This is a genomic window from Bacillus sp. SA1-12 (assembly GCF_000981385.1).
Classification (GTDB): Bacteria; Bacillota; Bacilli; order Bacillales; family Bacillaceae; genus Metabacillus.
The window spans coordinates 230,687-461,372 of sequence record NZ_LATZ01000119.1 but is presented as its reverse complement, the minus strand read 5'-3'; the positions used below and the strand labels follow the sequence as shown (position 1 = coordinate 461,372).

General features: G+C 36.2%; 239 protein-coding genes, 1 other RNA gene, 3 pseudogenes and 2 riboswitches (1 of these 245 only partly in view). Of the genes and pseudogenes, 49 read left to right on the top strand and 194 right to left on the bottom strand.

The genetic code is table 11. The features are described from left to right. Positions 1–337: 337 nt before the first annotated feature. Both WQ54_RS32970 and WQ54_RS32965 read left to right on the top strand, forming a co-directional pair. Positions 338–430 (top strand): YjcZ family sporulation protein, encoded by a 93-nt coding sequence (locus tag WQ54_RS32970; RefSeq protein ID WP_046587179.1) that lies wholly within the window; start codon positions 338–340, stop codon positions 428–430. Between the two features lie 246 nt (positions 431–676). Next, positions 677–814, top strand: a pseudogene (locus tag WQ54_RS32965) (SRPBCC domain-containing protein); the annotation flags it as partial. Between the two features lie 296 nt (positions 815–1,110). Here WQ54_RS32965 and WQ54_RS21660 read toward each other — a convergent pair. Then, positions 1,111–1,482 (bottom strand): cyclic-phosphate processing receiver domain-containing protein, encoded by a 372-nt coding sequence (locus WQ54_RS21660; protein ID WP_046587178.1) that lies wholly within the window; start codon positions 1,480–1,482, stop codon positions 1,111–1,113. 451 nt (positions 1,483–1,933) lie between these two features. Between WQ54_RS21660 and WQ54_RS21655 the strand changes: the two genes are divergently transcribed. Further along, on the top strand, positions 1,934–2,077 hold the full coding sequence (locus WQ54_RS21655; RefSeq protein ID WP_156178050.1) for a DegQ family regulator: 144 nt from the start codon (positions 1,934–1,936) through the stop codon (positions 2,075–2,077). 431 nt (positions 2,078–2,508) lie between these two features. Continuing rightward, positions 2,509–3,246, top strand: coding sequence for a YheC/YheD family protein (locus WQ54_RS21650; RefSeq protein ID WP_046587176.1), 738 nt, complete (start codon positions 2,509–2,511; stop codon positions 3,244–3,246). A gap of 783 nt (positions 3,247–4,029) precedes the next feature. Here the strand turns inward: WQ54_RS21650 and WQ54_RS33865 are convergent. Together WQ54_RS33865 and WQ54_RS21645 are read right to left on the bottom strand one after the other, a co-directional pair. Then, positions 4,030–4,194 carry a hypothetical protein gene (locus WQ54_RS33865; protein WP_156178049.1) on the bottom strand — a complete coding sequence of 55 codons (165 nt, stop codon included), beginning with the start codon at positions 4,192–4,194 and terminating at the stop codon, positions 4,030–4,032. Positions 4,195–4,250: 56 nt separating this feature from the next. Then, a complete protein-coding gene (locus WQ54_RS21645; RefSeq protein ID WP_156178048.1) occupies positions 4,251–4,814 on the bottom strand; it encodes a hypothetical protein in 564 nt (187 codons plus the stop codon). Positions 4,815–5,431: 617 nt separating this feature from the next. On the opposite strand from WQ54_RS21645, the gene WQ54_RS21640 reads away from it, so the two are divergent. Then, on the top strand, positions 5,432–5,590 hold the full coding sequence (locus WQ54_RS21640) for a DegQ family regulator (RefSeq protein ID WP_156178047.1): 159 nt from the start codon (positions 5,432–5,434) through the stop codon (positions 5,588–5,590). A 365-nt stretch (positions 5,591–5,955) separates the two neighbouring features. On the opposite strand, the gene WQ54_RS21635 is transcribed toward WQ54_RS21640, so the two are convergent. Beyond that, positions 5,956–6,525, bottom strand: a complete 570-nt coding sequence (locus tag WQ54_RS21635; protein WP_046587384.1) for a hypothetical protein — start codon at positions 6,523–6,525, stop codon at positions 5,956–5,958. Positions 6,526–6,786: 261 nt separating this feature from the next. Here WQ54_RS21635 and WQ54_RS21630 point away from each other — a divergent pair, with 261 nt between their 5' ends. Continuing rightward, entirely contained in the window at positions 6,787–7,200 is a 414-nt protein-coding gene (locus WQ54_RS21630) for an Lrp/AsnC family transcriptional regulator (RefSeq protein ID WP_046587173.1), read from the top strand. Between the two features lie 86 nt (positions 7,201–7,286). Here WQ54_RS21630 and WQ54_RS21625 read toward each other — a convergent pair whose 3' ends face one another. The 12 genes from WQ54_RS21625 to WQ54_RS21590 all read right to left on the bottom strand — a co-directional run bounded on the left by WQ54_RS21625 (position 7,287) and on the right by WQ54_RS21590 (position 13,161). Next, positions 7,287–8,027 (bottom strand): alpha/beta fold hydrolase, encoded by a 741-nt coding sequence (locus WQ54_RS21625; RefSeq protein WP_231597605.1) that lies wholly within the window; start codon positions 8,025–8,027, stop codon positions 7,287–7,289. A gap of 699 nt (positions 8,028–8,726) precedes the next feature. Further along, positions 8,727–8,822 (bottom strand): peptidase G2 autoproteolytic cleavage domain-containing protein, encoded by a 96-nt coding sequence (locus tag WQ54_RS32960; protein WP_231597614.1) that lies wholly within the window; start codon positions 8,820–8,822, stop codon positions 8,727–8,729. Positions 8,823–8,856: 34 nt separating this feature from the next. Further along, positions 8,857–9,012, bottom strand: a complete 156-nt coding sequence (locus WQ54_RS32955; protein WP_084822246.1) for a hypothetical protein — start codon at positions 9,010–9,012, stop codon at positions 8,857–8,859. 161 nt (positions 9,013–9,173) lie between these two features. After that, positions 9,174–9,410: a hypothetical protein gene (locus WQ54_RS21620; protein WP_046587172.1), complete on the bottom strand. Its 237-nt coding sequence runs from the start codon at positions 9,408–9,410 to the stop codon at positions 9,174–9,176. Between the two features lie 390 nt (positions 9,411–9,800). Next, the gene (locus tag WQ54_RS21615) at positions 9,801–10,448 is read right to left on the bottom strand and encodes an N-acetylmuramoyl-L-alanine amidase (RefSeq protein ID WP_052737901.1); all 648 of its coding nucleotides are present in this window, start codon (positions 10,446–10,448) and stop codon (positions 9,801–9,803) included. A 28-nt stretch (positions 10,449–10,476) separates the two neighbouring features. Further along, positions 10,477–10,755, bottom strand: a complete 279-nt coding sequence (locus tag WQ54_RS21610) for a phage holin (protein ID WP_046587170.1) — start codon at positions 10,753–10,755, stop codon at positions 10,477–10,479. 419 nt (positions 10,756–11,174) lie between these two features. After that, a complete protein-coding gene (locus WQ54_RS33860) occupies positions 11,175–11,336 on the bottom strand; it encodes a hypothetical protein (protein ID WP_156177979.1) in 162 nt (53 codons plus the stop codon). A 101-nt stretch (positions 11,337–11,437) separates the two neighbouring features. After that, entirely contained in the window at positions 11,438–11,599 is a 162-nt protein-coding gene (locus tag WQ54_RS33855) for a hypothetical protein (protein ID WP_156178045.1), read from the bottom strand. A 14-nt stretch (positions 11,600–11,613) separates the two neighbouring features. Continuing rightward, positions 11,614–11,976, bottom strand: coding sequence for a hypothetical protein (locus WQ54_RS21605; RefSeq protein ID WP_046587168.1), 363 nt, complete (start codon positions 11,974–11,976; stop codon positions 11,614–11,616). An 83-nt stretch (positions 11,977–12,059) separates the two neighbouring features. Then, entirely contained in the window at positions 12,060–12,386 is a 327-nt protein-coding gene (locus WQ54_RS21600) for a hypothetical protein (RefSeq protein ID WP_197089638.1), read from the bottom strand. A 61-nt stretch (positions 12,387–12,447) separates the two neighbouring features. Then, entirely contained in the window at positions 12,448–12,660 is a 213-nt protein-coding gene (locus WQ54_RS21595) for a hypothetical protein (protein WP_046587165.1), read from the bottom strand. Positions 12,661–12,780: 120 nt separating this feature from the next. Beyond that, positions 12,781–13,161, bottom strand: a complete 381-nt coding sequence (locus WQ54_RS21590; protein WP_269431583.1) for a sigma factor-like helix-turn-helix DNA-binding protein — start codon at positions 13,159–13,161, stop codon at positions 12,781–12,783. Between the two features lie 129 nt (positions 13,162–13,290). Here WQ54_RS21590 and WQ54_RS32950 point away from each other — a divergent pair, with 129 nt between their 5' ends. The 3 genes from WQ54_RS32950 (at position 13,291) to WQ54_RS21585 (ending at position 15,379) form a co-directional block, all read left to right on the top strand. Further along, a complete protein-coding gene (locus tag WQ54_RS32950) occupies positions 13,291–13,461 on the top strand; it encodes an aspartyl-phosphate phosphatase Spo0E family protein (RefSeq protein WP_084822244.1) in 171 nt (56 codons plus the stop codon). A gap of 728 nt (positions 13,462–14,189) precedes the next feature. Beyond that, positions 14,190–14,327: a hypothetical protein gene (locus WQ54_RS33850; RefSeq protein ID WP_156178044.1), complete on the top strand. Its 138-nt coding sequence runs from the start codon at positions 14,190–14,192 to the stop codon at positions 14,325–14,327. 539 nt (positions 14,328–14,866) lie between these two features. Beyond that, complete coding sequence (locus WQ54_RS21585; protein ID WP_046587163.1) at positions 14,867–15,379, top strand: DUF3231 family protein; 513 nt, start codon at positions 14,867–14,869, stop codon at positions 15,377–15,379. Positions 15,380–16,310: 931 nt separating this feature from the next. On the opposite strand, the gene WQ54_RS32065 is transcribed toward WQ54_RS21585, so the two are convergent. After that, on the bottom strand, positions 16,311–16,640 hold the full coding sequence (locus WQ54_RS32065) for a PD-(D/E)XK nuclease-like domain-containing protein (protein ID WP_084822242.1): 330 nt from the start codon (positions 16,638–16,640) through the stop codon (positions 16,311–16,313). Between the two features lie 1,208 nt (positions 16,641–17,848). Between WQ54_RS32065 and WQ54_RS21575 the strand changes: the two genes are divergently transcribed. Next, positions 17,849–18,136: a hypothetical protein gene (locus WQ54_RS21575; RefSeq protein ID WP_046587161.1), complete on the top strand. Its 288-nt coding sequence runs from the start codon at positions 17,849–17,851 to the stop codon at positions 18,134–18,136. 408 nt (positions 18,137–18,544) lie between these two features. Here the strand turns inward: WQ54_RS21575 and WQ54_RS21565 are convergent, their stop codons facing one another. Further along, the gene (locus WQ54_RS21565) at positions 18,545–19,096 is read right to left on the bottom strand and encodes a dihydrofolate reductase family protein (protein ID WP_046587160.1); all 552 of its coding nucleotides are present in this window, start codon (positions 19,094–19,096) and stop codon (positions 18,545–18,547) included. A gap of 319 nt (positions 19,097–19,415) precedes the next feature. Here WQ54_RS21565 and WQ54_RS21560 point away from each other — a divergent pair, with 319 nt between their 5' ends. From WQ54_RS21560 to WQ54_RS21555, 3 genes are read left to right on the top strand one after another with little or no spacing between them, the layout of a single operon-like run. Next, on the top strand, positions 19,416–20,036 hold the full coding sequence (locus tag WQ54_RS21560; RefSeq protein ID WP_046587158.1) for a TetR/AcrR family transcriptional regulator: 621 nt from the start codon (positions 19,416–19,418) through the stop codon (positions 20,034–20,036). Next, positions 20,036–20,182 (top strand): hypothetical protein, encoded by a 147-nt coding sequence (locus WQ54_RS33845; RefSeq protein WP_156178043.1) that lies wholly within the window; start codon positions 20,036–20,038, stop codon positions 20,180–20,182. The genes WQ54_RS21560 and WQ54_RS33845 overlap by 1 nt, the downstream gene beginning before the upstream one ends. A gap of 29 nt (positions 20,183–20,211) precedes the next feature. Further along, on the top strand, positions 20,212–21,723 hold the full coding sequence (locus tag WQ54_RS21555; RefSeq protein WP_046587157.1) for a DHA2 family efflux MFS transporter permease subunit: 1,512 nt from the start codon (positions 20,212–20,214) through the stop codon (positions 21,721–21,723). Positions 21,724–21,964: 241 nt separating this feature from the next. Here the strand turns inward: WQ54_RS21555 and WQ54_RS21550 are convergent, their stop codons facing one another. The 12 genes from WQ54_RS21550 to WQ54_RS21495 form a co-directional block, all read right to left on the bottom strand. Then, the gene (locus tag WQ54_RS21550) at positions 21,965–22,843 is read right to left on the bottom strand and encodes a fructosamine kinase family protein (protein ID WP_046587156.1); all 879 of its coding nucleotides are present in this window, start codon (positions 22,841–22,843) and stop codon (positions 21,965–21,967) included. A 633-nt stretch (positions 22,844–23,476) separates the two neighbouring features. Further along, positions 23,477–23,917 (bottom strand): GNAT family N-acetyltransferase, encoded by a 441-nt coding sequence (locus tag WQ54_RS21545; protein WP_046587155.1) that lies wholly within the window; start codon positions 23,915–23,917, stop codon positions 23,477–23,479. Positions 23,918–24,203: 286 nt separating this feature from the next. Then, positions 24,204–24,317, bottom strand: a complete 114-nt coding sequence (locus WQ54_RS34870; RefSeq protein ID WP_231597603.1) for a helix-turn-helix transcriptional regulator — start codon at positions 24,315–24,317, stop codon at positions 24,204–24,206. Positions 24,318–25,125: 808 nt separating this feature from the next. Then, positions 25,126–25,458 carry an IDEAL domain-containing protein gene (locus WQ54_RS21535; RefSeq protein ID WP_046587154.1) on the bottom strand — a complete coding sequence of 111 codons (333 nt, stop codon included), beginning with the start codon at positions 25,456–25,458 and terminating at the stop codon, positions 25,126–25,128. A gap of 169 nt (positions 25,459–25,627) precedes the next feature. Beyond that, the gene (locus WQ54_RS21530; RefSeq protein ID WP_046587152.1) at positions 25,628–26,038 is read right to left on the bottom strand and encodes an Rrf2 family transcriptional regulator; all 411 of its coding nucleotides are present in this window, start codon (positions 26,036–26,038) and stop codon (positions 25,628–25,630) included. 220 nt (positions 26,039–26,258) lie between these two features. Next, the gene (locus WQ54_RS21525) at positions 26,259–26,393 is read right to left on the bottom strand and encodes a BA3454 family stress response protein (RefSeq protein WP_046587150.1); all 135 of its coding nucleotides are present in this window, start codon (positions 26,391–26,393) and stop codon (positions 26,259–26,261) included. Positions 26,394–26,451: 58 nt separating this feature from the next. Next, positions 26,452–26,847 (bottom strand): transcriptional regulator SpxA, encoded by a 396-nt coding sequence (spxA, locus tag WQ54_RS21520; RefSeq protein ID WP_046587148.1) that lies wholly within the window; start codon positions 26,845–26,847, stop codon positions 26,452–26,454. Between the two features lie 757 nt (positions 26,848–27,604). Next, positions 27,605–28,156, bottom strand: coding sequence for an acyl-CoA thioesterase (locus WQ54_RS21515; protein WP_046587146.1), 552 nt, complete (start codon positions 28,154–28,156; stop codon positions 27,605–27,607). Between the two features lie 292 nt (positions 28,157–28,448). Continuing rightward, positions 28,449–28,958: a tetratricopeptide repeat protein gene (locus WQ54_RS21510; protein WP_052737898.1), complete on the bottom strand. Its 510-nt coding sequence runs from the start codon at positions 28,956–28,958 to the stop codon at positions 28,449–28,451. A 526-nt stretch (positions 28,959–29,484) separates the two neighbouring features. Continuing rightward, positions 29,485–29,805, bottom strand: a complete 321-nt coding sequence (locus WQ54_RS34865; protein WP_231597602.1) for a class I SAM-dependent methyltransferase — start codon at positions 29,803–29,805, stop codon at positions 29,485–29,487. A 156-nt stretch (positions 29,806–29,961) separates the two neighbouring features. Further along, positions 29,962–30,399 carry a hypothetical protein gene (locus WQ54_RS21500; RefSeq protein ID WP_046587144.1) on the bottom strand — a complete coding sequence of 146 codons (438 nt, stop codon included), beginning with the start codon at positions 30,397–30,399 and terminating at the stop codon, positions 29,962–29,964. A gap of 246 nt (positions 30,400–30,645) precedes the next feature. Continuing rightward, complete coding sequence (locus WQ54_RS21495) at positions 30,646–31,614, bottom strand: NAD(P)-dependent alcohol dehydrogenase (RefSeq protein WP_046587143.1); 969 nt, start codon at positions 31,612–31,614, stop codon at positions 30,646–30,648. Positions 31,615–31,998: 384 nt separating this feature from the next. On the opposite strand from WQ54_RS21495, the gene WQ54_RS21490 reads away from it, so the two are divergent. Further along, positions 31,999–32,967, top strand: coding sequence for an NAD(P)-dependent alcohol dehydrogenase (locus WQ54_RS21490; protein ID WP_046587141.1), 969 nt, complete (start codon positions 31,999–32,001; stop codon positions 32,965–32,967). Between the two features lie 185 nt (positions 32,968–33,152). Here the strand turns inward: WQ54_RS21490 and WQ54_RS21485 are convergent, their stop codons facing one another. The 4 genes from WQ54_RS21485 to WQ54_RS21470 all read right to left on the bottom strand — a co-directional run bounded on the left by WQ54_RS21485 (position 33,153) and on the right by WQ54_RS21470 (position 36,197). Continuing rightward, positions 33,153–33,824, bottom strand: coding sequence for a hypothetical protein (locus WQ54_RS21485; protein WP_046587139.1), 672 nt, complete (start codon positions 33,822–33,824; stop codon positions 33,153–33,155). Positions 33,825–33,826: 2 nt separating this feature from the next. Continuing rightward, positions 33,827–34,510 carry a GNAT family N-acetyltransferase gene (locus WQ54_RS21480; RefSeq protein ID WP_046587137.1) on the bottom strand — a complete coding sequence of 228 codons (684 nt, stop codon included), beginning with the start codon at positions 34,508–34,510 and terminating at the stop codon, positions 33,827–33,829. Positions 34,511–34,520: 10 nt separating this feature from the next. Further along, on the bottom strand, positions 34,521–35,402 hold the full coding sequence (locus WQ54_RS21475) for a carbon-nitrogen hydrolase family protein (RefSeq protein WP_046587135.1): 882 nt from the start codon (positions 35,400–35,402) through the stop codon (positions 34,521–34,523). Between the two features lie 531 nt (positions 35,403–35,933). Further along, positions 35,934–36,197: a hypothetical protein gene (locus WQ54_RS21470; RefSeq protein ID WP_046587133.1), complete on the bottom strand. Its 264-nt coding sequence runs from the start codon at positions 36,195–36,197 to the stop codon at positions 35,934–35,936. 171 nt (positions 36,198–36,368) lie between these two features. Here WQ54_RS21470 and WQ54_RS21465 point away from each other — a divergent pair, with 171 nt between their 5' ends. Continuing rightward, complete coding sequence (locus tag WQ54_RS21465) at positions 36,369–36,731, top strand: helix-turn-helix domain-containing protein (protein WP_046587131.1); 363 nt, start codon at positions 36,369–36,371, stop codon at positions 36,729–36,731. A gap of 161 nt (positions 36,732–36,892) precedes the next feature. Here WQ54_RS21465 and WQ54_RS21460 read toward each other — a convergent pair whose 3' ends face one another. Further along, the gene (locus WQ54_RS21460) at positions 36,893–37,288 is read right to left on the bottom strand and encodes a VOC family protein (RefSeq protein ID WP_046587129.1); all 396 of its coding nucleotides are present in this window, start codon (positions 37,286–37,288) and stop codon (positions 36,893–36,895) included. 146 nt (positions 37,289–37,434) lie between these two features. After that, positions 37,435–37,887 carry an SRPBCC family protein gene (locus WQ54_RS21455; protein ID WP_052737897.1) on the bottom strand — a complete coding sequence of 151 codons (453 nt, stop codon included), beginning with the start codon at positions 37,885–37,887 and terminating at the stop codon, positions 37,435–37,437. A 474-nt stretch (positions 37,888–38,361) separates the two neighbouring features. On the opposite strand from WQ54_RS21455, the gene WQ54_RS21450 reads away from it, so the two are divergent. Further along, the gene (locus WQ54_RS21450; protein ID WP_046587127.1) at positions 38,362–38,769 is read left to right on the top strand and encodes a nuclear transport factor 2 family protein; all 408 of its coding nucleotides are present in this window, start codon (positions 38,362–38,364) and stop codon (positions 38,767–38,769) included. A 178-nt stretch (positions 38,770–38,947) separates the two neighbouring features. Here the strand turns inward: WQ54_RS21450 and WQ54_RS21445 are convergent, their stop codons facing one another. The 20 genes from WQ54_RS21445 to WQ54_RS21350 all read right to left on the bottom strand — a co-directional run bounded on the left by WQ54_RS21445 (position 38,948) and on the right by WQ54_RS21350 (position 56,531). After that, positions 38,948–39,505 (bottom strand): HD domain-containing protein, encoded by a 558-nt coding sequence (locus WQ54_RS21445; protein WP_046587125.1) that lies wholly within the window; start codon positions 39,503–39,505, stop codon positions 38,948–38,950. A gap of 412 nt (positions 39,506–39,917) precedes the next feature. Next, complete coding sequence (locus WQ54_RS21440; RefSeq protein ID WP_046587123.1) at positions 39,918–40,124, bottom strand: hypothetical protein; 207 nt, start codon at positions 40,122–40,124, stop codon at positions 39,918–39,920. 69 nt (positions 40,125–40,193) lie between these two features. After that, positions 40,194–41,075: a type II toxin-antitoxin system SpoIISA family toxin gene (locus tag WQ54_RS21435; RefSeq protein WP_156178042.1), complete on the bottom strand. Its 882-nt coding sequence runs from the start codon at positions 41,073–41,075 to the stop codon at positions 40,194–40,196. 378 nt (positions 41,076–41,453) lie between these two features. Continuing rightward, positions 41,454–41,642, bottom strand: coding sequence for a YezD family protein (locus WQ54_RS21430; RefSeq protein WP_046587119.1), 189 nt, complete (start codon positions 41,640–41,642; stop codon positions 41,454–41,456). Then, the gene (locus WQ54_RS21425) at positions 41,626–42,075 is read right to left on the bottom strand and encodes an Rrf2 family transcriptional regulator (RefSeq protein ID WP_046587117.1); all 450 of its coding nucleotides are present in this window, start codon (positions 42,073–42,075) and stop codon (positions 41,626–41,628) included. The genes WQ54_RS21430 and WQ54_RS21425 overlap by 17 nt, the downstream gene beginning before the upstream one ends. Before the next feature lie 460 nt (positions 42,076–42,535). Beyond that, complete coding sequence (locus WQ54_RS21420) at positions 42,536–43,864, bottom strand: LLM class flavin-dependent oxidoreductase (protein WP_046587115.1); 1,329 nt, start codon at positions 43,862–43,864, stop codon at positions 42,536–42,538. Between the two features lie 39 nt (positions 43,865–43,903). After that, positions 43,904–44,428 (bottom strand): thiol-disulfide oxidoreductase ResA, encoded by a 525-nt coding sequence (gene resA / locus WQ54_RS21415; RefSeq protein ID WP_052737915.1) that lies wholly within the window; start codon positions 44,426–44,428, stop codon positions 43,904–43,906. 28 nt (positions 44,429–44,456) lie between these two features. Next, a complete protein-coding gene (locus WQ54_RS21410) occupies positions 44,457–44,840 on the bottom strand; it encodes a FixH family protein (RefSeq protein ID WP_046587113.1) in 384 nt (127 codons plus the stop codon). 11 nt (positions 44,841–44,851) lie between these two features. After that, on the bottom strand, positions 44,852–45,619 hold the full coding sequence (locus tag WQ54_RS21405) for an ABC transporter permease (RefSeq protein WP_046587111.1): 768 nt from the start codon (positions 45,617–45,619) through the stop codon (positions 44,852–44,854). An 89-nt stretch (positions 45,620–45,708) separates the two neighbouring features. Continuing rightward, positions 45,709–46,806 carry an ABC transporter substrate-binding protein gene (locus WQ54_RS21400; protein WP_046587109.1) on the bottom strand — a complete coding sequence of 366 codons (1,098 nt, stop codon included), beginning with the start codon at positions 46,804–46,806 and terminating at the stop codon, positions 45,709–45,711. 50 nt (positions 46,807–46,856) lie between these two features. Further along, positions 46,857–47,696, bottom strand: coding sequence for an ABC transporter ATP-binding protein (locus tag WQ54_RS21395; RefSeq protein ID WP_046587107.1), 840 nt, complete (start codon positions 47,694–47,696; stop codon positions 46,857–46,859). A gap of 27 nt (positions 47,697–47,723) precedes the next feature. Further along, entirely contained in the window at positions 47,724–48,872 is a 1,149-nt protein-coding gene (locus WQ54_RS21390) for an acyl-CoA dehydrogenase family protein (RefSeq protein WP_046587105.1), read from the bottom strand. A gap of 221 nt (positions 48,873–49,093) precedes the next feature. Further along, positions 49,094–49,876 (bottom strand): aliphatic sulfonate ABC transporter permease SsuC, encoded by a 783-nt coding sequence (gene ssuC, locus WQ54_RS21385; protein ID WP_046587103.1) that lies wholly within the window; start codon positions 49,874–49,876, stop codon positions 49,094–49,096. A gap of 32 nt (positions 49,877–49,908) precedes the next feature. Further along, positions 49,909–50,880 carry an aliphatic sulfonate ABC transporter substrate-binding protein gene (locus tag WQ54_RS21380; protein ID WP_046587100.1) on the bottom strand — a complete coding sequence of 324 codons (972 nt, stop codon included), beginning with the start codon at positions 50,878–50,880 and terminating at the stop codon, positions 49,909–49,911. Between the two features lie 61 nt (positions 50,881–50,941). Next, positions 50,942–52,060, bottom strand: coding sequence for an LLM class flavin-dependent oxidoreductase (locus WQ54_RS21375; protein WP_046587099.1), 1,119 nt, complete (start codon positions 52,058–52,060; stop codon positions 50,942–50,944). Positions 52,061–52,098: 38 nt separating this feature from the next. Continuing rightward, complete coding sequence (locus WQ54_RS21370; RefSeq protein WP_046587097.1) at positions 52,099–52,860, bottom strand: ATP-binding cassette domain-containing protein; 762 nt, start codon at positions 52,858–52,860, stop codon at positions 52,099–52,101. A gap of 157 nt (positions 52,861–53,017) precedes the next feature. Then, complete coding sequence (locus WQ54_RS21365; protein ID WP_046587096.1) at positions 53,018–53,755, bottom strand: enoyl-CoA hydratase/isomerase family protein; 738 nt, start codon at positions 53,753–53,755, stop codon at positions 53,018–53,020. 21 nt (positions 53,756–53,776) lie between these two features. Then, positions 53,777–54,157 (bottom strand): hypothetical protein, encoded by a 381-nt coding sequence (locus WQ54_RS21360; RefSeq protein ID WP_046587095.1) that lies wholly within the window; start codon positions 54,155–54,157, stop codon positions 53,777–53,779. Positions 54,158–54,298: 141 nt separating this feature from the next. Then, positions 54,299–55,486 (bottom strand): CaiB/BaiF CoA-transferase family protein, encoded by a 1,188-nt coding sequence (locus WQ54_RS21355; RefSeq protein ID WP_046587093.1) that lies wholly within the window; start codon positions 55,484–55,486, stop codon positions 54,299–54,301. 169 nt (positions 55,487–55,655) lie between these two features. Next, positions 55,656–56,531, bottom strand: a complete 876-nt coding sequence (locus tag WQ54_RS21350; protein ID WP_046587092.1) for a LysR family transcriptional regulator — start codon at positions 56,529–56,531, stop codon at positions 55,656–55,658. A gap of 325 nt (positions 56,532–56,856) precedes the next feature. Between WQ54_RS21350 and WQ54_RS21345 the strand changes: the two genes are divergently transcribed. Then, complete coding sequence (locus WQ54_RS21345) at positions 56,857–57,441, top strand: cysteine dioxygenase family protein (protein ID WP_052737896.1); 585 nt, start codon at positions 56,857–56,859, stop codon at positions 57,439–57,441. Between the two features lie 300 nt (positions 57,442–57,741). Beyond that, a riboswitch (SAM riboswitch) is annotated at positions 57,742–57,832 on the top strand. Positions 57,833–57,844: 12 nt separating this feature from the next. Further along, entirely contained in the window at positions 57,845–58,162 is a 318-nt protein-coding gene (locus tag WQ54_RS21340) for a hypothetical protein (protein WP_046587091.1), read from the top strand. A gap of 70 nt (positions 58,163–58,232) precedes the next feature. Here WQ54_RS21340 and WQ54_RS21335 read toward each other — a convergent pair whose 3' ends face one another. The 35 genes and pseudogenes from WQ54_RS21335 to WQ54_RS21170 form a co-directional block, all read right to left on the bottom strand. After that, positions 58,233–58,448, bottom strand: coding sequence for a hypothetical protein (locus WQ54_RS21335; protein ID WP_046587090.1), 216 nt, complete (start codon positions 58,446–58,448; stop codon positions 58,233–58,235). A gap of 281 nt (positions 58,449–58,729) precedes the next feature. Beyond that, the gene (locus WQ54_RS21330) at positions 58,730–59,008 is read right to left on the bottom strand and encodes a hypothetical protein (RefSeq protein ID WP_046587088.1); all 279 of its coding nucleotides are present in this window, start codon (positions 59,006–59,008) and stop codon (positions 58,730–58,732) included. A gap of 27 nt (positions 59,009–59,035) precedes the next feature. Beyond that, positions 59,036–60,073, bottom strand: coding sequence for an Mrp/NBP35 family ATP-binding protein (locus WQ54_RS21325; RefSeq protein ID WP_231597601.1), 1,038 nt, complete (start codon positions 60,071–60,073; stop codon positions 59,036–59,038). Between the two features lie 41 nt (positions 60,074–60,114). Further along, the gene (locus WQ54_RS21320; protein WP_052737895.1) at positions 60,115–61,278 is read right to left on the bottom strand and encodes a helix-turn-helix domain-containing protein; all 1,164 of its coding nucleotides are present in this window, start codon (positions 61,276–61,278) and stop codon (positions 60,115–60,117) included. A gap of 11 nt (positions 61,279–61,289) precedes the next feature. Continuing rightward, positions 61,290–62,057: an ABC transporter ATP-binding protein gene (locus tag WQ54_RS21315; protein WP_046587084.1), complete on the bottom strand. Its 768-nt coding sequence runs from the start codon at positions 62,055–62,057 to the stop codon at positions 61,290–61,292. Between the two features lie 22 nt (positions 62,058–62,079). Next, positions 62,080–62,874 carry an ABC transporter permease gene (locus WQ54_RS21310; RefSeq protein ID WP_046587081.1) on the bottom strand — a complete coding sequence of 265 codons (795 nt, stop codon included), beginning with the start codon at positions 62,872–62,874 and terminating at the stop codon, positions 62,080–62,082. Next, positions 62,874–63,968 (bottom strand): ABC transporter substrate-binding protein, encoded by a 1,095-nt coding sequence (locus WQ54_RS21305; protein ID WP_046587080.1) that lies wholly within the window; start codon positions 63,966–63,968, stop codon positions 62,874–62,876. Before WQ54_RS21305 ends, WQ54_RS21310 begins: the two co-directional genes overlap by 1 nt. 52 nt (positions 63,969–64,020) lie before the next feature. Beyond that, positions 64,021–64,257 carry a ferredoxin family protein gene (locus tag WQ54_RS21300; protein WP_046587078.1) on the bottom strand — a complete coding sequence of 79 codons (237 nt, stop codon included), beginning with the start codon at positions 64,255–64,257 and terminating at the stop codon, positions 64,021–64,023. After that, positions 64,238–65,974 (bottom strand): fumarate reductase/succinate dehydrogenase flavoprotein subunit, encoded by a 1,737-nt coding sequence (locus tag WQ54_RS21295; protein ID WP_231597600.1) that lies wholly within the window; start codon positions 65,972–65,974, stop codon positions 64,238–64,240. The genes WQ54_RS21300 and WQ54_RS21295 overlap by 20 nt, the downstream gene beginning before the upstream one ends. Positions 65,975–66,596: 622 nt before the next feature. Further along, entirely contained in the window at positions 66,597–66,941 is a 345-nt protein-coding gene (locus WQ54_RS21290; protein ID WP_046587074.1) for a ferredoxin family protein, read from the bottom strand. Beyond that, entirely contained in the window at positions 66,938–68,563 is a 1,626-nt protein-coding gene (locus WQ54_RS21285) for an FAD-binding protein (RefSeq protein ID WP_046587365.1), read from the bottom strand. The genes WQ54_RS21290 and WQ54_RS21285 overlap by 4 nt, the downstream gene beginning before the upstream one ends. 414 nt (positions 68,564–68,977) lie before the next feature. Beyond that, positions 68,978–71,239 (bottom strand): arylsulfatase, encoded by a 2,262-nt coding sequence (locus WQ54_RS21280; RefSeq protein WP_046587072.1) that lies wholly within the window; start codon positions 71,237–71,239, stop codon positions 68,978–68,980. Between the two features lie 493 nt (positions 71,240–71,732). Next, a complete protein-coding gene (locus tag WQ54_RS21275; protein ID WP_046587070.1) occupies positions 71,733–72,746 on the bottom strand; it encodes a tripartite tricarboxylate transporter substrate binding protein in 1,014 nt (337 codons plus the stop codon). Positions 72,747–72,778: 32 nt separating this feature from the next. Further along, complete coding sequence (locus WQ54_RS21270; protein ID WP_046587068.1) at positions 72,779–74,296, bottom strand: tripartite tricarboxylate transporter permease; 1,518 nt, start codon at positions 74,294–74,296, stop codon at positions 72,779–72,781. Positions 74,297–74,308: 12 nt separating this feature from the next. Next, positions 74,309–74,770 carry a tripartite tricarboxylate transporter TctB family protein gene (locus tag WQ54_RS21265; RefSeq protein WP_046587066.1) on the bottom strand — a complete coding sequence of 154 codons (462 nt, stop codon included), beginning with the start codon at positions 74,768–74,770 and terminating at the stop codon, positions 74,309–74,311. Beyond that, positions 74,767–75,483, bottom strand: coding sequence for a FadR/GntR family transcriptional regulator (locus WQ54_RS21260; protein WP_046587064.1), 717 nt, complete (start codon positions 75,481–75,483; stop codon positions 74,767–74,769). The genes WQ54_RS21265 and WQ54_RS21260 overlap by 4 nt, the downstream gene beginning before the upstream one ends. Continuing rightward, positions 75,476–76,540 (bottom strand): Ldh family oxidoreductase, encoded by a 1,065-nt coding sequence (locus WQ54_RS21255; RefSeq protein ID WP_046587063.1) that lies wholly within the window; start codon positions 76,538–76,540, stop codon positions 75,476–75,478. Before WQ54_RS21255 ends, WQ54_RS21260 begins: the two co-directional genes overlap by 8 nt. Before the next feature lie 23 nt (positions 76,541–76,563). Beyond that, positions 76,564–77,514 carry a hydroxyacid dehydrogenase gene (locus WQ54_RS21250; RefSeq protein WP_046587062.1) on the bottom strand — a complete coding sequence of 317 codons (951 nt, stop codon included), beginning with the start codon at positions 77,512–77,514 and terminating at the stop codon, positions 76,564–76,566. 15 nt (positions 77,515–77,529) lie between these two features. Then, a complete protein-coding gene (locus WQ54_RS21245) occupies positions 77,530–78,684 on the bottom strand; it encodes a UxaA family hydrolase (protein WP_046587061.1) in 1,155 nt (384 codons plus the stop codon). Positions 78,685–78,686: 2 nt separating this feature from the next. Further along, positions 78,687–78,968, bottom strand: coding sequence for a UxaA family hydrolase (locus tag WQ54_RS21240; protein ID WP_052737894.1), 282 nt, complete (start codon positions 78,966–78,968; stop codon positions 78,687–78,689). Positions 78,969–79,271: 303 nt separating this feature from the next. Further along, entirely contained in the window at positions 79,272–80,099 is an 828-nt protein-coding gene (locus WQ54_RS21235) for an ABC transporter permease (RefSeq protein ID WP_046587058.1), read from the bottom strand. 18 nt (positions 80,100–80,117) lie between these two features. Then, the gene (locus WQ54_RS21230) at positions 80,118–80,933 is read right to left on the bottom strand and encodes an ABC transporter ATP-binding protein (protein ID WP_046587363.1); all 816 of its coding nucleotides are present in this window, start codon (positions 80,931–80,933) and stop codon (positions 80,118–80,120) included. A 44-nt stretch (positions 80,934–80,977) separates the two neighbouring features. Beyond that, positions 80,978–82,021, bottom strand: a complete 1,044-nt coding sequence (locus tag WQ54_RS21225) for an ABC transporter substrate-binding protein (RefSeq protein ID WP_231597599.1) — start codon at positions 82,019–82,021, stop codon at positions 80,978–80,980. Between the two features lie 72 nt (positions 82,022–82,093). After that, positions 82,094–83,461 (bottom strand): LLM class flavin-dependent oxidoreductase, encoded by a 1,368-nt coding sequence (locus tag WQ54_RS21220; RefSeq protein ID WP_046587056.1) that lies wholly within the window; start codon positions 83,459–83,461, stop codon positions 82,094–82,096. Between the two features lie 141 nt (positions 83,462–83,602). Further along, positions 83,603–84,496 (bottom strand): TauD/TfdA family dioxygenase, encoded by an 894-nt coding sequence (locus tag WQ54_RS21215; RefSeq protein WP_046587054.1) that lies wholly within the window; start codon positions 84,494–84,496, stop codon positions 83,603–83,605. Between the two features lie 392 nt (positions 84,497–84,888). After that, positions 84,889–85,662, bottom strand: a complete 774-nt coding sequence (locus tag WQ54_RS21210) for a carboxylesterase (RefSeq protein ID WP_046587052.1) — start codon at positions 85,660–85,662, stop codon at positions 84,889–84,891. 84 nt (positions 85,663–85,746) lie between these two features. Then, positions 85,747–86,160 carry a riboflavin kinase gene (locus tag WQ54_RS21205; protein WP_046587051.1) on the bottom strand — a complete coding sequence of 138 codons (414 nt, stop codon included), beginning with the start codon at positions 86,158–86,160 and terminating at the stop codon, positions 85,747–85,749. Between the two features lie 74 nt (positions 86,161–86,234). Beyond that, on the bottom strand, positions 86,235–86,402 hold the full coding sequence (locus WQ54_RS32945) for a Fur-regulated basic protein FbpA (RefSeq protein WP_084822238.1): 168 nt from the start codon (positions 86,400–86,402) through the stop codon (positions 86,235–86,237). 87 nt (positions 86,403–86,489) lie between these two features. Further along, on the bottom strand, positions 86,490–86,921 hold the full coding sequence (locus WQ54_RS21200) for a hypothetical protein (protein ID WP_046587049.1): 432 nt from the start codon (positions 86,919–86,921) through the stop codon (positions 86,490–86,492). A gap of 308 nt (positions 86,922–87,229) precedes the next feature. After that, positions 87,230–89,125, bottom strand: a complete 1,896-nt coding sequence (locus WQ54_RS21195; protein ID WP_046587047.1) for a glycoside hydrolase family 127 protein — start codon at positions 89,123–89,125, stop codon at positions 87,230–87,232. A gap of 155 nt (positions 89,126–89,280) precedes the next feature. Continuing rightward, positions 89,281–90,240, bottom strand: coding sequence for a 3-hydroxyacyl-CoA dehydrogenase family protein (locus tag WQ54_RS21190; RefSeq protein WP_046587044.1), 960 nt, complete (start codon positions 90,238–90,240; stop codon positions 89,281–89,283). Next, positions 90,237–90,919: pseudogene (locus WQ54_RS21185) on the bottom strand (SDR family NAD(P)-dependent oxidoreductase). The gene WQ54_RS21190 and the pseudogene WQ54_RS21185 overlap by 4 nt, the downstream one beginning before the upstream one ends. 681 nt (positions 90,920–91,600) lie before the next feature. Continuing rightward, positions 91,601–92,977, bottom strand: a complete 1,377-nt coding sequence (locus WQ54_RS21180) for a polysaccharide deacetylase family protein (RefSeq protein WP_046587042.1) — start codon at positions 92,975–92,977, stop codon at positions 91,601–91,603. Positions 92,978–93,511: 534 nt separating this feature from the next. Continuing rightward, positions 93,512–93,802: a phospholipase A2 family enzyme gene (locus WQ54_RS34860; protein WP_046587041.1), complete on the bottom strand. Its 291-nt coding sequence runs from the start codon at positions 93,800–93,802 to the stop codon at positions 93,512–93,514. Between the two features lie 137 nt (positions 93,803–93,939). After that, positions 93,940–95,505 carry a bifunctional ADP-dependent NAD(P)H-hydrate dehydratase/NAD(P)H-hydrate epimerase gene (locus tag WQ54_RS21170; RefSeq protein ID WP_046587039.1) on the bottom strand — a complete coding sequence of 522 codons (1,566 nt, stop codon included), beginning with the start codon at positions 95,503–95,505 and terminating at the stop codon, positions 93,940–93,942. Positions 95,506–95,766: 261 nt separating this feature from the next. Here WQ54_RS21170 and WQ54_RS33835 point away from each other — a divergent pair, with 261 nt between their 5' ends. Further along, positions 95,767–95,913: a BH0509 family protein gene (locus WQ54_RS33835; protein ID WP_156178039.1), complete on the top strand. Its 147-nt coding sequence runs from the start codon at positions 95,767–95,769 to the stop codon at positions 95,911–95,913. Positions 95,914–96,078: 165 nt separating this feature from the next. On the opposite strand, the gene fbp is transcribed toward WQ54_RS33835, so the two are convergent. The 3 genes from fbp to WQ54_RS21155 form a co-directional block, all read right to left on the bottom strand. Then, entirely contained in the window at positions 96,079–98,013 is a 1,935-nt protein-coding gene (fbp, locus tag WQ54_RS21165; RefSeq protein ID WP_046587037.1) for a fructose-1,6-bisphosphatase, read from the bottom strand. 532 nt (positions 98,014–98,545) lie between these two features. Continuing rightward, a complete protein-coding gene (locus WQ54_RS21160; RefSeq protein ID WP_046587035.1) occupies positions 98,546–99,724 on the bottom strand; it encodes an MFS transporter in 1,179 nt (392 codons plus the stop codon). Positions 99,725–99,962: 238 nt separating this feature from the next. Then, entirely contained in the window at positions 99,963–100,943 is a 981-nt protein-coding gene (locus WQ54_RS21155; protein ID WP_046587034.1) for an aldo/keto reductase, read from the bottom strand. 203 nt (positions 100,944–101,146) lie between these two features. On the opposite strand from WQ54_RS21155, the gene WQ54_RS21150 reads away from it, so the two are divergent. Together WQ54_RS21150 and WQ54_RS21145 are read left to right on the top strand one after the other, a co-directional pair. After that, positions 101,147–102,064, top strand: a complete 918-nt coding sequence (locus WQ54_RS21150) for an AraC family transcriptional regulator (protein WP_046587032.1) — start codon at positions 101,147–101,149, stop codon at positions 102,062–102,064. A gap of 370 nt (positions 102,065–102,434) precedes the next feature. Next, positions 102,435–102,812 (top strand): PH domain-containing protein, encoded by a 378-nt coding sequence (locus WQ54_RS21145; RefSeq protein WP_046587030.1) that lies wholly within the window; start codon positions 102,435–102,437, stop codon positions 102,810–102,812. Positions 102,813–102,852: 40 nt separating this feature from the next. Here WQ54_RS21145 and WQ54_RS21140 read toward each other — a convergent pair. From WQ54_RS21140 to fabF, 6 genes and pseudogenes are all read right to left on the bottom strand, one after another. Continuing rightward, positions 102,853–103,699, bottom strand: a pseudogene (locus tag WQ54_RS21140) (aldo/keto reductase). Positions 103,700–103,944: 245 nt separating this feature from the next. Further along, entirely contained in the window at positions 103,945–104,466 is a 522-nt protein-coding gene (locus WQ54_RS32055) for a hypothetical protein (protein ID WP_156178038.1), read from the bottom strand. After that, the gene (locus tag WQ54_RS32050) at positions 104,412–104,996 is read right to left on the bottom strand and encodes a hypothetical protein (RefSeq protein WP_156178037.1); all 585 of its coding nucleotides are present in this window, start codon (positions 104,994–104,996) and stop codon (positions 104,412–104,414) included. Before WQ54_RS32050 ends, WQ54_RS32055 begins: the two co-directional genes overlap by 55 nt. Before the next feature lie 82 nt (positions 104,997–105,078). Further along, complete coding sequence (locus WQ54_RS21130; RefSeq protein WP_046587028.1) at positions 105,079–106,419, bottom strand: HAMP domain-containing sensor histidine kinase; 1,341 nt, start codon at positions 106,417–106,419, stop codon at positions 105,079–105,081. Then, positions 106,416–107,090, bottom strand: a complete 675-nt coding sequence (locus tag WQ54_RS21125; RefSeq protein WP_046587025.1) for a response regulator transcription factor — start codon at positions 107,088–107,090, stop codon at positions 106,416–106,418. The genes WQ54_RS21130 and WQ54_RS21125 overlap by 4 nt, the downstream gene beginning before the upstream one ends. Before the next feature lie 392 nt (positions 107,091–107,482). Continuing rightward, positions 107,483–108,718: a beta-ketoacyl-ACP synthase II gene (gene fabF / locus WQ54_RS21120; protein WP_046587023.1), complete on the bottom strand. Its 1,236-nt coding sequence runs from the start codon at positions 108,716–108,718 to the stop codon at positions 107,483–107,485. 109 nt (positions 108,719–108,827) lie between these two features. Between fabF and WQ54_RS21115 the strand changes: the two genes are divergently transcribed. Then, on the top strand, positions 108,828–109,670 hold the full coding sequence (locus WQ54_RS21115) for a helix-turn-helix transcriptional regulator (RefSeq protein ID WP_046587022.1): 843 nt from the start codon (positions 108,828–108,830) through the stop codon (positions 109,668–109,670). Between the two features lie 62 nt (positions 109,671–109,732). Continuing rightward, positions 109,733–109,894: a hypothetical protein gene (locus tag WQ54_RS33830; protein WP_156178036.1), complete on the top strand. Its 162-nt coding sequence runs from the start codon at positions 109,733–109,735 to the stop codon at positions 109,892–109,894. Positions 109,895–109,979: 85 nt separating this feature from the next. Here the strand turns inward: WQ54_RS33830 and WQ54_RS21110 are convergent, their stop codons facing one another. Continuing rightward, on the bottom strand, positions 109,980–110,849 hold the full coding sequence (locus WQ54_RS21110; protein ID WP_046587020.1) for a sulfurtransferase: 870 nt from the start codon (positions 110,847–110,849) through the stop codon (positions 109,980–109,982). Positions 110,850–111,049: 200 nt separating this feature from the next. On the opposite strand from WQ54_RS21110, the gene WQ54_RS21105 reads away from it, so the two are divergent. Continuing rightward, positions 111,050–111,955, top strand: a complete 906-nt coding sequence (locus WQ54_RS21105; RefSeq protein WP_046587018.1) for a TIGR01777 family oxidoreductase — start codon at positions 111,050–111,052, stop codon at positions 111,953–111,955. Between the two features lie 94 nt (positions 111,956–112,049). Here WQ54_RS21105 and WQ54_RS21100 read toward each other — a convergent pair whose 3' ends face one another. Beyond that, positions 112,050–112,697 carry a ThuA domain-containing protein gene (locus WQ54_RS21100; RefSeq protein ID WP_046587016.1) on the bottom strand — a complete coding sequence of 216 codons (648 nt, stop codon included), beginning with the start codon at positions 112,695–112,697 and terminating at the stop codon, positions 112,050–112,052. Between the two features lie 181 nt (positions 112,698–112,878). On the opposite strand from WQ54_RS21100, the gene WQ54_RS21095 reads away from it, so the two are divergent. Beyond that, on the top strand, positions 112,879–113,862 hold the full coding sequence (locus tag WQ54_RS21095) for a glycoside hydrolase family 43 protein (RefSeq protein WP_046587015.1): 984 nt from the start codon (positions 112,879–112,881) through the stop codon (positions 113,860–113,862). A gap of 80 nt (positions 113,863–113,942) precedes the next feature. On the opposite strand, the gene WQ54_RS21090 is transcribed toward WQ54_RS21095, so the two are convergent. After that, positions 113,943–114,656: an SDR family oxidoreductase gene (locus WQ54_RS21090; protein ID WP_046587013.1), complete on the bottom strand. Its 714-nt coding sequence runs from the start codon at positions 114,654–114,656 to the stop codon at positions 113,943–113,945. A gap of 179 nt (positions 114,657–114,835) precedes the next feature. Here WQ54_RS21090 and WQ54_RS21085 point away from each other — a divergent pair, with 179 nt between their 5' ends. Then, positions 114,836–115,732, top strand: coding sequence for a DMT family transporter (locus tag WQ54_RS21085; RefSeq protein ID WP_046587011.1), 897 nt, complete (start codon positions 114,836–114,838; stop codon positions 115,730–115,732). A gap of 299 nt (positions 115,733–116,031) precedes the next feature. On the opposite strand, the gene WQ54_RS21080 is transcribed toward WQ54_RS21085, so the two are convergent. Then, complete coding sequence (locus WQ54_RS21080) at positions 116,032–117,561, bottom strand: DHA2 family efflux MFS transporter permease subunit (RefSeq protein WP_046587009.1); 1,530 nt, start codon at positions 117,559–117,561, stop codon at positions 116,032–116,034. Between the two features lie 224 nt (positions 117,562–117,785). On the opposite strand from WQ54_RS21080, the gene WQ54_RS21075 reads away from it, so the two are divergent. Together WQ54_RS21075 and WQ54_RS21070 are read left to right on the top strand one after the other, a co-directional pair. Continuing rightward, complete coding sequence (locus WQ54_RS21075) at positions 117,786–118,691, top strand: TetR family transcriptional regulator (protein ID WP_046587007.1); 906 nt, start codon at positions 117,786–117,788, stop codon at positions 118,689–118,691. A 568-nt stretch (positions 118,692–119,259) separates the two neighbouring features. After that, complete coding sequence (locus WQ54_RS21070) at positions 119,260–119,442, top strand: small acid-soluble spore protein H (protein WP_046587005.1); 183 nt, start codon at positions 119,260–119,262, stop codon at positions 119,440–119,442. Between the two features lie 69 nt (positions 119,443–119,511). Here WQ54_RS21070 and WQ54_RS32940 read toward each other — a convergent pair whose 3' ends face one another. From WQ54_RS32940 to WQ54_RS21060, 3 genes are all read right to left on the bottom strand, one after another. Then, positions 119,512–119,682, bottom strand: a complete 171-nt coding sequence (locus WQ54_RS32940; protein WP_231597612.1) for a cysteine-rich CWC family protein — start codon at positions 119,680–119,682, stop codon at positions 119,512–119,514. 148 nt (positions 119,683–119,830) lie between these two features. Continuing rightward, a complete protein-coding gene (locus tag WQ54_RS21065; protein ID WP_156178035.1) occupies positions 119,831–120,709 on the bottom strand; it encodes an HAD family hydrolase in 879 nt (292 codons plus the stop codon). Positions 120,710–120,903: 194 nt separating this feature from the next. After that, on the bottom strand, positions 120,904–122,184 hold the full coding sequence (locus tag WQ54_RS21060) for a nitrate/nitrite transporter (protein ID WP_046587004.1): 1,281 nt from the start codon (positions 122,182–122,184) through the stop codon (positions 120,904–120,906). Positions 122,185–122,461: 277 nt separating this feature from the next. Here WQ54_RS21060 and WQ54_RS21055 point away from each other — a divergent pair, with 277 nt between their 5' ends. Next, positions 122,462–122,947 carry a hypothetical protein gene (locus tag WQ54_RS21055; protein WP_046587002.1) on the top strand — a complete coding sequence of 162 codons (486 nt, stop codon included), beginning with the start codon at positions 122,462–122,464 and terminating at the stop codon, positions 122,945–122,947. 86 nt (positions 122,948–123,033) lie between these two features. Here the strand turns inward: WQ54_RS21055 and WQ54_RS21050 are convergent, their stop codons facing one another. Continuing rightward, positions 123,034–124,035 (bottom strand): LLM class flavin-dependent oxidoreductase, encoded by a 1,002-nt coding sequence (locus WQ54_RS21050; protein ID WP_046587001.1) that lies wholly within the window; start codon positions 124,033–124,035, stop codon positions 123,034–123,036. Between the two features lie 619 nt (positions 124,036–124,654). On the opposite strand from WQ54_RS21050, the gene WQ54_RS21045 reads away from it, so the two are divergent. From WQ54_RS21045 to uraH, 4 genes are read left to right on the top strand one after another with little or no spacing between them, the layout of a single operon-like run. After that, positions 124,655–125,980, top strand: coding sequence for a nucleobase:cation symporter-2 family protein (locus WQ54_RS21045; RefSeq protein ID WP_046587000.1), 1,326 nt, complete (start codon positions 124,655–124,657; stop codon positions 125,978–125,980). A gap of 19 nt (positions 125,981–125,999) precedes the next feature. Further along, the gene (gene uraD, locus WQ54_RS21040) at positions 126,000–126,530 is read left to right on the top strand and encodes a 2-oxo-4-hydroxy-4-carboxy-5-ureidoimidazoline decarboxylase (protein WP_046586999.1); all 531 of its coding nucleotides are present in this window, start codon (positions 126,000–126,002) and stop codon (positions 126,528–126,530) included. 36 nt (positions 126,531–126,566) lie between these two features. Beyond that, on the top strand, positions 126,567–127,994 hold the full coding sequence (locus tag WQ54_RS21035) for an NAD(P)-binding domain-containing protein (RefSeq protein WP_046586997.1): 1,428 nt from the start codon (positions 126,567–126,569) through the stop codon (positions 127,992–127,994). 40 nt (positions 127,995–128,034) lie between these two features. Beyond that, the gene (gene uraH / locus WQ54_RS21030; protein ID WP_046586996.1) at positions 128,035–128,388 is read left to right on the top strand and encodes a hydroxyisourate hydrolase; all 354 of its coding nucleotides are present in this window, start codon (positions 128,035–128,037) and stop codon (positions 128,386–128,388) included. Positions 128,389–128,543: 155 nt separating this feature from the next. Here uraH and WQ54_RS21025 read toward each other — a convergent pair whose 3' ends face one another. From WQ54_RS21025 to allC, 5 genes are all read right to left on the bottom strand, one after another. After that, positions 128,544–129,920, bottom strand: a complete 1,377-nt coding sequence (locus tag WQ54_RS21025) for an allantoinase (protein ID WP_046586994.1) — start codon at positions 129,918–129,920, stop codon at positions 128,544–128,546. A 208-nt stretch (positions 129,921–130,128) separates the two neighbouring features. Further along, positions 130,129–130,995 (bottom strand): fumarylacetoacetate hydrolase family protein, encoded by an 867-nt coding sequence (locus WQ54_RS21020; protein WP_046586993.1) that lies wholly within the window; start codon positions 130,993–130,995, stop codon positions 130,129–130,131. A 36-nt stretch (positions 130,996–131,031) separates the two neighbouring features. After that, the gene (locus WQ54_RS21015) at positions 131,032–132,201 is read right to left on the bottom strand and encodes an amidase (protein WP_046586991.1); all 1,170 of its coding nucleotides are present in this window, start codon (positions 132,199–132,201) and stop codon (positions 131,032–131,034) included. A gap of 258 nt (positions 132,202–132,459) precedes the next feature. Next, positions 132,460–133,701 carry an alanine--glyoxylate aminotransferase family protein gene (locus WQ54_RS21010; protein WP_046586989.1) on the bottom strand — a complete coding sequence of 414 codons (1,242 nt, stop codon included), beginning with the start codon at positions 133,699–133,701 and terminating at the stop codon, positions 132,460–132,462. A 13-nt stretch (positions 133,702–133,714) separates the two neighbouring features. Further along, positions 133,715–134,962 (bottom strand): allantoate deiminase, encoded by a 1,248-nt coding sequence (gene allC / locus WQ54_RS21005; RefSeq protein WP_269431582.1) that lies wholly within the window; start codon positions 134,960–134,962, stop codon positions 133,715–133,717. Positions 134,963–135,173: 211 nt separating this feature from the next. Between allC and WQ54_RS21000 the strand changes: the two genes are divergently transcribed. Further along, positions 135,174–136,799, top strand: a complete 1,626-nt coding sequence (locus WQ54_RS21000) for a PucR family transcriptional regulator (RefSeq protein WP_046586988.1) — start codon at positions 135,174–135,176, stop codon at positions 136,797–136,799. A gap of 216 nt (positions 136,800–137,015) precedes the next feature. On the opposite strand, the gene WQ54_RS20995 is transcribed toward WQ54_RS21000, so the two are convergent. The 3 genes from WQ54_RS20995 to WQ54_RS20985 all read right to left on the bottom strand — a co-directional run bounded on the left by WQ54_RS20995 (position 137,016) and on the right by WQ54_RS20985 (position 140,164). Further along, complete coding sequence (locus WQ54_RS20995; RefSeq protein ID WP_046586986.1) at positions 137,016–138,203, bottom strand: alpha/beta hydrolase; 1,188 nt, start codon at positions 138,201–138,203, stop codon at positions 137,016–137,018. A gap of 197 nt (positions 138,204–138,400) precedes the next feature. Beyond that, positions 138,401–139,600 carry a phosphoglycerate dehydrogenase gene (locus WQ54_RS20990; RefSeq protein ID WP_046586985.1) on the bottom strand — a complete coding sequence of 400 codons (1,200 nt, stop codon included), beginning with the start codon at positions 139,598–139,600 and terminating at the stop codon, positions 138,401–138,403. Between the two features lie 141 nt (positions 139,601–139,741). After that, positions 139,742–139,820: riboswitch (ZMP/ZTP riboswitch) on the bottom strand. 107 nt (positions 139,821–139,927) lie between these two features. Continuing rightward, positions 139,928–140,164 (bottom strand): aspartyl-phosphate phosphatase Spo0E family protein, encoded by a 237-nt coding sequence (locus tag WQ54_RS20985; RefSeq protein WP_084822218.1) that lies wholly within the window; start codon positions 140,162–140,164, stop codon positions 139,928–139,930. A gap of 828 nt (positions 140,165–140,992) precedes the next feature. On the opposite strand from WQ54_RS20985, the gene WQ54_RS20980 reads away from it, so the two are divergent. Further along, the gene (locus WQ54_RS20980) at positions 140,993–141,448 is read left to right on the top strand and encodes a VOC family protein (RefSeq protein WP_046586981.1); all 456 of its coding nucleotides are present in this window, start codon (positions 140,993–140,995) and stop codon (positions 141,446–141,448) included. Between the two features lie 531 nt (positions 141,449–141,979). Further along, the gene (locus WQ54_RS20975) at positions 141,980–142,594 is read left to right on the top strand and encodes a LysE family translocator (protein ID WP_046586980.1); all 615 of its coding nucleotides are present in this window, start codon (positions 141,980–141,982) and stop codon (positions 142,592–142,594) included. A gap of 217 nt (positions 142,595–142,811) precedes the next feature. Here the strand turns inward: WQ54_RS20975 and WQ54_RS20970 are convergent, their stop codons facing one another. The 7 genes from WQ54_RS20970 to WQ54_RS20940 all read right to left on the bottom strand — a co-directional run bounded on the left by WQ54_RS20970 (position 142,812) and on the right by WQ54_RS20940 (position 149,240). Then, positions 142,812–144,053 carry a nucleoside permease gene (locus WQ54_RS20970; protein WP_046586978.1) on the bottom strand — a complete coding sequence of 414 codons (1,242 nt, stop codon included), beginning with the start codon at positions 144,051–144,053 and terminating at the stop codon, positions 142,812–142,814. A 110-nt stretch (positions 144,054–144,163) separates the two neighbouring features. Continuing rightward, on the bottom strand, positions 144,164–144,631 hold the full coding sequence (locus tag WQ54_RS20965; RefSeq protein ID WP_046586977.1) for a DUF523 domain-containing protein: 468 nt from the start codon (positions 144,629–144,631) through the stop codon (positions 144,164–144,166). Positions 144,632–144,745: 114 nt separating this feature from the next. Further along, complete coding sequence (locus tag WQ54_RS20960) at positions 144,746–146,038, bottom strand: Nramp family divalent metal transporter (protein WP_084822216.1); 1,293 nt, start codon at positions 146,036–146,038, stop codon at positions 144,746–144,748. Between the two features lie 47 nt (positions 146,039–146,085). Continuing rightward, positions 146,086–147,282: a thiolase family protein gene (locus WQ54_RS20955; protein ID WP_046586976.1), complete on the bottom strand. Its 1,197-nt coding sequence runs from the start codon at positions 147,280–147,282 to the stop codon at positions 146,086–146,088. A 3-nt stretch (positions 147,283–147,285) separates the two neighbouring features. Beyond that, the gene (locus WQ54_RS20950; RefSeq protein WP_046586974.1) at positions 147,286–147,936 is read right to left on the bottom strand and encodes a 3-oxoacid CoA-transferase subunit B; all 651 of its coding nucleotides are present in this window, start codon (positions 147,934–147,936) and stop codon (positions 147,286–147,288) included. After that, positions 147,933–148,616 (bottom strand): CoA transferase subunit A, encoded by a 684-nt coding sequence (locus WQ54_RS20945; protein WP_046586973.1) that lies wholly within the window; start codon positions 148,614–148,616, stop codon positions 147,933–147,935. The genes WQ54_RS20950 and WQ54_RS20945 overlap by 4 nt, the downstream gene beginning before the upstream one ends. 279 nt (positions 148,617–148,895) lie before the next feature. Next, positions 148,896–149,240 carry a DUF3870 domain-containing protein gene (locus tag WQ54_RS20940; RefSeq protein WP_046586971.1) on the bottom strand — a complete coding sequence of 115 codons (345 nt, stop codon included), beginning with the start codon at positions 149,238–149,240 and terminating at the stop codon, positions 148,896–148,898. A gap of 251 nt (positions 149,241–149,491) precedes the next feature. Here WQ54_RS20940 and rnpB point away from each other — a divergent pair. Then, an RNA gene (gene rnpB, locus WQ54_RS32935) (RNase P RNA component class B) lies at positions 149,492–149,886 on the top strand. A gap of 108 nt (positions 149,887–149,994) precedes the next feature. Here rnpB and WQ54_RS32045 read toward each other — a convergent pair. From WQ54_RS32045 to WQ54_RS20900, 8 genes are all read right to left on the bottom strand, one after another. Then, entirely contained in the window at positions 149,995–150,615 is a 621-nt protein-coding gene (locus WQ54_RS32045; protein ID WP_046586969.1) for a cell wall hydrolase, read from the bottom strand. Positions 150,616–150,833: 218 nt separating this feature from the next. Further along, on the bottom strand, positions 150,834–151,673 hold the full coding sequence (gene pdxK, locus WQ54_RS20930; RefSeq protein WP_046586967.1) for a pyridoxine/pyridoxal/pyridoxamine kinase: 840 nt from the start codon (positions 151,671–151,673) through the stop codon (positions 150,834–150,836). Between the two features lie 96 nt (positions 151,674–151,769). Further along, a complete protein-coding gene (locus WQ54_RS20925) occupies positions 151,770–152,636 on the bottom strand; it encodes a gamma-glutamylcyclotransferase (RefSeq protein WP_046586966.1) in 867 nt (288 codons plus the stop codon). 132 nt (positions 152,637–152,768) lie between these two features. Then, positions 152,769–153,497: a GDSL-type esterase/lipase family protein gene (locus WQ54_RS20920; protein ID WP_046586965.1), complete on the bottom strand. Its 729-nt coding sequence runs from the start codon at positions 153,495–153,497 to the stop codon at positions 152,769–152,771. Positions 153,498–153,637: 140 nt separating this feature from the next. Then, on the bottom strand, positions 153,638–154,027 hold the full coding sequence (locus WQ54_RS20915; RefSeq protein ID WP_046586963.1) for a tautomerase family protein: 390 nt from the start codon (positions 154,025–154,027) through the stop codon (positions 153,638–153,640). 43 nt (positions 154,028–154,070) lie between these two features. After that, the gene (locus tag WQ54_RS20910) at positions 154,071–154,595 is read right to left on the bottom strand and encodes a DinB family protein (RefSeq protein WP_046586961.1); all 525 of its coding nucleotides are present in this window, start codon (positions 154,593–154,595) and stop codon (positions 154,071–154,073) included. Between the two features lie 68 nt (positions 154,596–154,663). Next, entirely contained in the window at positions 154,664–155,365 is a 702-nt protein-coding gene (locus WQ54_RS20905; RefSeq protein WP_046586959.1) for an SAM-dependent methyltransferase, read from the bottom strand. 103 nt (positions 155,366–155,468) lie between these two features. Next, complete coding sequence (locus tag WQ54_RS20900) at positions 155,469–156,347, bottom strand: serine/threonine protein kinase (protein WP_046586958.1); 879 nt, start codon at positions 156,345–156,347, stop codon at positions 155,469–155,471. A gap of 315 nt (positions 156,348–156,662) precedes the next feature. Here WQ54_RS20900 and WQ54_RS20895 point away from each other — a divergent pair, with 315 nt between their 5' ends. Further along, positions 156,663–157,091 (top strand): DUF2383 domain-containing protein, encoded by a 429-nt coding sequence (locus WQ54_RS20895; protein ID WP_046586955.1) that lies wholly within the window; start codon positions 156,663–156,665, stop codon positions 157,089–157,091. A 46-nt stretch (positions 157,092–157,137) separates the two neighbouring features. On the opposite strand, the gene WQ54_RS20890 is transcribed toward WQ54_RS20895, so the two are convergent. Further along, on the bottom strand, positions 157,138–157,887 hold the full coding sequence (locus WQ54_RS20890) for a membrane protein (protein WP_046586954.1): 750 nt from the start codon (positions 157,885–157,887) through the stop codon (positions 157,138–157,140). A 620-nt stretch (positions 157,888–158,507) separates the two neighbouring features. On the opposite strand from WQ54_RS20890, the gene ant(6) reads away from it, so the two are divergent. Beyond that, positions 158,508–159,368, top strand: coding sequence for an aminoglycoside 6-adenylyltransferase (gene ant(6) / locus WQ54_RS20885; RefSeq protein ID WP_046586952.1), 861 nt, complete (start codon positions 158,508–158,510; stop codon positions 159,366–159,368). A gap of 87 nt (positions 159,369–159,455) precedes the next feature. Here ant(6) and WQ54_RS20880 read toward each other — a convergent pair whose 3' ends face one another. The 15 genes from WQ54_RS20880 to WQ54_RS20810 all read right to left on the bottom strand — a co-directional run bounded on the left by WQ54_RS20880 (position 159,456) and on the right by WQ54_RS20810 (position 172,779). Further along, on the bottom strand, positions 159,456–160,979 hold the full coding sequence (locus WQ54_RS20880) for an alpha/beta fold hydrolase (RefSeq protein ID WP_231597598.1): 1,524 nt from the start codon (positions 160,977–160,979) through the stop codon (positions 159,456–159,458). Between the two features lie 154 nt (positions 160,980–161,133). Next, on the bottom strand, positions 161,134–161,814 hold the full coding sequence (locus tag WQ54_RS20875) for an HAD family hydrolase (protein WP_046587346.1): 681 nt from the start codon (positions 161,812–161,814) through the stop codon (positions 161,134–161,136). Positions 161,815–162,000: 186 nt separating this feature from the next. Beyond that, entirely contained in the window at positions 162,001–162,531 is a 531-nt protein-coding gene (locus tag WQ54_RS20870; protein ID WP_046586951.1) for a DUF4309 domain-containing protein, read from the bottom strand. 579 nt (positions 162,532–163,110) lie between these two features. After that, complete coding sequence (locus WQ54_RS20865) at positions 163,111–163,518, bottom strand: VOC family protein (protein ID WP_231597597.1); 408 nt, start codon at positions 163,516–163,518, stop codon at positions 163,111–163,113. A 708-nt stretch (positions 163,519–164,226) separates the two neighbouring features. Then, entirely contained in the window at positions 164,227–164,724 is a 498-nt protein-coding gene (locus WQ54_RS20855) for a DinB family protein (RefSeq protein WP_046586949.1), read from the bottom strand. Positions 164,725–165,300: 576 nt separating this feature from the next. Next, positions 165,301–166,392, bottom strand: coding sequence for a DUF3626 domain-containing protein (locus WQ54_RS20850; protein ID WP_046586947.1), 1,092 nt, complete (start codon positions 166,390–166,392; stop codon positions 165,301–165,303). A gap of 577 nt (positions 166,393–166,969) precedes the next feature. After that, positions 166,970–167,611 (bottom strand): DUF421 domain-containing protein, encoded by a 642-nt coding sequence (locus tag WQ54_RS20845; protein ID WP_046586945.1) that lies wholly within the window; start codon positions 167,609–167,611, stop codon positions 166,970–166,972. Between the two features lie 78 nt (positions 167,612–167,689). Beyond that, on the bottom strand, positions 167,690–168,142 hold the full coding sequence (locus tag WQ54_RS20840) for a GNAT family N-acetyltransferase (protein WP_046586943.1): 453 nt from the start codon (positions 168,140–168,142) through the stop codon (positions 167,690–167,692). A gap of 195 nt (positions 168,143–168,337) precedes the next feature. Then, positions 168,338–168,535 carry a hypothetical protein gene (locus WQ54_RS20835; RefSeq protein WP_156178034.1) on the bottom strand — a complete coding sequence of 66 codons (198 nt, stop codon included), beginning with the start codon at positions 168,533–168,535 and terminating at the stop codon, positions 168,338–168,340. Positions 168,536–168,648: 113 nt separating this feature from the next. Beyond that, on the bottom strand, positions 168,649–169,143 hold the full coding sequence (locus tag WQ54_RS20830) for a hypothetical protein (protein ID WP_046586940.1): 495 nt from the start codon (positions 169,141–169,143) through the stop codon (positions 168,649–168,651). A gap of 694 nt (positions 169,144–169,837) precedes the next feature. After that, a complete protein-coding gene (locus WQ54_RS20825) occupies positions 169,838–170,416 on the bottom strand; it encodes a transglutaminase family protein (protein ID WP_231597596.1) in 579 nt (192 codons plus the stop codon). A 222-nt stretch (positions 170,417–170,638) separates the two neighbouring features. Next, positions 170,639–170,815: a hypothetical protein gene (locus WQ54_RS33825; RefSeq protein WP_156178033.1), complete on the bottom strand. Its 177-nt coding sequence runs from the start codon at positions 170,813–170,815 to the stop codon at positions 170,639–170,641. A gap of 8 nt (positions 170,816–170,823) precedes the next feature. After that, positions 170,824–171,003: a hypothetical protein gene (locus WQ54_RS20820; protein ID WP_046586938.1), complete on the bottom strand. Its 180-nt coding sequence runs from the start codon at positions 171,001–171,003 to the stop codon at positions 170,824–170,826. Positions 171,004–171,184: 181 nt separating this feature from the next. Further along, entirely contained in the window at positions 171,185–172,144 is a 960-nt protein-coding gene (locus tag WQ54_RS20815; RefSeq protein ID WP_046586936.1) for an alpha/beta hydrolase, read from the bottom strand. Next, the gene (locus WQ54_RS20810; RefSeq protein WP_046586935.1) at positions 172,144–172,779 is read right to left on the bottom strand and encodes a GNAT family N-acetyltransferase; all 636 of its coding nucleotides are present in this window, start codon (positions 172,777–172,779) and stop codon (positions 172,144–172,146) included. The genes WQ54_RS20815 and WQ54_RS20810 overlap by 1 nt, the downstream gene beginning before the upstream one ends. 180 nt (positions 172,780–172,959) lie before the next feature. Between WQ54_RS20810 and WQ54_RS20805 the strand changes: the two genes are divergently transcribed. Next, positions 172,960–173,505 (top strand): CBO0543 family protein, encoded by a 546-nt coding sequence (locus WQ54_RS20805; protein WP_046586933.1) that lies wholly within the window; start codon positions 172,960–172,962, stop codon positions 173,503–173,505. 146 nt (positions 173,506–173,651) lie between these two features. On the opposite strand, the gene WQ54_RS20800 is transcribed toward WQ54_RS20805, so the two are convergent. The 5 genes from WQ54_RS20800 to WQ54_RS20780 all read right to left on the bottom strand — a co-directional run bounded on the left by WQ54_RS20800 (position 173,652) and on the right by WQ54_RS20780 (position 177,739). After that, positions 173,652–174,209, bottom strand: coding sequence for a histidine phosphatase family protein (locus WQ54_RS20800; protein WP_331435149.1), 558 nt, complete (start codon positions 174,207–174,209; stop codon positions 173,652–173,654). A gap of 184 nt (positions 174,210–174,393) precedes the next feature. Further along, entirely contained in the window at positions 174,394–174,807 is a 414-nt protein-coding gene (locus WQ54_RS20795) for a VOC family protein (protein ID WP_046586931.1), read from the bottom strand. A 56-nt stretch (positions 174,808–174,863) separates the two neighbouring features. Beyond that, positions 174,864–175,271 (bottom strand): NUDIX hydrolase, encoded by a 408-nt coding sequence (locus WQ54_RS20790; RefSeq protein ID WP_156178066.1) that lies wholly within the window; start codon positions 175,269–175,271, stop codon positions 174,864–174,866. A 391-nt stretch (positions 175,272–175,662) separates the two neighbouring features. Then, complete coding sequence (locus WQ54_RS20785; RefSeq protein ID WP_046586928.1) at positions 175,663–176,127, bottom strand: NUDIX domain-containing protein; 465 nt, start codon at positions 176,125–176,127, stop codon at positions 175,663–175,665. A 397-nt stretch (positions 176,128–176,524) separates the two neighbouring features. Further along, positions 176,525–177,739: an MFS transporter gene (locus WQ54_RS20780; protein WP_046586926.1), complete on the bottom strand. Its 1,215-nt coding sequence runs from the start codon at positions 177,737–177,739 to the stop codon at positions 176,525–176,527. 453 nt (positions 177,740–178,192) lie between these two features. On the opposite strand from WQ54_RS20780, the gene WQ54_RS20775 reads away from it, so the two are divergent. Both WQ54_RS20775 and WQ54_RS20770 read left to right on the top strand, forming a co-directional pair. Beyond that, positions 178,193–178,378, top strand: a complete 186-nt coding sequence (locus tag WQ54_RS20775) for a hypothetical protein (RefSeq protein WP_046586924.1) — start codon at positions 178,193–178,195, stop codon at positions 178,376–178,378. A 96-nt stretch (positions 178,379–178,474) separates the two neighbouring features. Continuing rightward, entirely contained in the window at positions 178,475–178,693 is a 219-nt protein-coding gene (locus WQ54_RS20770; protein ID WP_046586922.1) for a hypothetical protein, read from the top strand. 297 nt (positions 178,694–178,990) lie between these two features. Here the strand turns inward: WQ54_RS20770 and WQ54_RS20765 are convergent, their stop codons facing one another. The 11 genes from WQ54_RS20765 to WQ54_RS20715 form a co-directional block, all read right to left on the bottom strand. Further along, positions 178,991–180,025: a phosphotransferase gene (locus WQ54_RS20765; protein ID WP_046586920.1), complete on the bottom strand. Its 1,035-nt coding sequence runs from the start codon at positions 180,023–180,025 to the stop codon at positions 178,991–178,993. An 86-nt stretch (positions 180,026–180,111) separates the two neighbouring features. Then, on the bottom strand, positions 180,112–181,305 hold the full coding sequence (locus WQ54_RS20760) for an MFS transporter (RefSeq protein WP_046586918.1): 1,194 nt from the start codon (positions 181,303–181,305) through the stop codon (positions 180,112–180,114). Positions 181,306–181,536: 231 nt separating this feature from the next. Further along, positions 181,537–182,634: a Gfo/Idh/MocA family protein gene (locus WQ54_RS20755; RefSeq protein ID WP_046586916.1), complete on the bottom strand. Its 1,098-nt coding sequence runs from the start codon at positions 182,632–182,634 to the stop codon at positions 181,537–181,539. Positions 182,635–182,660: 26 nt separating this feature from the next. Further along, positions 182,661–183,635: a Gfo/Idh/MocA family protein gene (locus WQ54_RS20750; RefSeq protein ID WP_046586913.1), complete on the bottom strand. Its 975-nt coding sequence runs from the start codon at positions 183,633–183,635 to the stop codon at positions 182,661–182,663. Positions 183,636–183,694: 59 nt separating this feature from the next. Next, positions 183,695–184,801, bottom strand: coding sequence for a Gfo/Idh/MocA family protein (locus tag WQ54_RS20745; RefSeq protein ID WP_046586911.1), 1,107 nt, complete (start codon positions 184,799–184,801; stop codon positions 183,695–183,697). 23 nt (positions 184,802–184,824) lie between these two features. Next, positions 184,825–185,703, bottom strand: coding sequence for a sugar phosphate isomerase/epimerase (locus tag WQ54_RS20740; RefSeq protein WP_046586910.1), 879 nt, complete (start codon positions 185,701–185,703; stop codon positions 184,825–184,827). Between the two features lie 39 nt (positions 185,704–185,742). After that, entirely contained in the window at positions 185,743–186,576 is an 834-nt protein-coding gene (locus WQ54_RS20735; protein ID WP_046586908.1) for a carbohydrate ABC transporter permease, read from the bottom strand. A gap of 16 nt (positions 186,577–186,592) precedes the next feature. After that, complete coding sequence (locus WQ54_RS20730) at positions 186,593–187,531, bottom strand: carbohydrate ABC transporter permease (protein WP_052737890.1); 939 nt, start codon at positions 187,529–187,531, stop codon at positions 186,593–186,595. A gap of 79 nt (positions 187,532–187,610) precedes the next feature. Beyond that, the gene (locus WQ54_RS20725) at positions 187,611–188,927 is read right to left on the bottom strand and encodes an ABC transporter substrate-binding protein (protein ID WP_046586906.1); all 1,317 of its coding nucleotides are present in this window, start codon (positions 188,925–188,927) and stop codon (positions 187,611–187,613) included. Positions 188,928–189,493: 566 nt separating this feature from the next. Next, entirely contained in the window at positions 189,494–190,669 is a 1,176-nt protein-coding gene (locus WQ54_RS20720) for a GntR family transcriptional regulator (protein ID WP_046586903.1), read from the bottom strand. A 412-nt stretch (positions 190,670–191,081) separates the two neighbouring features. Further along, on the bottom strand, positions 191,082–192,251 hold the full coding sequence (locus WQ54_RS20715) for a GntR family transcriptional regulator (RefSeq protein ID WP_046586901.1): 1,170 nt from the start codon (positions 192,249–192,251) through the stop codon (positions 191,082–191,084). Between the two features lie 181 nt (positions 192,252–192,432). Here WQ54_RS20715 and WQ54_RS33820 point away from each other — a divergent pair, with 181 nt between their 5' ends. Continuing rightward, positions 192,433–192,606 (top strand): hypothetical protein, encoded by a 174-nt coding sequence (locus WQ54_RS33820; RefSeq protein ID WP_156178032.1) that lies wholly within the window; start codon positions 192,433–192,435, stop codon positions 192,604–192,606. Between the two features lie 230 nt (positions 192,607–192,836). Here the strand turns inward: WQ54_RS33820 and WQ54_RS33815 are convergent, their stop codons facing one another. The 5 genes from WQ54_RS33815 to WQ54_RS20700 all read right to left on the bottom strand — a co-directional run bounded on the left by WQ54_RS33815 (position 192,837) and on the right by WQ54_RS20700 (position 195,879). Continuing rightward, positions 192,837–193,007 (bottom strand): hypothetical protein, encoded by a 171-nt coding sequence (locus tag WQ54_RS33815; RefSeq protein ID WP_156178031.1) that lies wholly within the window; start codon positions 193,005–193,007, stop codon positions 192,837–192,839. 82 nt (positions 193,008–193,089) lie between these two features. Continuing rightward, on the bottom strand, positions 193,090–193,248 hold the full coding sequence (locus tag WQ54_RS33810) for a hypothetical protein (RefSeq protein WP_156178030.1): 159 nt from the start codon (positions 193,246–193,248) through the stop codon (positions 193,090–193,092). 32 nt (positions 193,249–193,280) lie between these two features. Then, the gene (locus WQ54_RS20710) at positions 193,281–193,472 is read right to left on the bottom strand and encodes a YbxH family protein (RefSeq protein WP_046586900.1); all 192 of its coding nucleotides are present in this window, start codon (positions 193,470–193,472) and stop codon (positions 193,281–193,283) included. Positions 193,473–193,652: 180 nt separating this feature from the next. Then, complete coding sequence (locus tag WQ54_RS20705) at positions 193,653–194,708, bottom strand: M14 family zinc carboxypeptidase (protein ID WP_046587333.1); 1,056 nt, start codon at positions 194,706–194,708, stop codon at positions 193,653–193,655. 265 nt (positions 194,709–194,973) lie between these two features. Continuing rightward, complete coding sequence (locus WQ54_RS20700; protein WP_046586898.1) at positions 194,974–195,879, bottom strand: LysR family transcriptional regulator; 906 nt, start codon at positions 195,877–195,879, stop codon at positions 194,974–194,976. A gap of 171 nt (positions 195,880–196,050) precedes the next feature. Between WQ54_RS20700 and gdhA the strand changes: the two genes are divergently transcribed. Next, the gene (gdhA, locus tag WQ54_RS20695) at positions 196,051–197,433 is read left to right on the top strand and encodes an NADP-specific glutamate dehydrogenase (RefSeq protein WP_046586896.1); all 1,383 of its coding nucleotides are present in this window, start codon (positions 196,051–196,053) and stop codon (positions 197,431–197,433) included. Between the two features lie 165 nt (positions 197,434–197,598). On the opposite strand, the gene WQ54_RS20690 is transcribed toward gdhA, so the two are convergent. Beyond that, a complete protein-coding gene (locus tag WQ54_RS20690) occupies positions 197,599–198,582 on the bottom strand; it encodes a ring-cleaving dioxygenase (protein ID WP_046586894.1) in 984 nt (327 codons plus the stop codon). 170 nt (positions 198,583–198,752) lie between these two features. Then, on the bottom strand, positions 198,753–198,959 hold the full coding sequence (locus WQ54_RS20685; RefSeq protein WP_046586893.1) for a hypothetical protein: 207 nt from the start codon (positions 198,957–198,959) through the stop codon (positions 198,753–198,755). 392 nt (positions 198,960–199,351) lie between these two features. Between WQ54_RS20685 and ndk the strand changes: the two genes are divergently transcribed. After that, positions 199,352–199,801: a nucleoside-diphosphate kinase gene (gene ndk, locus WQ54_RS20680; RefSeq protein ID WP_046587331.1), complete on the top strand. Its 450-nt coding sequence runs from the start codon at positions 199,352–199,354 to the stop codon at positions 199,799–199,801. A 114-nt stretch (positions 199,802–199,915) separates the two neighbouring features. After that, positions 199,916–200,845, top strand: coding sequence for a glutaminase A (gene glsA / locus WQ54_RS20675; protein ID WP_046586892.1), 930 nt, complete (start codon positions 199,916–199,918; stop codon positions 200,843–200,845). Between the two features lie 184 nt (positions 200,846–201,029). Here the strand turns inward: glsA and WQ54_RS20670 are convergent, their stop codons facing one another. From WQ54_RS20670 to WQ54_RS20635, 9 genes are all read right to left on the bottom strand, one after another. Further along, positions 201,030–201,236 carry a hypothetical protein gene (locus WQ54_RS20670; protein ID WP_046586891.1) on the bottom strand — a complete coding sequence of 69 codons (207 nt, stop codon included), beginning with the start codon at positions 201,234–201,236 and terminating at the stop codon, positions 201,030–201,032. 457 nt (positions 201,237–201,693) lie between these two features. Continuing rightward, positions 201,694–203,196, bottom strand: coding sequence for an alpha-glucosidase/alpha-galactosidase (locus tag WQ54_RS20665; protein WP_046586889.1), 1,503 nt, complete (start codon positions 203,194–203,196; stop codon positions 201,694–201,696). A gap of 134 nt (positions 203,197–203,330) precedes the next feature. Then, on the bottom strand, positions 203,331–204,224 hold the full coding sequence (locus tag WQ54_RS20660; protein WP_046586888.1) for an AraC family transcriptional regulator: 894 nt from the start codon (positions 204,222–204,224) through the stop codon (positions 203,331–203,333). Between the two features lie 926 nt (positions 204,225–205,150). Next, complete coding sequence (locus tag WQ54_RS20655) at positions 205,151–205,402, bottom strand: DUF3892 domain-containing protein (protein WP_197089645.1); 252 nt, start codon at positions 205,400–205,402, stop codon at positions 205,151–205,153. 155 nt (positions 205,403–205,557) lie between these two features. Continuing rightward, a complete protein-coding gene (locus WQ54_RS35500) occupies positions 205,558–206,607 on the bottom strand; it encodes a HAMP domain-containing methyl-accepting chemotaxis protein (RefSeq protein ID WP_331435148.1) in 1,050 nt (349 codons plus the stop codon). A 5-nt stretch (positions 206,608–206,612) separates the two neighbouring features. Beyond that, a complete protein-coding gene (locus tag WQ54_RS35495) occupies positions 206,613–207,539 on the bottom strand; it encodes a cache domain-containing protein (RefSeq protein WP_331435147.1) in 927 nt (308 codons plus the stop codon). A 162-nt stretch (positions 207,540–207,701) separates the two neighbouring features. After that, positions 207,702–208,115: a GNAT family N-acetyltransferase gene (locus tag WQ54_RS20645; protein ID WP_046586885.1), complete on the bottom strand. Its 414-nt coding sequence runs from the start codon at positions 208,113–208,115 to the stop codon at positions 207,702–207,704. A 139-nt stretch (positions 208,116–208,254) separates the two neighbouring features. After that, positions 208,255–208,473 (bottom strand): twin-arginine translocase TatA/TatE family subunit, encoded by a 219-nt coding sequence (locus tag WQ54_RS20640; RefSeq protein WP_046586883.1) that lies wholly within the window; start codon positions 208,471–208,473, stop codon positions 208,255–208,257. Between the two features lie 41 nt (positions 208,474–208,514). Beyond that, the gene (locus WQ54_RS20635; protein WP_046586882.1) at positions 208,515–210,269 is read right to left on the bottom strand and encodes an alkaline phosphatase; all 1,755 of its coding nucleotides are present in this window, start codon (positions 210,267–210,269) and stop codon (positions 208,515–208,517) included. A 372-nt stretch (positions 210,270–210,641) separates the two neighbouring features. Here WQ54_RS20635 and dat point away from each other — a divergent pair, with 372 nt between their 5' ends. After that, positions 210,642–211,508, top strand: a complete 867-nt coding sequence (dat, locus tag WQ54_RS20630; RefSeq protein ID WP_046586881.1) for a D-amino-acid transaminase — start codon at positions 210,642–210,644, stop codon at positions 211,506–211,508. Between the two features lie 54 nt (positions 211,509–211,562). On the opposite strand, the gene WQ54_RS20625 is transcribed toward dat, so the two are convergent. The 9 genes from WQ54_RS20625 to WQ54_RS20585 form a co-directional block, all read right to left on the bottom strand. After that, entirely contained in the window at positions 211,563–212,078 is a 516-nt protein-coding gene (locus WQ54_RS20625; RefSeq protein WP_046586879.1) for a DUF3189 family protein, read from the bottom strand. A 184-nt stretch (positions 212,079–212,262) separates the two neighbouring features. After that, positions 212,263–214,050 carry an oligoendopeptidase F gene (gene pepF / locus WQ54_RS20620; protein ID WP_046586877.1) on the bottom strand — a complete coding sequence of 596 codons (1,788 nt, stop codon included), beginning with the start codon at positions 214,048–214,050 and terminating at the stop codon, positions 212,263–212,265. A gap of 261 nt (positions 214,051–214,311) precedes the next feature. Next, positions 214,312–215,232 (bottom strand): AraC family transcriptional regulator, encoded by a 921-nt coding sequence (locus tag WQ54_RS20615; RefSeq protein ID WP_046586876.1) that lies wholly within the window; start codon positions 215,230–215,232, stop codon positions 214,312–214,314. A 108-nt stretch (positions 215,233–215,340) separates the two neighbouring features. Continuing rightward, on the bottom strand, positions 215,341–216,360 hold the full coding sequence (locus WQ54_RS20610; RefSeq protein ID WP_046587329.1) for a Gfo/Idh/MocA family protein: 1,020 nt from the start codon (positions 216,358–216,360) through the stop codon (positions 215,341–215,343). A gap of 161 nt (positions 216,361–216,521) precedes the next feature. Next, complete coding sequence (locus WQ54_RS20605) at positions 216,522–217,922, bottom strand: sulfatase (protein WP_046586874.1); 1,401 nt, start codon at positions 217,920–217,922, stop codon at positions 216,522–216,524. Between the two features lie 6 nt (positions 217,923–217,928). Further along, the gene (locus tag WQ54_RS20600; RefSeq protein WP_046586872.1) at positions 217,929–218,753 is read right to left on the bottom strand and encodes a sugar phosphate isomerase/epimerase; all 825 of its coding nucleotides are present in this window, start codon (positions 218,751–218,753) and stop codon (positions 217,929–217,931) included. Further along, the gene (locus WQ54_RS20595; RefSeq protein ID WP_046586870.1) at positions 218,750–219,772 is read right to left on the bottom strand and encodes a Gfo/Idh/MocA family protein; all 1,023 of its coding nucleotides are present in this window, start codon (positions 219,770–219,772) and stop codon (positions 218,750–218,752) included. The genes WQ54_RS20600 and WQ54_RS20595 overlap by 4 nt, the downstream gene beginning before the upstream one ends. An 80-nt stretch (positions 219,773–219,852) precedes the next feature. Next, positions 219,853–220,221 carry a sensory rhodopsin transducer gene (locus tag WQ54_RS20590; RefSeq protein WP_046586868.1) on the bottom strand — a complete coding sequence of 123 codons (369 nt, stop codon included), beginning with the start codon at positions 220,219–220,221 and terminating at the stop codon, positions 219,853–219,855. Between the two features lie 212 nt (positions 220,222–220,433). After that, complete coding sequence (locus WQ54_RS20585; RefSeq protein ID WP_046586866.1) at positions 220,434–221,333, bottom strand: AraC family transcriptional regulator; 900 nt, start codon at positions 221,331–221,333, stop codon at positions 220,434–220,436. Positions 221,334–221,445: 112 nt separating this feature from the next. Between WQ54_RS20585 and WQ54_RS20580 the strand changes: the two genes are divergently transcribed. After that, complete coding sequence (locus WQ54_RS20580; RefSeq protein WP_046586864.1) at positions 221,446–222,252, top strand: phytanoyl-CoA dioxygenase family protein; 807 nt, start codon at positions 221,446–221,448, stop codon at positions 222,250–222,252. A gap of 59 nt (positions 222,253–222,311) precedes the next feature. On the opposite strand, the gene WQ54_RS20575 is transcribed toward WQ54_RS20580, so the two are convergent. The 4 genes from WQ54_RS20575 to WQ54_RS20560 all read right to left on the bottom strand — a co-directional run bounded on the left by WQ54_RS20575 (position 222,312) and on the right by WQ54_RS20560 (position 227,371). Further along, positions 222,312–223,139 (bottom strand): carbohydrate ABC transporter permease, encoded by an 828-nt coding sequence (locus WQ54_RS20575; RefSeq protein ID WP_046586862.1) that lies wholly within the window; start codon positions 223,137–223,139, stop codon positions 222,312–222,314. 19 nt (positions 223,140–223,158) lie between these two features. Further along, on the bottom strand, positions 223,159–224,106 hold the full coding sequence (locus tag WQ54_RS20570; protein WP_052737889.1) for a carbohydrate ABC transporter permease: 948 nt from the start codon (positions 224,104–224,106) through the stop codon (positions 223,159–223,161). 111 nt (positions 224,107–224,217) lie between these two features. After that, positions 224,218–225,717, bottom strand: a complete 1,500-nt coding sequence (locus tag WQ54_RS20565; protein WP_197089637.1) for an ABC transporter substrate-binding protein — start codon at positions 225,715–225,717, stop codon at positions 224,218–224,220. Between the two features lie 259 nt (positions 225,718–225,976). After that, a complete protein-coding gene (locus tag WQ54_RS20560) occupies positions 225,977–227,371 on the bottom strand; it encodes a sulfatase (protein ID WP_052737888.1) in 1,395 nt (464 codons plus the stop codon). A gap of 427 nt (positions 227,372–227,798) precedes the next feature. On the opposite strand from WQ54_RS20560, the gene WQ54_RS20550 reads away from it, so the two are divergent. Then, entirely contained in the window at positions 227,799–229,160 is a 1,362-nt protein-coding gene (locus WQ54_RS20550; RefSeq protein ID WP_046586854.1) for an MATE family efflux transporter, read from the top strand. Between the two features lie 71 nt (positions 229,161–229,231). On the opposite strand, the gene WQ54_RS20545 is transcribed toward WQ54_RS20550, so the two are convergent. Together WQ54_RS20545 and WQ54_RS20540 are read right to left on the bottom strand one after the other, a co-directional pair. Next, entirely contained in the window at positions 229,232–229,627 is a 396-nt protein-coding gene (locus WQ54_RS20545) for a hypothetical protein (RefSeq protein WP_046586852.1), read from the bottom strand. Between the two features lie 722 nt (positions 229,628–230,349). Further along, positions 230,350–230,686: the 3' end of a zinc-binding dehydrogenase gene (locus WQ54_RS20540; RefSeq protein WP_084822212.1), read on the bottom strand. Its footprint extends 626 nt past the window's final position; 337 of the gene's 963 nt are visible here — the last part of the coding sequence; its start codon lies beyond the right edge, outside the window; the stop codon is at positions 230,350–230,352.

The window sequence follows — 230,686 nt, the reverse complement described above, 5'->3', positions numbered from 1 at the left end:
TATGTCATTATTAAGGAGTTGGTCTGGTTGAAAATTAAGGCCTTAATTTGTTTTTTTACCAGAAACCATAAATTCAGCTATTACTCTCACCATTGTGTTAGATGTGGAAAAAAGAAAAATAGAGCTGCATAAGGTTGCTCTTTTTTCTTTTTTTGCCGTTTTCTTAAAATTATAATGATTGGAAGGTTTTTATCTTTTCAACCCAAGAATTTTTCTTATTATGGCGTGCTGTTAAATAATGAAATCAATATTTGCATCAAAATTTCCATGTTTGGCTATTTCAAAGAATTAAAGCTTGACATAACATGTATTAACTCCTGAAAAAAGGAGGTGATACATGATGTCAAATGGATATGGCCTTAATTTTGCTTTGGTAGTTGTTCTTTTCATCCTTTTAATTATTGTTGGTACATCTTTTAGAGGATACTAATATTTTAAAAGTGATGAATAACTAAAAATAAAACCAACATTTCTTCTATTTTGAAGCGTAATTGATACGCTTCTTTTTTTCATCCCAATTTTACTAATTACATTATATATTTGAAAACTTTACATAAAATTTTGGTGCGAACTGTTTATTTGAGCCTACGGGATAAATTGTGTTTCTGTTTTTCTATTATTTAAACTGCTATTTATTTTTGGAATTTAATTAACAAACACATTCGATAAGCTTTCAAGGGGAGCTGAAACAGTTATTACGGTAGAACTTAAATCTTCTGGCAACAGAACTAGAATGCGTCTTACGCATGCAGGATTTCCTGATGAAGAATCTAGTGACAAGCACGAACAAGCTTGGCCGCTTGTACTTGAATAGCTAGACAATCGGATGAGAGAACCTTCCTAAACAGGAGATTCTGGAAAAACTCGGCATATTTTGATTTGCATAGATATTTTGAACCTGGTACTCTTCTTTCTTTACTTATGTATGATTTCTTTGAAGCAGATGCACCTTTGACAAATTATCAATTTTGCTAGGCAACGCAACTTTAACTGTAATAAGGTTGCCCCCTTAAAATTTTTTATCTTACCTTTTGTTAACTCGAGTTTACTTATTCCGGCTAATTCATTTCATTTACAGAGAATATTCATGGATGATGTAATGGGAAGAGTTTACCGTATTTCTAAATAATGTTGCAGAACAGCTGACGGGAAGTAATTGATGGGCAGTGGTCTTAAGGATACAATGATGTCAGTGGGCATTATAGAATCATGTTGTGCTTGTTTCAAGCAGTTAAACATAGCTTTACCGCCGACTGAATTGGCAGAGTGAATAGTAATGCGATTAGCAAAAAGTTTTTCTTTAACCATCATTTTAACAAGCATAGTACCGTTCCTGGTTCTATTTACTAAATCGTGGTCCAAAGAAAGATGTTCAATATCATATGTTTGTAAGAGCTCTATACACTCGTCAATTGTCTCGGCTAACACATAACCTTCGGGTGCTTTCCGATAGTCATCTAGGAAAACGCTAATTTTCTCCATTTTCTAGTCCTCCTTCCCTGTTATAAGGGATGATTAAGAAAAGTCGAAGAATCCTTATAGGTATATTTATAAAGTTTAACATAACTTTGAAAGAAAAAGACATTTTAAGGCTAATATGTTAAAAACTTTATTTTATGGCCATGATAATTAATTCTGTTGGTTTTCACTGGGTGACTTGTCAGTACAATAGGCATATGCATTATTAATCTAAGACTAATTCTTACTTATTTAATAAAGTATTTTAATTTGTTACTTGAATAAAAAGCTTTATTCCTTTTTTGTGGATTTTTCGAAAAATGAATACATTAGGACTATTTCGTTTATTTTGCGCCATCACGCATATGAAATTTGAATTATTTTCGGTGAAAAAAATTTAAATTAAGTTAAAATTTTAAGTAAGAGCAAATGAATCGTTTGCCATAAAGTGACTAGGTTGTAAGGAGGTGTAGGAATGATAGATCTCCGTAAAATTGAAGAAATGGCTCAAATGTTAGTTCAGCTTGAAGAAGAAATAAAAGAAACAATAGAATCACTTCATTTAATAAATAAAAGTATAGATAAATATGACAAATATACATACCTAAATGTATCCTAAATGGACTACAACTAAAACCACAAAAATCTCCACTTATATTCCCTATCACACTACATGAATATTCTATACAAAACTAGTTAACATTTCCGTAATTAAGATATGAAAACCGTTTAATGCTGCGCTAAGGAAACACAGGGACGGTTTGATTCTTTTGCCTCGGTTTTTATACAATTGATTAAAAAGACATACGTTTTTTTGTCTAAAATGAGCAGAATGAAGGGATATTGTACAACAAACGATGTTGCTAAAAATTTAAAAATCGCAAAAGAGAACGTCGCTTTCTTACTAATTAAGAAAACGACGTTCTTTTTTGTATGACGTTTTTTTCATACAATCTATCCAATTTATTAATTGGTACAAGAAATTTTACTTTTTCAAAATATAATATAAAAAGGATTATGCTGATAAATTTTTTAAAAAGGGGATGTAGGATGAGGCGTGTTTCTACTGGAAAATGGACTAAATATAAAATGATGTCAAAAGAACCAAGACTTTCTTCATTTCTGCCTGATACTCAATATTTAAATAGAAATTCCTTAACTAATATGTTAGATAAGTATAATCAAATTATGGTAAAGCCTTGCTTTGGTTATCAAGGAAAAGGAATTATTCAAATTACAAAGTTAAACGATGTAGACTTCGAACTTTATATTGATGATCGAAAAATAATGATAGATGGAAAAGAGGATATTTATGATTACTTAAAGGAGAATCACTTCCCCCAAAAAAGCCAGAGTTATATTGTTCAAAAACGGATTCCTCTTGCAAGGATTAAAAATAATCCATTTGATATTCGGGTAATGGTTCAACGCAAGAAACATTCATCAAAATGGGTTATTACTGGTAAACTTGCAAAGGTAGCAGCCAATAACTATGTTGTTACGAATGTAGCAAAGGACATATTATCAATTGAAGATGCTATTGAAAGTTCAGCGATAAATAATAAGCAAATATCGGATATTATAGCCAATATAGATCAGGTATCAATATTAATTGCTAATCAATTAGCAAAGTATTATAGAAAAAAACGGGTTTATGGAATCGATCTAGGAATTGACCAGGTAGGTAAGGTTTGGATCATAGAAGCGAACTTGACTCCTGCTATATCAATGTTTAAATTATTGAATGACGGCTCGTATGAAACGATTAAAAACTACAAAAAAAGATAGTTTTATAAGTAAACAATGATTAAATCCCAAAGAAGAACGTCGCGTTCTTACAAATTAAGAAAACGACGTTCTTTTTTGGGTAAAGATAGTACTAGTTTCTATCTAGAGCATTGCTCCTACCTATACGGTTAAGTGATAGAGTTACTGCATGAAAAGTAACTATACATGTGAAATACGCATGACCTTCAAATAAATTCACATAATCAGATGTTATAGGAATAAAACCTTTGGAATTAGTCATTCAAAGGTTTACTATCCCTTTATGAAAATATGAATGTAATAAAATAGAGGTTTAATTACATTGAATGAATTTCAGATCATTTAACTTTATCACTTTTCAACCGTGGGATTTTCTACAATGGGACTAACTTTTGGTTAGGTTCAATATTAAGGTTAGAACACATTTATGAAAATAAAAAAGCCACCTTATCAAAGGGGGCTAAATAGTATGAATTACATCAATAATAAGTTTCGTGTAACTGTCCGCTAAATCTATAACTAGGCCATGTATCTATAATATCTATCTGATAATTTCCAGCTTTCATATTTGTAAATGAAGCAAAATAACCAGATGTTCCCTTAAATGATCCCCAGTAAAAAAACTTATATACTGTACAACTTCCAGTAGATTCATTACATAGACGTACCCGTAACATCGATGGATTACTATAAATTGGCTTCTTATATCCAGAGTTCTTGTTTATTGAATATAAATCGACTTATCGTATCATTATATTCTGTCCCGTATTAAGAACCCAAGCTGCCCCATCAAACTCTCCATCTTCAGTTACAAAGGCTATAAAAAGTTCCACCATAAGTAGCTTCTCCGAATCCTGGTCCTAAAGTTCCTGCTAATGCACTTTTTGATGGAAGTATGGATAGAACTAAAGAACACAATAAAATAAACGGTAATAGCCATTTTCTATTAACCTTTTTAGATAATGTCATTTTTTCTCCTCCATTTGATTTAGCAACATTAAAGTTATATTGCAGTAAATTTTATTTTAATTTACATAATAAGCTTTTCCACTTCCGGTTATATAATGATGTGGTTTTGGATTTGAGAATTTTAACCAATAATAACCAGAAGATAATCGTGCTCCACTATATTGATAAGTAAAAGTAACTGATTTTAGTTTATTTCGCAGGTAACCTGCATGGCTAACCGCATAACTATAACCATTTATTAGATCAATCTTCATTAAGGTTACTTTAAAGTCCCCTGAATAACCATAATCCCCATAGTCGAGATATGGAATTCTAGAAGACATGTATATATTTAATCGACCTTTTCTGGAATCATAATAAAATTTAGTAGCTCCATCTAAATTTGAATCAAATGCATAGGAAAAGTACCAAGGTAATCCCGTTGTGGCAAATGTTGTAATGCCTTTCTCATTACCTTTAGAAGTTTGTAACAAATAAGAAGATGTGTTTTGTGATGTATTTGTATTGATTATCGAAGAAGTAGTTGCATCGGCTTGAGGTATAAAAATTGAACATAACAACTCAAATGCTACAAAAGCTACAACCCATTGTTTTTTAATTTTTATTACTAATTTAGTCATTTGATCCTCTCCCTTGACTAGATATTGTAATAACATCGCTTGTTTCTACTCCTATTTGTGCAAATATTTCTAAAATGCTCCGTAAAGATCTTTTAATTCACCCTCACTTCACTCATATTCATTTATGTAATATTCAATTTGAAATGCGTTTGACCATTAGTAAGTTAATATAAAGTCAATTTTAAGAAGAAAACAAAAACACCAAACCTATATCTATCAAGGATTTGGCGTTACTTTGTGTTTCTTATCAATTATGTAGGATCATATATCATTGTTTTATCAACGTTTTTGTTTTCTAAAGAATCCTGACAGTTGATGAGGTGCTCAGTAGTGGACATAGGACTATGTATTATTAAACTAAGTCTAATTCTTACTTATTTAATATAAAGTTTATTATTGTCTCTACTATTTTAATTTGTTACTTAAATAAAAGTTTTACACCTTCTTGTGTGAATTCTTTAAAGGTAAATATATTGGTCCATTTCGTTTATTTTGCGCTATCACGCATATGGAATTTGAATTATTTTCGGTGAAAAAAATTTAAATTAAGTTAAAATTTTAAATAAGAGCAAATGAATCGTTGCCATAAAGTGACTAGGTTGTAAGGCGGTTTAGGAATGATAGATCTACGTAAAATTGAAGAAATGGTTCAAATGTTAGTTCAGCTTGTAGAAGAAATAAAAGAAACAATAGAATCACTTCATTTAATAAATAAAAGTATAGATAAATATGACAAATATACATACTTAAATGTATCCTATATGGATTGCAACTAAAACCACAAAAATCTCTTCTATATTCCTTATCACAAAATACCACATGAATACTTTATAAAAATTTAGTTTACATAATGAGGCTTTATCAGTAATAAAAAAGAATCTTCAAACGTAGATTCTTTTTTGTTGCTTATTCAATTGCCCGAAAATAAGGAATATTTAACCATTCCATTTTTTTCTAATTCTATTATACTTATAAGCGATGTTATCGGTATTGAAAAAGGATATTCAATCGAAGATTCTTTAATTCACCTAAAGTCAAAGACGGCTTGTGCCAGGGTGAAAGTTGCGACGAAATTTACAAAAAAATCACTATTCTCCCATTCCTTCTAAATCGATGAGAGAATAGTGATTTAAAACTCTCGTTAATATTTGATTTCGATTGCCGAAGCTTTGTTGTCCCAATCCGAAGCCATATTAGCAGTTTTACCATACCAATCAGAGTGTCTAAATAAAACTCCTCTTCCATACCCATGATATGAAGTATGCTCCCATAGCGTCGTCGAATAGCTATAAGAAGGTGACGCTGTACTTAAGGAGGAAATTCTGTCATTCCAGCTGGAAGGCAAGTTTGTAAACCCGTATCTCCAATAAATATAATATCCAGTTTGATATTTACCCTCATAGAAATCGGTACAACAAGGACCGCTGGCCATGATCCCGATTTCGTTTTGCGCGACTCTGTTTTGAAGTTTCTGTCTTTGTTTATCTTTTTTGATAAATGCCTGCAAAGTTTCTCTGCTCGTAAATCCATACGCTAACCAATCGCCTTTTTTATTCTGTTTAGGCAGAACCATGGTTATTTTTATGTCTTTGTTGGAATTGTTATTTACTGTGGCCATGGAATTCATATCTTTTCCATCTACAGTTAAATAGTGGAACGATTCAATTGTATAATCTTTTTCTGCTGCATATGTCGCTGGTACCATTACCATCAAAACGAAAAGAAAACATATTGCTGAAAGACAAAGTTTTTTTACTACCAAATTCTCCACTCCTAATTATTTAGATTTAGATACTTTGACCGTAAAAAGGGAAACAGACAACATTTCGGAAAAAACGTACGCTAAAACTACAACCGGTTAATCATTATTCTAATATGTGTACCTTTTCTTTTACATACATTGGTGAAAGAGTTTGCTCCCATTTACTTTAGTGATGAAAGGATGTACTTTAGCGATGAAAGGATGATTGACATGATTGATCACATCGATATGGAGATCATACGCTGTTTACAAAGCAACTCAAGAATGCAATGGAAACAGATCGGGCAGCTTGTCCATCTGTCTGGTGTGGCTGTATCAAATCGAATTCAGCGTTTGGAGGAAATAGGGGTCATAGAGGGGTATACGGTCCGGCTGAACGAAAAATTGCTGGGGAACATTTACTGCATTTTTATTATCGTTAAGATGAAGGATTACAGGCATAAGAAGTTCCAGGAATTTATTCAGGAGCGAGATGAAATTAAAGAAGCTCACCGTGTCAGCGGGGAGCCGTGTTTTATTTTAAAAGCCCAGGTACCTGACCAAAATCAGCTGTCCAAGCTGCTGGATGAGATTCTGGTCTACGGCCATTATAAAATCAATATTTCTATCGGGCAGTATAAATGAACCTCCAGATAGGAAGTCGCATTAAAAACGACATTTTCAGACGAAGAAGGGGTCCCACCAATGGCGTGACTCAAGAAAAGCGCCCTTTAATGGGGTTCCCATTGAGCAAGAAATGCATTTAGTGAATTCCTTAATTCGTTAGGTTTAATGAGCATGGGCAAATGACCTGTTTCTAGTATTTCGATTTTCTGTGGAGCAAGATTGGAGATCATTTTATCTTGTTGGGACAGACTCATTTCTTGATCTTTTGCTAACTTTATATAAAGCTTGGGTACATTTGTTGGAACGATTGCTTTTGTTCGATCTGTATAAATATGAATTGACTCTGGTATAAAACCACGTACTACTTCGTTTGCTCGCTCAGGTGAAAGATCATTACAAAGTCCCTTACGAATAGCTGACTCAGGTGGTCGCGTACCAAATACACGTAAAAGTACATTCATCAATAAACGTTTTGCAAATGGAAAAGTTGAGAGGAATGATCCCCCATTTTTAGGAATAGTCGCCCCAATTGCAATAAAGCCAACCAGACTCTCAGACAGATCATTAGCAATTTTAAGAGCAAGGACACCCCCCAAAGAATGTGCTACAATAACAAATTTTCTGACTTTCCAAGCTTTAATTTGTCGCTTTATATAAACATTGTAATCTTGAAGAGTCAAACTTTGCCGCAATCTGTTCTCACCTTCTCGTTCAGGAAAATTAATTAGTAAAAAGGGACTTTTCATTTCTGATACAACTGGTTCCCAAATACGGCTTTCTAAGCCTGCACCTTGAATAAATACCAAACCTATCTGTTCATTTTCCTGCCCTTCAATCTCTATCATCTTTCTTCCTCCATTTCTTTTCTATTCAGAAAAAAGAATTACTATTACATATGTAAGAAGTTACTAGTATTTATCTTTTAATTCTTGATCATTAAGATAATATCCTTCTTCAGTTAGCTGTCCGTTAATTGAATTACTTAGAACTGCGATTCACTTTCTAATCACCCCTTCTCTTATTTAAGAATCTGGCCCTATACAAAAAGACGCGTTACTATAGTGAGGGACAAAGACAATAACTTGATTGCAAATAGGATTAAAGTTAAATAATTACAAAATATTTATAATTAAATAAAAATAACTTCATTCTCTTATGATCTAATTTACTTAGGACAAATGTTAATGGGAGGGTTTATTTATAGTAAATACATTCTTAACTGAAGCTGAAACAGCACTTATTTCAAAGCATTATTTTGAAGAAAAAATGACTGTTGAAGAAATAGAGCGTGTTACTCCTTTTGATTCCATTACATTAAATTTGATAATAGAAGACAAATTAACTAATAAAGCCCTTCTAGTAGGAAGGGCTTCTTTAGTTATGATATCAATTATTAATCTTTGATGTTACTTATTTAATCAACACTAATACTTGATTCGGCCCGGTACGTTTCATAACGCGGTAGCCTGTCTCTGCAGCTGTGGCAATCCCTTCATCATTAGGACTACAGTAACCTCCTGGTTGACATGTGCCATAACTAAGATTTAACCTTGTAACCCAATGGCAACCCACTCCGGTCGCTTCAGTCTAGATATATATTCTCTTTCCGGATTCCAATCGGGGTTAACCTTCCACTGTATTTCTTTGTATTTTGGAGTAATAACCTTCCCTTCTTCATCTATTTTGAGCAGGAATTGTTACCTCATGCTGTTGGATTCTTCCCCATTCATCAGTAACGAATTTATCTTTCCATCGCATTTCTCCACTATTTCCATGGACACTAGGAGTAGCACTTGAAATTCCTAAGATATAGGAGTCCTGGATCATCATACACCAGTAATCCAATTCAGTATCTATACATCCTGGTAAATCCCTATCATCAAGTTAAGAAAACTAGCTTTCCTATACAAAAAAGGTTAACCAGTAAGAACTGGTTAACCCTAATGTGACCTTATTAGTTTAGATTATTTGATAGAACGTTACTAGAAGATTTACCAATTGTACCAGTAGTTATACCAAGGTTCCTTTTTCTTATCTTTCTTCTTACAAGAAGCAAAACATTCTTTCTTCATACTAAGATCCCAACTGTCTTTCTTCTTACAAGAATCACAACTATCTTTCTTTTTACTGAAATCCCAACTGTCTTTCTTATTACTAGAATCACAACTATCTTTCTTCTTACTGAAATTCCAACTGTCTTTCTTCTTACTAGAATCCCAACTACACATTAAATGTCCCCCCTTCACATTTATTCCATTCAATACATTTTATGAAAAATAGAAGGAGATAGTTTGGACAGGTATTATGGTTAAAAAATTCATTTTTAATAAATCAAAATATTTTCAAATGAGATTTATCTGCAAATCATAGCTGAGAACAATATTATTTCTTATAATGATGTATTTGTTATTGTTATGAATCATTAGAATAATTGAAGAAATAAAGTCTGAATAAGTAAAGCCCCATGCTAGTTTGGAGGGGCTTTTACGTTAAACTAATTTGTACCACCAATTATGCTCTTTTAACCATTCTTCAAATTCTTGTCTCATTTCTGGAGATAATCCACCCGTTAAGGCTGTAGGGTTTGCCCCATCACTTGTATATTGAATTTGCGCCCACTATTTTTTATCATCAAAATACTTGCCGATTTCAGCAACCATTTCGGGTGATAAACCGCCTGTTCTAATTTGCACGCTTACTCCTGGATTAGGTTTTGGTTCAGGTAATTTCTTGCCTGAGATTGATTCAGCAATAGCTTTGCAAATTTCATTGAACTTACTTTTGTAAATTACAACATCTGCCTTTGAATCAACAAAACAAACTTCAATGAGAATTGCCGGTTTTTCTGTACCTTTCAAGAATCCAAGATGCGTTCTTTTTTTAGCCCCTCGATTTTTCAATCCACTTACTTTTGCGATAGCATCAGACACTTTTTTAGCAATTTTTCTTCCATTTTCTGAAACATAAAGAACCTCAACACCTCGGGGATCATTTGTTTTACTTGCGGCATTAAGGTGGATAGAAACATCTAAATCGCGGATCTTACTGTTATGATATCTTATGATGGACTGAATGTTCTCATTTTGTGTCTTCGTAGTATTGTCATGAAATTCATACACTGTGCAACCTAATTTTTCTAAATAATTAACAACTCTACTTACAATTCTTCTCGCTTCAGTGACTTCATTAATATATGAATTGGCTCCACTCACATATTTACCGTGGCCAAATGAAATAACTAACTTCACAATTAATATCTTCTCCATTCAAAATAAAAAGCCACCGAATGGCAGCTTACTTTTTGATTAATCCTTGAGCTTGCAATGCTTTCTTTTGCAACTGACCTTTCTCTGTCACATAGTTGTTTTTGAACCAGGCTATAAGTGAAATGACAATAGTAAATAACATGGATCCAACTAAGTAAATACCATCCATAAGACTTGTTATTTGACCTTCTTCTAAAGGAATTGGAGATTTCCCAAAAAGTATTAGTGATTGATTTATTAACGCAACAAAAAGAAGCACCGTTCGAATACCCGTGCCTTTATCTATGTTATCTATAAAATTTTTCATTTAAACCTCTCCCTTATGTTCAATTTTATCAAGTCGTTTATGGGCTTTCTTTGAGCTTACTTCTACTCTAACAACTCTATCTGACAAATCCCTTACACGCTGTTCATTTGCCCTAATATCAATACGAATGGATCCACACCTTGACTTACATTATCAAGTTTTGTTCGGATCACAGCCGATTCGGTTGCATCATTTTTTACATCTTTATCTCGATTTCTGCTGAATGTAATAATGCCAATTAGGAAACTTCCTATTGCGATTGAAACTGTGATTTCAACTGCAATCTGATCACCTCCTTAAAGGCAAAATAAAAAGCACCATTATGGTGACTAGTAAGGTACTCAAAAACTTCTAAGGTGAAAAATTACTTTAATTAGAGAGGGAGGGACAATTTTTATAAAGAGCAATCAGAGTTACTGTTAAGCTAAGATAAGAATTCCTTTATTTTTAGCAGCTTCTTTTATAAGGTGTAATTCAGCCTTCATTGCTTCTGTAAACATTTTCTTATCTATTTTGAGTTTAAATTCAAAATAAAACTCTATTATCATCTCAATCGTTAATTCGTCATATTGAGAATGCAATGATTCACCACCTCTTTCCCATCTCCTCTCGTTTCATAGATACCCTATTTAATTAATGATTAACCCCAAAAACACTATTCTGCATTTTGAAATAATACTCATTATTGATAAACTCCATCAATACGGCAACCAACTTCTTCTGCAGCATCAATTGATCTGAATTTAATATAAAATCTAATGCTTGAATAGCTGTGTTTTCCTAAATCAAATGTCATTTCGAAATACGTTCCACCAATTGAATTAGGATCATATAGAACAGTCATTACTTGATAAAAACTTACTCCCCGGCATAAGATTGAACAGCAACTCCTAAATCACCATTATTAACTATGGCATAGCCTTCGACCTTTAAATATCTCCCTATGTGAGTAGTTCTATATGCTCCAACCTCTTCATATGTTTGAACAGTTGTTCTGTAATAACGATCACGTTCTGTAGTGTTGTACCCTATGAATTTTGGAGAGGTTTCCTGAACTGCAACATCTTGTTTAGGTACACCGTTTTCTACCCAAACAGCACCGTCAGGACGTATGATTTTAACAGCGCCATTTCCAATGGTCAGCATTCCTGGAACGATCTCGACATACTTACTTGGATCTACATAATCAATAGCCTTAAACTGATCTCCTGTAATATACATATTTCCAGTAGCACCTTGAATCCTAACAAATGCAGTGTTTATAGTCCCCGATGTGACAACATCCGCGACAAGTCCTGAACCTGTTAGGCATTTTCAAAGGTCTGGCCCCCATCATCAGAAATCCCTATTCCAGCAGAATTAAAAAGAACCAACTTGTTAGGGTTGGTTTTATCAATTGCAAGTATTCCTCCGTTGTCTGGGAATTGAAGCTCTGTTTGAGCATTTTGTAAAGCGATTGTTGCCTGCTGTACCACAATGGCAAGTGCTTCAAAAGGCAAAGGTCTCTTACCCTCAATTGCATCTGCTAGAGATTTTGTTGCATTGTCCATACGTCGTTGCTGTTCAAAGATATTGCTGAAATTAGAAAGGGTAACATCACAATCTATTACCTTTCCTTTCTTGTCCATCAATTCAACGATTTCAACAATAGAGTATCTACCTTCATGTTGAAACGATCTTCAACAAAGATGATTACATCCCCTTCATCTGGATGGTTCTTTCAATTACACTGATTAACTTAACTTCATTCATATTTAAAATAAAATAAACATCATTTTCATCACTAAAATTTATGATGCTTTCCTCAGCTAAACTTTTATACACACTTTCTCTAGATTCAGATTCTACTATTTGTGATACTGAAAATCCATTATCAAGGAAATGACTAATTTTATATTTATTCATTTTATCAACCCTAGAGCATAAAATACGGCACAATAGGGGTGTTTTTGACTATAAAGTCCTTATTTTGAATTATTTTTTTCATCGCATATATAGGTGGCAAACGTATGACAAAAAAGAGCCTTATCTTGCTAAAAAGAAAAGGCTCTCGTTTTTACGCTTCATCATTTTGTTTTCAGCACGCTTTATATTTGATTGAACAGTTAACTTTTTAACACCCAAAATATTAGCAATTTCCTCGTATGAAAACAGCAGTACCTTATTTAATATAAATATCTCCTTCTCACGATTTGTAAGCACTGATAGAGCATCTTTAATTTGATCAAGATCAGCACTAGAGACCTTTTCATCTGAATCCTTATAAATCCCTTTACTAAAAGTATCAATTATTTTAGGGTCCTTAATCAACATCCTCTTATAAGAATCCCTTCGATCATAACCTCTTTTCGCTCCTGGCTGTCTACCTTTTTCTAACCACTCGATAGTAAATTCCAAATCACCGATACTTTGTCTAAAAGTAATAGCTTTTTTTGTAACTTTGTAATATTGATTGTCGAAAGTATTAACAAATTAAAAAGGTTTCTTTACAATGAAACTCATTACTTAAAGTTTTAAGAACAGGAGATAAAAATCATGCCATTAAAAAGGTTTATTATTATTTTTTTAGAATTTGAAATTTTTTTATTGCGTTATTTTATGATTAATACTGGTAAATTAAAAGGCCTTACCCATCCGCAAACCATAAAATTTAGCCAAAAATTAGATAATGTTTTGAATAAATACCAGAACATCAAATTTTATTAAAATTTTTTCTTGATTTGACTTAAAAACCTTTTAATAATCATTAACTTACTCCTTCATTGTGAACTATTCAATAGATGTTCAAAAAGAACTTTTTACATAATTAAATTTTTTAATTGGTACCACAGAGAATTTAAAGCATATATTATTAGTCCAGCAAACATATTTCACTCTAACAAATTGTCATTAGAACTGTTATCATTTTGATAGCTAATTATTCCACATTCTAATCTTTAATATTGTCGATCACAACGACGTAATGAAACCGTGAGTCCATTTTTTAATGGTCGTTTTTTTATTCTAAATGAAATTTGTGTCAACTCATCACATTTCTAAGGTTTAAGATTTTTTTAAATTCATTAATTTTTATCCAATTTACTTTCCTTTTCTTACAAAAATACCCACAATGAAACTTATAAGCATATAACTTTAGGAGAGGATTTATTTGAATGAAAACTTGAATATAAAAAATTTAGACAATGAATCGATTAATCTTATTTTCCACGCTTTAGGATCAGGAATCCCTGCCTGAGAAATCAAAGAAATCTTATACAAAATCAAACCCTCAAAGAATTAACACATATTTTGTATAATCCAATACTATTGGTTACATTAACCAACAAGGTACACGGTAAATCCTCTATTTGTACTTATCATAGCGTACCCTTCTTAACGAAATATACCCAAAATTAAGACTATATTTGTAATCAAAAAATATTTGGAGGCTAGTTATGGAAAAGGAAAATAATCATATAAAAGACTCAAAAGAAATAAATCAAATTTATGAAATAAAGACTAATGGTTCAGATGAATTAAAAGAAATTATCCGAGAAACTACTGAAGGAACCAGTAAAGATAATAATATTTAATAGAATTTTATTAAAGAATTCCTTTCAAAACCTCAAAGAACTAACTCATAATTTGTATAAACCTAATACTATTGGACACTTTAACCTACAAGGTACAAGGCTGTCCTCCATTCATCATATATTTGCATCATGACCTTGTACCGTATTTAAGCGAAGTGTCCTTTAACTTTTTTTGTAAATTTTGTTCTGAAACAAGTACTAGAAGGAATAATTATTTTTAGTCAATAATTTCGGAACCTCCAAAATTCGAAACTGTTGCTATTTATCCTCTTCTTAATTGACTGTTATCGTTAGATAGCAGTCTCTTTTATTTAAAAAACATATTGAACTGAACAAAAAAATATTTTTATGAGCATTTTTTCTAACACTTTCTTATATATATTTTTCATCTTTCTGTCCACTAAGATAAAATGCGACCTTATTTAACTAATATTATTAAATGTATAAAATTAACAGGCATAGTTAAAAATATCCCTATATTCAAATTCCTTAAAAAGGAGTACTTCATAATTATACAAAAGAAGATAAGGAGTGTAGTTATGGGAATTTTAAGTGGTAACCCCAAAGATGAACCAATGCATTATGGTGAGGTGTTTGGAATATGGAGTCACCTATTGACAAACAATGGATTTATTGCTGGTTACCAATCCTACATAAATAATACTGGCGATCAAGACCTGAAAAAACTTATTGAAGAAGCCATCCAAGGTATGAAAAACGAAAACCAACAATTACAAGAACTTCTTAAAACAAATGGAATTGGCTTACCACCAACACCTCCAGACCGGCCAAATGCTAATTTAGAGGACATCCCTGTTGGAGCAAGATTTACTGATCCGGAGATTAGTGCCTCAGTAAGCAAAGACGTCGCTACAGGATTAGTTAGTTGCAGCCAAGTAATAGGGCAATGTATACGAGAAGATATTGCTATGATGTATGGACAGTTTCACTTGGCGAAGGCACAATTTGGTGCAAAAATGTTAAAGTTAAATAAAGAAAAAGGTTGGTTAATACCTCCCCCCTTACACTTTAATAAAACAGGAGATTGTTAAATCAGCTACCTCTATTTCTAAAGAAGTAACACCTGTAATACATAATACGGTAAGACTTGAACCAACAATCTTTCAAGGTCTTACCGAATAATTTTCTCTTGATTTGGGTTACTAAATATACAAAGTGAATTTTGCCAAGAAGCCACTTTGTACGATACTTGAGAAGTCGAGAGTAATCTCGGCTTTTTTAATTCTTAACATATACTTAAACCGAAATATAAATAACTTTTCCTTTTTTAATGTACTTTGTTCTTAAACAAGCATTACAAAGCATAAATTTATTTAGTCAATAATTTCGGAACCTCCAAAATTCGAAACTGTTGCTATTAATCTTCTCCATGGTTGACTGTTATCACTAGATAACAGTCCTTTTTAATTACGTTAACTAAAGATATGTTCTTATGAATTTTCCAATGGTACAATCACTTTAACAAGATAGAAAATTTTAACTAAACCGAGGTACCATTTATGAATAAATTCTCTTAAATTCTTTTAGCTATTTTAATCTCTTCTCCTTTATCATCTCTCATTGGTATCATGTATGGCTATCTTTTATTGAATGAGAGTATCAGAGAAGAATATCTTAAATATAGTTCTCCTTTTTGGGGGTTCGTACTAGTTGCCCTTGTTACGATACCTATTTATATAATAATTGGTATTCCTGTGACCTTGATAATTGATTTTTTAACTAAAAAGACTGGTGTGACTACTACGTACAAAGTGTACCTTTTAAACTTAATTTTATTTCTATTATCAGCATTTGGATTAGCATACATTTTACCTACTTATGTTAAATTGGAAGCTTTCGGTACTATTACATTACTTGTTCTTACTTATTTTCATATTTTGTTTTATTTGAGATTTAGATACTTAAAGTGAAGTATTGGAAAATGCTGTTTCTTCAATACTTCACTTACATGTATCAACATTCCTATTTCCATCGTGTCGGAGATTTTTTTGTTGATCTACAATAATCACACTTTTCACAACGTATTGGCTCAAATTCACCGGACTTAACTTTTAATATCCGTTTCATTTTCATTTCTAGAAACTCATATTCAAAATCAAATCTAGATTCATCAAAATGAAGAACAGCCTTATTAGGTGTAGATTCCTTTGTTACAGCAACAATATAGGTTGTTGCTTCAACGAATGAAACCCACCCATCATATTTTTCTGACCAGAATCGTTTATGAAGGTCCTGAGTTGTTTTTAAATCACTGAAAAATTTATTTTGATGATTTATGTTATCCACTTTAATTTTCCAATCTGTTTCCCATTAATGAGCTGTATGTATAACTTCTTTTTCCCCTGCCAAAGCAAACATACAAAATGGATCATTTTTTTAATGTTTCAATCATTTCATCAGCTTTTTCAAAATCAGAATATTTCCCTCCGCGACTTTTGAAAATTGCCACATTGTTCTCTTCAACAAATTGGAAAAAAACAACCTCTATTCTCGTTTCTAATGTAAGCCACTTTTAAGAGTAATATAGATGAATTTCAACTCCAAAAAGAAATTAAAAAATTGATGTAATCTTTATTACTGCTCAAATCACTTGTATCCTTGGACTGATTATCACAGAAAATTTTGATTACTTGAGAATGGCTTTAACAGATCTTATTTTCTGGCTGGTTTATATGATTTTAGAATATATGTCCGAATTGTAGCAGTTCTCTCGATCATTACTAATGATTATATAGGTGAATTTTTTCATTTTTATGTAACTTCTAATGTATTTGATCGAATCCAGCATATATTTAGAACGTATTCCATGACGTTATGGTCATTTTTTATTATCCAGCAATTTGTAAAAATGAAATTTACTCAAAAAAAGTTCATCATTATCTTCTTTATCCTGCTCTCAACATCAATAGGCACGTTTTATGAAATTTTCGAGTTTTACAGGATGCAATGTTTAAACCTCATATTAAAAATCAACCTAGTTTGTTAGATACCGAATTAGATTTACTATCAGACTTATCAGGTGGAATTTTGGCTTTATCCCATTATCTTTTTTCAAAGTCATTAAAATCATTTCATTTTATTAACAATAAGGAATAATCTTCTCTCTTCATTAAAAGAACTTTAACACTTTCATAATATGTTGAATAAATTAAGATGAAGAAAGTTTACCTTCTAAAGACTGTTATAAATATATAACGGTCTCTTTTTTCAATATTACCAACTTTAAGGACTCTTTGCCGCTTCCTTTTTCCATTAGGAATTTGTGCATACATTAGTGGAATTGTGTTGACCTAAAACAACTACTACTATAGATTAGTATTCCGTGTGACATTCTAAAACCTAAAGCGTTTGCTAATTAATTACAACTTTGGCTGTTATTAAAAGATAACAGTCTTTTTATTTTTTAAAACTTCCAAAATATGCAGTTGACCAGGGAAATTTGTCCACTCTATCAATTGCATCCTTGAATATAGTACTAGTATAAACAAGGGGGTGGAAATATGGTTTTTTGGAGAAATAATAAATCTTCACGTTCAAATGAAGAAGCTGATGCTAGAGCTAGAGCAAATGCAGAAAACAAGACTAATGTCGATAATGATTTGGATAATGATTTAGATAATGATAACGATATTGACGTAAACGATAAAAACGTTAATAATGCTAAAATCATTAAAAGTGGTAATTCCAAAGTAGATGTTCACATCAGAGTAGACAGCAACTCACGTGCAAGAGTTAGAGCGAAAGCCGATTCTGATCAGGATCAAGAACAAAATCAGGAACAAGACTAAGAGGGTAAAACTCCTCGTTACAGCGGATATTAGCTATATGCTAATATCCTTTTTACATTTATAAATAAGCGTATTTTCATGTATGTTGTTTACTTTAATTCCTTTGAAATGTATGTTCTTCTTAGGTTATTCATCCCAATCGTTATGGAATTGTATGACACATGCATTTTCATACTGGCGAATAACCGTAACCGAGTATAATCTTCATTCATTTCAATGCTTTTTAAAACAGGTAATTACTTTCTGAATCCAGCAGGTTCGATTCGAGGTTTAAAGACGTTCTCATGTCTCATTGTTCCAAACAACTGACTTAAGAAGTCTTCATATAGTTTATACTTTGCAGCCCAGTATTTTGGGGTGCAGTCCAATTCTTCCGATGCTTTTTTACACATTTCAATCTTTTTCATCCTATGTATAAATAATATGATAAGTCGGTTTGAGGACCCCATTAGAATACTGTTTCATGTCCGCTAACTTTAATCTCAAACATGGCTTTTCGTTGCCAAACAATGAAATACCTCCACCGACAATAATTGGATTCACCTTTAACACTAATTGATCAATCAGTTTATGTTTCAGTAACGATCCTGCCAATTCTCCCCCACCGCAAAGCCAAATCTTCCCGTTCTCTTTTTGTTTGAGATTCTTAGTAAACCCAATCGCATCTTCTTTGATAAGTTCGACTTCCTCATTTGACTCAAACTGCATGGAGCTTGAAAAGATATAATGTTTGATGCCCTTATATCCCGGTTCACCTGGATTAGCACCGAATTTAAAACCAAACTCATATGTTTTTCCGCCCATCAACACAGCATCGTAATGCTGAATATCAGATAAAAAATCCGGTACATGCTCTCCTTCAAATAAAAAGTGAGAATCCGTAATATTTCCATCGATCATCGCTTGATCTGCAATAAAGTTGTCTAGTGAAACAGCAACATGATAAATTAATTCAGCCATTCAGTCATCCCTCCAAGAATATGAATTGACTAATTAATTCTATACAACGATGCTTATTTCCTTTTCTTGTTAATGAATCTGCCGGTTAACTAATAAGCATTATTTCATGTTGTGAAACCATGGTGACCTTTTTAACTGACTATTTTACCATCGCTGAAAAAATGACAATCACCAATCAATTACTTAGCTTACATCCATTTAATACAAAAATATGACACAGTGTCATATTTATATTGACTTTATGACACTGTGTCATATATAATTTGTATGTGCTTAACTATGACACGGTGTCACTTTTGAATAAGGAGAATCATTTACTATGCCAAAACAAACGTTTTTTCACTTAGCTAAAGATAAACAGGACATCTTAATTCAATCTGCTAAAGAAGAATTCTCCAGGGTTCCCTTACATGAAGCATCGATTGCCAATATTATTAAAAAAGCGGGAATCCCAAGAGGCAGTTTTTATCAATATTTTGAGGATAAGGAGGATTTATTCTTTTACCTATTAAATCAGCTTGCGGAAAAAAATCATGAGCGGTTTATCTCGATTTTGAAGGAGAAAAACGGAGATTTATTTGAAACCTTTATTGGGATTTTCCGCTTTATGATCAAGAGGCACAGAGAGGCGGAACACAAAAACTTTTTTAAAAATGTGTTTTTAAATATGAACTATAAAAAAGAAAAAACATTAGCAAATAATATCTACATGGAGAATCAGAAAAATCAGTATTTAAGTACGATTAACCTGATTAACCGGGAAAAATTGAACATTCAAGATGAACGGGAACTCCAGCAGGTTATGAAAATTATAAGTGCAGTCACCTTTCAAAACCTTATTCAGGTGTTTGTAAAGGAATCAAGTGATGAAGAAGCTTTGGAAAATTATATGTTACAAATTGAACTGCTAAAAAGAGGGCTTCAAAAGGAAGATCACTGATGGAATCACATAATAGAACAAAAAAAGAATCGATTGATTTTAAAAAAATTGTAGAAAGACTTAAAAAACAAGGAATTCATGCACAATTATGTAAACGACCTGCCTTTCTGGACATGTCGAGTAAAGAATGCATGGGTAATCCTTAAAGAATTTTATAAAATAAGGGGATAGATAGATGGAAACAGAATTACAACATAAGAAACCGCCCTATTTGATGATTGCGATCTTATTTGTCGGTGCGTTCGTATCTTTTCTAAACAACTCGCTTTTAAATGTGGCACTGCCTTCAATTATGGCCGATTTAGGTATTAAAAATTATTCTACGATCCAGTGGCTTGCAACTGGTTATATGCTTGTCAGCGGTGTCTTAATTCCGGCGTCAGCCTTTTTATTAACGCGGTTTTCAAACCGCAGCTTATATTTGACATCAATGGTCATTTTCACCTTAGGTACAGCATTAGCAGCCTTTGCACCAAACTTCGGTGTCCTGCTTACTGGGCGTATGATCCAAGCAGCAGGTTCCTCGGTCATGGGTCCGTTATTGATGAATATTATGCTTGTCAGCTTCCCGCGTGAAAAACGCGGTACAGCAATGGGGGTTTTCGGATTAGTTATGATTACCGCGCCAGCCATTGGGCCGACATTATCAGGTTATATTGTCGAACATTATAACTGGCGTTTACTGTTCGAAATGATTTTACCATTAGCTGTGATTACGCTATTATTAGCGGTTTGGAAGCTTGAAAATGTGATGGAACAAAATAAAAACGCGAAGCTTGATTACATTTCAGTTATTTTATCTTCAATCGGTTTTGGCGGATTACTTTATGGTTTCAGTGCGGCAAGCTCTGATGGCTGGACTGATGCCATCGTCTTAACCACTCTCATTGTTGGGGCGATTGCCTTAGCTGCCTTTATCTATCGTCAATTTAAAATGGAAGAACCATTGTTAGATTTGCGTGTATATAAGTACCCAATGTTTGCTCTTGGTTCAGTTATTGCCATTGTTAACGCAGTGGCGATGTTCTCAGGGATGATTTTAACACCGGCATATGTTCAAAATGTACGTGGCATATCACCGCTCGATTCAGGATTAATGATGCTGCCTGGTGCGATTATTATGGGCTTGATGTCCCCTATTACAGGTAAGCTCTTTGATAAATTTGGCCCGCGTCTTCTTGCTGTAGTAGGCTTGGCCATTACCGCTGTTTCAACTTACATGTTAGCACACTTACAACTTGACTCTAGTCACACCTATATTATTCTTATTTACACATTGCGCATGTTTGGGATGTCAATGGTTATGATGCCAATTATGACAAATGGTTTAAATCAATTGCCAACTGTATTAAATCCACACGGTACTGCTGTTAACAATACAGCTCAGCAAGTTTCAGGTTCGATCGGTACTGCTGTTCTTGTTACGATTATGAACTCAGTAACAAAAACGGAAGCTGAAAGCCTAATGTCAGGTGTTGATCCAACAACGATGACAACAGCTGCTCAAGCGTTGTTAACACAAAAAGCTTTATTAGCTGGGATACAATACTCCTTCTATGTCGCTTTAGGTATTAATATTGTGGCTCTCCTATTAGCCCTATTTGTTAAACGTGTTGACACAAGTAAAGAAGCGGTTAGGAAGTTAAATCAGCAAGGAAATAAGCAAATGAAGGCTGAGACTGTTTAAACAGAAAAGCGTAAGTGCTTTGATCAGCTTAGCGCAAATAAGACGCACATGAATAGAATGCCTTCATTGCCTTCAATAGATGAGTAGCTAGACACAAAAAACTAAGTATAAAATGTTATCATATCTTAAAAAGTCGATTCCATTGATGGATCGACTTCTTTTTTGCTGATTATTTGAAGGGCTACCTTCCTGTTTTCTGTTGCTCTATTAAGGATATTCATTTAATAGAAAGCTCTCATTGTTATATACTTCCATAATCCCCTACATATTTCGTTAAAATACGATCCACCGCATTGCAGTACTTTTCTCCAAACATGTTTAAATGAACGAGCAAATAGTATAATTGATAAAGCTCTTTTCTGTTCTGGTATTCGGCAGATAGTGGGTAGATGGAAGTATACGCATCATAGAATTGTTTAGAAAAGCCGCCAAATAATTCAGTAAAAGCCATTTCAAACTCATGATCTCCGTACAATACAGAAGGATCAATTAAATACGGGGCACCATTTTTTCCTGCAATCCAATTTCCTCCCCATAAATCACCATGCAAGATACTTGATTTCGGTTTTTCTGGGAGCCATTCGTCTATTCTTTCAATTAATTTGAGTAATTGTTTTTCTCGTCTTCCTGTGATTTTTTTTAGTGAGTGACCGATTTTCAATTGACCCATTAATCGTATGTCGCGATAATAGGTAACCCAGTTATCCAATAGCTTATTTTCTTGCTTTAATTTTCCGATGTAACTTTGTTTTTCAAATCCATATCCTTGACCTTCATATAAATGTAAAGCTGCAAGCCTTTCACCCAACAATTTTTCTGTTTCTTCATTTTCCGTACCACTAATCCATTCCATCCATAGCATTGGCGCCTCTTTATTATCTAATACACCATAAATGGTTGGGACATCGATTGTGTTTGTCTGTTTGATGAGCCGAAGCCCTTCTGCCTCAAACTGAAAAAAATCTGTATTTACTTGTTGATTTAATTTAACAAAATATTCATTGCCCTTTGTTTTTATATAAAAAGCTTCATTTATATCTCCACCTGAAACAGGCTTTAGGGTGTCAATTTTTCCGAGGTCTCCTAATTGCTTTAAGCCTCTTTCAATCAGCTTATTCATGGATATGCTCCTTTTTTATTGGGGTTCTTTATCATATTTTTACCTACTCGCGTAAAAAAGGAAAGCTCTCAACATTTTGGTTAACATAATATTTTTCTCGTTAACTGTCTTTGAAGTTAGAAAATACGTAACCAGCAACTTTTAATTAAACGTTTGTTTAAAAAACAGTAAAAGAAGTGCATTTATCTGAACAATAACTCTTTTTTGTTGAATAACTAAGTAAGCCATATGGATTTTCTTCCAGCCAACATCAATCTTTTATTTTCATCTAGTTTCAAGATCACTGTCATCTTTATTGAAAAAATGATCAAGGCAATCTTGGCAAGCAAAATTTCCTGGGCAAGCGCATAAACTGACTTTTTCCATCAATAAAAGGATGATTTCGAGTACTTTCTGCAAGTAATGGCAGTTTGACCTGTCTTCTTAAGAGAGGCACTCGCAGCTTTTGCTTACAAGGTTCCTCTTAAGCCTTCTCTCCCTTACTGGACATATTCAATAAAAACCTTGAACAGCTAGAGCCATTCAAGGTTATTTTAGGGTTCTTTCAAAAGTTGGCATGTTCGTTCTCTAAACACTCACCATTCCTTGTGAAACGTATGTGCAATATTTCCATCATAAAGGTTAAATTCCTTTTTACTTAACGCTCCTGCTTAAAAACATTAATCTTTCAAACTCTGAAAATCCGTGTTTCTTATAAAAGTCTTCGGCAGGAATACCTCTGTCGGTTAATAATGAGATGGTCCTTACGCCATCTGATTCTAGTTCTTCTATTAAGAATTTCATCAGCTTAGATCCAATACCGGTATTTTGTTCCTCTACCCTAACACACATTTCATTAATAAAAAATTCGTCTCCTCTCCACCAATGCTTGCAAGTACCAAATATAAAGCCAATCATCTCTTCCCCATCTACAGCGACGATGCCTTTAAAACCTGGGGTATTCGTGAAGTCAAGTAAATAGTTCTTTGCAGTTTCTTTCTCCCATTCATCATTCCATGGTTCTTGATTAAACACATGGATAAAGGTGTTTGTGCATGTTAAGAGGTCCTTATCTTCAAATAGGTTAAGTTTCATTATCAGTTCTCCTCAATTTTTAGCCAATATGATATTGGCACTTCTGCTGCTCCGTAGGCATTTCGAAAGTGCACAGAAAGTTTACGCGCATTTTCCATGTATGATTTATCCCCTGTTGCATCTTCCCCTAAAACAACAAGCTTTCACCGGCTTTAATCTGATACATTTCCCGTGCTTGTTTTGGAATAACAATATGTCCTCGCTCCCCTGCTTTTACAACGTCAAAGAATTGTTTTCCCTTTATGCCCAGCTGCTGTACCTCTTCTTCAAACATATCACAGGATGACTAATCCAATGTTACCTGAAAGATTTCGGCTAACAGTTTACATTTTTGAATATCAGGCAATGCCTCTTCGTTTTCCCACTTTGCAATGGTCTGACGCGATACGTTTACCCTCACCGCTCATATTTCCTGACTCATTTTATTCCTTTTACGCAAAAATACGAAAATTCATACAAATAATATTTTCATCTCCTTATATGATTTACAATATATAAGGCTTTGTAAAAAGTCTATCAACATTTTTGCAATATTTTATGTTTATGATCGTGGCAATGAATCATCTCTTTTCGCTTGGCTAGTACCAGCGAAGCCTGTCGCCACCTGCAATAAGGAATTGTCAAGATAGAAAAAGTTATTTATGTTTACATTTCTAACACCTATACCCCCATCCTATATTAGATGGGGGTAAAATAAAGTTGTTAACTAATTTATAAAGGATACTTTTACATAAAGTCATTTAGAAATTTAAGTTTTTTATTTCACAATCGCGCCATATTCTTGAATAATAATTTAATTTAAATGTCCATTCCAAAACAGGAAGATTATTATTCATAGCCTATATAAAATTCTCTCTCAAACTTACTAACCAATGAATCTCATTATTCCGCGTTTCATAGCTCCAGCGTTTCTTAGTTCCTTTTCCCCAGTTTATTGCGCAATTAATCAAAGAAGTGAAACTTAAAATAGTAACTGCCCGTAAAAAGCCCGATTTAGTCTCGCTTTATCTCATACAAGTTCTCCTTTTTCTACCTGCTGAGCAAGGCGATTCCGCTTTTCCTATCACAACGACTTTTGACAATTGATAAACCTCAATATCCTATTGGCGTAATGACCTTCCCCGGTCGTCAATCCTGCTGTCATACCTCTGTTAACATTAACGCATTTCGGCTATAAAATATCTCTATTAATTAATCTATAAGGTTTATCATTTTCCATTAACAAGCTGTTTCATTGAATTTAACTTAGAAGAAAGCTCAATAAACCATTCTTCATCTCCTGTTGATAATGCCAAGTCTATTAGAAATAAAAGTTGTTCCTTGTTTGTCACTTTTGAATCAGGCAATCTCTTAATCTGTTTAGCTAATACTGAAATTGTTTTTCCAATCGTTTCATTATTATCGCTTGTAACAACAGTAACCTTAACTACTCCTTTTGGGATATCAAGTGATTCGATATAACCAACTATTAATTCACCGTCCTGTGATTTCCCCTTAATCCAATCACCTGTTTTTAACATTTGATTTTTATTGGCTTTCATACCTTTTTCACCTTCTTACATTATTTATCGTTCTTAAGAAAGATATTCTATTGAACATCTATCAAACTTCTTCTCATTCTTTAGTTACAGCATTCAGTCTAACTGTAATTATTATTATTACATTTATAAGAAAAAGATGCTTGCCGGTATTTATCATTCAGGCCACTCATTATCCTTGATTGACAAGATCGACAACTTCTTTCATTGTGTATTCCCTTAAATATTTACCCAAATGTTCTTCAGCACCTAAAAAAATGTTAAATAGGACATTCTGCATGTTAGCGCCGACAATGCATTGTTCATTTGATGCAGGACATCTAGGTTGCAAAGCACCTACAGAGGTTATCTTATAAATATCCCAGAGATTTACTTCACCAAGATCCAGAGCAAAAATAAATCCCCCGCCAGTACCTTCTTTTGAGTTGATAAATCCATGTCTCTTTAATAAACTTAGTACTTTACGAATGCGTACCGGGTGGACACCAGCACTTTCCGAAATAGCATCACTTGTTGACATTCGGTCTGGCTGCAGTGCTAGAAAAGTTAAACTGTGAATGGCAAGTGTAAAATCACTATTCATGGCCAGCCTCCTAAGAAGAATAAAAATGCTAATTATCTTACTGCATTGAAAATTATTATCTGCATCTTTATTACTATTTATAAACACACTGTAATAATAAATGTTACAGATCATCTTGTCAAACATTTAAAAATTTAATCACGATATGAATACAAGGTATAATAATCAATTATTGCAACAGTAAAGCCTGTTCTGATTGTTTTAATCTTTGGCTATATAATTAAAGATTCCATTGTTTCTTAATTTGTTCTTCTGCCAAACGATTAATTTTTTCAAATGTCATATTTTTATTCACAATGACATTTGTTTGATAATATCTATCTTTATAATTAACTGTAATGATTACTTCAATCATCCGATTCTTCCTCCTTTCAAATAGTAATAAAGATAAATATAGGAGCAACTGAAACATATTAATTTGCTGCTTTTTGCAATTCGATGTTTAAAATTGTCCGAAGTCTGCGGGGCAGAAACCTGCGAATTTCTTCCTCGTTATATCCAACCTGCAATCTTTTTTCATCCTGGATAATTGGACGGCGCAGTATTTTAGGATCCTGCATGATTAATTTATAGAATTCATTAAGTGAAAGAGATTCGATATTAACATTTAATTTATGAAAAGATTTTGAATTAGTTGAAATAATCTCGGTAGTCCCTTCTTCTGTTAGGCGAAGAATCGATTTAATTTCATCAATTGACAAGGGATTAGACAATATATTTCTTTCAATATAGTCAATTTGATGTTCCTCAAGCCAAGCTTTTGCTTTTCGGCATGAAGTACAACTTGGTGTCGTATATATAATCACCATACGTATACACACTCCTTTATCTTTTTTTATTTCCTCCTGCTTCAACATTAGGGGATAAAATGTAACAAAAAATCTTACAGTTTAACTTCAAATAAACCGTAGTGTTTTTCAATCAAGAATGTTGTTTAATTACCTTAATGATTTATACATTTTAGAGAAAGATCTGCTTTACAAAAGACATATAACAAAGTTATATAAATAATCTCATAGAATTTATTTGCCGCAACTTTACTGTAATATTAATCTTTACAGTTCATTAAGTCAACTAAAAAGCTTTGGTAATATTTTGTTTTTTATAATACCTATAAGTTAACTTTAAAGAGTACTATTAAAATCAACGCCTGACATGCTACGTTTCTTATTGAGGTACATTTAGGAAAATGCGGATTTACAATGAAAAGAAAATTTCAAATGAAAAAGCCAAACTTAATTTGGTTAGGCGATATATCTGTTGCAATCTGCAACACAGACATTCATATCCTTTCTTGTCTTTATAATAAAATAAAGAATTATCTATACATTCTATATCAGAATGTATAAATAATTCCAACAAAATTAACTTCGATTTTCTTTCGATATTTCCAATGTTTACTCAAATATAAACCATTAACATACAGCTTCATTAGTTAATCATTTATTGTTTATGCATTCAGAATATTCAGACTTATAATGATATTATTATTGAATACGATACGGGAATCGATTAATTGCATGAAAAATGCACATAATAGATTGTAAATGCTGGTTATCATTCTGCTTATCCGGTAACAACACCATATAGCTGCTCATTCACATCAAGATGATTTGTGTTGATAAACGTTAATGTTTCGATAAGTTCTTTCGTTTCCTTTCGATGCCTTTTACGTGAAATGGCTCGCATTGGAGCAGTTTTAAATAAATACTCCTCTTCCTCTGTTTCAGGGATTACTTCTGGAACAGGCATTGGTTTTCCATTATCATCCACAGCTACGAGAGTCTGGAAAGATACCGCCGCAATTCTTCTTTCTCCTGTCATCAGGTCTTCAGCAGTAGACCTGATAAAAACTTCCATCGAAGTCCTACTTGTCCATGTTACATATGCAACTAAACATATAGAATCTCCTACCCGAACCGGAGACAGAAAATCAACTGAATCTGTGGAAGCTGTGACACACGGCCTTCTTGCATGGCGGGTTGCAGATAATACAGCCACTTCATCTATTAACTGCATTAGCCGCCCACCGAATAATGTGTGATGATGCTGGGTATCTGGTGGAAGGACAACATTTGCTTTGACACAACGAGAAAGTTTACATGGTTTAGCGTTCATAATTTCACCTCATGATAAAATAAATACTAGTTGTATTATAACAGATTAATTATATTTTTGTTGTTATAATATAGATAAATGAGAAAAATAGATAAATATGCCTATTTTTCTCATTTTTCCCTCATTGTACTTTAGAGAATTCTACTAACTAATTTCATGAATCCGTAGTCCCTGCCCCGATAGACATTAAAAAAGAGCTGCCGACCATAGTAGATCTTCAACTCTTGCACCCATTATCCGAATAACGAATAGCTTCTAATCGTTCTTTTATTTTAAATGATTGTTCATAAAGTTACTTAACGAACCCGTTTATTAAATATTTTCCCCACTCTCTCATCGCGACGGCTTCCCCTGCTTCAGCAGCTTTTCGTAACCATTTTTCTCCTTCTTCGATATTTTGCTCTAATTCACTACCTGCTAATAATCGATAACCTAATATTCTCATTGCAGTTGGATAGTGTGATTCAGCAGACTTTCTAAGCCATTTTTCTCCTTCTACACCATCTTTTTTAAGGTCTTCTCCAACAAGCAGACGGTAGCCTAATTCCATCATTGCCCATCTATCCCCCATTTCTGCGGATCTTCTAAGCCATTTTTCTCCTTCTTCTACATCTTGCTTAACTACTTTTCCTGTTAACAACTGATAGGACAACTCATTCATTGCCCCTACGTCGCCTGTATGTATGGCTGCGCGCAACCATTTAATCCCTTCATCTACATTAATTTTTTCTTTTTTTTCATTATAATCAATTATTTGTGTATTTTGTTCTGTAAAACTGCTATCCTTTTCATTTTGACTCATACATTCTCCTCCTAAAGAGTTTTTATACTATTGAGCTAGCCCAGGTAATAGTGATTCTTATTCACAATAGTTGTTCATAATTTGGATGTCCTTATTACAACAACAGAATTGTATCCAAGTAATATACTTTAAGATTATTAGGCAACCTATTGGTAATCTCTAAACTTAACATAAATATCTACTACACTTAAAAGGTTTCATTCAATTGTATTCCCTCAATTGTACGCTGAATCCTTATTTCAGAATTGCGCCCTTTAGTTTAGATTTTAATAAGAGCAGAACTGTTACTTAACAGGTTTCTCCAGAATTAGATAGATGATATCAGACCAATAACGTTCGATATGTTCGAGCTTAAGATTAGAATTTTCAATGATCTTATTGATATCTCTGTTACAATGACATCCAGAGACTTTAGTAAATAGTGGATCACTTATTTTTTGGGAAAAGGAGAGTAATGGATTAGAGCTCAGACCATGCTCCATTAACAAGATAATCCCATCCTTACGGCACCAACCATTAAATTTACTTAATGTAGCAATTGGGTCAGATAACTGCAAAGTGAAAGGGTTGATACGATACAATCAAAAGAGTTGTGTTCTAATTTCAACTCATTAATGTCTTCATGGATAAATTCTGCTTTTATTTGAAAAATTGATGCTGTTCTTTTGGCACTTTTAATCATCTCTGAACTAAAGTCAACTCCTGTGACCTCAACATTATTTCTATTATAGTAAGGAAAGTTCGCTCCCGCTCCAACTCCGACCTCTAAGACTTTTCCGTATGCGCTTTTAATTAATTTTTTTCTCAATCCTGCAAGCTTTTGATTTGAACGATAATTTTCATACATTTTTACCTGTTTATCATATTTTTTAATTTTCTTTTTTCACTTGCTCACTTCCTGTAAGATTGATGTAAATTTTGCGTTATCAAAGGTTTTTTGCAGATAAAACATTTGGAAAATAACATCTCAATGATAGGTCAAAATTGATTATGTCTCTATATATCATTCATTTTTAGACTTTTTCAATTGGAATATCACAATAGCAATAAGAGCGATTATTATAACAGCAGAGATGAAGCAGGTGTTGGTGAGTACATTCATTATGTGAAATGGAGCTTTTTGGACATAGATAGCCTTTACCCATTTATGATCGTTTTTTATTGCAATTGCACTTGAAGTTGATGTTCCTTTTATTTCATAATAATTTGTCCCTTTTGGGTAGTAGTTTGAAGCATTTCCGTAATAATTTCCAGTTATTTCATGAGGTGTGGTCCTTACTTCCCCTATCATTTTTCCAATCTCACTATCTTCGATAACTTCTTGTTTAACTTCATAAACCTTTCCGTTCCAAACAACAAAAGGATAAGCCCAAGACAAAGCTAGAACTGATGAAGAAAATATAAAGATAAAAAATATGAATAATAGCGCTGTTTTTTTCATTAACACCTCCAGTATAAAGCATTTTTTATTTTAATGGAAAACTTTAGAAAATAAAAATCTCTCTAACTACCAAATTTTTTCATTCACAACAATGTGGATGGTTGATTATTTCCTCTCTTATTCTCTAACTCCATCTCTTATCTTATTAAAAATATATAAATGTTTATGTGGAGTTTATAAATTTGGGAATGAACCATTTCTTACAACAGGTCGTTATTGTGTTTAGTTTAATAAAATCTTTTTTGGTTACACATTTATAATGACATTTCCCTTTTTGTGTCCTTTCTCAACATATCGATGAGCTTCAACGATCTCTTCAAACTGAAAGGTTCTATCAATGACCACTTTTAATTTTCCCATTTCAACAAGGTCTTTAAGGAAGATAAGAGCTTCTGAAGTTTCAGGTGAATTCCGGCTAAATATTAATTTCTTTTTGCTTGTCAGTTTAGTCCAAAGCATTCTGATATTTGGCAGCGGTTCCGTGATATTTATATAGGTACCGTTCTTTTTTAACAAATTCATACATGCTGTAAAGGAACTCTTGTTTACAGCTTCAAAGATCACATCATAGGTCCCGTCAGTTCTAGAAAAATCCTCTGTGGTATAATCAATTACCTTGTCAGCACCTAAAGATTTTACTAATTCTAAATTCGTGGTACTGCATACCCCAGTTACGTTTGCTCCGAAATGCTTGGCAAGTTGAACAGCAAAAGTTCCTACACTTCCTGAAGCACCATAAACTAAGACCTTTTGTCCGCTTTGAATATTGGTTTTTGTTAGAAAATACAATGCTGTGCGTGCCCCAATTGGAATAGCAGCGGCTTCTGCATACGTTATATTGGAAGGTTTAATAGATATCGGACCATCTTCCGGAAGACACTTATACTCCGCATAAGCGCCGAAATTGGCCAAGGTTGCTGCAAATACCTGGTCACCTTTCTTAAACCTTTTTACATCTTTCCCAACTGACTCCACTTCTCCAGAGAACTCCATCCCTAATATCTCTTTTTTTGGTTGCTTGAAACCAAGTGTTATTCGAGCAGGGAGCCAAAAAGCAGGAGGAACTGTAAAACCTCGTGCCCGAATATCTGCTACAGTTACAGTAGTCGCTTTTATTTTCACCAGAATTTCCTTCTCTTTAGGAATTGGTTTTTCTACCTCTTTCAATTGTAGAACATCGGGAGGACCATACTTTGTGTATACAATTGCTTTCATTTATTCTCCTCCAATCAGTTAAATGTATGAATACCTAAAACTACGAATAAATAGAACTATAGTTTCATATTCAATCAAGAATCGTACATTTTTATCATACTCACTAGCTATTAAAATCAGTCCCCTGTTTGAGAAAACCCAGCAAATAATGAATCTATTTCATGTACGAAATCGTATAGCAATTGGTACTCAATTTAAAGAGAAATGGTAAAGTTACCATCATTTGAGCCAGTATCTTTAGTAATTTTTTTATATGACCTTCAACTTCCTTTTACTTTGAGTATGGCTTTTAAGAAGGAATGAACATCTGGAATATCTACATTAGAGAGTATTTTCATTTTTCAGGTAGATTCCAATCCATTTAAGAAAGTTGGAGGGATTATAATGAAAGCAATCGTTAGTTACAAATACGGTACGCCAGAAGTTCTTGAAATGACTGAGGTAAAAAAACCTGTTCCTTTGGATCATCAAGTATTAGTAAAGGTTCATGCGGCATCCTTGAACTATGGAAATTTGATTCTGTTGAAAGGGAAGCCAGTTTTAGCCCGATTAGCCTTTGGACTGCTAAAACCCAAATATTCCATACCAGGCGGAGACATCGCAGGTCGAGTTGAGGCCGTTGGCAATAATGTTAAGCAATTTCAACCGGGAGATGAAGTGTTTGGAGATCTTTCCGGTTGCGGCTGGGGTGGTTTTGCCGAATATGTTTCTGTTCCGGAAAGTGCATTAGCATTAAAGCCAGTCAATCTTTCCTTTGTTGAAGCAGCTGCTGTACCTATGGCTGGTTCAACAGCATTGCAGAGTCTGAGAGATAAAGGCAACATCCAAAAAGGACAAAAGATATTGATTAATGGTGCCTCTGGCGGTGTAGGAACCTTCGCAGTACAAATGGCCAAATCTTTTGGTGCAGAGGTAACTGGTGTATGCAGTACAAGAAATGTAGACATTTTACGTTCACTTGGAGCTGACCATATTATTGATTATACAAAGGAGAATTTTACAAAGAAAACAACAACATATGACTTGATTCTTGGTGTTAATGGATCTCAGCCGCTTTCTGCCTATAACCGTGTATTACATCCCAATGGTATTTTTGTGCATGTCGGCGGATCCGAAGTGCAAATGTTCGAGGCCATTGTCCGAGGGCCATTGATTTCCATGACAAGCAGTAAAAAAATGAGTACCTTTTTACAACGGCCCAACCAAAACGATCTGTACTTTATGAAGGAACTTATCGAAGCGGAAAAAGTAAAGCCTGTTATTGATCAATGTTATCCACTGGAAGAGGTTTCAGATGCATTCCGATATTTTGAGAAAGGACACGCAAAAGGAAAAGTTGTTATCACGATATGATTATTTTTGTAAATTAAGCTCTTTCTCATAATGCATAAAGGTATTTAAGATAATAAGCAAAAAATATTAAAAGGCACAACTTTACAAAGCTAAGGATGTGCCTTTTAAGCTTTTACAGAGTGTTAAATGGTAAAGGCACTTCAAAATGTTAGAGATTATTAACATTGAAGTGCACTCTATATATCTTATAAAGGCATTAGAGCTATACGGCTCTTTGCTTCTAAATCTTGGACCATTGAATACCAGGAATCTGGTTTATAAGGCAATACTGTATAATATCTTGTTAAAAATTTAACAACTAAATCAGTTGGGAGCTCGTTCGTTCCTTTTTCCATTGGCAGGAAGCAAAGATCAAGGCCGGTTACTGCTGTGCCATCATTGTCCCATGATGGATGAACATATTTAAAATCAATGCGCTTATAGCCAAGGTGAGCTAAAACTTCACGGCGAACATACGGGTCCATTGGTTTAATTCCGCCAAATTCATAATGCTCAACCTGATAAGGATTATATATTTCAGCAAACATACCATATAAGTCTTTGTTATTCGCAGCAGCTAATTCCTGTAAGTCTGCTAATCTATTTTCTGCTAAAAATGGTCCTACTCCAAGTCCTGCTACCCCGATAATCGTAAAGTCTGTCATCGCCACATTAAAATCTTCATAGTATCGGTACTCAGTTGCTCCTACTACTTTCCCGTTAAGGACTGCAACAAAAACACGAATTCCCGGATCCTCTAACGGTTCTTTCCAAAGCTCAAAGTCTAATACTTCTTCCTTAGGGAAAACATCTTGCATTAGTTGGTGCATTTGTTTAAATAATGGATCTACTATATTTGTTATTCTTAAAAATTCCATGTTTATTCCTCTCCTTTAATGGATGTAAAGCAAGGGTTTTTCCACTCCATAAGGACACCATAATGGTGAGACTCCTCATCTTCCAGGTAGTTAGCAACAAGTTTTACAGGTGTCCGTCCGCATCGCAATAAGAAGGTGATGACAGGATCTTTTAGGTTTCCTTTCATCACTTCATTGATATAGTCATGTGCTGTCAACTCATGCGCTACTTTATGATAATCAGGCATTCTTCCGCCGCCAAGCAATCGTTCCAAGCCTAAATGAACAACTACTTCATACATCGACTGCATTAACCATTTTCCCAATCCGTATTTACGATAAGCAGGACGTACTCCTATATCAACGACATATAGTGTATTTCCATTAGGGGTATGGTTTTTGATATAGCCATTATCTGTTATTTCTTCCCAAGAGTGCTCAGGATGATGTGGGTCAAAATCGACAATTAAGCCTGTCATTGATGCAACAATTTCCCCATTCACTTCCATACATAGAGCACCTTCTGGAAATAACTTTACATGATTTGAAAGCTGCTCCGTATTCCACCATAATTCAGCTGGAAATGGAGGCGGAAAACTTTCCTCTTGGATCTTGATCAATCCTGCAAAATCTTCTGGTTTATAATTGCGAATAATGGCAGGAATCGGCTGATCATCATTGAAAACATAAAGCTCCTTAAGGTACATTTGGTCCTCCTTATACGAGAGTTTTACTGACTGTTTTTTCCCAATCGGGATAAAGATCTGTTCGTCTGTCTCGCCAAGTTGTTACAGCACCATGTTTTCGAACCTGATAAAGTAGTTCTAAATCAAGATCTGCTGTCACAATCATATCCTGGTTAATTTCCCCTTCTGCCAAAATCCCTTTTGGTGGAAATGGAACATCATTTGGTGTGATGACTGCTGCTTGCCCAAAGTTACCCCGCATAAAATCAACCGTTTCAAGAGAGCCAACAGTGCCTGTTGTTACGACATATACTTGGTTTTCAATGGCTCTGGCATGGCTTGTATAACGAACACGGTGGAAGCCATGGCGATCATCTGTGCAAGATGGACAAAAAATCACGTCCGCTCCCTTTGCTTTTGCCATCCGGACAATCTCCGGGAACTCGATATCATAACAAGTTAACATAGCAACTGTTCCTTTTTCAGTCTCGAACACTTGCAGATCATCCCCTGCACTCATGTTCCATTCATTAACTTCGGTTGGAGTAATATGAAGCTTAGCTTGTTCAGCAACTCTTCCATCCGGATAAAACATATGAGCTACATTATATAATTTCCCGTCTTTATTTATAACATGTGTACCGGCAATAATATGCATTTTTGTTTTTATCGCAAGTGTCATAAATAATGAACGATATTGTTCCGTAAAATTAGGCAGCTGGTCAATCGTTAATGCTTCTCCAAACTCATTTTCGATCGACATTAATTGTGTCGTAAAAAATTCAGGGAATAAAATAAAATCTGATAAAAATTCTTGAGCGGTTTTGATATAATGCTCGACTTTCTTTGCAAATTGATCAAACGATTTAATCGTATGAAGATGATATTGTACGGCAGAAACTCTTAACTTCATTTATTCAACCTACTTTCTATCTAAATATCTAAGAAGATAAAACATTATTAATTTATACAAACTAATGACATTATGAAATAAATGAATAAATTTAACAAGTACCTACTTTTTTGTTACTCAGTTACCTGGAGGATACTATTGACAAACAAACTGAGGTCATTTTTGAAAGTATCCTTTTACATCCTATAAAGGAACTAAAAAATTTTCAGTTCATTTTTTAAAGAAATAGACATTTAAGGGGATGAGAAAGACAAAAATTCTTTAAGGGAACTGGTTAAAGTTGATTGGAAGCTGGTTGCGGGATCCTGCTTAGAGCAGCGGGTTAGGCGAATCCTCATAGGCGTATACGTCTTGAAGGCTCACAGCCATCACATTGGAAAGGGATTATTATCAACAAAGTTTGCGAAAACAGTCTTGGCTAAAAATAAGAAATTAATAAGGGAACCTGTCCAAAAGGAGAAAAAGCCGGGCTTTGGATTCTATTTCTTTAGAATCCCTCCCGGCTTAGAATGCAGCGGAACATTTTAACATTTAATGATATAAAGCTTTTATGGAATGCAGATCTTTTAATAATTCCTTGATTTCCTGTCTAGTAAATAATACAGGCATTTGATCATATAAGGTAAGAACTTGTCCTCCCTCTTCCTGCTGATGCTTACTCAAGTATTCATATAATGCATTTAGCTGTTGTTCCTTAAGTGTTGTTTCTGTAGAAAATGACTTTATTTCTTGTAAAGCAAATTCGTTCTTATCCTTATCAAACTCACCTGAAATAATGCCGCCTGATATTTTCATCTCAACACTCCCACATTTTTACCGCCGTTATATTATTACATTACCCATATCAGGCAAAACATATCGTTTTTTATAATAGAAACTAACAGAGAATAACGATTATAATGACATAGTACATATTTTTACGAATTATGGTTTGAAAAAGAACCTGTTGGCAAGGGGGAAGGTCGAATGGATAGATATTTAAATCAATCATTTAATTGTGAAAAGGAATTAACACTTTCAATAATTGGCGGTAAATGGAAGATGATTATCATCTGGCATCTTGGGAAAGAAGGGACAAAAAGATTTAGTGAATTGAAGGCTCTTTTGCCCAATATTACGCAAAAAATGTTAACCAATCAATTAAGAGAATTAGAAGAGGACCAAATCATTCATCGTGAAGTTTATCCTGTTGTTCCACCTAGAGTAGAGTATTCATTAAAGGAGCAGGGACGAACACTTATGCCTATTTTGGAATCCATGTATGAATGGGGAAAAAATTATATGGAAACCGTTGTAAAGGCCGAAGAACATGAAGAGGATTCCGTTTAATTTTTGGTCTACATTGATTAGGAATATTTGAAGGTCTGATAAATGATGCCTGTCCTCTAGTATGAAACACTTTTGTCCATTGCAGGACAGGCACTAATTAAAGTCAGCATTAAAGAGGATTTATTTCTGATAATGTAGTGGAAGAATAATTTCGTGATTGTCTATTTTGCGTTTTCATCTGGTTGATGAATGCCAAAAACATTTCCCTCGGTATCAACATAGTAACCCTGCCACGCCATTCCAGGCAGTGCATATTTTGGCAAGGCAACCTGTCCTCCATTTTTTAGAATTTTCGCCTCAATCGAATCGTAATCTTCCACACCCATTGTACAAGCATAGCCATTCATAGGCTGGTTTCTTTCTGGGGAAGGACCTTGTCGCTGCATCAAAGCGCCATTAATTCCTGGTTCATTGGCATCACCGGTCACAGCTCCAAAATATGGCATTCCAGCGTATTCACTCCAATCTTCAAATGTCCAGCCAAATACCTCACCATAAAACGTTTTTGCCCGCTCCATTTCATCCACATGAATTTCGAAATGAATTAATCTACCCATTATTTCCACCTCATTAATCAATTTTTTAATTTCTTAAAGCATATACGTATGTTTTTCTCCCTAATGTTTCAATAATCCTTTTTTATTAAAGTAATATATGTAAATTTATTTAACTCTGCCCTTAATCTAAAACCTGTTCCATCCACTCATTTCTCCAAATAGCCCTTTAACGCATCTAAATCTTTAGCGCAGGCTTTTTTAAAGGCTCCTGCCATCATTTTTCCAAAAAATTTAGCTAAACCGGTAAGTCCCTTTATCTCACCGTACAAGCTAACCTCTGTAGAATCATTTGTTGAAGCAAGTATGTATGTAAACACAAATTCTCCTTTACCTGTTGTTCCTTTTGTTCCGTCACAGCGTAGTACAATTTTATCAGGTTCATTTAGTTCAACAACTTCAAAATGTTCAGTAGCCTCTTTTCCAAACATCTTTCTTGTTTCTTTCCACTGGCTTCCAACCCTTAAAGGGCCTTCGTCTAATCGATTTATTCCTACAAAACCTTGCATCCATTGCTTGGCAGAATCAAGATCAAGCAAACCTTCATATGCTTTTTGTTTGGGTACCTTGATGATTCTTTTCACGTCAAAATGTATACTCAAGGTGTCTCCTCCTTAAAATTTTTTTCTTAAAAGTATATCATATTACCAAAAATTTCTCCCAATTCCCCATTATCACAGCTTAACTCTATAATCCCTTGAAACGGAAATATGATTCTTATTCTTATATACCTTTAGAACGTATCTAAAAAATTGTATTTGAAAAAAAATAGAAGAATGGAAAGAAACCACTTACCACTTACATTTCCTGCTGTTTTTTGTTTGAAAATAAAGACGCATCCATTACCTTATTTAATGTTGAATCGATTTTCTTGTCCTTTTCTATAACCTCAATCAACATTTGTTCCTTTAATTATTAAAGGAACAAATGTTCGAAAAATCAATATACAAAAAAACCGATACATCCACCTTTACTTTAGTTATCGCATGACGAATTATCGTCAAAATTGACATGTTTTTTTCAATACCTTAAACTTCTAATCATTCATATACAAAATTAATTCTTGAATAGAAAGGATGATTTACTTGAATATAGAACATTCGTCTGCATCGACAAATTCCCCCAAAGAGAAAGCGGTATCATTCTTGCGGCTCGTAGCATCAGGACATGTTCGCGAAGCATACAAAAGGTACATAGGATCTGACTTTTGTCACCACAACCCCTATTTCCGCGGTGATGCGGACTCTCTTATGATTGCGATGGAAGAGAATGCAGCAAAAAACCCTCACAAAATCCTTGAGGTCAAACGTGCTATTCAGGAGAAAGATACTGTTGCGGTTCACTCACATGTTAAGCAGAATTCAGATGATCTTGGAGGGGCTGTTGTCCATATCTTTCGTTTCCAGGATAACCAAATTGTTGAGTTATGGGATATTGGTCAGCCTATACCAGAGGAGTCCCCTAATGAAAATGGGATGTTCTAAACTACGATATGAATTTGCTGCTGATTATACTATTTTCATTAAACAATAGTTAACCCTCAATAACACGTGTCTTTTTTTACTTTTTAGTTCGAAATCTAGGCTAACAAAATAGGAGATTGCGTGTATTCGTTTTTTTTGTAAATCCAGAATGCCATTAAGTTAAAAAATCAGATCCCCATTATTCATGATGGAAGTGCGAGCCAAATACCGACTCCACTTCCTTTTCAAGCTCTCCAATCAGCGCGAATTCATTTCGGCGTGGTGATAATGCCTTAATAATCCCTGTATAATACCATTGTTGATCACGTTTTCCGCGGTTGAAACGTTCCCAGATTTTTTCTCCCTGTATGATAAGATCTGCATGAATGCTTCTTAAGTTATGTAATTTATCTGCTGTAATAATTTTAATTTCATCTAAGCCAGCATGTTTCAATGCATCAATCGTGTGCTGCTTTCTCTGCTCCCACGGCAAGCTCTTGTCACGCTCAGATGCCGCCAGGACAAGACGTGCAATTTGCTTGCCAAATTGATTCTCTAAATCCTCGTATGTGGCAGATGTGTCTTCAATCGTATCATGCAATATACCGGCAGCAATCACTTCATCTGTACACTGCTCTTTTTGCAACAGCATACCGACTGCAAATGGATGAGTAATATATGGAATGTTTGTTGCTTTTCTCGTTTGTCCATCATGCGCTGCTGCTGCGAAGTTAATCGCTTGTTCAATTATACTCATTTCATATCCTCCAAAATTTTACGTTATATGATTTCCTTCCTAAGATATCATTGTACTCCATTAAGATTGCCTATAGTCATAAGCTGATAGCTTTGTTGCAAAAAATTTATACATTCATCCTTATACACTTATCTCATCTGTCTTAAGACACAAAAAAGACAGATGAGAAATCATCTGTCTTTCTTCAATCGATTGAGTTGTTCTTTAATCTTATTGTTTAGTGATAACAACTGATGGTGTTCCTTATTTCTGTTTGGTAACGTACCAGAAGGCTTGTCTAATAAAAAAGGACTTTTTTTCTTCCTTTCTCCCATCTTTTCCACTCCCATACAGCAACTCTTAACAAGTATATTTACTGTATGGCCATTTTATGAGAGTTTTAGCCGTAAACCACAAACAGTCTGATCAAGAACTATTCCGCTTTATGCACTCTGCCTCTGTATTGTTTTAGCTGTTCTACCGCTTTATCGCTTCTTTCAAATAAGTCTCTTGTATATAATGATGGAGTAGTATGCGGGACTGTGCGAGTGGCATTTTCTAATAAAAAAGGTGATTTTGATTTCGCCTTGTGTTTTTCTATAGGAGTTGTCCCATATTCACCTGCTATTGCTCTTTCCATTTCATCCACTCCTTTACCCTTTATTTCCCTTGATTGGATCAAAATAAACTTATTTCATCTACTTAATCCTCATGTTTGTTTTTTTAACCAGCTATGTATTAAGGATAAGTTGACAATATGATCAGTGTCAATATCAAGAATGTCCTTTTCTCCGAAAATTGATATGACGACTGGAAATACTCTTTCAATGTATGGAATCAGGATGGTCCTTCTGTCAATGTGAAGAAGTTTTTGTTCCTCTAATAAAGCAATTTCCTTATCAGTCAAATCCACTCCCATGACAGTTCCTATTTCTTGTTTGAAAAATGATTGATCATCAAACTTAAATACAGTAATGCTTTGCCTGCAAGTCTCCCCGTATATGGAAAGAAAATCTTCTAAACTGCCTCGGTATTCATCTATATTAAACCATTGCTGTGTTCCGAACAAAGAAGTGTCCAGCCTATCTAATATATTGGTATATTGCCAGCTTCTATTTTGTGTTTGGACGATGACTTTTTTCATTTCATCATTTACGTTCTCCATTTCATTGATTTGTTCCATTTCTGCCCCTGCAATTTTTTTAATTGAAGGTGTTAAAAATAGCGCTAAATCAACGAATATAAACATTCCTGCCAGCAAGGTATATCCCTGCCATTTTTGTGCATCAAAGCCTGTTTCGCTAAGCATAAAAACAATCCCTATTAGAAAGAGAAAGTACCAGGTTCTTCTTAAATTTTGCCTCTGTTTATTAAAAAATTCCGAGAAAGCCCAGCTGCAATATAGTATTGCTGCCGTGAAACCAATTAACATGAGCCATTTATGTTTTATGATAAATGTTAGGACTGCTTTATTCCATTGGTTCATGACAAAAAGAAGAACAGCAACAATCACAATAGGAACCACTATTTTTATAAATACCTTAAAACGATCGGATTGATACCATGCTTTTGTTGTCTCGTTAATTTCCATTATTCACCTCCTTCTTTATTCTAACAACGCTGAGAAGAAATATATAGAAGGAATTGTGGTATTTTTCACCTTCATTTATTTGTCTCATTAAATCGATAAATAAGACTTCAAATGGAATCACTGTAAGATTAATAAAAAGCAATATTCACAAGTTTGCTGTCTACTAGAAAGAGTATTCCTGCTGGTCAGTTTACATAATATATTTATAGATAACTAACTGTTTATTCTATACCTATCGAAAGGATCATTACGGCTTTCCTTTTTTAACCAACAAAAAAGCCTCTGTCAGTGAGAAGACGGAGGCTTTTGAGTTTTTAAGTTCCTACTTATATGGAAGAACATGTTATTGAAAATTGTTCATGTTTTGTTTTCCCTAGATTAGTAATTTTTTAATTGCTTTACATTTTCATTGCTTTTTTTCATGGCAAAACGGTATTTCTCACCTTTTTCAATTTGGGTAACTTGTGAATCATGAACTGTAATTTGCACGGTTCCATACTCGATATTTTCCAAAAAACTAACGATTTTTTCGATAACAGCCTGATCAATTTTATTTTTTGAAGACAACTAACTCATCCCCTTCAAGTAAATGTATTTTATTTAAAAGTAAATCTTCAAGAGTCGTACGATCAAGAACATAAGAGATCGTATCTCTGACAAGAGACCATAGCGGCTTTAATTGACATCCTGCCTCTAATGGACAAGGTTCATATTTTGTAATGGATGCACAGCTCATTGGAGATAAAGGTCCCTCTAACTTTCGAATAACTTCACCAATGTTAATTTGTTGCGCCTCTTTATGGAGAAAATAGCCTCCACGTGCTCCTCTTTTACTTTTTACGAAATCCAATTTTTTTAATTGCAGTAATATTTGTTCTAAATAATTGATCGTAACAAGAGTTTTATCAGAGATTTCTTGAATGGTCATTACCTGACCTTGTTGCTGACCTAAAACCAATAAGGCCCTTAATGCATATTCACCTTTACTAGAAACCTTCATTTTTTCCTCCTGTAAAGTTGAGTGAATTAGTCAACTTTAACCCAAAGTTTTTTGTTTAGTAAACTTGTTTACATTTTAATTCCGACATTCCCTATTGGTTATGTTTGTTTTTGTTTATCATATTATGAAAGTTTAGAAAAATCAACCACTTTTTTCAAATTAAATTTATTTCAATTTACGATTGTTTTCTGCATTATGGGCTGTGGTATCTAATGGATTAATTCTTTTGTAGTAGTTTCCTGTTTTCACTATTTTTTCAAAAGGAAATAGAGAAGAATATAGGTTTTAAGAAGGTATTCAGTCCTAGTTCAATTTCTTTCTTGCTAAGTAAATAGAAAAAGCCAATACATCAAAAAAATGATGAAAAAGGCTTTTCATTCATGACAAAAAGTTTCTGCATTCATCAACTGCAGGAACCAGGAGTGTAAACGTCATTAGTGATTCTTTCACTTATAGACCTTTATCGTTGTAATACGTTTTTTGAATAGCGATTTTCGGGTATGTTCAATCCTAGATGTCCTCGTAGAGTATCATGCTCATATTCCGTTCTAAATAACCCCCGTTCTTGTAGAATAGGAACAACTCGTTCAACAAATTCAGGAAGACCTTTTGGTGTTGCAGCACCAATAATAAATCCATCACTTGCTTCTTCCTCCATCCATTCCTGTAGAAGGTCGGCTACTTTTTCAGGGGTTCCAACAAATTGTCCTTTTGGCGTTGCAATATTCACCGCAACTTGTCGAAGGGTTAAATTTTTTTCTTTAGCCATTTGCTTAATTTTATCTGATGTTCCACGATGGCTGTCACTCCCTAAATCACCCAAATCCGGAAATGGTTCATCCAATGGGTATTGTGAGAAATCATGGTCATCAAATGGCCTGCCCAAAGCATGAAGTGCTTTATCAATCGATACTAGGTTGGCAATTTCTTGTTGCTTTCTGTTTGCTTCCTCCTGTGTATCTCCAATAACCGGAATAATACCAGGTAATACAAATAGCTTATCAGGGTTACGGCCGAATTCTTTTGCTCTTCTTTTTAAATCTTTATAGAATTTCTTTGCTTCTTCTTTTATTTCAAATCCTGAAAAAATCGAATCTGCATATTTAGCAGCAAAATTTCTCCCGTCCTCTGATACACCGGCTTGAAAAATAACCGGCTGTCCTTGTTTTGAACGGGCGATATTTAACGGACCTTTCACAGAGAAATACTTGCCTTTATGGTTCAACGTATGCAGCTTTTCTTTATCAAAAAAGCGACCAGTTTCTTTATCATGAAGGAAAGCATCATCTTCCCACGAATCCCACAGCCCCTTAGTCACTTCAAGGAATTCTTGTGCTATTTTATACCGCTCTGCATGTGACGGATGTTCTTTTCTACTATAATTATCAGCTGATCCTGAAAGCCAAGATGTTACAACATTCCAACCTGCTCTTCCATGACTGATATGGTCAAGAGAAGAGAATTGTCTCGCAACTGTATAAGGTTCACTGTAGCTAACTGTAACCGTGCCTACCAATCCAATTTTAGAAGTATTGGCTGCAATCGCCGACAAAATTGTCAAAGGTTCAAATCTATTTAAATAATGGGGACTAGAATTCTCATTAATTGATACACTATCCGCAATAAAGACAAAATCAAATTTCCCTTCTTCCGCTTTTTGCGCTTGTTCCTTATAAAAATCAAAGTTTGTACTGGCGTTTGGCAAAGAATCAGGATGTCTCCAATCTGCCCAGCCGCCACCAACACCATGGATCATGGCTCCTAATTTTAATGTTTTGTTCTTTGACATGTATACTCCCCCTACTTTCATAAGCTTTGTCACTAGACGTTATGGTTGAATCATTTCTATTCCTTTTTTAAGTTTTGCTTCTGTCAACTCACCGGAAACTTTATCGATAATTTCACCGTTGGAATCAATGAAAAATGTAATTGGTAGATTTTGAACTTGATATTGTTCAGCCACTACTCCATCTCGATCGAGTAAAATTTGAAAAGTTAAATTTTTATTTGTCACATACTGATTGACAAGTAGAGTCGGCTCAGCAACATTTACCGCCAAAATATCTACCCCTTGGTTTTTATATTTCTGATACGCGTTCTCAAGATAGGGCATCTCCTTTTCACAAGGTGGGCAGTACGTTGCCCAAAAGTTAAGGACAATCCCCTTGCCGCCATGATCAGACAATGTTTGTTCTATTCGGTCTAAATGTTTCAGGGTGAAATCTGGTGCTGTATACCCAACTTTTGCTGCAACAACTTCTTGTTCCTTAAAGACCTCGTTATAAAAGACATAGACTGCTGCAATGATCAAAATTGATAAAAAACTTAGACGGACAATCAAAATCGTTTTCATTTTTATTGGCATCCCATCCGTCCTCTCATCAAGGTAATACCTTGATTTCAAATATTGGCATCTCATGAACATTTCCTATAGATACGTGTGACACAATCTGATATTCTCCCTCTTCATCGAAAATCGTTTCGATTTGATACTTTCCATCTCCGATATATTCAGGAGTGACGAAACCTATTTGAGCTCCATTCTTTTTAATAAGCTCAAATTCAACTTCGGCTTTTTCATTCACTTCGGCACCGTTTATTGTAACTAAAGCAGTAATCTTCACTGGCTTTAATAATTGGATTTGTTTTGGAATACTGGTTACTGCCACATCAAGACCAATTGTTTTAGAGGTCTTGGCTTCCTCTTTCGCTGTGCATCCACCGAGTATTAATAAGCAACCTATTAATAAAATAAGGAATCTCATTTTTCTGCTTCTTACTCGGAATCCGTTTTTAGATTCGTCCAAAACAGGACCTGTTTCTTTAATTTTTCAAAAAATAATAAAGCAATCAAAATTACAGCACTATTAAAAATCATACCAGCGATGACATAATCATATTGTGCAAAATCTGTATAATATTGTATAAAGTAGCCCATCCCGGATTCAGCTCCAAACATTTCAGCCATCGTTAAAATCAGGAACGACATGATTAATGCTGACCCGGCACCACTTAAAATGTGAGGTGAAGCGGCTGGGATAATCACTTTAAACAAAAAGTCATTCCCTTTTAAACCTAATATTTTCGCATTATCTAAATAATGTTTATCAATGATTAATACACCTTGAAGAGATCCTAAAAAAATGGGCCAAAACGTTCCAATAAAAATCAAAAAGATAGAAGCAGATTGAAAACTTGGCAATACAGCAATCGCATAAGGAATAAATATTGTTGGCGGTAAAGGGCTCAGCAAATGGATATAAGGCATTAATATATGTCGAACACTGGTAGAAAGACCAAGAAAGACGCCTCCACCAATACCTAAAATAATTGACCCCATGTATGCAGGGACCAATAACTTGAGAGAACTAAGCAATCCCAACAATAATTCTTTTCCATCAGAAAGAAACACCCCAAATACTTTCCCTAATCCCGGGAAAATAACTGGATTTAAACTGCCGTATCTGGTAAGAGTCTCCCATATCAGGATAAAAGCTACTCCAATAAAAATAGTTATCGTATATTTTTTGAGAAATGTTTTCAAAAGTATATCTCCTTTCTATCTAATTGCTTATCATCCAAACGATTAACTATGGCCATAGCATGTAACAGTTCCTGTGCAGCTTTATCCATCTATACATTTTGTTCATTAAATCTCTCTAATTGCTTTTCATAATATGTTTTATCCTCAGGGTATTCTTTTATTAATTCATTTAATGCTTTTTCATAGAGATCCAAATTAATATAATCTTGAATGTTAAGATCTTCTGCATTTTCAACATAGCCAATCTCTTTCATCTGTTCCCACATTTTTTTCACTTCTTTACTATTAGGATCTGGTGAATAGTGGGCATGTTCTTCATTGACAATTGAATTGACGGTTGCATCATCTAATTTTAAATGCTTTTGTGCAGCTTTTACCGCTTCTTCTGGTTGATCATTTTTTACACGTTCAGCTCGAATTAAAGCTTTTAAAAATCGTTTGTAAGCTTCACCTTGGTCTTCTGTTAATAGATCTTTTCTTGTCACAACACGGCAGCAAACGTGAGTTGGATTTAAATCATTGCTCCAAGCGATAACAGCAAGCTTTTGCTCTTTTGCTTTTAAATATGTTGAGCCTGCTGAAACGGCAACATCAACTTTTCCACTTGAAATGGCTTGAAGTAAATCTCCTCCTGTTTTAAATTCAACAATGTCCAGATCTTTTTTCCAGTCAATTCCTGCTTCTGCAAGTGCGGAACGAAACACTATATCGGAAGTAAACATACGAATTGTTCCTACTTTCTTACCCTTATAATCTTCCAATGTTTTATATTTAGCTTTATCTTTCTCCTGAACTAAAATCGGATGTCCCCCTTCTAAATGGCCCCCAATAATTGAGAAATCAGATCCCTTTGAAATAAAAGTTAGAGGTGCTGCTGTTCCAAATGTCATCCCTAAATCAATTTTTCCAGCTTGAAGAGCATTCAGTCCATCCGCAGATGATGCAAAGCCGATCCCTTCCACTTTCAAATTTTCATCATCAAAAAATCCTTCAAGATCCGCAACATCGAACAAAGCAGCACCTGTACCTTGACCATATCCCACTTTTAGTTCATACACTTTCTCTTCTTTTGTTTCAGTGGAACTAACTTCCTTTGTTTCTGTATTTGCTCCGCATCCAGCTAAAGTAACAGCTGCCGTTAGGGTGGCAAGTATCGCTTTAAGTTTAAAATGACTGCCAATATTCATAACTTTCCCTCCCCTTAATATCTTTCCTTTTTATAGTCCAGCGAATAAAATTATTTAATCTGTTCTTCTATGTTTTCAAGTAACCCTTGGTTCATAATGGAGAAAATATGTTCTCTGAATCTAGTAAATTCACTGCTACTAAACAATTTCTTTCGATTTCTAGGTTTGCTAAACGGAACATCTACACTTGTTGTTGTAACTCCTTCAGATCCTAGTGAGAACATAACAATCCTGTCTGCTAAATAGATGGCTTCATCGGCATCATGTGTAACAAACACAATGGTCCGCTTTTGATCCCTGCTAATACGTAAGATTAAATCTTGCAAATGGATACGGGTTATCGCATCTAAAGCACCAAATGGCTCATCCATTAACAGCAAATCTGATCCAAACGCTAATGCCCTGGCAATCGCTGCACGCTGTTTCATTCCTCCTGACATTTGCCCAGGATATTTTTTTACAGCATGGCCCAATTGAACAAGTAGTAAATATTCTTCTGCAATCTGTTGCAATTCTTTTTTCGTTTTCTTGCCCTTTAATTTTTGTTTAAGGGCAAGAACAATGTTTTCTTCTGCGGATAACCATGGAAATAATGAGTAATCTTGAAAGACAACACTACAATCCGGTGTCTTTGTTGTTGAGGATACTCCATTTATTATGATATCACCTTGGTTTGGTTGTTCTAACCCGGCCATCAATCTGAGAAACGTACTCTTTCCACAACCACTTGGTCCCATTATGACTAAAAATTCGCTTTCTATTACTTCTAGATTAATATCCTTTAATACTTCTACATTTTGATACTTAAAAGAAACCGATTTTGCTTCTATTTTTTTATGCATATGTTCCATTTGGTCTTGCGGCTGTTGTACCTCCAATACTTGATTCATCTATTCCCCTCCTATGCCCTTTATCATTTATTCATGCAAGATCCACTTTCCTAGATCTTGAATGACCGGATCTACTGGACCATGTAATGTCATGGTGCGCATATTTCTCCAATAGCGATCAAACCCATAGTGACTCGAGGTTGCTCTGCTTCCCATTACTTCAAATATACGTGAAGTGATATCTAATCCGGCTCTTGTCAAAAAGACCTTTGTTGAATATACGGCATAATCCAATTCTTTTCTTTCATCCTCTTGAACAGCTTTCCCTTTGTCCCATAATCGTTGAAACATTCCAGCTGTTTTTTCTACAAGTAACCGGGCAGCCTCTATTTGAACATAAAATTCACCATAATGCCGCTGAATACTCGGGTCATCAATGGCAGAGTTTTCCTTTTGGGAATGTGGCCTTGTTTTTGACACAGTATATTTCTTCGCTTCTTCAAAAGCCCCTTCCATAATGCCAAGAAAGAGATGATTAAGAATGAAATGAGAAATATGAATTCGCAGTTTTGCAAATTCGTTAGCCTTCAAATCATTTCGCAAGACTTCCTCTTCCTTCACCATCACATTCGTAAAGGTAATAGAACCGCTATCTGTTTGTCTTTGGCCAAAACTATCCCAATCACCGTTTATGATGACTCCTTCACGATTTGTTGGAATGACCGCAATCAGCAGTTCTTCTTGATCATCGCATACTGCTGAAAGAATGAGATGATCTGAATCGACACTTCCTGTACAAAACGTTTTCACTCCATTCAGGACAAGATGTCCGTTTTCTTTATGTGCTTGTAATTTGATATCAACTGGATTAAAGGCATTCCCCCAAAACCAATTATTTTTGGCAGTTTCAGAATAATAGTATTCTTGCTGTTTAGCATCTCCCCAAAGATGTGGAGTAATGAGATTGACAAAATGATATCCATATACATGTGCTAATGAACTATCATATCTTGCAAAGATTCTCACAATTGTAACAACGTCCGTCCACGTTCCTCCTAAGCCTCCGTATTGCTGTGGGATAAGGACTTTTAGTAAACCACTTTCACGAATTAAATCTCGCTCGACCTTTGGACTTCCTCCCCTTACATCTCTTTCAGCTGCATTTTCATAAAACTTTCTAGCAAGATCATTTGCAATCTCTATGCTTGATTGACTAATAGCTGTAGGTGCAGTCATACGTATTTCTCCTTTCTATCCAAGATGTAACCATTACTTTATCAAACCTTTTAAAGCTGCGTGAAAATATAAAAAGTCCAATAACACCAAAGTGTTATTGGACCTCCAGATATCTGGTCAGCCATCAATTATTAAATCCCTAAAAATAGAGAGTTTAAAGATAGACTAATTTATGTTTTGTATGTTTCATCCAATAGCTTGAATGTATGAAACGAACAATTTCATTTATTTTTTTGATAGACTGGATTCCATTTGAGCAAGTGTCGTTCAAAAAGCTTTGCCATATAGTCTGCCAATTTTCCTAGCAGTGCATATAATAAAATGGCTAAGACAACGATATCCAACTGCATAAATTCTCTTGCATTCATTGCCATATATCCTATCCCTGAGCTTGCTGCCACTGTTTCAGCAACAATTAATGTCAGCCACATGATTCCAAGCGCATAACGAAAGCCTACAAGAATGGATGGCAGAGCACCTCGGAATATGATTTTAGAAAATAGCTTCCATCTGGATAAACGGTAAACCTCCCCCATTTCAATCAGTCCCTTATCTACAGAACGAATACCATGATACGTATTAATATAGATTGGAAAAAATACACCGATTATCACCAAAAATATCTTTGCTTCCTCCCCTACACCAAACCATAAAATAACGATTGGTATTAGCGCTAAATGAGGGATATTCCTAAGCATTTGGATCGTCGTATCAAAATGTCTTTCTAAGACAGGATACATACCATTTAGTAATCCAAAGATCAATCCTAGTCCGCCGCCAATTAAAAAACCAATGAAAGCACGCGTAAAACTAACCCATATATTTGTCAATAACTCTCCATTCATCGTCAACGCAGCACCTGCTTTAATGACCTCCAAAGGAGATGGCAATACTTTCCCGGAAATCCAGCCAGTTACCGTTAATAACTGCCAGGAGATAATGATCAAAACTGGAATCAACCATGGTGCAGCCCGGTTATAAGCCTTTATGCTTTTTTTTGTCATATGCATACTCCTCTCTAAACAGATGTTGATTACTAATCTGCTGGATTCCAAACAAACTCGTTGATATTAACTGTATTTTCAGTTAATCCAATTTTTAATAAGTTGTCAGCTTGTGCCTGTAAATCCTCCACCGCTTTTTCATCCATAAAAAATACGTCTGACTTTTTCCTGCTTAAAACTTTTTCCCATGTTTCCTTCGGGATATTTGTTTCTTTTTGCAGTAATTCAGCAGCTTCTTTCGGATTTTTATCAATCTCTTTTCCTACCAATGCTAGATGCTCTATAAATTTCTCCACTAATTCAGGATGATCTTTGGCAAATGCTGAGCTGGTAAAATAAAAGGAACGATACGGCACACTTGCTGGATTCTGTAAAATGATATTGCCCTTACTTTCCGATACTGACAAATACGGATCCCATACAACCCATGCATCTACTTCACCTTGCTCAAAAGCAACACTTGCATCAGGAGGATTTAAAAATACTGGTTCCACATCACTTATGGTCAGACCGGCTGAATCTAACGATTGTGTTATTAAATATTGAGAAATTGATGCCTTATTAAAAGCAATCTTTTTCCCCTTTAAATCCTTTATTGACTTGATGTTAGAATCTTTAGAAACTAAAATTCCTTGTGAAGAGGGTGATGAAAGCTCGCTTGCTATATATTTAAAATCGCTGCCCTTCGCCAGAGCAAAAATGGATGGTATATCTCCTGCACCTGCAAAGTCTATACTTCCAGCATTTAAAGCTTCAAGTATGGAACTACCTGTATTAAACTCTGACCATTTCACTGTATATCCTTCTGTTTCTAATTCCTTTTGAAGGTCCTGGTTATTTTTAAGCGTTAGTGTTGTTCCATTTTTTTGATAACCTATTTTTACTTCTCCTTTGTTGTTATTCTCGTTGTCACCTGTTGCTACTCCGCAGGCAGTAAGAAGAAGAGAAAAAGCCAAAAGGGTAATTAGCAAGAATGCTTTTTTACTATATCTATTTTGTCTCATCGTTGTTTCTCCCATCAATTGAATTAAATTTGTCTTTTAAAACGTTCAGTTCTACTTGTTTTTATACATGTTGTCTTAGGGCTAATCTTTCATGAACTTTTGGAATGACTGATCTTCCTATTTGTTCAATTGTTTCCAAGTGTGGAAACCCTCTTAACAGAATTTTCTCGAATCCCAATTCAATATATTCCATAATACGATCGGCTATTTGGTCAGGTGTTCCCACAAGTGCAATTGAATTTCCTGACAAAACTTGAGTCAATCCCGCCCATAAGTTAGGCCCGATTCTAAAGTTATTGTCTTTGTACTTTTCCATTAACTGATGAAGCCTTTTTACTCCAACTGAATCTCCTTTAGCCATCATCTTTGCTTTATTTTGCACGATATTGGCTGTTGCTTTACCAATTAGTCGATCTGCATTTTCCCAAGCCTCTACTTCTGTTTCACCAAGGACAACTTGAAATGAAACACTATAGCTTAATTTTCGTTGATGTTTGGCAGAACGGTCTTTCATCTCCTCAATTCTTTCCTTTATATTTTCAAGCGTTTCTCCCCACATCATGTAAACATCAGATTGAGATGCAGCCACTTCCTTTCCAGTATCAGAGGCTCCGCCAAAAAAGATTGGCGGGGTTTCTTTTGGTCTTGGAAATAGGGATGCATCTTTTAAATGAAAAAAAGTTCCTTGATGATTAACGTGTTCCTCTGTAAATAATTTTTTTAGTACATGAATAAACTCTTGAGTTCGCTGGTAACGCTTTTCATGATCCAGATGGTCACCTTCAGATGCTAATTCAATTGGAGATCCTCCCGTTACAATATTCACTAATGCTCTGCCGCCTGACCAATAATCAACTGTTGAAAACTGTTTTGCAAAAGCAACAGGTCCAATTGATCCAGGACGCACAGCAAAAAGAAATTTTAGTTTATTTGTATGTCCGATTAAATTGGCAGCAACTGCTAACGAATCAAGACATCCAGCTCCAGTTGGCAATAAAAGAGTGGAAAACCCGCCATTTTCTGCAGCCTGCGCAATAGCTTTAATATATTCAAAAGTTGGTTGACGCTCAGCACCTTCATCTGTTCCCGTCCAACTATTCACTTTTTCATTTCCCGGATGAGACCATCCCACATATTCACTGTCACCAGAAGTTGGTGCCATAGTAATAAATTCAACCATTCTCCGTTCCTCCCATATGTCGTAATTTTTAATCAGGATTATTCATTTGCTGTTCTTCTTAAACGTTCAACCCGTCCTAACACTCTATTTAGAACTCTCTCCTCTAGTTTCGTAAACTCACTATTTGTTCGATTTCTAGGTCTTGATAAAGGAATTCTTACATCTAGCTGTATGGATCCTTCTTCAATTAAAATTACTCGATCAGCTAAAGTGATAGCTTCATTGACATCATGTGTCACTAATAAGGCTGTGAATTTTTGTTCAAGCCAAAGCTTTTCTATGAGAGCTTGCATCTCAATTCTTGTCAATGCATCCAATGCTCCTAACGGCTCATCCAAGAGCAGTAAATGTGGCTCGGACGCCAATGCCCTCGCCAAAGCAACCCGCTGCTTTTGTCCTCCAGATAATACTGAGGGCCAATCGTTTGCTCGCTCCTCCAATCCAACTTGTTTTAACGCCCAAATTGCACGATGTCTCCAGCCTTTATTTAGACCAAGTCCAACTCCTACATTTTCAAGAACAGTTTGCCATGGCAATAAACGCGCATCTTGAAACATAATCCGAGCTTCATGATTTAACCCGTTAATAATCAACTGATTTTGAAGTATTTCACCCGTTGTCACGACCTCTAATCCTGCTATATGGCGTAAAAGAGTACTTTTGCCACAGCCGCTTTTTCCAACAATCGCTACAAATTCACCTGGAGAAACATGCAGATCAATATTGTTCAATACTTGTAAGTTTCCAAATGATTTTTGCAGATTATGAATGTTTAGTTCCACACCAACCTTCTCTTCCATTTCCTTCACTCCAAACTAACTTTATTTTTCTAAAGAATGGATTTCTCCTTGATTAAACATGCAAATAGGCCCAACAACACCAATGTGTTATTGGACCTCCAGTGTACTGGTCAGCCCTTTCATATAAAAACTCTAATTCCCCTTTTTTTCTTAAACATTATTTCATTAAATAATGTTTAAACCTCTTTCCAAAATCCCCATTTAATACCGAGTCTTTAGTCAGATTGGGTAAGAAATCCTGCTGGGTGTGACATAACTGCTTCAATTGTTGAGCTGTCTGCAAAGGAATATTTAACATTGTATCCGCCCACTTTGCCAAATTTTCAAGTCCCTCTTTTTCATCCTTACAAACCTCATGAATTAATCCATAAGTTAATGCTTTTTGAGCAGGAACCTTAGTATTTGTTAATGTGAGGTACCTTGCAGCGGAAGGGCCAACTTCGTTAATGAGCCGTTGTGTTCCAAGGATCAATCCGAATTGCGGGCCTGGAAATCGAAAAACAGCCGATAAACTAGCTATTCTTAAATCACATGCAAGTGCAAGATCGGCTCCTGCTCCAAATGTGTAGCCATTTACTAAAGCAATTGTAGGGATGGGCAAAAGGGCCAGTTCACTTAGTAAATTCGATAAATCTTGGAAAAAATGGCTTGCTTCCTTATTTGTTAATGTCTGAATATATTTAACATTTACTCCGGTACTAAATGCTCGAGTTAGTTCGCTAGTAATCATAAGGACACCTATATCATCTCTTTTTTTGATGATTTCCAGGCTCTTTTTTAATTCAATATATAAATCTACATCGATCGCATTAAGATTTTGCACACTGTTCAGGGTTATTTGAGCAACTTTTTTATATGTTTCGTTTTGGTGAATAACTAGCTTTACCTTATCCATAACATTCCTTTCGTCATCTTTCTATTTGCTCACTTTTGGTATGAGGCTAGGCTCAATTTCATTCTTTGGAAGTGCTTCTGTTAATTCTAATTGGTTGCTAGCTAACTCTTGTTTTACACTAAAAAAAGGAGTATTCTTTTGGACACGGTAGTATCGAAAGTTTGCTTGTTTAGCCGTCTCGTAGGACAACTCACATAGCATACTTGGAGGTGAGCATAATATGTGTACCCCTCTTTCATTCAGCCACTTGATAACAGCTCCTCTTTTCCCAGTATCCACTTTAAGGGCTGGATTTTCAAAATCTTGAACATCACCTGATTTTACATCGTATAGGCGAATCACTTTACCTTCAATAATAGGAACAATCGTTTCCTTCTCTCCTAGAACCATAGCAATAATCATATGTATCTCCTTCCAGTTCATTTATCATAATATGGCTTATTTAGTAGAAAAATGTTCTTTAATCATTTTTCTAACCCTCATTAAAAACCAATTAATCTTATCCGACAACTCAACTTTAAAGATTAAGTTTCCGTATTTGGACTAACTTTCTGTGACAATCGGATGAAGCCATTCTTTTATCACCTCATTATTATGTTCACCGATTAAAGGGGGGTTCTGATAAATCTCAAATTCATATCCAGTCATTTTCACTGGAAAACCAATTGTCGGTGTTTGTACACCGTTCGGTAAATTCATCGTTTTCATAATATTTAGTGATTCAGTAATCGGATTTGCCAATGCTTCTTTAAAATCATTTACCGGTGCTGACGGGACACCTCTTTGATCAAATTCCTCAAGCCATTCATCAGCTTTTTTCGTAACAAATACGTTCTGTAAAATCTTTTTTAATACCTTTTGATTTTTTGCTCTGTTTGTTTGTGTAGAAAACCTTGGGTCTAAATATAATTCTTGTAAATTAGTAGCTTCACAAACTTCATACCAAAGCTTATCATTTCCAGCTGCTATGACAAAAGGTTTATCCTTACCATAAAATCCTTGATAAGGTGCGTTTCGAGGATGAGCTGTACCTAATCTTTTTGGAGCTCGGCCGTTTCCAAAATATTCACTCGTTTGTAATGCTGAGATCCCTAATACAGATCCGAGCATGGAACAGTCTATATACGTACCCTTTCCATCTTGCTTCGCTTTGGTAATAGAAGCAGCTATTGAATAAGCCGCATATAAACCAACTGCAAAATCTGCTATTGGAACACCGCATTTTACTGCAGGACCATCCTCTTCCCCCGTTACACTCATTAACCCGCTAAATGCTTGTATTGTTACATCAAACGCACCCTTTTTAGCATAAGGACCTTGTTGACCGTATCCTGAGATCGAGCAATAAACGATTTGTGGATTATCTATTGAAAGATGCTGATAGTCTAAAGCAAATTTCCCTAAGACACCTGGTCGGAAATTTTCAACAATGACATCTGCTTTTATACAAAGCTCCTTTAAAACCCTCAAATCTTCTTGATCATTAAAATCGATTGCAACACTTCGTTTATTGCGGTTCAAAGAGGAAAAATTAGCACTATAACTGCCGGTCCCATCAGCTTCAAAGAAAGGGGGCCATGATCTCATTCCATCTCCGCCATCTGGTCTTTCGATTTTTATAACATCTGCTCCCATATCGGCCAATAGCATTCCCGTATATGGACCTGCAGCAATTTGCCCAAATTCAATAACACGCAAGCCGGTTAGGGGCCCGTTACTTTCTGTACTCATTAATTTTCAAACTCCTTTCTAACAACATTCCATTTTACTAGACTAGTTAACTAAGTTTTCAACTAGGAATTGTCTGTTTTCACAAAGTATAAATCAAATGATTCGATTTGTATAATTGATAAATAAAAACGTATTGTTCATTTTTTTTAAAGTCATTAAATCATGACCATTAAAAACTTTCTTTTATGAATGTAATTAATCGTTCTATAGCAGTACCATATGTTAAGCTATTTGTTTTTCTTAAAATCCCCGTTACAACACCTTCTTTATAGTCAACGATTTTTTTTAGGACCATCCCTTCAGGATCTGACCCAACTACAACATTTGGAACAATGGCAATTCCAAGACCTTGTTGTACAAATTCTTTTAAAGCGGTCATACTATTTATTTCCAACCCTGATTGAATACTCACTCCTGCTTGAGCTAATGATTTTTCTAAATTTATTCTATAATTACATGTAAGTGCACCAATTAAGAGTTTCTCATTGATTAAATCTGATAAGAATAATTCATTTTTTTGCAGCAGGTGATGAGTTTCAGGAATAAGAAGAGACACCTCTTCAACTAACAAAGGATCAAATGTCGTCGTTTGGTCCAATACAGGTGTATTGCAAATAGCTAAGTCCAGTTCTCCTTCTTTCATCATTTTCGTTAAATTTTGGGTATTATTTAATTGAATACTTATTTGTACTTTAGGATATTTCTCACAAAAACGTCGCAATATTTTTGGAAGTCTATAGATGGCCATAGGCTCTATTGCACCAATTCTCACTTGGCCGGTTTCACCTTGCTGCCATTCATGCATCGTTTTTTGAACATATTCTACGTCTCTAAGTAATAAGTTTACTTTTTCTAAAAATATTCTGCCTGCTTCAGTCAAGTAAATTTTTTTGCCTCGTTCAAACAATTTTACCCCAAGGTCTGCTTCAAGCTTCTGAATCTGCAAAGTAACCGTTGATTGTACATACTTCAGCTCATCAGCTGCTTTATTAAAACTTCCCAGCCTTGCTATTGTTTGAAAGGTTTTTAGAGCCCTAAAATCCATCTGCTCACCCCTTTAATCATTATCAACAAAAAAAGCCTATGAATCTTAGATAAAGATTTCATAGGCTTTTATAATCGAATTAAATAAAAAAACCACTAGTTAAAGCCACTGTATCTTATCTATTCGGTGACCTCTAGTTGTCTAGTGGGTTATTGGAATTTTATTACTCTAACTATAAACCCATTTTTCTGATCAGTCAAGTTGGTTTTATGAACAGTTTATTTATTTTGAACGATCCGTTTTTATTTTTCAATTATACAAACGCCGCGATGATACTTATGATATTTTTATAGGTATTTCTAAATTTTTTGTAAAGGAGCACATAATGACACATATAAAAGCGCTGCAACACTTTGAAAAAGAGGTTAGAAAAGTCCTTGAGTTGGAAAAAAGTGAAAAAGGGATTGTGAACATCCTTAAGCCTCATTTTGCTAAATTGCTTGAAACAGAAGGATTACTCCCGCAAGACTATAGACAGCCCAGATTAGAGAAATATAGTCAATATTTACTTTACAAACCTGAAGATGATGCGTTTTCCATTGTTGCTTTTGTATGGGGACCAGGACAAACAGCGCCTATTCACGACCATTTGGTTTGGGGACTTGTGGGATTATATGAAGGGGCAATTGAAGAAACAAGATATCGAAAAGTACATCATGATCAATTTGATCGCGGTTTTAATTTAGAAGTCCTTGACACTGTCATTGCTAAAAAGAATGATATTTCGTTTGTCTATCCGCCAAATGCAGACATCCATAGTGTACGTAATCCCTATAAGGATACGGCTATTACCATTCATATTTATGGCACAGATATAGGGAAGCAAAAAAGACATCGTTATGAAAATAAGTCCTCCGAAATTCATTCTATTGTTACAGCGCATGAAAATGTAAAACCAATTTTTAGTTAAAAAATCTGTATGCTATCAATAAACCTTAGTATTAAAAATTCTTAAACCAAAGAAGTGAGGGAAAACTCTTCTTCTTGGTTTCTTATATTGCTTTTTCTAAGATTTATCTTTCTGGTGTGTATCTTTTTTAAGGCACTGTTCGCAAACATGTTGTTAATTTTAAAGTAGTCCGGAAAGTTTGATTTCCGCTTCAAACTACCTTTTAAAAAACAATAAAAGAGCCTTAAATAAAAAAACAACACCAAAAAATTTTATTGACAATTCCTATTAATCCGATTATTATAATATGAAAAAAAAATCATCTTATCAAGAGAGGCGGAGGAACTGGTCCTATGAAACCTCAGCAACCACAGTGTTTTTTCTGTAAGGTGCTAATTCCTGAAGATAAGAAAGGAGAATGTTTATGAGCATTCATGAAGAGGAGTTACAGGTAAATGATTATTTAGATTTGTATCTTTTTGCAGGTCAAATTGGAGATCCGTTGTGGCAGCAAGAAATAATTGAAAAATTAAAAACAATCCAATCTAAAAAAAAACAAAATCAATCAACCTTGCTTAAAAATCTTATAGAAAGATATAAACAATTAAATGATGAAATACTTTCCATTTATAATCAAAAAAATCATCAATATTTTGATTGGAAATTACGAAAGCTCAAGCATCAGCGGCTTATAGTTGGACGACAAATTCGAACGATACAGTCTTCATCATTCACGATTTAGTCTCAAGTTTTAAATTTTTTAGTCGTTAAAAAAGCATCCTATCTATGATAGGGTGCTTCCTCTTAAGTAATTACTTAGCATTTTCCTTCAATTCAGCCATCATAATCATCATAGATGTCATCATTTCATCGCACTCTTGCATTGTATTCATCATCTGATCCAGGTTCATTTCCATATTCATACCCATTTCACACATTTCATTCATCATCATCTTCATACACTTCATTTCGCACATCATTCTTTCCATACATGTCATCATCGTCATACTCAGCGCCATTTTTTCCATCTTAAATCCCCTCACATAACGGAGTTTAAATAAGAGAAAAACGAAAAAGAGACGCTTAAAAAGTTCGTATTGCTTGAGAACTTTTTAGCGCCTCTTGTAGACAAGTCAGCTTTTCCCTTATTTTAAAATCATTATATATAAATCTATAAAGAGTTTCAATAATATTTACAAAATTTTAATATTTCCGGCATTAAAACAGTACCTAAAGACACATACGAAGTTTTGTATCGTTCTATCATTTATTTAGATATTTTTTATTAGTGGATGCAGCAACGACTTCCTTAAATGTTATCCATCCAAAATGATATACCAGAGGAACTTGTGGTTTTATTGCGGCATGGCTGCTCCGTAATATCCACTATTAAGTAACTTTCCTTCTTATCAAAACAAGAAGATAAATATTTTTCAAGAATGGTTATATCATCATCTGTCTTGATCATGTTAACATTTTCATGAATTTGCTTAATATCATATAAGGTAGTTAAGCTTTTTTGAATACATTCTTTTGTATGATTATTAACCTGAGATTCATAAGAAAATAAATAAATTCTGGCAGCCATTTTCTTCACCTGCTTACTTGGACAAGATTACTTGCATCTTTCTGTCTTTCTCATGATCTTTTGTGTCACTTCCTGAAAATTCTTGGTGTGAATAGAACCATCTTCACACTTCGTTGTATGTTGGGAAATAGGAATCATTCCCAGCAACTCTACATTGAATTTATCCGCTAAACGCTTCCCGCCTCCCTGACCAAATAAATATTTCTTCTCTCCATCACTCTCCTGATAATAAGCCATATTTTCAATAACACCTATTATTTCATGACCTGTTTTTACTGCCATTTCTCCAGCCCTTTCAGCAACAAACGCTGAAGTCTCTTGTGGTGTTGTGACAAGAATTTCTTTTATAGAAGGTATTGTCTTATCTAAATACATAGCGACGTCCCCTGTACCTGGCGGAGAATCGATCAGCAGATAATCAATCTCTCCCCACTCGACTTTAGTAAAAAATTGTTCGAGCATTTTTCCCAGCATGGGTCCACGCCATAAAATAGCGCCATTGTCTTCTATAAAAAAACCTATGGAGATAACTTTGACTCCAAATTGCTCTATTGGTTGAATCAAACCATTACTTATTTTGGGTATCGTTGTAATTCCCATCATATTAGGGATACTAAATCCATAAATATCTGCATCAATTAGTCCCACTTTATTCCCTAATCGGGTCAATTCGATTGCAAGGTTTACTGCGATTGTAGTCTTTCCTACCCCTCCTTTTCCGCTGGTTATGGCGATAAAAGTAGCAGTACAATTCGGGTTTAACAAAGATGGTGCGATATCACTCGAATCTGGTGAACCACCAAGCTTCAAGATCTCTTCGCGAGACAATTGCTCAAATTTAAATCCAACAGAGTTAGCGCCTTTATCTTTTAACAACTTAACAATTTGCTGTTGGATCTTCTGTGTTTCATGACCTTCAGCTTTAGAGAGAGCGATTCTTAAGCTGACATTTCCCTTGCTTAGTTTTATTTCTCTTACACCTCCAGTTTCAACAATGCTTTTGTTTAAGTTCCGATCAGAAACACCCTTTAGTGAATTTATTATGACCGTTTTTGATAACATCATTAAAACACCACATTTCACGTTTTTTTGAAACCACAGGGTTACTAATAAAGAACATCTGTGGACCAATGCCCATTTACGATCGAATTTGTAAGTAAAGGCAGATTCAATTCGTCAATCGCCATTTGTAAATACTCGGTTTTTACTAAAAAAGAATGGTCATCACTTTTATCGTTCGTTCTTTGCGAATGAAATCTTTTTAATGTGTCAATGTCTCGACCATAAATCGTAGAATCCCAACGTACTTTGATGATCACTTGAAGAATAATTTGAAGTGGCAGATTTGTACATGAAGCTAGTATTTGAGCTGCTTTATACGGATTATTTCTGAGAAGCTGATGAATTCGAATATGTGCTTTTAAGTATGAAATCGTCACTGCTTCATTATGTTGCAGCCAGCTATTTTCTGACACTATTCCGGTTAAATAATCACTCTCACCAACCTCTTCAATAATAATTTGACCTTTATCATAATGGCGTAATAAGCTTGGATAAGGCTCCCACATTACACTTCCTCCAATTCTTTGCTGAGCGATACTGTCCAAGCTATCATCCATGTATTGATGAACGACTTTTGGTCTAATATCTTGTCCAAACGCAGATACTAATTCAAGTAACCTGACATCAGCACTTGAATTTGTCACTGTAGAGATCGGGTTATGGAAAAGCTGCTCTGAAATGATCGTTGCTTGTTTTGGGGCAACAAATGAAATACCGCAACCTTTCTCCGTTTTCCCGTCGAAAGCAAGAATGACTGATTGAAATTCCGGAAACAATTTGCTTAGTTGATTGCAAATTGTCATCGGATAATCCCCTAGCGAAGCAATATGCACCTTGCCTTTTATCATTAATTCGACTAACTCTAATCCACTGGCTGCATTATGCCAATGAATAGAAAAACCCTTCATAGGAAAAAAATGTTCAAGCTCTTCTTTAAAATATCCCAGCTCTTTTATTAATAAGGCTGTCCACATATGTGCTGTCCTACTTTGATAGCCGATTATTACAGTTGTCTCATCATGGCTTTCTTGTGTAGAATAACCCCTGATCCATTCATCTATCGCTGTTTTTTCAAACAATACTTCTTTTCCAATTTTAATAAAAGGTAATTGTTTATCTTTTCTCCAACGGTCAATTGTTGCACGGCTGACGTTAAGATAATCCATAGTTTGTTGCATCGTCATGATATTTAATCGATCCATTCCCATTTTTATCACCTTTATATATAAGCAGATTGATAGATCGTCTGCGGAATAATTAACTTGTTGATTTCATTGCGTATTTGAGCTAGATGATCGCCTGATCTTTTTCTTGGACGGGGTATAGATATAGAAATAACGTCATTTATTGTCCCTGGTCCAGGTGTTAACACGATTACTCGATCAGCAAGGTACACGGCTTCCTCTATATCATGTGTGACAAGAACAAATGTAATCGTTTCAACCTGCCAAATTCTTAACAATTCATCTTGTAATTTCTGTCGTAAAAATGGATCAAGTGCAGCAAAGGGTTCATCCATAAGCAACAATTTCGGTTTCAAGCAAAGTGCTCTTGCTATTGCCACGCGCTGCTTCATACCTCCAGATAATTGGTCAGGGTAAAGCTCTAACGCCTTACCTAAATCTAATAAATCCGTATATTCCTCCAGTCGGCTTTTCCTTACTGCTGAATTTGCCTTTATCATTTCCAGCCCAAAAAGGATATTTTTCTTTACAGTTAACCAAGGAAACAGTGCATAGTCTTGAAAAATAAACCCTTTATCAACTGAGGGCTGTGTCACTTTTTGTCCCCTAAATGTAACAGCTCCGGTTGTTTCATTTTCTATTCCGGCGATCATTTTTAATATCGTACTTTTCCCGCAACCAGAAGGCCCGACAATGCATACAAATTCATTTTCTTGTATTGCCAAAGACAGGTTACGTATCGCTTCAATTTTCCTTTGTCCAACATTGTATGATTTTGTAACATTCTCTAAAGTAACAAGCATTTTATCCACCTGCTTTCCGCGTTTATTTCCATTTAACAATGAATCTCTCTAAGCTTCGAATAATAACAACTGAAGTAAATCCAAGAATTCCTATTGTGAACATCCCGATGATTGATAAATGATAATCCATCAAATGGTACGCATACCATGTTGCATACCCGACTCCCGTTTGTCCCGACATCATTTCGGCGGTTATGACTCCCATCCATGAGGCTCCTATTCCAACTGAAATTCCTGTAAATATTTGCGGCAAAACGGCCGGAAGATAAATTCTCCAAATCGATTGAATGGGCCTGCAACCTAAGCAGCGTGAGGCATCCACGATAGAGGATGGAACCTGTTTTACTGCATCCATGCTATTAATAAAAATAGGAAAAAAAGCACCAAGAAATGTTATAAAAATAATACTGCTTTCGATTGTACTAAATAACAGCATAGTTATCGGCAAATAAGCGATTAAAGGAATCGGACGAAATAATTCAAGGTTTGTATAAAGAGCCTCACTCACTTTACTACGAGAAAGTCCTACCCACATACCTAAAGGTACACCGCTCACTAACCCAAGAAGGATACCAGCTAACACCCGTATCGTACTAGCCATGATATCTTTGTAATACGAAGCTGAAAAAAATGTTTGATACCAAGAGGTTAAGACTTCAATTGGTTTTGGAAGATTTCCAAATTGTAATGGCCAATTAATATTGTGAATGACAAGAATATGCCATAAGAGAAATAACACTACGATTGCTATACTTCGGACAAGATATTGCATTCCTTTCTTATTGAATGGTACCGCACTTGAATTTGAGGATTTCATTAATTTACCCTCCCCTTTATCCAGTCGCCTTTGAACTCTTCTTCTGTTAATTCCTTCTTCCCTTGACGTTTAATGGCTTCTAGCAAATAGCTTTCGTCGATAAAATCGTTCAAGTTAATTTTTTCATCAAGTCGGTTAATCCTTGTTAAAAAGTCAATACTGCCATTTAATGTATCTATATCTTTTTGATATATAGTTGAATCAAACCTGATATTCTTTGCCATTTTCAATGTAATATTATACGGATACTTACTTTCTTCTTGGAAAATTTTCGCAGTTTTTTCAGGATCTGTTAACGCTATTTGATGGGCTTCATTTAACGCCTGGAGAAAAGCCACAACATAATTTCGATTTTTTTTTGCCCAATCCTTGTTCGCAACAACAGCTGTTAAATAGTCTATTTTTGTCTCTTCACCAGAGAGGATCAATTTTCCTATTTTGTTTCCTTCAATTAAACTTGGATACGGCTCCCATGTTGAATGTGCGGAGATTTTATTTTGTTCGATGCTTTGCATTCCGACTGTGACAGATTGATCCACAATCTTTACCTCGTCAACTAATTGATGCTGTTCTAATGCATCAAGCAGCATCCGATGGGAACTGCTTCCGATTGGTGTAGACACTGTTTTTCCCTTTAGATCTTCAATGGTGGTTATTTTACTCTCATTTGGTACCGCAATCGATTGGTTTTTCCCATCATACCCTTTGCCATCAAATGCTAGAAAAACAGAATTGTAATTTTCTTGCTTTATACCTATTTGAGCATTAAGTAATGTTGGCATATCTCCTAAAAATGAAATCTGAATTTTTCCACCAACCATATTGTTATTTAAAATAGCACCTGCATTGGCATCAAACCAATTTATCGTAAACTCCTTATCTGGGTACAATTTATGTAGGTGTTTTTCATATAACCCTTGATTCTTAATAATAAGTGCTCCCCATGTTTGAGCCGTAGGTGTTTGATAGCCAATTGTGATGATTTCTCTTTTCTTGTTATTTTTTTCTTCTGAGTTCGTAACCTCATTCGAACATCCTTGAAAGGCCATAATAGAAAAAGCGATTATTACAGCAAAAATCTTACTTTTGACCATGCTCTATCCTCCTTGTTAGGGGTGATGAAGTCAATGACTCCATCACCATTTTTTAACGAACTAAATAGGGTAAATTTACTGTTACAGCATCAACGGGACAATCCGTTTGACACGGGGTGCAATACCAGCATTCGTCATATTTCATATACGCTTTTTTCTCATCATCAAGGGCTAAAATTCCCATTGGACATACTTGCACACAAATATTGCAGCCAATGCATTTATCACGGTCAATAATGATACTGGCTTCTGAACGTTGGGAAACAAATTTAGCAGATAGGTTGCTCATTGGTCTTCTCCTTTTCCAATTCGACTTGAGTTTTTTCTTTTAATCCCAGAATATATTCAGGAAGTTCTCTCGAAAAGATCTCCATTAAACCGTCCTTCCCTTTTTTTACAATCACTCGTTTTAGCCAATTTTCATCATCTTTTTGCGGATAATCTAAGAAATAATGATAGAAGCCCCATCTGCTTTCTTTTCGATAAAGAGACGCTTTTGCCATCATCTCGGCACAATCTACAATACTATGAATTTCCAAGGCCCGGCCTAGCTCATGTGGATCTTTTGCACCTAATAGATTCAAATCTACCTTTCGAAAATGTTCAATTTTTTCAAGAGCTATTTTAAGCTTTGTTGTTGTTTTTGGAGGCATCATGTATTGAGTGACAATCCGGCGAATCTTATATTCTACTTGATGATGTGGCACGCCATCAGCGTTCTGCAATGGCTTAATGATTCTATCTTTCTCTTCATTTATTTGCTCTTCATTAACCTCGAGCAAACTTTGCTTCTCTGCAAAATTTGCTGCATTAATTCCAGATATTTTCCCGAAAGTCAGGGCTCCTAATAAATACTGATGAGGAACGCAAGCCATATCCCCTGCAGCATAAAGTCCTTTCATTGATGTTTCTGCCTCATGATTCACAAGAACACCTGCAGCACTATGCCCGCTGCAAAGACCAATTTCAGAGAAGTGAAGTTCAACCATGTCCGTTCGATAATCCTTTTCTCTCCCTTTGTGGAAGGTACTTCTGCTTGGCCGTTCATTATTGTGCAGAATTGATTCAATCTTGCTAATAATTTCATCAGGTAAATGGTCCATTTTTAAATACAATGGCCATTCTCCCTTATTTGCAAGCTTCCACATATTCATAATTAGTTCGCCGCTCCAATAATCACAACCCGTGACACGATCTCCTAGTGAATTTGCAGTAAAGCCGCCATATGGCCCTGCAACATAAGCACAAGCAGGTCCATTATAATCCTTCATCGTTGGGTTTATTTGATAGCATTCAATCCCCGTCAATTCCACTCCGGCTTGGTAAGCCATCGCATAACCTTCACCAGAATTGGTGGGATTTTCATAGGTACCATATAAATATCCGCTATCTGTTAAGCTCATCCTTCCCGCCGCACCTGCTGTTAGGATCACTGCTTTTGCCCGGATAATGATAAAATCCCCCTTCACTACATCAAAACCTAGTGCACCTACTACTTGATTTCCTGACGTTAATAATCTTGTGACCATTACCCTGTTTACCACTTTTGCTCTCATTTGTTTTACTTTTTTAGCTAAAATAAGCTTTAAATCACTGGCCTTTGGCATTGGGAGCACATACTTTCCTTTTCGATGAACACGATGAACGACATATTCTCCCTGGTCATCTTTTTCAAAGTCTACTCCCCATGAATCCAACTCTTTTACCACTTCATAGCACTCGCTTGCTTGTCGATAAACTGCTTTTTGATCGATAATACCATCATTTGAAGCTGTTATTTCTAATGTATATTCCTCAGGAGTGGCATGACCCGGAATAATCGCATTATTTAATCCATCCATCCCCATTGAAATGGCTCCGCTTCTGCGAATATCTGCTTTGTCGATAATAAGTACTTGTAAATCACGATTTGTTTCTTTTGCTTTTATAGCAGCCATTGTACCTGCAGTCCCGCCTCCAACAATTAATACATCAGTGACATATTCTCTTGTCTCCATCTCTTTCATTCCCTTCGCTCCTCTTGTCATTTCTTACATATTCAAAACCGAAAAAAAGAGGCACTTTTCTATTCTTAAGAAAAGTACCTCCGGTTGTCCGGTTGGAATATCAATAAAACCGATAAATTTAGTTGGTTAAAACTATAGCTGTAATGTATCATACAGTTCCCATTTGCTACAATCATTTGAAGAAAAACAATTAACAATGAGGAGCAATGAGGAAAATGAGATAAAAAAAGAGAACAAAACATAAAGAAAAGAATAGATTTTACATACTAAAAAGGTTAGTCTTCTTCTACCGTCTGGCAACTGTTTATTTCACGTCACTAGTTTTATATGTAATGAATTCAACAAAATTAGTTTTTTACATATGGTTTTAGCCTTTTTCATTAAAAAAGACTTCACAGCAGCATTAGTTGTGAAGAATTGAAGACCATTTGACGCTGTTATTTCCAATAAGCAAAGTCAGTAAATGAAGGATTCATCATCTTTATCTTTGGATTTAATCCTTTAAAACAATAACTAACACTTCCATTAATCCTCCAAAACATTCAGTAAGGATTAAAGATGGAGAATCACTGCAGGAATTTGAATGAACCTTTCACATCCACCTTTTATTTCAGCTGAATTTTTACTTTGTGTTTTGTTTATTTATTTCGCGAAACATGATATATGAACCGTCATTTACAGCTGTAGATTTTCTTCCCCTTCCCCAGCCAATACTTTCCCGATAACTCCCTAAAAGGCCATTTTCCACTACATCATTCTCCAATATACTTACATATTCATCAGCTTTTGGAGAAACATAGAGTGCATCTGCTGGACAATAGAGCTCACACATAAAGCATGTTTGACAATCATCTTTCCTAGAAATAACCGGGTAACCATCTGTTCCTTTTTCAAATACATTTGTAGGGCAAACGGCGATACATTGATTACATTCGATACAACGGGATTTACTAACAACCTCTATCATAAATTTGTTACCTCCTTATGAACAGATTGAAGATCCTTCTTTACCCAAATAAGATCAAGCCCTCCAGTTAGCAACCGATAGTGATAGCTTTCATTTATATTTGGAAAATCCTCTCTTTTATGCATGCCCCGGGATTCCTTCCTCTCAATTGCTGCAGTGTACATCCAACGAGCTGTTGCTGTCATAGCTGCTGCCTCTCTGCTTTTTATGATGTTCCCCTCCGTTTCAAGAAAGCCTTGGCGGATGTCCTCCCAAACTTGGTTCAAAAGATTTAGTGATTCTTCTAATTTCTTTTCAGATCTAAACAGATTTCGATCGTAAGGCTGAACTTCTTGTTGTACTCTAGTTACAATTTCTTTCGAAGACGTTGCACTCCCTAAATTTATTTTCTTGCTTAATGGCATTGATGAAACTCTTTTAACATTCCTGGAAGCATTCAAATTTACCAGCTTCACAGCATAAGAAGCAGCAGCTTCACCAGCCCAAGAACCAGAGGACATCGCCCATGCTGCGTTGTGACTGCCGCCACCGGTAAAACCACCGCAAATAAATTCTCGAGTTGCGGCATCGCCTGAAGCATATAAACCAGGTACTTTTGTTGCGCATGATTCATCAACGATATGAATTCCGCCAGTTCCTCTAACCGTCCCTTCTAATCGTAACGTAACAGGAAATAATTGCGTAAATGGATTAATACCAAGGCGATCAAAAGATAGAAAAAAGTTTGGTTGAGCAGTTCTCATCCATCTTTCTGCGTCTTCATCAACTTTATCCAGCTTTGCATAAACTGGCTCAGTTAATAGTGTTTTGGCTATAATTGATCGTCCTTTTTGTGAACCAGCCCCTTTTATAGGAGTACCATCGCCATAATAAAAAGTTGCAAAGCTATAAAAAGCTGATTTTGTTACAGATGAAAATGCCGGACATATCGAATACGCGTTTGAAAACTCCATTCCAGAGAAATGAGCACCTGCTTCTGCAGCCATTAAATATCCATCACCCGTTAAAACGTTGCAGCCAAGGGCTTTACTGAGGAATGCGCAGCCACCAGAAGCAATAACAACAGCACCTGCTTTAATTTTGTAAGTTTCTTCTGTTTGTTGACGTATACCATATATCCCTCCTACACCATTTTCATCAACTAATAACTCTAATGCAGGACTATGATCAAGGATGCGAACACCTTTCTTTTTAATTAACCTTCGCATAAGTTTCATATATTCTGGTCCTTGTAAACTTTTCCGGTAAGTATTTCCAAGACCATCAACCGGAAAAGGGTATCCCCATTCTGCAAGGTGATTCATATTCGTATAAGTGCGGTCTAGAACTCTTTCCATCCATTTGCGTTCTGCTAAATAACCTCCTAAAGCCTCACGACTCTTCATTGCTTCCTCTCTTTTTATAGGGTCAGGGTCTACATACCAGACCCCATTGCCTGACGGTGCTGCTGCGCCACTTGTACCACAATAACCTTTATCTACTAAAATGACATTTGCCCCTTTTAATACAGCAGTTAATGCTGCCCAGGTTCCTGAGGGTCCTCCACCCACTACAACTACATCTGCCTGTATCTCTATATCTGCTTTTTCGCTCAGTTCGTTATTTTGATTATTTCGTATCATATTTAACCCACTCCCTCTTTCAGTTTTTTGAACAAAAAAAGCATACTTTTCCAAATAGAAAGTATGCCTCCAAACATATGGTCGACGGAAAAGATTCAATTTTAGTTGGTTCCAGCATTCTTATCTTCAAAAAATAACGGTTCCTGTTCATCAACCCAAAAAGGTAAGTATTTTCCACCTCCCTGATTAAACAAAAAGGCCTAACCATTATTATTGGTTAGACCTTCGTTTACACGATCGGAATCATTTTTTTATTTAATCTTATACCCAAGTATTCCAACCTGTCAACTCAATTTTTACAAAAAGATATTTATTTCTTCATCTATTAATAGGTTATTTTAGTTATTAAATATAGCTTTTATTGTATCTAGTCTTGGATTGTTTGTTCATATTAACAATCTTTCCATGACTAAATCATTCCCTAGCCAATTCCATCTCAAGTGTGGCAAGCAAATCCTTCTGATAGGAACCAATTGTGAACGATACTTGTTTCAATGCTCCCTGATAGACAAATGGAGCCAGATATTCTTTTGAAATGGTACTTTGAGAGTTTTGGCCAATTTGGAAAGGTCCTTTTGAGAATCCTAGATTGTTTGTGTTTTTTATCTCAGCTTGCCCAATTAGAGAAGCATCTGCATAAAGTTGACCAATACCTTGATTCTTTCCAGTTTTCACAAAACGGAAGATAAGTTGGTTCATCCAATTTGGAAGCTCTAGTTCAGATCTAACAACATAATGAATAACTCCATTATAATTATAATCAAAAAAGGCTCGATTATCTTTTATATAGAGAACATATCCGCCGGCTTGTGAGCCGCTGGATACTAACACTCCTTCTTCTTGAAACCTGTTTCTCTTCAATTCAGCTTTTATTTCAAAGGATTTGTTTTTAATATCAGGTGCGATTGATGAATGAAAACGATTTTCTGTAGGGTAATAAATATTTTGAACAGGCCCATGTTTTGTTACTTCATTAGGTATTCCTTTTACTTTACTTGAAATTGAGCGGCCATCAAGCGGCAATACATCATATTTCCTTGCTTCTTCCCACCATAATTTCTTCAGTTCTTGCAATTTTTCTGGATGCCGGTTTGCAAGATTTACACTCTCGGAATAGTCTGTATCTACATGATAGAGCTCCCATACATCCTTTTCAAATGAAGTATCACGCTGATGAATGGCGACTGCCTTCCATCCATCTTTCCATATGGCCCTGTTTCCAATCATTTCATAATGTTGAATTTTCTTTCGCGTTTCTGCCTCTTGATTATGAAAGGAATACACAAGGCTTTCTCCATAGATAGGTCGTTGTTTAACTCCATTTACCTCCTTTGGTTCATCAATCTTAAGTAATTCAAGGATTGTAGGCACGATATCAGTTACATGATGAAACTGAGAGCGAATGCCGCCCTTTTCATTTATGCCATCCGGATAATGAATGATAAGCGGATCCTTAATTCCGCCTGCATGGACAAAGGATTTATACCATTTAAAAGGGGTATTTCCGACACTTGCCCATCCTTTAGGATAATGATTATCGGCGAGATGGCTGCCGATTTCATCTATTCGATTTATTTTGTTTTCAAATAATTCCTTTACTTGTGTGAGACTTTCACTCCATGAATTTACACTGCCTTCATCTCCACCCATTGCACATGCACCATTGTCCGATAAAAAGACAATGATTGTATTTTCAAGTTGATTTATTTTATTCAATTCATCAATTAACCTACCAATTTGTTCGTCCGTATGCTCTAAGAATCCAGCAAATGCTTCCTGCATACGAGCAAAAAGTTTTTTCTGATCATTAGAAAGAGAATCCCATTCAGGGATATCTGGATTACGTGGAGGAAGATTTGTTTCACTTGGAATAATCCCTATATCCCTCTGACGATTGAACCATTCCTGTCTGACAATATCCCATCCTTTATCATACTTTCCTTTGTACTGATCGATAAATTCCTTTGGAGCATGATGGGGAGCATGTGTCGCACCATAGGCCAAATAACAAAAAAATGGTTTATCTGCTTGTGCTGATTTTTGCTCTTTGATCATTTGAATAGCTTTATCGGTTAAATCCTCAGTCAAATGATATCCTTCCTCAGGTGATTTAGGCTGGGAAATGCGGCGATTATCCTCGACCAGATCTGGGTACCACTGACTTGTAGCCCCCTCTAAAAATCCATAATAACGATCAAATCCTCTGCCTAAGGGCCAATTGGTAAAAGGACCAATGTTTGATTGCTCTTTTCCAGGAAGCAAATGCCATTTTCCAACTGCAAAGGTACTAAAGCCTTCATTTTGTAGAATCTCACTTAACATGGCCGTTTCTTTACTAACTTTACTGCGTCCATTCGGATATCCACTATCATGATGTGCTACAAAAGAAACACCTGTTGAATGTGGATTTCTGCCTGTCAGCAAGGCTGCTCTTGTCGGTGAGCAAATGGCAGTCGTATGAAAATTGTTATAACGAAGGCCATTTTTGGCAAGCCGGTCTATATTTGGAGTATGGATATCTGATCCATAGCAGCCAAGATGGGAAAATCCCAAGTCATCTAATAAAATAAGCAGAACATTTGGAGATCCTTCTTTTGGTTTTTTCATTTGCTCCCAGTAAGGAGTTGACGTTTCAATTGTATCGCTAATAATCCCTCTAAATCGTGAATGATCCATGTTTATCCATCTCCCTATATTTAAGCGCTTCACTTTACTTGGTAAGATCCAAACCTCGCCTCATTCATCTTAAGAATTCATTGATTTACCTCCTTTCTACAAAAAAAAACTTCACATCCATAATTGAATGTGAAGTCTTTGGTCGACCAGTTGACTTCGGAATTGATTATTTCTTAATAAGTATGTTAGTAGTAATAGATTTTGTAAGTCTATATTAATATCTATATTCCGATAAATCAAGTATGTTTTAAAAATATGTAATGGTCGAAATAAAGCTGACAATTAATATATTTTCTCAATTTAACATCTAAAAGTATGTTCTCCTTAAAAATCTTTAAATAAAAACAACCAAAGACCTCCCTTTTCATACCGATGGATTCTCTGGTTGTCAACTCAAAGCTATTATTCAATTAATCTTTCAAATGTTGAATCAGTGGAAAAGTAGTGAGATTAGCTGCTTTTACTATTAAAATTAGATTGTTCTCATTATTATTTATTTCCTGATTCCAGTCTCTTCCGCAATTTTTGTATATCGATCTGTTTCCTCTTTTACATCGTTTGTGAAATCATTAGAGTTTAAATAGGAAGGTGACAGCTTTATTTTTTCTAATTGCTTGATAAATTGTTCGTCATTTTCCATTTTTTGAACGGTTTGATTCCACTTTTCTACGATTTCATCAGGCGTATTAGCTGCAAACGACAAACCCGTCCACCATTTGACTGTTAAACCTTCGAAGCCTTCTTCTTTTACTGTCGGCACTTCTGGAAATAGAGGACTTCTCTCTTCCGATTGAACAGCAAGCAGTTTAATTTTACCTGCTTCTACAAGCGGAGCTAATTCCCCAACGGTATGAACCGCAAGAACGATATGTCCCCCTGCCACCTTTGCTGCAGAGTCTGATGCGCCCTCAGAGGAAACCATTGCCGTTTTCTTAAAATCTATATCTAGTGTATTAAGCCACTCAGCTACCCCGAAAGAGGAAAAACCAGCAGGACCAACACTTGCCCACGTTAACTCCGCGGGATTAGCCTTTACCCATTCTGAAAATTCCTTGAAATTTTCCCATTCCCCATCAGCCTTTACAGCATAGGCAAGTGTTCCTTCAGCAATTCTGGCTGCAAATTTGTTATCCTTGCTTGTGATTGTAGGATTTGTATTTCCTGCTTCATACATCGTTGTCGAGGAATTATTGTTAACTAATACTGTATATCCATCTGCCTTTGCCTCTTTTAACGCATATTGTGCACCGATGATTCCACCTCCGCCAGGTTTATTTGTCACAACAACTGGCTGATCCCACTCTTTGCTTACATAATCAGCAACAGCACGTGCTGCCAGATCAACACCGCCACCAGCTGCAAAAGGAACGACCAGTTCGATCTGCCTAGTAGGGTAGTCAATACTTTCACTGGATTTATCAGCCGTTGTTTTTGAATTTGCCCCGCATCCTGATAGAAATACTGTTGTTAAAAGGATACCGGCAAAGATCGATTGTAATTTTTTCATGATAAATATACCTCCTATTTATATCTTTATTATTAAGAGAATTCCATTTGTTCCCCTGTTTCTTGCATAATTCTATTTTTCGTTCTTTTCATTAAAAAGATTGAAAAAATTAAAAATACCACAGCAACTAATAGAATCGTTAATGAGATTGGTCTTTGTATAAAGATAAGTAGATTTCCTGAAGACATTTCCATTGATTGTAAAAAAGAGCTCTCTATTTTCGGTCCAAGGACAGAGCATAAAACAAATGGAATGATGGGCCATTGGTATTTATTGAATACATAACCAAAAACGCCAAAAATAATGGCAACAACTACATCAAACATACTATTTCTCACAGAATATGCACCAAGGATGCTAATTAATAGAATAATAGGAGCTAATATTCCAAAAGGAACCTCTGTCAGCTTAGCCCATAGCCCGACCAATGGCAGATTCAATACTAATAAAATGACATTCCCGATAAACATACTGGCAATAACTAGCCACACCATTTCACTATTCTGTTCAAACAGGATAGGTCCGGGTGTCAGTCCATAAATCATTAGAGCTGCTAATAGTACCGCTAATGGCGGTGATGCAGGTATTCCTAATGATAAAAGGGGAATAAACCCGCCTGAGCTTGTTGCATTATTAGCTGATTCCGGTCCTGCTACTCCTTCAATTGCTCCTTTCCCAAATTTTTCAGGATGCTTTGAGACTTTCTTTTCTAGATCATAGGATAAAAACGATGTAATCGTGGCTGAAATTCCTGGTAAAATGCCAAGGGAAAAACCAAGTAAACTTCCCCTTATAATCGGATATTTACTCGCATTAATGTCTTTTTTCGTTGGAAAAACCCCTTTAATCTTTACATGTTTCTTTGTACTGCGTTTTTCTTCTAGTCCTTTTAAGACTTCAGAGATAGCAAATAGACCAATAATCATACTAATCATTTCAAATCCGCCTGTTAGAAAGCTGAATCCATAATCGAATCTGGGCATACCGGTCGTGACGCCAATTCCAACTAAAGAGAATAGAAATCCAAATAACCCCATAATGAACGATTTTTTAAATGAGAAGCCTGTTAAATTAAACAGAACAAGCAATGCAATGAGCATTAAGGTAAAATATTCAGGCGGACCAAACTTTAAAGCTTGATCTGCTAAAATCGGAGCGAATAGAACAAGTCCTATTAATCCGATAATTCCAGCCACAAAAGACCCTATAGCAGCTATTCCAAGTGCAGCTCCAGCTCTTCCTTCCTTAGCAAGCGGATAACCATCCAACGTTGCAGGTACGGATGAAGATTCACCAGGAATATTCATTAAGATAGCTGTCGTTGATCCGCCATACATGGAGCCATAATAAATCCCGGCCATCATCATGAGTCCTTGAGCAGGATCAAGCATCGTTGTTACTGGTAATAAGACGGCAATGGCTGAAGTTGGACCTAATCCGGGAAGAACGCCAACCAGTGTCCCGAGTAATGAACCAATTAATACAATCAGCAAATTAGACGGAGTTATCACTTCACTAAGACCATTTAATAGATAAACAATTGATTCCACATAACTCCCTCCTTAAAGTGTAAAAATACCGATTGGTAACGGAGTTTTTAGCAAAATGATAAATAATAAATAAAAGACAGCTGTAATCACTCCTCCAATCAGGATCGAAATCAGCCAACGATAGTTTCCAATTAGTCTGATTAAGCTGACAGAGACTAGCAAAGTACTGATTACATAACCTACTGCTGCAATCAGAAAGCTATAGAGTAATAGGATGAAAATAGAGGCAATTAAGACTTTCCGCGTTTTTTGATTTACTAAATCAGCCTTTTTACGATCTGTTTTTCTTTCAAAAACTAAACTTATCCCAAACACCACTAGCAGAATACCAATTAATCCCGGGAAAACATGATCACCAATTAAAAGTCCCTGACCAAATGAATTCAATTTGCTAGCTTCATATAGCGATAATAAACCGAAGAGTATAGCAAAAAACCCGCCAATATTTTGTTCGTTCAAAACCTTACTTGTCATAGCTTACCTCCTTCCAATTCCTCCTTTAGAGTCTGCTCGACACTTTGTAAATGTTTCTCCATATATTCCTTTGCTTTGACCGAATCACGTTTCTTCATCATTTCAACGATCTGAGTATGCTCCTGCCAAGAGTCGTGTATTCGATCAGGAATTTTAGATGTCTCCTGCCTCACTTTATTAAAAAGGCCGGTTAAACTATTCATAATTCTGAATGCAATGGCATTATCTGATAGTTCTGCAATCTTTGTATGAAAAGTGTGATCTCTTTCGGACAATATACGATCATTCACCTTATTTTCGTTTAATAAAAGGACAGTCTCTTTTACAAACTGATAAAGCTCATCAATTTGGTTATCTGAAGCCCTTTCAACAGACCAGATGACTGCACTCGTTTCGATTAGTCTTCTTATTTCAAATAAATCAGCTAATTGATCACTTCTAATGAAATATTGATCAGTCAAATTTGCTAAATTATTCACTCCATCAGCAACAAAAGCTCCATGTCCTTGCTTTATCTCAATAAAACCAAGTGTCGAAAGAATTTTATAGGATTCTCGAATGGTATTTCGACTCACATTAAATGTTAGGGAGAGATCTCTCTCTGAGGGGAGCTTTTCCCCTGGCACTAGCTTTTGTTCTTGAATAAGTGCCTTTATTTCTTCTACGATTCTATTAGGTACGGTTGATCGATCAAACTTTAAATGTTCAAACATCGCATTTCCCTTTTTCAAAGGGATTTTCGATATGGAAACGTCTCGCTAAAAGACTTAGGTCCTTTACAACTTCAGAAGATAAGTTTATTCCCGAAGATAATTGTTTTTGATAGGATTTTTCCCTTCGTTCACCTGGATAGAAGATGGTATCTGTATCAACTTTTTTAGGAACTTCTTTTAATTCGATGAGCATATTTTTAACTAGACTTGTAAAATATTCATATGGCATGAATTTTTCGATATCAATGAGAATAAAGAAATGTCCGATGTTTGAATGTTGGTGATGATCATAATAAATGTTTTGGACATGCGGACCATATGAAGCCCCCGATAAAATACCAGTTAGGATTTCGATCGCTAGTGCCCAGCCATACCCCTTAACACCCCCTGAAGGAAGAATTGCCCCATTGATTGCTGCGGTTGGATCTTCTGTATCTAAGCCATTTTGATCGATTGCCCATCCCTTTGGTATGCTTTGCCCTTCCTTTGCTGCCTCAATGATTTTTCCTCTCGCTACTACACTTGCGGACATATCAATAATGACATTTGGCAAGTCTTTAACAGGAAAACCAAATCCGACTGGATTCGTGCCGAAAAAAGCTTTTTTACCTCCCCATGGCGGGATTCCTGACGGAGAGTTTGTCATGATGATGGACGCTAGCCCTTCATCACAAGCCATTTGACAATAATAGGATGCACACCCAAAATGATTGCTATTTCGTAATGCAACAGCTGCAATCCCTGTTTCTTTTGCAGTCTTTATTCCTTCTTTCAGCCCTGTATAGGCAACAACCTGACCCAATCCATGATCTCCATCTACAAGTAATGTCGATAAACCTGATTTTTCAATTTTGATAGAAGGAGCAGGATTTATTCTGCTCTCTTCCATTCGTTTCGAATAAATAGGTAACCTGCTGATACCATGGCTGCTAATTCCTTCAAGATCTGCTCTTACAAGAGAATCTGCAACAATTTCAGCATCCTCCGCTTTGACTCTTTGGCTTACTAAGATACTTTTTATATAGTTTTTTAATGTATCAGCTTGATAGAACGTCATAATATTATTTCCCCCTTCAAAACCTATAATGGAACGAGTGACAATGAATGTTTGCCTTGAAGGACATTTACAACCTCATCTGAAATAATCGCAGAAATTCTTTCTTGTGACTCATTCGTTAATCCAGCTATATGAGGAGTAATAGTAATCTTATGATTGTTTAATAAAGGATTGTCTAGTTTAATAGGTTCTACATCAAGCACATCCAAAAACGCGCCTGAAAGATGGCCAGCTTCCACAGATTTCAGCAAAGCTGCTTCGTCTATTATTCCTCCTCTTGATGTATTAATCACAATTGCGTTTTTCTTCATTAAATGGAATTCATCAGAACTGATTAATGATTTCGTGTCTTTTGTTAAGGGAGTATGAATACTTATAAAATCTCCCTGCTTTAGAACTTCATGAAATTCTGATTTAATAATTCCTGTTTCTACAAACGGGAATTCTTCATCCCTGACATATGGATCATATCCAATGACCGTCATTCCAAGGGCAATAGCTCTTTTCGCAAGTCTATGACCAATTTCCCCCGTTCCAATCAGCCCTAATGTTTTTCCATATACTTCATTACCTGTAAAAAGTGCCCGATTCCAATTTCCTTTGTTAACATCTTCACCTGCTTGAGATAAGGAACGAGAGGCTGTTAGAATCGCAGCCACCACATATTCAGCTACTGAAACAGAGTTTGCATGTCTAGCTGAAACCACTTTGACATCAAAGTTCTTCGCTGTAAGAAGATCAATATTATCCAGACCAACACCTAATCTGCCAATTACTTTTAAATTTTTTCCTGCTTTTATGACTTCTTTATTCACATTTGTTTGGTTTCGTACAATAAGTGCATCTGCTTCACTCATTTTCTGCAATAATTCCTGCTTGCTTTTCCATAAATCAGGGAGCAGCTCAACCTCCCCAATAGACTGTAATATTGAAATACCTGATGGATGCATCATTTCCGAAATAATTATTTTCAATACTGTTCACCTCGCTTAGGCGCTGCGATACAGCTTCGTAAGAACAAATTCTCTATGTCCAAGGCTTTCAGCAGCTGTTAATCTTCCATTTATCGTTCTAATTAACATATCGAGTAATAAATCTCCCGACTCTGTTAAGTTATATTCGCGTTTTAGCAGCCCTGTTACATCCACATCAATATGTTCACTCATTGTCTCAACTGTAATCGGATTAGCTGAGATTTTTATAACTGGTACGATTGGATTTCCGATAATATTTCCCTGTCCAGTAGGAAAAAAGTGAACAACTGCTCCCCCTGCTGCCATTAAGGTAATGCATTCAGCTGCTGCAGAAGATGTATCCATGAAATTCAAGCCTTGTTTAGTAGGTGCTACTGCTGGCTCCAAAGCATCTACAACTTGCTTTGAACCCGTTTTTTCAATATTTCCTAACGCTTTTTCTTCGATTGTTGTCAGCCCTCCTCTAATATTTCCTTCTGTCGGCTGACTCCCAAACAAATCAACACCTTTTGACGCGATTTCCTCAACATAATCGTTATAAATGCTATAAAACTTCCTTTTCACCTCATCTGACTCACAACGATCAGCAATTAAATGTTCCCCGCCTGTTAATTCAGAGGTTTCTCCAAAAATGACCGTACCGTTAGCATCAACTAATCGATCCACTACATTCCCAACTGTTGGGCAAGATCCCAAGCCTGTTGTTGTATCAGATTCACCGCATTTAATACTCACTAAAATTTCTGACAATTCAACTTCTTCACGTTGTAGTTCTGAAGCATATTGAACATATTTCTGTGCTAAACGTGATGCTTTTTCGATTGTTGCAAAATCTCCATGTCGTTCAATGGAAAACCCGGCAACAGGTTTTCCTGTCTTTTTGATTCCCTCGACGATTCTTTCTGTCCACTTCGGTTCAATTCCAATGACAATTACCGCTGCAACATTTGGATTTGAGCAATTTCCAATGATCGTTTTAAAGAACAGCTCCAGATCTGGACCGTACTGAAGGCGTCCATATGCATGCGGTATTGGTAATGTACCAGGTACAATTCTACCGACTGCTTCAGCCGCTGCATTAGAAATATCATCGACTGGCATGATGACGACATGATTGCGAACTCCTATTTTTCCATTCTCTCTTCGATAACCCCATAGTTTCTTTTCCATCTTTACCACCTCGCCGTTTTTAAATTATGAGTATGTACATAATTCCCTTGTTCAATTTGTTTTGTTGCGATGCCAATTTTTTCTTTGTATTCAATCACAAAATCGTCTTTCGAAATATCAACTAAAGCAATTTTATGACCTAAAGGGATAAAATCCTTAGAAACAGTCGTGATGATTGAATCATCCTCTAGATAAACGCCTTGTATTTCTTCCTCAGCATTGATATCTTCAATAGCTACACCTACCGAATCTCCAACATGATGCACTAAAAATTTATGTGCCAAGATCTTCCTCTCCTTTTTTACATTTCATTGACAACTCATTGGTCATACATCCTATGGTCCAACCAACGGAAACGAAAAGTATTTTTAGACAAAAAAGGCCCTGCAACGTTCAAAAAATTAATTGAACGTTACAAGGCCTTCAGTCGTCTGATCGTACCTTTATTAATCCGATTGGTTAACTATGAATAAATAGTAACGTGAGTACCCATTCCTTGTCAACAGTTTTCATTGAAAAAAATTTATATTTCTAAAAAACATATTGGTAAAGAGCAGATCTGTTTTAAATCGAAGATCCAAATCTCCTCAATGATGAACCTTCCACCTTGATAATCTTCCTTCAAGTTGAAGGAGCAGCGTATTCACAAGCATCCCCAAAGCAGATATCGTTAAGATTCCTGAATACATATAGGCTATTTGAAAGTTTTGCTGTGAGCTAATAATTAAATAGCCTAATCCGGCTTTTGCACCAATCATTTCAGCTGCAACTAATACTAAAATGGAGGAAGATGCCGCAAGCCGAATACCAACAAAGATAGTCGGAACAGCAGCTGGCAAGATCACTTTAAGAAAGAGCTTAACCGGTCTTAATGCCATAGATTTCGCTGACTTGATAAACAAAGGGTCTACATTACGAACAGCGCTTATCGTGCTGAGAAGAATTGGAAATGAGCATGCATAAATAACAACCGCTATTTTGGATGCTTCACCTATTCCAAGCAATAAGATAAAAACTGGCAGGATTGCCAACGCTGCGGTATTCCTGAAGGCTTCAAGTAAAGGATTCGCAAAATCTGAAAAGCGTTTAAACCATCCAATCGTTAAACCAAGCGGAATAGCAATAATAACCGCAATGCCAAAACCAATGATAGACCGGATGAAACTAGCTGTAATATGCTCTACCAATTGACCTGTAGCGACCAATTCCCACCAGCCAGTCAAAACAATTGATAATGGAGGAAAAAAAGCAACTTCAACTAGTCCAATCCTAGGTATAATCTCCCATAAAACAAACAATAAAATGATCGCAACCGATTTGGTAAAATAGTGAGCGGTTCCTGAAAGAAGCTTTTTAGGTATTGTTAATGCTTCTGTTTTTTTAGGTAAATGGATAATTTCTTCTGTACGAGCCATTTATGAAGCCCCCTTATCTTAAATGATTTGTTTTTCAAGCTTTTGTGCTTTATCTACTTCTGAATGCAATAATGACCAAATTCTTTGGCGATATGTTCCGAACTCAGGAAGGGACCGAATGTCTTGCTCTGATTGTAATGCATTCAAAGAAATATCGATGATTTCTTTAATTCTTCCTGGTCTTGATGTCATAACAGCTACACGCTGCCCTAAGTAAACAGCCTCATCGATTCCATGAGTGATAAACAAAATGGTTTTTCCTGTCTTTTTCCAAATACGCAATAATTCTGATTGTAATGTTTCACGTGTTTGAGCATCTAATGCAGCAAATGGTTCATCCATTAAAAGAACTTCTGGATTATACGCTAAACTTCGTGCAATGGCGATTCGTTGCTTCATTCCACCTGAAAGTTCATGAGGATACCGATCCTCAAATCCTTCTAAACCGACAAGTGCTATATATTCCTTTGCAATTCTAATCTGTTCGTTTTTTGAGTAGCCTTTTTCCTCTAAACCAAATGTCACATTTCCCAAAGCCGATAGCCAAGGAAAAAGGGCATATTGCTGAAATACTATTCCCCTATCAAGCGCAGGACCTGTTACCAGCTTTCCATCAAGTTTTATCGAGCCGGTTGTTGGAGTTGTTAATCCGCTTAGTAAATCCAACAACGTTGACTTTCCGCAGCCGCTCGGACCAACTAGCACCATAAATTCACCTGTTTTGATATCAAGATTTACATTTGAAACAGCTGTAAATTCCTCAGGAGTTGTTCCTTTTCCTCTTTTCACAGAAAATGTTTTTGTTACGTTTTCTATTTCAATTTTTACACTCATCACTAAATCAGACTCCTTTCATGTTTGATATAGCATATCTCCAGTTATTTGCTGTAAGGATTGTATTCATTTGTAAAAATATCATTTGGTGTAAGCTTACCTTTCTTTAAGAATCCATCATTCTCCAACCAGTCAATCCAAACTTGAAACTCTTTTTCCAAGATCTGCCCGCCTTCTGATTCAATTCCTACACTTTTCCAATAAGGGATTAATTCAGCATCTTCGTTCCGATTACGTTTCTCAATGATTGTCTTCATCCGTTCTCTTACCTCTTCAAAAGGTGTATTTCTAGCCCATTCAATGGCTTTTGCTGTACCTTCCACAAACTTAGCAACAGTATTTGGATTTTTCTTAATAAAATCATCCCTAAAAACCAGACTTCCGGCTGTAAAGGATCCAAATAAATCAGTGTCCTTAAATAATGGACGGATCCCTCCCCGTTCCAAGGCTTTATCTTGAAGCACTCCTCCAAGTGTTGTCGCATCTAGTTGACCTGAACGTAATGCCTGTTCACCACTGGCAGGGGGAATAACAACTAAGGAAACCTCATCAATTTCTTTTTCTGTTAATCCCTCTCTGCGTAAATACTCAATAATGGCAAATTCATGGTGGGCACCTAGCGTATTTACACCAATCTTTTTCCCAATAAGGTCTTTTGCTGTCTTAATCGGACTGTCTTCTAATACATAGTAACCATTAAAAGTTTGTTCATCAGACCCATAATAGCCAATGACGGAAGTAATGGGGGCGCCTGCTTCTTTTAACTTGATAATCGCTCCATTGAATGCTCCTCCGAAATCAATGCTATTACTAACAGTTGCTTGAATATTCTCCGGACCGCTTGTCGAGTTGCCCGTCCATTCAAGTTTTAAGGGATCTAAATAGCCTAAATCCTCTGCTAATTCCCAAAAGGTAACTTGCCCAGCTGAACCTGAATAACGTAATGTAGCGACCTCAAGCTTATTTTCACCAGTACCTTTATCCTTTTCTGCTGCAGTGCTGCTTGATTCAGCACTGCAGCCAAATAATACAAGTATTAATAAGAGTGTATATACACTTAATCCAGTAACTTTCATCAATGAATTCACAAGCTTATCTCCTCTCAATTTCAAAAATTGCAACTTATTATTGTTTAACCTATATGAATAGTCGGATTAAACTTATGAATGAATACTCTTTTCATAAACATTATGGATATGAAAAGATGAAAGCGGACGCTTTAGTCCGAGATGCTCTCTCAACGTATTTCCAGTATACTCTGTACGGAACAACCCGCGTTTTTGCAATTCAGGAATCACCAATTCAACAAAATCCTCCAAGCCTCCAGGCAGATATGGCGGCATAATGTTAAAACCATCAGCTGCTTCATTTTCAAACCATTCCTGCAATTGATCTGCTATTTGGACAGGAGTTCCTTTAATTTCTCTGTGTCCCCTTGCACCTGCTATGTGTTGATATAATTGACGAATCGTCAATTGTTCCCTGTCAGCTATATCCTTAAGTAGCTGGAACCGGCTTTTTCCGCCATTAATTTCTGAAATATTAGGCAAATCTGGAAGCGGTCCATCAACTGGATAGGATGATAGATCATAGCTTATTAGGGCAGATAACAATCCGACACCAGCCTTTTCCGGTATTAATTCTTTTAATAATGCCTGTTTTTCATTTGCTTCTTCCTCTGTGCGCCCCACAATCGGAAAAACCCCTGGCATGATTTTTAACTCATCGTGGGATCTCCCGTATTTTGCTAATCTCCCTTTTACATTTTTGTAAAACGTCTGAGCTTCCTCTAACGTTTGCCATGCAGTAAAAATGACTTCTGCAGTTTTCGCTGCTAGCTCTTTTCCCGCTTCAGAAGATCCAGCCTGAATAATCACTGGATGTCCTTGCACAGGTCTCGATACATTTAATGGTCCTTTTACAGAAAACCAATTTCCTTGATGATTGATTTCATGCACCTTGCTTGGATCTGCAAATCTGCCTGAATCTCTATCGATTAGCAGTGCATCGTCCTCCCAGCTGTCCCATAGCTTTTTCACGACATCAACGAATTCTTCTGCACGTTCATAACGGGATGCATGTTTAAGGTGTTCATTCTTATTAAAATTTAACGCTTCAGCATTTTGTGAGGATGTTACGACATTCCAAGCCGCACGTCCTCCGCTTAAATGGTCAAGTGAAGCAAATTTTCTGGCAACGTGAAAGGGTTCATTGTATGTTGTGGAAACTGTGGCTGTCAGCCCAATTTTACTTGTAACTGCTGATATAGCTGACAGTAATGTTAGTGGTTCAGGTCTAACTGTTACCGTATGCTCAATAGCTGACTCAAGCCGATCATTAATGGCATATCCGTCGGCAAAAAAGATCATATCAAACTTTCCTTTTTCTGCTGTTTCAGCAAGGCGTTTGTACAAATGGAATTGTTGGACATCTTCTGCGGCACTTTCCGGATGCCTCCAGGATGCCACATGATGACCAGGAATCATGAAAAATGCTCCAAGTTTCATTTGCCGTTTTGACTTACTCATCTATGACACTCTCCTCTAACATTTTCTTAAATTAACATATTAAAAAATAAAGGCCCTTCCAAATATGGAGGAGCCTTCGGTTGACCGATCAGCCTTAACGATCCTATTTACCTTTGAGATTGTAAAAACAAATCTTCGCCCTTATTTTTGAACACTTTTCTTTCCGTCAATACTCACTGGAATTTCTCCCTGTAATGTTACCCGTCTCATTACTCGGTGGCTTTCGCCGTAATCATTTATCGCATAATGCTGTGTTGCCCGGTTATCCCAAAATGCAACATCGCCTTCTTGCCAATGCCAGCGAACAGTGTTTTCAAGCTCTGTCACATATTCCTGCAGCAAAGAAAAAATATGATGGGATGCTGATGATGATAAACCTAATATTCTTTTAACAAAATGTCCTAAAACTAATGTTTTTTCTCCTGTTTCAGGGTGTACTCTTACGACTGGATGTTCTGTTTCATATAATGTTGAAACAAAGACATTTTTATGTCGATCAAGATCTTCTTCTGAAACATTTGGGCGTCTGGAGGCATAATCATAGTCATTTGTATGTAGTGCCCAAAGTGAATTTGCTAAATCCTTTAATTCCTTTGGAAGTCGATTATAAGCTGATGTTGTATTCGCCCAGACTGTGTCTCCGCCTGCAGCAGGCACTTTTACAGCACGTAAAATGGAGGCTTTCGGATAGGCTTGTGTGAACGTAACATCTGTATGCCAGGAATCTGCTCTTCCCCCTTTATTGGAATCTAGTTCTAATAAATACTTCGTATTTTCTTTAACTGGAACGGTAGGATGTGAGATCGGTTCGCCAAAAAGCTTGGCAAATGCCTCCTGCTCCTGATCAGTAAGATGATTTTGGTCTCTAAAAAAGATCACCTTATATTTTAATATAGCTTCTTTAATAAAATGGATCGAATCAGTGTCTAAATTCCCCGATAATTGGATCCCCTTCACTTCAGCACCAATACGACCAGCAATCGGTTGAATCTCAATATTTTTTACCTGTTTAGAAGATTCTCTTAGTAAACTCATTCCTTTTCCTCCTCTTTAGTAAGCTACAATCAACATATAGATAAAAACCGTACTGCGAATTCACCTCCTTATAAGAACATGAGGTGTTTCCAGTAGACTGGTCAACATAATAACGTTTTATATACTTAAATACCTATTTGATTAGTAGGATATATAAGTGGAAAATTGGTTGGCAGATTCATAACATAATTTTGGCTTAGCTGCCTGCTTATCGAAAAGTTGGATCCAGACACAATTTCTTAAACAAAAAGGCTCTTGTCTTTTTAAGATCTAAAAAGAACAAGAGCCTCTAGTAAACTAGTCGGTCACAACTGTATTTCATTTATTAGATTCATATTACCATAGTAATTCCGAGTTTTCAAGTAAATTTTATAGGATTTTATTTTATTTTATTAGGCTCCCCTATCGATCAAGTTTGCTTCCTTCAGGTTTTTCTGAATAAATGTATGAGTTTTCATGATGATTTTCTCTTTGTCATGATCCATAGAGGCAACATGGTAGGAGTGATACAAGATAACTGCCTCTTTTTTTGCAGAAGCTATATTCACTAAAATATAATCCGTGTTTTGCGGTGGGACAACATGATCTTCTGCCGATTTAAAGCACAAGATGGAATTTGTTATGTTTGGAAGAATCTTTGGTGTTTTTCCCATTAATGTTTGAAGTTCATGAATAGATTGAATAGGAACCTTGTTGTAGGTGATTTCACGAATACCTTTTGATTTAATATCTGGTGCTGATTCTGAAAGGTATCTAGGACTTGATTTGCCAATCCATTGATCATAATTCGGTACGGTTAAAGCAGGATTAATTAGGACTAATCCTCTTATATCCTTATATTTATTTGCCAGCCAGAGTGCTAGAGTTCCTCCCATGGATTGCCCAATAATAAAGATCGTTGTGCAGTGTTCTTTTAAGTGCAAATAACCTTTTTCGAGATCAGAAAACCAATCCATATGTGTTGAGTGTTCCAAATCTTTATAATGAGTACCATGGCCTTTCAACCTAGGGGCATACACTGTATAACCAAGTTCTGACCATTTCTCTCCTAAAAAATGCACACTTTGGGGAGTCCCCATAAATCCATGTGATAATAAGAGACCAACCTTATTTCCTTTTATATAGAACTCTTCTGCTCCTTCAATGACAGGATATGTTTCTCTCATCTCAATTCCTCCTTGCAAGTATTCTAATAATTTGATGCTGCAAATACGTTTTTCTCTTTTTTAGCAAAGACATTTCATCATGTTTTACGTAAGCCCAAGGAGTTTAAATCGTTGTTCTGCATAGGAAATATCCATCTTAATGTGCTCTGTTAATAAGTCTAAAGTTTCAAATTTTTTTTCATCCCTTATTTTAAATAGGATATTACATCCTAACTTTTCACCATAAATATCTTCTTGAAAATTCAATAAGTATATTTCAAACGTCTTCCGTAGATTAGATTCATCAGTTGGCTTTACTCCAATATTCATAACACCTAAATGAAATGAATCTTTTACCCTGACTATTACTCCATATACTCCCTTTTTCAACCAATTCATATTGACATCAATATTTGCAGTAGGAAATCCTAATTTTCTTCCTAGTTGTCTTCCCTTTACAACGGTTCCAAGAATAATTGGTGCTTCCTCAAGTGTTGATTGTAAGGACTCTCTTCCCAAAATAAGACCTCCATTTCGTATTGCTCTTTCTTCATAGAAAAAGGCCAACTATCGTGACATAGTTTGGCCTTTGGTTATCCAATCGACTGTTTACTTTTGATTACGTGATCAAACTCAGCTTCAATCTCTGATAAAGTTAATTCATATAGATGCTGATCGTTTTTTTTATAAATTCCTAAATCCAGCAGTTTATTTATTAGTTTTTCTTTTCTGCGGAAGACTACATAAAGTAGCTGGGTCATTTCTTTTACCTCCCTATTTATTCATTAAAGCAATTTCCGGGTTGAATTTGGAACAAAAATACTAGTGGCATTCTCTATATAAAATCCCTAATTGCTAATTAATTCTTTTTGAATAAAAATCCATTTTGAATAAGCTTCATTAAAATAGTCTTTAAAAATAGTAGAGAAATTATAGTAAACTTCATTCTTGCATGTCTTTGCTTCAGTGATGACGATCGGCACAATGTTTTTGCCTTTTAATTCTTCCTTCGATATAAATTTGAACATGGCATTGATCAACCATAATAATGGTTTATTCCAGGCTTGAAAAACGACATAGATTTGATTTGATGCTTCAACTTGTTTTTTAAACAGTCTGACTTTTGGATGTCCATATTGATGATCAAACAATACATCTAGGTGAAAACTTTTAGGTGAGATCAATTCCGTTTTTATCCCTTGTGTTCTGATATTATGGTTGATTAGGTTCATTATTTGTGTATCTACAGAATAATCTGATATTAATAATGTATTTGTCATTTTTGACCTCCTCATCGAATTGAGTTATCAAATGTTTCTAAAATTTTTTAAACTCTAATGGAACTCCCTGCCAAAATTAATACAAAAAGGCCTAACCTTTAATGAGGTTAGGCCTTCGTTTGTGCGATCGGCTATTTCTTATTCCTATTATAAACCCCATTATTCCTACCTGTCAACTAGAGTATGAAGAATTTTATCAAAAAATAGGAGTTTAGATGAGAAATGGTTTGTTTTCCTTCAATTCATATATTTACATAGATTCGTTTTGCTTTATTTAGCAATCCTCATTCTGTTTTAAGATATTTAGATCAGTCTTCATGTATCCAAACAGCCATCTGCCCTTGTTCCCTATTATCCCATAAAAAATACGGAACAGCTGTCAACGGAAACAGTTTTGGCTTTGCCCTGTCCGATTTATATAGACTGCATTCTTCATCAATTAAAACATTGGCTTCACCAGTAATTTTAACAATTCCACCTAAAAGGTCTGCATCATAACTAGCATTTAGAGCGGTGTTTTTTGGAAGAATGACAGATTGCAAGGATGAAACATTATCAGTTGATTCTAAACAATAGACAATTGGTCCTCTTTGAATCGCTGTATGTTTGATGTTCTGCCTTACATTTGGATGTGAAAAATAACGTTCTGCCGGCATGGGCATTTCCAGCTCGATCTGGTCGTTTTGTTTCCACTCCTTTTCAATGGTCGTGTAACCCTTGTTCATATTTTTGAAATGATCGAATTTTTCTCCATTCACCAAGACCGAGGCATTTTTACACCACCCAGGGATTCGCAGCTTTAAGGCAAACGTTTCCGGTTTATTTAGCTCAAGTTGTATCTTTACGTTTCCGTTCCATGGATAGTTTGTTTCCTGTTGTAAGGTAATGTCTTGCCCTTTCAGATGGAACCTGCCCTTTCCTTGAATAAATAAATGGGTAACGATTTCATTTTCACCTTGTGAATAAACATATTCTCCTAATGAGGCAAATAATCGAGCAATATTTGGCGGACAGCAGGCACAGCCAAACCATTCACTTCGATGTGTTTCTCCAAGGCTTGCTAGTGGATTGGCATAAAAGAATTTTTTGCCATCCTGGGAAATTCCGCTTAACACGCCATTATATAACGCCCTTTCAAGGGCATCAGCATATTTTCCATCACAGCCCAGCTGCAAAAGCCGATGATTCCAAAAAACCACGGCAACTGACGCACAGGTTTCGGCATATGCTGTTTCATTTGGCAAGTCATAATCAAATGTAAATCCCTCATTATTTCTTGTTGAGCCTATTCCGCCTGTTATGTACATGTTTTTGTTGTGAAGGGCATCCCATAAGCGTTCGCAAGCTTTTAACAAGGATTCATCGCCCAGCTCGCCTGCCAAATCTGTCATGGCACAGTACATATAAAGTGCCCTTACTGCATGGCCAACCACTTCTGATTGCTCTCTTACAGGTTTATGTGACTGATTATAGGCATTGATATCCTGGTGAGTATTCATAAACTCATCGAAAAATCCCGGCATCTTCTTTTTTTCTTTATTAAAATAATGAGGATGTTTACCGCGTTCATCAATGAAATACTGACTTAGGCGTAAATATCTCTCATTCTCTGTGACTCTGTACAGCTTAACTAACGCCAGTTCAATTTCCTGATGACCGCAATAACCCTTTCGCTTACCTTCCTCTGGGCCGAACACCGTGTCAATATAATCGGCATAGCGGCAAATGGCATCAAATAACTGTCTTTTTTTGGTCGCTTTAAAATGGGCGACCCCAGCCTCGATCAAATGACCTGCACAATATAATTCATGTGCATCTCGTAAATCCTTCCATCTTTTTTCAGGCTCCCCTACGGTGAAATAAACATTTAAGTAACCATCAGGCTGCTGGGCAGAGACGATCATGTTAATGACTTTATCTAATAAAGCGTCCAGTGCAGGATCAGGGTTTGTAGCAAGACTGTAGCTTGCAGCTTCCACCCATTTTGCTACATCTGAATCCCAAAAAAAATGTGGTTTTGGTTCCATTCCCGGCTTCCAGTCCAGACGAAAGGCATCTATCCGTCCTGTTTTTTTACATTGCTCATACTGATAAGGAATGGTTTTTTCACGATTGATCCTGATTTTTGGCGTCCAAAATTGATCCTCAATGGTTACATCTGTAAATGAGATAGGTGTTAACATGTTCGTTACTTTTGTTTTCATTTTATTTACCTCCTATACTTAATCAATAACTAAAAAAGATGATAAAAAGCATTTCATTTGTTGACATCAGCCATTTAGCTGTTTAAAAAAACGTATAAAAAAATGATGACCCAGGTTTCATTTCAGGGTCATCAGTATATGTTTCTGTATTTTTCCTACTTTTCCTTCTTATTAGACTCCAAATCTCTTTTTAGCCACCTGATTAATTCTTGTTCTCGTTCTTTGTTTCGTTCTCTTGATTTATCCTCTGACCAATCAAAAAATCCTTCTCCATTTTTTTGACCGTATTTCCCTTCATCGACAAGTGTTCTCATTGTGTGTAAGGATTGCTGATGAGTGCTTAAGTCTGGAAATAGATAAGATGAAATCATATCAAATACATCAAGCCCTCCCATATCAGCTGTCATAAAAGGTCCTGTCACAGCCAGTCTGCGTCCGATGCTATAGCGAACAGCTTGATCAATATCTTCCATAGTCGCTGCTCCCTGTTCCAGAATATATTGTGCCTCACGGAATAGAGCGTATTGAAGACGATTGACGATCGAACCGAGAATATCTTTTTGAACTAGAATTGGCTTTTTATTCATATCCTTTAGTAATTGCATGGCTCTCTCAACCGTTTCATTGGACGTTTGTTCTCCGCGAATGACCTCAACAAGAGGAATCAAATGACCAGGGTTCCAAAAGTGTGTAACCAATGTTCTTTCTGGATGAACTAATAAGGCAGCAATCTCAGTTGGACTAAGCCCCGATGTATTACTAGCAATAATGACATCTGAAGCACACAATTCTTCTAATCTTTGAAACATTCTTTGTTTTAATTCTACCTTTTCTGGAATACATTCAATAATAAAGGTTGCTTTATTTACACATTTTTCCAGAGAGCTATCAAACTCAATAGAAGATTGTACCTTTTCAGCATCTTCTTTCCTGATGACATCATGGTCGCTTAGGACATTTACTTTTTCAGCAACTCCTTTTTTGCCGTGCTCTATATCTTGTTCGCTCACACCCCATACTTTTACATGGAATCCTGCAATTGCAGCAGACAGAGCAATTGAATGCCCCATCGTGCCCGATCCAATTATGGCTACTTTTTCTTGAGAAAAAATCATATTGCTGTCCAACCTCCATCCACTTTGATTGTTTCCCCTGTAATAAAACGGGCCATATCTGATACTAGAAAAACAACTGCTCCTGTAATATCGGATACCTCTGCCAATTTTCCTAATGGAATCCGATTTAAAACATCGTTATAAAATCCCTCATCCTCAAACATATTTCTCGTAAATTCTGTCTCAACAAAAGTTGGCGCCACAGCATTAACCTTTACATTAGACGAAGCCCATTCAATAGCCAATGCTTTCGTCAACTGAACCGAGCCTCCTTTACTTGAGCAATAGGCTGCCCGCTTATAATATCCGACAAAGGCCATTTGTGAGACAATATTAATGATTCGTCCTCCGCCATTTTCACCATATGATCTGCTGCTCGCTGTGAACAAAAAAAAGTTCCTTTTAAATTTGTATCCAATACCTGGTCCCAATCTTCTTCAGTGACCTCCAATGCAGGCTTAGCAATATTAATTCCTGCATTGTTAATTAGGATATCCAGACCATTTAAAATGGAAATGGATTCATCCACCATTTGATAGATACTTTTCACGTCTTTCACATCAGCTGTTACATAATAAGAACGGGGATGAATTTCTTTTAACTCACTCACTGCCTCTTCCAGATCCTTTTTATTCCTTCCAGTTATCATAAGATCTGCACCAAGTTCCGCAAAAGTCATGGCGATATTTTTTCCAATCCCTTTACTGCCGCCGGTTATCAATACTTTTTTCCCCTTCAATTCACTAAAATTTTTCATCATTACCCTCCCTTAAGTCTCTCCATAAGACGTTTCATTTGTATTGTTTTTAGATTCATATTCCCATCACCTATGCTTGAAATGAATCTTCAGTAATTACAGCGCTTACAAAATAATGAATACATATTACATGCCGAAGATAACAGACCGCGTAATTGAATGCGTATTCAAAATTAGATTTGGTAATAGAATAGTAGAAATGATTTTACTTGTCAACCATTCTTATATATGTTCAAATAATATAGGCGAAATTAAAAAGTGCTTTTTGCAAGAATAAAGGATGCGCTAATCTTTAAACAAACGCAGACGCATCACAGTGCTAAACCTATTAGAATAAACTCCCCACAACTATTTCAATTATTTTAAAAGACCAATTTAATGCCTTATGGTAAGAAGCAAATACATAAATATATGAATCTAGTATAATGAGAGCAAGTTAAAATATAACTAAGTATTATTTATACAAGCATTGTGGAAAAATCTATTAAATGCATATCAGCGGTGACTATGTGTTCGGAACATCTTTTTGCAAATTAGAGAGTGAAAGCAATTGTTTTTCCACTCTCTATATTAAAAGAATATAGTGACTCCTTAATGAACAAGTCATTTAGCTGTTGGTCGTAAGGAATCAAAAACATATTCAACATCAAAAAAATATTCTAATACATCGTTTTTTCTAGTTAACGCTTCACGCATCCTCAACCCATCAACATTAATTCTTGCTTGCCGAAAGTAATCATTCCCTAATTGTGACCAGGAAACCTTTGATGCGTCCACATTAGCAAAATAATCGAAGCCCTGACTTTTCAAAAAGTTATATTTATCGTTTGAGTACTGCCTCCAATCTCCAATATCACTTCCAAAAGCGAAAATAATCGTGTTAGTCGGTCCGACAATTGGTTCAACTTCTTTTTTCCATTTGAGCGTATCTTTTTTTAAATGATCCAAGGAAACATTTTTTGCATTAAGATGCCCCCAGGTATGAGAGGCGAATGTCCAGCCTTTTTGTTTCATCCTTTCAGCTACTTTTTTCGCTTGCTGTTGATCCTTAAGAATGTTTTGGTTTGGTTTTATACTGTTTTCACCATAGGTACTCTCTGACGTTCTATAACCAAGCACTCCGTTATATCCGGTTAACGCAATGATCCCTTTAGCTCCCTTGTAAGAAAAATCAGGATGTTGATCAATAAATTCATCCACAATGGGAACTAGATCATACGCTCCTTGTACGACTTCACCTTTTTCGTTTACATAGGTATTTGTGACATTTCCGTTGGAATCAATTGTTAAATTTTTGGCAAATCCGTCATTTTCCATGTATTCATAATAGCTAACATCATCTTGTGACAATACCAATGGCTTTTTATCCGGCGGCAAATGAATATCCTGATAAACCATGTTCTTCTGTTTGTCCTGTTTAGCAATATCCTCTAAATTCACAAGGACATAACCTTTCTCATATAATTGATTTAAAATCTTTTTAAATTCATTTACAGTCACCATGTAGTCTAGATAACCCTGGGACATATCATTGCTGTCATCAAATGCCTTTGAGGGGTTAACTAGCAATGAATGAAAGAATAAATGAGGAATCTTGCTATTGTCTGGCCACGTCACAAGACTTTTCTTTTGATTTTCATATATAGTAATAGCACTTTGAATGTCTTCATCCTCGTTAATCCCTGATTGTTTTAATAGTGTTATAGCATTTTGATAGTCATATTGGCGTGCTGAAATGTTAGCTTTTGTTAATAGCTGTTCTTTTTGATGTTCTTCCTGCTGTTCTTCCTGCTGTTCTTCCTGTTGTTCTTCTTGTTGTTCTTCTTGTTTTTTCTTAATTGGTGAATCAGTTTTCATGGATTTTTCGGTCACATTGGACGAACAGCCAGCAATAAGGATGAGTATGAGAAATAAAATAGTTGTTTCTTTCAACCTGATTTTAATTGTTGATTCGTATGTATTCAATTTCCTACCTTCCATTTTTGCTTCTCCCTTCCTAATTCTACCTCTTATTCTAGCAAAAACGTTCATAAAGGAGAAAGCCATCCAACCAACCATAACGACTTTTATCTACTGTTTTTAATAGTTTTAGCAAAAACAACTTGTGAATATTTGATTTATCGTTGATATGTCAAAAAAGAGTTCCTTTTTGTTCGAACCTTCTACACATTGAGTCTGGGATATTGTTTATTCAATAAAAGATTCATTATCCCTTTTTTTAACAGCATTGTTAGTACTAAAGAAACAGCGGTGTCAAAATCAAAGGAAGGTTACCTTAGAATAAGGGGATTTTCCTTTTAATACGCTTTCATAATTATTACATCCATATATATTTAGAAAACTTCTTTTTCCCTAGTAGGAAATCTGTTCCTTGACAATCTTAATCATATTGAACAATTTAATCAATTTCTGATTGGATAAAGTGAAGATAGCTTTATAAAAATGATTAGTAACGCCTTTATGAATAAAGACAATAAAAAACACGATAGGCAACTACCTATTGTGTTTCACTAATCATGATCTTCTACTGAAACCGCAAGTAAACAGTCTTTGAAATTTCATGTACTCGTACATGATTGCCGCTTTTCTTCCCTTTTCTGTACGATTATTGATTTTTGAACGCAAACAATTTAAAAATTCTTGATCGCATTGACAAATTGAGCTCCCTCTGCTTAAACATCGATCATGCTTGAAACAACAAGCATCAACATCATTAATCGGGGCACCAGGTCCGCTGCAGCCAGGACCACACCATCTATAGCCTGGAAATACACATAACCCTGGCTTCCATTTCCGCGTTGACATTCTTTCCACATCTCCTTCCTACATTTATGTATATGAACATTTCAAGGAAGGAGCTTGTTTAAATACCTAAATTAATGAGATTTTACAGTTTATCTATCGTTATTTTCTTCAATAATTTTAAAGAAATTTGGTTTCCTTTATCTAAGATCATCACTTTGATAATTCCTCAAAAGCTCTTTCATTGATTCAATAATATCAAGCGGCATGACTCCAAAATTGGATAGTTGTTTTCCTTTTTCCTCTCCACCCTTTGCGTGAAGGAAGCTTGCTGAAATTAGCGCATTTTCCGGTTTCGCCCCTTGCGCTAAAAAGGATGCGATCAATCCTGTTAAAATATCGCCGCTTCCTCCTTTTCCAAGAGCATCATGACCGTGTGGATTAATAAATACCTCTCCTGATGGTGAAGCGATAATCGTTCTATGTCCTTTTAAGAGCAAGAAGACCTTATACTCCCGAGCAAAATCAAGTGCTGTTTCAAGTCGACTTTCCTCGATTTCTTTAACGGTTTTTTTGCTTAGCGTTGCCATCTCGCCAGGATGAGGAGTTAAAACAACTGGTCCTTTATAATGGCGGAGCACGTCCAACTCATTACGAAGGAAATAAAGGGCATCCGCATCAATGACAACCGGCTGACCTGTTAAAGCTGACAACAATGACTTTAACCATCCCTCTCCGCCAGCAAAACGGCTCATCCCGGGTCCTACTGCCACACAATCAAACTGCCCTAGCCGTGATGTTAACTCATGGATAGACTCTTCTGACAGATGCCCTTCCTTGTCAGGCAATGGAAGAAACAGTGATTCAGGATTTTGGGCTGCTGCCATCGGATAAATGATTTCAGGAATTCCCAAAGTTACTAAACCTGCTCCGCTGTTTAGTACAGCTTTTGCCGTAAAAATAGGTGCCCCAACATATTGTCTTGACCCACCAATGACTAATACATGGCCAAACGTCCCCTTATGTCCGTTTGGAACTCGTTTTGGGAGAGTGTTTTTTACCAGTTCATCCGTTATCACTCGTGGAAGCTGGAGCTTGAGTTCATCAACAATGGAAGGAGGAACAGAAATATCAACTGCCTTCCATTCTCCTACGTGGAGCGGCCCTTCCTGTAAGAAAAAGCCTTTTTTCGGATAAACAAACGTTACGGTCTTATCCGCTTTAATTGCCAGCCCCTCTGCTTTTCCATCATCGCTGTTCACGCCTGAAGGGATGTCAACCGAAATCACAGTTTGCTCTTTCTTCTTTTGATTGACCATTTCAATGACAGTTCGGAAGGGTTCCCTAATCTCTCCTTTAGCGCCCGTTCCCAGCAGGGCATCAACGATGATGTCAGATTCCTTTAATGTGCTCTCCAGCAATTCCCTTTCCTTTTCGTGCCATTCGCTGTATGGTAATCCACGATTTTTGTATACTTGAAAATGGATTTTCGCATCCCCTTTTAGCTTTTCGGGCTTTACTAATAAAAATAAGGATGGTTCAATCCCTAAATCAAACAGCTTCCTGGCAATAACAATACCGTCTCCCCCGTTATTCCCTCCTCCGCAAAGGATTGAAACTTTTGACCGTTTGGAAGGAGCAACAGCCATAATTTCTTCCAGAACCTTTGCCCCTGCATTCTCCATTAATACTGCTCCCGGAAGGCCTATTGTCTCTATCGTATATTGATCCAATTGCTGCATTTCCTTTTGTCCAGCGGCAAACATCAAAATCCCTCCCTTTATAAATTTCATTTTAACTGAATGTTCACTCCCCTAACAAATCAGACAAAGAAATGCGGCCTTTAATAGCTGTTTTAGACCAAAGCAGCAATAAATAACATTTATATATAAGTTTTAGCAAATATATCTCAAAGTGATATTGGTTTTATCTCACTTTGAGATATATAATACTATTAAGAAATAATACAGTGGTGTTTACAGAATGTAGTTACTTTACTACTTCTCAAAATATAAGGGGGATTTATAATGAGCCAACTAGCAAGAGATAGCAAAGTCAAGCAATTATTAGACAAACAAAAATTCAATGAAAAAGAAATTGCTAAAATGACAGATTCACAGATTGAATATTATCACTGGCTCTATTTTGTAGATTCTTGCTATGATTATATGTAATTTAAAAATGAAATGATAAAAATACAGCTTTTGTACACAGTACAAAAGCTTTTTATTTTTAAATCGAACATTGTGCACAAAATTGCAGAATCTCCTGATAGTAAAAAAGAAGATTCTGCTTGTTATCATATGATTACTAAACATGATTCAAATTACTTGAAAATCTTAATTCATATAGCGATATTCCATCAAACTATTCAAAATTGAAACTTCCTGTAATAATTCCTCTCCAACATTCGTTTCTAGTACCTTTTTTCTTTCAAGTTCTTTATCAACAATTCTTTTCACTGATAATACATCTGTTCCGTTTAAGAGAACATCATCCTTTGAATTAAAATGTTGGTGGGCGACAAGCTGCATACCGAAGGAATTGTATAATAACGTGTAACCAGCAATACCTGTTGTTTTTTGATAAGCCTTCGAGAATCCGCCGTCAATAACAATCATTTTTCCTTTTGCCTTAATTGGATTTTCTCCTTCAATTTCCTTTACAGGTGTATGGCCATTTATGATATGACCTTGTTCAGGGTCAAGATCAAATTCTGCTAGAATTTTACGGCATGTTTCCTCATTTTCACGCAAGTGGTAATATGGGTTCTTTTTTTCTTTATGGGTTGCCTTATCCTTAATAAAATACCTTTCAAAGGTGGTCATTGCTCTTTTGCCAAAGAGTGATGAGTATTCTCCTGTCCATAAATACCAGACCATATCTGTTGCAAGATCATCTGTCTCTTCAGGATGTGCAAAAGAATAGCGTAAATAATGTTCAAACACATCAAGTAATTCACGACCTGCATAGGTTTTACCTTCAATGATCATTTTTTCCATATTTCCTTCTTCATCTAAAGGAATACACCCATGTATTAAAAGATTACCATTATATTTTAAATAAAGACTGCCTTTTTTCATAAGGAAATTCATATGTCTAGCTAACTTTTCGGAATGCTGAACGGAAAATAACAGCTTTTCCATTACTTGCTCTTCTTCCTCTAATAGCTGATCAGGCTGCTCGGGATTAATCGTTGCAAAGCACGCATTTTCTAGAGGATATGTTTTCCCCTGAATCGTGATTTCATTTTTGTCATAATCAACTTTCTCAAGTAAAAGCCTTTCTGACATATTAAAGTTCGGGCGTCGTTTTATAATAGGACTTTCCAGCTTGAACTGAATCATTGCAATTGCTTGATGAATTTTGGTAATTTGTAATCGCTCATCCTCAGAGATCTTGTCGTCTGATTGGATTTTTGGTCTAAAGGGTGGGTTGTCTCCATAATATTTCTCCGCCAAATTAAGAAGCGGTCTAAGATTAATGCCATACACATCTTCAATAATATCCAAATTGTTGTAGCGTGCACAAATCCGAATAATATTTGCAAGACAAACCTTTGAACCAGCAAAAGCACCGATCCATAGAACATCATGATTTCCCCATTGAATATCAACAGAATGATAATTTATTAGAGCTTCCATAATTTTATCTGGCTCTGGACCCCGGTCATAAATATCTCCAACCACGTGTAGATGATCAACAACCAATCTCTGAGTCGTATATGCAAGACCGATTATAAGCTTATCAGCTTGTCCCAAGGTAATAATTTGCTGGACAATCTTTGAATAATAAGGTTCTTTAAAATTCGTAAATTCATCCGTTTTGTATAATAGCTCCTCAATAATATAAACAAATTGATTAGGTAATGCTTTTCGCAATTTCGAGCGTGTATATTTAGAGGAGGCATAAGAAATAAGCTTAATCATACGCTCAATGATTACGGTGTACCATTGGTGTAATTCTTTTTCATTGTCAAAATTATTCTTAATTAACTTAATTTTCTCTTCAGGATAATAAACTAAGGTTGAAAATTCTTTAATTTCTTTTTCAGTTAATACCTTTTTATAAATGTCTTCAATTTTCTCTTTGACCTTCCCAGATCCATTCCTCAACACATGTTGAAAGGCTTGATACTCCCCGTGTAAATCACTGACAAAATGTTCTGTCCCTTTTGGTAGGTTTAGAATGGCTTCTAGATTAATAATTTCTGTAACCACTTTTTCTTCACTATCATAGATTTGGGCCAGTAAATCTAGGTGTTTTTTGTTCAAAACCTTGTATCCCCTTTCAATACTCATCAAAATTTTTCATCTACATGATAACACTAAATATTTACATTATAAAAGAAAACTTACATTTTCATTATAACTAAACTCATATTTTTATTGTCTTTGTTTGCGATTCCAAAGGACATTTCCTCTTCATCATAATTGTAAAAAGAATAATAGGCTACTTATTGACAGGGGAAACTGCATCAGAAAAGTCTAAAGTAACAATAAATACCTGTGGAAACAGTTGAATAAATTAGAAATATTAGAATAATTGCTATTTTAATGGTCATATAGAAAATGGTCAATAGGAAAAGGGACATCTAAATGAGAATGATCTTCGCTTACATATTTCGAAGAGGGTTTACATCAAAGATTCATACATGCTTCATGCGATAGTAGGATCTGCTAATGGTAACTTTCTGAATGAATGAAGGCTGTATCAAATGAACAATTCCATTTTGATACAGCCTCGATATAATTTTTATTTTGGGGATCCATAAAGTGAATCCTTTCTCCTTCATTATAAGTTGTATCAGCCTGTTTTGGAAGGCAGAGAATTATTCAGCGAGTTAAGCCCTTTGTTTTTTAATAAACGTTTCACTGAAAAGGTGAACACTAGTAATGAAAACGCAACAGAAACGGCACTGACCGTGAACAACACCTGATAGCTAGTTTGCTGTGATATCCACCCTAGAATCATTGCACCAAGCCCAATTCCAAGGTCAGTAGCAGTCGAAAAAGAAGCATTGGCTACACCTGTTCGGTCTGGAAGAACAAGACGGATCGTTGCGGCTTGAAGAGCTGGCTGTGCAGATCCAAAGCCAATACCATATAAAACTGCTGAAAGAAGCACACCGAACAATCCAGTTGAAAATCCTAAGACGATCAAAGCTAAAATCGTTACAATTAGGGCTGGTCCAATGACAAACGACTCACCATACCGGTCTGAAAGTTTCCCAGCAGTGGGACGAATCAGAACAAGCGTTGCGGCATAGATCAGAAAAAAGGTGCCGGAATTGACATCAATCGATTCTGCGAACAACGGAACAAAGGTCGTTATACCACCATAAGCAATAAATAGAAAAAAGACTGTTAACGTGACAGGTAAGATTGATTTTTCGAAAAGCTCGATTTTCCTTGAGTTAGATTGCGGCTGAAAAGGAATTTTTATTCTAATCATAAGAAGTAACGCTGTAACAGAAAAACCGACTGCCATTAAAAACAGAGCGTGATACGATAGGTTCTGCGTCACCCATATACCGAGCATCGGACCGATTGCCATTGCTAAGGTCGTGGCCATGCCAGACCACCCCAGCCCTTCTCCACGACGGGAAGATGGAATCATATCTGTAATCGCCGTTAGGATAGAGGTTGTAGAAATAGCCCAGCTCATCCCGTGTAATATTCTAAGCCCCATCAAAACAACGAGTCCGCCAACCCAGTTATATATGTACATCGAAAAAGCGAAAAGAATTAAACCGCCGATGATAAAAGGAAGTCTGCCGAACCGATCCAAAAGTCCCCCTACAATAGGTCGAAAAATTACGGCAGATAACATAAAGGTCCCCATCGCAAGACCGACCTGTGATTCATTCCCGCCAATTTGCGTAATAAAAAGCGGCAGCGTTGGGTAGAGCATATAAAATGCGATAAATAGGGAAAACATCCCTATTATTATAAAAATATAAGACTTAGTCCATAATCGCTCCATCTTATTCCTCCTCCAAAAATGATCAAAATTATTTTAAAAGCAAGCTAAAACTGGAGCATTTACTACTATAAGTAAATCTAGGCATGTATTACAAAGGCCATTTTGGCATTTGTCCTAATTTTCGAACAATAATGTAAATAGACCCTGATATCCTTCAAATTAAAAGAGATCAGGGCTTTCGCCTCAAGTTGAATATTACATATAAAAGCTATTGAAAGTGAATTTGTTATGGCAACCCTTACTTAAAACCTACTATTTGATGAGGTACATATGGTTCTTCTAATAGATTTATTTCTTCAGGTGATAACTTAATCGAAAGAGCACCTACGGCATCTTCAAGATGAGAGATTTTCGTAGCGCCGATAATAGGAGCAGCTACTGTTTCTTTCTGAAGCAGCCAGGCAAGTGCAATATGAATACGTGGTACGCCACGCTTTTCTGCTATTGCTGCAACCCGTTCCACAACTAATCGATCTGCTTCAGCCGTCGCATCATATTTCGATTTTTGAATTTGATCCGTTTCAGAACGATGCGTTGTTTCCGACCAATCACGTGTTAATCTCCCTGAGGCGAGCGGACTATATGGCGTCACCGCAATTTTTTCTTCCCTGCATAGCGGCAGCATCTCCCTTTCCTCTTCACGGTAAATGAGGTTCAAATGATTCTGCATTGAAACAAAACGGGTCCATCCATTTTTCTCTGCTACATGCAAAGCCTTTTGGAACTGCCATGCATGCATCGCTGATGCACCAATATATCTTGCTTTCCCAGACTTCACAACTTCATGGAGAGCTTCCATCGTTTCTTCAATGGGCGTATCGTAGTCCCATCGGTGGATGATATAAAGATCTACATAATCGGTTCCCAGTCTCTTAAGACTATTATCAATTTCGCTCAGGATTGCTTTTCGGGAAAGACCAGAACCATTTGGACCATCATGCATTGGAAAAAAGACCTTTGTAGCAAGAACAACTTCATCTCGATTTGCATAATCGTTTAAAGCCCTTCCTACAATCTCCTCACTTGTTCCATCCGAATACACATTCGCCGTATCGAAAAAGTTAATCCCTGCCTCAAGTGCTTTTTTTATAATTGGGCGTGTGCGCTCCTCATTAAGTACCCATGGATGAAGCCATCTCTCTGCCACACCAAAGCTCATACAACCAAGACAAAGCTTGGATACATCTAAGCCTGTATTTCCAAGTTTCACATATTCCATATTCATAATCCCCACTTTTTTTAAACTTTTACATTCAATGATGTTTATCGTGATTATGTATTCTTATTATGCAACAGATGAAAAAGCAACCGTTATCACATTCGTATCAAATGATTGCCTAATCCTCTCACAACCACTTACACTATCATCTAATTTGCTTTAGAATGAAACTATTAAAAACAAAGCAAATAAGGAGAATCAATATGTCTGAGCGAATATTCAATCAGCAGCATGAACTCACAAACCTTATTGAAAGGTATCCGGGAAAGGACGGTGTTCATAAAACTGCTGTTCCGTCATTATTTTTTATTCGTGAATCCATGGTAACCGAACCACTTTATGGAGTTTACAAGCCATCCTTTTGCATGGTCATTCAAGGAGAGAAGGAGATATTGCTATCAAAGGAACGTTTTACGTACGGTCCTTCTGATTACCTAGTTGCATCTGTTAACTTACCCGTAACTGGGCAAGTTATAAAAGCTTCTCCTGACGTTCCGTATTTGGCTCTTAAACTAGAATTTACACCGAATCAAATCTTAGAAGTTTTAAGTGATTCTAAAATGGAAGTTGAACCAAAAAACAGACTAAAACGAGCACTTTTTGTTAGCAAAATCGAACCAACGTTGATAGATCCAGTGATCAGGTTATCTCGTTTGCTGGACAATCCAAAAGATATCCCAGTTCTTGCTCCTTTGTTCACAAAAGAAATTCTTTATAGAGTTCTTCAAGGTCCCCATGGGAATACCTTAAAACAAATCGTAATAGAAGGAAGTTATACCTATCGTATCAGAGACGTTGTCGAATATATTATGAAAAATTTTAACAGGGCTTTTCTAATTGAGGAGCTTTCTGCAATAGCTAATATGAGTACTGCTTCGCTACATCGACACTTTAAAGAAATCACCGCTATGAGCCCGATTCAGTTCCAAAAACAACTGAGACTGCAGGAAGCCAGACGTCTGTTATTATCGGAATCAACAGATGCTGCAGATGTTGCATTTCGTGTAGGGTACGAAAGTCCATCGCAATTTAGCCGGGAATATTCCCGTATGTTTGGTCTTCCACCAAGAGAAGATATTAAACGCATGAGGGAGAAATACGACCAAAAAATCAATGCATAAATCTGTTAATCTAACAACAATGTAAAGATAGTTTTATGCCAATGCAGACTTATGCCAACATTGGCATTATGTATTTTTATATTTCATGAGTATTAGATAGCAGGACGAATAATTACTTCATTCAGCACAACATCTTCATCCACTGCAATTACAAAAGCAAGGCATAATTGAATAGACTACAGGCTTATTGCATTCTTATCTATTTAATCAAATCCGCTCAATAACTCTGAATCTATTAATCACTTTGTTCAATAGATTACAATAGCTCATTTGACAAATGGAATAACGTTAGAAGGATGTATATGAAAAAACTTCAATCACCTGATGAATATCGTTTATAATGAAAGGAAATGATCAAAGGAGGGATTATATGGGAATATTAGATGGTTTTCTTGGAAATGCTTCTGAAGCAGATCTTGGCACAGTTTCAAAAAATATAGAATTAGTACTCGCGGAAAATGAAAAAGTGGAAAAGGCATTTAAGTTAATCCGTGACCTTATCGTGTTTACAGATAAAAGATTGCTTCTTATTGATAAGCAAGGCATGACAGGTAAAAAGGTTGAATATCATTCTATTCCTTATCGTAATATAACCCACTTTAGCGTAGAGACTGCTGGTACATTTGATTTAGATGCTGAGCTTAAGATTTGGATTTCAAGTACGACCGAGCCTGTAGCAAAAACATTTAAGAAAGATAAGAATATTTACGATGTACAAAAAACGTTAGCAGCCTATGTATTAAAATAAGACAATCGCCCTCCTGTTTGGAGGGCGATTTTTGATAAATTTAATATTCTTCATACTCTGCAGGATCCTGATTTTTGAGTCTTCCATCAGTCCTGGTTAACCCTGAAATCATGTTCATTTCTGATTCATCGAGAGAAAAATCAAAAATGGAGCTATTTTCTCGTTGTCGCTCAGGTGATGAAGATTTTGGAATTGAAACGGATCCGAGCTGATAATGCCAGCGTAAGATTACTTGTGAAACCGACTTGTTATGATGATGTGCAATTGTTTGAAGCGTGTCATGATGTAAGACTTCTGTCGCACGTGCTAATGGACTCCAGGATTGAGTAGTAATATCATTCTCCTCATGCCATTTTCTTTGCTCGGCTTGATTAAAAAAAGGATGTAATTCGATTTGGTTAATACTTGGTTTTACCCCTGTTTCCTTTTCTAAACGCTCAAGATGTTCAGGTAAAAAATTGCAAACACCAATCGAACGAATAAGCCCTTGCCTTTTTGCGTCAATTAATGCTTGCCACGCTTCCACATATGTACCCTGTTTAGGATTTGGCCAATGAATAAGATATAAATCATAATAATCTAAATTTGCACGATATAAGGATTCTTGAATTGTCATTACTGCAAGATCATACGCCTGATAGCGACCTGGTAATTTTTGATGTAATTCGTAACGCTTCTCTCGGTACTGAACTGCGTCTAACTGCTTCTCCTAAAGTTCCTTCGTTTTCATAATTATAAGCCGAATCGATTAACCGATAGCCCAACTCATCAATTGCATACTGAATGGAATTAGCGCCCTGATTTCCTTTAAGAGTATATGTACCCAGGTCAATAACTGGAATCGTCACTCCATCATTAAGTGTTATTTCAGGAATTGAACTACTCATAATCTACCACTCCTTACACGTAATATCTTAAGAGTACCATAGTTATGAATCATTTTCCTTTTTGAAAACTTTTCGCAGTTGCAAGTAATCCGTTTTCTTTATTTTCAATTATAATTTGTCGTTTAACGTTGTAAAGCTGCATTTTGATAAGTAAAATGCAGCTTTACAACGTTATTGAAATATAAATAATAAATTTATAGATATCCATTTATTTTTACTAGCATAGTGTTGTACTACTAGATTTATTAATATATCGTTTCACTCCCACCTCTCCCACAATATTTACACTGGCCTCTTCTCCGATAATAGTAAGCGATAGCTGCCAAACCTAACGCTACTCCCCAAGGAATCCAGAGAAGCATCGGTCCAACTGTGCCCCAGATTTGGCTGGCTAACAATCCAACTGCTGGTACAAGTTGAAATTTGACTGCGATAAAGGATGTGGTAAAGACAAAACCGGCGCTTGTTACGGCAATGGCAACACAGGTTGCTGGGATCACTGCTAATAAAACAGGGACTCTTTTACCGCCAATGAAGGGAAACCACAATGGGAATCTTTCGCCCCATTTTTGAATGAGGCCAAGAGTGAGGATGCCTCCAGCAATACATAGTGAGCCGAATACCCATTCAATAATCTGATGCATTGGATTGATGCTTGATAAATCTTGCAAGAGATTTTTGTCCATTCCTAATGGGATACCGAGCGCCCATGCTAACGGCTTATTGCATATGGCAGAGGTGCAACCACTGCTATATAGGTAATCCATTTGCCCCATCGGACGAGGAATTTCGGTTTCTGATTTTCTGATCGGCCGCAACGTTGACAGGCATTTCGCATTTTTCTTTGGTATGCTATGGCGGCAAAACCAAACAAAAAGGCACCGATAATACAGATAATCTGATTCAGCATCAGCCAATTAAATTGAAATATAAGCAAAAAGGCATAAGCCTTTGCTGCAATCATGCTTGAATCTGTTACAAAGAACAGCAATGCAACGACTGTCCCCCATAAAAATGTAAGAATAAACCATTTTGGAATGACTCTATCAGGTCTTCTTATTACCACACCAACCAATAAACCGACGACACATAGTATAACGAATAGGCTGCTTCCAACCTGTGGGGGAAGATAGGTAATGATGGCTGCGAATAATTCGAGATCCTCATTTAAGAAAGGATATCCTCCTCCACCAAGCGTCCAGTATAAGTGAAGCGCTCCGTATATCATGGACCAAACAATGATAAAGTTAGCACTTCGATTTCGTATCAATTGATCATTTGTTTTGTTAGTATTCAACTCCAACACCCTTCCATTAAAAATAAAAATCACCTTAATTTCCACTTTACTCGGCAAATGGAAAATTAAGGTGACCGGAAGTTTAAATTTTGTTTAAGTTCTGGCTTAAATAATGGAGTGTACCTTTTGAAGAACTGGATATCTCCCAATCAATGTTCATTTCTTTTGTCATGAGGGAAACGATCGACAAGCCAATACCGGCACCTTTCGCCTCTGTAGTGTGCTTAATTCCTTCTCCTTTATCTTCAATAAACAGGCATATTGTGCCCTTCCGTTCAATAACACCACTCCTTATGTATTGACCAGAGCCGGCGTATCTGGTGACATTTTGCACGAGGTTATCGACGATACATCGTACCCATAAAGGATCAACTTTCCAGATTAACGCATGATCCGGCAAATCGATCTCCACTTGAAAGCCCTCTTTTTCTAAAACAGGGTACCATTCAACAACGGCATGGTGTAATACTTCAATAACATCGATATTTTCCCGTTTTATTGGGTGTTTTCCTGCTGAAAGCAATGTATAGGTGAGTAGATTTTCTAATAATTTACCAACATCATTGAGTTTTTTAATAATGATATCTATTGACTTTATTGCTTTTGGTGAAGAAGGATCAGTCTGAACAGTGTAGGCATGCTGTTGAATGACTGTCAATGGCGTCCTGAGATCGTGAGATAAGTTGGCGATCCATTGCTTTCGAATATTTTCTTCTTCCTTCTCCCGCGCACGACTGGTTTTTAATTGTGTGACCATCTTGTTAAAAGCTTTTTCCAACTGACCTATTTCATCGCTGTTTTTAACAATAACCTCTTCTGAGATTCCAGTATGCACCGGATCTGACATAGCCATTTGAAGTCGAATAAGTCTTTTGCGAATATTTAAAAAGAACAACAAGGAGACCGTAACGATTAAAACACCTGCGATAAAAATAATGAGGATTAAAAAGAGATTTCCAGTTACCGGAGTAATTGCGAGCGTGGTAAAGGATTTTGGGATTTGAAACACCATAAACCCTTGCCTTCCATTTTCACCTATCGAAGCGGTCACAGTAAATATCTCTTGTTGCTTTTTCCTTTCAAGATAGTTGATGAGATTCATAGGTGTCCATTTCTCTGGAATGTCATTGATTTGCTTACCGATCATATGAGTTTTCCCTGTTTTATCGACCCAAAACAGCTCTGCTTTAGGATAACGATCTTGTATCTTACCTAGCGTTTTATTGATGGTATCCCCTTTAGCTTCTTTAAGTTGTTCAGTTGCACGGTCCCACATATTTACTATTTCCTGCGGCTCATGTATCTCACCTTGTTTAAGCAAGATGTCAGGTAAATAATAGATTGCTGGTAAAATGGGCCACATGAGTAAAGAGGCGAAAATTAGTAACAAATATTTAGTGACAAGCGATTTTCTAAGATTCATATCTTCAACCGATATCCAATGCCGCGAATTGTCTCAATTATTTTGGGATCACTGGGGTCGAGTTCTATTTTTTCACGCATGTGACGGATGTGTACCATTAGGGTTTTATCCCCTTTTATATAGGGATCATTCCACACAGCTTCATATATTTGCCGTTGAGTCAAAATTTGATTTAAATGATCTAGTAGATACATAAAGATATGAAACTGTTTACCGGTGAGAAGAATTTCCGTGTTAGTTTCTTCATTCAAAATGCGGTTGGCTTTCCGATCAATCCTCAAATGATTCAGCTGAATCAGATCGCTCGAAACAGCACCTGAGCGCCTTAGCAGGATTTGAATCCGCGCTTCAAGTTCATCAGGATGATACGGTTTCGTCATATAATCATCTGCAAAGGCAAGCCCCTGCAGCTTATCTTCTATGGAAGTTCTAGCTGTGAGCAGCACAATAGGTATTTCAGGGAACTTCTGCTTCATGCGCTGACCGACCGTGTAACCGTCAAGACCAGGAAGCATGATGTCCATGATCACAATATCCATTTGCTCCATATGTTCTAAAGCATGATGCCCTGACTTCAACCAAATCACTTTATATCTGCGCTCAGTAAAAAACTCACTAACCCATGAGCCGATTTCTTCATCATCTTCAATATGAAGGATTGTAAAACCCATTATTTTTCACTCCTTGCAAATTTATTTATCTAAAATTGTACTTATTTCATTAATGATCTAGAATTACTTTTTATGGTTTGAAGAAGAATTCGACAGCTTCCAATTCAACACCTTCTCTATAATTCTAGTATGTATTACATTTATCGTTCTTGTATATGATTCATTTAAATTTGATAAGGAGAGGTAGTTTTTACATTTACTATTTAATTGTTTAGGTGATCCTACAGTTTACATAATTATTTTCTAGTAAACTATTTTAACCAATTTTCCGCTTAGAAACTTTAATTAGTTAAAGCTAAAATAATTGATGCTGTAAATATAATTATCTTATTTAAAAGAGCCTATGTTTATAAATTTTTTAAAAACATAGGCTCTCAACATATTTTAATGGATTATTCATACCTTTTTAAAACGATAGCAGAATTGTGGCCGCCAAAGCCAAATGAGTTGGATAAACCTATTTCAAGCGAAACATGTCTTGCACCTTCAGAAACATAATCCAAATCACATTCAGGATCAGGATTTTCTAAATTTATGGTTGGTGGTACAATACCATGTCTTAGGGTTTTCACTAAAGCAATAGCCTCAGCCCCACCGGCAGCACCTAACATATGACCTAGCATGGATTTGTTAGCCGTAGTTGGAATTTGATAAGCATATTCTCCAAACAACCGCTTTATGGCTAGTGTCTCAGATAGGTCACCTACCTGTGTACTTGTTGCATGGGCGCTGATAATATCTACTTCATCGGCTGATAGATTTGCCTTCATCAATGCATTTTTCATCGCCGAAAAGGCCCCATTTCCTTCTGGATGTGTTGCTACCATATGATATGCATCTGAGCTTGCTCCATACCCAATCACTTCACTATAAATTTGGGCACCTCTTCGTACCGCGTGGTCCAGTGATTCTAACACTACTATCCCCGCTCCTTCACTCATCACAAATCCATCTCTCTTTGCATCAAATGGACGACTTGCTAAAGTTGGTTCCTCATTCCTCATTGATAAAGCTGTTGCATTTCCGAAACTTGCTAACGATAAATTCGTTATTGCCGCTTCTGCTCCGCCTGCAAATATCACATCCGCTTCGCCGTTTCGAATGATGTTGAACGCCTCACCGATAGACGTGTTACCAATAGAACATGCAGTTACTGGTGACAACGAAGGACCTAGTGCTCCAAATCTAATACTGATTTGAGCTGCTGCTGCATTCGAAATCATCATAGGTACCAAGCCAGGACTTACCCTTCCCGGTCCTCGTTCGTTAAGTAAATTAACATTATCAATTAGGGTATTGATTCCGCCAATTCCGGAACCGATGTATACTCCAAAACGTTCACGGTCGATCTTGTCTAGCTGTAATTGGGAATCTTCAAATGCTTGCTCTGCTGCAGCTAAAGCAAACTGGCAAAATCGATCCATTTTCCTAGCCTCTTTTCGTCCCCAGCGGCTCTCAGGATCAAAATCGTGCACAATACCTGCTATTTTTGTTTTTGAATGAGATACATCAATAGTATCAATCAAGGAAATGCCAGAACGGCCTTCCACTAAATGGCTCCAAAACGTTTCTACATTATTTCCAAGGGGTGAAATAACACCCATTCCAGTAATAACTACTCTACTCAATATAACCCCTCCCAACATCTTCTTGTGTTTATTTTACTCGATCGTTATCCTATTACAAGTTGTTGTTTATCATGGTATAATTAGTACTACGATAAGGAAGGAGTCCATCATGAAACCAGAAACGAGACTTCAAGCGCTGTCGGAATTTTTAAAAACGCAGCGTTCCAAAATACATCCGCATATGGTTGGACTACCTGTCGGGGGTCGCAGAAGAACACCCGGTCTCCGTCGAGAAGAAGTTGCCCAGTTGGCTGGTGTCAGTACCACCTGGTATACATGGTTAGAGCAAGGAAGAGATATTAAAGTGTCTATTTCAGTTTTAGATGCGATATGTAACGCCTTACAATTAAACACTGATGAACGAAAATATTTATATGCATTAGCCCTTGAAGAAGGATCAAAACCAAATATTACGATTGAAAAAGAAACAAAAATCAGCTCGTCATTAGAGAAAATCCTGCAAGAACTTCAATATTGTCCAACGATCATTTCGGACAGACACTGCCATATTGTTGGCTGGAATCAGGCGGCAAGGCATGTGTTTTTAGATTTTGACAAGATTCCCCCGGAAAAGCGAAATCTCATTAACCTTTTATTCTCAAGAAAGGAATTTAGAAGTTTAGCTGTTAATTGGGAACATTTTGTAAAAGGATTTCTAGCCATTTTTCGAACCTACTACGGCCAATATATGGCCGACCAGTGGTATTCAACTTTTGTTCAGCAGATGGAACAAGAGTATCCGGAATTTCAGGAACTATGGAATCAAAGCGAAGTAAGTTCAGCACCAGAGGTAATAATCGAATTTCGTCATGCTAAAGCTGGAAAAATGTTATTTAACCTGACTTCTTTACAGGTTCAAGGAGAAAATGATCTCCGATGCAGTGTATATACTCCTGTCGATCAAACTGGTACTGAAGCTAAGTTAAAGCGCCTAATAGAAAATAACTCATAAAATTTAGGTATATAATGACAAACTTGTCGAATGCTATTTAATAAAAAATAGGAGTATATAACATGCCAGAAAAAGAAGAAGTAAATGAAATGAAATATAGTATTTGGAATACGAATACGGAAGAGATTGATTTGGAGCAGAATGTAACAAATAGAGCAAATTCATTTAAGAAATCTTTGAACAAGCTGGGAGAAGCAGCTAAGCTGGATGATGAGATGAATTAAGCTTTTTAAACCACAATAGATTCTTCTTTTATGGGGCTGCCTCTGTGCTTCGAGACAGCCCCCATTTTCTTCCTATTAAAAATCTCTATCTCTTCTCTTTATCCTGCTCACTTTCATTTCCTACAGCAATTGGATTGTCTGGATAGGTAATCCAATCGCTCCAGCTCCCTGGGTATAGCGTCACATTTGGATATCCTGCTTCTTTTAAAGCAAGAATATTCGGACATGCTGAAACTCCAGATCCGCAATAAACGATGACTTCCTTATCTAGAGGAACGTCAGAGAAATAAGCAATTAACTCATCCCTTTTCTTAAAGCTTCCTTCTTCATTCAAAACATCTTTCCAAAAATAATTTTTTGCACCTGGTATATGTCCAGCTACTGGATCTATCGGTTCGAATTCGCCTAGATAACGTGGATTTTCCCTTGAATCAATTAGAATGGTATCTGGGTGATGAAGCTTTTTATTCACCTCTCTATGATCAACCCATTTCCACTCAGGATTTACACGCGGATGGAATGTTTCAACTGAAGGATTAGGTATAACCGTGCTAATTTGGTTGTTTTCACTTGTCCATTTTCTCCAGCCTCCATCTAATACAGCTGAATTGATAACTCCTATGTAGTGAAGCAGCCACCAAAGCCTTGAAGCAATCATTCCGCCTTGATCATCATAAATAACGACTTGTGAATCATGGTTGATTCCAAGTTCACCTAAGTTTCTCGCTAATAAGTCTGTATCTGGCAAAGGATGACGCCCGCCATGCTGGTCAATAGGATCTGAAAGATGTTTTTCAAGATCAGCATAAACAGCACCCGGTATATGTCCTTCTATATATTGATGATATCCTTCCAGTGGATTGCCTAAATTAAAACGTGTATCGACGATGACCAGTTTATTATTCTTTTTTTCAATTTCAGCAGCAAGCCATTTTGTACTGACAATATTTTGCATAGTCATTCTCCTTGTCATAATGATTATCAATGCTTATTCAAAGTTTATTAAACTAGTGGTTTTTCCAATCATACCATTATATCTAATAAGTCTTCCATTATTGAATTCTTTTACACTCTCTTGCCTTCAGTAATATTTTACAAATAAGAGTGCAATAAGAGATAATAATAGTATGTATTGTTTTGAATCGGAGGGAGAACATGAGAATCGTCATTGCAGGTGGATCAGGGTTTATTGGACAAAAATTAACCGACACCCTTGTCCAAGAAGGACATGAAATTGTCATCCTATCAAGGAAGAAGAAAAACTCTTCAGGTCAAATTTCGTATATACAATGGCTTGAAAAAGGCACTGCTCCTGAAAAAGAGATAAAACTTGCCGATGCCTTCATCAATTTAGCTGGTGTTTCCATTAATGCAGGACGATGGAATTCAGCCCATAGGAAGCAGATTTATCACAGCCGAATGAAAGCAACGGATGAGATAATACGAATTATATCAGCCCTGCCTAAAAAGCCGTCTGTTTATATTAATGCAAGTGCGATCGGTATATACCCCCCTTCACTAACAAGTGTATATACGGAGGATACATTTGAACCAGCAAATGATTTTTTAGGTAAAACGGTATATGACTGGGAAGCAAAAGCCAAACAGGTAGAATCCCTTGAAATTCGTGCTGTTTTAATGAGATTCGGTGTTGTTCTTGGCAAAAAAGAAGGTGCACTTCCTCTTATGGTGCTTCCCTACCGTCTGTTTGCAGGAGGAACTGTTGGCAGCGGTGAACAATGGGTGTCGTGGGTTCATGTAGCAGATGTTGTCCGATCCATCGCCTTTGTTATAAAAAATGATAGGATCTTTGGGCCTGTCAACGTTACAGCTCCATCACCAGTAAAGATGAAGGAATTTGGCAGGACAATTGGTTCCATTTTACATCGCCCTCATTGGCTTCCTGTCCCTTCGATCGCAATGAAGCTCCTCCTTGGACAAAAAAGCAAACTTGTACTAGAAGGTCAGCATGTTATCCCTAAGGTATTGCTTGAAGAAGGATTTAATTTCAATTTTTCATCATTAGATTCAGCTTTGGTGGATTTGCTGAAAATACAGTAGGCAGTTTATGTTTAATTTTATTATCACATTTTAAAAAGTCCAGAAACGTTCGGCATAGGTTTTTGGACTTTTTCACCCATCTTTCTTATCCTTTTCAGCGAGAAATTGCCCAATTTAGTTTCTCGGCTAACAAGCTTGAGACATTTTTATTCAGCATGCCTTCTTTTGTGTGTGCCGGAGTAAAGCAGCATACCTTCCCTTTTCCATAGGAATGTTTCCAGCCTCCAATGGAATCTCCATCGGCTCCTGTACTCCAAAGGTCAATTTCGGTCTTTGCATGATCACAAATCACAAAATATTGTTCGTCAGAGAGTAAAAATGTCTGTTCTCCCGTATTTTCTTTATCCTTATAACTATATGTAACCTCTTGAAGTCCTGGCGGATGATAATCGAAATAGCCACTCAGCATTTGAATGTACCTGCTGTCACTTGGATAGCTGGCCAAACCGGCATGCCAAGCCAGCATGCTTCCTCCTGCCTTTACATAATTGACAATTTTATCATCCAATTCATCTGTCAACCATGTCATAACATGCTTATCCTTTGGATTAAGCTCGTTCATTTTTGCATTAATAAATAATGGCGGTTTCTCATCAAGTGCTTGTGAAACATCTGTATGTGTTAAGTATTGAACTCTAATTTCGGTGTTGTAAGGCAATCTTGATAGTGCTGCTTCTAAGCCTGCTTGCGCAGCATCAGCTTCATGCCAGTAATCACCTAATAGGGCAACGATTTTTTTCATTTATCATACACCATCCAATTCCTTTAATGCTTTGTTTCATTGATCAAAGATCCTATTCTTGCCTTCTATCAACCTATCCATTTTTATTTATCTGGAAAACTTTATCTTGCTTGCTGCACTTACATTGATATAATAGTATTAAAGCTCTACCATACTACTATGATACCAAAGGAGAGGTAAAATGAAAACGACTACAAATCCTAACAAACCTATTGTCGAGCATATTTTTACTGCTGACCCGTCTGCACATGTTTTTGAAGGGAAAATTTATATCTATCCTTCCCATGATATTGACCATGATGGACCAACAAATGATAATGGTGACCAGTATGCGATGGAAGATTATCATGTATTGTCGATGGATAACTTTTCATCTCCATGTGTCGACCACGGTGAAGTCCTTCATCTAAAAGATATACCATGGGCAAAAAAACAGTTATGGGCACCAGATGCTGCCTATAAAAACAATACTTATTATTTGTTCTTCCCTGCAAGAGACCATGACGAAATCTTTAGAATTGGTGTTGCAACAAGCTCTAATCCTGCAGGTCCATTTACACCTCAAGAAACGTACATTCCAGGAAGCTTTAGCATCGATCCTGCCGTATTAGTTGATGATAATGACAAGGCCTATGTTTATTTTGGCGGTCTCTGGGGCGGACAATTAGAAAAATGGCAAACTGGCAGTTTTCATCCTGATGGAAAAGAACCTGCTCCAACAGAGCCTGCATTAGGGCCGATAGTAGCTGAATTAAGCGAAGACATGCTTCGTTTTAAAGGTGATCCGCAGGAAATAAAAATTGTAGATGAAGATGGCAATCCTATCCTTGCTGGTGATGAAGAAAGAAGATTCTTTGAAGGTGCATGGGTTCATAAATACAATGGATATTATTACCTTTCTTATTCAACAGGTACCACTCATTATATTGTTTATGCTATAAGTAAAAATCCACTAGGACCTTATGTGTATAAAGGAAAAATTCTCACTCCTGTTATCGGTTGGACGACCCATCACTCGATCGTGCAATTTGAAGAAAAATGGTATTTATTCTATCACGATAGCTCATTATCGGACGGTGTTAACCATAAACGAAGTGTAAAATACACTGAACTAACCTATAACGAGGACGGTACGATCCAAACAATTGATCCTTATAAAGAATGATGCTAGTTATGCAGGTCAACTTAGTTGGTTGATTAATTCAACTAAGTTGACCTGCATTTTATAAAGATGAATATTCTTCGTTACCAGTTCATCTTATTCCCCTTAAAATCAATAAACATATGGTCACTATGCATTGGTGATTTCAGGATTTGCTCCTTAATTCCAGTTGCTGATTCGATTGCATCAAGGGTAGCATCTTGATTAAATTCACCAAAAATATAAGTTTTAACATATCCTGGATGGAAGGCTAGCACCTTTATCCCATCCTCATCTACCTGATTTTGCATGATTGTTAATTGCATGTTTAAAGCTGCCTTTGACATACAATAACCATACTCCTTTTTACGCCAAGAATCTGCTATGCTTCCTGCCTCTGATGAGATATTCGCCAAGATTTTATGTGTGCCTTTACGTAATAATGGAACAACAGACTTAGAAACGCGTAATGGTCCTAATGCATTCGTATCATACAGCTTCAGCATATCCTCATAATTAAATTCTCCAAAGAGATCCTCTGAACGATCCTTGTAAATGGCCGCATTATTAATTAAAATATCCAACTTCCCTGCTCGTTCCTCAATCACATTTGCTGCTGCATCGACTGATTGCTGATCTGTTACATCCAAAGTAAGAATCTCTAAATCCTCTCCATACAATTTTTGCAACTCACCAAGCTCTAGCCAATTTTCCAAATAGCGTCCTGCGAACACTTTAAAATTCGCTTCAAGAAAAACCTTTGCCAGTGCAAGTCCTAATCCCCTGTCTGCACCTGTAATATAAATCGTACTTTTCAATCGTACCAATCCCCCTGTTCATTTGAAAACACTTTCATCCATATTGTTATTCTCTATTAGAAAGCGTTTTCCTTCAAAAATAATTTTCTGAAAATATAGTATTTTAATAGAAGCTGCTTTACACTATAGGTAGACTAATTTAACTTAACCGCTTAAATCAAAGAAGGATGAAAGATGACATGGGAATATTTTTACTCTTGTTAAGTACGTTGATGTGGAGCTTTGTCAGCATATTTGTGAAAGCGGCTTCTGCTTCGGTAGATAGCTATACGATTACGTTTTTGCGTTTTTTTATTGGTGTGATTTTTTTGTTGCTGTTTGTTTTGATTAGCAAACGAAAAGTTACGATTACTTGGAGATCGAAGTGGATTTGGTATGGAGCATTAGGGAAAATAATGAATTATCTTTTTGAAAATTTTGGTGTTTCAATTGGCTTTGCATACGAGCAAATTCTTATTTCACCTTTTTTGTCAATATTTATGCTGCTTTTTTCGATTTTTTATTTTAAGGAAAGAGCCTCATTTCTTTCTTGGATCTCCTTGGCATTTTGTCTTTTAGGTGTTATTTTGATTAGCTGGAATGGTATGCCGATTCAAGAATTATTAAAGTTCGATCTCTTCTTGACGTTCATTTTTGCTTTATCCGCCCTTGGAGCCAGTTTTCATTATGTTAGTCAAAAAATATTAATTCAAACGATGGATTCTGCTGATATGAATTTGTCGATCTTTTTATGGTGCAGCTTAATAACAACACTGCAGCTGCCTTCCCAATTTCAGTGGACTGGTGGATTTAACGGATTGACGATCTTTGCTTTAATCGCGTTAGGCTTTATTACTGGTATCAGCTTTTTAATTTATGCGAAATCATTAAAGCAAGTCTCGTTTTTAGCAGCTGCAATCCTTGTTAATTCAAGTGTCTTATTTACTCTCCTTTGGTCTTGGCTATTTTACAATGAGCCCATTACACCATATGTTCTCACTGGATCTCTGTTATTTATAATTGGGATGATTTTGGTCAGTTTACCTGGAGCGAGAATTTCAAAAGATAAGCAAGTATCTAAAACAAGTTCTTTATAAATTAAGTCTGTTCTCGCAAACTTAGCTGCTTTTTACCAAGTTGTGCGGAATATTTCATTGCAGTGAGAGAATCCTTCGCTTAGCGTGGTTCGGGCAATGAGCCTCCTTTTCGTAAACACCTGTATAAATCTCATCTGTCCTGCTTCTCTATGTAGGAGTCTAGTAACCAGCACAAATCAACCTTAAACAGTTTTCGGCAAAGAGCCTATATAAAAAACAACAATCTCTTTGAAAAGACCATAATCAAAGGCGCTATCCTAATTTGGAAGCGCCTTGTTTGATCTCATTTATCTTATTAATTAATTCCCCACTAATCCAGCTGAAGCCTTTTTATCAGAAGACTCTTTTTCTACTGTATCTTCTGCTTGTGTTGCCCGTTTGATGAAGAATGCTAAAATCAGAGCCACAGCAGCGATGAACGATGAAATAAAGAAAGAAAAATTAATTCCTTCCAGCATAGCTTTCATCGCAATTTGATGCTGCATTTCCGCTATTGCAGCTTCTGTTGGCTGACCTGCATATTGTTTTGCTGATTCTGCCGCTAAGTCAACCGCAGCTGATTCGGTGCGGTTTGACATAATCGTAACCAATAAGGCAGTTCCAATTGCTCCTGACACTTGGTTTAAGGTATTATTCATCGCGGTACCATGCGGATAGAAGCGCGCTGGCAATTGATTTAATCCATTTGTTGAGACCGGCATCATAACCATTGAGATCCCGAACATGCGAAACGCGTGTAAAATCATTAGATGCGTGTAAGTTGTATCTAATGTTAAAGTACTAAACAGATACGTAGTAACTGTTGTAATAGTTAAACCGGTAATTGCTAAAATCTTTCCGCCGAACTTATCGAATAATCTTCCAGTGACCGGTGACATTAAAGCCATGACCAGTGCACCAGGAAGCATCATTAGCCCCGCATCAAATGGTGATATGCCGCGAATGGTTTGTACGTAAATTGGCAAAAGCAGCATCCCAGAAAACATCGCCATGTTTAGAACCATTGAAATTGATGATGATAAGGCAAACATCGGATATTTAAAGATGCCGAAATTTAACATTGGATTATCCTGTTTCGTTTGACGAAGGATAAAAGTTATCAGTGAAGCAACTCCAATGATAATAGTTAAATAGACTTGAGGGTTATCCCAGCCTTTGTCTCCAGCTGAGCTAAAGCCGTAAAGAATTCCGCCAAAACCGATGCTTGATAATAGAAGTGAAATAACATCTAACCGAATATTCACTTTTTCCTTCTTGTCTTTTAATAAGAAAAAACCAATAAGTAAAATCACAATTGCAATTGGTGTAATAAAGTGGAAAAGCATTCTCCAGTCGTAATGCTCAATGATCCATCCTGATAAAGTCGGGCCTATTGCAGGGGCAGCCATTAAAATTAACCCAAAAATCCCCATTGCAGTTCCCCTTTTTTCAATTGGAAAGCTAACAAGCATGACATTCATTAAGAGAGGCATCATGATTGCCGATCCAGAAGCCTGCAGCATCCTTCCTGCTAATAAAACCGAAAATAAATCGGTGAATCCAGCAACAATCGTTCCGATCGCAAATAATCCCATTGCTGATAAGAAGAGGCGGCGCACAGAGTACTTTTGAATTAAGAATGCAGTTGTCGGAATCATAATTCCATTAACCAACATGAATCCTGTCGTCAACCATTGAACCGTTGAAGCATTAATTTCTAAATCTTTCATAATGGAAGGCAGAGCGATATTTAATAATGTGTTATTTAAAAAAGCTATAAAAGCACCAATCATAAGAATCGCAAGAATTCCATAGTTTGGTCCTTTCGCCTGTTTTGTCGTTTGATCCATATAGTTCCCCCTCTAAACGTAGAGTTCAATTTTTATACCTTCAGTTTACGCATAGAATATAATATACCAATGGTTCAGATAATGCAATAAAAAAATATCCTTTTAGGATAAGGGGTTTGTGAATTACTAAAAAATAAGGTACTATAAATTTATACTTGCAGTACAAAAAGGAAATCATGAATTTTTTCTTATAAAATAGATTATTTATCTAAAGGTGATGAAAAGTGAACGACCGAAAACAGCATGTGATCAAAATGGCCCACCAATTATTTATCGAACGAGGATTTCAAAACACCTCTATTCAAGATATATTGGAATATAGCGGTATTTCGAAAGGAACGTTTTATAATTATTTTTCATCTAAAAATGAGTTATTAATTGCTCTTTTCAGAGAGATTTTTAAGAAAATCAATAAAGAACGCAACGAATTGCTAATTGGCCAAGATCGATCCAATATCGATTTATTTATAAAGCAGCTTGATTTGCAATTAAATACTAATAATAAAAACAAATTATTTACCCTATTTGAGGAGGTTCTTGTTTCAAATGATGCCGAGCTGAAACAATTTATGAAGGAAGGCCAATTAAAGATGCTACACTGGGTTTTCCAGCGTTTTCTAGAAATTTTCGGTGAAGAAAAAAAGCCCTATTTGTTAGATTGCGCCATTATGTTTATGGGCATCTTACATCATAATATGAAGTATTATCAAATGGATCATGATTTGAATACAGGCGTACACGAAGTCGTCCACTACAGTGTTAGCCGAATTAAGAATATTGTTGAGGAGCTTGCCGAAACTGGTGAGCAATTAAACAAACCCGAGCTTTTAGAAAGCCTTATTCCAGAATTGAGAAAAAGTGAGCCTGCCTTTCAAGAAGAGCTTAGTCAAGTCATAGGATTATTAAAGAAGAATGTGAATGGACATAAAGATCAAGCGAAATACGCTGAATTACTGGATTTTGTTCGAGATGAATTCTTGCACGGAAAAGATCCTCGTAAATTTTTAATCGAAAGCACCTTATTCACATTGAAGAAGGATCACATTCATTTTGAGGAAGATCAGCTTGAGAAGCTTGAACGACTTGTTTCACGTTTTTTTACTGAACGTGATGGGATTGAGATTAAATGAGTGTATTTAGAAAATCGTATTGGATGAAAGTAATAGATTATACTTTGTTTGATGGGTGGCTCAGAAGGCTTAGATGATTGCCTTTTGATCTACCTTTTTTTGGGGTTCCTGAGAGTATTTGTATATTTACTAATATTCAAAATATATAATATGTTATCAGTGATAGTCTTGGTTTATCTTCAGCTATTTCCTAAGTATCAGCGACACTTAGCAATATATCGGTAGAATGGTATTATTCACTAGTGACTTTTCACCGCAGTATAGATCTCGACGAACTATCCCAAGCCACCAGATGATTAGCCAAGTTTACCAGTGAAAAGCCCGTTTTCGACCCTTAGTCTGGTTATAAGCCAGGTTTTTTAATTTTATTTTCGACTTTCATCAGTTTTTTTACGAGCTAGCAGAACATATCGGTGACTTAAACAGTTTAACTCCTTCTAAATTAAGATCTAATCCTACTTTATCAACTCACTATAGATGCAAACAACAAACATGAGAATTCAAACGTATATAAAAGTCATCGATAACAAACACTTTAACTGTTACATATGAAAAGGAGGCTATAAACATGGATGCAAATCGTGCACAAGAAATTGCAAATTCTTCAACTATGGCTAATGTCACGTATAACGGGGCTGGAATCTATATTGAGCATGTAGACCAACAAAACGGAACTGCTACAATCCACCCTCTTAGTGAACCAACTAGTAAACAAAGTGTTCCTGTAGCAAATCTTATCGAAATAGAATAGTACTAAAAACACCACTTTTTAAGTGGTGTTTTTTATGCTGTTCTATAAATTGTTACACTCGCAATTGTATTATGTCCTCTGATTACCTTTAAAATGATCGAGACATGCTTGACAGATACAAGATTTTCTCAATTGTTGTTCAGGTAACAGGTCAAAGATTTCGCGTGGAAAGAACTCTTTGCTGCACCAGCATGACTCATAACCACAGTTATTGTTTTTATTGCAGAATGGACATTCCATTGATTTAATGGTTTCCTCACCCATATTCATCACCCGCTTTCTGCTTTAACACTTTACTTTATGCCTTCCATTAACAGGATTTGTTCAATTTCTTTAAATCCATATGCACAGACATTTTTGGCGAGTTACAAAAACCTTTGCTCCATTTTCATCCTACTATATTGGTGAGTGTTCCCGTATTTAAAATTGATTTTAAATAATGATAAACACCATCTTCGTCACAAGTAAATTCTGTAATGTCATCAGCTATTTCTTTTATTTTATCTGGTGCATTTTTCATTGCTACAGAATATCCGACAAATCGTAACATGGGGATATCATTGTCACTATCTCCGATAGCCATTATTTCATGTTCAGTCAAATCAAATCGTTTTAACATCTCTTTTATTCCAGTAGCTTTATTCACATTTGCAACCATTAATTCGACATTATGCTCTGTTGATACCGAAGTAGTAAAATCAATGTCTTGCTTTAATAGGTCAAGTTCTTTTTTCCATTGATTGATATGTTCTTTCGTTCTCGCAAAGAAATAAAACTTTGAGAAGCGATTTCCCTCTATTTTTTCTGTCCAATTAATTTCTTCTTGAATCGCTTGTTTCCGGGAAAGCCACTCATTAATACCGACACTTTCAGGTTTTGGTTCTCTAATCTCATGTTCAACAAACAACTGATCCTGCTTTAAGGTTATTCGGGATTCTCCGTATGGAAAGAGTTCATAATATACTTTATTTTTTCTTGCTTTTTCGATAATCGTTTGAACTAGCTCCGAGGAAAGAGAATGCTCGAAAACGACATCCTTTCCTACATACCCAGCCATTCCATTCGAAGTAACAAACCCATCCACTTGAAATCCTTCTGGCACTACTCCTTCAATTTCATCAAACGATCTCCCAGTTGCAATAAACACATAAATTCCATTTTTCCGCAGTGTATCAATCATTTCTTTTGTATGTATACTTACCTGATTATAATGATTTAATATTGTCCCATCCATGTCTAAAAATATTGCTTTAGGTTTAAACGTCACGATTATTCCTCCTGCAAAATAAAAAGGTTTTCTGGTAAGTGTTTCTATCTTTTTTGTCCTTCTGATCTTAAAAATATGGGTCAGACCTCTCAAACATAGTATAAAGCTCTAAACTAGTTATAATTTCTAGATATATGAGTTTTTGAGGTCAGACCCTTCACTTTTGAAAATGACTCAAATTTTTAGATGCAAAACTAAACGGTCAATTCCTTTGTTTGTGTAACTTCTTGTGGCTGTTCCTTTATGAGCAACCCGCCAATTAAGCCGATCAATGAAAAGATGACTGGAATCAAAAAGCCGTAAAAATAGCCCACGCTGATTTCTGCACCATGAAAATGATCCAATACTTTACCAAAAAGACTTGGCAGCAGGACGGCGCTTAAAAAGCCACCCATATTGGCAAATCCTGAGGCAACCCCCACCTCTTTCACATCAAATGATTGACGAACAACGGCAAAGGTTAAGGCACTTGCTCCATTACCATAGCCTATTAGTAAAAAAAGTAGCACAAGCATGATAATTGGAGGTTTTCCATTAAATAGCAGAAAAGCAGACCAGCTCGTCAGAATGAGAATTTGGACTAGAATATATGGTTTTTTAATAGAATGATAACGACTGGATAGCCAGCTTGTTAAGGGCGCGCCTATTAATGCTCCGATAAGACCAATCATAATAAATTGACTCGCACCAGATCGGGACATATCAAACACATGCATTCCATAGGGCACAGCCCATGAACCGATGAAGCCTACATATGTTCCTACAGCGCCAAAGTGACAGAAAAAGGCTGCCCAAGCTTGGCGGCTGGAAAAAATCCGGTTTAGGATGACGAGTGTTTTCTCACGTTTTAGTTCACCCTTTACAGATGATGAAGTATTTGCCGGATTGTTTTTAATCATCCTTTTTGGCTGTCTAACAAGAACAATGTAGAGAAGAATTCCGCAAAGACATAATATAATTCCCATTGTTAAAAAAGAAGTTCTCCAACCTGACAAGGCAATGAAAACAGAAAAAGGTACTGTTGCCATCAAGAAGCCCAGACTTCCTGTCATTCCTGCCATCCCTAGCAATTTGACAAATTCATTCCCTTTAAACCATTGGCTTAAAATTAAAACTAAATTCACCCAAATCGTTGCATCGCCTGTTCCTACTATTAATCTAGCAAGAAGCAATACCGTTTCATTCGGGGCAAGACTATAAATAACTGTACCTAAACCAGTAAGAATTGTTCCTGTGATAAGAAAGAAGTTTGGCCCATATCGATCGGACAAAATCCCAATCGGAACCTGAAGCCCTGCATATGCAAAAAATTGTATACTTGTCAGCAATCCGATGGTAGCAGCCGTCACTTTAAAATCGTGCATTAATTGATCTGTTATGAGTCCCGGCGCTGTTCTTTGGCTTACAATAATAAAATAAGTAAACAATACGCTGGCAAAAACGATCCATCTGTATTTACTATTTTGTTTATTCATTTGTCAAAACTCCTGTTACATAGATTCCTAATCTATTATACTCCATTTAACTAAAGTATGTTTAAATTTACTAAAAGTTCATCTTTCTTTAACTTTCTTTTAGTAATATGGAGGATATTCTAGTTAAAATTTCATAATAAATGGTTGATGATAAAGATTCATTTCCTGGGTAAGCGCATAAACTGACTTTTTTCTGCAAAAGATTTAAAGATTATATCTTGAATGAATGCCTCACAACTATCCCTGGTTGCTCATAGGATGAAATGGGGGTGATTTGTTGACAAGGTGGGTAAAAGCAGTCATTTTGGTCTATCTCTCAATATTGTTTTTTGGAAGCTTTTTAGTGGTAAGCGGTTTATGGCTTGGATCCTTTGAGCAATCGATGCCATTTATCTCAAAAATAGAAATCTTTTTGTATTATTTCTTCGCCGGTGCTATTGGCGGATCACTGCGTCACCTTTATATGTTTTGTTCTCGGTATATGAAGGGGCAATTAAATGACTACAGAGAATGGATTATGTATATTTTTTACCCGATTTTTGCAACAGGAACAGCTGTAGTTGCCGTTACGCTAATACAAAGCGGGATCTTCTTAATTGAATTTACCGATTTTAAAGACACCCCTTATGGTCAAATCAGCATTTCCTTCTTAGTGGGTTTCGGGTTTAACCGTTTTTTAAATAAGCTGAACACTATTTCAAAAAATATCTTTCAAGCTAACAAGAACAACGATAAAAGCACGTTAAATCATAACCATAAATAAGAGGAAGCTCGATTGAGCATCCTCTTATTTTTTATATTTTTCTCTTCAAGGTTTAAGAAGGTGGTTAAACAGTATATTAAAATGGTTTACTTACCATCCACCACTTCTTTTAAAATCTCATAAGAACGTTTTTGCTTGTTCGAATCAAATATATACGAGACAGCCATTATCTCGTCTACTGCATATTTTTCTTGGAAGCTTGTCAATTGTTTTCGAATTGAATCCTTCCCGCCTAATAACGTCACGTTGGACATGGAAGTCACCATTTCTTTTTCGGACTGATTCCAAATTTGGTCCATATTTTCAACTGGAGGACGCATCGGCATTCTTGAACCTCTGACAACATTTAAGAAAAATTGCTGCATGGTTGTAGATTCAAATTGGGCCTCTTCATCGCTTTCTGCCGCAATCACATTTAGACAAACCATCATATATGGACTTTCAAGGTATTCGGATGGCTGAAAGCGCTGGCGGTAAATCGAGATGGCTTCTTCCATATACCTTGGTGCAAAATGAGAAGCAAATACATATGGCAAGCCTAATTTAGCTGCTAAATAGGCAGAATCTGTAGAAGAACCAAGAATATAAATAGGGATATTTGCATTAACACCTGGATATGCTTTGACATAACCCTGGCCCTCTTCCGGCCCAAAATAGGTAAGCAAATCATTAACATCATCAGGAAATGTATAGACAGAATCATTTTGTGATCGCCTTAATGCACTTGCTGTCATCATATCGGTACCAGGCGCACGGCCGAGGCCTAAATCTAAACGATCCGGATAAATTGCAGCCATTGTTCCAAATTGTTCGGCTACAACTAACGGTGAATGGTTTGGCAGCATGATACCCCCAGATCCTATACGGATATGGTCTGTATGCTCCAATGTATGTTTAATCAAAATAGAAGTAGCTGAACTAACAAGCGTCGGTGTGTTATGATGTTCAGCAATCCAATATCGCGTATAACCCATTTGCTCAGTCGCTTGAGCCAAATCAACCATAGCATCAATGGCATCCTTCGTCCCTTGCCCTTCACGAATAGGAGCAAGATTTAAGACAGATACGGGAAAGTGTATATTTGACATTTACATGATTCCTTTCATGATTAAGTTTCATCACTATAGTAACAGGTCGAAAAACGAAAACAAATTTAAATGCTTATAAGGTCATCTTGCAAGACTCATACTTTTTTCATTTGGCCATTTCATGCTTGGTTGATGTCAATACATACCTTCTCTCTGTTTCCATCATCGTATACACTGCTGAATGAAACTTAATGCGTTCAACAAATATATAATCGTTTTGTTATTCAGCATTTCTTAAAAATTTATTTTCCCCTTCATTTTTCTATCTAATTAATTCACCTCTATATATTTACTCCTATTTTGATGAATGACGATAAATTTACAGCTTCCTTTTGGCAATTTTCAAAAAACTTCTCCCAAAATGAAAATTCTAACTCCCCATCTTTTGTATACATTTCACGCAAAAAACAATGGCAGAAAATATAACACGTTCTGAAAACTTGTTGTGAAAGAATAAAGCATTTCCAATTCACTAAAGCGAGAATTTAGACAACTTGCATAATAAAAAATAACACTTTTGTTATTTCATACAGTGACAGTTTTCAGAATATTGTTTATCATGTAAGAAATAAATACATTTTATGTTAATATTTCTTACATTAAAATAAGGAGGTTCATTATGACAAAAAACATCGGAAAACCGGAAATTTTCTCATTAGGTTTACAACATGTACTCGCCATGTATGCTGGGGCTATCTTAGTGCCACTAATTGTAGGAGGAGCTTTGCAATTTACTCCGCAACAGATCGCTTTCCTTGTTTCCATTGATTTGCTTACATGCGGTATTGCCACAATATTGCAATCAATCAATGGTAAATATATCGGGCTCGGACTCCCGGTTGTATTAGGAACTTCTTTTGTAGCTGTATCCCCGATGATTATGATCGGAACGAATTATGGGATTTCTGCTATTTATGGGTCAATTATTACAGCAGGAATTTTTATTATACTTTTCTCTAATTTGTTTGGTAAATTAATCAAACTTTTTCCACCAGTTGTAACTGGAACGGTTGTCATAATTATTGGATTGTCCCTAATTCCAACGGGAATAAAAAATATGGGTGGCGGTGCTTCGAATCCTGATTTTGGATCTGTAGAAAACATCATTCTTTCTTTTAGCGTACTTGGTGTTATTTTAATCTTGAATCGATTTTTAAAAGGATTCCTTCGGGCAATTTCAGTTTTAATCGGAATTTTTTTCGGTACGATTGCCGCTGCTTTTATGGGAAAGATGGATACCAAGGCAGTTTCGGACGCGAATTGGTTCCATTTCCCAACACCATTTCATTTTAGTGCACCTTCATTTGAACTCGTACCAATCTTAACGATGATTTTAGTGGGGATTGTCATCCTCGTAGAGTCGACAGGTGCCTTTCTCGCCCTTTCAAAGATGACCGGAAGAGATCTAACTGAAAATGACATTGCTCGCGGTTATCGAACGGAAGGGATTGCATTTACTCTTGGCGGAATCTTCAACGCATTCCCATATAGTACATTTGCTCAAAATGTAGGTCTTGTTCAATTATCTGGAATTAAAACGAGATATGTCACGATAGCAGCAGGATTCATCTTAATCGGATTAGGTTTGGTGCCAAAGATTGCAGCATTAGCAACCCTTATCCCAACATCTGTTTTAGGTGGTGCAACAGTGATTATGTTTGGAATGGTTGTTTCTTCCGGAATAAAAATGCTTAGCGGGGTCGATTTTACCGACAACAATAATCTTTTAATTATAGCTTGTTCAATTTCTTTAGGACTGGGAGCAACCGTTGTGCCGGAACTTTTTGCAGGTCTGCCTGATACACTTCGAATCATCGTCAGTGACGGAATTATTACAGGAAGCATTACCGCGATTCTGTTAAATATTGTATTTAACATCCGACCTAAGCGATCAATTCAAATAATATCTGACCAAACATTAGAACCGAAAGTAAAAAATATATAAATAAATGGAGTTTGATGGCATGAATACACTTGAAACATTGAATAACACTTCCCCCGAACAATTTATGGAAATTGTCGGAGGAATCTTTGAACACTCCCCTTGGATTGCTGAAAAAGCTGAAAAAGCAAAACCATATTTATCTTTGGAGCATTTGTTTCAAGAAATGGTAATTGTTGTTGAGACTTCTTCCCTTGAACAGAAACTTTCACTTATCAAAGCACATCCTAATTTAGGGGAAAAAGTGTCAATGACAACAGAATCGACCACCGAACAAAAGGGAGCAGGATTGCAGGATCTTACTCCCAAAGAATATGACACCATTCTTGATCTAAATAAGCGATATATGGAAAAATTCAACTTCCCCTTTATTCTTGCAGTCCGCGGAAAAAACAAGGATCAAATCTGCGAAGCGATGAAAACACGACTTCAAAACGATAAAGTTCGTGAGTTTCAAACAGCCTTAGAAGAAATTTATAAAATCGCCCGATTTCGTTTAGAAGATAAATTAAGTGATTTATCCATTACAAAAAATAAACCCTTCTTTCTATAAGAATTCCTTTAGTCATGAAGTGAAAGGATGAAATAAATGAGTCTAGAAGTTTTAAATGAACAAGTAAAAAAGGATCTATCCTATCTTGGTATAAACCTTAAAGAACAGAAGCAACCTGTTACATTTTCTGAGGGACATGTGTATGATGTGATCATTATCGGCAGCGGCCAAGGAGGGCTGGGAACAGCCTTCGGTTTACTGCGTGAGCGAATCTCAAACATTCTCGTAATAGATGAAAACAAGGCAGGATTTGAAGGGCCGTGGGATACATACGCTCGTATGGTTACTTTGCGTACCCCTAAGCATTTGACTTCCATAGATCTCGGAATCCCCTCCCTTACCTTCCGTTCATACTGGGTAGCGCAATTTGGAGAAAAAGGCTGGGAAGCCATAGATAAAATCCCTCGAGTAGATTGGATGAATTATTTACGCTGGTATCGAAATGTTCTTAATTTGCCTGTTATAAACGAAGTAAAATTAACATTAATCGAACCCTTGGAAAACGGCAAACATAAGCTTCATATTACCGGTAATAGGGCTCCATCTCAAACATTATTAGCACGAAAAGTGATTTTGGCTACCGGAATTCAAGGCGGCGGCGAATGGCGTGTACCTAAAATGATCTCTGAAAACTTACCATCACATCTTTATTCCCATTCATCGAAACCAATTGATTTTTCATTATTAAAAGGGAAGAAGATTGCTATTTTAGGAGGAGGAGCTTCGGCCTTTGATAACGCTAATTACGCGTTATCTGAAAAGGTCTCTGAAGCACATGTATTTGTCCGACGTAAAGAATTGCCGCGTATTAATCCGATTCGTCAAATGGAAGGATCTGGACTCATCGAATGTTTCTATTCGTTGCCAGATCAAGAAAAATATGAGGTTATGTCCCATTTCTTTATAAATAATCAGCCTCCAACAAATGATACGTATGACCGAGCTGCTTCATGGCCGGGTTTTTGTCTCCATTTAAGTTCACCATGGCTGGATGTTAAACCTGTAAAGGAAAAAGTTGAAGTGACGACACCAAAAGGGAAATTCCTGTTTGATTTCTTAATTATCAGCACTGGACTAATAACCAATCCGGCTTTGCGACCCGAATTAAGCCTGATTGAAAAACATATTGCCAGATGGAGTGATCGTTATCAGCCCCCAAATGGTGTGAAGAACCCTCTGCTGGACGCTCATCCTTACTTAAGTTCAGGCTTCTGTCTTCAAAGCAAAGATGAAGCTGGTAAAAAACGACTATATGGTCTATTTACTTACAATTATTCAGCATTAATTAGCTGTGGTATAGTAGCCTCTGCCCTTTCAGGTATGAAATTCGGAATACCTAGATTAGTAACATCAGTATCAGAACAACTCTTCCATGATGCACGAAAAGAAATTCTTGATCAATATTTTACTTATAAAGAGCCGGAATTTATCAGTGACTTAAAAAACTCTGTGAGTAGTTCTTAATTTAATATAAAATTCAATTTTATTAAAGGAGATCACAACCATGGCAGGATTAACGACTCATGTACTTGATTTAACCCATGGCCAACCAGCCGATAACATTAAAATTGACCTATACTTCTTAGAATCAAAGGAATGGCGGTTAGTAAAAACTGCTGTAACGAATAAAGACGGACGACTTGAACACCCCCTCCTCTCAGACGATGATGTAAAAATCGGAACCTTTGAGCTCGTTTATCATATAGGCGACTACTTTCAGAGCAAAAACATCGAAATTCCAAGCCCGGCTTTCTTGGATCAAGTACCAGTTCGCTTTGGGATCGCAAATCCAGAAAGCCATTATCACGTTCCATTATTAATCTCTCCTTGGGGATATCAAATTTATCGCGGCAGTTAAAAAACCAGACATTCTATTCTTTTAAGAATAGCAATGTCTGGTTTTCATTAATGGATAATCAACAATATAATTAGTAAAGTTATAGACAAATTAAAAAATATTTTAATATTTTCTTTGGGAAAAAGTATTTTTTTCTTACTTTTTCCTATTTGAATTTATATTACTTCTACGGATTTTTTTGGCTTAATCCACTTTCCGTAAGGGCGCTGCTCAATAATTTTTCCATCTCGATACACAACCTTTCCTTTACTGATGGTTCCTGCAACATTGCAAGGAAATCTATGACCGATGTATAAACTTTCTTTATGTTTTGCAAAAAAGTTCTCCTTTGAAACTGTAAACGATTCATCTACTGTGATAATCGCTAAATCTGCATCAAAACCTACCGCAATTTTCCCTTTCCGATTTGATAATCCGAATCTTTCCGCTGGTGCAAAAGCTGTCAATTGAGCAACTGTTTCAAATGGAATGTGATATTTCAGAGCTATTTCAATCATGGCTAGAAGAGTGAATTGCCCGCTGCTAATTCCTCCCCACGCTGAAAACAAATGATGCTCAGCAGGGTCTTTTAATTCATAGGGACAAGGTGAATGATCAGATGTGATCATATCAAATTTTTGACGAATGACTAATGAAATTAATTTCTCTTGCTCCTCTTTTTCACGTAAAGGCGGAGCGCATTTAGCTATGCTGCCCATTTTACGTAAGTGGTTATGATTATATAGCAAATAATGAGGACAGGTCTCAACTGTAACATCCATCCCTCTTTGCTTTGCCTGTTCAATTTTTTCAATAGCTAAGGCAGAGCTTATATGAACAAAATGCAGCGGACATCTTGTAAGCTCTGCAAAATATAATGCACGCTCTACCGCTTCTGCTTCAGCAATAATTGGTCTTGATTCAAAATAATCATCAGCACTTAATGCTCCCGCTTTTACTTTCTCTGACATTAACCAATTTGTGATCGGCGCACTTTCCGAATGGAGCGCTAAAACCTTCCCTGTTTTCGCAATCACTTTCATACCATTTAGCAGTGTCATATCATCAACTGACTCAAATTCTTTGTTTCCTGTTTCAGATAGGAAGGCTTTAAATCCGATAACTCCAGCTTGCGCTAGCTCTTCTATATCCGTCTCATTACCAGGCACAAGACCGCCCCATAAACCAAAGTCAACAAAAGACTTTTGATTTCCAATTTGAGCTTTTTGATTTAGGGCATCGACATTCACGGTTGAAGGAATTCCGTTTAAAGGCATATCAAAATAAGTTGTACAGCCGCCTGCTGCCATCATCATTGAACCAGTATAGAATCCTTCCCAATGCTCTCTCCCAGGTTCGCTAAAATGCACATGTACGTCAATCATACCCGGAAAGATATAGTGGTTTTCTGCTTCCCAAGTAATCTTAGCAATATTTTTAATGTCCTTTTGTATAATGGCAATTCTTCCATCCTTTATTCCGATATCTGTTTGGATTACTCCCTCAGACAAAACTGCCTTTCCATTTTTTATCACAATATCTAATTGCTCCATTCTCAAAACTCCTTTTAAGGAAAACTTTGATTTTCATTATCTAACAATCTATGTGAATAAATGTAACATATAATTAGTTTATCGGAACATCATGTATGAATCATTAGTAGAATTGTAAATTAATTATTAATTATTTTGTACAGAGTAACTAAAATTAGATAGTAATAAAGCCAGGTACTTTGATTATGTAAGTGCCTGGCTTTTCGGGTTAGTATCGTCTTGTAACAGAATTAGACAATAGCTTAAAACCATTAATCTGACATTCAACAATATCTCCATGTTTAATAACAACTGATCCTGGTGTTCCTGTCAGAATGATATCTCCTGGATGTAACGTCATGATGTGCGAGAAATATGAAACGATAAACCAAGGCGGGTACATCATATTGGCGACCACATTGCGATGAGTAACTTCTCCGTTTAGCGTGGTTTCAACAGTAATATCTTTTAGGTGTGTGAATTCATCAGTGGTAATGAAATATGGCCCGAAGCTAAAAAACGTATCAAAACTCTTTGCCCGTTGTAAAAACCGAGGATTATTTGCATGAATATCTTTAGCTGTAACATCGATTGCCGTTGTGAATCCTGCAACAAATGATGATGCGCTTGCTTCGTCAATATTTTTACACGTCTTCCCAATGATAATGGCTAGTTCAGCTTCTGCTGTGACTACATTTGCTTGAGGAGGAAGTATGATTGAATCATTCGGCCCTATTAAGCTCGTATCTGGCTTCATAAAAATGATCGGTTCAGCTTCTGGTGGCCGTCCAGATAATTCAATCGCCTTATCCAAATAATTCATCCCGACACCGCAAATTTTTCGCGGTTGACGATAGAGCGGGGCAAACGCTGTATCTTCTGCTAATATGGTCGGGAGGTGAGATAGTCTGCTTTCACCGCCATTTTTATACCAGTTCTTCAGGTCTGTCAGTTGATTTGTTTGCAATAGTTCAAACAGGTTTGTACTCCATTTTTCCCCTGCATATTCATTTATGATTTGAATCAAAGTCGCTCGGTCCTCCGAAATGACGGCACCCTCTTCTTTATCCTTCAGTTTTATTGTGGCAAGCTTCATTTTTTCCTTCTCCTTACTTGAAACTATACACTCTCATTATTTGTCGAGTAAAAGGGCATGAACCCAATGTAATAGTTTTCGATCATTATGTCGATTCGCAATAAACGATAATCCTATTGGTAATCCGTTCACATTAACAGGAATTGTTATTTGCGGTAAACCTGCCAAACCGGCAATACAGGTCAATTGCATGGCTCTAGAACGATACTGTTCTGCTTTTTCTCCGTGCAGATTTACTAGCGGTGCAGCGCCCGGAGCAGTCGGTATGACGAAAACTGATTCTTCGCCTAATAGGTATGACAGTTTGTCTGTAATAGTTTGTCTTAATTGGAATTGGCGTTTACATTCTTCTTTATTCAATGTGCTTGCCCACTTAAATCTTTCTGAAATACCCCGTCCAAATTTCGGGTTTTCATTCTGAATCCACTCGCCATGTTCTTCCCAAATCTCAAGCCCTTGCAGAACTCGAAATGTATTTGCCCACTCTGCCAATCCTTCTTCCGCGATATGCCGCCACTCACAGTGATCTGCTTTGTTCATCACTTTTTGAAAAAACAATAATAATGCTCCTTTGTTTTCTCTGTCCAACAACCCCCAAGCGTCTTCACCTAAGAAAATATGACGAAAGCCTTCCTCTGCGTTTTGCCCATTTAATAAGACCTCACCAACCTCTATTAACAATCTCGAATCTTTTGTCATCCACCCTACTGTATCAAAGCTTTTTGCCAAAGGGATTATCCCTTCAATAGGCACAACTCCATGTGTTGGACGAAATCCGTAAATTCCGCAATAAGATGAAGGAATTCGAACAGAGCCTCCAGTATCTGTACCCAAGGCAAAATCAACTACTCCTGCCGAAACTGCCACAGCAGACCCGCTTGAAGAGCCTCCTGGAATTCTTGTTGGGTCTGTTGGATTTATAGGTGTACCATAATGAACGTTCTCTCCATTTAAACTATACATAAGCTCATCTGTATGTACCGTTCCTGTTAGCTTTGCTCCTTGCTGCAAAAGAGTGCTAATGACTGGAGCATGGTCCGTTGCCGGTTTATGTGTTCGGTACCAATCAGGGTTTCCTGCCGTATTTGTATAGCCTTTGATTGAAAAAACATCTTTTACTGTAAAGTTGAATCCGTCTAACGGACCTTCCTCTAATGGTTCCAAAACAATACCTTCATTAACAAACGCATTCCATTTATCATTCATTTCATTACCTCCAATAAATCGGATTCTTTCAGCCCATGAATATGATTTACTAGTTTATTTACAACAGATGCCTTTTTCTTTTAGGGAAAAGATATTATTGAACCTTGAAGCGTGGTGATTTAGCCATGAATCGTCGGGATTGAACGACGTAAAGGTAGTATTGAACCACAGACAGGTCGGATTACTTACCCCTCTTTAAGATTGAAACACAAACACAAACCCTAGTATTTAATCCTTCTAATCTGTTTAACAACTCTTTTATTTCACAACCAAATTAGATGCTTCATATATAGTTAATGCTGCTTGTAACGCTTGGCCTGTTTGAACTTTCACCTTATGACGGATTAAAACTGCTTCAAGAGCTGCCAACACAAATAAGATATTTTCTTTACGGCAGCTGAATCCCATGGTTCCAATTCGCCAAATTTTCCCGTGCAGCGGACCAAACGAACTAGCAATCTCAATTCCGAAATGCTGTAAGAGCATGGATCTTACAGACTCACCATCCACATCGGCTGGAATCTTTACACAAGTTACCATAGGGAGTTTCCAAGTAACACCATTAAATAATTCCAAACCCATTGCCTTAATTCCTTCTATTAGCGCCTTTTCGTGAAAACGATGTCGATCAAATCGCTCCTCCAGCCCTTCTTGTAATACGATGCGGACACCTTCACGTAAAGCATATAGCATGGAGGTTGCCTCTGTATGGTGATTCAACCTTCTCGGTCCCCAATAATCCTGAAGTTGACTAAGGTCAAAATAATTACTTCGAATCGGTTCCTGTACATTAACTTGATCCTCTTCAGTCGAAATTCCTCTTTCTACTTTTTTTCGAGAAGCAATAACCTGTTCAACTCGTTCATTATATGTGATCGGAGCCATTCCAGATGGAATAGATAAACATTTTTGAGTTCCGCCTATCACGGCATCCAATTTCCATTCATCTACTTTAACTTCAGTGCCGCCAATCGTCGCAACTGCATCTACAATACACAATACGTCATGCTCGCGGCATGCTGGTCCAATCCGATCTAAAGGCTGCATACAACCTGTAGATGTTTCGCCATGAACAATCGCGAGCACTTTAGGTTTTACTCTCTTTAGTTCCTCTATAATAACCTCTTGATCAAATACTTTTCCCCATTCACATTCAATCAGATGGATTTCAGCACCATTCCGCTCTGCTATTTCTGTTAATAAATACCCAAATCTTCCATAAATCGGAATGAGCACTTTATCACCCGGTTTTATTACACTGCATAATAACGCTTCAATACCGGATCTCGATGTTCCATCGATGGGAAATGCCCATTGGTTTTTCGTTTGGAACACCTGGCGAAGCAATTCCATTGTTTCATTCATTATTTTTGTGAAAGCAGGATCGAATTGTCCTAAAATTGGCATACTCATTGCTCGTAATACCCTTGGGTCGACCTCAACAGGTCCCGGAGTCATAATGGTCCGTAAAGGTGCATCTATTTCTTGAAAAGCATTCATACTGTTTGCCTCCTTAATAAGCTAACTTATACAAAATCTTGATCAATAATTGAATCCCTTTTTTTAAATCTTCAGTTTTGGTAAACTCGCATGGGGAATGACTTATTCCATTTTTGCTCGGTACAAATAATAATGCTGTAGGGCAATACGACCCGAAAATTTGTGAGTCATGACCTGCGCCACTCGTCATTTTTTTAAAAGGTATTTGCTCTTCGGATAAAATCAATTCAGTCACCTGATTTAATTGTTCATTCATTTTTACTGGTTTTTCATTCATCCAATTCTCGACGGTTACTTTTGTATCATGTTGATTTGCAATCGAAATAAAATGTGCAAATACGTCGTCACAAAATTGATCAAGAACATACTCTTCACTATGGCGGATATCCATACTAAACATGATCTTGCCCGGAATGACATTTGACAAATTAGGTTCTATAATCATTTGTCCAACTGTTGCAACTAGGTCAGGATATGTTTCTTTTGCTTTCTTTATAAGATATTGAATGAGTTCAGTTGCTGTAAACATAGCATCTTTGCGCCAAGGCATTGGGGTTGTTCCTGCATGATTGCTTTCCCCAACTACGGTGACATTATATCTTCTTTGTCCGACTATATGACTCACAATCCCAATTGTTTTTTGTTCCCGTTCTAATATTTGACCTTGTTCAATATGAAGTTCAATAAAACAATCAAGATCTTTTCGTTGAGGTTTTTGATACTTCCCTTGGCCAAACCCCGCATTTTTCATAGCCATAACAAAAGGAGTGCCATCTGAATCGATCAGCTGCTGAACATCCTTGAGAGATTTAACACCAGTAATACTGCCAGATCCCCAGTATGTCATCGGAAAACGACTTCCTTCTTCCTCACATAAGGAAACGACCTCTATATTTTTTTTCGGTAACCCGTAATGTTCAAACAAATATTGTAAAGCAATCATTCCCGCTATTACGCCGAACGCTCCATCATACTTTCCCCCATCAATTACTGTATCAATATGAGATCCTGTTAAAATAGTTGAGGGATTTTCTTGTGCAGCTGATAATCTGCCAAATAAATTTCCGACATCATCATAAAAAGCATGAAGTCCGATGTTTTTCATTCGTTTTTCGAGCGCTTGCTGTGCGGATATCCAACTATCTGAGTATAATTGGCGAGTGACTCCGTTGTTTTTGCTTTTTCCAAATGAAGCCAGCCACTCCACCATTTCTTCAATTTGGTCGAAGTAAGCCAGAGACGTTTTTTCCCTTATTACCAACCTTATCCCCCTCTATATCTTGTTATTGCATCACCCTAAATGGGATGTTTTATTACATGAATAGTGATATAGTTTGATTGTAAAAGAAAAAACTAGTAAAATCATTCACACAAATGTAGAATGTTTTATAGATTCATTGTTTATATTAACTAAAAATAATCATTAGTGCACAAATTTATGTTAATTATCCTGACAATAGGAGAGAGATTGAATGGAATTATGTAAATTATTACAATTGCCCGTGTTTCATGGAGCCTTTATAGTCGCTGGAAAACAAGGAATTTCACGTGAAGTCCAAACAGTAAATATGATGGATGCGCCAGATATTATCCATTTTTTAAAAGAAAATGATTTACTTATTACTACAGCATTCCACTTTAAAGAAGATATTGATTCATTACTCTCACTCATACTTGAAATGGAAAAGCAAGGGTGTTCAGCATTAGGTATTAAAACAAAGAGATTTTTAGATAAAATACCGGAAGCGGCTGTTTCACTTGCAAACGAACTCCAATTTCCGCTTATTGAACTGCCTGTTCAAACTTCATTAGGAGATATTGTTAATCAATCTTTAAGTTACATCCTCGATGTCCGCACAAATGAACTTGATCAAGCTATGCAGACACATCAACAATTTACAAATGATGTCATTAGTGGTCAAGGGATTGAAAAGATTGTTAAACGTTTATCCACATTAATTGATTATCCTGTTGTCTTATTAAATCACCAATTACGTCCTCTTCAAAAACAAGCAAAGCAAAAGTCAATTATTGATAGATTAGAAGAATTGCTTACAAAAGGGTATTCCTTTCATTTACCAAAAACGACTATGTCCAGCTTTTCAATGTTATCTGAGACACGGGAATCAATTAGTCTATTTCCTATTTATACACATAAAAGCCAGTCTAGTTTTTTAGCAGTTTTAGGATTCATCCCTCTTTCTGACCGATCGACCATTTTAACTGTTGAGCAAGCAACTAACGTCATAGCGTTTGAACTTATGAAGGAAAATGCTTTAAATCAGCATTCAAGACGTGTACGAAACGAGTATTTTTCCAACTTTATTAATCGGACATTCTCTTCGAATGATGAAATTATTAGCAGAGGAAGAGAATTTGGATTGCAAAACGATAAGAGGTATATCTGTGTTGCTGCTGATATATCTGACCAAGACAAAACTGTACCAACTATTCAATATCAGTCAAAACAAGAACTTATTTACGAAACCATTGAATCTGAAATCCGCCCCTTTGAACAACCTGTCCACATTTTCACAATGGACCAGTCCTATATCCTTCTTTTCGAACTCGTAGGAACATGGAAAAACATTGAGGAAACGGTTCTTTCTTTGTTAAAAACTATTCAATCTAAGGTTTATACCTACTACCGCGAACACATTTCATTTGGTATAAGTAACTACGCTGAACAACTTATCCAAGTTCCTGTTTCCTATAAGGAAGCAAAAGACGCCCTTTACTATGGAAATATGTCAGGCAAAATACAATTTATTGAAATTTACCAACCGAAGGAAGTTCCTGAAATATTACGTATGGTTCCAATTGATCAATTAAAAAAGTTTTATACAGATACCTTTCAAGCCTTTGCTAATGAACCGAAAAAGGATCATCAGGACCTGCTGCAAACGTTATCTGTTTATCTGGAAACACACTGCCAATTATCCGAAACGGCAAAAAGGTTATATATACACCGAAATACTGTGATTTACCGTTTAGAAAAATGTGAAGAAATCATTGGCAGAAGTATTAAAGAACCTGACGAAACATTGCGGTTGCGTCTAGCATTTCGAATTAAGACTTTACTTCAAGGGAGTACCTAATTTCCTTTATTAATAAGAATCTTGATAGTTAGCTGCTTTTAGAGTAACAGTATTAAATACCGGTTAAACACTTGTTGAATTTTTTCCTTTGTCCAACACGAATGCTTTTCTTGTAAATAGATAAAGAAGCACCCCTTTAGAAAGTGCTTCTTTATCGAAACTTTATAGTCATATACTTTTCAGCCGCCTTAAGTTCTCATCACTAAGTTTACAAGATTATTCATTCCCAAAGATACCGGCGTGATGATACCATGACGAAAACGCTGATACTACTTGCTTCCCTAATAAATATCCACCAATTGCATATGCTTCTCCTCGTTCTTTAAGTGCTTCTATCGTTGGGTAATTGTCATAAATTATAAAATTATACTGACGATTTTCATTTCCACCAAGAAAAGCTTCGTTTAAATACGAAACTGCTTCATTTAAAGCATAGTTACCTCGATCCATCACTTCATAGAAGGAAACAAAACCATGCATAACCCCATTGTAACGAATGGCTTTAACAGGTACGCCACTTTCGGCCAGACGTTTACCGTATGCTTCACCTTCATCTCGTAATGGGTCGAACTCTGCTGTAATAACGAGTGCAGCCGGGAGGTTTTTGAGTGAATCAGCATGTAATGGCGAGGCATATGGGAGATTCCACATTTCTTCATTTGGTGTATAATGTTCCCTTGCCATTTCCATCACACTTCGTGACAAAAGATAATAGCCGCTGTCATACGTTTCCCTCGATGAAAACGCGATATCTTTAAAGGTTGTTAGTGGATAAAAAAGAGTTTGAGCTGTAATTTCAGGGCCTTTTTGGTCACGAGCCATCATTGTTACAGCAGTGGCAACATTGCCGCCTGAGCTGTCACCAACAACCGCCAGCTTAGTTGGATCACCATGAAATGCAGCAGCATTCTCAACAGCCCAAAGTAATGCTTCATAACTATCCTTAACGGCAGTTGGATAAATATATTCAGGTGCCAATCGATAGTCAACTGAGATAACAACACTGCCTGTTCTTGATGCGAGGGCTCGTACGATATTATCATGGGTATCGATATTCCCATAGCCTTCCATAAATGCTCCGCCGTGATAATACAAAATGATGGGATGTGGTCCTTCTGCCTTTGGTTCATAGATTCTGATTGGGATATCTTCCCCGTCAGACATCGGAATATGAATCGTTTCTCGATTATAAGGCGGAGTACCTGATCTTGTAAAAATCTTTGGGGCTTTCGTATCAGCTGAAACGAGGTTTTGATTAACGGCATGTAATAATACTGCGGTCTTTACTGGTACGATGCCAGCTTCTGTCTCCCTCCACTGCTCAACATAAGCAATGATAATTAGACTACATACTAGTAAAATACTAACTAACAAGAGGAAGAAGTGCTTTATACGTTTTGTCATAACATTAGCTGTTTTTAGCCATACCCTCCCCGTTAAATTAATCTTTTTCAACTCTTACAAATGTTATCTATTTTAGTATAAATGATAGAATTATAGAAAAAATCAAGCAAATTTAGGAAAGACAATCTTTTAAAAAACAATAAAAGGCTGCCGTTTGAAACCAGCAACCTTTTATTGACTAAACTATTATACGATGATTAGATAATACGAGTTGTAACAATACCTTGAATTAGCTTGATTTTTTCTTCTAATTGAGGAATGATTTCACCGTTTACTTCATTATCAATATCAATTAATGTGTATGCATATTCTCCACGGCTTCTGTTTACCATATCCGCGATGTTTAAGTTATAGTTTGATAAAGCTTGCGTAATCTGTCCAACCATGTTCGGTACGTTTTGGTGGAATGCAGCTACACGGCGCTTTCCTGTATAAGGAAGAGAAGCGTTAGGGAAATTCACTGAGTTTTTGATATTACCTGTTTCTAAGAAGTCCTTTACTTGGCGAGCGGCCATAATCGCACAATTTTCTTCAGATTCTTGAGTTGAAGCACCAAGATGCGGGATTGGAACCACATTTTTCATTTTAAGAACATTTTCATTTGGGAAGTCTGTCACATACTTACCAACTTTTCCACTTTCAAGAGCTTCTTGCATATCTGCTTCATTCACAAGCTCTCCGCGTGAGAAGTTTAAAATATGAACGTCATCTTTCATGATGCTGAATGTTTCTTTATTGAACATACCATTTGTGTCCTTTGTTAATGGTACGTGAACCGTAATATAATCAGAGTTCGCAAAAAGCTGTTCAAGTGTCATCGCGCGCTGTACTTTGCGAGATAGGTTCCATGCTGTATCAACAGAGATAAACGGATCAAATCCAATGACATCCATATCTAAATCAAGTGCATCATTAGCAACTAGGGCACCGATTGCACCTAAGCCGATAACGCCTAATGTTTTTCCTTTGATTTCTTTTCCGACGAATTGTTTCTTACCTGCTTCAACGAGTTTTGGAATTTGATCCCCTTCCCCTTCTAACGACTTTGTCCAAGCCACACCTGCAAATAGGTTACGAGAAGAAGCCATTAAAGTCGTAAGGACCATTTCTTTTACAGCGTTAGCATTCGCACCAGGAGTATTAAAAACAACAATCCCTTGTTCTGTGCATTTGTCGACAGGAATATTATTGACACCTGCTCCTGCACGTGCAATGGCTTTTAAATTGCTGGCAAAATCCATTGAATGCAAGTTAAAGCTACGTAAAACAATGGCATCTGGATTCTCATTGTCATTGTCAATCGTAAAATTGCCTTGATTGAATACATTAAGCCCGACTTGTGCAATATTGTTTAAGGTCTTGATTGTTTTTACTTTTTCTAACGTTGTTGTGCTCATTTTGATTTCTCCTCTTTTCCTTTATATTAGATTTTAAATTTTATGAATATTTATATTTTATTAGAATAATGCAAATTAAGGAGAGTTTCAACCTTAAATTTATTTCCTAATAAACAGAAAGAGGTAAGGGAAGTTTTCCCTTACCTCTGCCCAGGCGAACGGCTTCGACACTATGTGCTCCCTCACGGTTATCCGTGTTTCGCCAGTTACACATAGCCTTTTCATTTCTTTTATTTTAACACATTTCTTACTAACTTCAAGTACATTTTTTAGTGTTTTAAATGCTGCTATAACTAGAAAGCGCTTAGATTGTCGACCTTAAAGTAATTATGTTGCCGAATAGCTATTATTTTTTGTCATTTCCTTCAATTCATCGCCAAGCATTATCAGTTTCTCTTCCATGTACTGCTTCAAGAGTAAATCTAACTTTATTGAAAATGATATATATTCCCCATTTGCCGGGCCCTTTTTTGCATATAGTTCGTTTAAATGGTTTTTTAAATTATATATTTCCAATAAAAGAGACATATTTTCACTTTTGACCTGCTTACTTACTTTCATCATACACCTCTATGACTAAATAATTTTCTGATTTTGGAAGGTGATGAATATACTCAATAGTGTTGTACAATCAGAAATTCCAAAACCTATAAGATCGTACCATAGGTGTTTTTTGATGAAAATATGTATAGGTAAAGTAAAAAAATTTAGAAAAATCTATCGAAGTAGTGATATAACTTTTATTTTTCTTGGTCATTTTTTTATTAAAGACAAACTTTGATAAGTAACGGTTTTTTCGTTTTTTAATAGGTAATATTGGGATTAGATTATTTTATTTCAATAGTATCAAATCAAAAAATAAAAATTTTCAGAATCTAAGTATTTATTTTAGGTTCTTATATAAGAAACATACCATTTCCTAAAAGAAATCATGTCACAATTAATTCTTTTCTTCAGCGATTCTATAAACTTAAAATCAATCCCATCCAGGTCATACAGATCAATTTGACCATGTATTTTCATGCCATATGACCAATTCATTATTTATTGCTCCTATAATAACTCTGATATCAGTTTCGATTATAGTCAAAAAAGATGAATTTTAACTTATAATATAATTTCTTCTTCTGCTATGATCCATTGCTCAACATCCCTAACTTAAGTCCTTGTACATTATTATTTCTATGTCACTAATCCTTAAAACATCTTCCAGATATTTTTATAGTCATTTCCTTATGAATCTCCTTTAAATAATTAAGTCTCCAGTTCATTTTACAAATCCTCTCTCTGCTGAGGAAGAAAGCATTCGACATTAGTAGGAATATATCACCAAAAAGCAGAATATTTATTTCGAATAGCTATTTAAAAGCGAAAACAAAAGGAGGTACGTTAATGAGCGAACATAAAGCAAATGTTCCCACAAAAAATAAAGGGAAATTTGGACAATCCATTCAAGTACGTTTAGTCACTGATTTAAAAAAATCACAGGAATACTACCGTGATGTTCTTGGTTGTAAGGTAGATGATTGGGGACATGCTGAACGTGATGGAATGATTGTTTTACTGCAACAAGCCAACTCCTCTGATGATGTACGACCAAACGCCTTGTCAAAAAAGCGTAAAAATTATCCGACTGAATGGGAAGGACCTGAATACGGATGGGATACATTCATTCATGTTAGTTGGGACGGATTGGACGATTTAGTTGAAGAAATACGTAGAAATGGAGGTCATATAGCAGTCGAGCCGTTTTCTGGTTCTCACGGCAAATGGGAATTTAAAAATACATATATTAAAGATCCAGACGGCTATAACATTGTATTGGGTTCTATGCGTGACATTCAGTAATACAAAAGAGTTGTTTACTATCCCAGTTAGAACTAATATGGCTTTCTTAAATGGACTTTTCCATTGCTTCTGAGAAAGCCTTACGAATGAATTTTTACCATTTCACTAAAAAATTTCTGTTTTTAAAATAAACGTTTGTTTAAAATCATGTATGTATAGAGATATTTTGAACTGATATAAATAATTATTAGTAAAAATTCTTTATGATTTTTACATTTTCCATTGTAAATGAAAGCCCTTACAAACTCATTGTATAATTTCCTCTCTTATTAAATTTCCTGGGCAAGCGCAAAAGTTTACTTTTTCCAACAATAAAGGATAGTTTTCGAGAATTTCATTACATAATGACATTGCTCGCTGGGATTTATTTTTAATGTTTATCCTGTGTTTTTTACGTTATTAAAAATTACTCAAAACAAATTGCGATTATTTATTTTTGTTTCTGCCAATTTATGCTAAGTTAGAAAAGATATAAAACTTCTAGTGCTATGTTACTTCCCTAATCATTTTAAAGAAAGGAATGAACCTAAATTGTTAACTTTTATTCTAGTTGTCCTCATGTTATTTCTTATTCCTGGTCCTGCCGTTTTTCTAACTATTTCTCAAACGATTAAAGGTGGAACAAAAAATGGAATAGTTACAGGTTTTGGGATTGCTCTAGGGGACTTAGGGCATACTTTTGCAGCCGTACTGGGTTTATCCGCTATTTTAATGACATCCGCACTCGCCTTTGAGATCGTAAAATATTTAGGTGCGGCCTACTTGGTTTATATAGGGATCTGTACTTTGATTGAAAAATCAAAAACCAATAAGAAACCCGTTTTAAAAGATGTTGAAACTATTGCGTCTTTTCGCCAAGCTTTGTTCATTGAATTACTTAATCCCAAGACATCATTATTCTTCTTAGCCTTCTTGCCACAATTTGTACTGTCGAATGGAATTCCCGTAACAACCCAACTCTTAATCCTAGGATTAACGTTTGTGTTCATGAGTATAACGTATACTACACTATTAGTTCTCCTAACAAGTATAGTCGGCAATAAGTTCTATTCGAAAAAAAATCGTCGTTCACACTGGATTGGAAAAGCAGTAGGAATTGTATATATTGGTTTAGGTTTAAAATTGGCACTTCAAACCCAAGAATAAAAAAATAACCTGTGTCTTGATACTAGGATATAGGCTTTTTATTTTCGAAGACTAGGTATGGCAAGTAGGAGCTTCGATTTCTACACATTCCATCAGCAAACAACTCGTTTTCCATATAAAAATCTAATAAGAATCCCAGCTGATAATTGTTAACGAAAAAAGAATACCCATGAACGTTTTGGGTATTCTCTGTTTATCGCCTTTCACATATGAACAATCAGACTTCCTTCTTTTTTCTTACAAGCGTGTCAGGACTTTCGGATTTCTCTTTAAATAAAACGAAGAAAAATATGGCGACGATCGCTGCAAAACCTGCAGGATATAACCAGAAGTTTTTCCATTGTTGTAAAGCTTCACTACCTTGGGCCGTTACTGTTGAATTGAAGAGCTCACCCGCAATAAGTGAACCAATGAACATACCGACTCCATAAGTAACTAATACAATTAAGCTTTGTGCTTGTGCTTTTACTTTTTCATCTGCCTTTTCTTCCGCATATATAAAGCCTGTTACAAAAAAGAAGTCATAGCAAATGCCATGTAAGGCAATCCCAATATACATAAAAATGGCGATTTCTTCTGGTGCACCGAAACCGAAGAAGACATAACGCAACGTCCAGGCAATCATCCCCACCAATAACATATATTTAACACCAAACCGTTTAAAGAAGAATGGAATTAACAGCATAAATAAGGTCTCGGACATTTGCCCGATCGTCATAACACTTCCTACATTATCAAACCCAACAGCACCAAGGAATGGGGATGCGAACGAATAATAAACAGCAAGCGGTATGCAAATTAACATGGAGCAAACAATAAAGATCAAATAATTTTTATCTTTTAACATCGCTAATGCATCAAGAAACAGCAAGTCGCGAACGGACAAGGGTTTTCCTTTTGCCGGTGCAGGTGTGTGCGGTAATGTAAAGCTGTATAACCCTAGCAATAGTGAAACTGCAGCAGCGATTTGAAAAATAATAATGTTATCTGAGTAACCTAGTTGTCCGATTAAGATTCCGGCAACAATCCATCCAACCGTTCCGAATACCCTTATATATGGGAAATTTTTAGAACCTGACTCTAAATTTTGAAAGGCTACATTGTTTGTTAGGGCAATTGTCGGCATATAACAAACGTTATAAATAAAAAGAATCCATAATAAAACGGTCTCATTTCCTGATTCGATTAATCCTGGTACCATCCATAAAAGTACTGCTCCTATTAGATGCAGAATGGCGAGAACTTTTTCTGATGGAAAAAAGCGGTCAACCACCATTCCAAGAAAGAAAGGTGCAACGATCGAGGCGATAGCGGCCACTGAATAGGAAATACCGATAATTGAAGACAAACCGTAGTTACTGAGGACTAAACCTGCAGTTGCATACCAAGCACTCCATATAAAAAACTCTAAAAACATCATGGCTGATAGTCGTGGGACAATTAATGCTTTGCTTTTCATCTGTCATCCACTCCTTTTAAATGTCTTATAAAAAAGATATGTCCAACTCTTCTAATTAAAACATTTTTTAACATTTTTTAAATGGAATGATTTATTATGATTTTTTTATATTACTTATCTTCGCTTAAGCCTTTGATATATTGTTTTTCTGAAATTACTTGTACTCCATTCCTTTTTAATAAAGCAGAAGTCACGCCCATTCCGGGAATTTTCTCCCCTTTAAATCGACCACTGTAAATCTTTGAACTGCCGCATGATGGACTATCCTCCTTGAGCACTACGATAGATGCTTGTACTTCCTTTACTTTATTTAAGGTATCATAAGCACCCTTTAAGTATTGCTCGGTCACATCCCTGCCAGATTTCTCAAACACTTTTGCTTTCCCATCCAAAACATCTTCCCCGTTACCACCGACGATTTCTGCCGGTTCTCTGGGAGTTGTAAAGCCTCCTAACAATTCAGGGCAAACCGATATGGCTTTGTTTTCGTTTATTAACTTTGAAATCTCTTGTTCTAAAGAGTGAGTACCATTGTACCTTACTTTTAAACCAGCTAAACAAGAGCTAATTACAATCATTGATGTTCTACTCCTCTCCTCATGTGATCATAACTTATTCGATTTTTGATTTTCATATCCTTTTTTAAAATAGAAAAAAGCCGCAGCTATTTACTGCGACTACCATCACAACAATTAAAATGTTTCCATAAGCTGTGTGATGGCTAAAAAAACAAACATTATGACACAGCCAATTAACACACTGTTTGCTACCCATTTATTTCGGTATTCAGCCGCTACTTTTTTGGAATTAAGTAAAATGACTAATGATATTGCTAAAAAAGGCATGAATAAGGCTCCTAGTGCACCATAAATAATAATTAATTGTACCGGTTTTCCAAAGAATAATAGAATCAATGGAGGAAAGGAAAGCCATGCTAAGTAAAAGCGATAGGCTGGATCTGTTTCTTCAACAGATTTTGTTTCATAGGCTTTATTTTTACGTGCCTTTAAAATTCTTATAAAATCAGCAAAAAGATATGGGACTCCATTCCATACACCTAATAAGGAACTAAATGCTGCAGACCAAAAAGCAAGTAAGAATAACCAGCGAAGCGGTGCACCAAATTCATCACCAAGCATTTGCGCCAGAGTGACTAAGCCTTGATCGCCGCTGATTGTAACGCCTGTTCCAAATAAAAACTGGGCTCCGATAATTAAGGAAGCCATCGTAAAAATCGCAGTAACGGTATAAGCCACCTTGGAATCTGTTCTCATTGTTGAAATCCAGCTGCTTCCTTGCCATTTCTTTTCTTTCAGCCAGTATCCGTATGAAGCCATTGTAATCGTCCCGCCGACACCGCCAATTAATCCGAGTGCCATCATAAACGATCCTTCTGGAACCCTTGGAACAAAACCGCCTGCAAATTCTCCTAGGCTGGGTAAAAATAATAGAGCCGTTCCAATGATTGTAATAAACATAATCGCAATTAAAGCTGTCATTATTTTTTCAAAAAGAAGATACCTTCCAGTAAAGACGAGGAGGAAGCCAACAACAGAATGAACAATCGACCAGCCCCAAATTGGCATAATCGGAAACATCGCTTCCATCGCCATCCCGCAGGTAGAAGCGGCTGCAGCTCCATAAACAAATCCCCATATAACAGAATAAGTGCTAAAATAACCTGTTGCCCAGTTCCCTAGTGAGCGCCATCCTTCTAATATCGTCTTCCCTGTTGCCAAATACCAGCGACCTACGCCTTCATTTAAAAAGTATTTTAAGACTGAACCAACGATAATCGCCCATACAAAGGTCATTCCAAAAGATGTCCCTAAGACAATGGCGGTAATCATATCCGCAGTTCCAACTCCTGTGGCAGCTACAGCAAGGCCCGGTCCAACATTGGACAATTTCTCTTTTATGGTTCTTGGCGGTGTATATGTTTGTCCTGGTTGTCTCCCATTATTTACTTCTATTTCGTTTTTCATTTTTTTACCCCCTTATTTTAAGTTATTGGCTGTCTCACTCCATTTTCCTACATACAATTTTCAATTACAGTTGCAATCCCTTGTCCTCCAGCAGTACAAAGAGTTGCTAAACCATATTTTTTCTTCCGGTAACGAAGTGCATGGATCAGCGAAACACAGATTCTAGAGCCGCTGTTTCCGATCGGGTGACCTAATGCGATTGCACCCCCATTGACATTTACCTTTTCTAAAGGACACTGTAGTTCTTTTATGACAGCAAGTGACTGTGCAGCAAATGCTTCATTTAATTCGATTAAATCGATGTCGTCCAACGTTAAAGAAGCTGATTGCAAGGCATATCTAGATGCCTGAACTGGACCGATGCCCATTCGATCTGGTGCTACCCCGCTCACTCCGATACCGATGATTTTGGCTAGCGGTGATAAGTTGTACTGTTTGAGAACCTGCTTCGACACAAGCAAGAGCATGGAAGCGCCATCATTCAATCCCGATGAATTACCTGCTGTTACGGTTCCCCCTTCAAGAAAGACGGGTTTAAGTGAAGCAAGCATGTCAAGATTGGTTTCTCTTGGATGTTCATCCTGCGAAATTGGTTTTGGTACTCCTTTTCTTTGCGGCACATTGACAGGAATGATCTCATTCTTAAAGAGATCATTTTGAATAGCATTTGCTGCCTTTTGTTGACTATTCAATGCGAAAACATCCTGTTCCTTCCGACTTATGTCATAATCCTGCACAAGGTTCTCAGCAGTTAGACCCATTGTCAACCTACCGTATATGTCAGATGGCTGTGAACCAGGCTGGCTTTCTTTATTAGGATCTAATAACTCAGCGTTCCCTGAGCGATAACCAAATCGAGCACTTCTCAGATAATAAGGGGCGGTGCTCATGCTTTCTACCCCGCCGGCAATCACCACGTCAGCCAATCCTGCTTTTATTCCCATGTATGCATTTTGGATAGCTTGCATTCCTGAACCGCATTGGCGATTAACAGTGTATCCTGGTATTGATTCAGGAAACCTGGCTGAAAGCAGGGAGTAACGCGCAATATTTGATTGGTCTTGTGTTTGCTTAGCCTGTCCGATGATCACCTCATTGATGGTCTCCAACGGAATCAACTGCTTTGAACGAATATCATCATATAATGGAAGCAACAGCCCATCAGGCTGGATATTAGCAAAAGCTCCTCCTATTTTTCCAATCGGTGTTCTATGAGCACTTATTACAAAAACCTCATTTTCCATGTTTTATCCCCCCTTTACAGTTTCAGCAATGGAAAATTCACTTTCTGTTTTTCTTTTTACCTCATCAAGAGTAGCACCTGGCATTAATTCAATCAGTGTTAACTTGTTTTCTTGCAATGCAAAAACAGCTAATTCTGTGATGATCATATCTACTTTCCGAATAGAAGTGATTGGGTATGTGCATGTTTTAACTAACTTTGGTTCTCCCTTTTTATTTGTATGGTTGGTCGTCACGATGATTTTCTTGGCTCCACTCATTAAATCCATTGCCCCACCGACACCCATTATCGTTTCACCCGGTATTGCCCAGTTTGCAATTAATCCCGTTTCATCTACTTGAAGCGCACCTAAAATCGCAACATCAATATGACCGCCACGGATCATCGCAAATGAATCCGCACTATCAAAATATGACGCCCCGCTCGCTTCACCTACAGGAAGTTTACCTGCATTAACCAGCAATGGATCGATATCTTGCTTTAAATCATCTACACCTAATAAACCATTTTCTGTGTGTAAATGAATCGAAGGTGAATCAATATACTTGCTGACAAGTGTCGGGATACCAATTCCAAGGTTCACGATATTTCCCTCTTGTAATTCTTTTGCTGCACGCATAGCAATGTTTTCTTTTGGTTTTAAAATTGTAGTCATATGGTGATTACCCCTTCTTTTGTTAAGATTTTTTGACTATAGACCAGGGCATCAACATAAAGATGCGGTGTCACGACTTCCTCAGGATTAAGCATGCCTACCTCAACGATTTCGTCGACTTCAGCGATCACATAATTGGCTGCTGTTGCCATCACCGGGTTAAAATTTCTTGCTGTTTTATAGTAAGTCAGGTTTCCTAATTCATCTGCTTTATGTGCTTTAATTAGAGCAATATCTGCTTTTAAAGCAGGCTCAAAGCAGAATAAATTCCCATCAATTTCTCTAATCTCTTTCCCAATGGCAAGTTCGGTTGAAACCGAAGTTGGTGTGTAATAACCGCCGATTCCAGCTCCTCCCGCCCTAATTGACTCGGAAAAAGTACCTTGAGGTAAAAGCTGAACTTCGATTTTTCCTGCATGATACATTTCAGCCACCTCCCGATTACTTGTAAAGTAGGAGCCGATTGCTTTTTTTATCTTTCCTTGTCTAAGTAGCTCTCCAAGCCCCTTACCTTCCTCACCTAAATTATTGCTAATAATTGTTAGCATATCAGCGTTATGGATTGTGAGCGCCTCAATTAAGGTTAAAGGTGCTCCCACAAGTCCAAAGCCGCCTACCATAATTGTCGATCCTGATGTGATTGGAAAGATCGCTTCTTCAACTGATCTCGTTTTTCCCACTCTATTTTCCTCCTTTACGTCTTGTGAATGACTGCGATTCCTTTTCATTAGCACATTTTCACTCTTCGCTGGACTTTTAGGAGTATACAAAAAAGCCCAGTCTTGGCCATAAGAAAAAGGAAATACAAAAAAATTTCCTTACTTCCAATGGATAAGCTGGGCTTTCTTAATTCGTATGAAATGGGTGTATTTCATCATTAAGAAGACACTATCCGTCCGTAAGTTTGTTAACGTTTTCAATTACGTCTATTTTTATCCTAACAAATGCATCTAGCTGTTTCAAGAAATCTCTTCAATTTTTTTCTTTTTTTCCATGTATCGTTTATACGCGGCTTTTACTGCTACAATTACAGAGTTTGTTGATTGAGTATAGTAGTGGGCCTCTATTCTTTGAATCAGTGATTCCAATCCTTTTGACAAATCATAGCCCACAATTAATCTGCTCAAAAAATCCCGTGCAAGATTTGTTACAAAGGTAAACTCTGCATTGACAATGACATTTGTTTCATAATCAATTTCCAACACAATTCCCGAAGTTTTATAAATTTCAAACATTGCACTCCCTTGTGGGGCTTTTGCATATCCAGTTACAAGCACTGTTTTCATTTTTAATTGTTCCGTCATGATTGTTAGTATCCCCTTTATCTTTAAAATGCTTTCTATTTTATTTTAAAGGAAAAAAGGAGAATTTTATATTCTGTATTTATTTTATAAACCTTAAGATAAACTATAGTTGCTTCTTCTTTCTATCTCTTTAACATAGCTTTCTCGAAAATGAAAATAAATGAATCCAAATTTTAAATTCTTTGCCAATAATTACGTTTGATCTAACATTTAAACTTTACTATACTTAATGTTGTACGCTAACTGAATTAATGTTCAGGTAATCGCTGCAGCATTCGTTGCTGCAGAGGAAAGTCCATGCTCGCACAGTGCTGAGATGCCTGTAGTGATCGTGCCTAACGAAATAATAAGTTAGGGCAATTTGGCTTTTTGGCTGAATTGACGGCGGGAAAAAACGCCTAAGTCTTTTAAGATATGGCCGAGTATCCCTGAAAGTGCCACAGTGACGAAGCTTATTGGGAAACCAATAAGATGGAACGCGGTAAACCCCACGAGCGAGAAACCCAAAATTATTGGTAGGGGAATCTTCCTGAAGGAATCTAAACGGATGGAAGGACAGAGCTTTTGCTCTGTAGATAGATGATTACCACCTGAGTACGAGGTTAAAACTGCTTGAGTACAAAGGAACAAAACATGGCTTATCGAACATTAATCGAACAGGAACGTACACGCAAACCTTCATTGTGAAGGTTATTTTTTTTGCTTTTTTTATATAACTAAAAAAGTGCGTCAGCAAATATGCTGTACGCACTTATTAAATAGCAAATGCATGATTACCGATCGTTTTTACTACTTCTCGAGTTAAAATCCAATCACTCGTTGCTGTTTCCGGATTATAAAAGTATAATAATTCATCGTTTTTATCTTCATTCTCCAGCGCTTCTTGAACTGCTTTTTGTGCTTCTTTGTTTGCAGGTTCATTAATGGAACCATTTTGAACAGGTTCAAATGCATTCTTCTCATAAATGACTTCTTTCACAGTATCCGGGAACTGTTCATTTTCAACACGATTCAGCACAACAGTTGCAACGGCCACTTTTCCAGCAAAAGGTTCACCCTTTGCTTCTGCATGAACAAGACGTGCAAGTAAATTCTTTTCTTTTTTAGTCAGTGATAGAGTTTCCTCTTCTTCTTTCTTTTGCTCTTTCTTTTCAACAAGCAGCTTTGGTTCTGCAATTGGTTGTTCATTTTCTAAGAAACGTACGTCCACAACTTCTGTTTCCTTCATGTCGATATCATGTTTTTCCATCATTAAATGCAACGTGTCACCAGTCTTAATAGAATCTATTTTTTCAGCGTGTGAAGAATTTGTTGGATATACAGTATATGAAATTAAAAATGCCAGAGAAAGAGTTAAGATACGAAATTTTTTCATGTTGTAAACCTCCTGTTTTATTTTTTTTGAAAGAAACAGGCCCAAGTACAAGGCTAACAGGTTTACAAGTGCAAAACATTAGTGAATGATTGGCATTTTTACCAATGTTGTCAGAAGGGGATGAAAGAAAGTTTACAATTCACTGATTTGTATATTTCGTACAAAAATAAAAAAGGGTAACTCGAGTTGATTCGAGTTACCCTTATCTTTGTTCTTGATTATTTAACTAGCTGTTCAGATTCTAAGCGTCCTGCACCGTACAATCTGTATGCACCATGCATTGTTGGTCCTACATACTCATTTAACTTCCAGCCGTGGCGGATCGCTTCTGTAATAAAAGCTTTTGCAACGTCAATGGCTTCTAAAACAGATTTCCCTTTTGCGAGTTCAGCTGTAATAGCAGCAGAAAATGTACAGCCTGCTCCATGAATATAGGTCGTATCAATTTTTTCATTTTCATACAGCTTAAAATCCTTGCCATCAAATAATAAATCAACTGCTTTGTCATACTGTAATTTACTGCCGCCTTTGATCACAACATATTTAGCACCAAGCTGATTAATTTTTACTGCCGCTTCTTTCATTTCATCAATGGTTTTGATTGGGCCAGTTTGCGCTAATTGACTTGCTTCAAATAGGTTAGGAGTCACTACGGTTGCTATCGGCACGATCACCTCTCGTAATGCATCAGCTGTTTCGGGATTAAGAACTTCATCCTCCCCTTTACAAACCATGACTGGATCGATGACAATCTTTTCAAGACCAGCCGCCTTTATTCTTCTAGCAGCTGTTTCAATCGTTTCAACTGTGCCGAGCATTCCAGTTTTAACAGCGTCAATACCGACAGATAAAGCTGTATCTAGCTGTGCTTCTAATGCGTCATTTGCAATCGGAAAAACACTATGATGCCAATGGTTTTTTGGGTCCATTGTTGCGATAACGGTTAGGGATGTCATTCCATAAACACCAAGTTCTTGGAACGTTTTTAAATCTGCTTGTATGCCCGCACCACCGCTTGTGTCAGATCCAGCAATTGTTAAAGCTTTTTTCATTGTCATATTATGTACCTCCATGATGAGAAAATCGATGATATAGAACCTACTGATTATTTTAATATGATACCCCTGTCATTCCAAAAAGTCACGCATCAATTATTAAAGTGTTATCTTCAATTGAAATTTTTTGAATAATTCCTCTTCCAGCTTTTTATAGTATGTTTTACTAACAATTCCCTTTGCACCGCGTAGAATTTCCCGTGCATAATGGTCAGGTGGTGCGATTTCCTCTGCTTTTTCAACGACAAGGAAAACAAGGACGTTTTTAACTACTTCACCATTGATTTGAATTGGAATAAATGCCGGGCGATACATACAACTTTTTACACCTTCTCTTTTGTATAAATAAATTATGGCTTCTTGATTAATTTCAAAAACTTTACCTTGCACTAATTGATTCGATTCAACCAGGTCAGCTCTGCCTCCATCAATTGCTTTATGTGTATAGGCTAATGAATAATTTTCAGCTGTACCGCAACCTACTATCTTTGTAAAAAGATGGCCTACACCAGCAAGCTCAAATCGCTCATGATCCATACATGAGCCATATGCAAAATAGAGCAGCTTTTCATGCTTCAGAAACTGATGACATTTCCAATCACCGCTTTCGATACCTTGTAATTCTTCTTTATCTGAAGCAGGTAAAACATATACAAAGGCCTCAACACACTCCTTTTCCGTATATACCGGTTGTGTAATTCGGTTGTAGAGATTTTTTCTCCCATCACCGAAATAACCCTCAAACAAATCGATCTCCTTAAGTTGCTTGGCATTTACTTCATATAATTCTCCATATACTTTTTTGTCCTTTGACGGTATCATTGCCGGATAGCCTAATCCCGTTTCATACAATACTCCATAGGTCCAGCATTGCCTTGCCAAGAATGACGCTTCTTTTAAGAAATAGTGATTTGATTCATGCTCACGAAGCGTACCATATACAAATACCTTATACCTACTATTCATAGAATGACCACCTTCCTTCTACTGTTCATCTGCGGGGGTTTCTTTCCTTTATCTATACGTTAGAAGGCAGTATTGCATGACGTGTAAAGAATCCATAAAAAAATCCCTCCTACAACAGAGGGTATAAACTCATTATTGTTTCATGATTAGCTTCCAAAACTCTTTAGCAACAGCTTGATAACCTTCTGGGGCTAAATGGATATCCTGTGGATTTGGAATATAATCTTTCTCATGCTTTTCGATCACATTTTCTACAGGAACGAAGGTATCATTGGCAGCCTGTGAAACACTTTGAATGGTTTGATTTAATGCATCCAATAATGGTGTTAATGCTTCTTGCTGTTCTTCAGATAAATGCGGGAAAGGATGATAGTAGCCCATGACATACACGTTTGCCTTTGGATTTAGTTGACCAATTTTATCTAAAATAACATAAAGATTATTTTGTATTCCTTCTAAAGCATACTTTGCCTGAGCAGGATCCCGTTGTATCTGTGTTAAGGAAGCAAGTAAATCATTAGCACCAATATCAAGTGTAACAACTTCGGCTTGTTTAATAGCTTCTTGAATTCCTTTTTCGTTTGTCATTAATTGATTAATGACATTGGCTGTTTTATATCCTGATACTCCGTATTTCATTAAGCTGACTTGATAATTAGATTGTTCGAATCGGTCCCTTAAATAATCAGCATATCCATCACCAATTTGTTTATATGGTGTTTGTCCTGCAGCAAGAGAATCACCTAATGAAACATAATCCACTTGTTCCTTAAGTAATTCTTTCGCAAAAGTACTAAATGGTAAAAAAGCAAAAATTGTCACCAAAATAAAGATGCTAATAATCTTTTTTCTTACCTTCATCTCATTCACCCTTACAATGATTTTTATCTTTGCAAGAAAATACGTTAATTATAAATAATATTCCTTCATTTATTCCCAGTATTGCTTAAAAAAAGGGATGCATACTTCTTTTTAATTCTAAATTAATTAACTCAAAAGCTCTATACATGTATTTTATAATCCAATATTAATTCATCCCCGGTTAATCCCCTAATTCCCCAGTTATGTTTAGGTGTTTCAAATAATGTCACTTCAATATCCTGAGGAGAAATATTCAGTTCATGATCGATACGTTCAAATAAAAGCTTTATTAATTTCTTTTTAGCGTCTACTGATCTTCCTTCAAACATACTTATTTCAATGATAGTGTAAGCATCAGTTCTTCCTTCAGGAAAATAAAAATTTTCCTTATCCATTGGAAAGAAGCGGTGAAATTTTTTATCCTGAGGAACTTTAAGCACCTTCACCATACAATCATGAATTATCGCCGAAAGCGCTTCCTTTATTGGGTTTAAATATTCCTTGACTCCATATATTTTGATTTGTCCCATGCTCTCCTCACCTTTCTCTGCAAAAATGCAACAAAATATTCAATTATTTTTTTAAGATACCTAAATATTCAGTCCAAGGTCCAACGTCCACCCTGTATCTTTGAGCCATTACCCGGACAATTTGGGAGATATGTGTTAAATCATGAACAACCCAAGTGGAAAGTAATTCCCTTATCTTCACAACCCCAAATGCAGGATGGAATCCAGTTATTTCAAGTTGTAAGTCAGATGTAATAAGATTCCTTAGTTTTAACAAGTTTTGTGTTCTTAGTGTTTTAAATTCTTGGACTTTTTCTGCTATCGATTTTTCTGAACGTTGATTCAAGTGAGAAAAACGATCAAATGCAGGAAATGGTTTACTTTCTCCTTCCTGTAGAATTGTTGTTAATCTAGGTATCCAATTATTTTTTTCGCCTTCAATGAGATGGTCAATGACTTCTGAGACATTCCAGGTCCCTTTCCCTTCATTACAATGTAACCAGCCATCAGACAACCCAACTAAAAAAGACTCCATTGTTTTCGGTGTCCGCTCCAGTATCTCAATGGCTTCTTCCAAAGTAAAATTCATGACATGTCCCCATTTCTATGGCATATTATTTCAATAGAAAAGACAACGCAGAACGTTGCCATTTCTATCTATTTTTTAATTTTTAACATTGAGTTCGCATTTGACTGAAACTCATAAGGGACGTTCAGTTCTTCGACAGCATAGCCCCTATCGGCAAGGTTTGATTTTAACTTATCTAAATGTTCATATCGTTTTCCTTCTAGGTTGACCAATGGGAAGAGACGAACCTCATCTTTTGTTACCCGCAATAATTCATTAATTGTTTTGCTATGAAAATCGTAATCTAGTCGATCCGCATAGGTAAATAAAAAATGGGCAGACAGGAGAATGTCAAACTCTTCAGTGTTAAATGGCAGAATAGGCAGTATAGCAGGAACATATCGCTCATTTGCCTTTTTCATATCATCTGTACAGTCGATTAAGGCATCTTGACGGTGTTTTTTTAGATCTTGTAAATCCTGAAAGTAATTCCAAATATAATTGTCTTTTGCTTCTTCCATATGCTCCATTGCATAATTGATATCTTGAAGCCCTTTCATTTTCAGGTCTTCTCTCGAATGAAAGTAGGCAATGTCACAGGCTGTAACATCGAAGCCTAATTTGTTGCCGACAGCCGTAAATGAACAAGCACCTGCCGGACAATCTAGTATTTTCTTCCCTGTTAGCTCTTCCTTTGAAAGTAAAAACATCTTCATGTACTCTTCAAAGGTTCTTCCAATAAAAATAATTCGTTCTAACTCTAATATTGCACTCTGCTCAACTTTACTCAACTTATCTCACCTCTTCTTAAAGAATTAAGTCCATATTATCACAGACAATTGGAAATGTTAACCTTTTTAATAGTCAAAATAGCTGCTCATTTTTAAAGAAATCTTAATTTTGCGAAATAAAATTTTTAGAAGTGTTTTCCCAATAAAAGAAAAATTCTTCTACAGTTGAATATCGATCTTTCTTTTCTTTATTAACAGCCCTCAATGCTATTTCATAAAGCTCTTGACCTGCATCCCACTTTAAGATTGAACGGTCAAGCTCACCGCCTAATAACCCGAAGGCAATAGCACCCATATTAAATACATTTGTTTGTCCATCAATTTCCCCGCCAAATTCGAATTCTTCCGGTGCCATAAACCTTGACGACCCCCATAGTCTGCCCATTGTATTGATAAATGGTTTCTGTTTGTATAAATCAATATCACAAATCTTTGTAATATGATTGCGAAAATCATATAAAATACTTCCATCATAAAAATCAACAGCAACATAGTTATTCTTTTCAACATGTACATGAAATTCGTATATACTCCTTAAGGCTTCAAGACGCTGATTAACAGGCAATTGTTTAAATCTAAAAAATGGCGAATCAGGGTGATGATATTTATGCGGCGGCGGAAAAGACCAATGTGAATGGAGACATTCCCCCTCAAACCACTCGAACACTAAAGCATATCCATTCTCTACTTCAAAATGGTCAAGTAATTGAATCAAGTGCCCATGCTTCAAATTTTCATATACCGGAATTGAATTCCTTACATTCTGGATGGCATCTCCAGGCTTCCCCGAATACTCTAAGGTCCTTGCACCAGCATACTTAACAAATATTTTTCTCCCGTTGTTTTCAACACCGAACGAGATGTTTCCAGAATCCTGTTCTGCAAAGACACAAAATACATGACCTAAACGATTTAACCAATTAAAATCATGCTGTTCCTTTAATTTAAAACTTACCTGGCCTATACTTTGAATATGATCCATTTGTACCTCCCTAAGTAAAAGATGACAGTCTTGTTTATCTCATCGTTTATCCAAATCTTTAGTCCTTATCAAGAAGTGATACAGCTAAAAATACCTCCAATAGATGAAAATTTCCATCATGTGCACGTACCTCAATCGGAATATCTCTTTATTAAAAAAGAACTCATACCAGATTTTCACCATTGTATTCTCCTTTTTCTTCCCCATTCCTCCTCATAAAAGGAACATTTTAATGAGAGATCTAGATCATTTTGGAATAAACGAGGAATAATTCAACCCACCAGCCTCATAATAGGGTCAAAGGAGTGTGATTTTATGAGAAATGAAACTGTAATTGAAGAATTAAATACATTATTAAGAGGAACATTTATGGGGATTCGCTCACTTGAACATTATATCCAAACAGTAGATGATAATGGATTGAAGAAAAACTTTCAGTCGATGCAACAGGAAGTGAAGCAAAATGCCCAGAAGATAGCTGAGAGAATCCAGAACCTTGGCGGTGTTCCTGCTGACGATGAAGGAGTATCCGGCTCGATACATAGTTTTATGCATAAAGTAATGCTGCCTGATGATACAAAGGATATCATTGAGGACGCTTTAAAGGGAATGGATAACTATGGTGTTGCTTATTCTGAGGAGCTTGTAAAAGGTGATTTAGATCCTGAAAGTAGGCAAATTGCTGAAGAAGTAATTGATACAAGCCGAAGACATGTTCAGCAATTGAGAAAATTATTACATTAACTCAAAAAAAGAAGACCATTCTTAGAATTGGTCTTCTTTTTTTAAGTTAATGTTCCTTACTCGGTATTTCTGTTTTTTCTTTAGATAAAAACCAGCCGCCTAAAGCAATCAGAAGCATCACTGTCCAGAAGATAGTATTCCAAATTGGACCCTCAACAAAGTCATGTGAAATGATATGAACGGCAGGGTGAGCCAGCGTATGCATTAAAAGCTTTACCCCAACCCAACCAACCAACAACATAGCAGCTGTTTCCAAGCTAGGTCGTTTCGTTAGTAGCTTAACGAAATACCCTGCAGCGAATCGGATAACAATCAATCCTGCAATCGCACCTAATAAAATTACAATAAATTTAGCACCATCCATCCCGCCAATGTTCCCCATTGGTGTATCCGGCAAGGCAAGGACAAGAGCAACTGCTGCCAAAATCGAATCAACGGCAAATGCAATATCTGCTAAAGCAATTTGTGCAACTGTCATACGGTAGCTTCTAACTTTTTTCTCTTTTCCATCGTCGTGCTTTTTTAATAGATGCTTTAATGCTATAAATATTAAATAAGCAGCACCGATTGCTTGGACTTGCCACACATGGTATAGAAACGAAATAATAAAAATAGCACCAATTCTAAATACGAACGCTAATAACAACCCAATATTAATCGCTCTTTTTTGTTGTTCTGCTGGTAAATGCTTTGCCATAACTGCTAACACTAACGCATTATCAGCGGATAATAAGCCTTCTAAAAGAATCAAAATAAGTAAAACCCAGCCATACTCCAATAATAAAGTAAGATCCATCTTTTCCTCCTAAGAAAGTTTAGTTACTTTTATGTTAAAGCTAAAACAAACCTTTACAGTCGAATTCGAAAACATTTGTCTTTTCTTTTTACCCTATTGTCCCGATTTCTATGAATGCTTATTCAACGTTTAACAAGGAAACGGGAATAATTCCATGATCTTTTTCCTTTTTTATTATTTTTGGACATTTTGTTTTTCTTATATTTCATACGCATGACACTTTAATTAGTTTCACATTTTTTTATGATAAATAGTTAAATAAAAAATTCTTAGAAAGGCCGCCGATCTTTTCAGGATCTTTCTTATGTTTTAAATATCTATTAGAATCGTATCAACCATTACAAAAAACAGTAAAACCAGTTCTTTTCCACCTCTGTTCCATTAACTATCTGATAAATGATCCTCTCGAGCGAGATAGCCTACCTTGTTCATTCTTCCTAAAAGATTGCATTCACATGTTTACTCATATTCGAATCTACTACATTTTTTTAGTATTGTTAGGTTTTCTACAAGCTGATTCATCCTCTTCTTAACTTTTACTAATAAACCGTTCTCAAAATTCATATAAACATTATCCATCATGCTTTATAATGATACTATAAGTAAGAGAGGTGAAGTCTATGAGAACCGAGGTAGAAATGATGAACTTAGGAATGAATTTTGCCATTCAATGTGAGAAAATTAGAATCTTTACACTCGAAGGATCCCGAACAAATGCAAATATTCCTAGAGATGAATTTCAGGATTATGATTTTAGTTATTTTGTTACAGATATGGACTTCTTTAAAAAAAGTGATGAATGGTTAAACTATTTTGGAGACAGGATCATCATGCAAAAACCTGAAGCAATGGAATTGTTTCCTCCTGAATTAGGAAATTGGTTTTCTTATCTCATGATTTTTGAAGATGGCACAAAAATCGATCTTACACTAATTCCTCTAAATGAGTTTAAAGACTATTTTGAACATAATGATGGACTTGTTAAAGTGCTGCTGGATAAAGATAATTTAATAAAAGAACCTGTCTTTCCAACCGACAGAATGTATCATATTAAAAAGCCAAGCGAACAATCGTTTATAGATTGTTGTAATGAATTTTGGATGACATCTACATATGTTGCGAAGGGTCTTGCCAGAAAAGAAATTCTCTTTGCGGCGGATCTCATGAACGGTCCATTTCGTCCGAATTTACTTACAATGTTACGATGGAAAGTAGGGATTGAGACTAATTTTTCACTTAGTATTGGCAAATCAGATAAGTTCTTACAGAAATATATCACTGAAGACAGATGGAATAGATTATTAGTAACATACGAACTGGGTTCATATCAAAAAGTGTGGAAAGCACTTTATACGAGTTTTGATCTATTTAGGGAAACCTCTCATTTTGTTGCACGCACTTATGGGTTTCGCTATCCTGACTTTGATGAAAAAGTAAGTGCTTATATAGATAGAATTCATCAGAAATACAGAAATGACTAATAAAAGGGACAGACCCTAAACACAATATACAAAACATACGATTCGTCTATTTGTGTTTTTAGGTAGGTCTGCCCTTTTAACAATTTATTAATTAGCCTTAGACTTTACCCAATTTGCAATATCAATAACAACATATTCCGGAATGTTAGCAGGAGTAAAGTATTCCATCGGTGTGCTCATTTCGCCTACTCCTTCTGTAAAGAAATGATTAAGCTTTGGATATAACCTGTATTCCACATTGTCTCGATCAGATAGTTCCTCTTTCCAAATTGGAATTTCTTTATCTGATAAAACCTGGTAGTCACGTTCACCTTGAATAATTAATAAGGGTTCATTTTGTTGTTTTGCCATCTTTGCAGCTTTAATATCATTTATCGAATCCCAATACACTGGCTGGCCAAGCTGAAATTCTGCTGGAGGGTTATCTCCTGAGAAATTAGGATCATTTAGCATCGCAAATTGTGCCTTAAAAAATCCAGCATCCTGAGGAGACAATTGGCCTATTGAAAGCAGGTAATCAAATTGTTCAAGGATGACATCCTGTATGGTTCGTGCTGGCCCTCCCATTACGATTGCACCAGCAATGTTTTGCCTTTTGTCTTGGTTGATCATTTGCGGCACCATCATTCCACCTTGACTATGACCAAGTATATAAATTTGATCATCATCAATCATCTTCTCTTTTTCAAGGAAACGTGCTGCTAGAAGTGCATCGGTTGTTGTCTCTTTATCAACAGTATGATATTGATCTGCCGTTGTTTTTACTGAATGTTCAAAAGTTCGTTTATTATAACGCAATACCGCAATTCCTTTTGAAGCCAGCCCGTGAGCCAAATCGCGGAAAGGTTTTAAAGCATAGGCAGTTTCATCTTTGTCACTTGCTCCTGATCCTTGAACAAGTACGACCACTGGAAAAGGTCCCTTACCTTTAGGAATGGACAGCTTTCCAGGCAGGGCAAAATCCCCTTTTCCGATCACAACGTCTTTTTCAGTAAACGAATCGGGATTACTGTAATCAGGATCTGCTGAGGATGGTCCGAAAAAACTATTTAAAAGAAAATCATTAACTTTTCCAGATTTGTCCAATCTAATGGTAAATGGATATGCTCCTCGTTCAAATTGAAGCACAACGTCAACATTTGTGTGGATTTTATTTGACTCTATCACCTCTGCTCCGCCGATCCCAATAAATGATCCAAATTGAGGCTGCAGCTGTTGTAAAACAGTATTCCAGTAAATCTCCAGCCATTGTTCAGAAATCGATTTCTTTAGTGCGTGTGATGAGAATTTCACTGCTTGTCTATAATTTCCAGCCTCCATAGTCGTCACAAATTGGACTGCACTATGAACATAACGATCCTTTTGTTTGTAATTTGCCACATTTAGATCTTTTTTGAGGGCTTCACTTTGCTCTTTCGTAACAAACGTCGGTATCCCTAGTAGATTAATAGATTTTGTCATTGCAATAGATTCTGTTTGTTCAATCATATTCATTGATTTGTTTGTTGAGCTCAATCCAGAAACAGATTCCTTTCCCATTGCTATAGTGGGAATACATAAAGAAATCGTCATCCCCAAGATGAGCCACTTTTTTCGAACTATTTTTTTCAAAAGAATACCTCCCCATGAACATTATTCGTTTTCTTGACTCTTTTCATTACGATTATGATAGAAAGAGGTTTCAAAATTTTCCTTTTTTATAAAAAAATAGGATAAAAGAAATAGATAAATGATAGAGAAAGATCTTAGGTCCATTAGAAATTATTCAGCTATTCGCAGGAAATAAATTTATCCATTCAATCACTTCAGTCAATTCACTCAAATCCTCTACAATAAAATCTGCTTCGACACGATCCCATTGATCATCTTTTTTCCAAACCCCGATTAAACCAACATTTCGTGCAGCTTTTACATCGTTATCAGGATGATCACCAACAAAAACGGCCTCTTGAGGAGAAATAGAAAGGTGATCTAATGCCTTTTTAAAAATTCGCTGATCTGGCTTTTTCATACCCTCCCATTCAGAAATTAAAATAACATCAAAATATTCCTTTATGCCTAACGCCTTGATATTATCCATTTGAAACTTTCCATATCCATTAGTAATTATTCCTAAATGCAGATTTTTATTTTTCAAGTTCACGAGCATCTCAATTAGATATGGAAAAGGTACACAGTTATTCTTAAATTCACCTACATAATCATAAAGTAAGTCTTCCCAGGTGATCTTTTCAATCTTAAATTCATTAACCAATTGTTGATACACCTTGTCCTTCCAGACATATCCATGTTGGTCTAATTCAATGAATTTAGCAATATATTTCTCTTTTGGAATATGCCCAACTTCTTTATGTAATCTTTCATATTGGCGTTTAATGAAATGGATTACCGATTCATTTCTATTTAATAAGGTCCCGTCTAAATCAAATAGTGCTGCTTTGATCACCAAAAGATCACACTCCCTTTATTGATTCATTCTTGATCATTTAATAAAGTCCTCCTTCTTTTCATACTAATTTAAAATCATAAGACTGGAAAATTTTAAATAAAGAGTATCCATACATTTAGTGCTTATATAAAAAAGGAACCGCCCCAACTAAAGATTTGGCGATTCCATATTTGAATATCTATATTATTTGTCTACAGATTCGAGCGTATATAGAGAAAGGGTTGGATTCGGGTTAATCCAAGCGCTTTCAAATACAAAGGTCAGTTTATAAGTTTCGTTATCACTGTATGTGACATAGTAATTTCCTTCTTGCTCTACTTCGCTGACAGGCTCTCCAAGTAATTCCTTTACATCAAATAAATGAATGGTTTTCAGCTGTGGATCAAAATCATCAATGCCTGTAATTGTTTTTCTGCCTGTTGAATTGTCATATAAAAACCGAATATTCTTACTCCAATAATTGGCTGCAACTGTACTTAAATCCTCTGGTGAACCCCATTCTTTTTCAACTTTTTTCAAAGAATCACCAACAGAAAATGGACCACTACTGATCGTTTGCTGGGTTTCATACGCTAACCCCATAATTTTCCGAATCAACAGGTCTGGAGTCTCAGATGATTCTGTAGCAGCAGTAGCAAAGGCAGCACCACTAAACAAAAGGAAGACAAGAGTTAGAATCGAAAAGCCTCGTATTAATAGATTATCTTTTTTCAATATTACGCATCCTTTCCACAATTAATGATTCAATGTAACAACCTATAAAACAAAAATGATTTTTTGATCTACTTTGATATCAAAACGCGATATCCTTGATTCCCCACCCCTTTCGTACGTTTTAACAAATTTTCATCTATATAACGGTCTCTTTTTAAAAAAAGTCGCAACAAACCCAAAAAAAGGTCTAATTTACCAGAAAATAAGTCAAATGTACTGTTCCTGCTCACTTAATAAAAAGGGTAAGTAATACTTATTGTGGGATTATTTTAGTTAACGAAGAGGATGTAAAAGGAGATATCTTATTAGGCTCTTTTCCAAGAGACTTTTGTTTTTAAATAGGTTGATTGACGAAAACTGTTTCAGGTTGATTTGAGATGGTAGCGAGACTCCTGCTGCTTAGAGCGGCGGGAACAGGTGAGGCTTTTTGTAGAAGTTTACACCGAATTAGCTCACCTCCCACCCACAGGAAACAATTATCTAATGCTCCAATCAATCACTTCGATTTACTTTGTAAATAGCAACAAAGTTTGCAAAACAGCCACTTATAAAGATCTATGTAATTTATTATTTTTCATTTTAATTGCTTGCTTTACCTCCAAACGCAATAACATATCCATCTCTATCTCGAATGGCAAATTCATTCCAATGAGGATCTAGATATAAACCATAAACAATTTCTACATCTTTTGCTTTAAACTCATTAAACAGTAAATCAATTGTATCAGAATACGCAAAGGCATCCCATTGTGGACCGCCTTGAAGTGATGATAAAGGGCGAACATCAGCAGATTTACTAGCAGGATGTAAAATAAAAGTTAGCTGATCTCTTGAAACATGTACGTGTTTCATTTCATCTAAGCCGATTTCCTCATAATCAAATCCTAAAAGATCCCGATAAAATTCTGAAGACTGTATTATGTCTTTTACCAATAAAATAATGGATGAACCTTTAATTTTTCCCAATGCCTTTTGATTGTTCTGCAAATTTGGATTCCCCTTATAATAATATGCATGACATTGATCCGTATTTTAAAGAATTTTTAATTTAAATAGGATATTAATTTAATTTTATAACCATTCCCTTATACTATCTTGAACTTTTCCCTAATATACTTTCATTTCTTCTCTAACATCTTTATTGAAAAGATTTTCTTGATGAAAACGAATGGTAGTTTTATTAATTGTCTTCGAGATTATACGTACTTGAACAATAGAAGGTATTTCCCATTCTACTTTTTGCCTAGTTAATCGTAGCTGTTGAAATGGTTTAAAGATCCCGATTTCTCCTGCCCCTGATTTTGTTTTGTATTTCTGACATGACATGGTTGAAGAACAATGTTATGGCCTTCCCCTAGTCATAAATTCAATCCTCTCTCAGAAGTAATCATCTCCCATTCTTTCTCCTATGAGATAGATTTGTAGTGGGTGTTATAGTATTTTTATGTTCCAAACAACTCTTCGACTATTTAGTCCAGTAAATCTATTTATATTCCATATATTTTATTGAAAGGAGTTTGAAATAGAATTACAAGACATACATCCTTATCTCTATCAGATGTAAGCAGATTATTAGAAAATAAATTTACATGTAATATGGAACTAAAAAATCTAGTTTTGAAAGATGGCTCTCCAGCGCCTTGGGGATTTTTTTAGCTGGTACATCTTTTCTTTTTGAGGTGAAATCTTTTTAATTCATGGCATAACTTGATTATGCTTTATTCTAAGGTAAACTATATAATCTGTTGATATTCCCTCGAAACCCATTTGCCTGATCATTGCTGAAATATTCCCTCTGTGATAAGTTCCATGATTTACCATATGGTGGACAATTTCAGACATTTTGTTGTTAAATGGGTCACCCTTCATATTATTATAATGAATCATTCGTTCAAAATTTTCTGTTTTAGTTAAAAAGTGTTTTATCTCATTATAGAGTGCAGCAGATACTATACTCGTTTCTTCAATTGAACGAAATTTCTTTGTAGCCAGTTGTGATAAACTTTCCCCTTTTAAACGTGAATACCAGACTTCATCAGCAGCAACCATATGACCAAAAGTTTCTGCAATTGAAGGAAATACACTTTCTACTTTGCTTAAATAGATTCCTTTTGGCAAACCTTGCAAATGTTGCAGCAATTTTTCGTTCGCCCAAAAATGGTAATCAAATAATTGTAGCGTTAATTCTTTCATTTATTTGCTCTCCCTCTTAAATGTGAATTTTTATGCTATCTGTCTGTTGTTATTCATATTCATGGAGTAGGAATAGCTACTATATTACAAACTCAATTTGACCTGCACCACCAACTAATGCATACTCATAATTCAACTCCTTCATATCTCATTATTCTGTGAATCTATAAAAACTTGATTTATTCAAGTTAAACCCCTTTTGATTCATTTAATCCGAATGTAACCGTAAGCGAAAAACTAGCTGATAAATTGAGTTCTAGCTTTATTCAGCGACCAGCCTCTTTTATCGGCGTTTTCCCACCTTTATTCAGCGACTTTCATACCCTTTTCAAAGTTAACTACTTTTTTTCAGCGACTTTGCCTTTTTTATAAGCGTTTTCCCCTTTTTTTCAACGCTTTCCCCTTTATTCATCATCTCTGCCCTTTTTTACAGCGCACTATCCTAATTCTATATTTCACCTCAATATTTATAAGCTCTCTCCATTTATTTCGGCTAACATCAATTTTAGCAAAGACTTTTAATGAGACTCTTATTAAATAATTTCTTCCAAAAACTATTAACCATATGCGGCTGTTTCAAGAAAGCAGCGGCTCACCAAACTTCACCAAAACGTGCCATAAAAGCTTTAATTCCTGAAGCACTTCTTTATACTCTCCGCGATCACCCCAATTTTCCGGATTACGTGTTAAGTCCATAACAGCTGTTCCAATGGTGTGGGCATTTATAATGCCGTTTTTAGCAATACGCTTTGCCAGGGATGGCATAGTTGGACCTCTAAAATCTGAAGGAACTCTGTCAACCCCAAGAGCAAATCCCTTGTGCCAATATAGATCAATGGAATACTTTGCACATAATTGCTCTAAGTTTCCGCCTATTTTCGTTTCCTTGAAAGAAGGATCTGCAACTAACATTTCCACGTCTTCTTTTAAAGAAACATCGCCATGAACCTGGGCCTCAATATAGTGATTTAGATTTCGGCTTGACTCTCTTTTTGCAGGGTCTGGGAATGTCTTTTCAAGATTTTGGAGCAAATGATTGATTAGACTTGCTGGAGTTATATTGGTTTCCCCAATTGCAAAATCTCTTAAAAATGTCTCTTCTAATAGAGCAGCCATAATCATATCAAACTCTTCATATGTTCCCTTATCTTTTGGATTTTGATGGGAATCCAAATAGGTAAATGTGGAACGTTCTGACACCTCAGGAGAAAGGAGAAAATAGCATGATCCAAAACGGGGGGCAGGTCCGTCTGGATGTAACATGACATTTAATGCTCCATATTTAGGTCTTTCATTATTGGTTGTTCCCGCTAATTGATAAGCTCCATTAAAGATTTTCTCTTCCCATATGTCTCGTTGACCTCCAGGGTATGCGGATACGCTGCCATTCGATAAGAATGTTTCAAATTGACTTTTATATATTCCTTGCTCGAGTAGTGCTTCAGCAACGCTTTTCATTGTTGAATCGGGTCGATCTGGATGAAAATGCAAGGCAATTCTTGCGTGGGTTTTTAATTTATAAACCGCTTTTTCAAATAATACTTGAGAGAGATTAGACATGTTTAGTATTTGGTTAATGGTGGTCTGTGCATCTTGTTTGTGTTTTCTTGCATAGTTTGTCAGATGTTCAAGCGCTAATAATTGGGATTTTGTTAATTCTTTAAACAGACAACGTCACTCCTTTCATGCTTCCAAAAGCTTAATAAGTCTATGTATTAATATATTTTCTTCGTAGTCCTAAATAAGTATATTTTACGTTTACCGGTTCTATTACACGATGGTGGACTACACTCATTCCAATACTTTTTCATTATAATTGCAGTGCCGTTTCCAATTTTTCAAATTGTGTAGATGGATAGGTATCTTCCTCGTTTGCCATTAAAATCATTTCCGCCTGCCTTTTCAATAAATGAATTGGTAACTAAAGATTTTTAACTGATTGCTAATTTGTATCTTTATGTTCATCATCATTAACATGCACTTGGTTTAACAATTTGTTTTTTACTAAAAACTTTTTCAATTTTAATGACAGATGCAGAACCATCTTACAGAATATCCAATCGTTCCGCTAACTAAAAGCGGATTCGTTATCATTTAATAGTAAATTCTACATACAATACTGTTGTACAAAAATCAAGTTCTTTTCCTTGACTTTTTGTGTAGAAAAAGAAAAGCATCTCAAACATTCACTCTGGTTTGAGACACTCTCTAGTTAGATTCTATGCTGTTATCGTAGTTGTAACAATTACTGTAAATGCTTTGGCGGAGCTTTTTTATGCGCATTATACTGAACCTCTGCAAATAAGTCCTCTTCACTTTCAGGCTTATGCTGTTTATTTAACAGATTTAAAATTTCATTGATATGTGTAAGTTGTGCATTACTCGGTATTAAGTTAACGATTGTTTGTTTGAAATCTTCAAAATCTTTTTTTGTTACTGGCTTGGCGTCATCTTGTAATTCAATGCCTAATTGTCCATTCGGTTCTAGAGTTGCCCATTTTACGTCACTTATTTTAGAAACACTATTTTGTCTTAACTTCATTTCAAGCTGGTCAATTGATAATCGAAGTTTTTTTAAGTTTTTTTCATTCAAGATTCCGTTTTCAATGACAACCTTTGCTTTACCTGTAATCATCTTTTCAATCTTGTCAGATTTCAGTTGGATATACTCCATTATTAATAATGTAAAAACAAGGACAGCACCAATTAAAAAGGTTGTCCAAATGTTCTCCCCTGCTACAGGTTGAATTAGTAAAGCCCCAATTGCAATCATAATGACAGCTTCAGCCAATGTCATTTGTGAAATGGTTTTCCTACCTGCGATTCTCAACAGAACTGTTCCTGCAAAAACAATTAATATTGACTTCCAAATAAGGTCCCATATCATTAAATTCATACCACCATTTCATTTAAAACGAGTTGGTGATATCTTTCCCAACTTACCCTTTTTTATCCATTTCATGATTCATAAATCCTGAGAAAGGCGGATCATATCCCTGCAATGGATCCCATTTTCGATAATTTCTTCTTGATAGTGTCTAACAAAAAAATCTCTATCAATTCCAATCATTCTAAATCCACATTTTTGATAAAGAGCAAGTTGGCCTAAACTTGAATTTCCAGTCCCAACTTCTATCGTTTTATATCCTTTCCTTTTGGCCATTTGGATGGCATGGGATAACAAGTGCTTCCCAATCCCTTTCTTTTGTACCTCTTCTGCAACTGCGATGTTCACCAATTCAACAGTTTCAGGTCTTGTAGGAAGAAGCACATAGACCCCAATCACTTTATTTTCCTTTTCAGCTATAAAGCATTCCCCTCTCTTTACATACTCGTTAACGATGATTTGAGAGGGATCTGCTAATAATAGTAAATCCATAGGAGGTTTTTCATCTTTAAATAGATTTCTGATATTCATATTGCTCTCCCCAGTTCTTTGTATAATTTCCATATTATTTCTTACTTTGTTACCAATGAAAAACAACCCAATTGTTGTCCTCATGTATACTTGGTTGGCGGTAGTTTCGAGTCAAATAGTCTTATATAACCTAATACAAATATAAAAAAGAACAGGCAACCCGACCTGTCCAATAAATAGATGAAATTTAAACCACTATTCATTCATTCCTAGTGATGTTAGATAATTCTTGACTAGTTTTTCAGCTTTTTCTTCGGAATTCACCCCAAAATCAGATGTCATCGTACGTGTTATAGCTAGCAATTGCTCCTCTTTGATTCCTGCCGTTAAAAATCGGTCTACAACATAAGCCACTGTTTCATCAATCTCTTTTTCCATTAACAATCTAGTCATTTCAACATTTTTCCCCCTACCATACTAGAACACAAAACGAAATATGATAAGATTTACTATAACGTGAAAAAGGTGAAAAATTTGTAAATCTGTGTCGTTGTCGAACATTTTTTTTATTTTGTTGTCATTTTTCCATGCTTCTGCTTATTTGTTATTGGTTTCAATACCTCTTCTAAGAAAACCTGGTATAAATAAAGAATAACCGAACTTGAAACACTTAGGAAAACGAGTTGAATCCTCGACATATTTTTCATTTTATAAATATTTACCTTTTCAAATAATGTTGTGAGCGGATAGGCAAAGAAGATACCTAATCCAATGTTTATTGTTAAATAAAGCCAAAAGCGTCCCAAAGTAAGTTTAAAAAGCCAGATCGGCAAAAAAATAAATGGACCAAATGCGAAAGGGAAATTTGAAGGTAATTTAGGTAAAATGCTTTTTTTTACTACCCACCATTTTGTTTTCTCGTTTATGGCACTTAAAATCGTATACAAGAATGCGGTTAGAATTCCCACTGGCAAGTATCGTTTAAATGAAAATTTATCAAGTTTAAATAAAGAAGCCCATGATATGATAAGTACTCCGTATAAAATAACTTTTATTTTCATACATTTTCCTCCAGTTTGCTATTAAACATATCTTTCCCAGAAATACAACAATTTAAAAAAACATATGGAGTTTTAGTTAAAAAGGAAATAGTTCGTTAAAAACATATTGTACCTTTGTTGCTCAAGCCATCCCTATTTTATTTATAGTTTTGGGCTCCGTCATCATATAACACTACTTCAGCCATGTGTTAAGTGTATTCGAAAGCCAAGTGACCCCTTTGTTAAACGGAGGTACATGGTGCAAAATAACCAACAATTCTAAAAAATTATTCTTGAGAACCCTAAAAAGATTGAAATGTTATAAAATGGTTAAATTACGTTTTTGAAGCACAAAGAATACTTAGCTCTTTATGATGGCAAAACAGAAAAAATAAAGTTTAATTATCATTTTCACTTTTCAAAAAGATTATGTATAAGAATGGGGACCGATAAATTAGGATGAAATGGTGGAATAACAGTACTCTTAATAGTTCTTGGATTTGCTTATTTAAAATGAGGATAAAAAGATAAAATGAGAAAATCTGAGGTTATTCTTATCGTTAAATGTAGCACCAAATAGCGTCAAAAAAAATGCATTGGAACTATCTTACCTGAAGCTAAATTAGACCAAAAATAGACTGAGGATTTTACTGCCTGTTTTAAGTTGGAATATTTTTGGTCTGAATTAGCTTATAACTCAAAAAATAAATCCGAATTACAAAAAATCAGGTAAATCATTTATATACATATTTAATGCATCTTTGTTTGATTTTAATGATGCAAGAGTTTTTTGATTAGGAGAAGTATATATGGTAGGATAGTCTATTTCATCAAGCTCTTCTCTAACTTGAAATGCTAATTTTTCCTCCCTTAAAGAAAATTCAGCTTGTACTCCTGGTTTATTTCCCCTGGTATCTAATCGGATCCAGCGATTGATTGAAGTTAAATAAACACCATTAAGCGCATGAAGGGAGTATCCTTTATCAGGCGTATCAAATATCATTAATCTTTGATAACAAAACCCTACAGGTATTTGTACGGCCCTTAATAAGGCTGCGAACAAATTTGATTTTGCATAACAAATGCCTTCTTTATACTGAAGAACCTCTGAAGCTTTACAGGTTACTCTATTACTCTGAATATCCCAGGAATGAGATACTTGATCCCTAACAAATTCAAAGGCTGTTTTTACCCTTTCTACCTCTGACATCTCCTGATAAAACAATTCATGTACCTTACTTTGAATCATTGGATGCGAGTAATCAACAGTGTCTTCTTCTTTTAGATAATTCATTAAATCAGACGACTCAGGTATGAGCTGCTTCATTATTGGTTGTGTAACGTCTATTTTATCGATGAAAATCACCTTCTACATTGTTTTCTATATATTTTCGATAAATAACTACATTTTCCTTTTTTATACACTGGAAACACTAGAGTATCGCAAGCTCTCTAAGTAACATACATTATAAATTGACTAAACATAAGGAGCTGTTAATCGTGCGTTTTACAGTCATTACAGGACAATTTCCGGGTCATCCCGGGTATGAGATGGTTCATTATCTTTATCCTTCTGATTATCACCCTCAAATTGTTCCATATATATGGTTGCATCCTTCTTTTCTTCCCCCTGGTCAACATGGGATACACCATGTATATTATTTAAGATAATGTTGTTTCCATCAATAATCATACAATGATTTATCCTTTTAAATAAAGAATGATAATAGCCAAAATGATGAATCCGATCTGAAAAAATGGTCCAATTCCTGAAGTATAAACGATATGAATTTTAACATAAAGAAGTATATTAACGATAAGAATGATGAGCAATAATAAGCCTAATAACAAAATTAAATGTTTATTTTTATTTCTAGACAATCGATCAGCCCCTTTATGGAAGCTAGCTATTGTTATTGATGGAAGACATTAAGCTTACCCATATATTTTGCCTTTATCAAACTTTATGATAGATATACCTTGTATTATTCTGGAAATAACGTTCTTCCCAGCAATGTTTAAAGGCGCTCTCCTTTAAGAATTGCGCCTTAATTTACCATTTTTATTCTTTATGTATCATTTCACACAGCTTTGCTGTCATTTCTTCAATCGCTTGTTTCGCTCTTTCTACAGTCCCAATCATATTAATAAAACTATGAACAAGGTCATCATAATACAATAATTCCACTTGTACATCATCTTCTTTCATCCTCTCACCAAAGGTTAAACCCTCTTCTCTTAAGGGATCAAATTCAGCTATCACAAGCAAGGTATGTGGTAGGTGTTTCATAGATGTCAACTTAAGTGGTGATGCGTATATATCTAAGCCCTCAGAGGGATGATTTAAATAATGACTCCAAAACCATTGCATTTTCTCATTTGTTAAATTGAATTTGTAATTTGCTTTATAAGATAGTGTATCAAAGCTATAATCCATAACAGGGGTAATCAGGAATTGATGTGATAACTTGCAGTATACATCATCTTTAAAATGGATTGCTGCAGCTGCTGCAAGGTTTCCACCAGAGCTTTCACCCCCAATAGCAATCCTCGCTGAAATCCCATTTAGTGTTCTCACATGTTGAAAGGTCCATTCCACTGCCTCTATGGCATCATGTAAGGCAGCTGGATACTTATGCTCAGGCGACAAGCGATAACCAACGGAAACAACAACGATTCCTGCCTCACTTGAAAAATACCTGCAAACATTATCACAGCTTTCTAAATCTCCGAACACCCAGCCTCCTCCATGAAAGTAAACGAGAACCGGGAATGGTCCAGATCCTTTCGGAGTGTAGATACGTATAGGTATATCATGACCTGATTTAGAAGTAATGACCGTATTTATAATCGTAACATTATTAACTGGAATCGGTATGAAATAGCCTCTGGCAATTTTGTAATAATCTCTTGATTGTTCTGGTGTAAGCACATCCAGTGGCGGATGGTTAAGTTCCACCATCTTTTTACTAATCGTTTTAAGTAATTTCGTTACTTGCGGGTTAACTGCTGTTTTTATCATTATTCGATTAACTCATTTCTACTATTAATTTTATTTATAATTTCTATTTTGATATTCATTTCTTTCAGCTTTTTCTCAATGGATACTTTCTCCCCAATAATCAAAGACGCCTTCTTATGATGCAAATCAATTCTTTCGATTACTTTTCCACCTAACTTGTTTAAAATCGGTATCACAATCCGATTGCGGATATCAGGCTCACCGATAATCCTATTTGCCCCATATTGATGGAATAAGAAAATGATCATCGCTCTAATGATAGATAATCCATCATCTTTATTTAAAAAAGCTTGTGGACCGATCAGCAAGTGCATACCTAGATCACCTGTCTGATAATCGTAATACTCCCTTATCGGATCATCTTTAACCGAGTATGCAACCAAATAACATACAGGTATTTCATTAAAGGAACCAATATAAATATCTTTATGCTTCGCTTCAATCGAATTACGTAACCATTCTTTAAACTCAAGGATAGGAAGATTGAGCTTCCAAAACGGTGCAATATGTTTTTGGTGCATCCAGTCATAAAGTAAATCCAAGTCATTCTCAAACTGGACATGGCGGAATGTAAAGTTTTCTACTCCCTCCCCATTTACTACATGTAATTCAGTTTTATTTTTTTGCTTTAGCAAATTCTTCTCCTCCGAAACTTAATTAATAATGATTCTCAATATCATCTATAAATGATTATATGAAGCTGAAATAACACTTGTCAACTAACCTTTTCTTTATAGAATAAGTATTTCTTTTTTAATGAATATAATTGATTTTTTATGTCCATTTTAAAGGTAAAACAAATACGAGGGACTAATATGATTTTCGATACATTTTCCGAGTTTTATAAAAAAAATATGAAACTTAATGAAGAAATAATCAAAGCATGGTCTGATAAAACATTATTCACCTATCATTGGTGGGTAGGTGTTTTTCTGTTCATTTTGCCCTACATGCTTTGGTTTAAATTTAGAAAAAGAAATAGTGTTGATAGACTGCACTATGCTGGAATTTTTGTTGCATTTGCTTCTTCAACATTGGACTATGTAGGGACATTTTTTGGATTGTGGAAGTATGATTATGAAGTCATTCCGATCTTGCCAACCTACACCCCTTTTAGTTTTTCAGTTCTGCCAATTACGGTGATGTTTATTTTACAAATTAAGCCAAAGATTAATCCTTTCCTTAAAGCTTTAGCTTTTGCAGTATTTTCCTTGATTGCTTTACCAATAGTACAGGCACTCGGGATATATGACCCAGTAAAATGGAATTATTTTTATTCATTTATCATTCAATTTATCATGTATTTAATTGCACATTACCTTGCTTCAAGAAACAGATTTGCTGAACTAAAAGAGCAATAAGAAATGTTGAAAATTAATTTTCCCTCCTCTTTGTCCTAAAACAAATAGAAAAGAGGTTCAAATATAAAAGCAGTATAAAAAGTAAAAGGAAGGCAATTTGCCTTCCTCCCTACATTCACATTATATTTTATTAGTATTTTAATGCACTAACTTTTATCATTTTTAATCCAAATTCGTTCAAACATTACGTTGTCATTCTCTTTTTTTAATAGAAAAACGTCAGGGTTGCTAAGGTTTTTCCATTCGTCGAATCCGAATTCTTTATTATAATGATGTAAAAGCAATGACAATAAATTGCCATGTGTTACAATCACTGAGTGGTCACATTCACTTCGAAATTCTTCTTCGACGACCGCTAAGATTCGCTGCATGGCTTCTTGACTAGATTCGCCACCCTCAAACTTTACTCCGAGATCATCAAAAGTTATTTTCAATTTTTCATACCAATCCGGTAGATTACACGTACTTAAAATACGTACTGTCAATTGTGTATGACTCTCTATTTCAATTTCTAATCGTTTAGCAAGCGGCTGGACACTTTGAATTGCTCGCTTATATGGACTCGAAATTATTCGTTCAACTGTTAATTCTGCAAAAAAGTTGGAAAGTTCTATTGCTTGGTTAAAACCCCGGGTTGTAAGTTCAGCACTGGCATCCTGCCCTTTTGCTTCACAATGTCTTACAAGATAAATGCTTTTCACCACCAAAACCACTCCATTAAACTAAGACTTATCTCACAAAAAATGTTACATCCTAACGTTTCGCCTGACTTAAAAAAACAATTCTTCGTTGTATCTTTACCGGCAGTTATTCCCCACTTATCAACTTAGCTGCCTAAAGGCTGAAATACGGATTATACTTCCGGTAAAAAGTTCTAAAAAACCGTTTTTAGACCCAATGCGGGTTCCAAACTACTTCCCATAAATGTCCATCAGGATCTTGAAAATGTCCTGAATAGCCTCCCCAAAAGGTTTCATGAGCTGGATCCGTTATGATAGCACCAGCATTTTTAGCTTGCTCCATGACCAAATCTACTTCTTCTTTACTCCCTACATTGTGACCAATTGTAAATTCGGTCGGGCTTGGGGCTGCCAAAGGTATTTTTGCTTCATGTGCAACATCCTTTCGATTCCATATTGCAAGCTTTAAGCCTTCCTGAAGATCGAAAAAGGCAACAGCACCGTGTTCAAATTCTTTGCCTTCAATTCCTTTTGTAGGGAACCCTAGACCGTCTCGATAAAATGTTAAAGACCTTTCCAAATCATCTACGCCTAACGTAAACACCGTAATTCGCGGTTCCATGGTTTTACCTCCTTGGTAAGAGCTATTCATGTATTTTTACCTTCTAGTTTGATCTCTTAAAATTCAATATAAAATGGCTGTAAACCGTCATTTAAACAATACTCAATTCTTTGTCTAAAGTTCTTCCATGTAGCCATTTCCAGGGCTTGATTGATTGGGAAAAATCCTACTTCTAAACTTTCAGGACTAGTAGAGAGATTTCCCCCGATTGGAGTACCTAAAAACAAAGTGTTGCATATTGAACCGTTTACATTTTGAAATATCCCACAAAATCTTATAATCTCAATATCTATCCCGGATTCCTCCTTTGTTTCTCTAATGGCAGCGGTCTTCAAGGACTCACCTTCTTCAACCTGACCGCCAGGCATCTCCCATCCCCTGCGCGGTCCTTTAATTAACAGGATTTCCTGTCGGTTATTTAAAACAATCGCAGCAGCTGAAACGATATGTTTTGGCGGTGTCATATTCATTCCCCATTCTATCATTTTTATATTCTCAATTATCTGAGTCTAATTCTCTTATATGTACAAACAGAGGTTCATTTTTCACATGCTCCATTTTCTATAAACTCAATGAACTTTTATTAAAGCTTGACCAATTTTTCATCCAACTACACTTTAGTAAGTCATATCATGCTAAAAGAATTTTATCAAAACATCAGGAATAATTATTAGTAGCAGGAAGGTAAATGAACTTAATTTTAGTCCCTCCTTGCTGTCATCCTATATTAATAAGTTTACCACTGTCCCATATCTTTTTCCAAAACTTACATCCTAAATGAATATCAAGCTATTACCATATTAGATGATTCATTCAATAAACCTAAATTGCAAAATCCTTTAAGCCTTTTGGCAATTAATTAATATCACCTAAATATACTTGTGTTTGCTTACCGTCATTGTACTTTTTTATATAGTTGCTTAGTCCTCTCGGATAAACCCGGTAGTTATGCAATTCATTTAAAGCTATCCATTCAATACCGACTTGTTTGGCGTCAGGATTAGTAGGTTTAGTATGATTATTTATTTCATTCATAAGGTTACAAACAAAATAATACTCCACCTGATGAACATGATAATCGAATGCAGAATACTCGTGGTTTTTACCGATATATTCACGAATATGAAGAAGTTTTCCTATTTCTACTGAATGCCCTATTTCCTCCAAACACTCTCTTATGAGTGCATGATGAAATGTTTCACCATGTTCCTGACCACCACCAGGATAAAGATAAAAAAATCCCTCATTATCTTGATTTTTTGTTAATAGAACTTTATCTTCACTTATGATAATTGCCTTTACCGAATTTCGAATATCCATTTGTGTTCATCCACCTATCCACTAATTGATTAATGAAATGTATTCAAACTTGTAATATTTTTTCATATATCAATCCTTGCTTTATTTCAAGATAACCACCTTAATTGAACTGTTAATCCCTCTTCTTACTTCGGTTTCAATCACTATGCAGATAATGAATAGTCAAGCAAGGTATGTATCGTGCGGAACTATTCCCCACAAAAAAATCCACTCACCATAACATTTTTCTATATTTTACCATAGATGAGATAGTTATTGGTCATTGTTTCCTTACTTTTACTTTAGTTAGCATAGACCAATAACACTTATCAAATATCCGTCCAACCTATATCTATTCCTTATCTGCTAATAAAAAAAGTGTTACCGCAAAGTGGTAACACTTTTTTTATTTAACCTATCAAACAGAATGCTTTTCTAAGGAACCAAGCTCCTTCTTTTCTTTAAGGCTGAGCATCACAATAAAGGATAAGCAATATAATGCTGCTAAATATGTCATGGCGATTGTCATATCATAACTTTGCAGAATATAACCGACAAGGATTGGCGAAAGACCGCCAACTGCTCTACCAAAATTAAAAATGGTATTTGTTGCGGTGCTGCGAACTTGTACAGGATAAAAGCTGCTGATTAACGCACCATATCCAGCAAACATTCCGTTAGAAAAGAACCCAACGATCGCACCGCCGATTAATACGCCTACACTTCCTTCAGCAAAGGAATATAAAAATACCGCTGATGCTGAAGCAAGAAGAAATATTCCATATGATCGCTTTGCTCCAAAACGATCAATAAGTTGTCCAAAGGTCAGCATTCCAATGATCATACCAACAGCTGTACTGATTGTCCAAAGGGCTGAACCAGACACTGATAAACCTTGTGATTGTTGCAGCATGGATGGCAGCCAGATCATCAATCCATTATAGCCTGCGATCTGCACAGTTGCCATGATGGCTAAGGTAACGGTTGTAAGGGCTATTCTCGGTGTTTCGAATAACTTCTGCAACTTACCGTTCTCTTTTTTGCTTTCAACCTGTTTTTCCTTTTGAGCAGCTACCCATTCTGGGGATTCATCTAAGTTTTTACGAACAATATAAGCAAAAATAACAGGTAGTACACCAACAAAGAATAATGCTCTCCAACCGAATACAGGAAGGATCATGGCGCTTAGCAAGGCTGCTAGAATAACACCATATTGGGCACCTACACTTACATATGATGAAACTCTTCCTTGTTTATTCTTTGGCCATGCCTCTGCAACAAGAGCCATTCCAATCCCATATTCACCACCAGCACCTAAGCCGGCAATGAATCGATATAAGTAAACTTGTTCAATATTAGTAGCTAGTCCTGTTAAGGCTGTACCAATCGCAAACAAAATAATGGTATAGGTAAAAATTCGTACTCTTCCATATTTATCGGCTAAAATTCCGAATAAAACCCCGCCAATAAGCATTCCGATATTGGTAATAGACGAAATTAGACCGCCTGTCGCTAAATCAATGCTAAACTCCGAAATAATCATTGACATCGCAAAGGAAATAAACATGATGTCCATGCCTTCCAATGTTAAACCTGCTACTGATGCTACAACTGTTTTTTTACGATAATTCATTGTTGTTCCACCCTCCGTTGTGATCTTATTTTAACTCTTTTTACTTTGAAGGAATGGAGTTGAATACATCCATTCTCTTTTCAAGCCTCACAGGACTCTGATTAAAAGAGGTACTCATGATTAAACACAAAAATGCCCTTTGGTCACAGAGGACAAAAGGGCATAGATAGACAAAAAAAGATTACATACTTGTTTTACGCTTGCCACCCTTTTCGGCCTCTCTGGACCGTATTAAAGGTAAAAATATTATGTTGATATTATACTAACAGGTTTAACTGGATCATTCAATATAAATTTGATCTCACTGCTCAATCCGCGAAAATCGTGTTTTTCATGCTTACTTTATAAAGGACAATCCTTCAATTTAATATTTTTCCTATATTTACGTTAACGACATAATTGTCATACTCGCGACATATAATGTATTAATCTCATAGGAAGGAGGAAAAACCCATGGATAATCGGATTTTCTTATTCCTTGCTACGATTTTATCAGGTTTTGCACTTATTAAAGTTCCTTTAGCTGGCTCATTTCTTGAAAGCGTTTCACCATTTACTGATATTCTTGGCATACTAACAGTTTTAGTCTTCTCACTAGTCTTACTTTATTACGGCGTAAAAGGTTTATTTAGTAAGTAAATACGTTTTAGGAAGGCACTCTTTATGGGTGCTCTTCTTTTTTAAAAACATAAGTTTTTAATTAAATATTTATCAAAAGAAATAGGTGAGGAAAAGATGTTTACTGTTTATTTTTTTGAGAATAAAAATCTTTTATTAAGTCAGCTTCTTAGAAGTGTGCCTTCTGATGGTGAAGAATTAAAAATTAAAGGGCGAAAAGGGAAAGTAGTGAATGTTTCACAAATTAATGAAAACCTGTATCATGTCCAACTTCAATTAGAAATCGTTAATAAAAACAAAGTTAGTTTAGAACAATTAAAAAAGAAAAAGCGATAATGTAAATTCCTGTCTTACAGGTGGCTTTTATTCTCCTCCAAATTTGATGAAGTTATTTTCCCCCTCAATTTTCTACTAAAATGAATACAAGTTTATAAACTATAAAAAATGACGCATACCTTCAAGCGTCATTTTTTATATCATTTTATTAAAGGTAATCCTGTGTAGCTACCTCAACGATTTGCGCTTACTTAGTTCTCCCCTGCTCCGTTATACTTCAGACCGTCTCACACCTTTGGCTTCAATTAATGATGCAAAAAAACTAAGCTTTATTAACGTTAATTTAAACGAACAGTACTATAAAAAATCTGTCATTGTCTTTTTTATATCTTCCACTCGGCTCTGAATCAAGGGGTGTAAAATGGGCAAATATGGTTGGAGTTCTATCCAACTTTCTTTCAGTTCTTCCTCCGAATTGTTTTCAAGTAAAATACGGCTTCCATAATCAGCAATCTCCTGTAGACACCAGCGATATAAATAAAATTCGAATATTCCTTCATGTATGATTGTATGAGGACGGTGGATGAGATAACTTGTCAGAAATCGTTTAAAATCAACTGGCTCACCATCAACCTCGATAAAGTTCATAAGGTCTCGTTCTACAGGTGCTATTTTGATTTCTCCCCAATCAATGATAAACAATAGATCTTCTTTATCACATAAGATATTTGCAAAATTTGCATCTCCATGCGTAATCACATGCTCTACCAGTAGTGTTGATAAATTCATTTGCATTGATTTCATTTTTTTTAGGACTGCAAGTAAATCTTCTCTTTCGGACATAAATAATAAAGCTGTTTTTTGCTTATAATCATTTGTCCTACTATCATACTGTGATGATATGTCTAAAAGCTTGTAAATGGTTTCCTCAAAAGGATTTTCAAATTGTTCAGTAGGAAGATGTTCGAACATCTTATAATTTACAGAATGTAAATCTGCCATTAGTCTGGAAATAGGTTCTAAATAATGGTTAAAATTTTTCAGATCATAAATGGAGTCACCATATATATACGGGAATAGAGAAATGGCTTTATCGTTTATTTTTATGGTCTCTTTTCCACTGTTTGTTAGGATTGGCGCTACAACATATTTCTTCCGGTGTTGGTAGTTAAGAGCAGAAGTAACCGATAATGCAACTGAAAAATTAGTGGATTTATCTGTTCTTTCGACTTTTGCAAAAAAGCTCTTCTTGCTCTCAGTTTCAATATAGTATCCGTAGCCACCCTCTCCCTTTGGTAAGAAATAAATCGAATTTATTTTTCCAATGGGATACTGATCTTCTATCTGTTGAATAAGGTGATCTTTTTTTATCCCGGAGTTATCTTTTTTCATTTGGTCTCCCACCTAAACCTTTATTAAATATTTAGCAATCATTTAATATAAGCAATCCTATTTCTCTTATGTAATGATATAAAAACCTAGTGATTAACCCATGACTTTTTGTGTACGTGATTGCCCTGACTTTTTAATTGACGGGAACGATAAAAAAGAAAAATAAGGATGGTTGCTACAAATGTCATAGCAGCCATAAGCTGATATAAAAATTGGGAACCATATAGATCTAATACCAAGCCGCCGCCGGTTCCGCCAATTGCTCCGCCTATTCCAAAACAAACTGACGAAAGAACTGCTTGACCTGTGCTTCTTAAATGATCTGGAATGATTCTAACAGCCATTTGCATCGCAATCAGCCAAAACAGACCAAAAGTTATTCCTTGGGTTACTTGTAAGAAAGTTGCTATGTATGGAGAACTAACAACACCATATAATATCCAGCGAATGGTATACAGACCAGAAACAATTGATAACAAGAATAATTCATCATAGTCACTTACTTTCCTGGCAAGAAAATAAAAAACAGGAACCTCGCTTAAAGCAGCTAATGACCAGGCAAGACCTATCCAAAAAGTTGTTGCCCCAAGACTTTCAAGATGTAAAACAATCATTGTATCATTGATCCGATGGGGAACCAAAACGAGTAAACATAATAATAAAAATGAAATAAACAAGCGATTCTTTATTACTTCACCAACTGATTTCAATTTTACTTGTGCAGTTGGAGCATCTTGATCTTTTAAGAATGATAAAGCGAATAATGTGATGATCGATGTCACAAAAAATGGAATAAATAAAAGATCAATGCCAATTCGTTGGAGCAGAGGGCTGGAAATTAAGGCTATGGAAAAAAATCCGAGCGAACCCCATAAACGAATTTTTCCATAATTGCCTTTATTAGAGCTCAGAGTCTTCAAGCTCATACTGTCAATAAGCGGAGTACAAGGGGATAAGGCAAAATGGAATAATAAGAATGAGATAAACACTACCCAAAAGGAATTCGAAAAAAACACACCAAAACTGACAGCGGTTACAATGAGGTATAAATAAACCAGAATAATCTTTACCTTCTTATACTTATCACTTATAAAGCTCACCATTGGTTGGGCAATAACACTGATGAGCGGTGCAACTCCCATGATGCTGCCAATCTCTATTGAACTAAAACCTTTGTGAAGTAAATATAATGGTAAAAAGGGCAGGATGACCGCTTTCCCGCCTAGATGAAGAAAATTGAGTCCTTTTAAGAAAAAAATTTGTTTTGAATAATCTTCCACATCAATCTCTCCAAATGTTCATTTTATTTTAAGCTTACTTAAACATATATTACTGTTTCTAGCTTCTTTTCCGCATTTTGATATCCAAAAGAATGAATGTATGCAATGTTATGATATATAATGTTTGTAACTTCAGAATCCATCATAAAACGAAAAAGGCTGTCTATAAAACAGCCCTAATAAGGTATTAACAACAATACTTATTTTTTAAATGGAATTTTTTAACTCTTATTAAGAACTTATACTAAACTCAGGAACCTCAACTTTCACTTCACAGCCTTGTTCAGATGAGCGTAAGATGCCATCGATAATCGCTTGGTTGATGACAATTTGTTCACCAGGAATTGGGGCAGGTTTTCCTTCCTTAATTGCCACAACAAAGTCGCGAACCTTTTCATAGAAAATATTCAACTGATGATTTTGTACAGGAATAGTTGTTTCAGCATGATGGCCTTTAATATCATGGAATAAGCTGATTGAACCGATTCCCCCATCCCATACACCGCTCCAAGGACCGCTGCCTGCAGGAGTTAATTTTAAGCCGGCATCACTTCCAAGGAAGATGGTTGGACCAAGAGAGTCCATATGCATCGCCCAAGATATTTTAAAGTTTAACACGATGCCGCCTTCTAAACGGACCATCGCCACACCAAAATCTTCCACTTCAAACTTATTCGCTTCAGGATGATAGAGCGGATTTGTTCCAAAATGGTTAGACGTATAAGCTGATACAGTAAGCGGCTTAGGATAGCCAAGAGCATTTAATGCAAGATCCAATGAGTAGCATCCGATATCCGCCATAGCCCCAGCGCCAGCTAATCCTTTATTAATAAATGTACCACCTGGCATCCCTCGACGGCGTCCGCCGCCAGTTTGAACATAGTAGACATTCCCTAATTGGCCAGATTGAACAATCTCTTTTACTGCCTGCATATTCGGATCATACCTTGGTTGAAAACCAACTGAAAGGATTTTATTCGACTTTTGCGAAGCTTCCACCATTTCGATTGCTTGGTCTAATGTAACAGCCATTGGCTTTTCAACAAGCACGTGTTTTCCAGCAAATAGAGAATCAATACTTGTGTTGTGATGGGCAACATTTGGTGTACAAACACTTACTCCATCAATATCCATTTTTAATAGTTCAAGGTGGTCATCAAAGCCTTTTGCTTCTTTTAATTCAAGCTGTTCAATAAATTGCTCTGCCTTGCCTGGAATGACATCGGCTACAGCTACAATTCTTACATCAGGCATTTGCTTATAGGCTCTTGCATGGGCAGCGGCAATTCCGCCGCTGCCAATAATACCGATATTGATTGTATTTGACATCTAATTTCCCCCGCTTTTCTTTTCGGTTAGCTAACTGTAGTGATCGGTTGATAGCCTGCCGCTTGATAAATTCTTTCTGTTAACGTTACGACTTCTTTTGCAAATTCCCCTGGGACCATTACTTCTTGATTACCTAAAATGGCTTCAATAAAGCTTTTATCCGAATTGGTTGTTTGCTGTGGAAGCTCAGGTTCAATCGCATCTTGACCTAAAAGCTTGAGAGTAATCTTACCATTATCATAGAAAATCGCTCCATCTTCCCCGCAGAAAACATAGGTTTCATGCCAGCATGGGGCATTTCCGATAATATTCAGACCGGCAACTACATTATTCTCAAAGCGGATTGCGGTAAATGAATCCTGTTCAACAGGAGTTTGATGCAGCTCCATTTTCGATTCTACTTCAAGTGCTTTTAAGCTTGTAGTCCATAAAAGAACATCAACAATATGGCTGCCTGAATCCATCAGCATGCCTCCACCTGATAATGAAGGAATTTGCCGCCAAGTCCCCTTAGTTAAGTGTTTCCAATCCTGGTATAATGAAGCGGTGATCGATGTAAGCTTGCCGATTTTGCCGTTAGCAATTGCTTCACGTATATAAAGGAAAGCTGGTTCAAAATGTCTTTGATAGGATACCTGGAGCAGCTTGTTTGCTTTACTCGCTAACTCGATTAGCTCCTCTGCTTCTTTTAATGAACAGGCCATAGGCTTTTCAATCAGTACATGACAATCATGGTTGATACTATCAACTACATGCTGATAATGGAGGGTATGCGGTGAGCAAATTAACACCGCATCCATCGGAACAACTTCAAGCATGTCTTGATGATGATCAAACTCACTAACTTCTTTAAGATTAAATTTCTCAATCAACGTCTTTCGATTTTTCTCATTTGGGTCAGATACTGCAACAATATCAGCATTTTCGATATCTCCTAATTGTTTCACATGCAAGTGAGAAATACCGCCTGTGCCTATAATACCTAATCTTATTTTTACCATCTCGATCACCCCGTTAACATTCTTTTCCGACATGCAGATTAGAAACAAAACTAACTAGTTTAGTTTGTAACGAAAGAGGATTCTTCTTCAAAATAAACAGCTTTACCTGTTTTAGCAGATTCATAGATTGCTTCAAGTATTTGAGTAACAACAAAAGCTTGCTCAGGTTTTACGACAGGCTCTGTATCATTAATGATATTATCAATCCAGAGGCGTGCTTCTAAATCTGCATCTGATTCAGCCTTTCCATCATAGAAGGCAACTCCGCCAGCCCCAAGATCAACTTTTGTTGTGTAAAGCTTTCCGAAGCTCTCCCCGTTGACTCTCAGTCCATCTTTCATATCAGCGCCGCCCTCTGTTCCGCTAAGTGAGCATTTTGCTTCATCTACATCTAATGAATTTAATGCCCAACTTGATTCCAACACAATCGTTGCGCCATTTTCCATTGTAATAAATCCAAATGCAGAATCTTCAACAGTAAACTTTTCAGGATCCCATGGTCCCCATGCATTTGCAGCATTTTTCTTTTGGCTTAATTTATGGTATGTCGTACCCATTACTGATTTAGGCTTATAGTTATTCATCATCCATAAGGTTAAATCCAGTGCATGTGTTCCAATATCAATTAATGGTCCGCCGCCTTGTTTTTCTTCATCCAAGAATACGCCCCATGTTGGAACTGCACGGCGGCGAATGGCATGTGCCTTCGCATAATAAATTTCACCTAAATCACCGCGCTCACATACATTATGTAAATGTTGGCTGTCCGGACGGAAGCGATTGTTATATCCGATTGTCAGCTTTTTACCAGAGCGTTTTGCTGCCTCTAGCATTGCTTTCGCTTCAGCAGAAGTTTTTGCCATTGGCTTTTCACACATAACATGCTTTCCTGAATCAAGTGCAGCTACTGAAATTTCCGCATGGGAATCATTTGGCGTAAGGACATGTACAACTTCAATGGTATTATCCTGAAGAAGCTCGCGGTAATCGTCATACACCTTTGCATCCGGTGTACCAAATTCAGCTGCCGCTTTTTCTGCTCTTTCTACTAAAATGTCACAGAATGCTACTAGTTGAACATGTTTTAATTTTGATAAACTTGGCATATGCTTACCGTTTGCAATTCCTCCACACCCGATAATGGCTACTTTTACTGTTCTTGTCATTTTCATTTCCTCCTATGTGTTCATTATTTAAAGTAAATTTCAAGATGTTCTTTAGCTTTTATAATTCCTTGCTGTTCCTTCTCCAGAGAACCCCAATAACGATGATCTTCCAGTTCAATACTAATTGGTCCTTCATAGCCGATCTTTTCCAAACGAACAGCTACTTTCGACCAATTAACATCCCCTTGTCCTGGTATTGTATATCTCCATGGACCCTCTGAAAAATCATAGTTAACTCCAAAGGTAGCAGCAATGTTACCGCATTCATATTGTTCATCGTATAAAATTTCTGTGTCTTTGCCATGACAGTAATTAATTCTGTCAGCAAAATCACTCATGACTCTTAGATAATCGATCCCAAGTCTTACTAAATGAGATGGATCATAGTTAATCCCAAAATGTTTTGAAGGGATCACATCAAACATGGCTCTTAACATTTCAGGTGTACTGCCTAAGGTTGGATAGTATGGCGCTGGTCCCGGCCACCCTTCTAATGCAATATAAACCCCTTCTTTTTCTGCATGTTCGACAATACTAGGAAACGTTTCTTTCCAAATTTCAAAGGCATCTTTGCGAGAGATGGTGATATCCTCAGGAACAAGACACATGAACATGACTTTACCACCAAGACGAGAGATTTCCGTCATTTGGTTTTTAAGCGCTTCCACTGCTTCTGCCCGTGCAGCCTCATCTTTACTCAAAAGCTTCGTTTGTCCAACAGCTCCGACACCGTCGATTGAACCTACTTCAAGTCCGTTTGCTTCAAGGACCGATTTCACTTCTTCGTTGTAATAAGGGACATCAATTATATCAATTCCATTACTAGAAGCCCATTTCGCAACAGATTCGATTCCATCTGCACCAATCTTAGGCGGGATTCTCATACCTATTTTCTTCGTCATGCCAACAACCTCCTGCTAGAAAAATATAATTTTTTAAAACTATTTAATTCCACTAAACGTAATACCTTGAATAAACGTTTTTTGTAGAAAGAAAAACAAAATAATAATCGGTAAAGTCATCATCGTTGATACAGCCATCATTAATCCCCACTCAGTACCCATTTGCGTTTGGAATTGCTGTAATCCTAATGACAATGTGTATTGAGTCTCATCCGTTAAGTAGAGTAATGGACCGATAAAATCTGTCCAGCTGCCCATGAATTGGAATAACCCAACTGCCAGAACGGCAGGCCTTGCTAGCGGAAGCATAATTTGCCAATAAATGCGAAATTCGCTGGCTCCGTCAATTTTGGCTGCATCCCTTAAATCGTCAGGCAGCCCCAAGAAGAATTGGCGTAATAAAAAGATGTAAAAGGGTACCCCGAAAAACGCAGGTACAATTAAAGGAAGCGGTGTTCCGACCCATCCCATTTTGTTAAAGATTAAAAATAATGGAATCATCGTTACCTGACCAGGAATCATCATAACCGCTATGGTAATGAAAAAGAATACATTACGTCCCTTCCATTCCAATTTCGCAAAGCTGTATGCTACAAGGGGACAAGTTAGAACAACTCCAAGTGTACTTACTAGTGTAATGACAACGGTATTATTTAAATAAGTAAAAAACGGTATATATTCCATTGCATCCAAATAATTTGCCCACTGAAACGGTTTTGGAATCCATTCAGGCGGGTAAGAAAATACTTGAGTAATAGGTTTCAAGGATGTTGATACCATCCATATAAATGGAATAATAAAGAAGCACGATGCAATAATTAAGCATATATGTGACAAGGTTTTCTGAAATTTAATCTTCCCTTTTGCACTCATTTCATCTGACTCCCTTCTACTTTCCTTGGTAATGAACCCAACGATTAGAAGTAATAAAGATAACCGCCGTTAGGGCCATAACAATGACGAAAAGAATCCATGCCATTGCTGAAGCATATCCCATTTGGAAGAATTTAAACGCATTATCATATAGATGCATGACATAAAACGTTAATGAATTGGCTGGAGTTCCTTGCCCCTGAGTCATTGTGTACGGCAAGGTAAACTGTTGAAATGCTCCGATAGCTCCCATGACCAAGTTAAAGAAAATAACTGGAGTCAGTAATGGCAGTGTTACGTTGCGGGTTTTTTGCCACCAATTTGCCCCATCAACTTCAGCTGCTTCATATAGTTCTTCTGGAATATCACCTAGTCCCGCAAGGTAAATAATCACTGATTGACCAATTCCCCAAAGTGACATTAAAATAAGGGAAGGTTTTGACCATAATTCACTTCCAAGCCAGTTTGGACCTTGAATTCCAATCATATCAAGCATGCCATTTATAAGACCAAAACCAGGATTTAACAGCCACATCCATAAAACCGCTAAAGCTACATGCGGTACAAGTGTCGGTAAAAAGAATATCGTACGATATATAGCCATTCCTTTTATTTTCATATTCAACATCATTGCTAACGCTACGCCAAATATAATACTTAATGGAACGAATAAAACTGTGAAATAAACGGTATTATAAATTGATTTCCAGAATAAATCATCCTTGAAAAGATCTTGGTAATTTTTAAAACCAACGAAATCACCAGGTTGTAGAATGCTATATGTTGTAAAGCTAAAATAGATTGAAGCAATAAGAGGAAAAGCAAAAAACACTGTAAAACCGATAATCCAAGGTGAAGCAAAAAGCCATCCGTGAAGATTTGAATTGGTTGAAAATTTCTTTTTCTTCACTACAACAGGTTCCTGAAGGCGAGTTTGTTTCGTTGCTTCCGCCATATAGAGATCCCCCTTTCAAATAGTTAAGTAAGGAGGGTGACTCAAAAACTATACTCCCGCTCGAGTCACCCTGAAAAATTTATTTATACTTCTCGAGGGCTTTATTTACTGTTTCTGTCGCTTTATCAAGGTTTTCTTGTGCAGTTCCATTTCCTCTTACTGTTTTTTCTCTTGCATCGACAATTTCATTCCACATTAATTGACCTTCAGGGATTACCGGTCTACTATGTGAATTCGGTAAGATATCAATAAACGGCTTTAATTTTTCGTTATCTCCGCGTCCTAATTTCTCATTAACTGCCGGGATAACAGAAAGGTCACCAGGAAGTTCAGAGAAGTATACCTCTTGTCCTTCTTCAGTACCAAAGAACTTTACGAATTCCCAAGCTGCTTCCACATTTTTTGCACCTTTTGGTATTACGACCGCATGGCCGCCGGACCAAGTTGTAAAGTCAGTTCCAGTTGGTGTTGGTATTGGAGTTACGCCATAATTTAAGTCAGGCTTGTATTTTTCAATTGCTGAAATAGTCCAGTTTCCATCAACTTTCATACTGATTTGTCCTGAAATGAATGGATCCATTGCCCCAGAACCTGCAGAACTTTCAAACCCTGCAATATCTTCTACACCAAATTTTTGGGCAACTTTCGCCATCCATGTTAACGCTTCTACAACTTTCGGATCGTTTGCTGTTACTTCACCAGTTTCTTCATTATAGAAATTTCCGCCAAAGCTCCATCCCCAACCATAAAGCCAGCCTTGACCATACCATGGGATAAAACCAATTTGTTTAAAACGCTTGCCTTCTTTTTTCGTTAACTTTTCTGCAGCTGCTTCTAATTCTGCAATTGTTTTAGGAGGATTTTCTGGATCTAATCCAGCTTCCTTAAAGTGGTCTTTATTGTAGTAAAGCATACGTGAATCTGTTGTATATGGCAGTCCATATAATCGATCCTTGTAATTTGCTTCTTTCCAAGCATATGGATAATAAAGGTCCTCCGATACGCCGTCAGCTTCAGCCATATCTGTGATATCGGTGAGAGCTTCTTGCGCTGCCCATGAACCGATTTTAAATCTATCAAAAAGCGCAACGTCAGGCGGGTTTCCACCAGCTACAGCAGTTAACAGCTTTTGATCTGCTCCTTCACTAGCCTCGGTGTATACCATTTTCACTTTAATATCAGGATGTTTTTCTTCGAATGCTGCTACCATTTTCTTTAGTGCTTGTAAACCAATGTCAGTGGATCCATGCCAGAAAGTTATTTGTGTCTGCCCTTTTCCATCTCCGCCTCCTTCAGAAGAACCTGATTCCTTTGAAGAACAAGCAGACAATACGATACTTAACATGAGAAAAATTGCTAATGTGAAAATTCCAACCTTCTTACCCCTACTTTTCATAAGACCTTACCTCCCCTTAGTTTGAAAATTTTTATAATCCTACTAAATGAATAACTGATAGCAATCCCCCTTATTTAAAAACTATATATATGTAAATCAAACCTAATTGGGTTTGATTATACCCCCTTTAATGAATGCGCTTACAACACAGTGAAAAAATTTTTGTTTCATGTATGGTGTTAGAATCTGAAATTTGCTTCTGATGTTATAAAAATTCAGATGCGAAATATAAGTATATTTTTATATCAATTATACTAACAAAACTAGAAATATACCAAATGTTATATCAACTAGCTATTTACAAGATTAGTATATCAACATGTAATTAAACATGTCAATATTATTTTTTAATTTTTTAAAAAATTACGTATGTGGAAATAATATTAACGATTATTTTATGACAAGTATGTCAATAACTCTTTAAAAATGATTGCCTGATCAAATTAATTTTTTATGGTAATCAAAATAAGGGCCTGTCCCTCTTAAATATATAGAAACATAGACAATTTCTCATTCTATATATAGCTTTTTAGAGGAACTTACCCTTTGTTTTCATATTATCGTTTTTAGGCTTGCTTTGTTTTTAGTAATCTTCTTTGCGAAGATCTGCCTTCTACAACCTTAAACCCTACCTCAGAATGAATAGGCGGTGCATCATTTTCTCTTATATGTTTAATTAATATATCAACTGCATGACAACCCATTTGTTCTTCATCTTGCCATAAATGTGTAAAAAATGGTTTATCGATAATCTCCGTTGGAGAATCAAAGCATGCAATAGAATAATCCTCAGGCACCCTTTTACCAAATGAGACAAGCACTTCATAAAGTAATACAGCAACTAAATATTCACTTGTTATGAATGCTGTAACTTCTGGGTTTTTCTCAATTAAATGACGAATCTCATTTCTATCTTTTTCACGCACTTTTAACTTTTCAAATTTTAAGTTGGAATGATATTGTTTAGTACTTTGTATATTTAATAATACCGTATCAGGTTTAATTCTTACACCTTGTTCTGCCATTGCCACATGGAAACCCATCAGTCTGTCTTCAAGTGAAGATGTTCCGTCTGTGGAAGGTGATAGATAGCCAATATGCTGATGGCCAAGTCCTAGCATATAATTGGTTAACTCAATTGCAGCCAATTTATTATTAATGCAAACTGAACTTGATGGTATGCCAGTTAAATATCGATCTACTAATACTAGCGGGAAATTTTCAATCACCAGCCTTAATAATGCATTGTTATAATGCTTTCCTGGAGAGGGGCAAAAAATTAACCCCTTAACACCAAGGCTAACCAATGAACTGATCGCTTCTTCTTCTAATTCTGATATGCCTAATGTTTGCTTCATGACCAACGATAAATTATGTTTGGAACAATACTTCTCAATAGAATCAAGCAATATTGAGCCGTAATCATTGCCAAATCCAGGGAGGATAAAACCAACTAAATCTTGTTTGAAACTCGAATCAGCTAGTAATGATTGATTCTCTTTTCCTACTGTTGAATGAATCACAGCTTGATTTGTTTCAGAAACGAATGACCCTTTTCCACGATAGCGCTCTATGATATTCCTTTGCGCTAACATATCTAATGCTTTTTTGGTTGTAATCCGGCTTACATTGAACTTTTCAGCCAGCTCATTTTCCGATGGGATTTTGTCACCCGTTTTTAATGTACCATTCTTTATTTCTTCTAAAATATCAAGGTATATTTTCTTATATAATTGGCTCATTGTAGCTCCTTACATAGTTTAATTGTTATATTAAATATAACAACCAAAACTCACTTTGACAACTATTCAAATTTAAAATAATGGCTATTTTCGTTACTTTGTTTCTATTTACCTAGTAGTGTGAGTGGTTGATTGCAGCTAAAGTAGTTCGCTTTCCTCTAAGCGTTTGGTGAGTATCATCGGAGTAAACGCTGCATTAGTCTAACCTGTCCCGCTTTTTCCACAGAAGACTCACTCTTCCTTGTTAATCTACCTTAACTAGTTTTCGAAAGAAACTATTAAAAGAAACAATCTATTAAAAGGAGCGAAATAATTATGCGGAATTCAATTGAAGCTTGACTGTTTTAAAAATTTAAATTATTTAAGATTGAGAATGGCAGAGATCACTTTTAGAATAATAAAAAAAACAATCCTATTCATTGGATTGTTTCATATTTTTAGCAAATGATGTGGTTGTCGATTTCCCTTCAACCAAAGTGTAGTTGATCACGGTATGCATCGGGATTTTCTCTCCCTTTAGTTGCTTCATTAACATATGAACCGCCATCTCACCCATTTCTTCTTCATGTTGACGGATGTGGGTAAAAGTTGCATGATCAAAGTGATTCTCGGGACTATCAAAGCAGACAATTGAATAATCACCAGGAACAGTTTTTCCTTGCTTTTCTAATATGTACTTGAGCGCAAGAGCCAAATAGTATTCACTTACAATAAAAGCTGTTACCGATGGATGATTCTCAATAAAGCGTTTGATTGCGAGAGAATCTGTTTCAAGCTTAGTATTCGTCTTATCATCATAATATTGCGGTGAGGAACTTATCAAATCGAACAATAAATAATTTGGATCTAATTTTAATCCCTGCATTGTGTAAGCGATATGAAAGCCTTGAAGCCTTTCTTCAATCGTAGATGTCCCGCTTGGAGATGATGATAAAAAGGCGATTTTCGTATGACCTAAAGAGAAAAGATAAGTCGTTAATGCTTCACTTGCAGCTTGATTATTTGTACATACCGAACTAGCCGGAATTCCCTTTAAGTATCGATCTACCAAAACTAATGGAAAATCCATTAAGACCAGTCTTAATAATTCAGTGTTATAGTGTTCTCCATTAACAGGAAAGATGATCATTCCGTTTACACCAATTTTCACTAAATCTATGATGGCATTTTCCTCTTCTTTAATAAAACCTCTTGTTCGGCGAATGATTAAGCTGTAATTATTTTGCAAACATGCTTTTTCAATTGTTTTTACAAGATTTAACCCAAAAGCATCATCAAAGTCTGGGATAATTAAAGCGATTAGTTCAGTTGTTCCGATTCTTTCATGCTTTTTTTTCTCGCCGATTATCTCCTTTTTTGATACAGTCTGTTGCTGAGCAACAAATGAGCCTTTCCCTCTAATCCGTTCAATGATCTTGTTTTGAGCGAGTAAATCTAATGCTTTTTTTGATGTAATTCTACTTACTTGAAATTCTTCAGCTAACTCTTTTTCTGAAGGTACTCGATCACCATGCTTTAATCGACCTTGCTCTATTTGCTTGATGATGTGTTCGTATATTTTTTCATATAAAGGAGTATTCATTATTCGTTCACCTATTTTAGTTGTTATATAAAATATAACATCCTTAAAACGCTAGAACAAGAAATAAGCTTCTTGAGCTGTTCCAATGCCCTGCTGCATCAGCAATTTAAAAATTAATAATCAAGCTTCTTGCATAATTAAACAAATTATAAGCATTCTAATATTTGTTTAGGAGGTGAAAATGTTGTCAAAGCAAAATAAGGATCAGAATACGCAACAAATGGGTTCAAAATTGAATGAAAAAGGGTCAGGATCTGAATATCATTTGAAGCATGCTGACCATATTGAAGGCTATGGTGAGCCATACAATGATGCTGATGGGTCAAGTAATATGACAAAGAACAATGACCAATAATGAAGTAAGAGTGAATAGTATCGTGTTCACTCTTTTTTAGTACCATTCATTGAACGTACACTAGATAAAATGGAAAAATAGTTATTAAGAATAAGTCATTTCCTTTAGATACAGTTTGTGAAAAAAGATTATATTGCTTTATTTTCAGTTTCTTTATGGTAGTTTGTATAAATCCCTAGAGATTACCTATATCTACACATGTAAAGGAGCAGATATGCCGCTCCAACCGACTATTTATTGTTATTATTTTCTTGGCGGGATTGTTCGTTTAGAAGTCTGTTCTCTGGTGGTGCAAAATTGACAGATAGCAGACTTTCTTCAGGACTCATTCCATAAAATTCGCTTAATTGTTTCTCTTCATGCTCATCATTTGAATGCAATTTTTCTTTTTCCTTTGTCAATTTTTACACTCCATTTAGCTTTGATTTTGAATATCTATTATTAAAATGAGAAGTAGGTTACATTTTTTTAATAACAATTTGCTCAATGATCTTTTGATTTTATTGCTTTATCCATTAAATCAAGATTATTTAAGCCGTTTTCACTAAAAGAATTATCACTATTCAATTGCTTTTCAACCTTTCCTCCATCGAAATCATTCTTATATGTTATTTTCCCATGACTTTTTTTATTTTGCTTCATAAGGCATTTCCTCCTTTTATGAATTGGATGACTTAAATTCCCCTTTGCTCGCAATAGGTATCAATGAGTTGTTCTATTTGATCTAACTCTGGATTTTCTCCAGAAAATGTGAATTTTATTTCCTCAATGTACTTTCCTTGATTCGATACATGAATCGCACCGTTTTGCTTAATAACACTGTATTCAGGTTCAAATCTGTAGCCATTCCTTTCCACAGCACCCATATCTGCCCAGCTCCTTGACTAACTTAATAATTACCTCCTTACTATTTCTTAAAAGCCGTAAAAAAAACCGCTCCCCGACATGAAAATCGGGATGCGGTTTTTCATCTAAGCAGACAGGATTGGACAGCAGTTATGAAGAAAGGTCGGCTAATCTGTCCGTAATGATCCGATCAGTCTCGCTTATTCGTCTTCCTCTTCCGCTCTATTTGTTTGTGTTGGGAGAGTATCCCAGAAACTTGTATCAGCCGTTGCAATTGAGCCATCTGCAATTGCTTTAACGGTTGCATCCAAAGTTGTAATCGTTTGTTTAATTAGATAACCATTGCTTTTTTGTCCAAGTGCATATGACTCGATATAATGATCTGACATTCCGCGCATTTCAAAAAGTAATGTTGAGATATTATATCGAACTGCAGCCCCATTCCGTCCGATATTTGCACCATCCCCTCCGTTATATTTACCGATATGTCCCCAGCCGGTATCCTCAAGGGTATTGTATACCACTGCCCCGAGTTTTTTAGAGCCTTCTAAGACCTCTGGTTTAACCTCAGAATTAGTTGGATAGAGAATGGAACCAGATACCAGCTCACCATCTGTTTGACTTCGCGTTCCTTGATGATGTAAATCAATCATGTATTCGATATCATATTTTGCAAACACATTTTCATGAAGAGCTCTTACCTCAGCCTCCATCTCGCTGAGAGGCTTATCATGTTCACGATTTAAATCAACTTCATTTGCATTATATCTAGTTAAGTGACGATCACCGTCAGCTAAATAGTTATCTAGTGAGAAGTTAACATCCCCCATCGCTCCATCAGCATTTAGCATTGGGATCACTAGCACATTTACATGATTAAGGACATCCTTAAGTTTGTTGGTACCTAAGTGTTTTATAAATTCAAGCGCTCCTTCAGTTGTGAGCTGCTCATTGCCATGCTGCTGGGTTAAAAATAAAATCGTTGGATTATCAGGGTTTGACAAGTATTTTGCCATGTAAATATCACGGCCCTTAACCGTTTGTCCGATGACTTCAAGCTCCATCGCATCTTGCTTGGAATCCTGAGTTTTCAAATAATCGACCATGCTTTCGTATGTATGTAAGATTGAAGTTTGAATGGCACCATTCCCCGTGTTTGGTCCATTGCCTACTGCATTTGCTGGAATTGAAACAGCTGTAACTGCCCCTATTGTCAATAGGCTGGATAATGTAACAGATAAAACTTTCTTTTTCATACTCACTTACAATTCCTCCCCTTTTTTTAATTGATTACCACACTATTTTACTTGTTCGTGTTACGAGAATTAATAGAGTAGGCTACCTATTGTTTAGACATATTTCGATACCCGAAATTTGTGAAAGTAGGATTGTTTAATACCATAAATTGTAATTTTATAGGAAATTGTGATTACGGATGAAACATGTTTCATTTTTACTAAGAGAAGAATCTTGTCTATGAATTGAATCATCCGTCTGATTGAAAAATACTTCAGGTATATTCTAGTTATTAAAATGATCTAGTCTAGCAAAGAACTCATTTAGAAAATCATAAAACAATTTTTCAGTTGGTAGCAATGAACGGTGGATTGGTGTGATGACGCCAACCGTTCGGGTAACATTTGGCTCGGTTAAAGGGATTTTAACCGTTGATCTTGGAATGCTCTCTACTAGTGTGACTTCCGGCATAAGTGCAACTCCTAGTCCTGCCGAAACTAACCCTTTTAATGCATCAATATCGTCCCCTTCAAAGGCAACATGCGGAGAGAATCCAAGCTCATTACAAGCGTTCACAACGATGTCACGGAAGACAAAACCCTCCGGCAAAAGCACAAAAGGATCGTCTTTAAGCTCCCTTAGCTTTAGAGATGATCTCTCTGCTAGCGGATGATGAATTGGCAACAAGGCAACAATATTTTCAGTAAATAATATTTTCCTGTCTATTTTTCTTTCTTCCATCGGCAGCGGACCTATTAGTGCAAGATTAAAGTCACCTTTTATAACCCCATCAATAATATCACGATAGAGAGCTTGCTTTAATTGAAATTTAGCTTCTGGATAACGCAGCCGAAAAGCATAAATAACAGTTGGCAGCGTATATGCTGCTAAACTTATAGGATAAGCAATTCGAATGGTTCCCTTTTCAGGGTCTAAATACTCTTCAACTTCTCGTCTTGCTTCATCTATGAAATTCATTGCTTGTTGCATACGGTCTAAAAATATTTTTCCAATCGGAGTTAATTTTACTCTTCTCCCCTCGCGAATAAACAAATCTACACCTAATTCACTCTCTAAATTAAAAATTTGTCTGCTCACAGAGGACTGTGCAACATGGAGGGCATCTGCCGCATCTGTAACATGTTCACGCATTGCAACTTCCATAAAATATCTAATTTGCCTAATTTCCATTGTGCTTCCCCCTTATTGACTCATGCTTAAAACGCATTAACTTTATCGTTTCTTAATATTGATTCGATCATTTATTAAATTATAAAATACATCATAACAATAAATCTAACAAAAACGGATGAATTTACTCGTTTATGGTTTTTTGAAACTGACACATGGGAGAATGAGAACATGAAAACAATTGAACATACAGAACAAACGTTTTTAAACAATGTCCAAGATTATGTCAATCATGTATATGAAACAGTAAAGAAACGAAATCCAAATGAAAGTGAGTTTCTTCAAGCAGTTAAGGAAGTTTTTGATTCATTAGTTCCTGTTCTTGCTAAAAATCCTCACTATATTAAGCAAGCAATACTGGAAAGAATCGTAGAACCAGAAAGAGTTATTTCTTTCCGTGTGCCATGGGTTGATGATCAAGGAAATGTACAAGTAAACCGCGGTTATCGCGTTCAATTTAATAGTGCAATCGGTCCATATAAAGGCGGTCTCAGATTCCATCCATCAGTAAACGCAAGTATCATTAAATTTTTAGGCTTCGAGCAAATTTTTAAGAACTCTTTAACTGGTCAACCGATCGGCGGTGGAAAAGGTGGATCTGATTTTGATCCTAAAGGAAAAACTGATGCAGAAATCATGCGTTTTACGCAAAGCTTCATGTCTGAACTAAGCAAATACATCGGACCTGACATTGATGTTCCAGCAGGTGATATTGGTGTCGGAGCAAGAGAAATTGGTTATATGTTTGGACAGTATAAAAAAATGCGCGGCGGGTTTGAGGCAGGCGTTTTAACAGGTAAAGGCATTGGTTATGGCGGAAGCTTAGCTCGTAAGGAAGCGACCGGCTACGGTACTGTTTACTTTGTTGAAGAAATGCTTGCTGATAAAGGATTAAGCTTTAAAGATCTTACTGTGGTTGTTTCAGGTTCTGGAAATGTTTCGATCTATGCCATGGAAAAAGCAATACAATTAGGAGCAAAAGTCGTTGCATGCAGTGATTCAAATGGTTATGTTTACGATAAAGACGGCATTAATCTCACAACTGTAAAACGTCTAAAAGAAGTAGAAAACAGAAGAATTAGTGAATATGTTAAGGAACACCCTAATGCAGTTTATATGGAAGGGTTTACTGGAATTTGGTCCATACCATGTGATATCGCTCTTCCTTGTGCAACGCAAAATGAAATTGATAAAGAGTCAGCAGAACGATTAGTTTCAAATGGTGTCATTGCAATCGGCGAAGGTGCGAACATGCCGTCAACTCTTGAAGCTGTTGAGGTTTTCTTAAACAATCAAGTGCTTTTTGCTCCTGCAAAAGCAGCAAATGCAGGCGGGGTATCAGTTTCTGCATTAGAAATGGCGCAAAATAGTGCAAGACTTGCTTGGAGCTTTGAAGAGGTTGATGCGAAATTACATGTGATCATGAAAAATATCTATCGTGAAAGCATGAAAGCAGCTGAAGAATATGGTGCACAAGGCAATCTTGTTGTCGGTGCAAATATTGCCGGCTTTGTAAAAGTAGCAGACGCAATGGTTGCTCAAGGTATCATATAATCGCAGGAATACTAGGAAACACATTCTCCTATCTTTTTACTATAAAGTACTTATATGTTATTGTTTTTTTTAAAAAGTGTTAATACGAAGTTTTAATAAAAAACCATACTATTCTAGTCTCTTCAACTTAACTAGTTTAGCATGGTTTTTATTATTTAACGATTCTTACTCATATTCTTTATCAAACTCTTTCGTGCTTCTTACTGTATCAATCGGGCGAACCAAGCGTTCAATCTGGTCTCGCTTTGCTTCTAAGAATGGAGGCAATGATAGTTTTTCTCCTAGTGTTTCATATGGTTCATCCCCCATAAAGCCTGGTCCATCTGTTGCAAATTCAAATAGAATTTGCGGGGCAACTCTGGCATATAAGGATTCAAAAAAGTGGCGATTTACATAACCAGAAGTACTAAATCCGAAGCTTTCCATACGTTTTATCCATTCCTCTAACACATGGCGGTCATCAACTCTGAAGGCTACATGATGTACAGTGCCAAAGCCTTGTTGAGCTGGTGGGAGAACCGGGTTGTATTCAACTATGACCTGTGCTCCATTTCCACCTTCACCTACCTCAAATAAATGGAAGGAACCTTCTTGGGCAATTTCATTAAATTGTAGGACCTTTTCCATCATTTCTTTAAAATAATCAAAGTTTGCGATTCGAATAAAGATAGGTCCTAACCCTGTAATAGCATATTCTAACGGAATCGGTCCTTTTTGCCATGGAGTACCTGCGGCAACTCCTTCATTTTTTTCATCTGAGATGATTTGATATTGTTGATCATCGAAATCCACAAAAGAAAGAGTCTTTTTACCGAATTGTTCTTTTATACCAGTATGCTTCACATTTAAACGATCAAATCGCTTTTTCCAATACTCTAAAGCTGCATCATTTGGCACGCGAAAAGAGGTTTTGAAAATTTCATTTGACCCATGTACACCTTTAGGAATGCCAGGAAAATCAAAGAAAGTCATATCTGTTCCTGCACTGCCCTTGTCATCAGCAAAAAATAAATGATAGGTTTGAATATCATCTTGATTGACTGTCTTTTTTACCAAACGTATTCCTAAAATATAAGTGAAAAATTCATAATTTTTTTCAGCGCTGCTTGTAATTGCAGTGACATGATGTATCCCTTTTAATCCGTTCATTTAGGTTCCTCCATTATCAATAATTTATAAAGATTACTCAAATTTACCTTTAATTAAAATATCTTTAATTCAAAATAAATTTATCATAGAACAGAATATCTGTCAACAGAACGATCTCCAAATAAAGTGGAAAACCCCTCTAATGAGAGGTTCAAAAAGTGGCAAAGCGGCTAATATCTTTTAACTCTTTCATTAACGACATCTAAAATGCTAAGTAGTTTTTGTGGCGTACTTGCCCCGTAAAACTCTTCAATTGTTTGTTTACCTTTTTTTAATCCTTGGACTATCTCGGTTACCTCATCTGTCACATCAGGAGCTATTTCTCCTCTTTCTATCATTTTCTCTAATTCGTTTGCCATTTGTGTTGTGCGATCCATTTATTTTCCTCCTCTAAATCAATTCTTCAGGTGGTTTTTGAGAAAAAGAGGACTAACGAATGCGACTTGCTGCAGTACTGGTAAAATCTGCATTCTCCTAATGATGGTTAAGTGAAACTCATCAAGCTTTTGTCCACTCCCTTATATCTCTCCTGACCTGACTACCAGTAATTATTCCCTTATCTCTTTTCTTAACTTCATTTCATTAAATCTTGCAGAAGAAGTTATTCTGGATAAAACACACTCTCTCTTTCATATGATTTGAAACCAACTAAATTATATGTAAAAGACTATTGTTTCGTTTTAAGTTTTGCAAAATTTGGCATACTGTATAGTACCAATGCCATTTTTTAATGGCTAACAATTTTGCAGAGGTGAAAAACAGTATGACAATGCAGCGTACTTTTATTATGGTAAAGCCAGATGGTGTTAAGCGTGGTTTAATTGGAGAGATTGTTAACCGCTTTGAACGAAAAGGTTTTACTTTATTAAATGCAGAGCTTATGACAATTGAACGGGTAAAGGCAGAAGAACACTATTTGGAACATCAGGATAAACCTTTTTTCGGAGAACTTGTTGATTTTATTACATCTGGTCCCGTTTTTGCTATGGTTTGGGAAGGGGAAAATATTATTGAGGTATCCCGACTGATGATTGGAAAAACTAGCCCATCAGAAGCGGTTCCAGGTACCATTCGCGGAGATTTCGCAAATACAAAAGCGGAGAATGTTATCCATGGATCTGATTCACTAATAAGTGCTGAAAGAGAAATTGCTAACTTCTTTGACATTCTTTCTATCCGCTCAAATGATAATCAATACGGCGAACGCAAATCCAGCTAATAAAGGTTAGCAAGTATGACGAGTCTTTTGTTGTTGCCCAACGAAAGACTTTTTCATTTCCTTCTTAGACATAAGTAACTCTTTTCCAACTCATACTAATCATAGGTGATAAAAATGCCATGTCGATCAAACGAAGAATTAAATGCTATGGTCATAAGCGCGAAAAAATGCACGCCACAGGGTAAAGTTGCAGACTACATTCCTGCACTTGGGAAGGTAAATCCTAATGATTTAGCAATTGCCATTCACTTCCCTGATGGAGAATGTATTTCAGCTGGTGATATCCAAAAAAAATTTACCCTTCAAAGTGTCTCAAAAGTCATTAGCCTGGCCCTAGTTTTGATGGATAGAGGTACAGGATATGTATTTGATCGGGTAGGAATGGAACCTACTGGTGATCCGTTTAATTCAATAGCAAAATTAGAAACCCTGGCACCAGGAAAACCATTGAATCCTATGATCAATGCGGGTGCACTTGTTGTGACCCATATGATCAAAGGCATATCGGTTTCAGAAAGATTCTCGCGGCTTTTATCCTTTGTTCAGGAGTTAGCAGACGAAACGGAAATTACCTTGTGTGAGGAAGTGGCCCTTTCTGAGTTTGAGACTGCTCATTTGAATCGGGCTTTATGCTTTTTTCTAAAACAGCATCAGATTATTGATGAAAACGTAGAAGAGCTAATCGATTTATATACAAAACAGTGTTCGATTGAGATGAATTGTTTAAACTTAGCTCGAATTGGCTTGGTGTTTGCCCTGGATGGCCGAGATCCTCAAAGCGGCAAACAGATTATGCCGATTGACGTTGCGCGAATTTGCAAAACATTTATGGTGACCTGTGGAATGTATAACGCTTCAGGAGAATTTGCTATAAAGATCGGGATACCTGCAAAGAGCGGTGTTTCTGGTGGAATAATGGGGGCAGTACCTGGAAAATTTGGCATTGGAATATTCGGTCCTGCTCTGGATGAAAAGGGCAACAGCATTGCTGGGATAAGATTATTAGAGTCGTTGTCTAAAACGTATAAGCTTAGTATGTTTTAATGATGAGCTTTTACGAAAATTTTGTTCAAAGATTCGTTATCCATATTTTTTAAGTAAGAAGGGAGAGGTGAGGCAATCAGCTAATAATGGATTGCCTTTCATTTATCTCCTTTTTGGTTAAAAAACAAAAAGCCCTTATAGGGCAAATTGATAATAAAATTTATTTAAAGGAGGCACAGATTTCTCAGTGGTTATTGTTATTAATACGGTTCATTGCTTCTTGAACGGTATTTTCAATAAAAGCATCTTTCCCTTGCAAATCATTTATGTTCATATCCCCCGATTGTAAACTCCTGCTTATTTCATGGATATCATCTGAGATCGATAGTGGTACCTTATCTTCATTAATCATCTTTAATAATTCTTCTGCCAGCAAGTTTTCCTGATTCATTTTGGTCCCTCCTTCTGAATTTATTGAAACTTTCAATACCTTTTATAACTTATCCATTTTCTCATTGAAAAGTTCGTACTCTTATTCTGCTTCTAATAATGGCAAAATATGTGTAATAACTTCCAAGGGACCTTCTTACCCTTTTGCTAACTAATGAGAAAGAAGTAATCATGTCCCATTTGACTTGGATATTTCGTTGAAAAATGTCACCCAGAAGGAATGCATTGTACTTGCTGATATTATTACCTGTCAAATGAATCGTTCAGCGCTTGTGTTCAACTCGTGCAGTAAAGACGATCGCTCCAATTGCCGTTCCAGGAGCTTTATCCCTGTTAGAAAGCAAAGCTAATAAGAATGGGGACTGTCCCATAAAAAACACCAAATAGAAAACCACCCTTCTACAGAGTTCAGTATTTTCGGTGTTGTTAATTAGAGGGACTGTCCCCTTTATTATCATCTATTTCATTGCTGGCCGTTCTTTTGCTTTGTCTGATTCACCAGCATTTTTTCTAGCGGTTTCTTTGTTTTGGGCTAATTCTTCTACTGATTTTACTTTTAAGCGTGCTGCACCTTGATAATCCTTGGTTTGTATGAGATCTCCTAACGATAATCGCACTTTTGCCTCGGAAATTGCTTGATTATATTGAGGAAGCCATTGTTCTTGCGCGACTAGCATCTCATCTGTCATTTGCCAAATTTCCTTAGGATTGCAAACAGCACCTACAAGCGGATCCATCATCATCGCTTGCCGAAGGAGGAGATCATCTCCATTTACTGCAGCCTCAACAGCAAGACGCTGTACAGAAATGCTTACATTGCAGACAGCGGCACACCCAAGCGGTAACGCCCCTACGTGCGGCATATTGATTCCATTTCGATCCACATACCCGGGGGCTTCAATGACAGCGTCATCTGGAAGGTTTGGAATCACACCGTTGTTAACAACATTGAAATGACCACGGTAAACACGTCCTGTTTCAAGTGCTTCAATAATATATGAACCATGCTCTTCTCCACGGTTTTCTTGCTTATAATCCAGTGCAGGTTCTTTTAACCAATTTGGAAAATCTGTTTGAAACCAATTCCTTCCTTCTGTACAGACCCGTAAATATCCGCCAGTTTCCCCATTGATCCAGCTTCCAAGATCAATCCAATCATTTATTTCTTCTGGACGCTTTCGGTACCAGGGTACATATTCACTTAAGTGTCCGTTTGATTCTGTGCTATAGTAGCCAAACCTTCTTAGCATATCAATTCTTACCTTTTCCGTTTTTGAAAAGTCTGGATGATTTTCAAATGCCTCTAGCATTTTACCGGTAAGATCTTCACCTTTATGTTTCACGCTTATGTACCAAGTCTGATGATTAATTCCAGCACATATAATGTCAACCTCTTCCTTCTTTAAACCAAATGCTTGTGCAATTTGTCTATGTCCGCCTTGTACTCCGTGACATAAGCCTATTGTTCTTACGCCGCCATATTTATTACATGCCCATGTTAACATGGCCATTGGGTTTGCATAGTTCAGCAACAAACAATTAGGTTCTGCTACTTCTCGAATATCTTTACAAATAGACAGCATCTCAGGGATACCTCGCTGTCCGTACATAATCCCGCCTGCACAAAGCGTATCCCCTACACATTGATCTATTCCATATTTGAGAGGGATATCAACATCATACTGAAAGGCTTCAAGACCACCTATACGTACTACAGAAAAGATATATCTTGCATCCCTTAATGCTTCTCTTCTATTTAATGTAGAATAAATAGTAATTTCCAAACCATTTTCATCGATATCTCGTTGACAAAGCTGTGTAACCATCTCTAAATTTTGAGCATTAATATCTGTAAACGCGACATCTATGTTATGAAATTCTGGAATAGCAAGAAGATCACGTAATAGCCCTCTCGTAAAACCGATACTACCTGCCCCTATAAATGCGATTTTAAATGACATTGTATCAAACTCCTTTATTGGTTATTTGTTATATGTCATTCTATCACCGCCCTCTCGTAAACGTTTACAATTTTATAACTAATCTAATAAAAGAATGTATAAAATCCTAACTTTTAATAGCTCAAAGTATCTGATCAAGTTCTGTATTTCGAAATATTTTGTTCGACGGATTTTCTAAATTCAAGTGGTGTTTTATTTGTATGTTTTTTGAAAAGAGCACTAAAATATTGACGGCTGTTAATGCCTATATAAAAACAAATTTCAGTGACAGGTATCTCTGTATCAGCCAAAAGCATTTTTGCTTTTTCCATTCTTAAAGAGGTTAAATACTCCATAAGGGTAGTGTTAGTTTGCTGTTTAAAAATTCGATGAAGGTATCCAGGATGAAGATTTACAGCATGTCCAATATCTTTTACTTGAATATCACAGTCATAATGATGATGGAGGAATTCGATTGTCTTTTTCACATATACATTTACTTGATGATGTGCATGCGTTTCTTTCTTTTCTTCAGCTGCAATTCTTGCCATTTGAATAAAAAGTTGAGCCAATTGGAGCTGAATCATGATGTCATTATCCGATTCCTTTTTGTCTAATTCAAGTACCAAATTTTTTAATGTATGATATATGTCATTCGTATCCTTCAATACAATATATGGACGATCCAGTAATATAAATTTAGCGAACTTTTTATTCTCGTTGACTAAATCTTTAATTGATGGGAAGCAACCTTCCTTCTTTATAAACGAAAATTCGATGTTTAGCATGCGACATGGAGAATGTTGTTCAACAATTAACCGATGAGGTACATTGGAATCTAGTAAAATAAAATCACCTTTTCTCATAGAAACAGTCTCTTTCTCTGTAACTACAGTACATGTCCCATCTATTACATACATGATTTCAACCTCTCTATGAGTATGAAACGCCATATCATGACTTTCCCAGGTTTTAAAATAATAAGCAAAAACCTTAGGATGATACTCATCCAATACTAATTCACGTTGGTATAAACCGATATTGTTCATAGCAACCTCCAAAAATTACATTTCCTAATTTCTAATTGATATAAATGGATTGGACATAATTATAAATTTATACGTATACTGGTGCAAGATAAAAGTTGAGACTAGTTTTAGATAAAGGTCCGAAATTTCATCAATTTTCCCTGTACCTTAGACAACACATGTGACGATTAAAAAGAAAAGAGACATATTTTGGGGAGAAATTCATTGTCATTTTAAAAAGGTAATAGCGAGCGTAATTGTTCGTTCAGCTAAGGTAGATTAAGAGGGTAAAGAACGCTTGATAAGCTTGAAGTTAATAATTGAACAAAAAATACTGAGGAAACAAAAATCTATTTGAAATTGACAAAAAAACAAAGGGGCTGGTGTATCCATTATAAGAAACGAAATCTTGATGAACATAGAGGACATGTGATTTCTTAATGAAGAAGGGTTTAAAAACAGGGGTAAGGTTATGACCTTTTTGAAAAAGGCTTTGCAACTGTCCTATTAATTATGACTTTTTTAAAAAGAGGGACTGTCCCAATCAACTCAATATAATTGTCCTAAAACATTTAGTCTGTAGTACTATATATGTTTTTATTCTGGGACAGTCCCCCATTTAAGAATGCTCTAAAACCAAATTCCAATCCTCTAAAAAGAGATCCCACAATTTAAACGGAGTCTTACAGCTATTGGATGATAGGCAACAACTGTTTTATACCCCCATGAACCCTTCGGGTAAAGATTTGACTTCAGCGTTAGGATTTTCAAAAAAGGATTGGACGGCGATATTTCCTAGGCAGAATATAAACTCAGGCCATTTGGTCTCAAGCTGTTCGTATAGATGGTTGACACAAATTTTTCAAGTATTTTCTTTCGATATAAATTCATAAAAGTCGCAATCCATATCTGTTATGAACTGCTAAAAAAGAATGTGATAAAAACGTTTAAAACTCAGGAAGCTTATCCAAATTATTTTCACGAATTCCATCTGGCTCACTTCGCAATATATCACGCCCATATTTATGAAAGACATCAACATGAGCAAGATTTCCTGCTTTTGCTTCTTCTAAAGCTTCTAAATAATCCAACTCTCGTCCTGATTCAGTTTGAAATGCAATTAAATCCCCATCATCGTTTTTTCTGACAGCAACAATTTTTTCTTGGTTTGGCTTACTATTATATTCGTTTTCTTTCATCACTTCATTTGCATCTGTTTGATTTCGATACTGATTGTAAGCCTGCTCGAAACGATCCAATGTAATCACCTCATTATTTATATCTCCCCAACCTGCTCGAATTATTCTTACTACTAAAAAAAGGCAACACCTTGCAGTGTTACCCTTTTTTCCAGTTAGTACTTATATTGTTTAATCACATTTTGCAATTCTTCTGCCATATTAGATAAAGACTTTGCAGAAAAAGCAATTTCTTCCATAGAGGCTAATTGTTCTTCTGTTGATGCAGCCACTTCTTGAGAGGTTGCTGCATTCCTTTCAGCAAAATCAGCGATTTCATTAGCTGTAGCCCCAACCTCTTGTACAGCAGCTGACATCTGTTGCGCAGTTGCTGATATAGACTCCATTTGAGGAGTAATGTCTTTCATTCCTGTTAATATATCCTCAAATCTTTGGATCGATTCTTCAGAAATCGTAAGACCACCCTGAACATCTTCCGTAACTTTCAACATTTTTTTTACTGTATTTTCAGTATCGTGTTGGATAGCTTCAATTAGCCTGGAAATTTGTTGTGCTGAAACTTGGGATTGTTCAGCCAGTTTTCTTACTTCATCAGCAACAACTGCAAACCCTTTACCCGCTTCCCCTGCTCTGGCTGCTTCAATAGCAGCATTTAATGCAAGCAAGTTCGTTTGATCAGAAATACCTGTTATCACTTCTAAAATTGAACCAATTTGTTGAGAGCGATCCGAGAGAGATTTCATCATTTCATTCGACTCTTGAACAGAATGATGAATCGAATTCATTTGATCCATTGTTTTCTTGACTGAATATCCGCCCTCCTCAGCCTTAGATGTCGTTTGTCTGGTTAAATCAGTAACAATCTGCGAGTTGTTGGCAATCAAATTAGCACCTAGTGAAATTTCATCAAGAGCATGTACATTTTTTTCAATTCCATTTGTTTGACTTTCTGCGCTGCTTGCAACTTCAACAATAGCTGTTGCAACTTGTTGTGTAGCTAAACTTGTTTGTTCTGCACTAGCTGTTAATTGTTCTGCAGAAGATGCAACAAGCATCGAATTTCCTTCGATGGTTTTTAACAAGCATCTGAGACTGGATTGCATATCATTAAATGATTGTGCCAACTCCCCTATCTCATCTTCAACTTTAATGGTGATTCTTTCGGTCAAGTTACCCTCGCTAATTTTTTTAGCCTTTTGCTGCAAGTCTTTTAACCTCCCGTAATCGAATGAATAATAAAATAAACAATAGCTGCTCCAATGACAATGGCTATTGCTATGACGATTAAGGTTGTTTGTAAAATTGACTTTGCGGAATCATTTATTTCCTCTGTATACATTGTGCCAGCTACTTTCCAGCCTGTAAGATCATTAGAAGAAAAGAACATAACCTTCGATTTACCATCAAGCTTATAATTCAAATGGCCCGCACTATCATTATAAAGATTGTCATAAAACCCTTCCTCTGCTACTGTACCAGTCTTCTCATTTGGATGAACAATATAATTCTTCTTGGTATCTAAAAGAAATGCATATCCTTCTTTCCCAATATTGACTTCTTCTGTCGTCTCTGTCAATTTACTGATATTGAGGTCAATTCCAATTACCCCAGAACCATCATTGATTGTTTTTGTGATTGTTACAACCATTTCCCCGTTACCCGCATCAATATATGGACTTGTTATCACAACATTTCCTTTCTTTTGTTCCGCCTCTTGGTACCATGGCCTCTCCCTTGGATCAAAATCAGCAGGCAACTCCATTTTTGGGTATGTGATCATCCGTCCATCTACCGTACCAACGTAAATGGTTTGAACCTCAGGATGTAAATCAATATATTGTTTTAACTTTTTTATTACTTCTGAATTTTCTCCGTTTTGATAATCCGTTTTCTTAACTTGTTCAGATAAAGAATTAGCATCATGGAATTTTGGTTCAATTGTATTAGTAATATTTGAATTTAGCAGACCGACATTTTCTTTAGCACTATTTAAAAATTCTTCCTCTAAGCGATCCTTTGCACTATGATACGCAAGAAATCCAACGGCGATTGTTGGTACAATTAATATAAGTCCAAAAGCTGCATATAGCCTCTGTTTCAAGTTGAACTTAAAAAAGGATGAAAACCACTTTTTCATATAAATATCCCCATTCTCTATCATTCTTATATTGACTAGTAATTTATTTATCGGTATAAAAATGAAAATATTAATATGTAAAAATAATTTTTTGTGGTGTGCCACTCGTCGTTTATAAAGATATAAAAAAGCCCAGTAGAATGTTTCTTTCCACTGAGCTTTTTATAGTATAAGGGTCATACCCGGTGCATCCTGTTCTCTTTCATCAAATCCCAATTTCTTATAGAAATGCTGTTTGCCTTTTGCAGAAAAGAGCTGAATAGATTGAATCCCACTGTTTTTACATTTCATAATAAGCTCTTCAACAATCTGTTTGCCAAGACCTTGCTTTTGATATGTAGGGTCCACCATGACATCACAGATGAGTGCTTGGTAAATACCGTCAGAAATCATCCGTCCGAAGGCAATAAGCTGGTCTTGATCATAGATAGATATATGATACCAGCTATTGTTCGCAGCTTGATAAAGCTGTTCCCTCGTATAATTGCCTTTTTTGCTCTTTATTAAGCCGCTTGCCTCATGAAGGCTTGCAAATTGTTCAAATGTTGGGAGTTTATCGGATATGAAAATGTTCATGTTAATCACCTTTTTATAAAAAATAAGATCCAAATGTATATCTTTATTTATACACGAAGATGAATAAAAATTCAATAATAATTAGCAAACGATTCAAACTTTTTTATAAAAAAATAGACGGGTTTCCCCGCCTATTTGGTTATACAACAGATTTATGTTGTTTTTTCTCAATTAACGTTTGTTCAGACTTTTCTTTCTCATTCTTTTCTTCTGACACCAACCCTTTTGTTGCACTTTTAAACTCTGTTAAAGTGCGCCCAAAAGCTCGTCCAATTTCAGGAAGCTTAGAAGGGCCAAAAATGATCAATGCGATGACAAGGACAAGAATTAAGCCTGGTATTCCAATATTTGAAATCATCCTTACAACTCCTAATTAATTATTGATGCACACAGAAAGGATTAATTCGTCACTTTTTCGCGATTTTTTCCCTTTTGCTTATCATGAGCACGGCCATGTGCACGGTTACGGTCTTCCTCGACTTCATTGGATTTTTTTACGCCATTTGGAACTTGATTTGCCTCAACTTTTTTCAAGCCTAAGCCGTCTTTTTCATAAACAAATGAAGCTCTTGTTGAAATGGCAGCACCTGGTTCTGTAACAAATGGTACAACTCTATAATCAGCTTGCCACTTTTCCGGTGTAACTGTACAACGGACATACCCGCGATAATTATTAAAAAATTGAATATGTGGGTTTTCCCCTAAAATATGATCAGTATCAGCTCTTTCATCTGATCCGTTCCCGCCTGAAGTGATGGAAGTGCCGACAAACTCTGCACCAATTTTCTTAGAGTTCTGATTGTTGAAATCTGATAATAGGTTGGATGCCCAGCTTGCATGAACATCACCAGTAATAACGATTAGATTATTCATGTTTTTGTCAGTAACATAATCAACAATATGCTGACGTGCAGCAGGATAGCCGTCCCATGAATCCATGCTATAGATTGGGGCTGAGCTTGTCCCAAAATTCCATTTAGCGAAGAAAATCTGCTGTGCAAGTACATTCCAGTGAGACTTCGAACCGCCAAGGTTACGTAGCAGCCAATCTTCCTGATCTTTTCCAAGAAGTTGGCGATTCGGATCCATGGATTCTGCCGACGGTGCTTTATTTCCATCTCCATTTGCTTGATCATCACGATATTGGCGTGTATCCAGTACATTAAAAGATGCTAAATTACCGTATGTAAACTCACGATATAATTGCATATCCGCACCGTTTGGCAATGATGATCTGCGAAGCGGCATATGCTCGTAGTATGCTTGGTAGGCAGCTGCACGGCGTTTAATAAATGTTTCAACAGACTGGCCCTTTTCAGGAATAATATTTGCATAGTTATTTTCAACTTCATGATCATCCCAAGTTACTACCCAAGGAAAAGCAGCATGAGCAGCTTTTAGGTTTGCATCTGAACGGTATTGTGCATGGCGATTTCGGTAATCTTCCAATGTCATAATCTCCGGACCACTATGAGTACGAACATTGCCAGTTGCTGAAACATATTCATTAGGACCATACTCATAAATATAATCTCCTAAATGGAAGACAAGGTCGAGATCTTCTTTCGCCATATGCTCATATGCTGTATAGTAACCATGTTCATATTGCTGACAAGAAGCAAAGGCAAATGACATGCTGGCAACATCAGCACCTGCTGCTGGTAGTGTTTTCGTTCTGCCTACAGGGCTTAGTTCATGTCCTGTTTTAAAGCGGTAGTAGTAGACTTTATTCGGCTTAAGCCCATCCACTTCAACATGAACAGAATGAGCAAGCTCTGGTCTAGCAATTTCTGTTCCTTCTTTCACAATCTTACGAAAATCCTCATCTTTCGCGATTTCCCATTTTACACTCACAGATTGATCTGACATCCCTCCGCCATTAAGCGGATCTGGGGCTAATCTTGTCCATAAAACAACGCTATCGGAAAGCGGGTCACCTGAAGCTACGCCAAGTGTAAATGGGTAGCTTTGAAATTTTGGTGCGGCATTTACTTTGGTATCACCTAATCCTATAGAATTGGCAATTGTTAATCCTAGTGAAAGACCGGCAATTTTACCTGCCCCTTGCAGAAAGTTGCGGCGATTAAACTCCTTCTTCTCAAAACTGTCCAAGTTCATTCTCTTAATCAATTCATCAATTGGTCTCTCAGTCATCCTTATTTCCCCTCTCTCAATTAACTTTTGATTCGGGATTTATTATAGAGCGGATTTATTAAGGATTTATAAAGAATTGTTAAGAGCCATGTATGTAGATTTCAAAAAATTAAGCGAATTGTACCGAGACTTTTTCAGTAAAAAATATGTTTCTTTATAAAAAAACAATTTGAAAATGCCATTTTATTATATATTGTGACAAAATTCTCAACAGCTCTCAGTCTATCCCTCCTATATTTTTTTACATTTTCTTTATACAAAGATAACAAAAACAAATCTTTTAGATTCACATTCCATCTTTATGACATCCATGCTAAATTAGTGGTAAAGATTCAAAAATAGTTATTACATAGCAGAAAGGGAGTTAAAAACATGGAAAAAATGCTCTATAACGGGGAACTTACCGAACGCTCAAAAATCACAGTGGATATTGAAGATCGCGGCTACCAATTTGGAGATGGTGTTTATGAGGTGATCAGGGTGTATAACGGTCAATTATTTACTGGAGATGAGCACTTGCAAAGACTGATGAAAAGCACTGAAAGCATCGGTATTAAACTTCCCTTCTCAATTAATGAAATAAAATCGCAACTTATTGAGCTTATTAAAGCAAACAAGCTTTCTTCAGGTATTATTTATCTTCAAATTACACGAGGTGTTTCACAGCGAAATCATCTATTTCCGAGTGCTGATACCTTGCCAGTGTATATTGCTTATACAAGAGAAATGCAGCGACCGACTGCTGCAATGGAGAAGGGCGTAACAGCTATTACGGTAGAAGATATTCGCTGGCTCCGTTGTGATATTAAAAGCTTGAATTTACTCCCTAATTTACTAGCGAAGCAAAAGGCATCTGAGTCAGGCTGTTTTGAAGCCATTCAACATCGGAACGGAATTGTCACAGAGGGAAGTTCATCAAATGTTTCCATTGTGGTAGACGGAATCATTAAAACACATCCCGCAACAAACTTGATCTTAAATGGGATTACTCGAAAAGTCATGCTTGAAATATGCAGAAAAAATGACATTGAAACAAAAGAGGAAACGTTCACTATTGAAGAACTGCTCCAAGCAGATGAGGTCTTTTTAACTGGAACAACAACAGAAATTATGCCAATCATCGAAATTGATAAAAGGAAAATTGGAAATGGTACTCCTGGAACTTTAACAAAGCAGCTGCAAGCATTCTTTCATGATAAGGTTGCAGAATGTTATCCTGCACCTTCAAAAGCAAAATAAAATTTTTAGTCCGGTTCAGGAAAATGGACCGGATTTTATATTTTTATACATCCACTATGCTTTATAGGTTTGATTCTCAAGCGTAATGATTTTCTGATCTGTTTTCTCTTTTGCTATTTTTTTTGTTGTTTCAACTAACTGATAAATCGTTCCGCAACATTGTTGGGCACCCCTTACGAGTAAAGGGACACCGATAACATCGATTTTTAATCCCCTTGAAAAAAAACCTCCCATTGTCATGGCAAATGGAACGGTAGGAGATGTGTTTGAAAAGATAATTCTCTCGTCAAAAGGATATTTATTATTCAGAATTTCATATAAATCTTTTAATGCTGGTACAACGAGCTTTGAAGACCTTCTTCCAATTGTATAGACTGAATGACCGTCATCATCTATGCCATGAAAGATAATTTTTCCTGAGTCTTGTTTGGTTAGTTGATTAAAGAATGGAACCGCTAATATTTCTTCTTTTGTTAATGTTTTTGTTGATGGTTTTAAAATGTTTAAATGATAAGCAGCTGCAAGTGCTGTCGTATGAGTACCACCAAAATCATTATAAATATAAATCATCATCGGTTCCTCCATATTAAAATCATCATACATTAAAAACGTTAAACGATTATACATGAAATTAAGAATCTGGTTTCTTTTTATCATCATTTCCTTATAAATCAATTATTATGAACAATATGTTGAAGATTTTAAAGAAAAATAAAAAGAATCTTCACCAATATAGGCAAAGATTCTTTTTACCTTATAATAATGAAAATTCATCCACCAATTTCGCAAAGCGGTTAAGTGTATTTTCGATCGGGTAAGGGGTTGTTAAATCAACACCTGTCTTTTTCAATAGTTCAAGCGGGTAATCTGAGCTGCCGCTTTTTAAAAATTCGAGATAGGAGCTTAGCGTGGTTTGATCCCCCTCAAGGATCTTCGTTGCTAAATGGATGGCTGAGGCAAATCCTGTCGCGTATTTATACACGTAAAACGGTCGATAAAAGTGCGGAATCCTTGACCAGCCATATTTGACCTCATCATCAAAAACAATTTCTTCACCATTGTATTCCCTAAATAAAGTTTCATATGTTTGATTAAATACCTCCACATTTAATGGCATACCTGTTTCCGCCATCTCATGTGTTTTCTTTTCAAATTCAGCAAACATCACTTGAGTAAAGAATGTACCCTTAAATTGATCGATGAAGTGGTTAAGTAGATGTTTACGAATTTCAGGGTTTGTTTCATTTTCTAGCATATAGTTAATTAATAATACTTCATTTACGGTGGATGCAACCTCTGCAACAAAGATACTATAGCGTGCTGTAATTTGCGGCTGATGCTGGGAGCTAAGCTTGCTGTGAACACCGTGACCACATTCATGAACTAATGTGAATAAGCTATCTAAATCATCTTGGTGATTTAACAAGATATAAGGATGAACTCCATAAATGCCGAGATTGTATGCGCCAGATCGTTTCCCTGGAGTTTCCCTCACATCAATATATCTGGATTCCTTAAATTCCTTTAAGGCCCCAATGTATTCCTGTCCTAGAGGTGCGAGTGCCTTGCACATGATTTCATAAGCTTCTTCATATGAAATGACTTGCTTAATCCCTTTTACAAGCGGAACACTTAAATCATATTGGCGCAGTTCCTCAACTTGCAGCTTTTCTTTGCGAATCATTGTATAACGATGGAGCGGTGCAATATTGTTTTTTGTTGTCGCAATAAGGTTTTCATACACCTCTTTTGGTACATTGTCACCAAATAAGGCCTTTTCCAATGCTGATGGATATTGGCGAATTTTAGCTAGTGTAACATTATTTTTTATTGCACCTGAAAGGGTTGAAGCAATTGAATTTTTAAGCTGCACATATGGCTTATAGTAAGCTTTATAAGCTTCTTTTCGTTTAATTCGATCCTCATCTTCAATTAATTTAGCATACATTCCTCTTGTAAGTTCCACTTGTTCCCCATGATCATTTGTAACCTCGCCAAACTTAATGTCGGCATTATTCATCATTCCAAATGTATGACCAGGGACTGACAGTGCTTCTCCTAATTGAGAAAGCACCTCCTCCTGTTCCTTATTTAATACATGTTGTTTATAGCGAAATGATTCAAAAAGATCCTCTTCAAAATAGCTTAGACGTTCGTCTTCAGTTATGTATGACTTTAAAGTTTCTTCATCCAAATTTAGTAAAAAGGGCATGAAAAAAGAAGTTGAGGAACTGACCTTCACATTCAGTTGTTTTGCACGATCTAATAATGCTTGAGCGTTCGTATCCCTTGTATCTACATCAACAGAAAGCATGGCAAATGCATATAGTTTGTTCAATCGATAAGATAATTCTTCTTTTTGCTTAAGAAATTGATACAAAGAGCTCCCGTCATTAATTTTCCCGTCAAATTCTTTCAGTTTTACTGCCATATCCTCTATTAGATGAAAATCCTCTTCCCAATTGCGTTGGTCTGAGTAAATATCATGCAGATTCCATTTTTCATAGAGCGGTACTTCATTTCTATTTTTGTACGTTGTCATTTAAGCACTCCTTTTTTTGTTTTAATAATATATATTCTAAGGAGAATTGAAAAAATCCTTTTTAACACCTGGTTACTTTATAAAATGGAAGAAAAATTGATAAAAGAAAACGGGTTTAATGAATTTGCCTTTTAGAAAATTCTTGAAATTTGAGTTAGAAAAAATCGGCTCAGCACCGATTTTAAAAGAGGATATTTAATTATAGCTTTCCATAAACATTGTGGGAGATAACGAGTACTAACAACAAGAGGCTAAATTTTTTTATAATATTGGAGAGTAGTTACTACTTTCTTTTGCTTTATATTTTCCTGGCGAGCAACCGACAATCCTTCTAAATAAGCGGCTAAAGAAAGCAGGATCATCATATCCAACTTTAATCGCAACATTAATCACTTTATCATCTGTTTCTAGCAAAAACTGCTTTGCCTTTTCGATTCTTATTTTATGAAGCATTTCTACTACGGTTTGATCAGTCTCTTGTTTAAATAATCTGTTTAAATGCCGGGGACTAAGATTAAATAGATGACATAATGTTTGAATCGTTATTTTTTGATCATAATTTCTTGATAAATACCCACAGATTCGTTGAATGAGGAGATCATTTTCACTTTTTCTCCTATGAGAATGGTTTTCTGTCACCTTTCTTTCGTTATATATCCGGGATAATTGGATCAATAGTTCCACAAGCTGCAGACGGATTAATGTGGGATAACAAGGGTTTTCCCTTAAATATTCATGCATCATTCCCTCTAACAACGACAGAATCCTCGCAGAATTGCTTCCAGATAAATTTAATAAGTGATGAAATCGCTCATTTTTATCTAAAAAAGGATGAATGTAAAAATAATCCATCGATTGTGATACACCCATTTCTTTTAACCATGAATCCTGAATTAGGCTTGGTAAAAATAAACAATTAATAATTTCTAAACTTTGGCACTTTTCGATCGAAAAGGTATGGACCTCTCCAGGATTAATAATAAACACGTCATTCGTTTTGATCATATAGGACTGTCCTTCAAATAAGTGCCTTGCTTCTCCTTGTACAACATATACCAATTCAACAAATTCATGTGCATGGGCCGGCGGAATATTATCATGATCATGATAAAAACGCTGGATCCAAAACGGAAATTCTTTTGTTTTCATGTAATCACTTGATTGATAGGTTGTTGCAGTCATTTAGATTCCTCCCCTAGATCTAGATTGAACATATACCTCTAAGGTTGTAGCAATCGCAACTTGTAAGTGCTTACATATCCGAACAAATAAAAAATAGTTTTTTTGAACCTAGAGTCTTTGCTTATTCAAATAATTAGGTACCTCAATTACTGCACCATTCTCCATTTGTGAACGAATGGCCGCTTCAATGACTTCCTGGGCTGCTAATGCATCCATACCAGAGCCCGTAATTTTCTCTGGAGGAACTGAATCGTTAACTTCTTGAATAAACGTGCCGATTCTATTTTTGAAAGTGTCGTTAAATCCATTCATTCCATTTAAAACTGAATTTCGAACAACTTTAAGTTCCTTGCTTTTGTGAGGGTAAAAGGTCAAGTTTTCAAATACATTATCAATCGTTAATCTCCCTCGATTACCTGCTACTTCACAAAATTCAATTGGATGAAGATTGTCCATATCATAACTCCCTGTAAGATGACCGACCGCTCCTGATTCGAATTCTAAATTAATCGATGCCGTAGACCATACTGTTCTTCCAGGTGCTTTTGTCATAAACGCCTGAACACGTTTAATATCACCTGCAAAATACCTGATCACATCGATTGAATGCGGGTGCAGAGCTCGTAAATGAATCCAAGGACTTGATTCATTTGGATTGCCAATAGTCAATTTCATATTAATAAACAACAGGGAACCAAGCTCTCCAGAGTCAATCCATTTTTTTGCATGTTCAGCTGATGGTACAAATCTGTGATTTAAGTTGCATCCCAAGCGAACCCTTTTTCTATTAGCATACTCTACAATTTCTCTTGCCTCTTCGATGTTATTGGAAAGCGGTTTTTCAACTAAAACATCTTTCCCAGCTTCAATAGCAAGCATTGCTGGTATAAAATGATGTGAACCATTTTCCTTCCCGCCAGTCGCAATGCTTATCACATCGATTTCTTCATTTTGAAGCATTGTTTTTAAATCTGTATAACCGGTTATATTATACTGTATTGCCACATCATTTACTAATGCTTCATTCAAATCACACACAGCAACTAATCTAGCATCTGCATGTTCATGGTAATAGCGACAATGAATTTTCCCAATATTATTCACACCAACAACCGCTGCTTTTATCAAAACAACCACCCTTTCCACAAAGAAAGGGGGCTGTCTCAGGAAAGATCTGCCCCTCCTACATACCAAATTACAGAACTTCCTACTATTTTAGGCTCTATATATTTTGTTTGGAGAGTCAAACTTAAGAATTGAAACAGCCCCATTTCCATTTATCAATTATTCTATACGGTTTCTTCCTTTTCCTTTTCTTGAAGCCTTTGTGCTGTACCAATCGAACCAATATACATGGAATCGTATGCTTCCTGTGATGTTTTAAAAGGTCCATGCTCCAAGCCATGCCAATTCAAATTAGTATACATTGGATTTATTCTGCCAGTTTCAGCTTCACGTTTTGCTATATAAGCTTCCATTCTTCCTAAAAGCAAATGGACGATTTCAGGCTCTTGATCTGCAACATTTGTTTCTTCCTTTGGATCTTTTATTAGATTGTACAATTCAATTTCCGGTTTAAAATGAAAGTCTGGTTCAAGCGCGCGGATCAATTTCCATTCAGGAGTACGCCAGCCATGCTTCCGCATCCATGTACATTCCGTTATATAAAATTCAGACGCCTGAACGAATATCTCATTTTCTTCTTTTATAAGCGGCATAAGATTTCTGCCGTCAAATCGGATATCTGTTTCAATTCCTATAACATCTAATATTGTCGGCATGATATCTTTGATTAATGTGTTGCTAGTGACTTTCTTCCCTTCAGGCAATTTCTTAGGATATTTCATGATTAGCGGAACAACTAAATTATGTTCATAAAGACCATGGTGATCATACCAGCACTGATGCTCATTTAAGGTTTCACCATGATCAGATGTAATAATTATTAACGTTTCTTCTTTAATTCCTAGTTTCTCAACAGTTGTAAAAATATTTTGGATACAAGCATCCATATAGGCAATTGCACCATCATATTGTGCGTCAACATAGTCTGCATCTGTACAGCCTTTAGGAATCCATGAAGTTAAGAAATCAGCAAATGGCTTAAATTCCTTCATCTCATTAAGAGAATCATTCTCTTGGTCAAATTCATTTCCATCATAGAAAATTCTTTCAAACGGCTTTGGAGGCAAATATGGTGAATGCGGATCCATATGCCGTAAAAATAAGAAAAATGGTTTTTCTTCTTCAGCAAGTCTCTTTAATTCTGGGATGGCCACATTATTTAAATTTTGCGCCTTTGGGCAGCGTCCAGTTTCGTCTGGCATCCATGATTCAAAATCAATGTATTTTTGAAACCCTCTAGAGGATGGATTGCCGCTAAACCCAACACAAGTTGTATTATATCCATGTTCTCCAAGCAATTCTGGCAGAGTCTTTACATGGCCTCCCAAAGGTCCCTTATGTCTAAGAGCGACTACATCAGTGCCAAAGCAGTCCATTCCTGTTAGCATCGAAGCATAGCCTGGAGTGGTAGGAATACTCGGACTAAAATGGTTTTCAAATAGAATCCCTTCTTCAGCAACTTTATCAATATGGGGTGTTGTCAGCCGGTGATATCCATATGAACTCATCCGGTCTCTTCTTAGACTGTCGATCCCAAAAAGAATCACATTTGTTTTTTTGTTCATTTGACATTATCCTTTCTGAGCAAGATTTGACTCTCTGGCTCCTAAAGCTTTTAAGCAAGCATTTAAATAGCCATAGCTCTCAGCAGCAACGATGGAAACATCTGCTAATGAATGTTGATTTGCACCGATTACCTCTAAACAAACAGGGCCGGAATACTGACCATCAACCATCGTTTTGCAATAGGCAAATAAATCAATATCTCCTCTTCCGCAAGCCTGGTTGTGGATGTCACCAGGACCTTGTGTACGACCTTTACAATCGCGAATATGAATATGCTTTACACGACTAATGACTCTTGCTAATTCTTCCTCAGGGTTTTCATTTCCGCGATAAATATGGCTAGGGTCCATATCGATGCCAAATGCCGGGGAGGAAATTTCATTCATTGCCCTTAGCGTTGTTGGTGTATTAAAAATTGCGTTTCCGACATGTGCTTTTACACAAAGGGTTACACCATAGCCCTCAGCTATTTTAGATAATTTGTAAAGGGTTTCAATAGACTGCTGAAGATCACCTTCAACGCCGGACTTTCCGCCAGGTCCTACATTAATGACAGGGATCCCGATTTCTGCTCCCGCCTCAAATGCCTTTCTTAATCTCTCCTCATCAAGTGAAGCAACCTCCATGGATAACAATTCAAGGCCGTTTTCCTGGACGATTGATTTTATTTCATCCGCTTGTTCCTTCCAGCGGTCCAATTCCAAATGTTCACACATGCCTTTTATTGCCGAAATTTCAACACCATCATATCCGCATAAGGCAATTTGCCTTGCTGCCGTAGCAAAATCAAAATCTTTAAATAACACTGAGTTAACGCCAAGTTTTATCATTTTATCCCTCCTGAAATAAGCTCTATATCTTTAACATCAACAATTTCACCTGTTTCAAATGATCGGATTGCTGCTTCAATGATCGATTGTGCTTTAAGAGCATCCTCTCCCGAACCATCAACCTGATCAAATGAAACACCAGAAATTAACTGGTCCACGAATGAATTGATACGGGATTTAAAGGTTTCCGGGAATGATCTCATTCCACCAAGATAGCTGTAACTTTCCGTTTCAATACTTGATCGCGGATAGAAGGTTAACTGTTCACAAGCATCCTCAAGAACAAACCTTCCTTTAGAGCCAACCACTTCACATAGCTCTAAACCATAGCTTGCACCTGCGTCATAGCTTCCAACTAAGTTGCCGATTGCACCATTTTCAAATTCGAGCATCACTTGAGCATTCGACCATATCGCACGGCCTTCTCCTTTCATCATGAAGGCACCAACTCTTCTAACATCACCGCAAAAGTATCGAATAACATCAAAGGAATGCGGATGTAATGCACGCATGTGGAACCATGGCGAAGTTTCGACCGGATTGTTAATCCACATTCTCATATTGATCATATGAAGCTTGCCAAGACGCCCATTTTCTACCCAATCCTTTGCTTTTTCAGCAGCCGGTGTAAAGCGATGGTTCAAGTTAACCGCGTATGGGATTTTATTTTGACGGGCAAGCTCAACCATTTCTTTACCTTCTTCAATATTGTTAGAGATCGGCTTTTCCCCTAGTACAGGAATCCCGGCTTTTAGTAATTCTATTGTTGGCAAATAGTGTTCTCCGCCATTTTCCTCCCCTTTAGTGCAAACGCTTACAAGATCAAGCTCAATACCGCTGTTCAACATTTCCTGTACACTGTAAAATGCTCTTCCGCCAAATTTGTTTGAGGCTTGATCTGCTTTTGCCTTCACAATATCACAAACTGCGACAATTTCAGTATTTGGATTTTCTTTGTAAACAGAAGCATGGATGCTTCCGATATTCCCTACTCCTACAATCGCTACTTTTAAAGTCATTTAATCACCCTCCAAAGAATTATCTAATCAATAGAAATAATTTAGTTGATTCACGATTAGAAATCTATTAAAATGACTAACTAGATTTCTAGTGGATAAGCCATTGTTGTAAAAAGAGCAAGCGCTTCTTGTGATGTATCCAATCTGCTGTGCTGAACGATTATTGGCACATTGCTATCAACTTTGATGGCATATGGAACGTTTCTAGGAACTTCATTTCCTTCTTGGTCTCTAATTTTATCCAGCCTGATATGATGCGTCCTATTTGACCCGCATTCAGTTACAAAGGAGGCCATAGGATCTCGGTCTTCAAAATAGAATGTAAGTTTTATTTCTGCATGATGATCCGTTAAATTCAACACGCAAACTGCCTCATGACTGATTTGATCCCCTATGCTTTTCGGTTGAAGAAAACCATCTGGGATAATCCAAGTCTGTTTTCCTATCAAATCCACATCTCCCTTCCCCGTATTTTCAGATTAAAAAAGGAACTGCTTTTGTTAAGAGAATACGTTTTTCATAGTTGAATTAATTAAATGATAGCTAATTCATGCCTGTTCATCATAGCCCATTCCGCCAAAATAAATGGTCATTCTGGCCATTTTAAATTCAACCTTTGATTCTATCCTTTTCTTTTATGTCACAAATAAAATAATACGACTTAATTCAGCCTTCTGGTCTTATACTTTTTCCGGTACTTTGACGGCGACGTTTTAGTTATCTCCTTAAATGTTCGATAAAAATGGCTAATATCCTCAAAGCCCACTTCGCTTGCAATGAAAATGATTTTTTCATCCGTACTCACTAGCAACTCTTTTGCTATATTAATGCGAATTCTATTTCGATATTCAATAAAAGTCTGACCAATTATCTGTTTAAATTTTGCGGTGAAATTCGCTTTGCTCATTCCCGATAACCTGCTTACTTGTTCAAGAGTTAACGGATGATTATAATGACATGCAATAAACTCACATATTAGATCAATTCTTTGTGAATTTTCCGAATAATGAAACATCCATTGATTTGTTGTTTTTTCACAGTAGCGACTTAATAAAATAAATAACTCTAAAAGCATTGTTTTTATAAGTATTTGATAACCTTCTTCTTTTCGATTGAATTCAAGCACTATTTTTTGCAGAATCATCCTTACTTCTGTTTGTTGGTATTCCGTTAAAATTAAATGATCCTTAAAATGAGCTGACTCTTTTAAGAAGGGCTCTACATAAAAATATGATAAAAATGACGGCAAATGTGAAAAAGATTCTATTTCTTTTTTTAGCAGTTTCCTCTGAAAAAGAATATTATAAACTTTTAAACATGTATCCTCTCCTACCTCGTAACCATGAACTTTTTCTGGTTCAATAATAAATATATCCCCCTCATTAATTTCACATATTTTATCTTCATAAAAATGGATGCCGCTTCCCTGAAGCACATAAACCATTTCGTAGAATTCATGAGAATGCAAGTCTATTTTTTCATTGTTGTTGATTGTAAAAGGGCGGATATAGAACATAAACTCCTCACTTTTAAAAAAATCTGTTGAAAGCAAATGAATCATTGGTTTCCTCCTTATTTCTAGGATATTATCCAAAAACTAAAGGATATTTGCCAAGAACTCACTGATAAAACATACTACAATACTATTAAAATCTAACCAATAGGAGGTCAGCATGGAACAATTAACAGACATACAACTTCTATCAGAAGAAAAAATGACATTTTACAAAAAAAATGGGTTTGTGCTAATCGACAATGTATTAAATCCAGAAGAGCTTTCTGAACTTAGAACGTTCATTGATGAAGTAATGGAAGATAAAAATGGCCGATCTATTCAAACGGATACAGCAGGTGGAGCTTATTACAAAGTTCTTAATCAAAGAGTAAATACATGGCGGGATCATGCTGGTATAGCGAGATATATATCAGATCAACGTTTTGCAAACATAGCTCTGCAATTAAGCGAAGCAGATGGCATTCGTCTTTTTCATGATCATGTGTTATTAAAAATGCCTGGAGATTCTAAACCAACTCCATGGCATCAAGATTTTCCCTACTGGCCGTTTAATAAAGCACATAATAAGCAAACACTCTCGATCTGGATAGCATTGGATGATGTAGATGAAAGCAATGGATGTATGATGTTCCTCCCACGATCCAATGAAGCCGGACAGCTAAAACCTATTAATCTAGTAGAGCCTGAAGATCTTTTCGAATATGCAGAACATGCCGGATTCCATGAAAAAACGCCTGTTATTGTTAGAATGAAAGCAGGCAGCTGCACAGTCCATAATGGGTTGACATTTCACTTCGCACATGCAAATAAAACGGATAAACCGAGAAGAGCACTTGTTATTATTTACATTCCAGATGGAACAACTTACAATGGTAAATCACATGTCATTACAGATCCTTTAAACCTGACAAAAGATGAAAAATTACAAAATGGGTTGTTCCCTCTTTTAGCCTACAGAAGATAAAAAAATTAGGCGCAAGATGATCTTGTGATTGCGCCCTTTTTATTTTAGTTATGAAGTTCTTATATTTTTACAGCGCCGGAAGTTAAGCCCTTCATGAACAAACGCATCGTAAATAAGAACAAAATTAATAATGGCAATGATGCAATTGTATAGCCCGCAAACATTGGCCCATAAAGAGTTTGTGAAACAAATTGGCTTTCAAATTGGATAAGTCCAACCGTAATCGGAAATTTATCGGGATTACTCATTAAGACAAGAGGCATCATATATTCGTTCCAGATCGAAAGTAAATTCCAGATAGCCATCGTTCCGATTATAGGCTTTGATAATGGAAGGACGATTTGCCAAAATACACGAAGCTCCCCACATCCATCAATTCTTGCTGCCTCAAATAATTCTTCTGGCAATGATGCAAAGGATTGCCGGAAAACAAAGATTGTAAAAGCTTGACCTCCGGCAGCAAAGGCAATGATTAAACCAATATAGGAATCTAATAAAGCAAAACTCTTTACTAACAAGAAAAGCGGAATTAACGTTAATAAACCTGGGATCATTAATAAAGCAACAACAGACATATAAAGGAAGTTTTTCCCTTTATACCGCAGACGGGCGAATGAATATCCTGCTAAGGCAGAAGTGGCAATAATGATAATTACGCTAACTAGCCCTATAAGAACGGAATTGAAGATGTATCCTCCGATTGCTTCCCATGCGGTTGCATAATTTTCAAAGTGCAGGGGAAATGTGATGCCAAAGAAGTTGCTATAAAATTGGCCATTTGTTTTAAAAGAGGTGATGATCATATAAAAAAATGGGTAGAGCGAAATAAAAGCTAAAAAAATGAGGAAAAGATGACTCCATAGATCCTGCCTTATTGTTTTTAGCATGGTTTTCTCCTTTCAAATATTATGCTTTGTATTCAGTACTAGGATTGATATATTTCATTTGAATCCAAGTTAAAAAGAGAACTATAACAAATATAATCATTGAAACGGCCATTCCTAATCCAAATTCTCCGTTTTGGAAAGCAAGGAAATACATATATAAGCCAGGCACGTATGAGGAATATCCAGGACCTCCATTTGTCATTACCAATGGCAGTGTTACATTTTGAAGCAGCTGAATAACTGTTAATATTAAAATCAATTTAACTTGTCCCATTACTAATGGAATTTCAATTTGAAAGAATCTCCTTATCCTTGTAATCCCATCAAGCTTGGCAGATTCATATACACTTTCTGAAATTGATTGAAGCCCCGCATAAAAAATAAGGAGATTAAAAGGCACAACAAAAGGGAACCCAACAAACATTAATGCATATAAAGCAATATTTGGATCACCAAGCCAATTTTGAATCATCCCTTCCAGACCCAATGTTTTCAATAATGTATTAAGCACTCCAACATTTGGATCATACATAAAACTCCAGATCATAAACATGACAATTCCCGGTACGACTACAGGTATCACAAATAGTACCCTGTAAATATATTGCATACGTTTGCTTTTTAAATGGAAAATCATTACTGCTACAATCAAGGGCACCAATAATTCCACGATGACCTTTATCACCGTCCATACACCAACATTTTTCATCGAGATTAAAAAGATCTCATCTTTAAATAAACGAATATAATTTTGGAAGCCTGTAAATTGTGGCTGATTAAATCCATCCCAGTTTGTAAATGAAAAACCAATGGCAATTAATGCCGGATAGTACATAAATGTGATTAAGAGAATAAAAGATGGAATCAGCATTCCGTAGCCAGACTTCCAGTTATATCGCAATTTTCCAGATTTTTTATTTTTCTTTAAAATGCTCCTATTTTCAATTTGCTGGACTGTATCAGGCATGTTTCTCCTCTCCTTTCTAATAAGAAAGCAGGCTTATAAGATTTAAGCATAAGGGATATTCCTAAACTAACTTACCTTATAAGCCCCTACTATTAAACCAGTATCGTATCCCTATTCATCGAGATATTCTGATAAATCCCAGTTATTTTGTTGTATTAATGAATCAGCCGTTTTTTCCATCTCAGTATCTGCCACCTTAGCAAATTCTTCCAAGGAGGTTTCACCTAAAATATAACTTTGGAAGGCTCGATAAATAGCATCAAGTTCTTTCTTTTCTAGGTTTATCCCTCCAAAAACGCTTTGCAGTGGTTTGTTTGCAAGATCTGATAATTCGCTTAACTCTTCAATCGGTTTTGTACCTGCAACTGTAGGAACATTTTCCCCTAGTTCATTGACTATTTCTTCATTATGCTCTGGTGTTGTGATATACATTAACCAATCCACAATCGCCTTTTCCTTAGCAGGTGTTAATGAATTGTTTGCCTGTTTTGATGGAACGGCATATTGGAATGCAGCACTAGGACCTCCGATCGCTGCTGACGAATCAAAGTCAGTAGCAAATTCTGATGTAGCCGTATCTGGAAATGGATTCTTAAAGGATGACCATTCAAAATCAGGATTTGCTGATTTGATTTGCTGTGATGCCCAGGAACCATCAAAATACATTCCTACTTCCCCAGTTAAAAACGCAAGCATTGTGCCTTGTCCATTTGAATCCCCGCCAGTAAAGTCAGGCTGCCAATACGATGAAAAATCTTTTAGAATAGGCCAAATCGCCATCCACTTTTCATTTTCAGAACCAAATACACCCTTTTTAATGGCAATTACTTGATCCTGATTGGTAATTCCCTCATTCCCTGTATATCTTAAATCATCATATTCATCCGCAAAGAAGTTTGTAAAAAACAGTCGAGTAAGCCATGTAATACGGTCTGTACCAGTAGGAGTTGATGCAAGATTCCATGCAAACGGAATATACCCAGCATCCTTTAATTTCTGACATACTTCAATAAACTCTGACCAGGTTTTAGGCATTTCCTTAATACCAGCTTTTTTGAATGCTTCTGCATTGTAATAAGTAGCTGTACCAACATAATCCCCGTTGATAACATAGGTACTTCCATCAGCTGATTTTGTGTCAGAAATGATTTGCCGATTTAATAATTCATTCCATGCTTTATTGTCCGCGTATGGATTGGGCTTGTCCAAGTATTTTGATAAATCGCTCAAAGTGCCTTTAGCCAATGCCGTATTTGCATCATACCATTGGGACCAAATGATATCAGGCAGCTGTCCGCCAGATGCTTTCGTCCGTACCCAGGTCATGTAATCTTGGTCTGCAGGCAGGCCTTTAATAAATTCAATTTTGATACCTGTTTTTTCCTCATACTCTTCAGCCAGCTTCTTTAATACTGTTGCAGGTTTTTGGTTTGCATTTAATACACGGTTTGGACTATAGGTTCCTGCATACATTTTAATTGTTCCTTTAAATTCTTCATTAGACTGACCAGTTTCTTCAGGAGAAGAGCTTGGCACAATACAGCCGGTAAGCAACGAAGAAATAAAAACCGTAATCAATGATACAAGCCAAATTTTCTTAAAACTCTTCACGACAATACCCCCTATTAAATTTGAAAGTTTAGAAAAAAATGATACAAGGATATTCCAGAAGTAAGATATTACTACTACTTCAACCTGAGGACCTTTACATAAATAAAAAAGGAACTTTGTAATTTTAAAAAATAATAAAATCATTCTATTGTAGAGCGCTTTGACATCCAGTCCCTTGCCTTTTGAGGTAAAAACCAAATTGGGTTTTAAGGCAAAAAACACCTTCTATTCCAATTTGGTTTATGCTTGTCGGAACTGTTCAAGTCGCTTGCGCATTTGAATTTTTAAAATCAATCCTCTCTCGTTTAGGGTTTGACTTCCAATCATCCCATGTTAGCTCATATTCCGATAGAATTTTTTCTATCCTTCTTTTAAAAGGAAGTCCCTCTTTTCGTAACACCACCTTCATGGGATCTTCGTGACCTCCAAGCTTTGCGTCAACCCAATTCGCTAATTTGTGTTTATATATTTCAACCTCCCCTAGCAAAAGAGCAGATAGATTCCTTTCTTCATTTGGATCGTTATACAAATCATAAAGCTCTGAAACAGGTCTCGTAAAAGGTCCTGAATCGTAGGTTTCAATATACTTATATCTTGTTGTTCTGATCCCTCTTGCTGCCTGCCATGCACATTCGCTTAAGTATATCTCAGAGTGATGCTGGGTCTTTTTTCCTTCCATTAAGGGCCATAAGCTTTTCCCATCAAGACCCTCGGGTAACTTAAGGCCAATGGCTTCTAAAATGGTCGGCATTAAATCGGCATGTTGAACTAATCCAGTTGGTCTTACACCTTCTGAAATCATGCCAGGCCAGCGAATTATCAGCGGTATGTGTACCGTAGACTCATAAAGTCCGCAATGATCCCAATAAATATCATGCTCTGTTAAGCTTTCTCCATGGTCCCCAAATAAAACCAGCATTGTCTCATCCCGAATACCTTGATTCAACAAAAATTCATCTAATTCTTCAAGCAAATCATCTAAATACCGAATTTCCGCATCGTATAAAGCGCTTACATAATCAGTATCTGTTATATTGCCAAGCAGATCATAATGATGATACTTAAAAAATGGATAGGCGGGATGATTGAGTGCAGGCTCCATACTTTTATTTAATGGATCATAAGGGTTTTTACCGGCATCATAAAATAAGGGAATATGTTTTTCAGGTGGTAAGTATGGTGTATGAGGATCCCAATAATGAAGAAAGAGAAAGAAATCCTCATCTTTATGTTCCCTAATCCAGGGCATTGCAAGATCATTGATTGTCTGACCATCAATCCATCTTGTTTTTCCAATCGTATTCATGTAATACTGATAACCTCTCGCAAACCATTCTTTTAAATGATATAAATTATCTACTGCGGCTGTGGTAAACCCTGCTCTTCTAAGAATGTCTGGAAGCCAAGCTATTTCTTTTTTTAAATAACTAGATGGTGAACCATGTGATACAACACCAGTTGTTAGGCCCACTTTTCCTGTAAAAATACTCGTATGAGCAACCTCTGTTGGGATATCAGATGCGTAAGCATTTTCAAATAATGCACCTTGACTCGCAATCTTGTCCAAATACGGACTTGTCTGTAGTTGATATCCATAACAGCCCAGCCGTCTTGCACGAAGTGTATCTAATGAAATAAAAATGATTTTCATCATTCTTCCCCCCCTTAGACTTTGTTAATGGTCTATTGATTTCCGCTTCAATCAACAAAACAACGAAATCAACAAATTGTCTTAACATAGCAATTTTTCATCATAAATTCTTTAGCTTTCCTTATGTTTAATCATACGGTTATCATCAATATGAAATCATGGTCATTTCGGACATGTTATTGGTTGATCAAGCCAAATAGGAATCCCTCAGGTAATACGGCATTATTTCCTTACCCATTTATTAGTGTTTTTTTCATGATTATTAATCTGCGACAAAATAACTTTGTTATCGTTTACAAAATAATGATAGACAAGTAAAAAAATAGTCATTAAAATAATGATTACTGAGTAAACTTTCAGCCAATTTGTATAAGAACCATTACAAACATTTTTCCATATTAAGTTTTCGTCAGAATGAGGGGATGCTACGATGTTAAAAGACTGGAAAAAAATATTACTGCTTGCCATTCCTTCAATTGCCTCCTTCGCTTCCATGACACTTACTGGTACGATTAACCTTATCATGGTTGGTCAACTCGGGGCACTTGCAATCGCCATTGTTGGTGTTTCGAATATTATCATGTACAATGCTTGGGCGATTTTTTCTGGCATAGGTCATACAGTTAATTATTTAGTTGCACAAAACTACGGCTCTAAAAATATAAAAAAAGGGGTTGAGCGAACGTACATTGCTTTTTATCTTTGTATGATCGCATCACTATTCATTTTCGTCGTTGGCTTGCTATTTCCCGGCGATATCTTTAGAGTCATGGGCAGCTCTACTGAGATGATCGAGCAAGGAAAAAATTATTTACAGATTCGATTTTTTGCGATGATGTTTTCCATTTTCATCTTTGTTTTTCATGGCTTTTTCAGGGGAATTGGCGACACAAAAACGCCGATGATCAGCTCGGTTATCGGAAACTTGATCATGATTTTTCTTACTTACGGGTTAACATACGGACATTTTGGTCTGCCGGAAATCGGCCTTGATGGCGCAGGGCTTGCGTTCTTAATCGGTGAAGTTGTTATATTTTTGCTATGTGCTTATGTGTATTTTTTCCGCCTACATTCAAGGTTTGCTACCCGTAAAATTGTACCGTTTAACAAGTCCGAATCAAAACTCATATTTGGGGAAAGTTCTAAGCTAGGTGTCCAGGAGTTTTCAATGAGTATGGCAATGTTTGTATTTACGGCATTTGTAACTAGGCTGGGCACAAATGCATTAGCTGCAAATGAAGTCGCCTTAAGCGTGATGAGCCTAGGATTTATGCCTGCATTTGCATTTGGTTCAACAGCAACGATTCTTGTAGGGCAGGAAATAGGAAAAGGTAAACCTTTGGAAGGCAGAAAAGCTGGTACAAACACAGCCATCTTGGGATGTATCTTTCTTTTTATTTTGGGGATTATCCAATATATACTTGCTGAACCCATCGCAAAAATCTATACCGATGATGTTTCTGTTTACGTGCTTGCATCCAAATTGATCATGATTTCTTCCTTTTTACAGTTGTTTGATGGGTTACTAAACTTTTATGCCGGAGGGCTGAGAGGAATCGGAGATACGTCCTTCTTATTAAAAACATCTCTCATTTTAGGTTGGTTATTGTTTATACCGCTTAGCTATGTTCTAACCTTTGTCCTAGAGCTTTCAAGCGTCGGGGCGTGGATTTCTTTATATACTTATTTAACCTTTTTTGGTGTTGCGGTCATGATCCGATTTTACCGTCAGGACTGGAGTATTATTAAACTAAAAACCTCCGGTAATGAAATACAGGAAAGTGTCAGTTGATTTGAACCTATTTTTCAAACAAAACAAGCTGAATCTATTCGACTCAGCTTGTTTTATTGTATACGCAGCAATTAAAACAATCCGCCATCTTCATCCGCCCTATTTAATAACCCTTCGAGCTCTAAAATAAAAGTCATTTGGTCATTATTTAGTTTTGTAGTTGGAATATTAGGGTCGGCAATTATTTTTCCGTTATCCTCTTGTTCAATATTCAACTGAACATAAAAAGGATCTGTTACCCCATCTAAATAACCTCGCCAAATATGCAGGGAATGCTCCTTAGTTCCTTTTGTAATTGGTTCTTTTTCAGAAAAGGTGATTTCCTTCCCATGAATTTCTTCTAATCTTTCGACTTTATGCAATCCATCTATTAATGCATCGTATATGTTGTTAAAATAGGTATTAGTATTCTCAATAACTACATTTTGAATCGGATCACCGACTTCCACTGAATAAAAAATCGACATGAAGACCACCTCTTTTTGGATTCTTTTTATCATTTTTCTCGTTTTGACGATTTTTTAAACTTACCCATTATAAATGACAGCTTCTAGTAAGATTTTTTTAATAGCCCACACCCATTTTTTGTATATTTAGAAGACTCACTTCAATGGATTATTGGATCTTTTTCAAATTTCACTAGGTTTGGATCTGTTTCCTTCATTAGAAAATCATAACCATTACGAAATCCGAATTTTTCTTTTTGTTTTTATCGACTGGAAATTACTTTAAATGAATTTGCTCATTATGAGCTTATAATTTAATTTTAACTTCAATTTTATTGATATATCATTGTACTAAATGGTTAGATGTTGATTTTGAACATTACTTCCAAGTTATTTACCCAAAACTTATACAGAACAAAAACTCCCGTACATCTTAACGGGAGTTTTAAACAAAAGAAGGTCGGTTTGACAGCATGTGGCCCATTCTGCTAACAAACGACCCAGAGTATTTTGTCAGGATTTTTTTATTTAATCTGGCATTGATATCGATAACACTTTTAAACAGAAACAATGGCGGGTTACTTCTATACAAAGTTGTGAAGCTAATTCAAGTGCATTGTCCACGTTACTTAAACAATTATCGCAGAAATTTCTCTACAAAAAATATCAATATAGTCAAGATGAAACTATAGAACTTAAGAAAAAAAGGCTTTTTATATGATGTTGAGGTTATATTTAAAAGTTCAATCAGAAATATTCAGAACAGCACGAAACCGAGTCGATGCTGCCATCATTTTATCGTATGCTTCACTAGCACGTTCTAGAGGAAACGTTTCAATCATTGGCCGTACATCAGTTAGAACACTATAGTTAACGGCTTCTTTGATTTCTTTTGCTTGTCCTGTAAACGAACCCCTAACCGTTTTCGGTCCTCTTAAAAAGTCCATTGCTGATAATTCCAATTGCTCACCAGAACCGGCTACAATAATTAGTTCACTGTCTGAACCAAGCCCATTAATCAGTGAAGAAATCGCTTTGGCGTTTGGCGCAGTAGCAAGGATTACTTTGGCTCCGCCTAAT

What these genes read in the sequence shown, in the direction of transcription:
- WQ54_RS20855 (WP_046586949.1), bottom strand. Translation starts at nt 164,724, where the DNA reads ATGAAAGAATTAACGCTACAATTATTTGATTACCATTTTTGGGCGAAC.
- WQ54_RS21115 (WP_046587022.1), top strand. Translation starts at nt 108,828, where the DNA reads ATGAAACCAGAAACGAGACTTCAAGCGCTGTCGGAATTTTTAAAAACG.
- WQ54_RS20755 (WP_046586916.1), bottom strand. Translation starts at nt 182,634, where the DNA reads ATGTCAAATACAATCAATATCGGTATTATTGGCAGCGGCGGAATTGCC.
- WQ54_RS21280 (WP_046587072.1), bottom strand. Translation starts at nt 71,239, where the DNA reads ATGGATCATTCACGATTTAGAGGGATTATTAGCGATACAATTGAAACG.
- WQ54_RS21265 (WP_046587066.1), bottom strand. Translation starts at nt 74,770, where the DNA reads ATGACAAGTAAGGTTTTGAACGAACAAAATATTGGCGGGTTTTTTGCT.
- WQ54_RS21470 (WP_046587133.1), bottom strand. Translation starts at nt 36,197, where the DNA reads ATGAAAATATCAGGCGGCATTATTTCAGGTGAGTTTGATAAGGATAAG.
- WQ54_RS20790 (WP_156178066.1), bottom strand. Translation starts at nt 175,271, where the DNA reads ATGACACCGCCAAAACATATCGTTTCAGCTGCTGCGATTGTTTTAAAT.
- WQ54_RS21500 (WP_046587144.1), bottom strand. Translation starts at nt 30,399, where the DNA reads ATGAAAAAAACAGCGCTATTATTCATATTTTTTATCTTTATATTTTCT.
- WQ54_RS21635 (WP_046587384.1), bottom strand. Translation starts at nt 6,525, where the DNA reads ATGGTAATGGTACCAGCGACATATGCAGCAGAAAAAGATTATACAATT.
- WQ54_RS21425 (WP_046587117.1), bottom strand. Translation starts at nt 42,075, where the DNA reads ATGAAGGTTTCTAGTAAAGGTGAATATGCATTAAGGGCCTTATTGGTT.
- WQ54_RS21605 (WP_046587168.1), bottom strand. Translation starts at nt 11,976, where the DNA reads ATGTATATTACAGGAGATCAGTTTAAGGCTATTGATTATGTAGATCCA.
- WQ54_RS21125 (WP_046587025.1), bottom strand. Translation starts at nt 107,090, where the DNA reads ATGGGTTTTACAATCCTTCATATTGAAGATGATGAAGAAATCGGCTCA.
- WQ54_RS21530 (WP_046587152.1), bottom strand. Translation starts at nt 26,038, where the DNA reads ATGAATAGTGATTTTACACTTGCCATTCACAGTTTAACTTTTCTAGCA.
- WQ54_RS20990 (WP_046586985.1), bottom strand. Translation starts at nt 139,600, where the DNA reads ATGAGCACAACAACGTTAGAAAAAGTAAAAACAATCAAGACCTTAAAC.
- WQ54_RS21610 (WP_046587170.1), bottom strand. Translation starts at nt 10,755, where the DNA reads ATGAAAAATTTTATAGATAACATAGATAAAGGCACGGGTATTCGAACG.
- WQ54_RS20725 (WP_046586906.1), bottom strand. Translation starts at nt 188,927, where the DNA reads ATGAAAAGTAGGGGTAAGAAGGTTGGAATTTTCACATTAGCAATTTTT.
- WQ54_RS20550 (WP_046586854.1), top strand. Translation starts at nt 227,799, where the DNA reads ATGTTAAAAGACTGGAAAAAAATATTACTGCTTGCCATTCCTTCAATT.
- WQ54_RS21585 (WP_046587163.1), top strand. Translation starts at nt 14,867, where the DNA reads ATGGGAATTTTAAGTGGTAACCCCAAAGATGAACCAATGCATTATGGT.
- WQ54_RS21105 (WP_046587018.1), top strand. Translation starts at nt 111,050, where the DNA reads ATGAGAATCGTCATTGCAGGTGGATCAGGGTTTATTGGACAAAAATTA.
- WQ54_RS21565 (WP_046587160.1), bottom strand. Translation starts at nt 19,096, where the DNA reads ATGGCTGAATTAATTTATCATGTTGCTGTTTCACTAGACAACTTTATT.
- WQ54_RS20580 (WP_046586864.1), top strand. Translation starts at nt 221,446, where the DNA reads ATGGAACAATTAACAGACATACAACTTCTATCAGAAGAAAAAATGACA.
- WQ54_RS21210 (WP_046587052.1), bottom strand. Translation starts at nt 85,662, where the DNA reads ATGAGAGAAACATATCCTGTCATTGAAGGAGCAGAAGAGTTCTATATA.
- WQ54_RS34865 (WP_231597602.1), bottom strand. Translation starts at nt 29,805, where the DNA reads ATGTATGAAAATTATCGTTCAAATCAAAAGCTTGCAGGATTGAGAAAA.
- WQ54_RS21545 (WP_046587155.1), bottom strand. Translation starts at nt 23,917, where the DNA reads ATGAAACTTAACCTATTTGAAGATAAGGACCTCTTAACATGCACAAAC.
- WQ54_RS20615 (WP_046586876.1), bottom strand. Translation starts at nt 215,232, where the DNA reads ATGACTGCAACAACCTATCAATCAAGTGATTACATGAAAACAAAAGAA.
- WQ54_RS21295 (WP_231597600.1), bottom strand. Translation starts at nt 65,974, where the DNA reads ATGAAAGAGATGGAGACAAGAGAATATGTCACTGATGTATTAATTGTT.
- WQ54_RS21235 (WP_046587058.1), bottom strand. Translation starts at nt 80,099, where the DNA reads ATGGCTCGTACAGAAGAAATTATCCATTTACCTAAAAAAACAGAAGCA.
- WQ54_RS21510 (WP_052737898.1), bottom strand. Translation starts at nt 28,958, where the DNA reads ATGAGTCAAAATGAAAAGGATAGCAGTTTTACAGAACAAAATACACAA.
- WQ54_RS33850 (WP_156178044.1), top strand. Translation starts at nt 14,190, where the DNA reads ATGGAAAAGGAAAATAATCATATAAAAGACTCAAAAGAAATAAATCAA.
- uraH (WP_046586996.1), top strand. Translation starts at nt 128,035, where the DNA reads ATGGCAGGATTAACGACTCATGTACTTGATTTAACCCATGGCCAACCA.
- WQ54_RS21060 (WP_046587004.1), bottom strand. Translation starts at nt 122,184, where the DNA reads ATGAATAAACAAAATAGTAAATACAGATGGATCGTTTTTGCCAGCGTA.
- WQ54_RS21315 (WP_046587084.1), bottom strand. Translation starts at nt 62,057, where the DNA reads ATGCTTGTTACTTTAGAGAATGTTACAAAATCATACAATGTTGGACAA.
- WQ54_RS21000 (WP_046586988.1), top strand. Translation starts at nt 135,174, where the DNA reads ATGGAATTATGTAAATTATTACAATTGCCCGTGTTTCATGGAGCCTTT.
- WQ54_RS20785 (WP_046586928.1), bottom strand. Translation starts at nt 176,127, where the DNA reads ATGGATATTCGAAATTCGGTAAAGGCAATTATCATAAGTGAAGATAAA.
- WQ54_RS20635 (WP_046586882.1), bottom strand. Translation starts at nt 210,269, where the DNA reads ATGACTGAGAGACCAATTGATGAATTGATTAAGAGAATGAACTTGGAC.
- WQ54_RS32950 (WP_084822244.1), top strand. Translation starts at nt 13,291, where the DNA reads ATGCCATTAAAAAGGTTTATTATTATTTTTTTAGAATTTGAAATTTTT.
- WQ54_RS20655 (WP_197089645.1), bottom strand. Translation starts at nt 205,402, where the DNA reads ATGAAAGAAAACGAATATAATAGTAAGCCAAACCAAGAAAAAATTGTT.
- WQ54_RS20605 (WP_046586874.1), bottom strand. Translation starts at nt 217,922, where the DNA reads ATGAACAAAAAAACAAATGTGATTCTTTTTGGGATCGACAGTCTAAGA.
- WQ54_RS21370 (WP_046587097.1), bottom strand. Translation starts at nt 52,860, where the DNA reads ATGGAAGAGAAGGTTGGTGTGGAACTAAACATTCATAATCTGCAAAAA.
- WQ54_RS20545 (WP_046586852.1), bottom strand. Translation starts at nt 229,627, where the DNA reads ATGTCGATTTTTTATTCAGTGGAAGTCGGTGATCCGATTCAAAATGTA.
- WQ54_RS21355 (WP_046587093.1), bottom strand. Translation starts at nt 55,486, where the DNA reads ATGAGTACAGAAAGTAACGGGCCCCTAACCGGCTTGCGTGTTATTGAA.
- WQ54_RS21230 (WP_046587363.1), bottom strand. Translation starts at nt 80,933, where the DNA reads ATGAGTGTAAAAATTGAAATAGAAAACGTAACAAAAACATTTTCTGTG.
- WQ54_RS21350 (WP_046587092.1), bottom strand. Translation starts at nt 56,531, where the DNA reads ATGGATTTTAGGGCTCTAAAAACCTTTCAAACAATAGCAAGGCTGGGA.
- WQ54_RS21490 (WP_046587141.1), top strand. Translation starts at nt 31,999, where the DNA reads ATGAAAGCAATCGTTAGTTACAAATACGGTACGCCAGAAGTTCTTGAA.
- WQ54_RS20815 (WP_046586936.1), bottom strand. Translation starts at nt 172,144, where the DNA reads ATGATAAAAACAGCAGTTAACCCGCAAGTAACGAAATTACTTAAAACG.
- WQ54_RS21190 (WP_046587044.1), bottom strand. Translation starts at nt 90,240, where the DNA reads ATGATTTTTTCTCAAGAAAAAGTAGCCATAATTGGATCGGGCACGATG.
- WQ54_RS20845 (WP_046586945.1), bottom strand. Translation starts at nt 167,611, where the DNA reads ATGATATGGGACCTTATTTGGAAGTCAATATTAATTGTTTTTGCAGGA.
- WQ54_RS32045 (WP_046586969.1), bottom strand. Translation starts at nt 150,615, where the DNA reads ATGAAAAAATTTCGTATCTTAACTCTTTCTCTGGCATTTTTAATTTCA.
- WQ54_RS32055 (WP_156178038.1), bottom strand. Translation starts at nt 104,466, where the DNA reads ATGGATTACCTATATAGCAGTGGTTGCACCTCTGCCATATGCAATAAG.
- WQ54_RS20775 (WP_046586924.1), top strand. Translation starts at nt 178,193, where the DNA reads ATGGATAATCGGATTTTCTTATTCCTTGCTACGATTTTATCAGGTTTT.
- WQ54_RS33865 (WP_156178049.1), bottom strand. Translation starts at nt 4,194, where the DNA reads ATGACATTATCTAAAAAGGTTAATAGAAAATGGCTATTACCGTTTATT.
- WQ54_RS21255 (WP_046587063.1), bottom strand. Translation starts at nt 76,540, where the DNA reads ATGACGTTCTATCAAGCTGATACATTAAAAAACTATATAAAAAGTATC.
- WQ54_RS20900 (WP_046586958.1), bottom strand. Translation starts at nt 156,347, where the DNA reads ATGGATCATATTCAAAGTATAGGCCAGGTAAGTTTTAAATTAAAGGAA.
- WQ54_RS21560 (WP_046587158.1), top strand. Translation starts at nt 19,416, where the DNA reads ATGCCAAAACAAACGTTTTTTCACTTAGCTAAAGATAAACAGGACATC.
- WQ54_RS21260 (WP_046587064.1), bottom strand. Translation starts at nt 75,483, where the DNA reads ATGTTTGAACATTTAAAGTTTGATCGATCAACCGTACCTAATAGAATC.
- uraD (WP_046586999.1), top strand. Translation starts at nt 126,000, where the DNA reads ATGAATACACTTGAAACATTGAATAACACTTCCCCCGAACAATTTATG.
- WQ54_RS21550 (WP_046587156.1), bottom strand. Translation starts at nt 22,843, where the DNA reads ATGAATAAGCTGATTGAAAGAGGCTTAAAGCAATTAGGAGACCTCGGA.
- WQ54_RS20985 (WP_084822218.1), bottom strand. Translation starts at nt 140,164, where the DNA reads ATGATGAAAGTAAGTAAGCAGGTCAAAAGTGAAAATATGTCTCTTTTA.
- WQ54_RS20640 (WP_046586883.1), bottom strand. Translation starts at nt 208,473, where the DNA reads ATGATTTCAAATATTGGAATACCAGGCTTAATTCTTGTCCTTGTCATC.
- WQ54_RS21515 (WP_046587146.1), bottom strand. Translation starts at nt 28,156, where the DNA reads ATGAACGCTAAACCATGTAAACTTTCTCGTTGTGTCAAAGCAAATGTT.
- WQ54_RS20940 (WP_046586971.1), bottom strand. Translation starts at nt 149,240, where the DNA reads ATGACGGAACAATTAAAAATGAAAACAGTGCTTGTAACTGGATATGCA.
- ndk (WP_046587331.1), top strand. Translation starts at nt 199,352, where the DNA reads ATGCAGCGTACTTTTATTATGGTAAAGCCAGATGGTGTTAAGCGTGGT.
- WQ54_RS21035 (WP_046586997.1), top strand. Translation starts at nt 126,567, where the DNA reads ATGAGTCTAGAAGTTTTAAATGAACAAGTAAAAAAGGATCTATCCTAT.
- WQ54_RS21245 (WP_046587061.1), bottom strand. Translation starts at nt 78,684, where the DNA reads ATGGAAAAGAAACTATGGGGTTATCGAAGAGAGAATGGAAAAATAGGA.
- WQ54_RS20965 (WP_046586977.1), bottom strand. Translation starts at nt 144,631, where the DNA reads ATGATTGTAATTAGCTCTTGTTTAGCTGGTTTAAAAGTAAGGTACAAT.
- WQ54_RS21575 (WP_046587161.1), top strand. Translation starts at nt 17,849, where the DNA reads ATGGTTTTTTGGAGAAATAATAAATCTTCACGTTCAAATGAAGAAGCT.
- WQ54_RS21390 (WP_046587105.1), bottom strand. Translation starts at nt 48,872, where the DNA reads ATGACTGCACCTACAGCTATTAGTCAATCAAGCATAGAGATTGCAAAT.
- WQ54_RS21110 (WP_046587020.1), bottom strand. Translation starts at nt 110,849, where the DNA reads ATGCAAAATATTGTCAGTACAAAATGGCTTGCTGCTGAAATTGAAAAA.
- WQ54_RS33825 (WP_156178033.1), bottom strand. Translation starts at nt 170,815, where the DNA reads ATGATTATTGATGGAAACAACATTATCTTAAATAATATACATGGTGTA.
- WQ54_RS21360 (WP_046587095.1), bottom strand. Translation starts at nt 54,157, where the DNA reads ATGATTATTGCTATGGTTCTAGGAGAGAAGGAAACGATTGTTCCTATT.
- WQ54_RS21435 (WP_156178042.1), bottom strand. Translation starts at nt 41,075, where the DNA reads ATGGAAATTAACGAGACAACAAAAGCATGGTATCAATCCGATCGTTTT.
- WQ54_RS21155 (WP_046587034.1), bottom strand. Translation starts at nt 100,943, where the DNA reads ATGGAATATGTGAAACTTGGAAATACAGGCTTAGATGTATCCAAGCTT.
- WQ54_RS21195 (WP_046587047.1), bottom strand. Translation starts at nt 89,125, where the DNA reads ATGAAAACAAAAGTAACGAACATGTTAACACCTATCTCATTTACAGAT.
- WQ54_RS20925 (WP_046586966.1), bottom strand. Translation starts at nt 152,636, where the DNA reads ATGAATAGTAGGTATAAGGTATTTGTATATGGTACGCTTCGTGAGCAT.
- WQ54_RS21615 (WP_052737901.1), bottom strand. Translation starts at nt 10,448, where the DNA reads ATGGAGAAGATATTAATTGTGAAGTTAGTTATTTCATTTGGCCACGGT.
- WQ54_RS20665 (WP_046586889.1), bottom strand. Translation starts at nt 203,196, where the DNA reads ATGTCATTTAAAATCGCATTTATAGGGGCAGGTAGTATCGGTTTTACG.
- WQ54_RS20890 (WP_046586954.1), bottom strand. Translation starts at nt 157,887, where the DNA reads ATGGATCTTACTTTATTATTGGAGTATGGCTGGGTTTTACTTATTTTG.
- WQ54_RS20705 (WP_046587333.1), bottom strand. Translation starts at nt 194,708, where the DNA reads ATGAAAAAGAAAGTTTTATCTGTTACATTATCCAGCCTATTGACAATA.
- WQ54_RS21495 (WP_046587143.1), bottom strand. Translation starts at nt 31,614, where the DNA reads ATGAAAGCAATTGTATACACAAAGTATGGTCCTCCCGATGTTCTACAA.
- WQ54_RS20835 (WP_156178034.1), bottom strand. Translation starts at nt 168,535, where the DNA reads ATGACTAGATTGTTAATGGAAAAAGAGATTGATGAAACAGTGGCTTAT.
- WQ54_RS21070 (WP_046587005.1), top strand. Translation starts at nt 119,260, where the DNA reads ATGGATGCAAATCGTGCACAAGAAATTGCAAATTCTTCAACTATGGCT.
- pdxK (WP_046586967.1), bottom strand. Translation starts at nt 151,673, where the DNA reads ATGACAATGAAAAAAGCTTTAACAATTGCTGGATCTGACACAAGCGGT.
- WQ54_RS21410 (WP_046587113.1), bottom strand. Translation starts at nt 44,840, where the DNA reads ATGAGATTCCTTATTTTATTAATAGGTTGCTTATTAATACTCGGTGGA.
- WQ54_RS20600 (WP_046586872.1), bottom strand. Translation starts at nt 218,753, where the DNA reads ATGATAAAACTTGGCGTTAACTCAGTGTTATTTAAAGATTTTGATTTT.
- WQ54_RS21220 (WP_046587056.1), bottom strand. Translation starts at nt 83,461, where the DNA reads ATGAGTAAGTCAAAACGGCAAATGAAACTTGGAGCATTTTTCATGATT.
- WQ54_RS34860 (WP_046587041.1), bottom strand. Translation starts at nt 93,802, where the DNA reads ATGTCAACGCGGAAATGGAAGCCAGGGTTATGTGTATTTCCAGGCTAT.
- WQ54_RS21630 (WP_046587173.1), top strand. Translation starts at nt 6,787, where the DNA reads ATGATTGATCACATCGATATGGAGATCATACGCTGTTTACAAAGCAAC.
- WQ54_RS20745 (WP_046586911.1), bottom strand. Translation starts at nt 184,801, where the DNA reads ATGACAAGAACAGTAAAAGTAGCCATTATCGGGTGTGGAGGAATTGCA.
- WQ54_RS21285 (WP_046587365.1), bottom strand. Translation starts at nt 68,563, where the DNA reads ATGATACGAAATAATCAAAATAACGAACTGAGCGAAAAAGCAGATATA.
- WQ54_RS21445 (WP_046587125.1), bottom strand. Translation starts at nt 39,505, where the DNA reads ATGAGTATAATTGAACAAGCGATTAACTTCGCAGCAGCAGCGCATGAT.
- WQ54_RS21460 (WP_046587129.1), bottom strand. Translation starts at nt 37,288, where the DNA reads ATGGGTAGATTAATTCATTTCGAAATTCATGTGGATGAAATGGAGCGG.
- WQ54_RS21160 (WP_046587035.1), bottom strand. Translation starts at nt 99,724, where the DNA reads ATGGAGCGATTATGGACTAAGTCTTATATTTTTATAATAATAGGGATG.
- WQ54_RS20735 (WP_046586908.1), bottom strand. Translation starts at nt 186,576, where the DNA reads ATGAGTGCAAAAGGGAAGATTAAATTTCAGAAAACCTTGTCACATATA.
- WQ54_RS21290 (WP_046587074.1), bottom strand. Translation starts at nt 66,941, where the DNA reads ATGATAGAGGTTGTTAGTAAATCCCGTTGTATCGAATGTAATCAATGT.
- WQ54_RS21145 (WP_046587030.1), top strand. Translation starts at nt 102,435, where the DNA reads ATGGGAATATTAGATGGTTTTCTTGGAAATGCTTCTGAAGCAGATCTT.
- WQ54_RS20585 (WP_046586866.1), bottom strand. Translation starts at nt 221,333, where the DNA reads ATGATTCATTTGCTTTCAACAGATTTTTTTAAAAGTGAGGAGTTTATG.
- glsA (WP_046586892.1), top strand. Translation starts at nt 199,916, where the DNA reads ATGCCATGTCGATCAAACGAAGAATTAAATGCTATGGTCATAAGCGCG.
- WQ54_RS21100 (WP_046587016.1), bottom strand. Translation starts at nt 112,697, where the DNA reads ATGAAAAAAATCGTTGCCCTATTAGGTGATTACTGGCATGAAGCTGAT.
- WQ54_RS20625 (WP_046586879.1), bottom strand. Translation starts at nt 212,078, where the DNA reads ATGATTTATATTTATAATGATTTTGGTGGTACTCATACGACAGCACTT.
- pepF (WP_046586877.1), bottom strand. Translation starts at nt 214,050, where the DNA reads ATGACAACGTACAAAAATAGAAATGAAGTACCGCTCTATGAAAAATGG.
- WQ54_RS33820 (WP_156178032.1), top strand. Translation starts at nt 192,433, where the DNA reads ATGTTGTCAAAGCAAAATAAGGATCAGAATACGCAACAAATGGGTTCA.
- WQ54_RS20690 (WP_046586894.1), bottom strand. Translation starts at nt 198,582, where the DNA reads ATGAACGGATTAAAAGGGATACATCATGTCACTGCAATTACAAGCAGC.
- WQ54_RS20700 (WP_046586898.1), bottom strand. Translation starts at nt 195,879, where the DNA reads ATGGAAATTAGGCAAATTAGATATTTTATGGAAGTTGCAATGCGTGAA.
- WQ54_RS21180 (WP_046587042.1), bottom strand. Translation starts at nt 92,977, where the DNA reads ATGGAAGGTAGGAAATTGAATACATACGAATCAACAATTAAAATCAGG.
- WQ54_RS20795 (WP_046586931.1), bottom strand. Translation starts at nt 174,807, where the DNA reads ATGGAACCGCGAATTACGGTGTTTACGTTAGGCGTAGATGATTTGGAA.
- WQ54_RS20825 (WP_231597596.1), bottom strand. Translation starts at nt 170,416, where the DNA reads ATGAATTATCTAAAAGAAGAAGACACTGTTGATTACTCGCATCCAATG.
- WQ54_RS21345 (WP_052737896.1), top strand. Translation starts at nt 56,857, where the DNA reads ATGACACATATAAAAGCGCTGCAACACTTTGAAAAAGAGGTTAGAAAA.
- WQ54_RS20710 (WP_046586900.1), bottom strand. Translation starts at nt 193,472, where the DNA reads ATGGGTGCTGTGGAAAGGAATGGCTACAGATTTGAACCTGAATACAGT.
- WQ54_RS32940 (WP_231597612.1), bottom strand. Translation starts at nt 119,682, where the DNA reads ATGGAATGTCCATTCTGCAATAAAAACAATAACTGTGGTTATGAGTCA.
- WQ54_RS20960 (WP_084822216.1), bottom strand. Translation starts at nt 146,038, where the DNA reads ATGAAAAACGAAATAGAAGTAAATAATGGGAGACAACCAGGACAAACA.
- WQ54_RS21480 (WP_046587137.1), bottom strand. Translation starts at nt 34,510, where the DNA reads ATGTACCTTAAGGAGCTTTATGTTTTCAATGATGATCAGCCGATTCCT.
- WQ54_RS21325 (WP_231597601.1), bottom strand. Translation starts at nt 60,073, where the DNA reads ATGATGTTATCAAAAACGGTCATAATAAATTCACTAAAGGGTGTTTCT.
- WQ54_RS21045 (WP_046587000.1), top strand. Translation starts at nt 124,655, where the DNA reads ATGACAAAAAACATCGGAAAACCGGAAATTTTCTCATTAGGTTTACAA.
- ssuC (WP_046587103.1), bottom strand. Translation starts at nt 49,876, where the DNA reads ATGACAAAAAAAAGCATAAAGGCTTATAACCGGGCTGCACCATGGTTG.
- WQ54_RS21395 (WP_046587107.1), bottom strand. Translation starts at nt 47,696, where the DNA reads ATGAATCAAGTATTGGAGGTACAACAGCCGCAAGACCAAATGGAACAT.
- WQ54_RS20970 (WP_046586978.1), bottom strand. Translation starts at nt 144,053, where the DNA reads ATGAAAAGCAAAGCATTAATTGTCCCACGACTATCAGCCATGATGTTT.
- WQ54_RS21335 (WP_046587090.1), bottom strand. Translation starts at nt 58,448, where the DNA reads ATGGAAAAAATGGCGCTGAGTATGACGATGATGACATGTATGGAAAGA.
- WQ54_RS21170 (WP_046587039.1), bottom strand. Translation starts at nt 95,505, where the DNA reads ATGTTTGCCGCTGGACAAAAGGAAATGCAGCAATTGGATCAATATACG.
- WQ54_RS21085 (WP_046587011.1), top strand. Translation starts at nt 114,836, where the DNA reads ATGGGAATATTTTTACTCTTGTTAAGTACGTTGATGTGGAGCTTTGTC.
- WQ54_RS21320 (WP_052737895.1), bottom strand. Translation starts at nt 61,278, where the DNA reads ATGGGAATGGATCGATTAAATATCATGACGATGCAACAAACTATGGAT.
- WQ54_RS33835 (WP_156178039.1), top strand. Translation starts at nt 95,767, where the DNA reads ATGAGCCAACTAGCAAGAGATAGCAAAGTCAAGCAATTATTAGACAAA.
- WQ54_RS21080 (WP_046587009.1), bottom strand. Translation starts at nt 117,561, where the DNA reads ATGGATCAAACGACAAAACAGGCGAAAGGACCAAACTATGGAATTCTT.
- WQ54_RS21595 (WP_046587165.1), bottom strand. Translation starts at nt 12,660, where the DNA reads ATGAATAAATATAAAATTAGTCATTTCCTTGATAATGGATTTTCAGTA.
- WQ54_RS21310 (WP_046587081.1), bottom strand. Translation starts at nt 62,874, where the DNA reads ATGAAATCCTCAAATTCAAGTGCGGTACCATTCAATAAGAAAGGAATG.
- WQ54_RS21375 (WP_046587099.1), bottom strand. Translation starts at nt 52,060, where the DNA reads ATGGTTGAATTTATTACTATGGCACCAACTTCTGGTGACAGTGAATAT.
- WQ54_RS21555 (WP_046587157.1), top strand. Translation starts at nt 20,212, where the DNA reads ATGGAAACAGAATTACAACATAAGAAACCGCCCTATTTGATGATTGCG.
- WQ54_RS32970 (WP_046587179.1), top strand. Translation starts at nt 338, where the DNA reads ATGATGTCAAATGGATATGGCCTTAATTTTGCTTTGGTAGTTGTTCTT.
- WQ54_RS35495 (WP_331435147.1), bottom strand. Translation starts at nt 207,539, where the DNA reads ATGAAAAAGTGGTTTTCATCCTTTTTTAAGTTCAACTTGAAACAGAGG.
- WQ54_RS21015 (WP_046586991.1), bottom strand. Translation starts at nt 132,201, where the DNA reads ATGAATGATAAATGGAATGCGTTTGTTAATGAAGGTATTGTTTTGGAA.
- WQ54_RS20770 (WP_046586922.1), top strand. Translation starts at nt 178,475, where the DNA reads ATGTTTACTGTTTATTTTTTTGAGAATAAAAATCTTTTATTAAGTCAG.
- WQ54_RS20560 (WP_052737888.1), bottom strand. Translation starts at nt 227,371, where the DNA reads ATGATGAAAATCATTTTTATTTCATTAGATACACTTCGTGCAAGACGG.
- WQ54_RS21465 (WP_046587131.1), top strand. Translation starts at nt 36,369, where the DNA reads ATGGATAGATATTTAAATCAATCATTTAATTGTGAAAAGGAATTAACA.
- WQ54_RS20715 (WP_046586901.1), bottom strand. Translation starts at nt 192,251, where the DNA reads ATGAATACTCCTTTATATGAAAAAATATACGAACACATCATCAAGCAA.
- WQ54_RS21130 (WP_046587028.1), bottom strand. Translation starts at nt 106,419, where the DNA reads ATGAATCTTAGAAAATCGCTTGTCACTAAATATTTGTTACTAATTTTC.
- WQ54_RS20595 (WP_046586870.1), bottom strand. Translation starts at nt 219,772, where the DNA reads ATGACTTTAAAAGTAGCGATTGTAGGAGTAGGGAATATCGGAAGCATC.
- WQ54_RS21640 (WP_156178047.1), top strand. Translation starts at nt 5,432, where the DNA reads ATGATAGATCTACGTAAAATTGAAGAAATGGTTCAAATGTTAGTTCAG.
- WQ54_RS21380 (WP_046587100.1), bottom strand. Translation starts at nt 50,880, where the DNA reads ATGAGACAAAATAGATATAGTAAAAAAGCATTCTTGCTAATTACCCTT.
- dat (WP_046586881.1), top strand. Translation starts at nt 210,642, where the DNA reads ATGGAAAAAATGCTCTATAACGGGGAACTTACCGAACGCTCAAAAATC.
- WQ54_RS20730 (WP_052737890.1), bottom strand. Translation starts at nt 187,531, where the DNA reads ATGGCGGAAGCAACGAAACAAACTCGCCTTCAGGAACCTGTTGTAGTG.
- WQ54_RS20915 (WP_046586963.1), bottom strand. Translation starts at nt 154,027, where the DNA reads ATGGGACAAATCAAAATATATGGAGTCAAGGAATATTTAAACCCAATA.
- WQ54_RS20660 (WP_046586888.1), bottom strand. Translation starts at nt 204,224, where the DNA reads ATGAACAATATCGGTTTATACCAACGTGAATTAGTATTGGATGAGTAT.
- WQ54_RS20955 (WP_046586976.1), bottom strand. Translation starts at nt 147,282, where the DNA reads ATGGAAAATGAGGTTTTTGTAATAAGTGCTCATAGAACACCGATTGGA.
- spxA (WP_046587148.1), bottom strand. Translation starts at nt 26,847, where the DNA reads ATGGTGATTATATATACGACACCAAGTTGTACTTCATGCCGAAAAGCA.
- WQ54_RS33845 (WP_156178043.1), top strand. Translation starts at nt 20,036, where the DNA reads ATGGAATCACATAATAGAACAAAAAAAGAATCGATTGATTTTAAAAAA.
- WQ54_RS20805 (WP_046586933.1), top strand. Translation starts at nt 172,960, where the DNA reads ATGATTTTCGATACATTTTCCGAGTTTTATAAAAAAAATATGAAACTT.
- WQ54_RS21020 (WP_046586993.1), bottom strand. Translation starts at nt 130,995, where the DNA reads ATGAAGCTTGCCACAATAAAACTGAAGGATAAAGAAGAGGGTGCCGTC.
- WQ54_RS21300 (WP_046587078.1), bottom strand. Translation starts at nt 64,257, where the DNA reads ATGAGCAACCTATCTGCTAAATTTGTTTCCCAACGTTCAGAAGCCAGT.
- WQ54_RS20720 (WP_046586903.1), bottom strand. Translation starts at nt 190,669, where the DNA reads ATGAGCCAATTATATAAGAAAATATACCTTGATATTTTAGAAGAAATA.
- WQ54_RS21475 (WP_046587135.1), bottom strand. Translation starts at nt 35,402, where the DNA reads ATGAAGTTAAGAGTTTCTGCCGTACAATATCATCTTCATACGATTAAA.
- WQ54_RS20980 (WP_046586981.1), top strand. Translation starts at nt 140,993, where the DNA reads ATGAGCGAACATAAAGCAAATGTTCCCACAAAAAATAAAGGGAAATTT.
- WQ54_RS20575 (WP_046586862.1), bottom strand. Translation starts at nt 223,139, where the DNA reads ATGCTAAAAACAATAAGGCAGGATCTATGGAGTCATCTTTTCCTCATT.
- WQ54_RS21440 (WP_046587123.1), bottom strand. Translation starts at nt 40,124, where the DNA reads ATGGAAAGAGCAATAGCAGGTGAATATGGGACAACTCCTATAGAAAAA.
- WQ54_RS21535 (WP_046587154.1), bottom strand. Translation starts at nt 25,458, where the DNA reads ATGAAAGCCAATAAAAATCAAATGTTAAAAACAGGTGATTGGATTAAG.
- WQ54_RS20950 (WP_046586974.1), bottom strand. Translation starts at nt 147,936, where the DNA reads ATGACTACAATTTTAAAACCAAAAGAAAACATTGCTATGCGTGCAGCA.
- WQ54_RS21050 (WP_046587001.1), bottom strand. Translation starts at nt 124,035, where the DNA reads ATGTCAAATATACACTTTCCCGTATCTGTCTTAAATCTTGCTCCTATT.
- WQ54_RS20780 (WP_046586926.1), bottom strand. Translation starts at nt 177,739, where the DNA reads ATGAATTATCGTAAAAAAACAGTTGTAGCATCAGTAGCAGGTTTAACA.
- WQ54_RS21215 (WP_046587054.1), bottom strand. Translation starts at nt 84,496, where the DNA reads ATGAGTTTACTAAGAGAATCTTCTAAACAGGTAAAAAATATTGAGATT.
- WQ54_RS21660 (WP_046587178.1), bottom strand. Translation starts at nt 1,482, where the DNA reads ATGGAGAAAATTAGCGTTTTCCTAGATGACTATCGGAAAGCACCCGAA.
- WQ54_RS21420 (WP_046587115.1), bottom strand. Translation starts at nt 43,864, where the DNA reads ATGTCAAAGAACAAAACATTAAAATTAGGAGCCATGATCCATGGTGTT.
- WQ54_RS21365 (WP_046587096.1), bottom strand. Translation starts at nt 53,755, where the DNA reads ATGGATAAGGTAAAGCTAGTTATTCACCAAAACGAAACATATAAAAAA.
- WQ54_RS21620 (WP_046587172.1), bottom strand. Translation starts at nt 9,410, where the DNA reads ATGTGTAGTTGGGATTCTAGTAAGAAGAAAGACAGTTGGAATTTCAGT.
- WQ54_RS20995 (WP_046586986.1), bottom strand. Translation starts at nt 138,203, where the DNA reads ATGACAAAACGTATAAAGCACTTCTTCCTCTTGTTAGTTAGTATTTTA.
- WQ54_RS20765 (WP_046586920.1), bottom strand. Translation starts at nt 180,025, where the DNA reads ATGAAAAAAGATAACTCCGGGATAAAAAAAGATCACCTTATTCAACAG.
- WQ54_RS21400 (WP_046587109.1), bottom strand. Translation starts at nt 46,806, where the DNA reads ATGAATATTGGCAGTCATTTTAAACTTAAAGCGATACTTGCCACCCTA.
- WQ54_RS21340 (WP_046587091.1), top strand. Translation starts at nt 57,845, where the DNA reads ATGAGCATTCATGAAGAGGAGTTACAGGTAAATGATTATTTAGATTTG.
- WQ54_RS21645 (WP_156178048.1), bottom strand. Translation starts at nt 4,814, where the DNA reads ATGACTAAATTAGTAATAAAAATTAAAAAACAATGGGTTGTAGCTTTT.
- WQ54_RS33810 (WP_156178030.1), bottom strand. Translation starts at nt 193,248, where the DNA reads ATGAAGCAAAATAAAAAAAGTCATGGGAAAATAACATATAAGAATGAT.
- WQ54_RS20830 (WP_046586940.1), bottom strand. Translation starts at nt 169,143, where the DNA reads ATGAAAATAAAAGTTATTTTATACGGAGTACTTATCATATCATGGGCT.
- WQ54_RS20670 (WP_046586891.1), bottom strand. Translation starts at nt 201,236, where the DNA reads ATGAATCAGGAAAACTTGCTGGCAGAAGAATTATTAAAGATGATTAAT.
- WQ54_RS21330 (WP_046587088.1), bottom strand. Translation starts at nt 59,008, where the DNA reads ATGGCTGCCAGAATTTATTTATTTTCTTATGAATCTCAGGTTAATAAT.
- WQ54_RS21150 (WP_046587032.1), top strand. Translation starts at nt 101,147, where the DNA reads ATGTCTGAGCGAATATTCAATCAGCAGCATGAACTCACAAACCTTATT.
- WQ54_RS33830 (WP_156178036.1), top strand. Translation starts at nt 109,733, where the DNA reads ATGCCAGAAAAAGAAGAAGTAAATGAAATGAAATATAGTATTTGGAAT.
- WQ54_RS20840 (WP_046586943.1), bottom strand. Translation starts at nt 168,142, where the DNA reads ATGAATATCAGAAATCTATTTAAAGATGAAAAACCTCCTATGGATTTA.
- WQ54_RS21650 (WP_046587176.1), top strand. Translation starts at nt 2,509, where the DNA reads ATGAGGCGTGTTTCTACTGGAAAATGGACTAAATATAAAATGATGTCA.
- WQ54_RS21275 (WP_046587070.1), bottom strand. Translation starts at nt 72,746, where the DNA reads ATGAAAAAATTACAATCGATCTTTGCCGGTATCCTTTTAACAACAGTA.
- WQ54_RS21305 (WP_046587080.1), bottom strand. Translation starts at nt 63,968, where the DNA reads ATGGTCAAAAGTAAGATTTTTGCTGTAATAATCGCTTTTTCTATTATG.
- gdhA (WP_046586896.1), top strand. Translation starts at nt 196,051, where the DNA reads ATGAAAACAATTGAACATACAGAACAAACGTTTTTAAACAATGTCCAA.
- WQ54_RS20895 (WP_046586955.1), top strand. Translation starts at nt 156,663, where the DNA reads ATGAGAAATGAAACTGTAATTGAAGAATTAAATACATTATTAAGAGGA.
- WQ54_RS32945 (WP_084822238.1), bottom strand. Translation starts at nt 86,402, where the DNA reads ATGACCCAGCTACTTTATGTAGTCTTCCGCAGAAAAGAAAAACTAATA.
- WQ54_RS21625 (WP_231597605.1), bottom strand. Translation starts at nt 8,027, where the DNA reads ATGATAGAGATTGAAGGGCAGGAAAATGAACAGATAGGTTTGGTATTT.
- WQ54_RS20740 (WP_046586910.1), bottom strand. Translation starts at nt 185,703, where the DNA reads ATGACGAAGAAAATAGGTATGAGAATCCCGCCTAAGATTGGTGCAGAT.
- WQ54_RS33855 (WP_156178045.1), bottom strand. Translation starts at nt 11,599, where the DNA reads ATGACTGTTCTATATGATCCTAATTCAATTGGTGGAACGTATTTCGAA.
- WQ54_RS21025 (WP_046586994.1), bottom strand. Translation starts at nt 129,920, where the DNA reads ATGGAGCAATTAGATATTGTGATAAAAAATGGAAAGGCAGTTTTGTCT.
- WQ54_RS20910 (WP_046586961.1), bottom strand. Translation starts at nt 154,595, where the DNA reads ATGAATTTTACTTTGGAAGAAGCCATTGAGATACTGGAGCGGACACCG.
- WQ54_RS20685 (WP_046586893.1), bottom strand. Translation starts at nt 198,959, where the DNA reads ATGGATCGCACAACACAAATGGCAAACGAATTAGAGAAAATGATAGAA.
- WQ54_RS32955 (WP_084822246.1), bottom strand. Translation starts at nt 9,012, where the DNA reads ATGATGATCCAGGACTCCTATATCTTAGGAATTTCAAGTGCTACTCCT.
- resA (WP_052737915.1), bottom strand. Translation starts at nt 44,428, where the DNA reads ATGAAAACGATTTTGATTGTCCGTCTAAGTTTTTTATCAATTTTGATC.
- WQ54_RS20570 (WP_052737889.1), bottom strand. Translation starts at nt 224,106, where the DNA reads ATGCCTGATACAGTCCAGCAAATTGAAAATAGGAGCATTTTAAAGAAA.
- WQ54_RS21655 (WP_156178050.1), top strand. Translation starts at nt 1,934, where the DNA reads ATGATAGATCTCCGTAAAATTGAAGAAATGGCTCAAATGTTAGTTCAG.
- WQ54_RS21010 (WP_046586989.1), bottom strand. Translation starts at nt 133,701, where the DNA reads ATGAATGCTTTTCAAGAAATAGATGCACCTTTACGGACCATTATGACT.
- WQ54_RS21200 (WP_046587049.1), bottom strand. Translation starts at nt 86,921, where the DNA reads ATGACAAATACATTATTAATATCAGATTATTCTGTAGATACACAAATA.
- WQ54_RS21450 (WP_046587127.1), top strand. Translation starts at nt 38,362, where the DNA reads ATGATTTACTTGAATATAGAACATTCGTCTGCATCGACAAATTCCCCC.
- WQ54_RS20750 (WP_046586913.1), bottom strand. Translation starts at nt 183,635, where the DNA reads ATGGTAAAAATAAGATTAGGTATTATAGGCACAGGCGGTATTTCTCAC.
- WQ54_RS20920 (WP_046586965.1), bottom strand. Translation starts at nt 153,497, where the DNA reads ATGAAGGTAAGAAAAAAGATTATTAGCATCTTTATTTTGGTGACAATT.
- WQ54_RS21525 (WP_046587150.1), bottom strand. Translation starts at nt 26,393, where the DNA reads ATGATTGAAGTAATCATTACAGTTAATTATAAAGATAGATATTATCAA.
- WQ54_RS21095 (WP_046587015.1), top strand. Translation starts at nt 112,879, where the DNA reads ATGAAAACGACTACAAATCCTAACAAACCTATTGTCGAGCATATTTTT.
- WQ54_RS20645 (WP_046586885.1), bottom strand. Translation starts at nt 208,115, where the DNA reads ATGAACATTTTCATATCCGATAAACTCCCAACATTTGAACAATTTGCA.
- WQ54_RS21485 (WP_046587139.1), bottom strand. Translation starts at nt 33,824, where the DNA reads ATGGAATTTTTAAGAATAACAAATATAGTAGATCCATTATTTAAACAA.